Here is a 230686-nt window from a genome sequence, read left to right as displayed (position 1 = left end):
AGATAAAAATTTTTTTTGATTTTAAAATCATTTTCAATTTCAAACGACTTAGTGTAGGCATCAATATTTCTGACGCAGGTTTTGAAAGTGTTGCCCATTTAGCTCATATGTTAAAAGCAAATACAAAATTTCGCCGGCGACACTGTTTCCATTGGCACGGCGTTGGTAAGCGTGATAGTAGTGGCAAAAGTATGTCTGGCGGTATGGAAAGTCAACTTTTTATATATACCAGTCACATCAGCAATCTCTTTTAAGTAAGAATTCATTTTCTGATTAGTTAAGATGGGTAGGAGAGTGCCCGTGGTTAAGCATTTGGGATGATTGTTGTATTTATCAAGAATAGCCAGCGCATTCGGAAGTAATGGAAGTCTTACGCCAATTTTACACTTATTCCTCAACATAATTGGTTACATATCAATAATTTCAAGATCATATCAACGGAATTTCGCAGGATTTAAAGATAGATAATCTTACAATTAACTGTTATTCAACCAATTAACACATGGCATTACATTTGAATATTTGACTGTAGTAAGTGCGTGAACTTTAACTACCATCATCTGGCTACGCACCATAACCACATTCAAATAATCATCATGAAATCAGCATTTTTATCTATACCGACGTTGGCAATTTCAACAAGAGTTTTTTCCCAACTCAAAAATACCGGTCTTGAACAACGGGTTTATCTCCTGTGTGCAGGATACGGTCCTTAACAAAGCCGGTGGGATTTGAGATCACCGAAAAGCATTAGATCGTAAACAACTGCTGTCTGGAAAGTACTTGTGTGATATTTGCAGTCTACATTATTGATAGCAATACTAAAGGAATTTTGATGGCCTCCTACCGTCACCGTAGGAATAACGCGAAAAAGATATCAAGTCATGAAAGTTAGAAGTTTTAATCCAGGCAATGTGTTAGAAGACATGTTAATGCCCGAAATAGATATCAGTCATTTTACAAATGTTGAAGCTGCTGATCCGGTAAATTTACCACACCGTGATTCAGACTATGTTTTCTTATTTCAAAAGATGGGATATCTCAGCCTGATGGTTGATGATAAACTGATCGAAATGAAAGACCGATCCGTGTTTTTTATTTTACCGGGACAGTTACGCTATCATGTCGATTCGAAAACAGATACCTGGGTATTGGCAGTGAACGCTTCCTTATTACAAGAAGTCCTTCGCTTAAAACTTAATGAACATTACTATAGAAATCAAGCGGTATCTATATCGAAAAAAAAGGCAGAACGGTTTACGCAATGCATGTCTTTTCTTGCCGAAGAGCTATTGGACCCTAATTATAAACTTTGTAAAATGGCGGTGAGAAAGGGGTTGACCGATGTTATTTCGGGTATGATCACAGAAGAATATGTAATAGCAACTTCCGTGCTGCAAGGTGAACATAGCCGTTTTTCTGAAATAACCCGCGAGTTCAAGGAATTACTGTTAAACAATTTCAAAAAGATGAGAAAACCGGGCGAATACGCAGATGCATTGAGCTTGTCTGTTCCCTATTTGAATCAGGTCATCAAATCGTCAACAGGGTTCACCGTAAGCTATTGGATTCAAAAAATGATTATGAATGAAGCAAGAGTATTGTTGTCTTCTACGTTAAACCCCGTAAAAGATATTGCACATGAATTAGGATACCTGGATCAGGCTTATTTCTCAAGAATTTTTTCAAAGACCCAGGGCTTATCTCCACAGCAATACCGATTAAGCAAGCAGCAACAATTGCCAGACACTGAGTTATGAAGCAAGGTCAGCATGCTCATTTGCTCACGATTTCAAAAAGCTCAAATACCTTTAGTAATGACTCCAAAGGTGAGCAGACAATTTTAATGTCTAATTTCCTCCTTTTTAATTACATTCAAGTCATGATTGTTATCCTGGTGAAAGTCATGACTTATGAAATCTGTGGTATTGGGCACAGTTAAATGGAAACCATCTATTCCTGCGATGTGCTCCTAAAATTCTTTATCAAAAAAAAGACCTTCAAGTCGTGGCCAATTTTGAAGTCTTAACGTCGGTATTGAAAATATCCCGGTACATTTTCCAGCCTGATTTCGTTTTTTTCCAGACTACTATATATTTACCCCGGTCTATAGTTTGTCCCTTCTCATCCTTTAGCTCGTAAAGGCCCTCCTCATTCACAAACGCGCCTGAAAAGCCAAATACTTTGATGGTTTGAAAATATATCTTTCGGATTCCATGTTCATAGCCGCCATTAAAAAAAACCAGAAAGCCCTCTCGACTTGTGATAGCTTGGGTGTTAGGGGCCATAATGGCGGCATCGGCGCTGTACCGTTCTACAACAAGCGCAGCCTGATGTTTCTCAAACGCCTGACTGTATAATAGGTTTGATTGGGCAATTTCTTCAGATATTTTTTCGAGGGTGCCTTTTCCATGTTGTGCATGACCTTTCAGGGCGAAATTGAACGATAGGATTGATACAATAAAAATTGTTTTTCCGGATGTCATAAAGAATATGTTAGGTGATATTAATTAGGGCGAAATTAGTCGTCATACCAGGGAAGGACAATGGATGAATGGTAGTACTTGTTGGATGTTTAACCAATACGACTTTAAAATTATCCGAAAAACCTGCGGCCGTTCCGTCGGATGAATACTGTGTCGAACCCTTTAGTCTCAAACAATAATGGACAGAAGTTAATGCAGGCCGGGATTGCCTGAATTATTCTATATAGAATTTTTGGTGATACCAAGTTTTCTCATTTTTGAGTTCAGCGTTGAGGCAGGGAGCTTTAATAATTCTGCAGCGCCCCCCTTGCCGGAAATCTTTCCGCCACAGCGACGCAAAACATCGGTGATATGCTGTTTTTCAACGCCCGCCAGGTTAGTAACTTCATTCGTCTGCCCGATATAATTTTGCTCATTAACATCAGATAGACATATCTTGGTCAGGGTTTTGCTGTTTGAAAGCAGCACGCTTCGTTCGATCATATGTTCAAGTTCGCGAACATTCCCGGGCCAATTGTAAGCTTTAAGCTCATTCATCGCGCCTGCCGATATCCCGGTGACTTTACATAGGTGGTTTCTATTATATCTTTTCAGAAAAAAATGAGCGAGGTAAGGAATGTCTTCACGCCGCTCACGCAACGGAGGCATCAGGATCGGAAAAACATTCAGCCGGTAATAAAGATCTGAACGAAATCTCCCTGCGGCTACTTCAGCGAAAAGGTTGCGATTAGTTGCCGCAATGATACGGACGTTAACCTTTATAGTAACTTTTCCTCCCAATCTTTCGAACTCCCGTTCTTGTATTACGCGGAGTAGTTTCACCTGAACTTCTAAAGGTAGTTCGCCTATCTCGTCTAAGAAGAGTGTGCCGTTGTGAGCGAGTTCAAACTTGCCAATCCTTCTTTCAAATGCGCCTGTAAATGCGCCCCGCTCATATCCGAAAAGTTCAGACTCAATAAGTGTTACCGGAAGTGCAGCGCAATTCACTTTTACCATTAACTTATTTTTACGCGGCGATGATTCATGAATGCCTCTGGCGATTAGTTCTTTACCTGTCCCTGTTTCTCCCAGGATAAGTACAGTTGCGTTTGAATGCGTCACTAATGACATTAATTGATAAACCCGCTGCATGGGCGTACTTGTTCCGATGATGTCGGAGAAGTTGTAGATTGAGCGTATTTGCTCTTGTAAATGCTCGTTCTCTATCTCCAGTTGCTGTTTATATTTAACTAACTGTTCATTTGCAATAATATTTGACATCGCTATGGAAATCTGAGCACACATGCTGTTGATCATTTTGACGTCAGGTTCATCTGAATCTACCCAAAAAATCCCCAGTTTTCTGGTTCCGGTCTGCAGGGGCGTTGCTACACACTTTTCTACATTCATGCTCCTCCAAAAGTGAAAGTATGATGGGGCATTACCGCTATCTATCCAATCTTGCAGCTTATAAACGATAGTCTCGTTGCCGGCCAGAACAGCATCAGATATACCGTCAGCTATCGGATAGACAGCGTCAAGCACAAAATGATGTCCCAATTCTTCAATGGCCCTTTTTACGTGATGGTCGAAGAGAAAAAGGCTCATTGTTTTTTCATCTTCATTTATTCCGCGAATGACGAATCTTGATATGTTTGATAATTGGCTCACAGCTTTCTCAATTGCCATGGTCAGATCATCTTTGTTACGGACTGCTGCAATATCGTGGCTGAAAGAAAGCAATAGCGCATTATGTTTTTCTTTGCGCTCAAGGTTTTCATTAACCAGTATATTTGAAATAGCGGTAGATAAATGACGCGATATGCACTGAATGATTTGCCTGTCGGCCGGATCGAATACATTTTGTCTATATGATAACAGGATGAGACCGAAGTTCGGCTCATTCCCTTCTGAAAGTATTTTCAGCATGATTTCACCGCCTTTATCTGCATCGGCAGGATCAAGGCATGGAGGAACACAATTGAATTCAAAATCCTCAATATTGATGATTACCGGATTGCTTGTATCCTTTGCCTTGCCCCAAACGCTCTCGCGGGCCAGATTTGACCGGATCCAGTCTAATAAATCCGGGTGGGAAGTTAGACTGGTCAGGAAAATGCATTCGTTGCTATTTTCAGGAACAATCGCTGTGATCAGAAATTCGTCAAAATGAAAAAAATTCCTGAGGTCGCGCTCAATAACGCGGTTCAAACCATCACGCGTTCGTACTTCAGAAAGGTCATGACTGAACGTTAAAAGCAGTTCGTTGATCCATCCCCGCGGATCCAGCATTTCATGAATAATGGTGTTCGATACTGCGTACGCAAGTTCTGTTGAAAGATGATCTATAACATTGATAAACCTGTCGCCGAATGACCCTGCTTTTTTTGACCAGAAATAGCAAATCCCTACCATTCCATTTTTAATCTTTAGCGGTGTGACTAATACTTCCCGGAGGCCATAATCATAATTAACCTGGAGCCAGAATGGAATTGATTCGGACTTAACAATGTCATTCAAAGAAACTACAAAGCTTTTGTCTGCCAATATTGCATCACGTACAATGATATCGTCCAACGGCGCCCTTGCGTTTGATAATGCCTTAAATTCGCTCAGGTTTCTGCCACTTGTCTTTTGATTGAAAAAAAAGGGAAAATATGTGTTCGTGTGGTGGTCGACCGAATGAATACTGACGCTTGTAAATTCATTTAGGCGCAGCATTGATGTGGCCAGCAGGTTAAGAAGGTCATTGCGCTCCCTGACTGCTGCAATCTGTTTCCTTAAGTCTGAAACAAAATTTAGGTAGATACCTTTTTTCTCATACGTAACCTCTTTCATAACCAATATTTCTGAAAAACGCTTCCTGTGGATACTGCGTTAATACCACTTTTAGCCTTTTCCAACTCATTTTTAATCATTTTTATCAATAAACTATATCTATTTTGAGATAAATTTTGCAAACAGCATGCCTTGAATTAAAATACTAATAATCAGATACTTATAATATATTAAATTAATTAATTTGATGATATAACATCAAATATCACTTGGCATTTAGTGATATTTGAACAAATAGGAGATTCGAATAATTTTGCTGGTCTGAAAAGTACTTTCGCATAAAATCAGGCCCTGAATTAATGCTTAAAATTTGTTATTATTACTCAAGAATTAATCGATGGGCGATTAAAATGTCGTTTAAAATAGGGTTGCACCGAATGAGTGTGACCTATATAAAAAATTAAAGAATTTATCTGGATGAACTACAAGGCTAAAATTCTGATCGTAGAAGATCAATATTTAGAAGCTAATAATCTTGAAGTCCTATTGAAGAGGGCTGATTATCGTGTATGTACCATCGCCCGTTCCGTTTCATCAGCCGTTAAGATAATTGAAAAAGAAAATCCTGACCTTGTCCTCCTCGACATCCAGCTAAAAGGCAAATTAAGTGGGATCGATTTGGCAAAATTGCTGTCGCGGAAAAATATTGCTTTCATTTACCTGTCGGGAAATTCGAAGCAGCAATTTCTTGATGCTGCAAAAATTACTCGTCCGTATGGATTTCTGGCAAAACCTTTTCGTGAAAAGGATATACTTATTATGCTTGAAGTTGCCTTATATACACATAAAGAAAATCTTGCATTAACCCGGCAACGTCTTAATCCATCTGCAGACGCAGGAGGCAATAACCACGCCTTTTCTGACATGATTGGGCATTCAAAACCAATGCTTACGCTGCAACAGCATATGAGACGCATTGCTACATCCGAGGTTTCTGTACTGATTTTTGGCGAAAGTGGAACCGGTAAGGAATTGATAGCACGCAATATTCATTTGATGTCCAACCGCGCCAGACAGGCCCTGGTTTCCGTCAACTGCGCGGCATTGCCTCCAAGCCTGATCGAATCAGAACTTTTTGGGCACGAAAAAGGCGCTTTTACCGGTGCACTCGATAAACGTATCGGCCGTTTCGAGCAGGCAGAAGGTGGAACGATCTTCCTGGACGAAATAGGCGAATTACCGCTGGATGTTCAAAGTAAGTTCTTGAGAGTTTTGCAGGAAAAAGAAATTGAGGTGCTCGGGGGGAAGAATAAAAGGGTCAACGTACGTGTGATCGCGGCTACAAATCGCAATTTGCAGGAAGACGTGGTTGCAGGAAGATTCCGGGCAGATCTTTATTACCGGCTGAATGTTTTCCCGCTGGTTTCACCGCCCTTGCGTGAAAGAAAGGAAGACCTTCCCTTACTCGTAAACCATTTTATAACCAAACTGAGTAAAATTGAAAACAGTAATGTTTCCCGTGTAAGTGACCAGGCAATGCAGGAGGTCCTGAATTATGATTGGCCGGGAAATGTGCGTGAGCTGGAAAACCTGGTTCATCGCAGCATCTTACTGAGTACAGAACCGATTATATCTACATTCGGAACGCTTATGGAACACCCAGCCAAACCAAATGCGGAAAGTGACTATAGGAGAACGATAGAGGAAGTGGAGAGGGAACACATTGTAGCTGTTTTAGAAAAGTGCAATTGGAAGGTATACGGACCTGGGGGAGCTGCCGAAATATTAGGGATCAAAGTACCTACCCTTAATTCCCGCCTGAAGAAACTCAATATCGAAAAAGTGCGTTTGAGACCTTCCGACAAAATTTCCAAAAGCCATCATTAACACTGTAATTTATAATAAGGTAAAATCCGTACATCTCAACGATACCCGAATTTACCAATTTTAATGGTGATTATGCTACCGCTTCAGCTGCTGTTACGATCACAATTGCCACCAATTCAAGCTGCAAAAGAATGTAATAAAGAATAATAATTACTTTATCAGGTTGCGCTTAAAATAGCAATAGAGACCGCCTTCAGCGGTCTCTATTGCTATGAATGGAATAATTTTCTAAACAGCTGATACTGCATGACAGGATGATACCGCCTGACAGATGACATCTATAACAACCTGGGGGTTTGAGAGCATAGGCACATGACTGCTTTTTAACTCGGTCACTGTTGCTCCCATGCGCTTGGAAACCCAACGCTGCAGATCGGGGTGTACCGTGTGGTCTTCTGTACATAAAATATACCAGCTCGGTTTAGTATCCCAGGAAGTACTTGTTATTTTTTGCTGGTTAAACAGATCAACGTCGGGTGCATAATGTGTAGCCCATACCACTTTTTGTTCTTCCTCAGAAAGGTCACCGGCAAAGAACTCGGTTGCAGATGGAAGCATCCAGACACGGCCGTCTGCAACTTCAATACGACCAAAGATATCTGAAGGGAATTTATTGAGTTGATCATTAACCGTTTCCCCGACAGCAGGCGCTACCGCGGCAATGTACACGAGTCCGGCGACACGCTCATCAGTTCCGGCAGCTGTGATTGTAGCGCCACCATACGAGTGGCCGACAAGGATTACAGGGCTGCTTACCCGGCTGATTGTACGTTTGATTGCTGCAACATCGTGTTCAAAGGAGGTCAGTCCATACTGAACCGAGATTACTTCATGGCCTGCGGCAATTAACCCTGGAATTACCTTGCTGAAGCATGAAGCGTCTGCCCAAATGCCGTGGCAGAATACGATTGAAGGTTTTTTTGGTGTGTTCATATTGTTTAATTTTTAATAAATGAATATGGTATGCCCTAAAGAATTTAGCTTCCCGAGACATGGATTGTTGTATAGGATTAATTATTTAGCAACGCTTTCGGCTGCATCAATGATGACTTCGGCCACCAATTCGGGCTGCGACATGAAGATCACATGACTGCCTTTGATTTCTGTAATTTTTGTATTAGACCTGCTATACATGTTGCGTTGGATATCTGGATTGATGGTTTTATCGTCAATAGCTACGCATCCCCAGCATGGTTTATTTCGCCAGGCCGCATTGGTGATCGGGGTTGCAAATGCACTTGCGTAAAACGCGCCTTGTGAAGCCCACATGAATGCTGCTTTCTTGGCATCTATGTCAGCGCAAAAACCGGCGTGGAATTTTTCCTTGGCGTTGTAAACAATACCGTTGTCGTCAGGAGGCGAAATGCCGTTTTCTTTTGAAGGCGGAAGCGATGTAATGCAATCCAGCGCTGATTGGCCGTTATCTGGTTGTAAGGCGGCTACGTATACTAATGCTGCAGCATTACGATGATTGCCCGCCTCGGTGATAACTGCCCCTCCCCATGAGTGTCCCACAAGCACTGCAGGACCTCCGATCCGGTCCAATACAATGTTTGTTTGGTTGACATCCGCTTCCAGTGAACTTAAAGGGTTTTGTACCACAAGGACGTTAAAGCCTTTAGCAGTAAGGACATGATACAATGCTTCATAGCCTGAGCCGTCTGCAAATGCACCATGAACAAGGACTACGTTTTTAATTGGTGTTTTCATTCATCGTTTTATTAATTAATGGATGTAGTTACAATACCCCGCTCTGTAGCGGTTCATCCCTTTTATGCACGGATGATGCCAATGTCGCAACGTTCAATAAATCAGATAATTAGGCTCATTTAGCGATTTGAAACAAAGTCGTATGTCGAAAAGAATTTATAAAATTGATGATATATAAACAAAATAGGATCATCTATCGCAGGGGAAATAATCTTAAAAATTTGGGATAAAGGTGGCCGGGAAGGATTGATACACAACTATGGCAGATCGCAAAAAAGGGATTTTGCTGTTCTCCGGCCCGGATTATTGTTATTGTGCGAGGTGAAGAAAGAACTGTTTTATTGCTAACCATAACGGAGGCGGATGTGGGTACCGGCGGTTTTCCGCAGGAGAGGATGAATCCTGAAACTAATATCGAAACTCGATTTAAAATAATGACTGCTCCGGAAAATCCGGGCAGTCAAAATAAAAAATGCTATTTATAACGCATATTGCATTTCATATAAGGGCATTTTCCAGCGCAATATGTTAGATTGGGTAAAACGCTCTTCTTTAAAATGAATATAAGCAAATACTGATTGCTTTTACTAAGGAACATTCACGTGCTTTTTTTAAAAGGTGAGACCATGAGATGACCTACCCGGTGATGTATGTCCTCGTTGAACTCTGTAAGGCCATATTCGATTTCATGCGGTTGTTTTTTACCCCATGTCCCAAAGATGCGGTCCCAGAAAGTAAATACATCCCCGTAGTGGGAATCCGTCTCTTTTTGTTCAGACGAATGGTGAATCTTATGCCAGCCAGGTGTGGCAAAAATTAAATTTGCAAATCGCTCAAGTTTTCTTGGAAACCGAACATTACTATGTTGCATAATGAGTAACGGAACGGCGATCGATCCGTAAATAACGAAGGCGGTGATGGGCAAACCGATCAATATAACACCTATGCACTGATAGATAAACTGGGAGACGATGACATCAACGGGATGAAACCTCAGGGAAGATGAAACGTTCAGATGATTATCCGAATGATGAATACGATGGAAACGCCATAGAAACGGTATTTTATGTTGTAAATTATGTGTCAGGTAACTGCCGAGGTCAAACAGCAATATGCCGGAAAGCAGTTGGACGGTCAAAGGAAGATGTATTTGGTTTAATAACCCCCAATGATTTTTCGCCGTGAGTTCAACGATCATAACCACTAAAGTCCCGAGAACGGCATTTAAAAGGAGCGAAACGAGCGAAATTGTAAAATTTCTTGCGTAATGCTTCTTTTTGTTTGGTGCAGGGACTAAATAGGGATGCATATTTTCAATGCAGTACATTAGAATAAGCATAATAATCAGCACGATGGGCTGCAAATTGGCTAATAGATCAATCATAAGTTTTAGTTTAAGATGCAGGCCGTCGCATAAAAGTTCGGACAGGAAGATATTTTAACAGAGTTCACTCTTAATCTCCCGTTCAGTATGATATAACCTAATTTCTGATAATTCATTTTCCTTACGTAAAAATGTCATATAGGAGTTCGGCGGACAATGGTCAGGAAAATCATGACTATTGGAAAACGAGACTTTAAGTACACTCAGATCTCCGCTCGTACTGCAAACATCAACGGTTTTGATGGAACTGCCATGCTCCAGGTCGTCTTCGACACCCCATTTGAAAACGCTGCGGCCGACAACTGTCTTTCCGCTGGTAAAAACGAGCTTTAAATCCCTGGCTATATGAGCATAAAGATCGGCCAACAGATTTTTATCTGTGTAGGCGCCGGGACAGACTTCGTGATAGTACCTGTTCCAATATTGATTGAGTTCGAATGCGGTGGAATCCAGATCATCAGATCGTTGCCATAATTTTGATAACTTCCTTTTGCTGTCACTAAGCCTGCTACGCACCGTCCCGACCGGCACACCGGTAATAGCAGCAATCTGATCATAAGAGTTATAACCGGTGAGGTATCGCAGCATTACCGTTTCTCTTAACTGGAGAGGCAGCTCAGCCAAGATGCTATATAATGCATCCCGGTTGCCGTTCTTTTCAAATTTTAATTCAACGCTATTTTCAATCATTTTATCGCTGTCCGGCAATTCTTCAACGAAAACCATGCGTTTTCCTTTCCGCGTTAACTGGTGGCATGAATTGATCACAATACGCTTTAGCCAGGGTAAAAATGAATCTGCATGCCTTAACTGATGGCTATGCGTAAATACGGTGATCCAGGCATCCTGAACTGCATCCTCTGCTTCCGCTGTATTGTCGCAGAGTTTTAGCGCCAGTGCCTGAACTAAAGGATTAAATTTTTGAAACAAAAAGTTAATATTTAAATGAGTTTCTTCTCGCTGAACATTCCCTTTACTTTTCATTGAAGTAGTTTGTATAGTGACTCGGCCGATTTATCTGGGTATTCATTATATCGCGAAGTAAATTATAGTTTTACGGTTTGCTCTCCGGCGGCTATTCCTTTAATAAATTTATTTAAACCTTGGAAATAGTTCTTCTGATCATCGTAAAAACACATGTGGCTGCCATTGGGACAATAGAGGTAAGAGCCGCTTTTTACCTGTGATGCCATCCACTTCATATGTTCGGGATCCATCGTATCATACCGTGCCCCAATCGTGAGTGTCGGTACTGTAATTTGGGACAGATAGCCTTTCCTCTCCCAATTGGATAGCTTACCACTAAGCCCGAATTCACTTGGTCCCTGCATCATGGTATAAAACGTTTGATTAAGCTTATTGAAAGAACGGGTTAACGGTTCCGGCCATTCAGACAACCTGCAAATGTGCTTTGCATAAAAATTCGGCATTAATAATTCCATGTAACGGGGATTGGAAAAATCTCCCTTGGATTCAATTTCCCTTATCTCGGACAATACTTTTGGGTCAATTTGATTGGCCAGCACGTCTTTCGCATATTTGTTGTAGTCAGACGCGCTTGACATCATGTCAGAAATGATCAGTGCCTTTAAGTTCTGCTGGTATTTGAGGGCGTATTCAATAGCTACGATCCCTCCCCAGGAGTGGCCGTAAAGGAAAAAGTTGTCCTTGTTTAAATCAAGTGCCTTCCGGACCTGTTCCACTTCGTCAACACATCTGTTCAGATCATACACAGAGGTGTCTTTCGGCACTTCTGAATTACCGGTGCCCAACTGGTCATAATAGATAAATTCGATGCCTTCATTCGGGAAAAAACTTTCGAAGCACTCCAAGTATTCGTGACTCGCCCCTGGACCTCCGGATAGCAGCAGCACTTTGATTTTAGGGTTATTGCCAATCCTTTTAGTCCAGACCCTGAAGCTGCCTTTCGTCGTTTTAATTGGTATGATCTTAATACCGCCCGTTTGCAGCCCGGTGTCGGTGCTAAAGTACTGCGCTTGCGCAACGCTAACCTGTTGGGGACCGCAAGAGGATAAGGCCATCAGCAAAGCACTAAAGACGGTGACTGAAAGCATGCTTTTTAATTTACCGTTGAATTTTCTTGGCATTTTTGTCACCGGGTTCGGGCGCAGTCCGGGCAATGCATTTTTAAAGCGGGTTGTAGATTTTAACATAGATTGGTGATTTAATGGCTATATATAAGGCCTGTCTTTTCGTTGTTTTTTTGGCGGTAAAGGTACTTTTCGTCTTGGGGAATGTAAATGGACGATTAGATGTAACGTTTGGACGAACGTCACTTTTTTAAGGCTTAAAATACCAATATGGGGTATTCTATCAGGCTAAGCATATATGCACTTTACGCTCAAATTCAGTTATCGGCTGCCCGGCCTCTTTCCACCTATCAAAACTTTGGACTATTTATTATCCCAGCCCGAACTTTTAATAAAGTTCTGCATCTGTTAATAAAAACATTTATGACTTCTTCATTGATCACCGCGCACCCCCTGACCATGCCGCCGTGCATATCGCCACCTGCCTTATCAAACATTTCTTTCCGCTCCAGCCTCTATTTGGACCGATGTAAGCGAACTAACTATTCAGACCTGCTATTTTTTAATTTTTTCACCTAACACCTATAAATGCTTTACTCCAGATTATTAATTTCTTCAGTTTTTATAGCATAGACCCGTAGGGTATTATAGCTGCCAAGAATATAATAAGTGCAGACCTTAAAGCATTTTTAATAAAAACATTAAATAAGTAAACACTAAATAACCAAAACATCTAGCGATGAAAAAATCTATTTTTATAATGATGCTGGCCGCATATGCCATTGGTGCCAATGCGCAAACTAAAGACAGTGTAAAACTTTACAACCCTGCTGCCGATGCCCGAGCCACAATAAATGCGGCGGTTAAAAAAGCGGCTAAGTACCATAAGAATGTGCTGCTGCAAATTGGCGGTAACTGGTGTAAATGGTGTATAATTTTCAATGACCTGGTTACTACCGATCTTGATTTAAATAAATACATGACTGACAACTATGTCGTACTGCACGTGAACTGGAGTCCGGAAAATAAAAACGAAGCTATTTTGGCCAGCTTAGGATACCCGCAACGTTTTGGTTACCCGGTATTTGTAGTGCTTGATGATAAAGGCAACCGGTTGAATACCATATCTCCTCTTTACGTCGAAGATGACAACGGATTTAGCAAGGTCAAGGTGATGTATTTTTTGAAAAAATGGTCGCCGATGGCCATTGATCCAAAAACTTACGCTGTTAAATAAGTTAAGCATTAGATTATCGGTTTAGGGCAGTTTTATGAATGCATATGCACTACCTTAAATGATTTCGCGGATGACCGTTTTAAAGGTGTACAGAAATTCACAATAAATGCTTAACCTATTTTAAGTTCTTTAGTGGCGGTGTTCAATGCACTTTTCATCGCTCTGTAATGTTTTTACCGGCATCGCACCACAATGGCAGGTACCTAATCGCCAAATTTTTAAAAAAACAGATATTCATTATTTATGCGTATTTTCATCTATAGATTTATGCTGTTGATGAACATTTGTTACAAATACCTTCATGAAAAAGTTCCAACTGTTTATACTTCTGCTATTCTTCGTTAAATCATCACTTGCACAAACAAGCAACCTTGATGAATTGCCCTTGCCCGTATTGAGGCAAAAACTCGCAATAAGTAAGAACGATACGAATAGAGTTAACTTACAACTCGCCTTAGGACATTTAATGCTTGCAAAGGCAATTAGAGGAGAAAAAGACATTGATTCAGCGAAAACATTTTCTGCTCAGGCAGCCGTGCTGAGTGGTAAGCTGAACTATCAGTTTGGAATAATCAATGCTATGCTGCTTAATGCAGAAACTTTTTATGCCCGAGGTCACCGGGTAGAAGGCTTAGCGATCGCGCAAAAAGCACTCGCCTTTTCTAATTTCCACCACAACAGTGACGGCGAGGCCAGGTCAAATCATTTGATAGCGCAGTACTACCCAACTTCTGATCCTGTCTCTCTCCGGAACAGGATAATGTACCTGAACAAAGCGATTGTGATATTCAGGAAAAACAAAAATATCCAGTGGCTTTCCTTTTTGCTGACACAAAACGCAGACCTGCTGTCTCAGGCTGGACGAACGACGGAAGGGCTGAAAATGCTTTTCGAGGCTTTAAATCTGGGAAAAGGTGTAAGTCGCAGGACTGTTGAAGGGATCTACTGGAATATCGGCAGGATATCAATGGGTATAGGTGATTATACCAATGCTTTAAAGTACGATCTTTTAGCAGTAAAAACGGCTAAAGAGGTCAACGATACCACCATGCAGGTCGTTTATATACAGCATTTGATTGCTTCCACCTATATAAAAGCTGGAGACTACGACCGGGCTATTCCTTATTCCATAGAGGTATTGAAAATGGCAAAACGTTACAAAGAAACGTGGTGCGTCAAGATGGCATCATCGGCACTTGCTTTTGCATATACACACACTAACCGGCTTTCCAAAGCATTAGGCATACTGAATGAATTGAAAAAAGAGGCCAGCACTGATTTTGATAAACTGTCTGTAAACGTGGATTTTTCGAATAACCTGGTCTATGCAAAACAATTTTCGCAGGCTGGTCAGTATGTGCAGGATCTAAAAAAACTGCTGCCCTTAATTCCGCCAAATAACCCCGCAGTGACCATGGACGCCTATAATGCGCTCGCCTATTATTATGCCGAGACAAACCAGGTGAAACAGGCTTTCCATTATACAGATCTATATGCTGCACTGGCACACCAGTTAAAATATGTAGAAGGAATTACAGCGGCCGATGACCGGTACTATACGCTCGTTAAACTGGATCGACGTTCGAGATCCGACATTGGGACGTTCTTTAAAGACCAGGAGATCAGAGATTCGGCCTATAATAAAGTAAAAGCCTACCAGATATTCCTGCTGGATATGGAAAATGAAGCATTGGAAAAGAACAGGCATATCGACTCGCTTACCATGGATGCACAGGTAAAGGCGATCAGGTTGAAGCGCAACCAGCTTATTCAGAAGGCAACTATTTTTGGGTCTGTGATGCTTTTGATAATCACCGGCCTGATCTATAGCCGTTACAGATTGAAGCAGCGCAGCAATGCTTTGCTTACGCTTCAAAAGGAGGAGATCAACCATAAAAATATTGCCCTCCAACAGCTGATATCGGATAAGAACGAACTCTTAAAAGACAAGGACGAATTATTATCTGAAAAGGACCTGTTATTCAAAGAGGTTAATCACCGGGTGAAAAACAACCTGCAGTCGGTGATGCTGTTGTTGGAAAATCAGGCGGCAACGCTTGAAGGGGAAGCCTTCAATGCTGTAAATACCAGTCGTCACCGCATTTATGCAATGTCACTGATACATGATAAACTGATCGAATCGTCAAAACTGAAATCGATCAATATGAGCCTGTTTTTACCACAGTTGGTAGAACACATCAAAGATAGTTTTCACGGGTCTTCTCAGTTAAATATCAGGATCAGTGTCGAAGAGTTAATAATAGATGTTTCTCTGGCGCTTCCCTTGGCTCTTATTGTAAATGAAGCCGTGACTAATGCGTTCAAATATGCCTTCCCAAACAAAAATAATGGTGAGGTATATATAACATTCGGAATGAACAAGGGACAAATCAGGTTGGAGATCGCGGATAATGGAATAGGAATGGACAACCAGGTGAAAACTAAAAAAAACAGCGGCATGGGATTGAGTTTAATGCGGGGTTTATGTGAGGATATAGATGCAAAAATAACCTTCAAAAATGCCTCGGGAACACGAATTGTTATACTGTGTAATAATGATCGGCAGCAGGAAGATATTAATTTGGATATGGCTTTGCGTCATTTGCCGGATTTAGATTTGAATTAACAGGCTTTTAGTAAACGGGATGACAACCTCATAGCCCGAACCGTTTTTTCAGGCTATGAGGGTTATTCACTTTCAAGAAGTTCTATTTGCCAGATCACCGGCTCCCTGGTAACTGGGGAAGCTGTATCATTCCTTATACATCACTATAAGCTAACCCGGTATAACAACTAAAAAGAAATATATCACGGACATGAATGAGCTTTTCTGTGTCGAATTGTTTATGCGTTATTCTGGTTAGCTCATCCTTGGTTAAAACAACTGGGGTAACCTCATCTCGCTTTGTTCTAAAGCCCAAAAATGGATCGTTGGTTAGCAGCCCTTTTTGTTTACATTCCAAGACAACTTTTTTGAAATTTCCTAGGTATTTTATTGCCGTATTGTTACGACAATGTCTTTCTGTTTTAAGCCAGAATACAAACTGCGATATAAAGTCATAATCCAATTCCTTTACGTCCAGGTCGTCTTTTACATACTTCCATCTAATAAAGTTTCTTACATGGTCGTATGCGGTCTTATAACGAGTTAATGTAGCCGGAGCGATCTGGTGCCCCACTAAAACTTTCATTTGTTTGTTATGAAGTTGAAATGCTTCCATGATGAAATTTTTTTTCATCTTTTCCAATGAGTACATCTTTTATATTTTCTGCAGTTACAGGTTTATTGTCTTCAAGTAGTTTGGTTTTTGCCCGATACACCTTAACAGAAACCAAATCTAAATAAGAATGCAATTCTTTCGCTTCTTCGCTGATACCGGTTGTCCTGCCTAATTGTGCGTTCCATTGATCGGATATCCATTGTCTTTTGGTTGATATTTCCCGACGCTCTCCGTCTACCGTGATGCGTAGATAAATATATCTATTTTCATTTTTTTGATTTTTGGTTTGCTTTAAATAGTAAAGCAAACCGAAGCTTTTTTCTAACATGTGTTCTTTTTAAATTTCGGCAAAACTGTCAAGGTTATATTGAATTAAAAGAACAGGTATTTTACATTCTTTGGATCTCAATAAAGGGATACTAATTGAGATAAGAGGAGCATTTTATTAATTAGTTATTGCTTTGTAAAATAGAGCTTGGTGAGTCATTTTTAGGGCTAAAAAACGCTCCAAAAGACGCTCATGAGTTTTGGGATTTTATACAAGTTTTGCTGTTCTCTAACAAAATCTAAAAACAAAAACCCTCTAATTAGCGAAATTAGAGGGTTTTCGTTTTTTCAATGTTAGGTTCGATATCAACGCATATAATTAAAAAAGCCCTGTAAATGCTTGATTTACAGGGCTTTATATTTTCAGCGGAGAGCTAGGGTTCAGAACCTAAGCTCTTATGTGTTGATTATCAGTATGTTGCATTTTAAAAAGTTCCTTACTCTACGAATGACGCAAATAGCAAGTTTACTCTAATTGTTAATGCAAATATAGCTATATTTATATGTTTTTCAAAAACTTTTCAATTTTTTCAGCGCTATACTTTGTTGAACAATTTTGTTAAAAGGTTCGGGATCCTGCATTTTAATAAGAAACTGATTTGCAAATATTTATCAAGATTTTGACGCACTTTTAACTTTCAGAAAATGCCTACATGATATATATGACTACAAAGTTGCTTGTTGGCCATAAACCTAGTTAAAAATCATAAAGCGTAGGAGGTATTTGGTTTAAATCAAATTGTATAAAATCAAGTTTTTATTTGCGTTTGGCGGCAGATATGTTGATATTTAAACTCGCAAACCTTTAAGCCTTTCCAAATGCTGCAAACCACCAATAATGTTCATCAACAGTTCGCCGGTTTTTTTAACGACGCTCAATTATATCCTTACGCTTATGAAGTCCCAACAAACTGGTACCAGAAACAACAACGATTATAGTGGTCTTTATGGAGTAGGGGCAGTTGGTTCTCATCCGTGATTTTTATGATTTAATACCTTGAAATTGAGAAAACTTATTATAATACATCAATGACGGTACTTAAGAAGATTGGGGTCGTTCTAAACCTATTGGTATCGTCAATTGCTTGTTACGCACAGGATGCCCCGGTTTTAGTGGTTAAAGATCCCATCGACATCATGAAGTCGATGAAGCTCGAATACAAAAAACCATCCGGTTTCGATGAATTAAGGAGGAGTGAGTGTTTTAAATCTTACCCTAAATTGGAGCGGATCATAACTTGTGCTTATAGTCAATTGAGATCAACAAATCAGCAACTCATAGTCGTTACAACACTGTATCGCCCCTTGACAAAGGACGATTCAGTGTTTATGTCCAGAATTTCGCCTAACCGGATTAAAAGCCTGGACTGGATGCATGAAGCAAATATTAAAGGTAATATTGAAGAATCCTTAGGAAAAGACTCAGCTCAATATTGGAGAAAGTTCGTAAAATATTATCCCCAGGATAAGGTGAAAAAAACATTTAATGCAGATTCTGCCATAACATATTCCGTTAATTTAGATCTTCGAAATTACTATCAAAGTAAATACAGGTATCTGGACGTATTATGTGTAGCAAAGAAAAGAAGGGGCGTTATGTACTTTTTTTATTTATATACAGAGGAAGGTAAAAAACATTTTCCAGATTATCGGGCATCATTCGAGGGGGCATTTCGATATTTAGATTAATCCAAAATTTTGGCATCGTAATTTAGACGCGGAGAAACGGTTTGAAATATTATACAGACTTTGATTGGTTTAATTACTAATTGAGTCGGTTCAAACAAATTGTGAATTTCTAAAAATTGCTTTTTAGGCTGAAATCATCGTTATATATGCAGTAGTCAGATTTTTGACCGTTTATGTGGTTCAAACAAATTGTGAATTTTTGCCATTTGCGAAATGTTAATAAAACAAATTGTGGTATTTTTTATGTAATTATCTGATTATTATATAATTCAGGTGTATTGTTTTAAGTTACTCCTAATATTATCATGTCAATTATAAATAACCTTACTATAAAAAATCATTCGAACTTTGAAACCTGGGAGCATCATGTATTGTTTAAAATAAATTATGTCATCTTGTTTAAAACAAATAATGTCTTTTATTATTTATCGCTGTATCCAACCATTATTCGAGAGATTGAAGAAAAAGTTAGTCTTTATTTTAAGGCTTTGCAGTCCCTTCAACATGAATGTTCACTATGCTTGTGTGGGGCATGCCTAAAGTTTTTCCTGGAACTACCTGCAAATAATCCTTTAAATAACTATCCATAATAGCGTGCGATTCATGAATATAATTTTGCCTAAGTGATTCCCCCAAGAAAGCAATTAAGGGTTCTCCATAATGCATTTGCCCCTTATCATCAACATACACAGAAAATGAATAATAGAAATTTGTGTATGCTTTATTGATAGTAATATTAAACGTTGGATTAAAGTAATCATCAGACGTATCGAAATTATTAAAGAGATCTCCCTTGACTTTCCATTTTTCTACTTTTACTGATGGACTTTTGCTTATAAACGCAACCGGCTGTCTTGCTGCAAAAGCCTTTTTTATGTCTGTGTTAGCTTTGACTGCTAATGATTTAATAAACAAACTGTCTTTTCGACTGACACGTTTAAGTATAGCTGTATCACTTCTGAGTACATTTTTTACATAATTATCAGCGTAAAAGGTCATGTAAATCCCAGCGCCTGTAATGTCGACACTATCACCTTGGGCTTTAAGTATTTCCAGCACGAGGCTGTCTTTACTCATCTTTCTTACTTTTAACCAGGTTCTGGCCGTGTTAAAAACAGAGTCATAACCCCGTGAGAGCGGAAAATTAAAAAAGCGTTTGTTACCGGGGCTATATATACTTACCGAATCATCTGAAACGAAATTTATTTTCCACTGAGGTTCTAACTGGTAACCATATTCACTAAATGAAAGGCCATTTTTTTGACGACGATTTATCTCAGTGTAGCTAATTCCTTCTATTGATTTAAAAGAGATCAGATCCTTTTCACCATTATGCTTAACTATATTAGGATTATTATTGCTGCAGCCAATAATTATAGTGGCATAGACCAATAATAGCGTAAACACGAAGGTTATTATATTTTGCTTCATGAACAGTGTTTTAAATAAGATATAATATTATTTTTTGATCTATAGAGAAGCCGGTCCCGTGATGGATGTTTTGAGGAACTACATGTTTATGATAGGGTTGATCTTTAGGATTTTAAAATATTATATCCTTTAACAAAAGCCATGTAAGCATGATTACCCTTATCTTACCAATTTATTCATTTCGCAAACTCTTCACCGGGTTTGCCATACCAGCCCTAATGGTTCGGAAACTTAAGGTAAATAACCCGGTTAGCAGCATCCCTGCACCGCTGATCACGAATACCCACCAGCTAATGGCTACGTGGTCGGCAAAGCTTTCCATCCATTTATTTACAGCGTACCATGCAATCGGCGTTACTATAACAAACGCGAGTAAAATAAGCGATATCAGTTCGGTTGATAGCAAGGTTACTATTTGAGTAACGCTTGCACCAAATACCTTGCGTATGCCAATTTCCTTTGTCCGTTGATTGGTGGTGTAAATGGCAAGGCCTAATAGTCCCAGGCAACTAATCAATATCGATAAACCCGTTGCCCAGCTGAGCAGGGTTGATGTGTGTTGTTCCTGATCGTAAAACCGGGCTATCGTTTCGTCATAAAAATGGCAATCAAAATCATCGTCGGGATAAGCCTTCTTCCAGGCTTTTCCCATATTTGTAATGGCGGTTTTCCACTCGTTACCGCCTGCGGTTTCAGGTTTCAAACTAACATGTAACGTCATCATTGGCCGGGGGATTGGACTACCCGATGTTATGATTGATGGATAAATGGTGGAATGCAACGACCGCTGATTAAAGTCGGCAACAACGCCAATAATATTTAAATTCCGGCCCTTAATTGCAAACCAGCTCAACTGCTTTCCGATAGCATCATTCGGGTTATTAAATCCTAATAATTTAGCGTAAGTATTATTAATGATAATGGCTTTCCCAGTGTCGGCTTCGGTTATGTTTCTGCCGGCAAGCAATTTTAGCTGGTATATTTTGATGTAGTTTTCATCGCCAGACTTAACTATTATTTCTTCTGTTGTAATGTGCTTTTTTCCATCGTCATAAGTAATTCGAGTCCTGTTAAATGCATCAGCCGAAGGTGGGTCATTACCTAAACCCACAAGGGCAACCTGCGGCATCGATCTGAATTCGTTCAGCAGTACCTGGTTGGTGCTGACCTTACTGGTATTCCAGGGGGTATTAATGACCAGGATAGCATCCTTTTTAAACCCGAGGTTTTTATGTAGGGCGTAATAAATCTGCTGGCTTACTAAAATGGTAGCCATTATAAAAAATTGGGCTACAACAAACTGCGAAACCGTAAGCCCCTTACGGAGCCACGCGTTCCGTGTTTTATTGCTATTGTCCTGAAACTGGTTTTTTAACACCGATGCCGGCTTGTAGCCCGATAATACAATTGCGGGATAAAAACCCGACAAAATACTAATCACTATAGTTAACATCAGCAGGAAGAGCAGGACGTTCGGTTGTAGAATATTGGCATGAATATCAGGGGATATCACATCGGCAAACATTTTTAAAATAATTGGCGCAAGCAACATCGATATGCAAACCGCAAATCCTGTTATAATAAATGTTTCGCCTAAAAACTGTACCATTAATTGCATCCGGCTGCTGCCCAAAGTTTTGAGTATTCCAATTTCTTTTGCCCTTTGGGCGGCTTGGGCGGTGGTTAAATTCACATAATTTATACATGCCAGCAATAACAAAAAGATAGCGCTGGCCAATAATCCGTAAAGTGTTGTTTTGCTGGCCTGCGATGAAAAATAAAAAATATTATAGTCGGGATTGAAGTGAATATCATCCAATGGCTGCAGGGCCAGATCAATGATGGGGGCAGGCATTTTTGTGTTGGCTGGCGGCGTACGATGTTTCCTGTAAATCGTATTGATCTGTTTTACAACCCCAGGTGCAGGAACGCCAGGCACCAGTTTTATAAAAATCTCCGATGCTGAAGAAATTCTATTCCAATTGTCTATATTCAGATCAGCGGCTAAATGTTTATTAGTTGTGGCAGTACTAAATGAAATAAAATCACGAAAGGTAAAGTCGGTATTTCGGGTAAACGTTTCAACTATGCCGCTAACGGTTATCTTAAGGGTATCATAGGTAACTACTTTACCAATCATTTCATGATAGGATAACGAGGGGAAGTAAAGTCTGGCTTGCTGGGACGTTAATACTACCTGATTGGGTGCCTCAAGGGCGTGTTGCAATGAGCCGGCAAGCCATTTATAATTAAAAATTTTAAAATATTGCTGATCGGCAAGGGTTATCCTGTCCGGGTCTTTAAAACGCTTTTGCGCACTTTTATCTTTGTCGATATATACAAAATGAGGCGACAGTGTATACAGCGGCGTAATTTCCTCAATCCCGGTTGCCTGGCTTTTAATAGCCTCAGCCAACGGGCCAAATACTCCACTTGAATAGTTTTTATGTCCCTGAAATGACATGTTCATAACAACGCGGTAAATCCGGTCACTGTCCTTGTGAAATTTATCAAACGTGAAATCGTAGTGTACCACAAAGTGAATGGCCAGGAAAGCACTTATACCGATGGATAAACCGATAATATTTATCAGTGTAAATAACCTATGTTTCCAAAATCCGCGGAATGCAATTTTAAAAAAGTTTTTTGTCATAAAGGTGCCGGTTGATTTTTCATGTGTCCACCCCGAAGGGTTTACATGGCTCAATAATAGCGGCACAGGTTGGGTAAAACCTCTCAAGTTATAAGATGGGAGAACTTTTTGAAGGTGGTTTTTATATTCTAAAGGGGTTTTGCCTGTAAATTCCTTAAAAATACGATGAAAGCTGCTTTGTGAATTAAAGCCAGACTCATACGCAAGACCAAGCAGCGTGATATGATCATAGGACGGGTCCTGCATTTTGAGCGCAACCTCGCGAACACGGTATTCATTGATAAAATCGTTGAAGCTTTTTTTGAAAACTGTATTAATAATTCGGGATACTTCATGAGTATGCAATCCAAGTTTTTCAGCAAGAGAGCTCAGGTTTAATTCTGCATCCCGGTAGTATCCTTTCTCTTTTACTTGCAGTTTTAACCAGGAACCTTTTTGCTTCAGATCTGCCGGTAATAATGGCTTTAAGGTTATATCAGTTTTCTCAGAGATTTCTGCTTTTAAATGGCTCTTTACAGCAATCCAAATGATCAAGGATATGAAAAGGAGGTACAAAGGAAAATAATACTGTTCCCTGATTTACCATGGTAAAAAAAATAGTTAACAGCTGTAAATGGTATCCATAGTAACCATAGCATAGTGAATGCGGTAAGCAAGCGATCCAACCATAACAACTCGTTCCGATAGCGGTCGCCTCCATTAAATTTTAGCCCCCGGTAAAAGCTTCCTATCTGTCTGTGCGCCAGGTAAAGGTAAATTGTGACCGAAACAAACGCCAGCAATTGCAATATGGGGTTCAGTTGCTGAAAAGCCGGCGTTTTATAAGTAGCCACACCTGTATTTATGCTATCCCTAATTTCCAATGCCTGGACGACCAGTTCCAGCAGCAACGGACTAAAATGTAGCAGATCTTTAGACCGGAATTTATATTCCGGCCGCGTTACTTTAAACACGTAAAAGAAAACAAGGGGCCCAAGAGCAAGCGAAAATTGCAGCGGTAACCGGCTCCAATTAGTAACGTAAGTTGACAGACCAATGTCGATGCCCAATATCCGGCCTATCCACAAAACAATTGTAACCATTGCCAGGGCCAAAAGCCGGTTTGCGGCTCGGTTTATCTTTTTGGTGAACCATAAAAGCAGGATAAAAGTGAGCGCGATAAAGATCGTACCAAAAAGAGCCAGATCATAGGTATTGATATGGAAAGTATATGTATCCATTTGAAATATTAAACTCAATCGCTCTTACAAACTTATAACTTATTGGTTTATCTAATTATGTTGAATAAATTATATTTACTAATTTCAAGGTTCAAAAAGGAAAGAGTTTTATAAGATTAGTTATTTGAAAGCCAATTAATTTGTTTTATCTTATATAGTTGACGACACGACACTCCGTGGATAGGTTATGTTTCAAAGCAAGTGATTGTGATAAAGACAAACCATTCCTGACTTCACGTAACCTCAAATGACTTATTTTTTCGCCTCTGCAGGAACAAAACGAAATCTGCTTCTTTTAAAATCGATATTAGTATTAGGGTCAAAATAGTTTCTTCCTAAATAGCTCAATATCCTGCCCGATCCCATGATCAATGTATCGCCTTTATGCAACAGTACGATTGGATTGGAGTACCAGATTGTTTCGTTTCGGTCACTTTTAAAGTTATAGTCTGCAAATAGGGTGTCACCTTTAAATGTACCGTTAACGATGTTGCCATCTGTAGATTTGCTAACCGCCATTGGATCACTTTCATAATAACTTATAAGAAGATGGCCCGTAGCCTTGCCGTAAGAATTAATTGAAAGGGTCAGGCTGGCACTATCTTTTTTAAATAGTGCCGTATATTTCTTATTTCCAGTTTTCAATTTACTGATATTAATAGCTGTGTGCTGCTCGTTCTGGCCACAACTAAATACGGATAACTGGACTAATAAGAATACCTGCAAAATAATGAGACGGTGTAGTGGTTTCATTTAGATTTATATTTCGATATTGGTAAATATACGGAATATAATTCCAATTAATTTAAATTAACAAAATATAATTTTGATATATTCCGGGCAAATTATTTCATTCTTTAGATATGAATTTTTATCTAAGTCATTGATTTAGAAATGATAACGACAAATTTAGCTTAAAAGTGAGTCGGTTCAAACGAATTGTGAATTTCTAAAAATTACTTTTTACGCTGAAATCATCGTTTATATATGCAGTAGTCAGACTTTTGACCGTTTATGTGGTTCAAGCAAATTGTGAATTTTTACCATTTGCGAAATGTTAATAAAACAAATTATGGTATTTTTATCGTAATTGATAAATTATTAAATTTTTGTGTAGATATGCTCGTCGGCTAAGACCGCTTTGAGATTTAAGGCATCATAGGTCCATTGAATGTAAAGTTCTTCTTCCTGAGTAAAGACTAGTGCTTTGGTGATATTTCAAATAAATCATAGATGTTCTGATAATGTTCAATTTTTTGAAGTCGCTTATGTTTTGGTACTTATCACGTAATTAAATTCTATCTTTAATTTTCTAAACACTTATGCAATGGTTCAAAAAATAGTCTGCATTTTCTTGCTGTTTCCTATTTTACAAAGCTGCTCTCAGGCACAATCTTTTAATAAAACCAAGTTAGACAGCTTTTTTGTCGCACTGCATACCAAAGATCAAAACATGGGCAGTATCGCCATATCCGCAAACGGAGTGTTGGTTTATCAAAATGCCATCGGTTATAGTCTGATAAATAAAAATAAAAGTGTAAAAACACCAGCCACCATTGAAACAAAATATCGGATAGGCTCTATCACTAAGATGTTTACGGCAACGATGATTTTTCAGCTGATTGATGAAGGCAAACTTGGTTTTGACACGCCTTTGGCCAGTTATTTCCCACAACTACCGAATGCCGGGAAGATTACTATAAGAGAAATGCTTAGCCACCGAAGTGGTCTTCATAACTATGTGGGCGACTCGCTTTATACCACCTATATGACCAGCCCTAGGTCAGAGGCTGAAATGATCACTATGTTTGCCGGACAGAAATCTGATTTTGAACCGGATACGAAGGCCGAATACAGTAATACCAACTTTGTGCTGCTGGGTTATATCATTGAAAAATTGACGGGAAAAACCTATGCAGAAGACCTAAGAGAACGCGTCACTTCAAAAATAGGCTTGGCACAAACTTATTACGGTACCAAAACCAATGCGGTCAAAAACGAAGCGTACTCCTACAATTACCCAGGGCAATGGGCACAAATGCCCGAAACGGATATGAGTATAGCGGGCGGCGCTGGTGGTATTGTTTCGACGCCCACTGATTTGGTTAAATTTGTAAACGCGCTTTTTGAAGGCAAACTCATTAGCCCGGCTAGCTTAGAGCTGATGAAAGTTATGAGGGACAACTACGGGATGGCCATGTTTGCCATGTCGTTTTATGACAAAAAAAGTTATGGGCATCTCGGAACTATCGATGGATTTTACAGTATACTGACGTATTTCCCGCAAGAGAAGTTAGCGATAGCTTATACTTCCAATGGATCACGATATTCGTATTTTGATGTGTTTATGGGTGCATTAAACATTTATTTTAACAAGTCGTTTACCATCCCTGAGTTTAAAACGATTACACTAAAAACGACTGATCTGGATCAGTACCTCGGTAAATATTCCAGCCCCACATGGCCCCTGAAGATTGTTATCATTAAAAAGAATGCCGCGCTGCTGGCGCAAGTCATTGGCCAGAGCATATATCCACTGGAAGCTAAGGGAGACAATAAATTTGTTTATGCGCCTCTTGACGCTAATTTGCAATTTGAACCCGCTAAAAAAACCTTCACTTTAATCCAAAGGGGAGTCACCTACCTGTTTACCAAAATTGATTAGGTATCAAATTTCGGGTTCGGGATGGATAACTGATCATTTTTAAATTTGTTTATTCCCCCAAAACAAAATAGCTGATATTGTGGATATTACGGCATGCTTGACCATGCCATTCCGTGCGAGTTAGATCAACGGGTTGTGTAATTGAATGAAATTTTCAGATCTTAAAATAAGTAAGTTAGCATGTTCAAAGTGTGACGGAATGCCCTGCAGCCATTTTTCGGAATATGGTGGTCAATGGCCCCAGAATATCCACTATGATCACTATACCGCGATAATATTTTATGTGCCTGAGCTAATAAGGGTAGGTGAGAAGTTGAATTCGTTTTCTGACGATTTATAAATATCCATTCCTTCCCATCTATACCAGTTTTGATATCTGATCTTTTTGGATTTTTTACATCAGCGTAAGCAAGACCTGTATAACAACTGAATACGAAAATATCTCTGACTAGGCAGAGAGCTCACCTCTAAATTTGAAACGCTGAAATAACGGAGGATTAAAAGATGCATGCAGTACAAAAGTCCGGGGACCAGTTGACAACATTTTCCAAAAGTATCCGGGACACGCTGGTGCTTTTCGGGAATAGCAGACCGTTCTTGCAACATTTTCAATTAACTTTCGTCTTTAACAAAACCGCATAATGAAAAAATCAGCAGCGCTATTACTTTTTGGACTTGGCTTAACAACCGGATTAAAGGCGCAGGATATTATGCCAAAGGATTCGATAGAGACGCGCTACCTGACGGCACAAAAAAACCTTGGCAGGAGATTTTCAGATAGGTTTTATCCTAATTATGTGCGCTTGCATCAGCTTGACGAAAAGGCCTTTGCCGCGAAGATCGATTCTGCGGCCAAAAGTTTTAATGCGCTGCTCGATACCTATCAATCATTGCTGCAGCCTGCTTATGCAGCCGCCCAGCGATTCGAGATCAAGCTATACTTTGATAAAATACTGATCGAATATCCCAACAATCATGAGATATATACCAATCAGCGCCCGGGCAGCTACCCTGTGATCGACAAAAAGGTCCTGGGCGATCTGGCGGTTTTTAACGATCCTGCTTTGCTCGGTAATTCAGACCTGGAACCCTTCATTCAAAGTTTCCTGGGGTACAAGATCAACTCGGAACTCAACAAATCCAGGTATCAGGGACTTTATAATAAGCGGCTTTATGCTATGTGGAGCCTGCTGCCGAAGTATTTCAAGAACAGACAATGTTTAGCGTTCCATCAATACCACCTTTTGCTGGACCATATCACGCACAACGGGTTCAAGCATACAGAGAAGCTTTATGAGCTGTTCAAAGAACAATGCGGGGATACAGCTTTCAGATCAAAGCTGGAACAGGTATACCGTGACGCGCGGCATGATCAGGAAGATCACCTCGTGCGGGAATACAAGCGAATTGGTAATTATGGCCTGGACATCCACGTTTTTGATAATCGCGGCGGGACAACAACTAATCAAAAACCGGTCATCGTTTTCTTTCACGGCGGCAGTTGGTCGGAAGGACAACCGTCCTGGCACTTTGAGGCCTGTCGCAGATATGCAGCGAAAGGATGGGTAGCCTGTTCGGTAGAGTATCGTATTTATGGATCCCAGGGCACCCTGCCATTCGCAGCGGTGATGGATGCCCGATCCGCGATCCGCTGGCTCAGGGAACATGGCAATGAACTTGGTATAGACACCGGGCGGATCGTGGCTACAGGTAATTCAGCGGGCGGGCATTTGGTCCTGGCTACGGCATTAGCTAGCGGCTGGAATGAAAAAAACGACCATCTGAATTTCAGCCCTGTGCCAAATGTACTTTTGGTCAACTCTGGTGTGTATGATCTTACAGATGATAAGACCGCCTGGATCAGGAAGGACCTCAAAAATAAAGACCTCGTTAAAGGGATCTCGCCCAATGAGTTGATCAGAAAAAACTTGCCGCCAACTTTGCTGATCCATAGTATGGCGGATCAGAATGTTCCTTACCCCTCAGCGTTGAAGTTCGTTGACTTGATGAAAGCAGCCGGGAACGCTCCTGAACTGAAAACGCTCGAACAAGGCGGCCACTTTATTTTTGACCATCCTGCATATACCCCGTCCGTCTTTGCATGGCGAAAAGAGTTTTTAAAGCGCCTCGGGTATCCAGGCACTGACGGTGAATAACTGGAATTGCCTATACATGCAGCAAAGGCGCATATAGCCGATGGCAAGGTTTTTAAACCGCCTCCTGAAATTTACCTTTTTCGTTACTGCCAAATATCATGTCAATGAAAAACTATTTTATACTATCGATTCTTTTTTTTTATCATATTCTAACCCCTACCGACTGCTTTGCGCAAAATAATCAGCCGTTCCATACTGGGTTTCTGACAGATAATCCTTTGAAAAGCCATCTGGACTCCCTGGTTGACCAACGGGTTAGGGCCTATTTTAAAGATAAATGGGCTGTAGGCCTTTCATTGGGCATCGTTATAAACGGAAACGCGTTATATTACAACTACGGTGAGACCCGGTCGGGAAACAGCGGCTTACCGTCAAAAATGACGCTTCATGAGATCGGTTCCATGACCAAAAGCTTTACGGGGATTTTGCTGGCGCAAGCCGTAATCGACAAAAAAATAGCGTTGGGCGATGATATCCGTAAGTACCTGAAAGGTGATTACCCGAACCTTGTCCATCAGGCCACGCCGATAAGGATCAGGGACCTGACTAATCATACTTCCCGCATCACCCGCATCTTTCCGAATCTGTGGGAAAGAGCAACTACCAGCAGTTGCAGGCTGACCACGTGAAGAAAGCAAGTGGTTTACGATCGTAGTTCCTAACGGCAAGATCGGGCCTCGGTACCGCACCAGCATAACTTTCAATGGGCAACTGTTCGGCGAAGGAAAGATGCTTGAAGCGGCAAAAATATACCAGCAGGCAACCAGTTTCCATCAACAACACCCAACACTCTTACCCTGATTCCATGACAAAACGATTGATACATATTCTGATCCTTTTAGCAAATGGGACGTTTGTGACCGCACAGCATCTTGCTGGAATGAAGAAAAGCGGTATGCAAACACATCAGGAAATGATCCGCACGATCCCTTACCTTTTGTATCTTCCCAAGGACTACGATCTGGATTCGGCAAAGCGGCATCACTTGGTGATGTTTCTTCATGGGTCAGGTGAAAGCGGCAGCGATCTCGAAAAACGATTTTAACTATAAACAAAATGTAGGTTTTAAAGAAAGCTGGTCTGTTAAATAGGTCTCTTTAATCACCCCCGACAATGCTATGTTTAGACTTTACAGATGGGTATGTGAAACCTCCAAAAAAATAAGTTAGATAACTTCGATACCAATAAGCTGTACAAGCTCAGAATCAATATTACTTTTTTACTTTTTATTAGTTATTTTAAGCCGGATAATTAATTGTTGAAAAATGGAGGATGCACTCATGGCTGAGGTAAACTTCTGACAAAACACGAATGTTACATAATTACTTTAAATATTTAAACATTACGCCTATTGAGGAGCGTTGGGGTATGTTTGTTACGGCTGTGGGTTATTCAAAAGTTGAACCTAATGATAATTATCCTAACCAAATACACCCGCAAAGTCATCATTTAACCTGGAACAGGGGGCGTATATTAAATGATTATTATATTGTTTTTATTTCAAAAGGTAAGGGCGTCTATGGTTCGGCGTTAACCGAACCAACTGATGTAACTGCTGGTACATGTTTTTTCCTGTATCCAGAGGTATGGCACCGGTATAAACCCGACCCTAAATCGGGCTGGGAAGAATATTGGGTTGGGTTTAATGGCTTTTATATAGAGCAATTAATGGCCAATGGTTTTTTTGACAAGCAAACCCCCTTTGTTTTTTTAGACTTAAATAAAGATATACTGATCATGTTCCGTAACTTAATTGAAGCTGTTCAGGCTTCTTTAACCGGTTATCCTCAGTATATTGCCGGTATTACCATGCAAATTTTAGGACTCATCAATAATGTAGCCCATCATCATCAGGAATATAATAATGACCCGGTCGGGAAATTAATATCAAAGGCAAAATTTATTATCCAGGAATCATTTGAAGATGCCCTGGATATGGAAAAACTGGCCATGGAGCTGCCTATGGGGTATTCTTCTTTTCGTAAGGCTTTTAAACAAATTACCGGTGAATCGCCCAATCAATACCATTTAAATTTACGGCTTTCAAGGGCTAAAGATCTGCTTACATCTACAGTTTTAAATATCAACGAGATAGCCTATCAAACCGGGTTTGAATCTGTTTTTTATTTTTCAAAATTGTTTAAAAAGAAAAATGGCGTTTCTCCAAATGCCTTTCGAAAAAACATCGATCAATCATTTTAAACTATACCTGTCATTTAATAAATCTTTCATAAAGTTATTGATCGTGAACTGATCTACTACTGGCTTGCCGGTAAAAGGAATGGCAGGCATGTATGGCACAGGGCCAAACTCTGTAGTAACAGGTAATATCTTAGTATTAACTTGTTTGTTGGTAGCTACAATTTTATCCCACCAGCCAAGAAACTTATCTAATGCATACCTCCATTCCGGCGCCCGGGGATCTGCAACCTGCGGCCCTTGTTCAAAACCAACGCGAGCATGAATATGGCGGCTTCGTTTAATACCTTCATCAACAATGGTTGCAAAGTTTTCCAGCATACTTTCTGTAACGCATACCCAGTGCGAAAAATCTGCTGTTATATTAAAATCATTACGCAGGTCAAATATTGTACTGATCATTTGCGGAGAATATCCCAACCGCCCACGGTGCGTTTCGTGCACTACGGTGATACCTGTTTTTTCTGAAAATTCTTTTGCTGTATCTACAAGTTCCAGGTTTTGCTGTAATGAAAAGTAATCCCGACCGGTATGGGAGTTAATCAGCAGTGGATCTGGCTCTGCGCATTGATAGAGGTTTTTAACGAACGATTCTTTGAATTTTTTAAAGGTGCTGCCCTCCGCGCTGTGCTGATGGCTTACCATATACATTTCGTGCTGTTGCAGGTAATCAAACAGAACGCGCTTATCATTCAGGTTATCCGGTACCCAGGTATCTATTCCATCATATCCGGCTGTTTTTATCTTATCCAGAAATGCCTTCAACTCCAGGTGCTCATGTCCCCATAGCGGACTAAGTATCTTAATTTCCATAGCCGATGCTCATCTTTTCTGAAGCTCCGCTAATGCGATGGGTCATTGAAATATCGCCTTTATCATCACTCTTTACCTTTTGAACCGCCTTTCCATTAATAGAAACTATATAATTTGCATTCGGTTTCAATTGCTTAATAAGATAAGTGAGCGTTTTTGCCGACGGTTTGGTTGCTGTTTGCTGCCATTCCATTTTATCACTGCTCCATTGTCCTATGTTGATGGTTAATGGCTTGTCTGTTGTGATTTGTAAAGAAGCTACGGGATTGTCGCCATTAAAGTAACTCAGTTGATTTTTAGTGGTGTTAAAGCCAAAGTTTTTATTACAAATAACCTTAAACCGCTGATTTGATACCGCGTAGCTATCATTATCAAGGTTAATAGTTAGGCGCTGACCCCTGAAATTATATTTCAGTGCAGTACCTTCAAGTTCCGGTGTAATATGCGGGTCGAGATAAAAGCGATTATACAATGGATTTACGCCGTAGATAGCCTGATATAACCCTACTATAGAAAGGCTGTTGCCAGACAAAATATCATCGCCCAGGCCATCCTGTTTCAGGCGGCCATATCGTTGAAATGCGAGGCCATCTTTACTATACCGATCCAGCACGTTTTTCACATACTTAACTGCCAATGCCGGGTTATAACTTGCATAGGCTTTAACCCCAACGGCTCCCCATGACAAAAACAAATCGCCATTTTCATATCCGGGGAAAGGCCATTGCCATTCCTTACCTTCGCCGGGAGCATATGATGTCATAGCAAGCGGCCAAAAGAAAAGATTTTCCTTTTGCATTTGATTCTCAATATTATCAAGGATCAATTTTTTCCGGCTATCATCATCGCAAATATCATAGGCAATGGCCATGAAATTAACCGGTGTAACCATGTTGCGGCCATGAATGGTTTGATCTTTGTCTCGCCAGTGAATATAACATTTGTTTTCGTCGTCCCAGAAACCACCCTGGCTGGTTGATTTGTTAAAGCTTGTTTTTAATTGGGCGGCAAAGTTTTCATAGTACTGTGCTTTAGTGTGATTATTTAGCTGGTTTTCAATATCAGCCCATTTTACGAGCGCGTGATAAAGATTGGCGTTGACAAAGGCATTTTCATACGATGCCCAGATAATGTCTATCCAATCGCTGCTTTGTTTTTGGCCCTGGTTATCTGTCATCATTTCAACAAGGCCGTTGTTATTGCTATCTCTTTTAAGTATCCAGTCTAAAGCTTTCTCGCATGATAGTTGATGGGTTTTTACCCACGCTTTATCCCCAGTCATATCATAAAGCTCAGCAACGTTGGTTACGAAATCGGGGTTCGAATCCATGAGTATTCCCCATTGTGCTTCGTAAAAACCATATTTATTAAATTGCCCAGGCATGGCATCCTCATTGGTATAAGCCCATCGCGGGTACACCCGCCCGTCGGGTTTTATCGCATGGTCACGATAAAAATCAAGACAGCTCTTATAACCTTTCAAATAATTAGGGTCATTGATGCCTAAGCCAAGTTGAGCAATATACTGTTCGTGCAAGCACACAGGTCCGTAAGGGGTATGCCAGCTGTTGCCGCCAAAATGCAGCGAATCAATTACGCCAATTCGGGCAATTGTACTTAGCACAGCATTTACCTGGTCTCCGTTTATACCTTGCAGTTTACCGCGTCCGTATTTTTCGTTATATTCAAAATAGCTAAATATTAAACTTTGCGAACTTTTACCGGCTGGTATATTAAAAGCAGACCATACATCAGTGGCTTTCCGTATAAAACGGCGCCTGTTGGTGCCACTGTCTGTGCGTGGTAGCATTTCCTGGTTGGAAACAGTAACTGTATAAGCCAGTTTGTTTTCATTTGTACGGGTATATTTCATGACCACCTCTTTGCCCGGAGCATCAACCGTAATATTTAACCCTATACCATTTTTGCTGTTCCAAAAGCTGGATGACCGGGTGTGAACACCGTAAGTGCATAGTGGCTCATTAAATAAATAAAACCAGGCCAAGCCACCGTAACCCTGATACGCCCCGTTCCAGGTATTGATGTCGTCAAAATTAAAAACGGGCATGGCCGCTTCATCTACCTTAACCTGTTTTGAGAGCTTTCTTTCAATAAGCCATTTTATGGATTTGTCTTTTTTTATAAAAGTCCAGCTCTCATTAATAGTTAAATCCTTATCGCCGTAACTGATACCGTCAATCTTGTAACTATCAGCGGTTTTTATTAGCACTGGATTACTTTTTAAATGCAATGAAGAATAAGTTATACCACCTGCTTTTATTGAAGTATAGATACCATCTGCACTGCTAATCACCTTTTTGCCGTTAATTACCAGCGATGTGACGCTCGCTTTGTTATTATAATTAAGCACCATGCTAAGCTTTGGTGTACTTATCGTAATTGTTTTAGGCTCGTCGGTTATTATTTTGTGAGTTGATTTTGCAGATCCGGTTAATGGCTCCAGCATCGCTAAAAAAAATATCAGCTTAATATATACTCTTTTGATAAACATAGGTTGGTTATTTAATGGGAGATAAGGAATCGTAAAAGATAAAGTTAAGGGTTTATTGGTTCTTGTGGTAAATTAAGGGGTTTTGGTCATTGTTGTTTAATGCATCACTTATTTTTAAACTGGTAAAAACGTCATCATTTAAAATATTTTGAATGCCGTTAAAAGTACTTCCATCAGGCATATAGGCGCAGGTCATGGCTCGTCTGTAACCTGGTGTCATATTTGCATGGGCTCCATGTATGGTAAGCCCGTTGTGAAACGAACAACTGCCAGCCTTCATTGGTGCAGCCACAGCTTTAGTTGTTTTAAATTCGGGATATGTTGTGAAAATGGCACCCATGTTTTTCCCAATGCCCGGGTTCTCAAAAGTTGTTTGCAGATAGGAGCCGGGTATGAAGAAGAGGCAGCCGTTTTCATACGTTGCGTCATCAAGCGCCACCCAGATAGATAATGCCCGGCGGTCGCTAAACGACCAATAGGGGGTATCCAGGTGCCATGATGTAGGGTTGGCCCATGGTTTTTTAATGAGTGCCTGGTCATGCCATATCCTTATACCGTCAGCGCCCGATAATTGGGCTGCCATTTTGCCCAACCGTTCGTCGACCATAATCTGTTTAATTTTATCATTATCCTGCCAAAGGTTAATTAACTGATCAAAAACATTGTCATAATATGACTTGTCGGCATCATCCCCTTTGCCATAAACTTCTTTACGGTCGGGCATTTTGTTGCCGTTTCGGTTTGCAACTGCCTCATCAAGGGCTGTTCGCCAAAAATCAAGCTCATCTGGTGAAAGGAAATCTTCTATTACTAAAAAGCCATTATGGCGGTATTGCGCAATATCCTGCGGCGATAGCTCATTTTTCATTTAGTTCTAAAATTGGTTTATGAATTCAAAATTATAATGAAAGCTATTTCAGCAGTTATTACATGAAGGGCTTTTTTTTGTACTTTTTGATATATCTGTTTTTAGGTAACTGATAGTGATCTTATAACGATCTTATAAAAAACTACTTATTGCATAATTATCAAAAAGTACAAATTAATGTCCAAATAATGTATTTAAAAATTTAAACTATCGAATAATTTTGAAGTAACAATTATATAACAATTCACCCGGCCGAACCATTTAACCAGCCGCGATACGAATAAATTACTAATAAAACTGATTATGAAACAAAGCATTACTGCATCGGTAAGTCATTTTTGGTTCTCAGGTAGTCCTCCTTAACAGGTAAAGAAGATTGTTCTGAATCTTTTTATAATCCGGAAATCTAACATTGAGTGATCTGGTTTGCTATGATACTGAGCAACCCAAAAAATCCAAAATTCTGAAAGCCAATAAAAAAAAATGCCATCAATACATGGCCTGGCTTTGCTATGCCAAAAAAATTAACCAAACAATAACCAATTAATTAAATCTCATGAAAAAAAAACTTTTACTTTTTAAACCGTGGAAGTACAGTGCGCTACTCATGTTGGCGCTACTCATGTACCTTCCTTTACGGTCGCAGGGCCAGGTTGCAGTTACCGGCACTGTAAAAGATTCGGTAAGTTCCGAGCCGGTCGTAGGTGTTTCTGTTTCATTAAAAGGTACAACAACAGGCACCCAAACAGATCTCAATGGTAGGTTTAAAATTAGTGCACCGGTTGGCAGCGTGTTAATATTCAGGTATATAGGTTATAAAGAGCAACAGGTTACGGTACAAAACTCCGATATGATTAATGTGCGGTTAGCTTCTATATCACAAAATTTAAAAGAAGTAGTGGTTGTGAGCTACGGTACGCAAAATAAGCGTGAAGTAACCGGCGCCATAAGTCAGCTAAAAGCTACCGAGGTTAAAGATATGCCGGTACCTAATATTGGGCAAAAATTACAAGGTAAGCTCGCCGGTGTGCAGATCAATCAAAATTCAGGAACCCCGGGTGCAGAAATGACGTTCCGCATCCGTGGTGCGGCATCTATTAACGCGGGCAATAACCCACTGGTTGTTATTGATGGTTTTCCATCCGAAAGCGGCCTTCAAACCCTAAGTCCTGATGAAATTGAAACTATTTCGGTATTAAAGGATGCATCGGCTTCTTCGCTGTATGGTTCACGTGCAGCCAATGGTGTGATATTGGTAACTACGAAGCAAGCTAAAACTGGTCAGAAAAGCCTGGACTTTAGCGCTTATACAGGTGTACAGTCTGTCCCGGACAGGGGCAAGCCCGACCTTATGAACCCCCAGGAATTTGCACAGTATAAAAAGGAGTATTATGAGGATGCCGCCAGATACGAAGGCTACACTGGAGGAGTACCTACGGTTTATCAAAACCCTGCTCAGTACGCCGGTAAACCTGGTACAAACTGGTTTGATATTTTATTACGCAATGCAGTTACTCAAAATTATAACCTGGCTTTTGCCTCGGGCACAACAGATCTGAAATCGGTTGTCAACTTGAACTATAACAAGCAGGAAGGCGTAATGCTCAATTCGTATGATGAACGCTTTACTGCCAGGACTAATAATATTTACACAGCATCTGACAGATTAACACTCGGAGTTAATTTGGAGGTATCCTATGGTAATAACCAGGTGGTGCCTGGTTTGGATAACGGACGTAATATCATAGAAAATGCCTTTTTAATGGATCCTACACTAAACTATAAAAACCCCGATGGTTCCTATCCGTTGTCGTTTTCACAACCTGGTATGTTCCCAAACCCCAACTATTACCTGGTGTTAACACAAATAGTTAACAAAACCAAAGCAACAAGGGTTATTGCCAACGGGTTTGCCGAATTGAAAATTGTTGATGGTTTAAAGTTTAAGACAACCATAAATGTAAACACCGACAATACTACTAACCGGCAATTTACACCATCTACGGCACAAGGAGGATTAGGCAGCGCGCCGCCGCAACCGGCTACGGGGCGTTATGGCAGCAGCAGCTTTACTACCTGGCTAAGTGAAAATACGCTGAACTATCAAAAAACTTTAGCAGGCAAACATAATTTTGATGTGTTGGCTGGTTACACCTATCAGCGATATTCGAGCGAGAACAGTTACATTGATGCAAGTCAATTCCCTGATGATAACATTCAGTGGATTAACGCGGCAACAACCCGTATAGGGAATATTGATCCCAATAACTTCGGACAATGGTCGTTATTGTCGTATATCGGTCGTTTTAACTACAATTACGACAGTAAATATCTTGTTTCCTTTGCTTTCAGGCGAGACGGCTCTTCAAAATTTGGGGCTAATAACAAATACGGTAATTTCCCTTCGGTATCATTAGGATGGGTTGCCTCTGACGAAGCATTTTTGAAGAATGTAAAGCCTATAAACTTTTTAAAACTAAGGGCCAGTTACGGTAAGGTTGGTAACAATAATATTGGCGACTACACCTACCTGGCTTCGGTCAATACAAGCAATTATGTTTTCAGTAATCAGGTTACGCCGGGAAAAACGCTTAGCGGCATAGGCAATAACGATTTAACCTGGGAAACCACCACCAGCTATGACTTAGGTTTAGATCTTGAAATGTTTAACAGCAGGTTGTCATTTACCTATGATTATTACTGGAAAAAAACCGATGGTCTGTTATATGGGATAGACATCCCCGTTCAATCAGGGTTTACAACCATCACATCCAATGTGGGCAGGTTTGATTTCTGGGGACATGAATTTACCATTGGATCAAAAAACCTTGTAGGGGCGTTTAAATGGAATACTAATTTCAATATTTCATTTGACAGGAACCTTGTTAAAAAATTGGGTACCAATGATGCCCCTATAGGTGGCTATAGTGAATACTGGGATGATAACAGGACGGCTGTTGGTCATCCAATAGGTTTATTTTATGGTTATATCAATAACGGTGTTTACATGACGCAACAGGAGTTTGATACACAGCCTCATAATGCTACAGCCATGGTTGGTACAGCGCGTTTTAAAGACGTTAGCGGACCGGCGGGTGTTCCTGATGGTAAAATTGATAGTTATGACAGAACCTACATTGGCAATCCTAACCCAACGTTTGTTTACGGTATCACCAACAGTTTCTCTTACAAAAACCTTGATCTAAGTATAGTAATGGCAGGTTCTGTAGGAAATGACATTGCTGATGATTCATTTCAGTCGACAGAAAATCTTGATGGTGTATTCAATGTAAGAAAAGGCGTGGCCAATCGCTGGCGCTCCGAAGAAGACCCGGGTGATGGTATATATCCTAGAACAAGAAGCGGAACCACCGCAGATTTCAGAAACTTTACCAGCAGGCAGGTATTTAAGGCAACTTATCTTGCCGTTAAAAACATTACACTGGGCTATACCTTACCGATTAAAAAGACCAAATATTTCAGAAGTTTCAGAGCTTATCTGAGCGCGCAAAATGCGTTCATTTTCTCTAAATATCCAGGGCTTAACCCCGAGGCCGGACTTGCAGGCTTAAACGGGCTAAACCAGGGCCGCGATTTTACCGGTTATCCTATTCCCCGGGTATTATCAGTGGGTATAAATGCGGGTTTTTAATGTAATATCTATTAAGCAATACAAAAATGAAAAAGTTATCATATATATTATTAATGACGCTGGGCATGGTTTCCTGCAAGAAGGATACACTCAACCTTGTTCCGCAAACCTCACTAAGTTCGTCGTCGTTTTTTAAAAACGCGGCTGAGTTTAACCAGGCACTAACCGGAGCCTACACGAACCTTCGTGGTGTTGCCTTTATGGGTATTTATATGGATGAAATGCGATCTGACAACGCTTTTTTTACCATTTACTCTGCAGATAGGGGTACCTCAACCAGTGCCGAGGCAATGGCCGAATTTATTGACAACAACATATCCAGCCAGGAACCAAATACACCCGGTAACCGATACGGTAATGATTATTCGGGCATTTCATCTGTAAACATAGTGCTGTCGCGCCTGGCCAAATCAAACCTTGGACAAGCAGATAAAGACCAAATATCTGGCGAAGCTCTATTTTTAAGAGCGTTTTACTATTATGATCTGGTTCAGCATTATGGTGGCGTACCATTGCAACTGGAAGAAGTTACCAATATAGACGGCGCTTTTTTACCCAGAAATTCGGTGGATGATGTTTATAACCAGATAGTGAAAGACCTTACTGCTGCTATACCACTTTTGCCTGTTGTAAAAACCTTCCCGCAATCGGGTAGGGCAACACAGGGCGCGGCCAAAATGCTACTCGCTTACACCTATATGTCAAAACCGACAAAGGAGTATGGGAAAGCAGAAACCGCCTTGCTGGATATTACTAAAATGAATTACACACTTTTGCCTGATTATGCCAGTGTATTTGACCCGACGAAGAAAAATAACCAGGAATCGATATTTGAAGTACAATATAAAATAGGTAACGATGGACAACAAAGTGACTTTATTTGGAGGTTTATCCCAAAAACAACCAACTCTGAGGTAATACTGGGTTTACGGGGTACTAATGCACGGGGGGGCTTAACCAGCGGCGGCTGGAACGTTCCGACCCAGGAAATGGTTGACTCCTATGAGCAGGGGGACTTGCGGTTGCCGGCCTCTATTGCAGTAGCCGAAGGAACGGTTGCTAATGAGGTATTAACCACTACGGCGGTTAAAAGTCCGGTAGGCTATAAACCTACTCCCGGTTTAGGTTATTACTACTTTATTAAAAAGTATCTGCACCCACCGTACCAGGTTGAATATAATACAGATGATAACTGGCCGGTATTTCGCTATTCGGGCGCATTGTTGCTTTTAGCCGAATGCTTGGTAGATGAAGGTAAAAATGGCGACGCATTGCAATATCTTAATCGAGTTAGAAAAAGAGCGGGGTTGCCAGATCTGGCACAGGCCACTAAGCAAAATGTATCCGACGAGATGCGTCATGAACTGGCATTTGAGAACCACAGATGGACAGACCTTATCCGCAATAACATGGCAATTGATGTCCTTAACGCTAAAGGCGTAACGATGAAAAAATTGTACGGATTTCTATTGCCATCTACCTTTAACGTTACCCAAAACAGACTCATTTATGCTATCCCTTTCCGCGAGCTGCAAATAAATAATAAACTGACCCAAAACCCAGGTTATTAAGTTATCTGAAAGCTACTAAACAAAAAAGCAGGTAAGCCATAGTTTACCTGCTTTTTAGTAATATCTGAAAATGAAATCAGAAAATTATTTAATGTAAACTTTTAGTTTGATCGCCTTTTGTTTTTCCTGGGTAAACTGGCCACTTCCATCATTACTCATTGCCGCAGAATCGCCAGCCTGAGACTCTTTATATTCAAAACCATAACAACCGGTTGTAGTGGTTGATTTGATAACCGCGAGGTAATGATTTCCTTTAATAACAGCCGCTTTAAATTTAATCGTATAATTTTTAGGCGCCCACGATAGTGTATCCTGTTTTAGACTTATAGCCGCAATTGCAGGACCTGTGGGATTTGATTCATTATCGGTATTGTATAACTCTATTATAAGGTCCGCATTCGGATAGCCGCTTTTAAATGTGGTAAAATCAAGCTGGTATAAAGTACCGTTGCGGTCGGCGGTAAATGATTGCGCCCATTGCCTGGTTTTATTGATATCACATGCCGTAGTAAAATCATCATTAACCCGAGTTGATTTGCCAGCACTGTAATTTGAAAGGACATTAGTTTCACCGCAGATTAGTGGATTGATAGATCCATCAGCAGCAAAAGTAAGCGGAGCCCAGTAAAAATTGGCTTGAGCCTCATTTTTGGCTGCGTTGTTCCATAAGTCGCTGCCAAAGAGGAAAACTGTTTCTGAATTTAATTTAAAGGTTGATACAAAAGAGGGTTGCCCACTGCAGGAATTGTCGCTGATCTTTTTACCCTCAGACCACGGCCCCAAAGGTGATTTGGCCGTACGATAAGACGCGCCTGTGCCCGAGCAATACCCACAGTTAGGATCGGAGTAAACCACGTAATAAATACCCTTTCGTTTAAACAAAGCTGGCGCTTCTGTTTTGCCATCGGTAACTGATTTAACATGCTGACCCGTACCTGTAAGATAATCGGCACTTAACTTTTCAATCACGATGCTGCCTTTTGTACGCCAGTCAGTATAAGCAAGATAAGCGGTTCCGTCATCATCAACAAAGGTATCATGGTCGCCATTGTTTAAGCCGGCAACGGGCATTTCACTATTTACTGCAAGGGTAGGCTCTTTAACTTCGGTGAAAGGGCCTGTAGGCTTTTTGCTCGTGAAAACGCGATAGCCAACCCGGTTGTCATACACATTTATCCAAAGTACATACAGTCGGGTTTTCTGATTGTAAATAACATGAGGACGAAAGCAGCCATAAGTTTTGCCATCGCATCGGGTTTGCCATACTGGTGTTTTAGCGTTAAATAAGAAGCCCTTATCAGTCCAATGGGTAAGATCCTTAGATGAATATACTTTAAAGCCACAAAATGGGGCCGACTTATTGCCCCATTCAAAGCCACAATCATAACTGGTGCCATACAGATAATACACACCGTTAAATAATGCTATTTCACCATCATGCGCGTCAATAGCATTGCCAAGGTTATCAAACCTGGTTAGCTGTTTCCCATTGCTGCTAAAATTTTTTATGGTTTGTGCGAAGGTAATTTGTGTAGATAGCAGAGCACTTAGAATGGTGGTGATAATGGTTGTTTTCATTGGTCTTAAATTTTATTTGGAGGCTTATATGTTGCACAGCATAGAGCTGCAGCTTTCCAAAATTATTTTAATGGAACCAGATTATACTTACATTATTTGATAATTTATTTGTTGTTTATGGCAGGTGTTACAAAGCGCCCCGGGTTCGTTTCCTATATTCTGAAGGGGTTAAGCCGGTTCTTTTTTTAAAAAGCTTTGAAAAGTAAAAGTAAGAATCAAACCGAAGATCACTTGAAATCTGTTTAATGGGTATGCCTGGGTCATTAAGCAAACTTTTGGCGCGCTCAATTTTTAATTGAATATAATACTGACCAGGTGAAAGGCCTGTGTGGGTTTTAAACACTTTACGAAACCAGGAATAACCAACCTGCAATTGCTCGGCAGCTATTTCTGGCGAAAAATCCTCGGCTATGTTAGACCTAAACAATAGACGTGCCTTGTTAATAATCACTTCTTTGTCTTCAGATTCGACTGAGTTTTGTTTTATAATAGAATGGAAGCTGCCAAGCAAATGCAATGCGGCACCGGATATGAGGGGCTGGTAGCCTGGACCTTCCATTTTCGTTTTTTCGATGATGCAGTTAAAAATGTCAAATGTATTTTCATTAAACCCAATATATAAACAAGGGTTATCGGGCTTGAAAAAACTCCTTTTAGCCAGATTGTCCATGATCTCGCCTTTAACGCCTATCCAATATTCGTCCCATCCGGTTTCGCCATTCGGTTTATAGCGGTGTCTTTCGCCGGGGAAAAGAATAATGATGGTACCTGCTTTAACTTCGGTTTGGCTGCAACTGTCCGACTCAAAAACGCCTTTGCCTTTAGTGATATATATGATCTGGTATTCATTTAAAACACGGCCTGCGTTCCAGTTAAAATAATGGTGGGCCGGATGGCTTTTAAAAGGATACAAGCCAGATGCTCCAATACGCGTGCAACCGGCATTTAAAACACATAAACCCCAGTTTTCATCTTCTTTACTTACCGGCAGGTATTTATAGTAATTGATCATTCAGATATAAATTAAATCCGACTACCTAGTATAAATTCTTATTGGCGCATTAATCCACGAATGTTTGGTTTACAATCTATAAAAATATTAAACTTTTAAGTAAAAATATATGCAGATTATACATGTTAAACCTTAATGCCAAAAAATACAAACAAAATATCAAATAGTTTATAGCAGGTCTGTTGCCTGTTTAAATCAAAAACTACAAATCAAATATCAAAACATACATTGTAAAAAGGGGGTTGGCAAGATAACTTTGAGATATCAACAATTAGCCAGTTTATAAAAAGCCCTTGCCCTTATAGTTTAATATGGTGGTCAACCGGCCTGATTTTTATACCATACTGTAAATAACATGTTAACAAAAACAATAATTGCCCCAGAGGTTAAGGTCGGGCTTTTTGGAATCGGTTTAAACGTTTACTGGGAACAATTTGAGGGATTAGAAAAGAGACTGTCAGGGTATACCGATGTAGTAGCCGATAAGCTCAAAGCCTCCGGTGCAGTAGTTGTAAACCTTGGCCTGGTAGATACACCCCAAAAAGCGTTTGAAGCGGGCGATCGTTTCAGAACCGAAGGAGTGGATATTATATTTTTATACGTTACCACCTACGCTTTATCTTCAACAGTGTTGCCTGTGGTTAAAAAAGCTAAAGTGCCTGTAATTGTACTTAACCTGTCACCCGAGGCAGCAATTGGTTATACTGCCTTTAATAATTTAAAAGACCGTACCGCAATGACGGGGGAGTGGCTGGCTTATTGTTCGGCCTGTCCGGCGCCCGAAATAGCTAACGTTTTTAAACGCTCCAACATTCCGTTTTACCAGGTAACAGGTATGCTGCATGGCGATGATCATGTTTGGCATGAAGCGGGGGAGTGGATAGGCGCTGCCAAAGTAGCCGGTCAGATGTATTATAATACGCTTGGACTTATGGGTAGTTATTATTCGGGTATGTTGGATATATATTCAAATCTCACTTTACACTGCGCAACATTTGGCGGTCTTATAGAAATTATAGAGGTTGATGAACTATCAGCATTGAGAACTACGGTATCGGCTGATGAAGTGAAACTTAAAGTTGATGAAATTTACAACTCCTTTGATGTTCAGGATGATTGTTCTGTGGCTGAAATAGAACGGGCCGCTTTAACAGCAGTAGCCTTGGATAAACTTGTTCAAAAGCATAATTTAGGTTCATTGGCTTATTACCATAAAGGAACCGGTAATGCAGTTAACGAAGATACCATGAGCTCTGTAATTGTAGGTAACTCTCTGCTTACAGCCCGTGGTATCCCCATAGCTGGCGAGTATGAAGTTAAAAACGCGCAAGCTATGAAAATTATGGAGTGCTTTGGCGCGGGCGGCTCTTTTACTGAATATTATGCAATGGACTTTACAGATGACGTAGTACTCATGGGGCATGATGGTCCGTGCCACCCGGCTATTGCCGAAGGAAAGATCAAGGTTAAGCCGCTTCACGTTTACCACGGCAAAGTGGGCAAAGGTTTATCTGTAGAAATGTCTGTTAGCCACGGGCCGGTTACCTTGCTTTCGGTAGTGGAAACAGCCGATGGCAAAATAATATTCCTGGTGGCGGAAGCAGAATCAGTTGCCGGGCCAATTCTTGAAATTGGTAATACAAACAGCAGGTACAGGTTCCCGATCGGAGCGAGAAATTTTGTGGAAACCTGGAATGCACAATCCCCGTCACATCATTGCGCTGTGGGGAAAGGGCATATTGCTTCTAAAATAAAAAAGCTTGGTGATCTTTTGGGTTTGCAAACGATCAAAGTATGCTGATAATGCTATAATTAACTGGTTAAAACTTTATTAAATATACATGAAGCAAAGAAAAATTACTTTAGCGATATTAGTTATCTGTTGTTTCGGTTCATTGAAGCTATATGCTCAACACTATATAGACGGAAGACCTTCCGCATCATTACGTTTACAATGCACTGATGAAGGCGTTGTGTTGAGGCACGGAAACGGAGCCGACAGTTGTGACACATTTGGCGCGAGGGAAGCTATTGTTAACGAGGTTGATAATAAATATTACTTGTTTTATGATGGTGCCGGAAAAGACGGTTGGAGAGCTTGTTTAGCCGAAAGCGATGATCTTAAAAACTGGAATAAAAAAGGACCTATTCTTGCCCTGGGAGATCTCGGAAAAAGTGATTCAAAAAGTGCATCCGCTCCCTGGGTAATTAAAAGTGATGGTGTATGGCACATGTTTTACCTGGGTACTCCGCATACAACTCCCGCTCCGGACAGGATACCCGCTTTTCCTTATCTAACTATGAAAGCACAAGCTAAATCAATTGAAGGCCCATGGATTAAGCAATATGATGTTACTCCTTTTATTGAAAAAACCAATGGTTTTTATACAGTAACTTCCAGTCCTGGGTTTATTGTTAAGGTAAATGGAGAGTTTCTACAGTTCTTCAGTGGTGCTTCCGAAGATGCCAACGGAACTAAAAGAACACTTGGACTGGCAAGAACTAAAAACTTAAACGGTAGCTGGAATATTGATCCAAAACCATTATTCCCGCCCACTGAGCAGGTAGAAAATTCATCTGTATTTTTTGAACAGGCTACTAAAACATGGTATTTATTTACAAACCATATCGGAATAACAAAGGAAAATGGAGAATACACCGATGCCATATGGGTATACTGGACAAAAGATATTTACCATTGGAATAAGAAAAGTAAAGCCATTGTATTAGATAAATCGAATTGCACATGGGCTAAAGGAGCCATAGGAATGCCCACCGTAATTAAAGTAGGGAATAGGCTGGCAATGCTATATGATGGGGTTGAAGGAACCAGTACAAGCCACATGGGCAGGGATATAGGATTGGCCTGGATTCAATTGCCGTTAAAAATTCAATAAAAAGATAATACCTGCTTGATTCTCAAAAAAACTGTCCAAAATGCCATAATATTCCCGACGGATCGTGCAGAAAACATTCTTTTCCCGAATGTTCTACCCGGATGGAGGTCAGCCGGGCAGTATTATATTTAGCCGTAACATTTAATACCGAAAGTTCATCCCAGTATCTGTCAACATCATCTACCTCTAAAAATATCATTGTATTCCTATCCAGTCCTTTACATAGCTTTCTGTAAATAAAAGGCAACATGTCCGTTCTTAAAAACCGACATGTTATTGGCTAATACTGTTTCTTCAAAACCAAGGTCGCGATAAAAACTTCTCGATAGCTCAAAATCTGTAGCGCCAATGAATGGTCTGATTGATTTAATGATGTTCAATTGTTTCAGTGGTTCAAATCTTATGTAAAAAGATCCAATTTCTGCGTCATCTCCAAGTATCAAGAGGAAGATTTTGGAAAATATCTCACCGTTAATCCGAGAGTCGCTGGTTCGAATCCATCCTCAGGTGCCGTAATGGGCAAGTTCCTTAAAAAAAGCAGTTTGCCTTTTTTTTGCCTTTTATTTCTCTGTTAATCATGTTGATCGAAAGTGAAGGTCAGATGTCAACTTAAACGGCGCCTTATTTTCTTGCGAAATGTTAAGAAAAATACGCAGGATTTACAAGGGAATTCAGGAAGTCTTATACCAACCGAAAAAAAAGCAAATATTTTATTAAAAAAAATAAATAAATGCTTAATTTTAAGCACGTTAAGAGTAAAATTAAGCGATTTTGTCCTTTTTAAATGACCTTTCACCAAGTCGAATCAATGATTCGACTATAATAATAGTTCGTTATGACAAATCTTCATCAGCTCCCAAAACTCTCCTTGTTTTTACTAATTCTTTTTTCTTGTGGCGGAAGGATTTATGCTCAGAACTTGCAACAGTTCCAATCAAAAGTGCAGAGTCTTAGCAGCAAAAAAAATCATATCAAGTTTGGGGAGCAGGACACACTTATTTATCTCAATGAGGTTGATATTAATATTAGTTCAAAAGAGACCATTTACATTGAAAATTACGGTTATATCAATGGCCGAAGAAAAATTAATTTTTTCTCAAACAATCCATTTATTGTTGTGCGCTCATCAATGAATGGAAAGGATTCCCTATTAGTTCCCATAGAAAATAAGTCGGTAGCTCAGGGTGTCGAAAGTCTGATGGATTTTCCCACCCTAAAGGACATGCCAGATGAGTACGCCGACCTAATGATTTCCGACCTAAAAAAATTCGATCAAAAATTAATGGGTCAGATAAAGGCGAATTTCGGCATCGGAAAACACACTGTAGAACAAGGTGGGCAGATAACAAGAATCACTGCTTATACCGACCTGAAAATCAAATCCCAAAATTTGCTCGGACAGATTGCGCTATTTATATCATTGCCATTTACAATTAACGGACAAACTTATTGCCATGTGTCTTATAAGGCGAGAGAAAAAAGGCTTTTTTCTGACAACTGGAGGGATCCGGAGAGCGAAGTTCAAAAAGCTGCTAAAGATTTCTTTTTGACATTTTTTAAGCATCTGTAAGATGAAATTTAACAAAGCAATTTTGATCGTATTTATTGTTTTTTTGACTGCAGTTATATTGCAAATCGGCATGGCGTATGTTACTTTTTTACAAGGCAAAATTTATGCTGATGAACTTGGCGAGATACTGATTAGCTTTATCAAAATATATTCCATCCATATCAGTATACTTTTTACTGGATCCTTTTTTACACATCTGGAAAATAAGGAAAAAAAAATTAGCTCAAAGATTTTATGGGTGTCCTTGACGCTTGTTTGTTTATGGAACGCCATTTTGATTACAAGCTGCTTTATACTCACTCAAGTATCACCTCCTGCAAGTTATAAAGGAGTAATCGACTTTCAGGAGAAAATTGCTTCAGCGAGTTCGTTCCTGATAACAGGAATTTTGTCGTATTTTTTTATAACAAAAAACCAGTCATGAAAGCGATATTAAGCCTGATAATATTTATGGCATTCACGACGTTCCGGTTAGCGGCTCAAAGTGGTACTACTAAAGTTATTTTTAATGAACCTATTATGAACAATGTTCAGGAAATTGATTTTTTTGAAGATAGTACCAATACCATGTTAATAAATACAGAGAAAGATTATTATGGGTATTTTATGGGGGCTTATAAACAAATTTTTCATAATAAACATCCTTTAGAATTGTTTGAGCATACTTTGCCGTTAAGGGATTATATGACTGCCCACAAGTCCGACGATACTATTATCATACAAAACCAAGCGATTGGAAAAGAAATTTTTAGACTTAATCAAGACGATGAGAGCGTCTCATGGGTTAATATGACTTTCGACCGAGCAAAAGATAACCTTATCGTTTTTTACAGTAGCCGAAACAAATCTTTTAGGGGAACCCTGATTGATTTTGTCAATTTAAAAACATGGAGAGTTACGCGGGCAAAATTTCGTTTTTATGGCTACATGCCAAATAGTTTCAGGGCAATTCCTGGCACAAATCTTTATCTTTTCTCTTATTTTTATAATTCAAAAAATGGAGTTTCCATTGTTAATAATAAGGGAGAACTGTTACAAAATGTAGGATTCGATCGCAACGCGAAGGTTTATTTTTTTAGAAATAGTCGTACCTTTTTAACCTATGACAGCACCCAACTCATCAAAAAGTATCTTGTTAATATTGTGAACACCGAATCTGCGACAATAGAGAAACCTTATAACATAAAAACGCGGTTCAGGGTAGGGCATATTTACGACAATAATGCTAAAAATAATTTATTGTTGATAGATGCACGTACCTATGGTGATTCTATTTTCAACAGCAAAATCCAACCTCGTAAAGACACCATTATCAATGGGAAAAAAAGAAGAACCGGAACGAAGCAATGGTGGACCACTTCAACTTATGTTTATGATTTAAATACTAATAAATTCAAAGACTCTGTAGAGGCGAATGAGAGCGTGCGGTTCGTCCCTAATGCTGAAAAGTTGACTTTTGTGCAGGAAAAAGCCTCATCGCTTTTTTCATCAATAGATACGACAGCGGTCGTTGTCTATGACCTCAAAAGTAAACAATATCAAAAGTATCAAGGCAGTAATGTGTCAAAAGTTAAAGCAATGGATTATTATCCATCTACTGGTCTATTAGCAACTATCACTGAAGACTTGAAAATTCAGGTAACGAATTTGAGAACTTCCAATACAGCAAGCTTTCAGTTACCTGATACCATATTAGCAATGCACAAATCTTTCTGGCGGGTGAAAGGAGTAAGTTTTTCATCGAGCGGTGAATTTTTGGCGGTTAACTTTGGTCGGTTTACCTATTTTTTCAAATCAAATAACTTATCGTTCTATCATTTCTCTTATAATGTTGAGGAATGTACACGGATGTTTTCGGGAAATTCTGATGACAACATGATCATGGAATTCAAGAGCAAACTCGCTAGTTTTGACGTTGATCATAAAAAGTATAGCACTATTTTTGACAAAACCAGTGCCGATTCAAGTTTTAATTCCAAAGGTGAAGACTGTTACCTTTTAAGCGATTCTCTTATTCTTGTGTTGGGAAAAGCGCCGATGCTTAACAAAGCGCAAGCTCAAAAATGGAAAATAAAATTTGGCTCGAAAAAGATTCCATCACCGCTTAATGGGATGCGGATAATTAACCTTAGAAATAACAAGGTTGTGTTTTCATTTGTTCTGGAAAAACAGGTCACTGTGTCGATTCCTGGGTCACTTGAAGAATCAAAAACAATTGCTATCACCGAGTTCGATCAAATTTCTAAGGGTGATAAATTATCGAATGATTGGATTCGGTGGGTTGATATTGATTTAGAAAAGAGAACTTTCAAGGTGATAACAAGTTTAGGAGCGGTTATTTTCGATTACAATAAGCTTTCGAAGATTACGCAAATTGAAGCTGATCGCAAATTTTTCCCATCTGAAAAAATACAGAATTCTAAATTATATTTCGTGAAACTGGATGAAGATTATTCTAACTATAGTGTATATAAAAGGGACCAGGATGGGAAAACGGAATTTGTGATGAACATCCCTTCATTATTCACCAATGAAGACGACTTTGATCTGATCAACCCTATCAATAAAATAATGGATATTGGAAATGATTTTTTAGCAGTAATTAATGAAGATGGTCTTTTTCAGGTATATGACTTGCAGAGTAAGAGGGTAAGTTTTACACAACTCACATTTAAGGATAACACTTGGATCAACTATTCGCCGATTGGCTATTTTGATATTTCTTTTAACCTTTTGCCTAAAGTTTCCTGGTTTGACTTTACCACTCGAGGTTGTTTTAATTTTGATTTCGCTTATAACGAATTTTTTCAGCCCGACTTGATCTCGCAGTTGTATTTAAGAAGTTTAAAAAGTCCTCCCTTCGATATAGGATATTATTTGAAAATTCCCTCATTGAGAGATTTGGAAAATAAATCATTGATTTACTATACAGTGCGCGACCGGAAAAACTATGCATGTTTTTCTAAACTAGATGATTTCTCCTTGGTCAATTTAAAAAAATACATATCGGCGGCCGGTTTAGGAGCTGAAACTGGAGTGAATAACAATGGTGATTTTATGATCAAAATCCCTGACAATGCTGTGGTGCCAGAAAAAAAGACAGCATCATATAGGGACGGATTTAATCTTGATTCGCTTAGCGAGGTAACCCATAAAAAAAGATTCCTATATTATGCTTCCATTGGTATAGGGAGGTATAAGTCGGGAAGCAATTTACCGGAATTAAGCGGGACAGCGCGCTCGCTCGGACTGTTTCAGAATATATTGGCGAAATACGATATGAACATCCGAAATGTTTACGATTCTGTTTTTTATTGGAAACCATTAGCTGATTCTGCGGCGACAAGGACTAACATTTTGGCTTATTTGGGGAGGATAATTCAAACACTAAAAGAAGACGATGCCTTGGTGATCTATTTTTGCGGGCATGGTGTTATACCGTCTCAAAGTGAACTCTTTTACTTTTTACCGTATGATGCTCAACTAAAAAATAAGGAAAGTATAATTGCCTCAACAATAAACACTGCGACTCTGGTAGATTTTGTCAGGTTCTTGAAAACAAAAAAAATAGTGATTATGATTGATGCTTGCCAGTCAGGAGGTTCTATAGAAAGTATGCGTAAGGTTTCTTCAGTCAAACCCAATAGGACAAATATGCAGTCCAAGAATACAGGAAGTGCGTCAGTTAACATATTGGCTTCAAGTGCGCCGTATAGCTTTACTTATCAATCGGAAAAAGAAAATAGCTTTCTGCTACGTCGATTTGATTCTTCAATTTCCAGTCTTCTGGCTAATAACGAAATTATTACTATGGAGGAAATTGTTGAATCTATGCAAAATGATGATACAGTTAATCCAATAAATGGAGAGATATTAATGTTCTCCCAACCTTCCGCGACCTTTAATCTGCTGAGAAGGAAAAAATAAAACTGGTATATCGCTTTTAATTAAATGAAGAAATGAGCTTATTAAAATTATGATATCGTGCTAGCTTGAGTTGCTGCTTCATATATGGAATAAAAATGGCCATATACCACATTATTACACTGTTTTAATAAAAAGCAATCATTTTATTTGCAGGTTTTTAGTCATTTTTGGTATAAAAATCAGCGGAGAGGGAGATTCCAGAACCTAAGTTCTATCGTATTGATTATTAAATTTCTAATTTATATTTTCTTCGTAACTCTTTGAATGACGCATAAAGTCAACAAAAAATATCGTTCCATTACCTTGTTCGCTTTTTGGCTGAATAGGTGCACGGTTGACCTTTATAAATCCTTATCTGTTAATGTAGGTAAGGATTTATCGATGTAACTTTGAAATATCCCTTATTTCAACCTTAATATGCCACTCTATCATTTTACGAGACTGAATACCTTTCTCAATTACATTCTCCCATCCGGGACTTTAATGTCTAACAGCCTCGCATTAATGAACGATCCGCGCGAATCACATCCTTGGGGTTTTGGCAGTACGAATTTACCTTATGATAAATTGTTTCCGGACTATTACTCGAATGAAACACATATCGATTGCCAGTTTAAATTTGGCCAGATGGTCAAAGACCGCTTTCGGGTGATCTGTTTCTCCGGTGCAAAACATCATGGTTGGGATAACGAAATGATGTGGGCGCATTACGCCGATCGGCAAAGGGGTATTTGCTTGGAATTTGATGAAGAGATATTAAGAGCTTCTATAGAAAGCAACTTTCCGGAAACAAAATTTGAGCTGCAGAGTGTCAATTATGAACAGAAAATAAAGAACCGGGATGCCTGGGTGGAATGGAACGGACGTTTATCGCATGAAGAAAACCTGCAAAACTTTTTGGAGGTGCTCAGCTGTCAGGTCACTTTTAATAAATCACATTTTTGGGAAAAAGAAGATGAGAAGCGTTTATTGTTCCTGAATCATGCAGAGCGTTTATTTGTCCCGGTAGCAGCAGCGCTGAAAGCAGTACATATCGGACTTGGTATCCCTAAAGCGGAACATGACGAAATATTTGATGCGATCAGCGGGAAAGGCATCAGGCTTTACGTGATGATCTACCAGCACAACTGTTATGAGCGCTGGATATTAACCAAAAAAGACCGGAAATGGTGGACGTCTAAGGACTAAGATTTTTCTGTTAAATTTAACCTCATGAACCTTAACGCATCTCTTCCAGCATCCAGTTCCCAGGAAAACTTAGAAACCATTTGCAAAAATAAACTGGCGCTGCGGTTTAGCCCGGAACTTTTTGAGTTGCGGTATGAAAACCTGCGCGATAAGGGGATTGACCTTACGGTGGAGATCAAGCAAAATGGTTATTATACCAATTTTCGGTTTGCGGTTCAGTTGAAGGCGACAGCCTCGGTTACTCCGGGCAAGGACGGTTCGCTTTCCTTCCCGGTAGAGATCAGCAATTTGAACTACCTGTTAAACTTCGGGATGCCGGCCTTTTATATACTTTATGATCATACCGCCGACCGGATCTACATTGAACGGGCCGAAGATGTGTACCGTAGTGTCTTGCAGAAATACAGTCCTGACCAGTTGCCTAAAACGTATACGGTTAATTTCACCCAACTGCTTACCGATGAAATGATCGATGAAGTTTACCGGCAAACTTTTGAGGCCGGAACGATCATGAAGAAGTTAGGCCCGCAGTTGTATTTTTCGTCTCGGCAGAAAGACGGGATCAAGGGATTTGTGATCGATGATGAGCAGGATGTCTATAATGTGGAGCAAAATATAGAGTTCATCGAGCAGGTGGGTTGGGTGCTGGTGAACCGGCGTGAATTCGACCGGATCATCGAGATAGAGCAGCGCACGCATCCGAGAACGAAAGCGTCGGCCGGGTTCAATATGATCTGCGGTATGGCTTATTACCAAAAGGGTCAGTTGTTTAAGGCCATTGAATTACTCAAACAGGCACAGTCGGAAAAAGATATGATCACGGCAGACAACCGTGGCCTGGTCGATTATTTCCTGCTGCATTCCCGTTACTTATTGGGTATGATCGATCTAGATGCCTTAAGATCAGCAGTGGCGAAAATCGTCGCGGATGACAATGCGGGAAGCTTTATCAAACTGGATAATAGTCACCACCAGTTAATGGCTACTGGGGGAACGCCGGAAGAAATGATCTCGGAATTTTACAAGCATTGTTTGGAATTAATTGCCCAGGAAGAACATAACCCGATCACCAGGATCATGGGTTATTCCAAGTTGCTGGGCATGGAAGGGGATCTGTTATTGCATGAGTTAACGAACAATTATATGCTTACGCTGGGCAGAAAGCAAGATGTGTTGCGGGAGGCGATCAACCGGGATTGGGCTGTTTTTGACAGGCAATTGCAGGTACAATACAAAGACCTGACCGGATTTGCATTTAAGGCGCAGGACTTTTCGGCCATTAATAACTTGATGATGCACCAGGTGCAATGGGATTATAAAAAGGCTTTTCATTTTCATGCCTTTCAGAACTGGAGCCCGGAAACATTCAAGGTGTCAGGCCCCATCAGCGCGGCGGCCAGAAGGCGGCTGGAAAATGGCCTGGTGGTGATGGATAAAGTGGAAGAAGCGTATGAAAGGTTGATGAGCATAGAAAATCTGTACGCCTGCCTGAGTTTCAAATATCAGTTGCTGGATTTTATGGGTGAGGCGGAAAAGGTGGCGGCTATCGCTGCTCAATTAGCGAAACTGATCGATACTTATGAGTTGAATGCCCTAAGAAAGGGGTATGCGGACCTGTTAGCGGGTAACACGGAGCATCGACTTTTTTTCGACAGGGTGGCTGCTAAGATGACTAATATTTATGAGGTAGCTAAAGGGGCGGACATTGATCAATACATGTTCGAGGATGTGACGGAGGAGCGGAACAGGCTATTCAAACGAGCTCCGCAGTGGTCACTTCAAAAACTATTCCCGCTGGAAATCCCGGAATGATTTTTACTGTAATTTTGCCGGCTTTTGGCAATAGCTCAGGGCAAAGCGGTATCAGGTAACCTCCGTTTTTTTAGATCTTTGGATCAGTTAAGAGTAAAAAAGGAAAGTGCATGCTTGCGCTTTCCTTTTTTGCTAACGAATCATTACCAAAGGGTAATAATCAATTTAAAACCTCTCCAACTTCCTTTTTAATATTTTCATATCCTTGCTGATTTTTACATCAAGGACTTTGGCATAATGCTGTGTCTGTTTTAGTGACTTATGCCCCAGCATCTTTGACACTGTTTCCATTGGTACGCCATTAGTAAGTGTGATAGTAGTGGCAAAAGTATGTCTTGCGGTATGAAAAGTTAGCTTTTTATTTATACCAGTCACATCAGCAATCTCCTTTAAGTATGAATTCATTTTCTGATTAGTCAAGATGGGTAGGAGGGTGCTTGTTGTTAAGCATTTGGGATGATTGTTGTATTTATCAAGAATAGCCAGTGCATTTGGAAGTAATGGAAGTCTTGTGCTTGATTTAGTTTTTTGTCTGGTCGTGATGATCCATTTATCGCCATCTATACCAATCGTTATATCAGTAATGCGAAGTTTGTAAACATCACTATAAGCTAACCCGGTATAGCAACTAAAAAGAAATATGTCCCGGACATGGTTTAGCCTTTTTGTGTCGAATTGTTTATTCCTTATTCTGGTCAACTCATCCCCGGTCAAGACTACCGGTACCACCTCATCTCTTTTTGTACTAAAACCCAAAAACGGATCTTTTGTTAGCAACCCTTTTTGTTGACACTCCAAGACTATTTTTTTGAAATTCCCCAGGTATTTGACAGCAGTGTTATTTGCACAATTCCTCTCCGTTTTAAGCCAGAATAGAAATTGGGAGATAAACTCGTAATCTAAACTCCTAAGCTCCAGGTCTTCTTTTTTATACTTCCATTTGATGAAGTTTTGTACATGGTCGCAGGCTGTTCTGTAGCGGGTTAATGTGGCGGGAGCAATCTCTCGGCCTACCAAAGCTCTCATTTGCTTATTATGGCGCACAAAGGCTTCTACAATGAAATACTTTTTTTCATTGTTTCCAGTCAATACATCTTTAATGTTGTCGGCACTTAATGGTTTATTACTTTCCAGTAGTTTGGATTTCGCCCGATAAACCTTAACAGAAATCAAATCTAAATAAGAATTCAATTCTTTCGCTTCTTCGCTGATACCAGTTGTCCTGCCTAATTGTGCGTTCCATTGATCAGGTATCCATTGTCTTTTGGTTGATATTTCCCGACGCTCTCCGTCTACTGTGATACGTAAATAAATATATCTGTTTTCATTTTTTTGATTTTTGGTTTGCTTTAAATAGTAAAGCAAACCGAAGCTTTTTTCTAACATGAGTTCTTTTTAAAATGTCGGCAAAGCTGTCAAAGGTTATATTTAATTTAAAGAACAGGTATTTACATTTCTTAAATCTTAATTAAGAGATATTATTGATTTTGTCTTTTTGCCGAATTGAACAATCCAGTTGACTACATATGACATTATCGTCAATTGCCTTATATTAGCTGCTTAACCTAAATTATCATGAGAGAAATGACCATCGCAGCTGTTCAGCACGCGATCAATTTACTGGAATCGATCGATCCGTTGGAAGAATTGGCCTATGAGCGCGCTTTTCTTGCTTATATGACCGTTCCCAAACTTCCGGTAGTTATCTATAATATTGTTGAAAAAGTGGAGGTATTTCGGGCGAGAACACATTTTGACGACATCTTTTTTAACGATATCAAAGATATTTCACTGGCACCTCATGATGCTATCACAAAGTTTGCTCGTTGTAACCGGCCCTATCAATCGCGCTTTTACGGGGCCAGCAACCGACCGACCGCGTATATGGAACTCGCCAATTACTGGGCGGACGAGAAGGCTGTCGACGAACATTTATTTGTAACCATTGGACGATGGCTGGTTAAAAAGCCTTTTTCTGCGTTAGTCATCAGTACACCTGATCCCGAGAACCGGATAAGTGAATATGATAAGATCCACGGGGCGGCGATCGATGAATTAATCAACGAACAGCAGGGAGAAGAGAGGGAAGCAACTATCTTAATGTATCGCTACCTCTTCACCAAGTTCCGCAAGCCGGCAAAGAAAGATCTCTTAACCTATATCATAACAACAGCCTATTGTAATGTGGCTTTGTCGACCATTCCTAATCCCGATGCGATAGATGCTATCTTTTATCCGAGCGTTCCTTATGGCGGCAAAGGCGTCAACTTTGCATTCAATAATCGCTTTGTTCGAAACGATAATATTGAACTGCTCGATGCGCTACGGGATGAGTTCAAGGTATATATTAGTGAAGAAAATAAAAAATCATTTCAACAAGTAGGGCAGGTACAGGCAAACGAGATAGTTTTAAACCAAAATCAAATCCAATGGTAAGAACGATACATGAATGGATCTGAAATCTCACATTAGTTAAGTCGCGCTTAGTTATCTTATCAACCGGTTAAGTTATATTCCCTTTCTTTTTGATAAAGTTATTGTTAAGTTTCCGCTTTATAAGCTGATTTATATGTTGCCTAAACACGATTCATTTTTAACAAAAATTGCGGTTTGCATTCAACACCCTGATAATAACCAAACAATTGGGAGTGGGGTAGTTTACAATCACAAGACTCTTGGCGATAAGCTCTACATTCTATCCGCAGCCCATTGTTTTTTTAACGACGGCGATCAGTTTCAGGAGCCGGTTGACACGGTAAACCTGTTGTTTTTTAATGCCATTACGAATAATTATGAGACGGTAGTACATCGGGTGGATTTCGATTTGGTATCAGCAGACATTGACAAGGATGTAGCTGTGCTCGTGATTAGCAGACAAGTGCTGGAATCTCTTACAGGTACATTGCCAATGATTGAAGCCGTACAGGAACGGCATTCCATAACACATTTTGTTGGAAAAGGATTTCCAAGTGCAACCATGGGACGGGAATTGGTAGCAATAGAGCCTAAATGGATGCAGGAAATCCCGACTATCAATAAGTTTCAGTTACATCTGAGTCAGGACTTCAGTTCAGCAGAATCAGCCAGGTCCCAGGTGGATGGGTTTTCGGGCAGCGGTTTGTTTCTGGTTGGCAGTGACAGCATCTATTTATACGGCATTTTTACCCGGTTTTTAGAAGCCGGAAAGCTTATCTACGGTCAATACCTGGCTACTATCAATGAATTGTTAAAAGCGAACTTTCTGCCCACGATAACCTTTACTTTTTTCGGCAGCAATGGTTTGACACCAGATTTCTTCAAAACAACGGCTGTCAAATCTGTAGACAACCTTGGCCCACGGTTTAATGAGGCGTTAAACCTTCGTCTGCCAATCGCACTCAAGTTCAATGACCTGGCGAAAGATGGCGTTTTTAAACAACGTTTTCTGAAAGCCATTGATCAATATTTGACCGCTAATAATTACAGATCGAGAGAGCATCAGGGATTGGAAACACTGGAAGATTTGTATGATGATCTGAAAAAATATATGAACGACTGGTATTCTGCTGTTGATTGGTCGCCGGAGGGTATAATCGACCGGAGCCGGCTGTACGAATTGATCGAAGAGTTTAATGCCGCTTCCAATGAGGTATCTGATACCTTGTATGCAAAAAGAAGTGAAATAATGAGGCTGGACAAAGGCGAAAACAAAAATTACAGCTACAACCCGCCCTTGTCAGGCGAACTAAGCCGCGTTCGGGAAATGCAGCGTAACAACCGGGAACTGGTTAATGATCTGGAAGAATTGGAAATTGATTTATCCAATAGTCCGGTTATGTTTCTGAAAGGAGAAGCGGGTTCCGGAAAATCCCATTTGTTTGGAGATGTTGTTTCACTTTGCAATGAAAATGGGCAGCCTGCCTTACTGTTGCTGGGACAGCTATTCAAAAAAGAGCAAACGATCTGGCAAAACATCCTAAGCCAATTGGATTTACCTTGTACCAAAGATGAGTTTCTAAGTTCCTTAGATGCCATTGGCAGACAAACCGGCTCAAGAGTACTTTTGATGATCGATGCGATAAATGAGGGAGCGGGGAAAGATCTTTGGTTTGACGCCCTGCCCGGATTTATCCATGATTTTAAAGCACATAGATATGTGGGCCTCGCGTTGAGTATCCGGAGCACCTACTGGAATACCGTGGTGCCCAAGAACGTCCAAAGCGATCAGGCAATAACCAAACTTACGCATGAGGGTTTTAGTGGTAACGAGTACAAAGCCTTACAATTGTTCTGCGCGTACTATGGTATCCGGCAGCCCAATTTTCCGATCTTGGCTCCCGAATATACAAGTCCTTTATTTTTGTAGCTCATTTGCCAGGGAATAAAAGCATCTGGCAAAAACGTGTTTCCGGCCGGTTTCCAGGGTATATCAAAGATTTTCATCTTCTATACCAGCGCGGTGGCCGCCCGTCTGGCCGCACGACGAGATATTTATAAAATGAGGCAAGCCGTGATCAAGTCTGCACTGGAGGCCTTTGCTTCGGCTGCATTCGAAAAGGACGGCGGGCGTTCATTGACGGTTGATGAGGCCCTGGCATTATTTGACGAACACTACATTAAATATTCGGATTTATTAAGCGACCTGATAGAAGAAGGTGTTTTTATTAAAGGAATCAGGACCAGCTATGACGAGAACGTAGATGATTGGGAAATCATTTATTTCGCTTACGAACGATTTGGCGATTTTTACATGGCAGGTCAGCTGCTCGCGCCGTTCCAAACGCAGACTGAAGTAAAGAACGCATTCGCCAAGGGCGAAAAGCTCGGTAAGATGGCTAGGGATATGTACCGTTATAACACGGGAATCCTCGAAGCATTCGCTGTTTTGCTGCCGGAAAAGTTCCAGCTGGAGATCGTAGAAGTCTTTCATTGGTTGTTTGAAGAGGAATCGGACGACATCGATAATACCAAGGACTGGCTCAACCAATGGATGATCGATAGCCTTAAATGGCGCGATACGTCCAGTATAGACAACGAGAAGCTGACGCAATGGATCAGGTCATCCGGACACTTCTTCATGGATATCAATAATTACCTGTATTTCCTGGTAGAAATGTGCGCTGTCGGGAACCATCCGTTTAACGGGGATCGTCTGCACAGGTTCCTTTCCAATTACACGATGGCGGAGCGCGATGGCTTTTGGCAGCGCCATATTCAAGGTTATCACGGACGTGACGACAGCGAAATGGCATTTCCGATTACCCGGCTCATTGATTGGGCCTGGCAGGATGATATTTCGGTTTTGACAGACCGGGAAACCGCGCGCCTGGCAGGGCAAACACTGGCCTGGATATTATGCACGACGAACAGGGGGTTGCGGGATCAGACCACCAAAGCAATGGTTAATCTGCTTCAGGATCAGCCTGGAGCCCTTATCGCGATCTTAGACGCATTTAAGGACACCGATGATATGTACATCGCGGAACGTTTGTATGCGGTAGCCTATGGCTGTACATTGAGATCTTCCGATAACAAAACGCTGGAAGCACTGGCCAAAGCGATATACCAGCGTATTTTTGAAAATAGAAACCCGCCTGAGCATATCTTGTTACGGGATTATGCCCGATGCAGTATCGAATACGCTTTCTCAAAAGGGCTTGTTATTGACATTGACATGAATACAGTTCGTCCGCCCTATCAAAGCATCCTTCCCGACTCGTTTCCGACCGAAGAGCAGGTCAAAAAACACGAACTTGATGATAATGATCCGGATTACCGGAAAAAGAACGGTTCTGCCACCCACCAGATTTTACGTTCCGTTCTGACCTGGGACTTTTCCCGCTACACAATTGATAGCGCACTTCATCACTTGTCGCCCCTGAAATTTACTTTTAAGGATGAATTAGACGTTTGGCTGAATAAGCTTCCGCGCGGGAGCAAAGCTGATCTTACGCGCCTGGAAAAGTACCTTGAAATGCGGGACACCTTTAAGAACCGGGGAACACGTATGGACCGCATTTGGACCAAGGAAGACGCCGATAAATTCAGGGAAACCATTGAAAAGTTTTACAAAGAGATCGATGAACGCGTAAGATCACGAATGAACCTGGAACAACTGACTTTTTTTGATGAACAGGTGATGCCTTATTTTTTATTGAAACTGCAACTAAAAAAGAAAGAAAACGTAGGCCTGGATCACAAGGGCATCAAGCAGTGGATTGTTCAGCGCGTATTTGATTTGGGTTACAACGGCGAGATTCATGGTGATTATGATTCTTCACAGCGCGACTACGATGACCGCTCTTCATCGAGAGTAGAACGAATCGGCAAAAAATACCAATGGATCGCTTTTCACCAGATGATGGCCATACTTACCGATAATTACAAAATACAGGAACGTTGGTCTGACCGAAAAGCCCAGCATTACCAGGGCCCCTGGGAAATGATGCTGCGGGATGTCGATCCTTCCTTTACGACAAGAGAGGAGCGGGATAAATATCCCGAAGATGATTTCGGCATTGTGGACCATAAAGGCAAATGGTGGTCAATGGGAAAATATGACTATTGGCACCGGATCCCGGCCGATTGGGCAAATACAATCGCGGATATGCCCAATCCGGCACAATGTATTCAGAAGACCGATGAACAAGGAAAGGAGTGGTTGTACCTGAACATGTCCTATAACTGGAAAGAACCAAAACTTGTCGGTCGTGACCGCTGGGACGAAGGCCGGAAGGAAATCTGGTATATGTTCCAGGCTTATTTTATCCCAAAAACTAAAGCGCCTGCCATAAAAGACTGGTTAAGGCAACAAAACTTTTTCGGTCGCTGGCTGCCGGAAAATCATTCCGTGACCGATCTGCTGGCCCGCGAAAACTACTGGTCGCCTATCAGTAAGGAGCAGCAACGGGAGACATCTCTCTGGCAAACCTTATGAGATTCAAACCACAAAGTGATGCTGGCCACCGCTACGGCCATAGGTGAAATGAGTGAAGATAAATCCGGCGCGCACTTTCAATACCTGATGCCGGCCAGGAAACTGTTTGATGCGCTGGGGCTGCGTTATGCAAGAAAGGATGGGGAATTTTTAAATCCCGCAGGAGAAATAGTGGTGACAAACGTGAGTCCGAATGGCGCAATGATCCGAAAAGACGAACTGCAATCCTTTCTGGAAACTCAAAATATGGAAGTCATTTGGCTACTGTTAGGCGAAAAGAACTCGTTCAACAGAAATAACGAAGACGACGATTTCCGCAAAGCCATGAGCGGTGTATACAGTTTAGCCGAGGAGGAAATAAGTGGCTCCATGAACGTAACTGATTGGTAAATATGGAAATCTGTTTCTATAGAGCCGAGTGCGGCGATGCGGCCAGCCTGCGATATGTGGACAACGACGGTAAAATTTATAACGTATTGATCGATTCGGGTTACGAAAGAACTTATCGGGATATCCTCAGCTCAAAAGTCGAAGATATACAAACCCGTAACGAGCAAATCGATCTATGGGTCATTTCCCATATACACAGCGATCATATTGGCGGTGTGATAAATTATATCGCTGCCATTAACAAAGGCCTTCAACCTGATTTGGTAGCACAATGGCTATACAACCCGCCCCGGCCTGATGCCAGGCGATTACTGACTAAACAAACCAGCACAGCCGCAAGTATCGGGCAAGGTGACAACCTCACAAAATATTTAAATGGCATCAACAAATACCCCGATAGGGAGTATACCAGCGAAATGCCCGCTGTAACCGTTGGCTCTCTGACGCTAACACTACTTTCACCCGGTCGCTTACAACTTGAAAACCTCCATACTAAATATAAATTACCTAATACGCCCCTGGAAAAAATTGAAAATGAAATTGTCAGCGAAGCAAAAGGCGTTAAAAAACGAGATCACCACATCAAAGTCGATGACTTCGATCTCCTTAAATGGAAACAGGATGACAATGTAGACAACGGCAGCAGCATCAGCTTCATTTCTCAGTACAATGGCAGTAATATCCTTTGGCTCGCTGATGCTCACCCAAACGTGGTGGCCCAAAGCCTGAAGGACCTGGGCTATTCCATCACAAATCCATTAAGCTGTACCCACGTCAAAGTAGCCCACCACGGCAGCTCCGGAAATAATAGCGATGAACTATACAGCCTCATCAAGTGCCACAGTTATATTTTCAGCGTAAACGGTGACAATAAAGACCGGCTACCTAACAAGGAAAGCCTGGTCAGAATACTCAAGCGCCCCAACCGGGACATTCGAGTAAAATATACCTTTTATTTTACCTACGACGATAGCATCCTGCGATCGATATTTTCGGTAGATACGGATTCGGTCTTTGAAAAACTCAATTTTGAGGTGCAATATGGTTCGGGAAATTTCTTAGCGTTCTCTATTTAACCGTTATTGACATTTTTAAGTTGCGCGACAATTTTATCCACCGCGTTTGCGAATGCTATTTTGTTGACGCGGTCCTTATTGAAGTTTGTAAAATCGGCTGAGTTGATCCGGCGTATTTCTTCAATATTAAGCCAATATTCTTCCATTTTGTCAACCGGTCTGATCTGGTCTTTCTGAATAGTAAACAGGTAATCATCAATATGTCAACGGTTATATTGATTAAAAGGACAGGTATTTTACATTCTTTAGATCTCAATTAAAGGATACTAATTGAGATAAGAGGAGCACTTTATTTAATCAGTTAATGCTTTGTAAAATAGTGCTTGGTGAGTCATTTTTAGGGCTAAAAAACGCTCCAAAAGACGCTCATGAGTTTTGCGATTTTATACGAGTTTTGTTATTTTCTAACAAACTCTGAAAACAAAAACCCTCTAATTAGCGAAATTAGAGGGTTTTTGTTTTCTCAAAATTAGGTTCGAAATCAACGCATACAATTAAAAAAACCCTGTAAATACTTGATTTACAGGGTTTTATAAATTCAGCGGAGAGCTAGGGTTCAGAACCATCGCTCTAATATATTGATTATCAGTAATTTACATTTTCAAGTGTTCCTTACTCTACGAATGACGCAAATAGCAAGTTTACTCTAATTGTTAAGCCAAATATAGCCACATTTTAATATTTTTCAAAAATTATGCGCTCTTTTAGTATCAAAAAATTTCCATCAATTTTATGAAAAAGGTTCGGGATCCTACATTATTATAATTCACTGTTTAATAAATACTTAAATTGAAAAAGACGCAAATTCTGACAGCTCATTTTAGTAGAAATTAGGTTCGGCATCTTGTTATCTTTTAATGAAAAGTAAACGCTTCTCCGTTTACGATGGCTGTGACCTGCTCATCAGTAAGCGGTGCCCCTAAAATATCCATGCCGGCCTTAGAAAAGCCTGTTGACGTAAGTACAACAGGTTTTTCATTGCTAATATTGGGGGTTGTACAACAATTAATCTCATCTGTTGAGCTAAGATTCTAACATTTGGTCCTTCGCATGGCCCGCTAATAACTCAGCCATTATCGTCGCTGATCTCTTGCAATAGCTGCCTGTAGGCCAGGTTATAGTGGCTAGCCGGGTCATGCCATCTCCAGTAATTTTCACTGCTTTTAAATCAGGATGATTGAATATTGAGGAGCCCATCAGAACAGTTGCCCACTGGCCGCTATCTACTAATTGCAGAAGCATATTGATATCATTAATCTCCATTTGAATAATAGGTTCTAAGTTGTGGCGTGACAGTAATAGATTTAGATAATTGCGGATGCTAAATCCCCCCGATGGTAATATCAGTGGCAACTTATCTAATTGTTTAATGCCGATCTGTTTTTTTGCAGCCAATGGATGACTGGAGTGCACAATCAACGCAAGGCAGGAAGAAAACAGACGCTGCGTTTTATAGCTGCCGCTTTTTTCTTCTTGTGAGAAGGAAAGCATCAAATCTATATGGCTTTGATCAAGTTTTTCTAGTAATTCCTGAGTTGTACCGAATACGATATCCAAATGGATTTTTGGGCATTTTTGCGAAAAGTCAATGATGGCTTTAGTAAGTAATGCGGTTAGCCCATAGGTTACACCAATAGTCAGTGTCCCGGTATTGAGGTTCATCAGATCCTTCAACATGTCTTTCCCGTCGCTGGCGTCCTTAACGGTTTTAATGGCATAAGGCAGAAATGTTTTTCCTGCCTCTGTTAAACGCACCCGCTTTGCAATCCGGTCAAATAAAGGTATGCCCAATTCGTCTTCCAGTTGTTTGATCTGTTGGGACAGCGTGCTTTGCGTGATATACAATACCCCGGAAGCCTCCGTGAAATTTTGCAGTTCGGCTGCCTTAATGAAATAATTAAGTTGGCGAAGTTCCATTTTTAAATATAGCAACATGATCGGTATTGTCGATCAACTATATCGAAAATAAGAGTTTAGACGATTAGTAATTAAGTAGGACCTTTGATATATCAAACAAAAAACAACATTATGGAAATCCTACAAAACTCTGATAACGCGCTTTCTCACTCAATTGTTAAAGCAATTATTAATGCTCCAATTGAAAAAGTAAACATTGCTGACTGGCTGTTCAACCTACCCGATGAAGAATATCAAAGATGTTCTACCGCTCATATCGCTGCCGGCTTTACCCATACTTTAGATGGGGAACCTATGTCGATCAATGTGGAAACTATTGGTGGCGCGCTGATTATCCAGCATTATGTGGCTACAGAATATCGGGCAGATTATTGCCGGATGTTATCGGTGTCTGACGCTATCTCAGCAAATGGCCGCAGTAAAGTTCAGGTATTATGGGAACTAAAGGCCACAAAATTAGATGATAATACCTGTGAATATACCAATGAAATTCATGCAACCGCCACGCCGGAATTCTTTGAGTTTATAAAAATGCACAATATTACATTAGCACAAGCGGCTCATGACAGGCAGGTTGCATCAGATACTCATAATCATGAGGAGACACCGCTGTTTGCAAAAAGTATAGAAAAAAAAGCCCTTACCGGTAACTACGGAATTTAATTAGCATTCAAGTATGAAAAGCAGACTTATCAAGCTTGCGCGCATGCCGGAAGGTATGCCACAGATCATTGACTTCCAGTTGGAAGAAGACGAACTGGGACCTATAAAAAATGGTGAGTTGTTATTAAAGCCATTATATTTTTCCGTTGATCCATACCTTCGAGCTGCTATGAGCGGGGGACATCCGCCCAATTTGAACGTGGGTGATATAGTTAAATCACGTGGTATTGCCGAGGTAATTACATCAACTCATAGGAATTTCGCGAAAGGGGATTTTGTAATGGGTTATATGGAATGGCGTGACCGACTTGTGGCTAGTGCAAGTGAGCTCAACCGCCTTGAGGCTAGAGGATTGCCCTTAAGCGCATACCTGAGTGTATTAGGATCTACCGGGTTGTCAGCTTATTTTGCGCTTAACGAAATTGGAAAGCCTAAGAAAGGAGAAACGATGGTCGTTTCCGGAGCAGCTGGCGCGGTTGGGAGTATTGCCGGCCAAATCGGGAAAATTTTTGGTTGTAAAGTTATTGGTATTGCCGGCAGCGATGAGAAAATAAAGTTGATTACTTCCGATTTCCGATTCGATGGGGCAATCAACTATAAAACCAGTAAGGATATTGGTGCTGCCATAAAGAACCTTTGCCCTGAAGGCGTTGATGTTTATTTCGATAACGTTGGCGGCGATGTATCAGACGCAGTGCTCAGCAGTATGAACAATTATGGGCGTGTAGTGGTTTGCGGAACGATTGCTGAATATAATGATAGTCAACCGGCAATGGGTCCAAGATTGCTGCCGCTTATCGTTTTTAAAAAATTGTTATTACAGGGATTCCTCATTGGCGATTATAAAGACCGGTTTGAAGAGGGTAGAACTCAATTGCAACAATGGCTGGCTGACGATAAAATCCGTTATCAGGAAACAATTACAAAGGGCTTTGAGCAACTTCCCAATGCGTTTATTGGACTTTTTAATGGTGAAAATTTAGGTAAGATGTTAGTTGAAAGCCGTTAAGACGTACGGCAAACATTGTTAAAGAACCCGGGTCAATTTCGTTAAAGACTATTGTTTCTTTAATGCCTTTAAGTGATATCATAGCTTCCCTAAAAACAAAAAAGACCGTCCTTGGAGACAGCCTTTATCATCTATTATGTCGAAGATTTCCGACTATATATTATATTATTGTCTTATTTTAGTTAATAATATTGCCACTGAATCTGGTTTGGCCAGGAAAGCGGAATGGCTGGTATTTAGTTGATAAACTGTTTATACGCCGACTGCAGCAATCATGCGGTTTTGCAAGGCTGGCGATACCACGTGATCTTGCAAGGTTTTGATGAAAATCTTCTCAACAGAACCGAAATTAGCAGCGGTCAATGTCACTGGATTCGTAAATGGAATTGCTGGTTCAGGACGATAATTTGAAAAACAAGATTTTGAATCTGAGCAGAACCATCCTGGATAGGGAGAGTTTCGAACTTTACTCCATTTAAACTGGCGATCAATTGATTAACCAATTTTTCTGTTGTAACTCTACGAATTACGCAACACGATTTTCCTTCATAATAAGTATCTGGAAATAGGGTAGGAGGCCTTTTTAAGCCATTCAGAGTTTTCTATCCATCGGAATCACGGAATGCTATGAGGGTTGTTAGTGCCTAATGGGATTAGTTAAGAATATCAAAGCCGGAAGATAATTATCTTGCGGCTTTGTAAAGTTTGGTGAAACCCTGGATGTAAATAATCGTAAGACTAATTTTTGATTTAAACGGCTGATTTGCAGTTTATAGTTTCCTTAATGTGCGAAAAGCATATTATTTGATTTGAAGATAGTTAATAGGCTTGTTATTTTAGCCTTCTATGAATCATACAGAACAACTTGCAATTGAAATTAAAAGACTTCGCACCCAGGGAGTAAATCTTGTTAATGCTATTCAGGTTGAAGTGTATCCCGAGGAACTGGAATCGCATTTTACGAATAACCTTAAAAAGGATTTTGAAGCTTTCAAAAAATCACTTCCAGTTTTTAAAAGTGCTTACCAGGCTTGGTATTCTGAATCTCAAATCGTTATCAAGCGATTTTTGCCACTGCGTTTTAACGACTTTATTTCCTTATATGAAATCCCAAAAGGCAGAAAAGAGTTAAAAAAGGAGAATTATACCCTAGAAGATTATTTAAGGAATACGGTTGTTACATCCGGATTTGATAAAAAGATCATTGCTGGGCCCGCAGATGCTATACCATTGGTTCAGCAACAATTGAATATACTTGACTCGGTGACAGTACGCCTCGAAAGCACCATTGCAGAAATAAGTGAGATATTACAGGCGGACCTGCTTGATAAAATGCTGGCTTCTGCGCAAAATCTTGCAAAAAATGGGCTGGCTAGGTCGGCAGGTGGAATTTGTAGCGCAATTCTCCAGCAGCACCTTGAAACACTCAGGGTTAAATATGATTTAAAATCACCCAAGAAAAACCCGACATTAAAAGATCAGAATGATCTTTTAAATAAAGCCGAAATATATGATTTTGGCACAGCACGGAACATAGACTATCTGATCGATCTTCGGGATTTATGTGTCAAAAATAACAAGCAGGCACCTTCAGCTAAAGAAATCGACGAACTCTTATCAGGGACAGAAAAGGTCATCAAGACAATATATTAGGCCTGTTCGTTTTATAGGGAACAATGTTCTTAATTTGTATCCAATTAAATGGTGAATATGTAAAACCCGATTTTAATTATGCTTCCATATCACTCCCTGATCGTTTTTGATGAAAAAACAAACAGGCCGGTCTACAGATTTATTGCCAATAGGTTGATCAGCTTGATTCAACATGGTACGTTATTGCCCGGCACTTTTCTTCCCGGAACGCGTGAAATGGCGGTATTGCTTAAGTTGCATCGAAACACAATCATTAAAGCCTATAACGAATTGATTGCGCAGGGTTGGGCCGAAGCAATTGATCGAAAAGGAATTCAGATAATCGCCGAATTGCCTATCGTGAAGCCCAGGTCATTTAACCCGGTGAAGAATTTTCCTGTCAGCGAACATCACCGAAATGGCGAACGAGAAGTCAATGCAGATCATAGGTTCATTCCCATAACCGAGAAGAAGCCTGATATCGTAGTCAATGATGGTTTTCCTGATCCCTCACTCGCCCCGGTCGAAGAGATTTTAAAGGAATATAGGAAGTATATGAAGCCGAACGTGCTAAAAGAATTGCTGGCTATCAAGCAAATGGGTGGCAACCAGGAACTACGTGCTTCCACAGCAAAATTTCTTAGCGAATCCCGTGGTCTCAACATATTACCCGAAAATGTGCTGATCACCCACGGCGCGCAGATGGCAATTTATATCGCCGCCTTACTGTTGATCAAACCAGGCGATGAAATTGTTGTATCTGAACCGAGTTATTTTATCGCCGATGAATTATTCCGTAATCTTGGGGCAAAGGTAAATAGAGTACCGGTCGACCAGGACGGTATAGATATCGCCGCGCTGACAGAGGTTTTGCGTTCAAAGGATATCAAATTGATGTATATTATACCACATCATCATCATCCCACCACTGTCACCATGACCGCCTCAAGGCGAATTACTTTACTAAACCTAATCCGAACATATAACCTATGGGTTATTGAAGACGATTATGATTATGACTTTCATTATCAAAACAGCCCGATACTACCGCTTGCAAGTGCCGACCATCAAGGTCAAATCATCTATATTGGTTCTTTTACGAAAATACTGGCACCGTCCTTTAGGGTCGGCTACATGGTTGCCGGTGCTGATTTTGTGAGTAAGGCGATCAACACCAGGCGATTTATTGACCTAGGTGGAGATACTGTCATGGAGGCGGCAATCTCAAGCCTTATAGAATCGGGAGAATTGAGTCGCCATATCAAAAGGTCAAAAAAAGTCTATCAAAACCGTTGCGAACTTGTCTGTAAACTATTGACCAAAGAACTACCGCATATGGTCACTTTTACAAAACCTCAGGGAGGAATGGCATTATGGCTTCAATTTGCCAGCGCTTACCCACTTTCCGTGGTTCTGCCTATACTGGCCCAACATGGTATTCAGATGATTGGGAGCGCCTATTACAAAGGCGTAAACAAAAATTATAATCATATCCGATTTGGCTTTGCCTCACTTTCCGAAGATGAGATGCGGAAGATCGTATCTTGTTTAAAAGATATCGCTCCCAAAACTTAATTCAGCCACCTCTCTATGGTGGTTTTCGTAAGCGAAAAAGTTAATCTAGTTGAAGAAATGATGCATCCCGATAGATTAAATGCCTATTCGCATATAAGTCTTGTTTTCTAATGTTCTGATATAGAGTATCTTGCATTTTAACTTCTTCAATACGGCCTTGAAACCAATATCTGGAACCCTTTAACTTTGAAATCTGGTCTGTAAACTAGTCCAATTGCTGGCATAATTTTGTTTTAATCGCAATGGGGCGATCAAAATATAAAAATCATGAAAAAAATAGTATTGGCTACAATGGCTATAGTTGGCCTTCTGATCACATCGACAAAAGCGCAAACAGGTCACGTGGAGGCTACGAAAACACCACCGCAAGTTATCTTCACCAAATTGTTAAATACCCCGTCTCTGAAAAATCAGGAATTTAAGATGGTGCTTGTTACTTTTCAGCCCGGAGAAATCGGTGCTCCACACCGTCACCCAATTCCAACCTTCGCTTATGTAATAGAGGGTGAATTTGAATCAACCTTTAACGGTAAAACTCATCACTATAAAGCAGGTGACGCTTTTTATGAAGAGCCAAATTTAGTTCACGGACAAACAAAAACGCTTGGTGATAAACCGGTAAAATTGCTGGCAATATTTATCGGTGATAAGGGAAAACCTTTCATTGAGCCGGCAAAATAATAGGACAAGTCATTTCTGAATTTTTTGGATTGAACAGCATTAGGGCTGTGAAACAAATATATGCTGCGGTACTAACGCCGCAGCATTAAAATCCTTAGATAATTGCGGACGATCACTAACTGCGAATTATTCTAAAGCCTTGAGCCTAATGCTCTATAACAGTTAATAATTTTTATTATAAACACTATTCCATTAACATATAAAATACCATGATTACTGATAATAAATATACACAGCTCTATCTACGCCTTGCCTTGGGCATAGGCTTTATTGTTCCCGTGCTAGACCGGTTAGGCATGGTCGGAGCACCCGGACAGCCAAATATTTCCTGGGGTAATTGGGATAAATTTATCGGTTTTACCGGGGTCCTGATGCCATATCTTAGCAAGCCGCTTGTTATGGGTGCCGGTTTTTTTGCAACTCTTCTTGAAGCTATTTTCGGCATTTGTCTAATCATAGGTTATAAAACCAGACTTATGGCTTTAGGAAGTTTTGCACTTACCCTGATATTTGGCCTGTCTATGGTTGCTTTTCTTGGCTACAAGGCTCCGTTGAATTTCTCAGTATTTCCTTGTAGCGCAGGTAGCTTGTTACTTGCCACATTAACGAATTATGAGTTCAGCATCGATCAGTATTTATATAAAAAGTCAATCAGTGACCTGAGGACCTTTAATAAATAACACTATTATCTGATAAGAAATAAGCACTTGCATTGCAGGCGATTGAATTATTTATTACTTAATGCTTAGAAAAATGACTGCTGAATTTATTGCGGTTTCAGGCAGCGGCCTGGCCTGGACAATTGTATATACTGCATTGGTATACCGCGGTATTAAAGATAAATCCTATGGAATGCCATTGATCCCCCTGGCACTTAATTTTGCATGGGAGGTTGTTTTTTCCATCGTTTATCCTCCTAAGGCTACCGGCGTTGCCGGGGTTGTGGTTAATGCTATCTGGATGGTGTGTGACATCGGTATCGTTACAACCTATTTCCTATACAGCTACAAGTATTTTTATAAATATTACCAAATTTCAAGATCCACCTGGGTAATTACTACTTTGTTCGCATTTATATTTTCTTTTGGTGTCATGCTAACCGGCGGACCTTTTTTCGGGCAGTTTAAGGATTATTTTTTTGGGGAAATTTGGCAAGGGGGGATATTCATCGCCTACATTCAAAATCTCATTATATCGTCATGTATGATTACTATGTTATGGCAGCGCCGCAGTTCTGAAGGCCAATCTCTCTATATCGGGGTATTTAAATGTATCGGCACAGGTTTGACAGTTGGGTTCTATTACCTGTTTATTTTACACAAGGGCCATGCTACCTTAATGAATATAATTGTTGGTGCGACCTTTATTCTTGACGTCATCTATATCAATTTGATTTATAAACAAATCAAAGCTGAAGGAAAACAACCTTGGCTTCGATTTTAACTTAAAGCATAAAATGAGAAGGAAATTTGTATCCAACTCGGAAGAATCCGTAAGAATGTTTAAGAGTGATTTTTTGGAAGCCTTATCAAAGGTGCACTTTACAGTTCCAATCTGGGTTTACATGCCGGTAATTATTTGGGGAATATATCAATCACTACACATAGGAGATTCAGTAACCTACCTTATCTCTCAAATTATTGCCGGACTATTTGTATGGACGTTCACTGAATATGTGATGCACAGGTATTTATTTCATTGGACGCCACCAGGCAAATTCGGTGAGCGGATCCATTTTATTTTTCATGGTGTGCATCACGATTATCCAAGCGATAAAAAAAGACTCGTTATGCCACCGTCAGTAAGCCTTCCACTGGCAATCTGCTTTTATTTTTTTTACAGGTTGATTTTACCCGAAACTTTTTTCTGGGGTTTTTTCTCAGCTTTTTTATTTGGTTATCTGGTCTATGACATCGGTCACTATGCTATGCACCATTTTAATTTTAAAAGTGGTGTGTTTAAGAAGATCAAGCGATATCATATGTTACATCATTACCAGGAGCCCGAAAGAGGTTTCGGGGTAAGTTCCGCACTATGGGACAGAATTTTTAACTCAGGCTTCAGTAATGAAAAGTCCACTGAAAGGCATTAATGTTTTTAATCTATGAAATCTTCAAGACGTTCATTTATATCAACAACCATCGCCGGTGCGACGGCGGTTTCATTGTCGCCTCTTCTAGGAATTGCTAAACACTTTACACACCAGCATGGATACCACGATGGCAAATTAAGACTGGGCATGGTGGTTTTTGATGGGTTTCAGTTACTGGACGTATTTGGCCCGCTGGAGATGTTTGGCGGCTTACGCGATAAAATATCTATCTTCCTAATAAGTGAAAAGAAAGGGGTTATAAAAAGCAGCGCCGGGCCGGCAGTTGTTACCGATTTCTCCTTTGATGATGTGCCTTTACTGGAGATCGTCATGATCCCTGGTGGCGGAGGTACGCGCCGTGAGGTGAATAATGAGCCATTTGTAAACGCGTTTAAAAATCTGGTCGAGAAAACGCCCCACGTAGCATCGATATGTACGGGTGCCGCGGTATTGGCAAAAACGGGAGCCTTGGACGGTCTGAAGGCCACAACCAATAAAAGAGCCTTTAAGTGGGCGACCAGTCAGGGGCCTCAGGTTAATTGGGTGAAACAAGCACGCTGGGTAGAAGACGGTAAGTTTTTTACATCTTCAGGAATTTCGGCAGGAACTGATATGGCGCTCGCATTGATTGAAAGATTATACGGCCACGATACCGCTATCAACATTGCAAATGGAGCAGAGTATGAATGGAACCAAGACCCGCATCATGATCCATTCGCTGAATTGAACGGGTTAAAAGACTAAATTTTTAATCAATAAATTTCGGCGATTATTTTTTCAGACTAAGTATACCATTCATTAATTCCTCATTGAAATTGTTGATGGTCGTTTGATTTAGCATTTGGTAAATTTTAGATCTGATTTCCTTAAATTCTTCATGTAAGGGACAAGGATTAATTTCAGAACACTGTTTAAGCCCTAACGCGCAGCCTTTGAATAAGCCGTTTCCGTCAACAGCTTCCACTATATCACTTAATGGGCGCTTTGATTCAGCTTCGCCAATATAAAAGCCGCCGTTGGGGCCTTTAATTGAGCCAATCAAACCTTTCCGGCTCAGGTCCTGAAGAATTTTCGCAAGAAAAAATTCCGGCGAATCAATACCGGCAGCGATGTCCTTAATGCCTACCCGCTGACCTTTATCGGTCGAACTCGCGATGAAAAATACTGCCCTTATCGCGTACTCACAGGTCTTTGAAAATATTGCCATATCTATCGTTTAACAAAAGTAATAAAATAAAAGATAAATTTGTCTTTTATTATTTTTAACGTTAGTTTTGGCCTATCAAAAGCAGCGCGCGCGCTTTTTTTTAATCAATTAAAGGATAAAAAGGTATTAATATATTTATTATGACAACTGAACAGAAAGACATCATTACCGCCACCGTGCCAATACTTAAAGAAAACGGTGTAATGCTAACCAAATACTTTTATAATAGGATGTTTACCCATCATCCTGAGCTGAAGAACTTGTTCAACCTGGGAAATCAAAAGAAAGAAAAACAGCAAACTGCGTTAGCGCTGGCCGTATTGGCCTATGCAGAAAATATAGCAAATCCTTCGGTCTTACTTCCGGTGGTGGATCGTATAGGACATAAACATGTTAGCCTGGATGTGCGCCCGGAACAATACCAGGTCGTAGGTACACACCTGATTGCATCTATCGGGGAAGTACTGGGTGAAGCGGCCACACCTGCAGTTATAGATGCCTGGACTGCCGCCTATAAACAACTAGCGGCCTTGATGAGCGGACATGAAGCAGGGCTGTATAGCGAAAAGATAAAGAATGAAGGTTGGAGTGGCTGGCGTCCGTTTAAAATCCAGCGCAAGATTGTAGAATCAGCAGAAATCACTTCCTTCTATTTGTATCCGGCTGATGGTGGTCTGGTGCCGATTCATTTACCTGGTCAATTCATTAGTCTAAGAGTATTTCTACCTGAATTATCGCTTAATCAGGTCCGCCAATACAGTTTATCAAGTGTGCCCGATACCCGCTATTACCGGATATCTGTTAAGCGCGAGAAAGGTCTCACTTTAGATACCAATGGAATGATCAGTAATCGCCTGCACGATCATATGCAGGTTGGCGACATCGTGGATTTAACTGCACCTTCCGGTAACTTTACATTGCCGGAAAATGTTGATTTTCCGGTTACATTTCTTAGTGGTGGTGTTGGATTAACTCCATTAATCAGCATGCTTTCTAATCTTTTGCAAAAAGGTACCGATCAACCTGTAACCTGGTTACATGGTTGCCGCGGCGAAAATGTCCATGCCTTCCGGGATCAGATTGAGAACTTGGCGTCTATTCACGAAAATTTTCAGCACAGAACTTTTTATAACGAAATAACAGATGAACACCGCGCTGATGGCATTTTAGAAGGACATCTCAATATTTCAGGTATAGAGGGCGTAGATTTCAACCCGGACGGCCATTATTATATCTGCGGGCCCGATGTCTTCATTCAAAAGCAATTTCATGATCTGGTGGCGGCCGGAGTTAATCGGGGAAATATCCATTTTGAAGAATTTGGCCCCCAAACCCTAGCACTTAATTAATACAAGAAACTAAATACTTTATGGAAACGATTAAAACGACCCTTCCACATGCGTACAAAGAAGTTCGTCATTTTACAGGACTTAACCCAATTACCGCTTATTTAAAGTTTACGGATAGTCAAAAAGATAAACGTACTCTTTGGTGGTTTGTTAATTTAATGGTTCACGGTAACCTCGTGCTGGCCATTCCGGCAACCCTCATTTATTACTATAATGCACCGGTCATCATTCTAGGGGTTACCGTAAGTTTATTCTTTGCGAATTTGGTTGTCAATATGTGTGGCTGCAATATTCGGGTTACATTAACAACTTTTTTTGTTAGTTTGTTCACCAATATTTCAATGGTTTTATTCTTTATTTTTTAATCTCTGTTATTAACTTCCGTAACTCTGAAATAATAAGGAGAAGTCAATACCTGACTTCTCCTTATTTATAAAAAATCCGCTGACCTTTGGCATTTCTTAAGGAAGATGAAGTACCCGGGGTATAGGAATTCGGAGATTTGTATATATGAAATATTTAACAATCAACGTTTGGAAATCATTTTTTTTATTTCAATAAAGGTAATTCAAGCCAGTTGCATGGTTGTTATTCTTCTAAATAGCTCCTTAAAATGTGAAATAACCGAATATCAAACCCATCTCGACCGCTAAAATTAAAGCCAAATACTGGGTTAATCGGCTACCATATCATCTGATTTCTCCTGAGCAGATAATTTCTACCTCTACACTGTCTTTTCACTGACAACAGTAAATCCGGTTGATAGAGGGGAGATAAGATTGACCTTCAGGGTAATCTTTCTTATTTTAGATTTAAGAAATAGTTATTTGTGTTTACCTTCTCAGGCTAAATAACGAATTAATCATGCCGTTAATGAGTGCCTAGCCCTTCCTGGTTTCCCAATAGCCAAAATCTCATTAGGAAAAAAAATCTGTTTTCGGCACATCTTACTTTGGCTCTTTAAACAAATCGTTATTTAGAAATTGCCTGTCCGTAAGAGTTTTTAAAAAAGCAATCAACTGGGACTGTTGTTGCTTATTGAGCGATATTCCCAAATGGCCATTCTGTTTTAGTAGAGGGTCAAGATTAGGCGCGTTATGAACGCCTGAATTATAATGCTCCAAAACTTCCTCCAGGGTGTTGAATCGGCCATCATGCATATAAGGACTGGACACTTCTACGTTTCGAAGGGTGGGAACCCTGAATTTGCCATGATCTGATGCCAAATGAGTAATGCTGTCCCTTCCGGCATCGTCAGATTTAAGATCCAACCCTTTATTGCGATAGGATTGGTCGGTGAATAAAGGCTCTGAATGACAGGCCGCGCAATTCGTTTTGAATAGCGCATAACCTGACAATTCCGGGTCTGTAAATTTTGCACCATTTTCATGTCGAATCACCTGATCATACTTTGAATTTGCGGAAACAAGTGTTCCAATAAATTGGGTAATCGCTTTGAAAAATAATTGCGAATTGATCTCATCGGTTTGAAATACTTGTTTGAATAGCGCCGGATAGCTTTCAGATTGCTTTAAACGCTTTACTATCTCCGGCAAATTATTTGCCATCTCGCAAGGGTTGGTTAAAGCGTTCATGGAAGAAATCTCGATATGATTCACGCCGCCATCCCACATGAATTCTTTCTCCCAGGCTAAATTAATAAGTGTAGGTGTATTACGGGTGCCTAAACAATCATCCACTCCATGGCTTACCGGGTGGTCTAACTGTGCAAAGGATGCAAATTGCTGATGGCAATTTGCACAAGAGATAGATTTGTCGCTGGACAGTATAGGATCATAAAAAAGTTTACGTCCTAGTTTAAATCCAGCCTCTGTAAGGTGATTACCCTGAAAGTTGTATACAGGAGCCGGAAAGTTTTTCGGCGTCCTGAACAGCAAAGAGTCTGCAGGGTCGGCAGATCCAGAAGCATTACTGCTAAAAGAACTTACCGCTGCCAGAAATAACAAGCCGGCGCCAACGACAAAAAACTGCTTCTTCACAATAAATTATTTTAATAACTCAATGGTAAAAAGCGAATCCGAATAATTATCAGCAAGAAGTACCGCATTTGGTCCTCCCATGGTATAACTTAATTTGGAAAAGTCAATCAGGTTTTTCCCTTTAAACAACACTGCCGCATCTGCTTTTATCCCAATTGAGGTTGGTTTATGAACAGTAATGAGCATTGGTTTTTTAAACGATTGGGAAAATGTACGTAGGGTATTTTGTCTTTTGATGCCGCCAACGTGGAAGGTGAGTTTATGAAACTTGGCAGCTGACTGCGGCGAGTTACCTTCCAGCATTAAAAAGATATAGCCACTGTTCCAGGTCCAGAACATGCCATTGGCGGGATCTAGACAACCACTTTGCGCCCCTCCAAAATTACGTGTGCTATCTACGCCAATCAGAAAAGAGATGGCTTTGTATTTACCTGTGGGAACGCCTTTAAGTTCTTGTTTTAACGAACTGGAATCCGCTGCGTTGACCAAATAATAAGTATTCGGAATCGTTACTTCTTTGTTATCGGTAGTAGTAAGCGTAATATTACTGATGTAGTACTTAAAAGTGCTAACGGTAAAATGGTCATGGTTAGCATTGCTGTAATGTGCTGTTGTATCATTGAGTTTTAACGGCGTGCCGTTCACTTCATTTTTAAAATTCAGGTACACTTTACCGGTATCAGCTTTGATGCCAGCCGATGCATAAATGTCGCCTGCGAGTAACCATACCGCAACAGACACAAGGATTATTCTTTTCATCTGGTATTAATTTAATTTTTAAAATAACTTGTCGCCTTCTCCGAGAAATGGCGTTAATCAAATCACACGCTATACAAAAGTACCAGTGGATATGGATGGTTTTGGGTGCCAGTTTCAGTTAATTCAATGGTCCATTACCAGCGTGGAAATGATTGTTGTTTAGGCCAATAGGACTTTTTTGTTTTTCAGCTTTAATCCCAATAAGACAAGTGCGCATATGGCAGCAGGCACTAATAATCCGATTACCATAGGCCAAACGGTTCCGTCAAATAAATAACTTACAAACCAGGAGCTGATAGCGCTCAGTATCATTTGAAAAGAGCCAACTAAAGCAGATGCAACTCCTGCATTCACAGTAAATCCCGATAATGCCATTGCTGTACAATTAGGAATCAGAAGTCCAATTGAAAATAGCAGGATAAATATTAATGCGATCGTAATTGGCGGGTTCAATATCCCGGCATTTAGCAAGATCAATCCGCTAATGGGAACAGCTAATAAAAGAGCGCCTGCACAATATATAATATTTAAAGAATCGAATTGCTTAATCAACCGGCGATTCCATTGGCTGCCTGCAATAAATCCTAAAGCATTGAATGCAAAAATGAAGCTGTATTGTAATTCGGAAAACTTGAAATATTTGATAAATACGAATGGGGAACTACTGATATAAGCGAACATCGCTGCCACTGCTGTGCTTGACGCCAGTGCAAAAAACAGGAAATTATTTTCACGGATCACATATTGATAGTCCCTGAATACGTTGACGAATGTTAGGCGTTTAGGATTTTTCAGCTTTTCAAATTCCGGCAAAAATCGATTGATCATGATCAAAAGCAATAGACCAAAAAAGGCGAGAAAATAAAAAATAAAGTGCCAGTTAGATATGGTTAATATCGCGCCACCAAGGGTCGGTGCGATAACCGGGCCCAAACCTAAAATTAGCATGAGGATAGAAAATATTTTGGCTACCTCTGACTTTGGAAATATGTCCCTGACGGCTGCCGTACCGGTAACCATTCCTGCGCAACCTCCAAATGCTAAAATAACTCTCATGGCAACTAACCAGGATACAGAGGTTGATAATGCACATCCCAGGGCAGCGATTATAAAAATGAGAAGCCCTATCATCAGGGGCTTTCTGCGCCCAAACTTGTCCGTTATAGGGCCGTATACCAATTGCCCAAAACTGATGCCTATAAAATAGCTTGTCAGCGAAAAAGAAACATGGGCTATATCTGTATGTAAAGTATTGGCAATTTGCGGGAAACCCGGAAGATACATATCAATACTAAATGGCGCTAAGGCTGCCAAACCGCCAAGGGTCAACAAAACAGCGTTTTTTCTATTTTCAATCATTTTAATCAGATTATCAATAAATAAATCAATCGGGAGAGGTAAAGAAAAGGAGGAAGCGGACAAGTATGCCCGCTCCCCCAAAAAGATAATGATAACAGAATTGCTTAATCTAAAGCAGGCTGTTGATGAGTTGTAACAGCGATTCTATTCCACGTATTGATGGTAGCAATTGCGATAATTGCCTGGGCAAGCGTATTCTCATCCAAAAGTTTTGCTGCGTTTTGATAGGTTTCATCAGAAACTCCTCCATTGTGTATATAGGTGATCTCTTCGGCAAGGGCCAGAACGGCTCTTTCAGTTTCAGTAAAAAACGGGGTTTCTCTCCAGGCGCTTAAGGCATAAATTCTTTGTTCAGTTTCTCCCATTTTGCGTGCATCTTTGGTATGAAGATTAATGCAGAATGCACAGCCATTGATCTGAGAAACCCTGATTTTGATCAACTCTTTCAATGACGGTTCTAAATTTGTTTTGGACAGGTATTTTTCAAGGCCAAACATTGCTTCATAGGCTTTTGGCTCTAACTCAGCGATAACTACTCTTTTGCTCATTTTATTTTTTATTAAATTTTAATGAGACAAAATTGCGGATCGCGGGGTTCTTAAAAGTTAATGTACTTGAAGAAATGAATTGCCCGAATAAAAAATTTTTCCTACCCTAAAATCTTTACATTTGTTGCTAAAAATGGGGTTATTAGCACATGAACGGGTATGAGAATTTATTTAAACACATCAGAAGATTTACAGAGTTAAGTTCTGAGAAAGAACAACTACTGATCTCCAAACTGAAGTATAAAAAAATCCCAAAGAAAGATCTTGTGCTGCAAGAGTTCGAGGTTTGTAATGCCTGTTATTTTGTGATGTCAGGCTGTATGAGATTTTACCGCAATACAAAAGACGGATTTGAACAGATCCTGCAATTCGCAATCCCTGAATGGTGGATTAGTGATTATCAGAGCTTTGAAACGCTTAAACCTTCCGAATACAATATACAGGCAGTTCAGGATACCGAAGTACTTATCTTGCAAAGGTCAGACTACGAGCAGCTGTTTCGCGATGTACCTGAATTAAATGTTTATTTCCGCCTGATGATGCAAAAAGCTTACACGGCTTCTTTAAAGAAAATAGAACTGATCCTATGTGAATCAGCGGAAGACCGTTATTCACATTTCGTAAATGCTTTCCCTGGCTTCGTTCAGAATATTCCACAATATATGCTGGCATCATTTCTTGGTTTCACTCCGCAATTCCTAAGTATGCTAAGGGCAAAAAAAGACTTATGATTACCTACAGCCATATGTATTTTTCTTTTTGCGTGATTAAGCTTTGTTTTCACGGTTACCTGATCTGAATATCATCCTGAGCGCCTGATCTCTTGTTAAATAGGCAACAGCCCAATTATACAGGGTTTTAATAATATTATTATAATTGACAAGTGAAACTATGTGGATAAACAACCAGCTTAACAGGCCCAGCAATCCACCTAAGTGCAACTTGTGCTTGAACAAATCTGCAACCGCTGTTCTTCTTCCGATGATCGCCATTTCGCCTCTGTCAAAATAGCTGAAAGGTTTCATTGGTTGACCTTCAGCGATTCTTTTAAAGTTTTTGGCTAGTTGTTTACCTTGTTGAATCGCAGGTTGTGCAAGTTGAGGGTGTCCGGTTGGATAAGCCGGGTCATCGAACTGAACACCCATGTCACCAATAACAAAAATATTTTCATAATCTTTTGATCTGCAATAGGCGTCGGTAAATATCCTCCCGCCTTTACCCATTGCCGTTTGGGGAATCCCTTCAAAAATGTTTGAAGTAACCCCCGCAGACCAGAGTAGGTTATGAGTCTCGATAAATTCTCCATCAGAAAGCTCTACCTTTCCATCTTTAAATCCCCTGACCTGTGTATTTAGTATGATACGCACACCTAACTTATCGAGTGCCTTGTAGGCGGCTTCGTGTGTTTTATCACTCATCGGCTGTAACAGGTATGGCGAACCATCAACAATATAAATTTCCTGTTCTTCGGGATTTAAATTCGGGTAGTCTTTTTGAAGTATATATTTTCGCATTTCAGCAAGCATTCCGGCAACTTCAACACCAGTCGGCCCGCCACCGGCAATGACGATGGTCATCAATCGTTTCCTTTCAAGCGGATCATTTTCTATAGACGCTTTTTCCAGTTTTTTGACCATCTCATTCCTGATATATAAGGCGTCATCAATGCCTTTTAAAGAAAAACTGTTGGTCTGAATGTTCTCGTTGCCAAAGAAATTTGTTTTGGTTCCCGCAGCCAGCACGAGATAATCATATTTAAGCGTCCCACCATCGCTTAAATAAACGGATCGTTCATCCGGATTTATTCGCTCGAGTGAAGCCATCCTGTAAGTAACATCTTTATTTTTAAGAATCTTTCGAAACGGATACGTGATACTTGAGGGATCTAAAAATCCGGTAGCGACCTGGTATACTAGAGGCGTAAAATAATTATAATTGTTTTTGTCTACGAGTGTGATGTGGTAGTCCGGCGATTTATATAGCCTCGTCACAAAATTTAAACCTGAAAATCCGCCTCCAATAACGACGACGTGCTTTTTGTTTTCAATACTATTGTTCATGACTGAACGATTTATATGTTTAATTATTAATTAAGCAAAGCTAGGGGGGTTGATCTAAAGCAAAGGGTGCCAGATATGACCTCATAGAGGTTCCAGCTGATTTGATTTAAATTAAAAGGATTTTGCCCCAAAATTGATTTTTCGATAAGACGGGAAGCGAAAAGTCTATTAATAATTGATTTTGGGAAGGTTTTTATACTAATTGATCAAATATTTTCGACAAAATATCCGAATCTTTTTGATTTGAGCTATAAAGGTTTACATCAAATGTATATTTTGTCTTTTTCAATATTATTTTTTTAATTTCGGATTTTAAGTTAATGGCTGACAATAGCAATCTTTCCGATTATGAATTGAAAGAACGTCTTTTTTTAGGCGACGAGGATGCTTTTGCAGAAATTTATGAACGCTATAAATATATTTTACATGCACACGCACTCAATAAAATCAGAAATAAATCGGAAGCAGAGGATATAATCCAACAAGTTTTTACACAACTATGGGAAAAGCGCGCGCAAATAAAGTCGGTCACCAATTTATGCGGATACTTATACACCGCTGTCAGGAATAACATTCTTAACCGCATTACTCATGCCTCAACCCAAAAAAAATACATTACATCGGTCGAGTCTTTTGCACAAAACTCGACAATAGAAACTGATTATTTAATTCGTCAACGCCAGTTGATGGAAATCGTTGAAGCTGAAATCGGTTTATTACCAGCAAGAATGCGTGAAGTTTTTGAGTTAAGCCGCAAAAATCATTTTTCCCATAAAGAGATCGCCGAAAAGTTAAATATTTCGGAGCGAACCGTTGATACCCAAATTAGCAACTCATTAAGAATCCTCAAAGGCAAGCTAGGCCCTTTATTTTCTATCTGTTTTTTATTCTAACCAGAAAGGAGATTATTGCTCTGATTGTTTAATAGCTCATCAAAGGAAATTTTGCATAGTAAACCATATTTCATAAAATAAATATTTTTCAATTTCATCTACGCGTTCCCTTCAGGTATTTTGTCTTACTATAAATTAAGGTTAATAAAACCTTAAAAAATTATGAAAGATAAAAATATACAGGAGGTATTTAATCGTTATCAGCAGGGCACTGCTTCTGATGATGACTTGGCGCTATTAGAATCGTGGTATGCCCAACATCAAAATAACGATCCTTACCACATTGCTGATGTTGAAAGAACCAATAGTGTAGACCGCGTATGGTTAAAAATCCAGCAGGATATCAAAAAGCCCAAAATGTCCCGTTTATGGGTCAGAATTTCGGTTGCAGCCTCGCTGTTGGTTGGCTTTTCCATTTGCCTGCTTTTATACTTCAGAAGTAATAACTTCATAAGCGATAATCAGGCCATGGTTAAACGCATTAGTCCGGGCACCAATCGGGCAATTTTAACTTTAGCTAATGGTAAGCAAGTTATACTCGCGAACAACCAAAAACAGCAAATTCCAGCTCAGGCAAACACTCAAATTCAATCATCAGCATCAGGCCATTTAATATATACAGTATCTGGAAGTGAGCATATAAATGATTCTTTAAATACAATGACTACGCCTCGCGGAGGACAATACCATCTTACGCTCTCTGATGGAACTAATATTTGGCTAAATGCAGCCTCATCAATTACTTATCCTGTGAATTTCAAAGGTAAAGAACGGATAGTACAAGTTGTAGGCGAAGCTTATTTTGAAGTTGCACACAATCCATCGATGCCGTTTTTGGTATCTACTCATGGACAAACAATTACAGTTCTTGGAACGCATTTCGACGTCAACGCTTACGCCGATGAGCCAACGGTGCACACGGTGTTGCTGGAAGGAAAAGTGCAGGTTAGCACAGGTAAAAGTGTTGTTAATATCCTGCCCGGCCAGCAATCAGTTTTATCAGGTTCAAATTTAAAGGTAAGCGATGCCGATACAGAAGATGCTATCGCCTGGAAAAATGGCATGTTCAGTTTTACGGGTGAAAATCTGGAAAGCGTTATGCGTAAAGTTTCTCGGTGGTATGCCGTTGATATAGAATTTGAAAATCCTGAAGTAAAAAATATTCCACTTACGGGAGTGATTTCGCATTTCAGCGATGTATCGGATGTCCTACATATGCTGGAAATGACTAAACAGGTGAAGTTTAGGGTTGTAAACCGAAAAATAATCGTAAGCGATAAAAAATAAATTAGTCCGAATATGCAGTGCGTTAATTGAGAATAGAAAAAGATTTTTGATTGTTAATTCTTAAAAGCTTCGCTCAAAACTTTCGGATTAGTGCATTCCCCATTTAACAAAGTTGATAAACCAAAACAATAAAGCATGAATTAAAGAAAAGCCGATTAATAAACTCAATGGAACAGAAATAGAAATCGGAAGCGCGGCGAACGCCTCCGATCATTCTCTGTTTCATAACCCGAAAATTCGGGACGAAATTTACTTCTTATCAAATTTCTAAACAAACAGAGATCAAATGTATAAAAAATTTACCCTATTTTTTTGTACCTGGAAGACGCATGCCTTCAAATCAACCATAAGTAAGTCATTATTACTTTGCGGAATATTGACATGTCTTACCTGCGTTGCTTTCGGACAAACCATTACCTTAAAAAAGAAAAATGTAACTCTCAAACAGGTATTTAACGAAATTCATAAACAAACCGGCTACAGTGTCCTGATTGCAGGTTCTAAAGCGACTAGTGAACGCCGTATCAATGTAAGCTTTGACAAGGCTTCTCTTAATGATATGCTTCACACATTATTAGAAGGTCAGTCTTTGGAATACACAATAGAAGGAAAAACTATTGTGATTCGGGATCAGCCGAAACCGCAAAGCTCCAAAAATAATGCAGCCGTCCCGCCTGATTCTTCTTATATTATAACTGGTCGGGTAGTTGATGAGGATGACAAACCACTCCCTGGCGCAAGTATTTCAGTAGAAGGCAATAAATCTTCCGTTGTTGCATTGACACAGCCAGACGGTAGCTTTAAATTTTTTGCGGAAACCGGCAATATCATGACAGTCTCATACATTGGCTATCAGACAATTTATATTAAAGTTTCTAATAAAATTCTGGGGACTATTAAGCTAATCCCTTTCGCACAAGCTCTGAGCGAGGTCAAGGTTACCATAGGCTACGGCACCACCACGCAGCGTTTAAATACAGGGAACGTAGCAACTGTAACTAGCAACGAGATTAAGAATCAACCTGTTAGCAATGTTCTTGAAGCGTTGCAAGGTAGGGTTCCGGGTCTGGTTGTTACGGAAACAAGCGGATTTTCAAGTACGCCTTTTAACGTTACGTTACGTGGTCAAAACAATTTGTCCGCGACAAACAGTGGAGTAAATTTTCTAAGCGAACCTCTTTATGTAATTGATGGCGTTCCTATGATCTATAGTGCGAACAATAACCAACAACAAAATGTCGGCATCAACCAAAATGCCTTTTCAACCCCAACTGCGGGGCAGAGTCCGCTGTTTGGTATCAATCCGACCGACATCGAAAGTGTTTCCATCTTAAAAGATGCAGATGCAACGGCCATCTATGGCGCGCGTGGCGCTAATGGCGTTATTCTGATCACAACAAAAAAAGGAAAAGCCGGGAATACAATATTTAACGCCAATGTGTACACCGGAGAAAGCCTTCAAACGCATAAACTGAACTTAATGAATACTGATCAGTATCTAAACATGCGCAGGCAGGCGTTCAAAAATGATGGATTATCTCCTGATGATGATTCAGCCTATGATTTAACAATTTGGGATCAACACAAATTTACTGACTGGCAAAAGTATTTTTTAGGCACTGCCCATACCACTGATGCTGAATTAAGTATTTCAGGCGGTAACGATAACACAACATTCAGGCTTAGCGGGGGGTTCAATAATCGCACCCCGCCGTTCCATGGCAATTATAAAGAGCAGCGGGGATCTATGTTGTTATCCGTTACAAATTCCTCATTAAATAATAAGTTAACAACCAATGCTGTAGTTAACTTCTCGGCGACTACAAGTGATTTGCCTTCAGTAGATCCAACCTCTTTGATTTTTCTAGCGCCGAATGCGCCAGATCTTTTTACCGCCAACGGTTCGGGAAACTGGGCTGGCTGGGCACCCGCCGGTGGGGTTCCCTACCAGGCAATTTCTTTTAACAGGCTTTATAACGCAAATACTAAAAATCTGATGGCTAATCTTAGCGTAAAATATCAGATCACACCAGACTTGGACTTCAGCAGTTCTTTCGGATACAATATTACAAGGCAAAATCAACTCGTTGAATCGCCATCAGGAACATTTAATCCCGCCAATCCAATACAAAGGCAGTCTGAATTCGGCGAAAACAACAACAGTACGTGGATAATAGAACCTGCGTTAAACTATCACAAAACCATCGGAAAAAACAATTTCCAAGCATTGCTCGGTGCTACTTTTCAAGACCAGAAGGTCGACGGCACAGACATTACCGCTCGTGGCTATACTACGGACGCACTTTTGGGCAGCTTAGCTGGGGCTTCAGGGTATGATGTCTTCGCCAATGATGCAGATACCCGTTTCGAATCAGGTTACGCGCGTATCAATTATAATTACGATGAAAAGTATTTGTTAACCCTCAATGGACGTAGGGATGGTTCATCGCGCTTTGCCAGCGGAAAACAATTCGGGAATTTCGGATCAGTTGGAGCCGCATGGATATTTAGTGAAGAGTCTTTCGTTAAGGATAAATTAAAATTTCTTTCGTTTGGTAAACTGAGAGGTTCGTTTGGGCTCGTTGGCAGTGATGCGGTAGGCGATTACAAGTATTTGTCAACATATAGTTCTACCAATAATAATTACCAGGGTACGCCAACCATCGTGCTGAATAGCCTGGCAAATGATAAATTCGGTTGGACGACCACACGCAAGACTGAGCTGGCAATTGATTTGGGATTCCTGAAAAATCAATTAAATATCAGTCTGGCCGCTTACCGCAACCGGTCTGGAAATCAACTTGTATCCTATAACCTTCCTTCAGTTGCAGGCTTTACAACTGTTATTGAAAATCTGGCTGCCCTCGTGCAGAATCAGGGTCTGGAATTTACGGTACAGTCGCAGAATATTTCCACCAAAGATTTCAGCTGGAATACCAGTTTTAACATATCACGAAATACAAATAAGTTGTTGGCTTTTCCTGATCTGGAAAATTCCAGCTATAACGGATTATACGCCATTGGTCGGTCGATTACCAGCATCGGTATGTTTAAATACGCAGGGGTAGATCCAGCTACGGGTCTGTATACATTCGCTGATGTAAACAATGACGGCCAGGTTGATCCCTATGGTAATTCAGATTATATCTATAAAGAAACCGCTCCGGCGTTTTTTGGAGGACTTGGGAATAATGTGAAATACAAGGACTTTCAACTAAATTTCTTTTTCAGCTTCACCAAGCAACATGGTGTACTCCGGTTATCAAATGCATTGCCGGGGTCTTTGAATAACGGCGTTGGCAATCAACTGGTACTAAGCGAGCAACTATCTGGTAAACCGGCCTCTCAAAACTTGACAACGGCAGCTTACAGGACAGACTTGAATGACTATTTCAATTCCGATGCCGTTTGGGTAGATGCCTCTTACATTCGATTACAAAACCTCTCGCTGTCTTATAACCTGCCAGGAAAATTACTTGCCGGGCGGGGAATACAGCGTGTCCGGATTTATGTATCAGGTGAAAACCTGCTAACTATTACAGGCTACAAAGGAACAGATCCTGCTTCACCGGGCTCATTTTCTCTTCCGCCGCGAAAGATATTAACCGCCGGACTTGAAGTGGGATTTTAAATTATAAACATCACAAATCATGAGTTATATGTTACTTAAAAATATTGTAAAGATCTGCTTCGCAGGCGCTCTTTTGACGATCCCGTTTTTGGGTTGCAAAAAGTTTGTCGAAGTGCCTCCACCCAAAACACAAGTTGTCAACTCTGAAGTTTTTAAAGATAGTCAGGCCGCGACGTCAGCAGTATTGGGTATTTACATTAATATGCTATCGGATTTCGATTTTGAAAACAGCGGTGTTACAGCTTTTTCCGGTCTTTCTGCTGACGAACTGGAGGACTTTAACCAGATCACCGAAAACCTCCAGTTCCAAAATAATGCCTTGCTGCCATCCAATGGAACCATTGCGAATATGTGGGGATCCGCTTATAAGACCATGCTTTTGATTAATACCTGCATAGAAGGCTTAAAAGCAAGCAGTTCACTAACGCCTGCCGTTAAAAATCAGTTATTGGGTGAGTGCGAATTTGATCGTGCCTTTATTAACTTTTATCTGGTGAATCTTTGGGGTAATGTTCCATTGGTCATATCCTCTGATTGGAGACAAAATCAAACAATTGGCCAAAGCAGCCCCGCAACTTTAAACAGTGCAATTATCGCAGACCTTAAAAGCGCTCAAACATTGCTAACGGAATCTTACCCGACAGATGGGCACGTCCGCCCCAACAAATGGGCCGCTACTGCATTATTGGCCCGCGTCTATCTGTACAATAATGATTATGCCAATGCAGAAATACAAGCTGATGCCGTTATAAAATCCGGTATATATACACCACTTCCTAATCCCAATGATGCGTTTCTGGCAAGCAGCCAGGAAGCAATATGGCAACTCATGCCCTCGCAAAATATCGTTCTGACAACCCAGGAAGCAGTAGTGTTTTTAGGCTACACCGGCAATCCGCCAAACTTCACAATTAAGAATTCTTTATTCAACAGTTTTGAGGCAGGGGACGCCCGCAAAACAGACTGGATTACTTCCCTTTCCTATAATAATCAATTCTATAATGTGCCTTTTAAATACAAGGATATCGGTACATATGGCTCAACAACCCCTTCAGAATATTACATCATGCTACGATGTGCCGAACAGTTCCTGATCCGTGCGGAAGCACGGGCGCAATTAAATAAAACTGCTGACGCACTGGTCGACCTCAACATGATCCGGAATCGTGCCCAGCTGCCTAATCTTCAGGTGACCGATAAAGCGACATTGTTAATGGCCATTGCTAACGAAAACAGGCATGAGTTTTTTACAGAATGGGGCCACCGCTGGCTTGATCTTAAAAGAACTAATCAGGCAGCGCCAGTTCTTTCACTTGAAAAAAAGGGCTGGAAGAGTACAGATGTGTTGTACCCGATTCCGCAGACCGATATCAATACGGACAGGCAATTAAAACAAAACCCAGGTTATTAATTATCAACGCGGTCTTAGTTGGCCGCACTTTTAAACTTTTATGAACCACCCAATTTTAAAGATTGAGCATTTATCTCATCGTTATAGTGCCTCCTGGGCAATCCGGGATATTTATCTGGAAATCAGTCAAACAGGAATAGTAGGCCTTCTCGGTTCCAATGGAGCGGGAAAATCCACCACAATGAATATTATGTGCGGTGTGCTGAACCAGACTGAAGGTAAAGTATTCATTGATGGCATCGATCTTTCAAAAGATCCCGAATCTGCAAAAAAGCGGATTGGCTTTCTGCCCCAGACGCCTCCGTTGTATCTCGACCTTACCGTAGATGAATACCTGAGGCATTGTGCGCATTTTCGACTGATGGATAGTGCCATTATTCCAGCTGCAATGGAGGAAGCGAAAGAACGTTGTGGAATCGCACATTTTAGCAACAGGCTGATCAGAAACTTGTCTGGCGGATACCGCCAACGTGTAGGGATAGCTCAGGCGATCATTCACAGACCTAAATTAGTTGTTTTAGACGAACCAACCAACGGTTTGGATCCCAATCAGATAGTTGAGGTGCGAGCTTTGATTAAAGAAATCGCTAAAGATCGCGCTGTGATTTTCTCATCGCATATTCTTTCCGAGGTCCAGTTGCTTTGCCAGGAAATTACAATGATCGAAGATGGCAAAATTGTATTTGCTGACTCGATGGAAGCTTTTAACAATTATGTGATGCCGCACAGTGCACAGGTGACCATGGCAAACCCGCCATCGCCAGGTGAATTTTTAACAATTCCTGGAGTTACAAGTTTAGAGGAGCTTACCGAAACAACAAAAAGGATATTCTTCAATGGCAGCCCGGATATCACCGAACTCATCATCGAAGCAGGCGTTAGAAATGGCTGGAGGATCAGAGAGATCCACCTCGACAAAACATCTATCGACGAAATTTTCGCTCAATTATCTAATAAGAAAAAAAAACTTACTAATGAGAACAGTATTTAGAATTGCCAAACTTGAACTCAGTATACTCTTTTACTCGCCAATCGCCTGGTTTCTGCTGATCGTATTTTTATTTCAGTGCGGATTAGCGTATTTGGCACCCATTGAACGCTTAATGACTTTTCAGCAATTGGGCGGCTTTCAATTAAATTTTCTTGCTAATTCAACTATATCGGTATTTGGAACTCAGGGCGGCTTGTTGGGTGATGTTTTGCAAAAACTTTATCTATACATGCCACTGATTACAATGGGTCTGATTAGTCGTGAAGTGAATAGCGGCACCATCAAGTTATTATATTCATCACCAATGAAAGTCAGAGAAATCATCTTTGGGAAATTCGTCGCGATGATGGCTTATAATTTCTTGCTGATACTGATCCTTTTTTTCTACGCCATATTGGTTTGCTTTAATATCAAATCTGCTGACTTAGGGTTCGTTCTCCCAGGAATTATTGCCGTCTATCTTTTGCTTTGTGCTTATTCAGCTATTGGACTCTTTATGTCCTGTTTAACTTCCTACCAGATTGTTGCTGCTATCAGCACTTTGGTAGTTTTTGCCATTCTTTCTTATATCGGTTCAGTATTCCAAAGTGTGAATTTCGTTAGAGACCTGACTTATTTCCTTTCGATTTCTGGTCGCGCAGAAAATATGATCTATGGCCTCATTTCGACTAAGAATGCGCTATACTTCGTAATTATCGTCGCGATGTTTTTGAGCTTTAGTATTATTAAGTTGAAATCGCAGCGTGAAACAATAGGTGGCCTGAATCTGGCGGCGCGGTACATTACCGTTTTTATATTTGCTTTAATATTTGGCTACGTTACCTCGAGGCCAGGCATTATTGGTTATTTCGATGCAACGCGGAATAAAGCGCAAACGATCACTGAAGCATCGCAGGAGATCATCAAGAAATTAAATGATGGCCCGTTAGAAGTTACTTCTTATATCAATCTACTGGACTGGAAATATCGCAACGGTGCGCCAGATCAACGTAACCAGGATTTCGACCGATGGGAACGATATATACGCTTTAAACCGGACATTCATTTACATTACGTCTATTACTATGATTGGCCCGGAGCCGATTCTCAATTTCGTAAACAATATCCCGGTAAAACACTTGAACAGATCGCAGCGCAGACTGCCTATTCCTATAAACAGGATATCAAAGAATTTAAAACGCCACAGGAAATGCGCAGTATTATTGACCTTTCGCCAGAAAATCATAGTTATGTAATGCAACTGAAGTACAAGGATAAAAGCACCATACTTCGATTATATGCTGATACCGATCCTTTTCCATCTGAAAGAGAGACTGATGCTGCATTGTCACGTCTTTTTACTCATTTGCCCAAAATTACCCTTGCAGAGAGCGAGTTCGAGAGACGTTATGATAATGCAAGCGATAAGGCTTATGGCACATTCATCGGCGACAAGGCGAATCGCGTAGCATTAATCAATCAAGGTTTTGAAGTCGATACACTGTCGCTCAATAAACAGGACATTTCCTCCAAAACTGACGCCCTGGTAATTGCGGACCCGCGGACTCCATTTAGTGTGTCAGCAATTAATAAAATTGAAAACTACATCAATAAAGGCGGCAACCTGCTTATCGCGTCCGAGCCTGGCAAAGCGTCGATAATTGATCCGCTGATTAAACCAATGGGTATCAGCCTGGATGACGGAATATTAATTGAGCAGAGCAAGGACAGTGCTCCGGATCTGATCAAATTATCTTATACGCCGGGCGCTTTATTATTATCGACGCAATTGGCCGACGATATCAGGGAAAACATTCCGGTTTCCATGCCTGGAGTAACCTCCATCAAGTACGGAAGTGGAGGTACGTTTAAAATTACACCGCTTTTGGTTACCAACCCGGCGACTACCTGGTTAAAAAAAGAAAATAAGGTTGTTGATTCTGCATTGATGAAATTTGAACCTCAAAATGGCGATCAGAAAACAGAGATGGCTACAGCAATTGCGCTTACGCGTCAGATCAATGGCAAAGAACAGCGAATAGTAATAACTAGTGATGCAGATTTTATCAGTTCTGCGGAATTAAAACGTTTCGGAAACTCCAATTCGGATTTCGGGACACAAGTGATGAGCTGGCTTGCTTATAATAAGTTTCCGGTAGATACTTCCAGGCCCAAATCAGAAGACAACCGTATTAACCTTACCTATCCGGGACTTGGTAGACTAAAGATCTTTTTGCTTGGTGTTGCGCCAGGAATCTTGCTCATTATCGCTACTGTATTTCTATTACTCAGAAAAAGAAAATAATAAACACCTATGATCCTTAAGGAGTCAGTAAAGTCTGGCTTTTTTTCAAAACATAAAAACATTATGATGTCACAAAATATATGGCGGCAAATGGCTTGCCTTTCAATCTTTGTTTTATGCATGGTTGCTACCGGATATGCACAAAACAGCCCAATTGCTAGGATGAATCCTGAAACCAGGCTCCCTTTGGACAAGGAGGTGCGTACTGGAAAACTGACCAACGGATTCACTTATTACATACGGCACAACGAAGAACCAAAGCATCGGGTCGTCATGTATCTGGTAAATAAAGTGGGCTCAGTATTAGAGGAAAATGATCAGCGCGGCCTCGCTCATTTTATGGAACACATGAACTTTAACGGAACCGTTCACTTCCCCCACAACGAGTTAGTTGACTATCTGCAAAAATCAGGTTTGGGTTTTGGTGCTGATATTAATGCATATACCAGTTTTGACGAAACGGTTTATCAGTTGCCCATGCCGTCTGACAAACCTGAAATACTGAATAATGGAATAGAGATCATGCATGACTGGGCGCAAGGTGCATTGCTTGATTCAACTGAACTGGAGAAAGAGCGAGGAGTCGTGCTTGAAGAAAAAAGGCTAGGAAAGGGTGCGGGTGAGCGGCTGCAAAGGCAATATTTTCCTATTCTCCTAAACAATTCACAATATGCCGTTCGGGTGCCAATTGGTATCGACAGCGTTTTAAACAACTTCAAACGAAATCAAATTTTATCCTTTTATAAAGATTGGTACCGGCCAAACCTTCAGGCAATCATTATTGTTGGGGACATCAATGTGGACAGCCTTGTTAATGTTGTGAAAGCGAAATTTGCTGACCTGAAGAATCCACAGAATGGAAAGATAAGAAAACACTTCAATGTGCCGCTGACTGGAAAAAATCAATTTATAGCCCTTACTGATCCCGAAATGCAGCAAACGACGATTGAGGTGATGATCAAGCATCGGGCTGTTGGAATAAAAACTTTTGGGGAATACAAAGTGGCTATAATCAAAAATCTGTTTAACCAGATGTTAGCCACAAGGTTTACGGAATTGAGTCGCCGTCCTGATGCGCCATTCCTGAGTATTCAGGTGAACATCAACGACTTTATGGGCGACCTGGATATGTTTGATGCCACTTTGGTAGCCAAAGATGGAGTATATGAACAAGGCTTTAAGGCGATGTGGCAGGCGATTGAACAAGTAAAAAAATTAGGGTTTACAGCGACGGAACTCGACAGGGCGAAAAATAGTTATATGAGTGGCATACAGCAAATGGCGGCGGAGAAAGGAAAAACCGCTTCAGATAGCTATGTAGGGGAATATCAGCAATTATTTTTAAAAGGTACTGCATCTCCAGGCATAACAACTGAATTAAAAATTACGAAGGCTGATCTACCATCCGTCACCCTAAATGATGTGAATAGCATGGCCCGAAATTATATTGCTAATGTGAACCGGGACATTTTAGTACTGGCCCCGGAAAAAAACAAGACCAGTTTACCTAACGAGACTACCATAAATAATTGGTTAAATTCCGTAGAGCGTGAATCCGGATCAGCATTTCACGATCAAGCGACGCAAAATGCTTTATTAGCTCATCTTCCTGTCTCCGGGCGTACTACCAGCACGGCTGATTTACGAGACTTAAATATAAAACAATACACCTTGAGCAACGGAATTAAGGTGCTGATTAAACCAACACATTTCAAAAACGATCAGGTGATATTTAATGGTTTTGCACCTGGCGGCACTTTTAATGCTCCTGATGCAGATTATCCTTCGGCAAGTATGTCATCTGGATTGGTGGCCTCAAGTGGAATCGGTCAATTCACACCGGATCAGCTAGACGCATACCTTGAGGGAAAACAATTTCAGGTTGGCCCTTTTATCGGTGAAAGAACACATGGCATCTCAGGCGGATCAAATACCCACGATTTGGAATCTGCATTTCAAATGATCTATGCCTACTTCACCCAACCAAGAAAAGACCCGGCTATTTTTAACAGGATAATTGATCGCTCAAAAGCCGCGTTAGTAAACAGGGAGAATGACCCAAAAAGTGTTTTTCAGGATACCGTCGCAGCCGTGTTGGGTAACCATAACGAAAGAAAAGCTGGCCCAACGGTCGGAAAATTAGACCGTGTGAATTTGGATAAGGCTTATGAATTCTACAAAGCAAACTTTAGTGATGCTTCTGGTTTCACATTTACTTTCGTTGGCAATATCGATACTAATCAGATAAAACCATTAATGGAAAAATATCTGGGAAGCTTACCGGCAACTCATAAGGAGGCTACTCCTGAAGAGCTTGATATACACATACCGGAAGGTCGGATTGAAAGAAATGTTTACAAAGGAAAGGAACCGAAATCCACCGTCATGCTGGTCTATTCGGGGAGTTTCAAAAACAATAAAGAAAACATCGCCGAATTGCAGGCTTTAGGAGAATGCCTTGAAATCAGATTACTGGAACGTCTTCGCGAAGATGAAGGAGGTGTTTATAGCCCATCTGTTGGCGTAAACACAACCAAGTACCCTACGGAAAGATTCAATATGATCATTCAATTTGGGTGCGCGCCGCAAAATGTAGAAAAATTGATAGCATCCACGAAAGATGAGGTTGCCAAGCTACGATCCAATGGGCCTACACAGGAAAGCCTCGACAAATGGAAAGCTAAAGATAAAAATGACATGGAAAGTGATTTAAGTGATAATGGTTTTTGGCTCTCGTACCTGACAAGCCAACTGCAAAATCATGAACCTTTAACAGAGATGGATGGCTATGCCCAAATTAGAACGTCCATAACCGTCGAGAAAATTAAGGTTATAGCAAATGAATGTCTGAGTGGAAATAATTTTATCCGCTTAGTGCTATTACCGGAAACTTTAAACACGATTAAAAATTAAAACCCGGACAACCCGGTTCGATGATAATGGCTCTGCATTCTTTTTTAGGTCAGTTAGTTAATACATTTGGCACACCAGATCCGGGAGCTTTTAGTGATGATTTCTATTTATACCACCTTTTTTAAGTGGTAATTATTTGATTAATACAATCGGCCGTTTTCATTCCAGTGAAGCGGCTTTTTTATTTTTTGATGGGATATTTTAGAATTTTACTGGACTACCCGAAAAACTGGATCTGGTACTCAAATCAGGTCACAACGCGGGGTAATTTTACCTGCTAATGACACGTGCCGATGGCAATTGCTGAGCCCAGAGTCATTTATCCCTGCAATTATAAACTAATGTTGAACTTGACTTCTCGAATTTTTTATAGCTATAACTGCGGAATACAACATCATTTCATGTCTCTGCAAAATCATTATATAAACGCGGGATACTTAGGGCGGGTCATAAATAAAAGGTTGTATGTCGTACGTTAATTATACCGATTTGGAATTATTGGCATTCCTAAGGCAAAATAAACGTGGGGCCTATAATGAAATTTATAATCGCTATTGGAAAAAAATGCTATTGGTTGCATGGAACCACAGCCGGGATGATTTTGTGGCGAAGGATATTGTGCAGGACGTTTTTATTAAACTTTGGGAAAATCAACATAATTGCCAAATTGATAACTTACCTGCTTTTCTGGCAACTTCAATAAAGTATCAAATTTTCAGACATTACCGGAAGGAACAGCGGCGAACAGAACTGGCACGCGCTAATTACTTTTATGAAGATATATCGCTCGATGAACAAAAACTTGACGCCCGGTTCCTTCAGGATCTAATTGACGGCATTGTTGAACAAATGCCCGAAAGATGCCGGCTTGTATTTCACTACAGCCGAACCCTTGGCTTAAAAAATCATGAAATAGCCAAGGAAGCAAATATTACAACGAAAACCGTTAAAAATACGCTCAACAGGGCATTAAGAATAATTCGTTGTGAACTGAACAATCATGGAATTCGCTTTCTGGTTTTAATAAAACTCCTGTTTTTCTGGCTTTAACCCAAGCGTTTTAAGCAATTTTTTACTGGATTACATCCGTAACAACTCCGAATATACGGTTGTATTAAAAAAAACTTTTTTTTAATAGGGCCCAATTGATTTCTCATTGGCACTACAATAAAAATCAATTATACAATACCCTCCAAAAGGAATTCTTTCTGAAGCGGCGCATATTGTGTAACACCTATTTAAACATTTTATTACGAACAGACCTTGTGGTCAAACTTATAAACTCATGGACGAGAACCGGGTAAACGAATTAATAAAAAAACAAATCGATGGGCTCGCCACCGAAGAAGAGATCAATGAATTGAATATATGGTATCGGAAAGCTGCTTATCAGGAGGCCGAATTTCCGGGTGACGAAGAATCGATCTACGTCGAAATGTTAAACCACATTAATGAAAAGACCAAACCAAAAACAGCTAACTTTTCAAGTCTGAAGAAATGGACAGTTGCGGCTACTGCCACGATAGTATTTAGTTTCTCCTTAATAATTTATGTTTCCAAAAATCGGGCAGACAAGTCCAACAAACAGCTTTTGATCAACAAAGCTGCACAGGGTGTATCTAACCGGGCGATGCTTACGCTAGCCGATGGACGAAAGATATCATTGAACGAGGCCGCAAACGGTCAGCTCGCCACCCAAAACGGAGTACAAGTAGTAAAAACGTCTAATGGACAGCTTGTTTATACAATCGCATCCTCGCAAACTACCACAGACTCGATTCCAGTTAGCCAATACAACACAATTGAGACACCGGCAGGTGGACAATATATACTGGTATTGCCTGATAAGTCCAAGGTATGGCTGAACGCAATGTCTAGTATACGGTTCCCCGTAAGTTTCGAGCATTTAAAGGAGCGAAGGATCGAATTGAAAGGAGAAGCATATTTCGAAGTAATGCATAATGAGGCTATCCCTTTCAGAGTTGTTGCAGGCAGGTTGATAACCGAAGATATTGGCACTGCATTCAATATTAACGCTTACAGCGATGATGATCAAGTGAAGATGACGCTGGTAAAAGGATCCGCAAAAGTCACGGCAGGTGGGTCAGATCTCACCATTTTGCCTGGGCAACAGGCCAGTTATGGAAAGACATTGACGGTTAATCAAGTAGTTGTTGAAGACGAGATTGCCTGGAAGGATGGATTTTTTCGGTTCGAAGACGAGACTCTGGAAAACATTATGAAAGCCATTTCAAGATGGTATGACGTGAAAGTTGTCTTCGAAGATGTTCAACTTAAAAATGATCGATACGGTGCTGTTTCTACCCGTTTCGATAATATATCAACACTACTTGACCTGATGCAGCAAACTGGCAGTGCAGATTTTAAGAAGAATGGAAATACTATCATCATCAGTCGAAAGAGCCGATAATTTTACCCTATAAATAATCAATTATTAACCAAAATGAGAGAACAAATGAGAGCAACAGAAAAGCCAACGTAAAGTTTCCCAAACTTATAAAGCCAGGTTTATAAATGCAATCGGGGGCATTGGCGTGCCCCCGATAAATTGGCTTTATTAAACCTGAAATGAGATTCGAAACACATTTTTTATTTAAAACAGCCTTAACAAATGTATAAAAATTTTACTGTAAACATTTGGCGGTATTTGCCTTACGTGCGCAAATACCTGATAATTATGAAGATTACAAGCTTAATCCTGTTCCTCGCTTTAATGCAGGCGAGTGCAGCAGTTTACTCGCAAAAAATCACTTACAAGAATGATAAAGCCTCGCTTTCGCAGATCTTTACGGAGATCAATAAGCAAACGGGCTACAACGTTTTTTGGTCACAAAAAAGCGTTAAGAATCTACCACCCGTAAAAGTTGACTTTAATAACGTATCGCTCGAACAGGTGCTGATATCCGTACTCCGGGGCACATCGCTGGACTATGCAATTAACGACAAATCGGTAGTTATTAAAACAAGGTCGATTGCAAAATCCATCGTCGAAGTCCCGCCCCCTGCGGCTGATATAACCGTCACCGGATCAGTGAAAAATGCAAAGGGGGAGTCGTTGCCGGGTTCGAGTATTACTGTCGAAGGAAATAATCGACTGGGCACCGTGACAGATAACAATGGAAATTTCGTAATCACCGTTAAAGACGGTGCGGTAATTCACATATCTTCTATTGGCTATTTGCCGCAAACTTTTACCGTCAGTGCGGACAATAAGGTTTTCAAAGTCGTTTTGCAGGATGACGTTAAGCATGCCGAAGAGGTCGTTGTTACTGCATATGGCAAAAAACAACGTAAAGAAGCTGTTGTCGGCTCTGTTACTACAGTCAAGCCAGCAGAACTTAAAATACCTGCAAGCAACCTGACAACGGCTTTGGCCGGGCAGGTAGCCGGTGTGATCGCCTTTCAGCCCACGGGTCAACCCGGCCAGGACAATGCACAATTTTTTATCCGTGGTGTAACCACTTTTGGTTACAAGGTTGATCCGCTGATCTTGATCGATAATATCGAATTAAGCACAAATGACCTTGCTCGTTTAAATGTCGACGATATTGCCAGCTTTTCTATCTTAAAGGATGCCAGTGCGACTGCTTTGTACGGGGCCCGTGGTGCTAACGGCGTTATACTGGTAAATACCAAAGAAGGTAAGATTGGGAAACTTGACATCAATGTAAGATTGGAAAATTCTGTTTCCCAAAACACGCAGTCCCTACAGTTAGCGGACCCCATTACGTACATGAATCTTTTTAACGAGGCTACCACCACACGTGACCCAACACAGGCTTTACCCTTTAACCAGGATAAAATAAATAATACACTTAATACGATTAATAGAGGCCCCGGCTATAATCCCTATGTGTACCCAGCCGTTGACTGGTTAAAAACATTGCTTAAAAAACGAACGGGAACCCAACGCGGCAATATGAGCATTAGCGGTGGTAATCCGCTGGCAAGATACTACGTTGCCGGTTCCTACAACATCGACCATGGTAATCTGGTTGACAATCCGGACAACAATAATAGCGATAACATTAAATTCCAGAATTACCAGTTGCGCTCAAATGTAAATTTGAATATTACTAAGACTACCGAAGTAATCTTGCGTTTTTCTGGTACTTTCAGCTCCTACGCCGGTCCGCTCACGACCGATGGCACTTTTAATTCGGACATCTATAACTTAGCCCTGCATACCAGTCCCGTTTTATTTCCTGCGTATTTTCCGGCCGATTCCGCAAACCAGGGCACCAAACATATTCTGTTCGGCGCACCTCCCGGAACTTATAACAGCGTACCTTTCAACAATCCTTATGCATTGTTGCTCAGGGGCCATAAGACATCATCTGAATCTCGGGTTCTTGCGCAGGTAGAGATAAATCAAAAGCTCGACTTTCTTACGAAAGGCCTTAATTTTCACGGGCTATTCGAAACCAACAGGTATTCTTACTTTGATTCTAACCTTGCTTACAAACCTTTTTATTATAACGTCTCATCTTACGACAGAGCTTCCAATAATTATACGCTTAATTGGTTAAATCAGAACCCCGGTGACGCAATAGAGTACTTGCAATATTTTCCGGGTACACCAATCATTAATACCAGTAATTATTTGCAGGGTAATCTTGACTACGCCAAGCAATTAGGAAATCATAACATATCTGCGACGCTGGTGGGAACCATGCAACAAACGGTCTATTCAAATGCTTCGCAATTGGTTGATGCATTGCCACACCGAAACGAAGGACTGGCTGGTCGTCTGGCCTATAATTACAAAGGAAAATATTTCACAGAATTCAACTTCGGTTATAATGGATCTGAACGATTTTCGGAAGAACACCGTTATGGATTTTTCCCGACCATCGGCGCTGGCTGGCTTTTGTCAGAAGAAAATTTCTTTAGGCCGCTAACCAATATATTTGATCGTGTAAAACTTCGTGCCAGCTACGGTTTGGTTGGTAACGATGCGATCAGTGACAGAAGGTTTTTTTATTCCTCAAATGTTAATCTTGCCGGCGGAGGTGGGGCCGAATTTGGCACCAATCGCGGCTATAGCCATCCGGGTGTACAAATTTTAAACTACCCTGACCCCAATGTTACTTGGGAAACCTCAAAGCAGATGAACTTGGCGTTGGAGATTACCACTTTAAAAAATCTCAACATCACAGCTGAGTATTACAATTACAACCGCTACAATATTTTGCAGCAGCGTTCCTATATCCCGACAACCAGCGGCCTTGAGGCTCCGATATATGCGAACCTTGGCAAGGCGAACTCAAAAGGTATTGATCTTTCCGCTGACTATAAGCAACAATTTGGCAAAGACTGGTTGGTTTCGGGTCGTGGGAATTTAACGCTGGCCACTGACAAATATACATATTACGAGGAACCGGACTACCCAGAACCCTGGCGTCGTATGACTGGCCAACCGATACGCGCAGGATACGGATTCATCGCAGAGCGTTTATTTGTTGACGATGCAGAAGCCCAAAGTTCACCGACACAAATATTTACATCAACCGGCAAAGCGCCTCGTGGTGGGGATATAAAATATCGTGACCTCAATGGTGACGGTGTAATAGATCAGCGTGATGAAACCTTCATAGGTTACCCGCAGGTTCCCGAGATCGTCTATGGCTATGGCTTTTCTGCACAATATAAAAACTTCGACCTGTCTGCCTTTTTCCAGGGTCAGGCACGGGTATCATTTTTTATAGATCCAAATAAGGTTAGCCCCTTTGTTCAGAGCAATCAGCAATACATCTACGGAAATACCCAGCTGCTTAAACAGTTCGCTGATAGCCACTGGTCAGAACAAAATCAGAATATATATGCCATGTATCCCCGTCTTGGCGTGAATAGCAACGACATTCAAAACAACCTTCAACCCAGTACCTGGTGGCTGCGTGACGGGTCATTTATGCGTTTAAAATCCGCTGAATTCGGTTACACAATTCCCCCTTTGCTTACGAAGCGCTTAGGGTTAAAAAAATGCAGAATTTATTTTAATGGCCTAAACCTGATCACCTGGAGCTCTTTCAAGTTATGGGATCCGGAACTAGGCGGAAATGGTTTTGCCTATCCTATACAAAAAGTATATAACATAGGGCTAAACGTAAATCTATAAATTAAAGACAATGAAGACATTATACAAATATATATGCCTTGCCAGTTTACTTTTGGTTGGCAATTCCTGTAAAAAATACCTCGATGTTGTACCACCGGATGTTGGTACACTGGACTATGCGTTCAGAAACAGGAACGAGGCAGAAAATTATCTTTTTGCATGTTATAACGCCATCCAGAATCTAAATGACCTAAACAGAAGCCCCGGCTTCACAATGTCATCTGAACTTGTTTTCCCGTTGAATCTACCTAGTAATCCTATTAATGTAACGGGATTCACACTTATTACCGGTACTCAAAACGCTGGAAACCCTGGCCTTGATTACTGGGACGGTAGCGGAAATGGAATTGCCATGTATCAGGCGATAAGAAAATGCAATACCATGTTAGAAAATATCAATAAGCCTACTGATCTTTCTGCCGCAGATAAAACCCGCTGGATCGCAGAAACCAAGTTTCTTAAGGCCTATTACCATTACTATTTATTTCGGTTATACGGCCCAATTCCTATTGTGGATCAGAATCTCCCGGTAGAAGCGTCACCTGATCAGGTACGTGTGAAACGACAGTCTGTCGATGAGGTTGTAAATTATATCGTTGGTTTGCTGGATCAGGCAATTCCCGATCTTCCGGCAAGTATTCAAAACCCCGCGAAAGAATTGGGGCGTGTGACCAGGCCTGCCGCTATGGCCATCAAAGCTGAAGTTTTGATGACCGCTGCCAGCCCCTTATTTAACGGTAACCCGGATTACGCTGGATTTAAGGACAAAAGCGGAACCTTATTATTTTCGGCCTACGATGCCACAAAATGGCAAAAGGCGGCTACAGCGTGTAAAGAGGCCATCACCCAATGTGAATCTGTCGGTCTAAAGCTTAATAATACCTTCATTCCGGCTCCCAATGTAACTAATTTAACCAGTCAGCTGACACAGGAATTGGTTTTTCAGACATCGCTGACGCAGCGATGGGATATTAATTCAGAGCTGATCTGGGCATTAGATGCTATTTGGCATGGCCAGGAGTATTGTATTCCCCGTATGACGCAGTTGGCGAATCAAAACGATAATGACAACCCTGCCTATTACGCTGTACCTATTTCAACTACAGAACTGTTTTATTCTAATAATGGAGTACCAATTGAAGAAGATAAAAATTTTGATTATACCAACCGTAACCAATTGCAGGTCGGTGATGCTGCCAACTCGAGCTATATCGAACCGGGCTATACCACAATAAAGGCTCACTTTAACCGTGAATCGAGGTTTTATGCAAGCATCGGCTTTGATGGTGGGGCTTGGTTTGGTAATGGTATTCTTGACGGCTCGCACATGCACTATGTTGAAGCAAGAGGACAAGCGTCCCTCGCAGGCCCGAAAACGTTGCAAAAAACAAACATAACGGGTTACTGGCCAAAGAAAATTGCTAACTACCTCACCACATTCGACAACGGCTTTAGCTGGACGGATTTTTCCATGCCGGTAATGCGTATGTCGGGCTTATACCTTTTATATGCGGAAGCCCTTAATGAAGTAAATGGACCTACTGCCGAAGCCTTTTCTTACATCGACAGGGTGCGCGCCCGTGCAGGCCTGAGCGGTGTTCAAAACTCATGGTCGCAGTACTCCAAGAATCCGAGCAAACCCAATACTAAAGATGGGTTAAGGGAAATCATACATCAGGAACGCCGGATTGAACTTTGCTTTGAAGGACAAAGCGGTTGGGACTTGCGAAGATGGAAAGAAATGCAAAGTGTACTTAGCGCTCCGCTTAAAGGATGGAGTATTTATGAAGATCAGGCTATTAACTATTACAGGGCGAAAAATGTCGAGATCCCGGTGTTCGCCACCAGAGACTACCTATGGCCAATCTCAACCAACAGCTTGGTCGTGAATAGCAATTTAGTTCAGAATCCGGCATGGTAATTAATTCCACTATCAATCTTTTATAAGAAAATAAGATGAAATCAAAATATATAAAATTATTGTACATGCTGCTGCTTGCTGTCAATGCAGTTTGCATATACGCTTGCAAAAAGGGTGAACCATATCAGGATCCCGTAGCCACTGGCGGGGCCAAACCAGGCGTAGTGACTAATGTAAAAGTTAAAAACCTTAATGGTGCGGCAGTGATCACTTATGATTTACCCGGCGACCAGGATTTGTTGTATGTCGTTGCTGATTATAACATTAGGCCGGGTGTTTCAAGGGAGATCAAAACCAGTTATTTTTTTGACACGATACGCGTGGAAGGTTTTCATGCAAGTCAGGAATATAGTGTAACCCTTAAGGCGGTAAGTCGTTCAAATAAAGAGTCCGATCCCGTAACCGTAACAGTTCACCCCGATACGCCTTATTTTCAGCTAATAAGCAAATCATTAAAATTAATGCATGACTTTGGCGGCATCAACATTCAGGCTGTTAACAAAGCCCAAAGCGCTGTTGCACTGAATACTTTGACCATCGATCCTGTCACCAAATCGTTTGCAATTGCTAATGAACATTATACTAGCCTACAGACTATAAATTATTCCTTAAGGGGGTATAAACCGCAGCCAACTAAATTTGGGGTGTTTGTTTCCGATCAGTTTGGTAACAAGTCGGATACTACGATTGTAACCCTGACGCCAGATTTTGAAACGGTACTTGCCAAAAATAAATTTTTCAACTATCCGATGGCCAGCGATGCATTTATCGGGTATGGAGGGGTTGTGCCCAACATTTTTGATGGTAATACAACCGAAGATAATGGCGCAAACGCTTGGCAGACGACCATTGGATCAAGTCCAAAACTAATGCAATGTACATTCGGCTTAGGTGCGTCCTATAAACTCACCCATTTCCTCATGTATTTCAGGAATTATGGAGGCAATAATCCCAAAGACTTTACCATTTTCGGTTCAAGCGCGGATAATCCCGGAGATGCGACAACACCCGGCGGCGCAATTCAGGGAACACAATATGGTGATTGGGTGTCGCTCGGCAGCTTCCGGGTTCCCGATCCGCCATCAGGATTGCCACAGGGCCAGACCAACGCAGGTGATCAGGCATATGTAAATAATGGTATCGATTTTAGCATGCCGACTAATAACCCAAATGTTAAATATATAAGAATTGTGGTAAAAGACACCTGGTCTGGACTAGACTATACAATCATCAGAGAAGTAACCTTTTCAGGAGTGCCGCAATAGATTATTAAAATATTTAAAGAATGAAACTTAACATAAAAACAATGGTCTGGCTGTGTGCTGGTCTGATCATTTCTAGTTGTTCTAAAAAGAACGAATCCTATAAGGATTTGCTTAAAGGAGGTGAGATTTACTACCCCGGCGTTGTGCAACACACAAATTATCGGGCCGGAAACCTTCGTACCATGCTTGTATGGAACCCAAGCCCCGATCCGAAAATTGTAAAATACAAAGTATTCTGGAATAACAAGCAGGATTCAATGATTGTAGCATCAACCAGCCATAATCCACTGGATACATTTAAACTGATCGTTCCAAACCTATTGGAAAATACTTATAATTTTAATGTCTATTCCATTGACGGTGAAGGTCGGAGCTCTATTTCCATTAACATTAGTGGGGTCAGGGTCTATGGTCCGAAATACCAGAGCGGCTTGTTCAATCGACCGTATAACGCTAACAAACCATACCTGCTTGATATTTTACATGGAAATGTAAGGCTTAATTTCAATACGCCTGATTCGATAAATGTTAATACAGTAGTTCATTTTTTCGATAACAACAACAAATTAAACAGCGTCAATCTTTCCCCTGATAGTACCGGAATAACACTTTCGAACTTCAAGTTCGGAACACCGGTGACTTTCCAGTCGAGCTACATACCCCAGTCAGCAGCGATTGATGTTTTTACCGTTGCAGACGTGACAACTTTTCCGGCAATCAGCCGAGCGGGTGACGTGACGGCGGTATTTATCAAAAATCCGGGTAATCCATTTTACCGCAGTGATAATGGTACCGGAAAATGGGGATTACCTAAGGATTGGCAGGTCAACGCCAATGCCATCAACCAAAATAATGGAACTGGCGGCGGCTGGTCAACCGATAATGGCGGTTGTATCCATTTTGAGGCGAAAAACTATTCAGACGCGCCGCTGGTCAATGGAAAGGTTTCCCAAACCATCACGTTGCCGGCGGGAAGTTATGCTTTGGATATTGTTACTGCCGGCTATGGTGGTACCATCAATGCCAATGAAGTAGTTGCTAAGGGCAACGCGCTGCCTGACATCGACCAGCTTAACGGGAACGCCAGCGTATTAGCCATGTACCATGGCGATCAGAACAGCATAGGTGGCACCCACACAATTTCATTTACGCTTACACAGCAAACCACCGTGACTATTGGATGGGTAGTAAGCGAGGATACGTACACCTATCTGCAATTCAAGAACGTTGCCTTGAGACTGCTGCAATAAATTATTCCATTCAAATCACTCCCGTTTTCGGGAGTGATTTGAATTTTTAAATACTTATAAAGTAACGGCAACACGCCGGAACCAAAGTGATTCTTTAAAAATTTAATTTTTATGACGAAAAATTGTTACATGGCTTTAAAAGCATGTTCTGCCCTGCTTTGCATTGTTCTTTCCAATAACGCAAGGGCACAAACGCAAATTCAAATGCTTTCCGGCTCTGCTAATCAGCACTGGTATGTTAAAGCGAAGTCTGATTTGGAGGAAAATCCGGTTAATCCGTCCATCACTTTGGCAAATTGGACGCCAGCCATTGTACCAGGTACAGTTTTCGCCTCATTTGTCGCAGCCGGCGCAGAAAAAGATCCTAATTTTGGCGACAATATTTATAAAGTTGACCGGAATAAATATGATCGTAGTTTCTGGTACAGGACGGAGTTCGAGGTGCCTGCTGGCTTTCCCCAGAAACGTGTTTGGCTGAACTTTGACGGTGTAAACCGCCACGCCGATATTTATCTCAACGGCATCGAATTAGGAACCTTGGATGGCTTTATGAGCCGGGGCCGCTTTGATATTACAGGAATTGCTAAAAAAGGAGGCAAAAATATCTTAACGGTATTGCTTTTTCCTCCCATACAACCCCTGGCCAACGTGGGCAGTCCTAATTACGTATCAAGTGCTGGCTGGGACTGGATGCCATATGTACCTGGCCTGAATTCGGGTATCACGGATAAGGTTTACCTCAGTTGCAGCGGCGACCTTACCATTCAAGACCCCTGGGTGCGTACAGATCTGCCGACCAATGCACGCGCAGATGTCTCTATCGCCTTACAAGTTAAAAACAACGCCAGCCACGATGTCGACGGCACCCTGCAAGGTGTCATTATGCCGGGCAATGTCCAGTTTTCGCAAAAGGTGCGGATCAACCGCGGCAATATGAGTAGCATTAAACTGAGCAAGCGCGATTTCGATCAGCTGGTGATAAACAATCCAAAGCTTTGGTGGCCTAACGGTTATGGCGAACCAAATCTATATGATTTAAGCTTAAAGCTGCTGGTGGACAACAACACCTCCGATGAACAGCATATCAAATTTGGTATTAAACGTTACAGCTATGATACCATCGGCCACGTCCTGCACATTTCCATCAACGGCACCCCCGTTTTTGTAAAAGGGGGCGATTGGGGAATGTCCGAATACTTACTGCGCTGCCACGGTGCGGAATATGATACCAAAATTCGTCTTCATAAAGAAATGAACTTTAACATGATCCGCAACTGGATTGGCTCGGTAACGGATGTAGAATTTTATGAAGCTTGCGATAAATACGGTATCATGGTATGGGACGAGTTCTGGTTGAACTCCGATCCTAATTTACCCGCAGACCTTAGCGCATTCAATGCTAATGCCATTGAGAAGATCAAACGTTTTAGAAACCATCCTGCGATTGCGATTTGGTGTGCCGATAATGAGGGCTGGCCGGAGCCGCCATTGAATAACTGGCTAAAAGAAGATGTTCGTGTTTTTGATGGCGCTGACAGGTTTTATCAGCCTAACTCGCATGCCGAAAACCTGACCGGCAGCGGGCCCTGGACGGCTAAAGATCCGCGATACTACTTCACAGCCTACCCAACCGGCTCCGGCGGTAATAAGGGCTGGGGGATGCGCACCGAATTGGGAACGGCTGTTTTTGTCAATTTTGAAAGCTTTAAGAAATTCATGCCGCAGGAAAAATGGTGGCCTCGGAACGAAATGTGGAATCAGCACTTTTTTGGGCCGAGCGCATTTAATGCCGGACCTGATCAATACGATCACATGATCTCACAAGGCTACGGAAAGCCAGACAATATTGAGGATTATTGCCGGAAAGCACAGTTTGTTAATCTTGAAAGTAACAGGGCTATGTATGAAGGCTGGCTCGACCACATGGGCGACGACGCATCCGGTATCATGACCTGGATGAGCCAGTCAGCGTACCCGTCAATGGTTTGGCAGACTTACGATTACTACTACGATCTCACCGGTGCCTATTTCGGTGCCAGAAAGGCTTGTGAGCCTGTTCATATCCAGTGGAATCCGGTGAATAATGCTATCAAAGTAATTAATACTACGCATGACGACCTGACTGGCCTCTACGCTACGGCGGACATCTATAACCTTGATGGGAAATTGGTAAAGCAATTCAGTAAATCCGCGCAATTGACATCGCCGTCCAACAGTGCGGCCGAGGTGTTCAAACTGGACTTCAATACCGATCATATAGACCTGGCGAGAGGAAAAAAAATCTTTGCGTCTTCATCCCCGGATAATTCGCCGGAAAATGTCAACGACGGGAACAGCAACACCCGTTGGTCAAGCAGATACAATGATGATGAATGGATTGCCGTTGATCTAGGCAAAACAGCTGTTATTAATGGAGTCGGCCTGAACTGGGAAAATGCCTACGGCAAGAGCTATAAGATCGAGGCTTCCGATGATAACTCACACTGGCATGAGGTGTATCGTACGGAAGACGGGCGCGTAGGATGGCAAAAAATCGAGTTCCCGGAAGTAACGGCGAGGTACGTAAGAATGCATGGCATCGAACGTGGCAGCTGGTGGGGCTATTCATTATATGATTTTGAGGTTTATCAGGGCGACGTAGCAAGCCAGGGGCTGACGGACGTGCATTTTATCAAACTGAAACTAAGCGACAAAAACGGCAAACTTATTTCGGATAATCTTTATTGGCGGGGTAATAAACGCAAAGATTATACGGCGCTTAACACTCTTGAAAAAGTAAATCTGAAATCAACTTACCAGGTGCGTAAAGCCGGCGGTAAAACTTATATCACCGCTGATATCACCAACCCGGCATCTTCAAAATCTGCTGCTTTCGGCATCCGGCTCATGTTGACCAAAAAGTCCAGTGGCGAACAGATCCTGCCGGCGATCATGAGCGACGGCTACTTTTCATTGATGAATGGAGAGAGTAAAAAGGTAAATGTTTCGTTTGACAGCAATTTGATAAGCGGAGACGATTTCAAGTTGACTGCCGAACCGTATAATAATCATATCAATAATGGCGTGAGCAAATGAAGCTGGCAATAAAGCTATTGGCAATGGTCACGGGCGCACTTTTTTGTTTGCCGGTCGAAGGTAAAGCAGTTAAGGTCGTTAGCACTTTACATATCCATTACGGTCGGAATAGCCGGATTGAATTCAATTTGAAATCAGGGTGTTTAAATGTTTATTCGGGGAATAGATTGATCCTTTCGCAGGCGGTATGTACCTATAAACTTAATGGAAACAACAACAGCGTGCGGGAAATCAAAACCTGCAGGTTTCAGCAAAGGCCTGTTAAAGATAGCTTCGGAAAAGGAATAATGACAGTGATTACGCTTAGCAATAGTCCGGCGAAAACGGAGCAGGTTTTTTGGACCTATCCCGACAAAGAGTTTTTCTTTTTACAAACACGGCTGATCGGGAAAAACCTTTCGACAAATGATATCGTTCCGCTTGCTGGGAGCCTTCCGCAACAGCAAGGTGACTGGCGGAGCTTATTCGTACCCTTTGATAATGACACATTTATCAGCTATGATTCAAAAATCTTAAAGCCACCTTTCCGCAACATGAGCTCGGAGGTTTCAGTAACTTATGATGATCAAACCCGGAACGGTTTGGTCATCGGTTCGATAGAGCATGAGTTATGGAAGACAGGTATAGAAACAGCATGGCTTGCGGATCAGACACCTGGTATAAAAGTTCGGGCGGGTTTTACAGATGCCGGGATAACCCGCGACGATATGCATCACGGTTTAGTCAGGGGAGATACCATTTGCTCACCCCGAATTTTTATCGGTTATTTCGACGATTGGCGCTCCGGTATGGAAGACTTTGCCATTGCCAGCCGCAAAGCCGAACCAGCCTTTGTGTTTAACTGGACAGAAGCCACACCCTTAGGCTGGAACAGTTGGGGCGTGATGCAGGATAGGATCAATTTTGACAAGGCAATTGGGGTTGCCAATTTTTTCGCGGATACTTTAAAAGCTTTTCGCCTGGGCGGCACAGCGTTCATCGATCTCGATTCTTTTTGGGACAAAATGGTGAGGAACCACACCGATTTCAGCAGGCTGAAAGCCTTCGCAGACAGCTGCCTTGCTAAAGGGTTACAACCAGGGATTTATTGGGCTCCGTTTACTGACTGGGGCTGGAAATCAGGGCCCGGGCGTAGAGCTGAAGGAGGTGATTATACTTTTGGTGAGTTATGGACTAAAACCCTTAATGGCTATCATGACATTGATGGTGCGCGCGCACTCGACCCTACCCACCCTGGAACTTTGCGCCGCATAGACTATTTCATCGACAAGTTCAAAGCTTGTGGATTTAAGATGATCAAAATCGATTTCCTGGGACATGCCGCCGCCGAATCGACGCATTTCCACGATACCACGGTTACTACGGGTATGCAGGCCTTCAGAAAAGGGATGGAATATCTGGTTAATCGCCTCGATGGACAGATGCTCATATATGCGGCCATTTCACCGAGTCTCGCCACCGGTAGATATGCCCACAGCCGCAGAATTGCCTGCGACGCTTTCAAAACAATAGACCATACACATTATACGCTTAACGGGGTGACCTACGGTTGGTGGCAGACTTATTTGTACAATTATATCGATGCTGATCACGTGGTTCTGGATACCGAAAAAGACGGCGTAAACCGGGCGCGCTTTTTGTCATCGGTAATCACCGGCACCTGCTTCACCGGCGACGACTTTTCCCTTCAGGGCCAGTGGTCTGCCCGTGCGCAGCAACTGTTCCAGCATCCGGAGATTCTCGCAGTGATAAAGAATGGCAAGGCGTTCCGTCCACTGGATTGTAAGCCGGGAAAAGAGGCGGCTGAAATCTTCACCCGGAAAATTGGAGCCCATTATTATGTGGCCATATTTAACTATGGTAAGCCTGTAAAAAACTATGCCATTGATTTTAATCGCCTGGGCATCCCCTTTAAACGCGCAGAATGCACCGATCTTTTAACACGCGGCCGCTCGAATGCCTATAGCATGCTGCATGTGAGTTTACCAGGAGAAGACGCCACCCTGATCAGGATATCCCAAACACAGAATTGACCGACCTTAAATGAAATTAAATAACCGACCCATAGTAAAAACAGCTTTCACAGTCCTGGCTGCCTATATGTATAGCACCTCAGCACACGCGCAACATACCATTTACCTGGAAACTGCTCAGAATGCCCTCGTGCTGCAAACCGACAGCGCACACCACCTGAACAATGTTTATCTCGGCAGGCGGCTAAATAGTGCTGCCGGTTATGAGCAGATCGGCCTGCAACCCGGCGATTATACGGGCATGTATAATTCCGCATATACCCCAGCCGGGTCACGGAATCTGCTTGAACCGGCTATTGCCGTTACCCATGCAGATGGCAATAATTCGCTTGACCTGAAATATGTAAACAGCGACCTAAAGAAATTAAGTGATGACATATCGCTTCTGGAAGTACACCTGAAGGATCCGGCCTACGAATTTGAGGTGACGTTATTCTATAAATCCTATTACCGTGAAGACGTTATTGAGCAATGGAGCCAGATTGTCCATCATGAAAAAGGTCAGATAATATTACAAAAATATGCTTCAGCAAACCTGAGCCTTAAAGGAAACAGCTATTGGCTTAAACATTACCACGGCGATTGGGCGCACGAGATGCAACCGCAGGAAACCCGCCTGACTGCCGGTATCAAGACCCTTGACTCTAAGCTTGGTACCCGCGCTAATTTATTCATGCCTTCGGTATTCATGGTTTCACTTGACCGGCCGGCAACCGAAGATGAGGGTCAGGTTTTCTGCGGTGCGCTTGAATGGAGCGGAAATTTTCGTTCAGATTTGGAAATTGATCCGCAAAATAATCTCCGTATCATCTCCGGCATAAATAACTATGCGTCGCCTTACCGGCTAAAGCCGTCCGAAGTGTTTGAAACCCCCGCTTTTGTATACACCTATTCAGATCATGGCATAGGCGCTGCAAGCCGTAATTTACATGATTGGGCACGTAAGCATAAGTTATTGGATGGGCAGGGCAGCCGCCTGACGCTGCTGAATAACTGGGAATCCACTTATTTCGATTTTAACGAGGAAAAATTAAAGGCGCTTTTAAAGGACACAAAAAAACTGGGCGTAGATATGTTTTTGCTCGATGACGGTTGGTTTGGCAATAAGTTCCCAAGAAATGACGACCACGCAGGCTTAGGTGATTGGCAGGAAAATCGCAAAAAATTGCCCAATGGTATTGCGTCCATCGCCAAATCCGCTCAGACAGATGGGGTAAAGTTCGGCATCTGGATAGAACCTGAAATGGTGAACCCCAAAAGCGATTTGTACGCGAAACACCCTGATTGGGTGATTAAACAGCCGCATCGCGATGAATTTTATTTCAGAAATCAATTGGTGCTTGACTTGGGTAATCCTGAAGTACAGGACTTTGTTTATCAAGTTGTCGACTCGCTCTTTATAAAAGATCCCAATCTTGCTTACCTGAAGTGGGATTGCAACGCGGTAATTTATAACGCATATGCGGTAAGATTGAAGAATAACCAATCACAGTTTTATATCGATTACGTGCGCGGTCTTTATAAGGTACTGCAAAGGATCCGTAAAAAGTACCCATCCGTACCCATGATGCTATGTTCGGGGGGCGGTGGGCGTGTAGATTATGGAGCTTTACAGTATTTTACCGAGTACTGGCCGAGCGACAACACCGATCCCCTTGAACGAATTTTCATCCAATGGGAGTATTCATTCTTTTATCCCGCAATCGCCAGTGCCAACCATGTGACTGATTGGGGAAAACAACCCTTCAAGTTCCGGGTGGATGTCGCCATGATGGGCAAACTCGGATTTGATATCGTAATCAATAAACTAGGCGATCAGGACATGAAATTCTGTCAAAGTGCGGTGCAAACCTACAACCAGATCAAACAAGTAATTTGGCAGGGCGATCAGTACAGGCTGGCCAGCCCGTATGATAACAACGTCGCCTCGATTGCTTACGTATCGCCCGATAAAACAAGAGCTATTATGTTCAACTACCTCATCAATTACCGTTATGACGAGGGTAGTAAGCGCCCAGTAAAACTTAAAGGGCTCGATGGCAGCAAAAGCTATCTTGTAAAAGAGATAAACCTTTACCCTGGCGCATCGCCGTCCTACATGCAGGGAATATATGCAGGGGATTTCTTAATGAAGATCGGTATCAATCCGCAGGTTGACAACAACCACAGCAGTGTGATCATTGAGCTGGATGAAGCGCGGTAATCGGATAATGTGGTTGGTATAACCTCGGTTTTAACTGCCCTGCAGAAATAAGGAAACAATATAAAAGACAAAAAACAATACGTTCAAAAATGAAAAAAACACTATCAATCTTAGCCATCTCATTCATGGCAGTCTCCGGACATGCCATGGGTTTGCCGGGTAATGACACTATACTTTACAAAAACAAACATGCTCCGGTAGCTGCCCGGGTGGAAGACCTGTTAAAACGGATGACCCTGAAAGAAAAGGTCCAGCAATTGGAAAACAGGGCTGCCGGCAAAACAGATGAGATTGACCGGATTTTTAAAGGTGAAAGCTTTGGATGTACACATGAAATGAGCATGAACGCGCAGGACTGTGCCAACATGTACCAGCAGCTTCAGACTTATATGCTGCAACGGACGAGGCTCGGTATTCCTTTACTGACGGCTGTTGAGGGTATTGAGGGCGTTCTGCAAAATAATTGCACTATTTTTCCACACGAACTTGCCCAGGGTAGCACCTTTAACCCGGAACTGATACAAAAAATGACGAGTGCCGCCGGTGAGGAAGCGCATGCCATTGGTATTCACCAGATATTATCGCCGGTGCTGGATATTGCCCGCGAATTACGTTGGGGAAGAATCGAAGAAACTTTCGGCGAAGACCCGTATCTAATCTCGCAAATGGGAACCGCTTTTGTAAACGGCTACCAGTCTTTTAACATTACTTGTACTCCTAAACATTTTGTTGCCCACGGTTCTCCATCGGGCGGACTGAACTGCGCGAACGTTTCCGGCGGCGAAAGGGATATGCGCAGTCTCTATCTTTACCCTTTCAAGAAGGTGATAGCGAACACAAATCCACTTTCTGTAATGTCATGTTACAGCTCTTATGATGGCCTCGCAGTGAGCGGATCCTCTTATTATATGACCGATATACTGCGGGGTGAACTTGGGTTTAAGGGTTATGTTTATTCCGATTGGGGCTCTGTTGAACGATTGCAGACGTTTCATCATGCCGTAAGTTCGCGTGAAGATGCTGCGATCAAATCGCTTGAAGCCGGTGTAGACCTCGATGTTGACGGCGCTTATGAAACACTGGAGAAAATGGTTGAAAGTGGTCGGATCAATATCAAATATGTCGATCAGGCCGTGCGACGCATATTGACTGTAAAATTTCAACTGGGCCTATTCGATAATCCTTTTGGTAATCCCTCAAAAGTTAGTAAAGTCGTGCGTAGTGCTAAACACATCGCCATTTCTAAAGAAGTTGCTGATGAAAGTGCTATCCTGGTCAAAAATGACGACAATATCCTGCCGCTGGATCTGGCGAAATATAAGTCAATAGCAGTGGTAGGCCCTAATGCTGATCAAACTGTTTTCGGTGATTACTCTTGGACTGGACGGGATACAAAAGAAGGCACAACGTTGTTGCAGGGTTTGAAGGAAGTAATCGGTCAGAAAGCAAAAATTGAATATGCTGAAGGCTGCGACTGGTGGAGCCAGGATAAATCTAAAATCGCATACGCGGTTAAGGCAGTTGAAGCAAGCGATCTGGCGATTGTGGCCATTGGAACCAGGAGCACCTTTTTGGGCCGTAGTCCACAGAACTCGACCGCTGGGGAAGGATTTGACCTTAGTTCGCTCGAATTGCCAGGCGTTCAGGAAGACCTGTTAAAAGCAATCAAGGCAACAGGTAAACCATTTATCGTTGTCTTTATTGCCGGAAAACCGCTGGCAATGCCCTGGGTCAAAGAAAATGCCAACGCGGTGCTGGTACAGTGGTATGGCGGTGAGAAGCAAGGCCGCACCATAGCTGATATTCTGACAGGCGCTGTAAATCCATCAGGGAGACTCAATGTTTCTTTTCCGAGAAGCACCGGAAATACACCAAGTTACTACAACCATTTTGCCACTGACCGAAATGAGCCTTTCGACAGTCCGGGATCCCCTGAGCACCCTAAGGGGCACTATATTTTTGATCATCCGGATCCGCTTTGGGACTTTGGCTACGGCCTTAGCTATACCACTTTCGAATATACCGACTGCAGAACGAGCGACGCAGCTTTAACCGCAGGGGACACCGTTAAACTGGATGTCATGGTAAAAAATACAGGTGTAATGGATGGAAAGGAAGTCGTTCAACTTTACGTACATGACAAAGTAAGTACTGTCGCTACTCCCGTTCAGCAGTTGAAAGCATTTAAAAAGGAACTCATCAAACGTGGACAGACCGTTAAAATACACCTGGAGGTACCGGTATCGGAATTGGGTTTATTCAATGAGAAAATGCAGTACAATGTGGAACCGGGCGAGTTTGAAATACAGGTAGGGTCATCGGCGGATCATATTATTTTTACAAAAACACTTACAGTAAAATAAATTGCATCTATAACGGTGTTTAAATGGCATTTTCCCTCCCACATAAAAGACAATTTTCATTTTGAAAATTGTCTTTTATAGAATATTATTCCGGGTCAATATATTTCTTCAAGTAGATTAATTTTATTGATCCAGGGATAAAGTTCTTTTGCATAGTAACCCTTAAAAAGAAAGTTTTCAATGATTTCTTCCTCTAACACATTTATTTTCGATATGAACGGAACCATGGTCAATGATATGCATTATCATGAATTGGCCTGGTATAATATACTGGTAAACGAACTTGGCGCTAAACTTACACAGGAACAGGTCAAACATCAATTATATGGCAAAAATGAAGAACTATTTGCCAGGGTGTTTGGGCCTGATTGGTATACGGATGAGGAAATTGACGCAATCACGCAGAGAAAAGAAGCATTATACAGAAAAGAATTTCTTCCTGAACTGAAGCTCATTGATGGTCTTGATGATTTTTTAAGAATAGCCTATACATTGCAAATACCATTAGCCATAGGTACCGCAGCAATTCCTTCCAATGTAGACTTTGTTTTGGATAATCTTGATATACGCCGCTACTTTCCAATAGTGATCGGGCCGGATGATGTAAAATTGAGCAAACCAGATCCAGAGGTATTCTTAAAAGCTGCCAGTGATCTTGGTGTATTGTCGGAAAATTGCATTGTATTTGAAGATTCGCCTAAAGGCATAGAGGCAGCCCGCAGAGCCGGTATGAAAGCAATTGGCGTAGCTTCCTATCATACTCCGAAAGAACTGGAAAACAGCAACGTCATAGCAATTATAAATGATTATTACGATCCCTTTTTATCCAGACTTTTTTTAGATTATTAATCCCAAATTTACTTGCTCCTTAAATTTCATTATTAGGTGATTTATGAGGAACCAACTATTGTTAACTATTTTATTAGAATTCTGAATTAAACGATTAGTTGAAATCTAGTATTTAAAAAACTAATCAGCCGGTTCTTTTAACACGTAATCAGCGGGAACACCATCAGGCCGTCGTTTTTCGGCATGGCTCAAGATTGGCCATATTAGCGAAGTCTAAATTATAAAGTTCTAAAACTTTCGCCAGTGCCTTAGCATGGCAATCATGAATAGAGGGCTTAAAGCCCTCTATTCATGATTGAAAGCACTTTACCTTCAACAATTAGGCAATTAATTTGGCAAAATGGTTACAGGCCAGGAAATAGCCCTTATTTAAATAAAGTCGGTGTGCATCATGAAGCATGTACCCGCTGTCAAGTTGTACTGAAGGTGCACCGATCTGTGCAGCTTCCTTCGTAACAAGATCCAGCAAAGCACCAGCGTAGCCTTTTCCACGGTGGGCTTCATCAGTATACAGGTCATCAATATAGATCATTTTGCCTGTACGTAAAGTACTGAGCGTCCGGTAACCAATAAATGCCGCCGCTTTCGTACCGCCCTCATCCGGTATATAGGCCAGCTTAAAATACTCGGACTTCATCATACACAGAATCTGGTCCGCGAAGGTCTCCGGTTCAAGATTAGGCCTGAAACCCAAAATTACCTCTTTGCAAAAATTAATTTCGCCTACGGTTTTTGCGAATTTGATTTCCATGATTGTAGGTTTAAATTCTGTGTTTGATCGGGTGCATTTTCAGGCCTACGCCAACCCTGTTCCAGCTATTTATATTGATCGCGGCAAGAAGTATATAGGCCAATTTTTGCTCACCCAGCAGATTGACCGCCTCCTCATACGTTTCATCTGAGATTCCGTGATCTCCGATCCGGGTGACTTCTTCCGTTATCCTCAGCACAACCTGCTCTTCCGCTGTGAACCATTCTTTCGCTTCTTCCCATGCGCTAAGTACAAAAAGTTTTTCCTGGGTTATGCCCACTTTTATCGCATCATAGCTGTGCATGTTCATGCAGAAAGAACAGCCATTAAGCTGTGAGGCCCGTACCTTGATCAGTTCAAGATATTGCGGGTCGACACCGCTTTTGGCCACGGCATCCAATTCTTTCATCAACTTGTGTGCTTCCGGCAGATGATTCTGCAATCCTAATCGTTTGCTCATTTCTGTAAATTTTAGTTAAAAAATAATTTATAGGATCGGCTACATAGCCGACAAGAACAAAATTATCTTCGTTGCAGGACTGTTTTAGGTTCCAGTTTTTATCCTTAAAATAGACCAGATGCGTTTTACATTCAGATGATGCTTCTGTCAGGGTATGTTTAGATATTCATCGTCATCATTATGGTCGACCTCCTAAGCACCCCAGGAGTTATTTAACCAAATCCGTCGTTTCAAATCCTGTACAGACAAAACGTCTTGAAAAGTGGAAGCCTAAAATCGATACTAACAGGAGATACATGGTGAACCGTTTGAGCATGAACTAAGCGTTCGTTGGCTTTTTTATACAGAAAGGTTAATGATGTTCTTATCGTTTTTTCCCCGGTCGCATCAGAACCAATACCGTGGCCGGTAAAATTGCTCCAAGCACCAGCGGGAATATGCCCAGTATTTTATCGACGGGTGTCATGAACATGTGACTCATTTGTAGATGATAGATCAGATGCGGAATTGCGAAAACAAGGTTCGCCAGGCAGGCCAGCCTGACTATTCCATCACTCAAATTTACAACGGCATAAAGCGATAAGAATGCCATCGCAAGAAAAGAGGCTCCGATATCTACGATAAAATGTTCATTGTAAGGCCCAGTAATATCAATCCAATGTAAGCCCATGCCTGGAAAACTGCTATAGAATTTCTGTGGGAAAAAGAGTGCCCAGATTCCGGTGATCCCGTTGGAAATAGCCAGGTAATAAAGAATGCTTTTGACAGGTTTCATATGTTGTTTTGAAACGACAATACTACAGCCTTTAAGCTTTTAATTTGGGTGCCAGTTATCCAAAAGGAGATCATCCAGTTCTGTTCTCCGCTATTTAAGCGGATATTTAGAAAATTTATCTTCCACAACCACGTAAGCAATGACCGCGATACAGGCGGTCATAACGGAACGGGTAATAGCGTAGATCAGAAATTCCATTTCATTTTGATTTTAGGAACAATTAGCATTTCGGTTAATTAACGAACTCAGGCGAACTTTAAAAAACAATCCTGACGAGATTATCATTCCACACAAGATATTTCCAGGCTTTCCACAATAGACCTGATCTCATCCATGGCGCATTCTAAAGACCTAACCAGTTCATTACCGTCAGTAAGTTCACCGTTGACGGTCACTTCCTGAATGTCCGTAATCCCTATCATCGCGAAAATGGCTTTCAGATAGGTCGATTGAAAATCCAAATGGTGGTAATAACCGCCTTTATCGTAGGCTACTGCGCCGCGGGACTGAATTAGAATTATTTTTTTTTCTCTTAGCAATCCGATGTAAGGGTTTCTTGTGTTCCCCCGGTCGAGTATCCAGGTCTCATTTATTCGGATTACCTGATCCAAATAGGCTTTCAGTGAGCTGGGAATGCTAAAATTGTACATAGGCACACCGATGACGATCACTTCCGCCTCCCTCAATTCTTTAATATATCCATCGCTTAAGGCTAAAGCATTCACTTCATCGGCTGACCTTGATTCCGGCTCTTTAAAAGCCCCGGAAATCCATTGTTCTGAAATATGCGGGACTTTTTCCTGTCCCAGGTCGCGGTAGGTGATCTTGGATCCGGGATTTATCATTAACCAATAAGAAGCGAATATGCCGGTCAGTCTTCTGGTATGCGAACAAATAGTCCTCGGACTGGAATTGATAATTAATAAATTCATGTGTTCATCTTTTTTTACAAATTTATCATCATGTCTATCGCCGGAGGTTCAACTACTTTAAGAAATACAGGTACCCATAAAATATCTTTTATCGCCGGTAAAAGAGTACCAGGCAATTTAAATTATCTGGTACCAAAATTTTGGTAATGTTCGATCAGTTCACTTTCTTCCACAACTAACAGACTCTAAAAAGGCAGCAGAACTGATTTATTTCTAATAATAAAGAGGCCTTATCCAGGGCCGGTGTACGAGCGGCGAAAATGCCCATGGGATAGATATTAGCATAATAAGAAAACCGATACTGAACCAAATAACCTGGGTTTTAAATCTACATTGATCATCTGCCTGTTTGCTCGCTTTATAAGTGCCGATGGAAAAGATCGCCATGGACACCATCATCGTACCGACATGCTCAATCCCAAAGAACCTTATCTCGCGCATGTGTACCGCTGTCGCCATGTTATGCCAGAAATAGCTCACCACAGGACTGACGATATATAACCAAATGCCCAATGTCAGTTGAATATGCAATATCGATGTGGCGGTTATGCGCAAAATCCGGTCATATATTGTGTAGTTAACTTTAGCGCGAAAAGCCCAAAAAGAGCGCGCAATCATCATAATGACAAACAAAAGCAATAACCAACGAGTTGCCGAATGAAATGCTAACAGATATGGATACATTTTAAAAAAGATTACAGTTACCAGGTATTTCCCATGTGACATTAATTCTTGTGTCAATATGCAATTGGTGCCGGGCGTTTTGATTTAAGGTTGATGATGGTACGATTAATGGACGGAAATAAGATGATCATCAGCAGTATACCTAAAATAGCCCAACTAATGATCTGGTAATAATCCAGTGCAAACCTAAGCTGTGACTGTGCTATCAGTCCTTTATTCACGAGGCTATTGGCGATCTTTGTTGCCTGGTCCGGCGCGACGCCTTTTGCGATCATCGCGTTTCGAACGGCACTCAGCCTGTCAGACGTTGCAAGCGTAAGGCCGTTCAGTTGATCCTGAAACCTGTTGAAATGATCGGTTTGGCGATACAGCTGAAAATAATTAATCAGGGCTATACTGGAACAAAAACCGCTGAACCTGATAAATATACCCACGGCTGAGCCGGTATTGCCGAACTTTGCAGGAGATGACGATACAACAAACAGGATGATCGGTGCCATCAGCAATCCGGCACCAAAACCCTGCAGGATAACCGGTATGATTAATTCTTCAGCATCTACCTGCGTATTAAACATAAAACACATCACTATGTGAAATAACAACAGGATGGAAAAGCCGTAAATAAAGATATGCCGGATAGATTTTTTGATCAGGATCAACTTACAGGAAACAATAGCTGCCAGTATGATCGCCACAACATTATAAATCATTAAATAACCAATGTGAATCGGATCAAGGCCCCATACGGCCCCCATGATACCGGTTGTAATGCCGAAAGATCCCCGGCAGATGTAAAACACGAATAGCAAAAGGGCCCCGATGATAAAGTTTCTCTGCCTGAAAACACTCAGGTATATATAAGGGCGTTTTAATCCTTTTTGCCTGATGATGAATAAAATAATGAGTATGATAATCAAAATGGCTGCTATTCTGATGTTTTTATCATCGAACCAATCGTATTCCTGGGCATACACAGCGATATATCCAACCAGGCAAAAACCTGTTGTGTAAATGAGAAAACTCGGCCAGTCTAACTGGTATAGCGGAAACTTCCGGTTCAGCCGCACATTATTCATAATAACAAACATCAAAGCAGCGCCAGGCAAATAGGAATAAATGGCAACTTTATAGATCACGTTAAAATTAAAGTTGTCGATAAGGGTCGATGTGGCGATGGTCGAGAAAGGAATCGCGGATAATAAAATACCATAGATGACAGAAAACGCAATTTCACGGGCACGTTCTGAAAGCAAGCGGCTGAACATTAAGGTAGCTGTGATACTTAGCGTACAACAGGTTAGCAGTCCCTGTATATACCGGAAGATCAGTACTAGCTTAAAATCCCGAATAAGGTAACATAGAAAACAGGTGGTCATTAATAAAATCACACTGATCATTAAATATTCTTTACTGGCTATGTTTTTGAAAAACCTTGATTCCAGGACAACAAAGCTTGCCATCGCGGAGTAAAAAATGATGAAAGAATATTGCACATCGTTAGGACTTACACCGTAATAGCCCGCTGCAGCGTTAGCGTTACTGATGGATAGTACAAAAAGTATCAGGCCCGGCAAGACGACAAGAAACAGGGCGAGGCGGATAAGCCATTCAGGCACCCAGGGTTTAAAAACCGGTATTGCTTTGTTCATAGCGTTAATTTTTAGGAACTGCAACGTTGGCATTCATGCCCGCACTCAGGAATGATTGTGCTGGGTCATTTAAATCGATCTGAATCTTAACAGGTATACGCTGTGCGATCTTGACAAAATTGCCGGTTGAATTATCAGGCGGCAATAAGGAAAAACGCGCGCCGGTTGCTGGTGACCATGACAAGATCTTTCCTTTGATCTCTTTATCAGGATAGGCATCCGCCACAATGTTTACCGTTTGGCCAATATGCATGTTGTGTAATTGCGTTTCTTTGAAGTTTGCGACTACCCATAGACCTGAATTCTTGTCCACAATGTAAGCAAGGGTTTGCCCGATCTGTATTTGCTGTCCGGGTTGAATGGTTCTGCGACCGATTCGCCCGTTATAAGGGGCCGTTACCACGGTATAGTTGACATCCAGATCCGTACGTTTTAATACCAGATCACGACGATTGATCTCGGCCATTACAGGTGCGATCTGCGCTTTACTGTCCATGACTTTGGATAAAGCAACTTCGTAATTGTGAACAGCAGCCTGGTAATTGGATGTGGCTACCTCAAGCTCGCTCTCGATATTTTCCATTTGTTCCTTTGTAGCAGACTCCGCTTCCAATAATTTCTTATACCGGTCATATTCCTGTTGCTGCCGGGTGAGTTTTGATTTTGCCGCGCCTATCAGCGCTTTGTTAACCTCAGCTGCTTTTTCCGCTGTTTCAATGTTAGCTTGTAGCGCGCGTACCTGCTCTTTACTGGTTTGCAAGCCAGCTACGGATTGTTCTCTATTGAGCTGATATTCGTTATTGTCTATGATCAAAAGTGTATCACCTTTTTTTACCTCCTGGTTATCATTATAACGGATTTCTTTAATAAATCCGCTGACACGGGCCGTAACGGGATTGATGTAAGCCTCCACCTGCGCGTCGTCTGTTTCTTCAAAAGCATACCAGTGCCTGATCGTAATTATTCCCCAAATCAATAGGCATATGGCTATTAAGCCTGCGATCATCGTTGTGATCCGGGTAATTAATTTATCTGTAGTCGTATAGTTAGTCTGCTTTACCATTGTTATAGTTTTCCTGTGATATTTAATAGTTGATAGTATTGGAATTGAGCGCTGATCTTGGCTGCTGCCAGATCAAACTGGGTTTGTAATAGCTGGGTGTCTGCATCAAGCAGATCAGTTATTAGTGAAGTGTGATTGAAGTAAGTATTATTTACGATCCTGCGGTTTTCCGTAGCCTGTTGCACATTTGTTTCGGCAACTCTTAAACGCTTTATTGATTCCTGAAATCGCAGGTAGGCTTCATTTACATCTTCCCTAAGCTCATCCCTGATCTTCAGGTCTTCCACCTCCTTTGCGTCGTTGTCAAGTTTGGCAATTTTTTCTTTATGAGAATTTTGGTATAAAGCTGAAATTGAATATGATGCCCTGATTCCGGCCATTCCAAATCCATAGATGTTACCCGAATAGGGAAATAAAAAGATCTGCGGATAGCTGTAAGCATAATTGGCGAAAAGCCCGACTTTAGGCAAAAGATTAGCCTTTACATCTTTGAGCTGTAAACGACTTAGCTCCGTTTCTCCCTCGGAGATTTTTACCTTAAAGGCATTATGATCAGCATAATCCAGATAGTTGATATGGGAATCAAGATTGATGGAGTCCGGCTCCTGGGTTGCTGCCGTGTGGATGTGTTGACCATCAGGCGCGCCGATTAGGGTATTTAGCTTATCGTTCGCAATAAGCAGGTCATTTTGAAGCTGAACCAACGCGAACGACTGTTTGGAAAGCTTTAATTCGGCCCTTAATACATCGCTTTTTAGAACTGCCCCATTGGTTTGTAAGGATTTAATACGCTCCAATTGTTTTTTTTCAGCATGGATATCCTTTTGTAACAGGGCTTCAAAGATCAAACTTCTTTGCATATCCAGGTAATAAGCCGTAGCCTTTAGCTTGATCTCAGATAGCGTTAGATTCGTTTTTACTTCGGCGATCCGATAGGCGGCTTTTGATTGGGCAATCTTGAGATTGGTTTTATTTCCATTATAAATGTTGAGGTATGCGCTGCTACCTATTTTATAATAGTCATGTAGAACAGGGAATTGACTGGGCGTATGAAATATACCATGGTCAAAAACCGGCATATTGCTGACCCGCGCATACTCGCCGTCCGCGCTAACATCAGGTAACCGTTCTGTCTTTGCATCCCGGATAGATTCTAAATTTGAATTTTGTTCTATTCTTTTGATCTGAACAGATCTACTTTGAACAGTTACTTTGTCCCAAATTTCCTGGAGCGTAAGTGTAATGCCGGAGGTGTCCTTTGGGGTTTGTTGGGCAGCTACATGTGATACAGGCCCCCAAAGCAAAATTATTATATAAATTTTTTTCATTAATTGGTTGATTGTCTGCCAGTAATAAAAGATTGTATGCTTCCAGATGGTCGGTTGACCATCTTTACTGTGTTAATAAAAAGATAATTGAATCATGTCCGGCCTCAGTCGAGTACGCTAACCTTTAACAAATTTGTTTTTCCTAGTTCGATCAGCGGCGCTGTAGCTGTATTTATAACTACCTCTCCTGGTTCAATCAACCCTGCATTTTTAAGTATGCGGTTCACATCTGCTATGCTTTGGTCAGTGCTTTCCAGCTTATCATAGAAAAATGCTTTGACACCCCAAACCAGGCTAAATGCGTTTAAAAGGCTGCGGTTAGCAGTAAACACAAATATTTTTGATTTTGGCCGGTGTTTGGAAAGTTCCAGAGCACTTAAACCTGTTTGCGTCATTACCGCGATGGCCCGTGCACCTGTTGCCTTCGCCAATCCCACAGCTGAGGTACATAATGCTTTGTTCAGGTCACCTTGGGTTGATATCTCATTGCCAGGTGTACGGTAGTAGTCATAACCGTGCGTCTCAACGTTTCCAATGATCTTGGTTAAGGTTTGAATAACTTCCACAGGGAATTCACCCACTGAAGTTTCACCACTCACCATTACAGCATCCGCACCATCTAACACCGAATTTGCTACATCATTAACTTCTGCCCGGGTAGGCCTTGGTGATGTAATCATTGACTCGATCATCTGTGTCGCTACAATAACAGGCTTCGCAGCTGCGCGGCATTTGTTGATGATACTTTTTTGAACCAATGGTACGTTTTCCATAGGAATTTCTACACCTAAGTCTCCGCGCGCAACCATAACAGCATCTGAAATGGCGATGATCTCGTCGATATTTTCAACCGCTTCGGGCTTTTCTATCTTAGCCACAACTTTGGCGTTTTTACCCTTGTTTGAAATAATGTGCTTCAGAAAATCAACGTCTATAGCATTTCTCACAAAAGACAATCCGATCCAGTCAATTTCATTTTTTAGTGCAAAATCCAAGTTGGTGAGGTCTTCTTCGGTCAAACTCGGAATGGATACTTTAGTGTTGGGCAGGTTAACGCCTTTTCTTGAAGTTAGTATGCCTCCATGTATGACCTGGCATTTCACCAGATCCTTCTTATTCGTGCTGATAACTTTAAGCTGAATTTTTCCGTCATCCAGCAGAATAATTTCATTCGGTTTTACATCCCAGGGGATTTGCAGATAACTAATGTAAATCTGACTTTCATCACCGACACATTCATTGGTAGTGATATTGATAAAATTGTTATTAGTTAAGACAATTCCACCTTCTTTAACCAGGCCTATTCTTATTTTGGGCCCCTGCAGATCAGCCAATATCCCAACATTGGTTTTTAGTTCTTTATTGAGGCTTCGGATGGTATCAATAATCTTTTGATGGTCCTGAAGGGTGCCATGCGAAAAGTTTATCCGGCATACATTAAGTCCTGCATTGATCATGGCTTTCAAGGTTTCTTTATTGCCTGATGCTGGTCCCATGGTGGCCACTATTTTTGTCTGATAATATATGTTTTGCATTTGAATTGTCCCGGTATTTGCCGGATTAACGGGTTGAATGAAGCGGAGTTCGTTGCAGATAATTCGCAGAAAGTGCTAAACCGCTTAATTGTTCTTAGAAAAAGGATGAAGTCTTTTAAGATGGCACCTGCAACCTGTACATCGCCCGCAACTGGTACACGGAACAATGCATTTAACCCTCTAAGGTCATTATCAGTCGCGGTACCATTTACTTAATCAAAAAAAAACCGCGAATCATCCTTAATCTTTATAGAGTTTGTAGCTGAAGCTACACTGTTAGCCTCTCTTGTCCTTTTACCCAGTTGCAAGGGCATAGTTCATCGGTTTGCAGCGCGTCTAAAACCCGTAAAACCTCTTTTACATTTCGACCTACATTCAGATCGTATACACTAACCCATCGGATAACCCCAGAAGGATCGATGATATAGGTTGCGCGGTAAGCGATTTTTTCGTCCTTATCAAGGATGCCTAATTCTTCAGCCAAAGATTTTGAGGTATCTGCAAGCATCGGGAACTTTAAATCAGCAAGGTCAGGATGGTTTTTTCTCCATGCAAGGTGGACGTATTCTGAATCGGTTGATGCGCCGATCAGAAATGCGTCCCTGTCCTTAAATTCCCCGTGCGATTTATTGAATTCCGCGATCTCCGTAGGACATATAAATGTGAAGTCTTTTGGCCACCAAAACATGACTGTCCAAGCATCCGCTGTACTGACGAGTCTTGACGAGGAAATATTTTCAAATTCCTTTCCGTACTCTATACTTACCACTGATTTTTTATCAAAATCAGGGAACTTTTCATTAATTGATAACATATCGTTTTTTAATCTAAATCCACTAAATTTTTATCGTGACAAAGGTATTGGTGATGGATATTTTGAATTAGGTAAAAAACAAACATTTATCAGTAGTTTTGTGCCATGAGGGCAAAACAATTATTTAAGGAACTGGAGGTTTCCGTGATCGCTGTTGACCGGGCTACCCAGGTGAGACATACGCATCATTTCTTCCAGATCATCTACGTTCTTGAAGGTGCCGGCATCCAGGTCATCAACGGAAACCGTTATCCGTTTACCAAGGATGATGTTTTTTTACTTACCCCTGATGACGACCATAGTTACATTCTGGATTCGAAGCCCTTGTTCTGCGTAATTGATTTTACCAAAAATTTCTTTTTTAAGCACGCCAACAGTAAAGAAGAAAAAGTAGATGTGAGTGATTTCTTCAACCGCCTGGAATACATCTTTCACAATCAGCATAATGTCAAAGGAAATCTGGTACACCCAAAAGATAAGGACATATTCAGTATCCTGATCAGCCAGTTAATTTCAGAGAAAGAAAATGAACGAACCTTTGGAAAGATCATCACGCAGAATATTATATTTCTCATTCTCAATTTAATAGCCAGGAATATACAGGATCACATCATCGCTTACGCTAAAGAATTAAACCCTAAAAACAAGACCCACGAGATTATCAGCTATATTCAACAGCACATCTTTGAAAAGGAATTTCTCAGTATTTCAGCTATCGCTGGTCATTTCAATGTTTCTATAGGGCATCTCAGCAGATCCTTTAAAGAGGAAACAGGTCGTACTATAAAAGATTATATCACCAAATACAAACTGGAGATCATTAAATCAAGATTAAAGTTAAGCGATTTGACCATCAGTCAGATTGCCTTTGAAATGAACCTGGCCGATGAAAGTCATTTAAACAAGATCTTTAAAGCAGCTTTTGGTATGACCGCCAGCCAGTATCGGAACTCTTAAGGGTTGATATTTACGGATAAATGTTTGTTTTTTACCTGTTTTTTTTCTTTTGACCGGTAATATCTTTGCAAATGAATTAGAGGTGCTATATTTCTGACCTTTATGAGCCGGAATTAAGCCATAGTCACCCAAGTGCCGATTATGTCGATATTTTAAAGAGCCTTTTAGAGTCCTGGCGAATTTTATCCTTGTATAATTTAAATGAAGCCGGGGCAATCGCTCGCGATTACCTGATGAACCTTCCTGATAGGCTGATTTGTATCTCGGATAGACGAAAGGTGTCTTCGGAAGATTTTAATTTTTCATGGATTAGATAGTGACAGATTTGTATCATTCCGTTATCAAAGTTGCTCTGAATTTTTTGGTTATCCGGTTCGTTATGCATTATGCAAGGCAGCGGCATAGCCGAAAATTTTAGTGCAGCAATTGCATCAGCATTTTATAAAGGATAATTACTGATTCTTTTAGCCCGCGATATTTGAATAGGTGGCGCTACTCGTGCGAGCGAACTCATTTCTGAATTGCTTCGCCGTTTTGCCAAAGGTGTTTTTGAATGCTTTATTTAAATGGCTTTCATCTGTGAAGTTGAGTTCATCGGCTATTTCTGAAATGGTAAGGTCACTGAATTTAAGTCGCGTCGAAATGATCTCCATTTTGTACCTGGTAATATATTCCTTTATGCTGCTCCCGGATTGTTGCCGGAAATACCTGCTGAGATGACCTTCCGACAGCCCGAAATGTGCCGCAATATTTTCAACCTTAATGGCTTCCCTGTCATATATATTATGCTGGATATAGGCCGTAATATTATGGGTTTTGTTCTTCGCATCCGCGCGCAGGGAGTAATCATATAATGTTTGCTGGATATTTCTTGCAATCAGGTTAAGTAGTAAAAATATGACATTTTGGGTGATAGCTTTCCCAAACGGCAGGTCTTTGTTCTGCTCTGAGATCAGTTGCTCTATCAGTGCATTGAATACGGCCTTGTCGTTTTCCCTGATGATCTTTCCATTGACGCCATGCAAATTGTGAAAGATGTATTCGAGCCTTTTGAAAGATTCACTCAAGTCAGATACATCATCCAGATCACGATTATTCTTTGAAAATAAACTCTGCGTGAAATCGATCATACAGAATTTAGGAACAGGATCTGCCACAAAACTATGCTGGTCACCCGGTACAAGCAGAAAAGCATCTCCTGGAGCAAACTCAAAGCTGTTATTATTGATGGTATGGATTCCGCTGCCTTCCAGCACGTAAGCGAGCTGAAAATAATGATGGGAATGAAGCGCACCGGCAACCTTGTCAACGTCCATGATCGTCACTTCAACCGTTTTATAAAGTTGCTTCGTCCGCATATGTAAAGGTACTGAAAAATGTTCGATTTTTACCTGTTTGAGCAAATGGGAGTGCTGTTATTTTGATCTGCCAATTTCGAAGTAATACCGCTTCAATTTCAGGCACATTCAGATGAATCAAAATTCAAATTTCACCCATTCAAAAATTACTACCGGAAAGTCCTCCGGATTTTTAAGATTTTGGCACTGGACAAACATGCTTGTCCTCTCAGGATCTTTACTTACTGTAGTCATCACCGCTACGGTAATGAAAACTTCAGGTGTATCAAACCTGCTCAAAGAGGGTTTGGCTAAATCGGGTATCAATATCAAACAGGAGGTTATCAATTCTACAGCGCAAAGGATTACAGATTCTTTTTGGTTCCTGCATTTATACTTCGGGTATGCTCTAACTGCTTTGTTAATGTTCAGGCTGCTGCTCGAATGCTTTCAGATGCGCGAACAGAAATTGATCCGTTCGCTTAAAAAATTGGCTGTGATCTATAAAAGCAATCATCAAAATTACCAGGCAAGGCATTTACTGATTGTTAAGATTATTTACATGATCTTCTATCTTGCTTTAATAGTAATGGTTTGCACGGGTTTATTCATTGGGTACGGAACTTCCCTGAGTTTTTATAATGCTGTAATTGGCCCGGTACGTGCCGTCCATAGTGCTGGTTTCTATTTTATGCTCATTTTCATTTTTACCCATCTTTGCGGGGTTTACCTGGCTGAAAAGGGCCGGTCTCCGGGAATAGTGTCTGGAATGATACATGGAAAACCGCCAGTTGAATTATAGATAGGATTAGCAAAAACTACCGAAAAACGCAGGCTTTTTACCTGTTCGCCTTTTCGGTTGGTTTATAGATTTGTCCGTTTTAAGCGCAATTAACAAGCGTTGTAATATGGTCTGATGAAATCTCCTGCTTTTAGTTATATACTTTTTCCTTCGGCCGGTGATCTCAAAAAATGCGGGCCCTTAATTCTGCTATTAATTTACTGTCTCCATCCCATTTCTTATGTTAATACATTCCGATTCTTTAGATCCCCGCTCTGCTGCTAGGCGTTTGGCTAACGTTGTTAAACAAACACCGCTTATCTATAACCGCCGTCTTTCAGAAAAATACAATTGCGAAATTTGGCTGAAACGGGAAGATTTACAGGTAGTCCGTTCCTATAAACTCCGTGGTGCTTACAACATGATCAGTCAATTGTCTTCTGAAGAATTAAGCCGTGGCGTTGTTTGCGCCAGCGCAGGTAACCATGCGCAGGGTGTGGCTTATTCTTGTGACCAGTTAGGTACAAAAGGCGTCATTTTTATGCCGGAGATCACGCCTAAGCAAAAGGTTCAGCAAACCGAAATGTTCGGAAATGGCAAGGTAGAACTGGTTTTGGTCGGCGATACGTTCGATGATTGCCTGAAAGAAGCGCTAGCCTACACTGCAGCCCATCAAATGACCTTTGTTCCCCCATTTGATAACCTCAGCGTTATCGAAGGACAGGCGACTGTAGGTGTTGAAATATTAAATGATTTGCCTGAGGTCGAGGTAGTGATTATGCCGGTTGGCGGTGGTGGCCTGGCTGCCGGTACAGGTAGTTTTTTAAAGCGGGAAAATCCTGCTATAGTATTAATTGGGGTTGAACCTGAAGGAGCGCCATCCATGTTGGAGGCATTTAAGCATGGCGGGCCTGTTACCTTGCCGGAGATCAATCGTTTTGTAGATGGCGCATCGGTAAAGCGTGTCGGTAGCTTGACCTATGATCTTTGTAAACAGGTGCTGAATGAGGTAAAACTTGTACCTGAGGGTAAGGTTTGTACCAGTATCCTCAAATTGTATAATGAAGAAGCGATTGTTGTGGAACCTGCGGGCGCATTAGCTATTGCAGCCTTAGATGATTGCCGCGAACAAATCAAAGGCAAAAAGGTCGTATGCGTGGTTAGTGGAGGAAATAATGATATTGCCCGGATGCAGGAGATCAAGGAAAAGTCCCTGCTATACGAGGGGTTAAAGCATTATTTCATTGTCCGTTTTCCGCAAAGGCCGGGTGCTTTGAAATTGTTTGTGAACAATGTATTAGGGCCTCATGATGATATCACCCGTTTCGAGTTTATCAAGAAAACTGAAAAAGAACAAGGTCCCGCTTTGGTTGGCATTGAATTAGCTGGCAAAGATGATTATCAGGGTCTTTTAAGCCGGATGAAAGCGTACCGCTTCGATGTGATCGAGCTGAATAAACACCAGACTTTATTTGAATACCTCGTTTAAGCCTGGTCTGTCAATTATTTACCGAAAATTTGGAGTTTTTTACCTTTTTGCAGACTTCGCTGCTGTTTAGCTTTGGCCGTTATGGCTATTTCGGCCAGGCATGATCTACCTTTCGATGAAATCTGCAACACATACATATAATCCACATTTCCCCTCAGTCAGGGACTTAAAAATTAAAGCAAAGAAACGCATTCCTAAATTTGCCTTCGATTACCTGGAGGGCGGTTGTAACGACGAAATCAACCTGGGCAGGAACGAATCGGATTTTCAGCACATTCTTTTAAAACCGCAATACCTGAAACGTTACGAGGGTATCGATACAAGTGTTGAGCTGTTCGGGCACCGCTATGATGCTCCGTTTGGTATTTCACCTATTGGTCTCCAGGGGCTGATGTGGCCGAAAGCACCGGAGATACTGGCAAAAGCGGCGGTAGATCATAATATACCGTTTATATTAAGCACGGTATCTACCAGCAGCATCGAAAGGATCGCTGAAGTTTCTGAAGGCCGCTTTTGGTTCCAGCTTTATCACCCGGCACAAACAACCATGCTGGATGACATTTTGCAAAGGTTGGAAAAGAGCGGCTGTAAGGTATTGGTACTCCTGGTGGATGTTCCATCCTTCGGGTTCCGGTACCGGGAGATCAAAGCCGGGCTATCCATGCCGCCCAAAATGACCGTCAACAACGTCCTTCAGGCGGCGATACGCCCGCGTTGGTCAGTCGAAACACTACTCGCCGGAATCCCTGAATTTGCTTCGCTTAAACGCTATATGACGAAAAAACTGGACATGAGCCAGTTAGGAGAATTTATGAATGCTTCTTTCGACAAGCGGGTGGATGTGGACAGGATCGCTGCGATTCGCGACAGATGGAAAGGCAAGCTGGTATTAAAAGGTGTTGTTTGTGACGAAGACATGGAAAAAGCAATTGCATTGGGTGTAGACAGTGTTATCGTTTCTAACCATGGTGGGAGACAAATTGATGCGGGCGAATCTTCGATCCGGTCATTAACCAATTTGGCTGCAAAATTCCACGGCTCGATGCCCATCATGTTGGATGGAGGTTTGCGTTCAGGGCCAGACATTGCGCGTTCCATGGCTTGCGGAGCACAATTTACTTTTATGGGACGTCCATTTATGTATGGGGTGTCGGCCTTAGGCAAAAAAGGAGGTGACCATACGATCAGCTTGTTCAAAGCGCAATTCAAACAGGCAATGGAACAATTGTGCTGTTCAAGCCCCGATAAATTACCTGCTACACTCATTTCCACAAAATCCTAATTGGCCAGTCATGAAAAAGAAAAATATTGCTATCCTCGGGTCGACCGGAAGTGTTGGGACACAGGCGCTGGAGGTGATCAGCGCCCAGCCCGACCATTTTAATGTGATCGCATTGACAGCTGAAAACAATGCGGATTTATTGATAGCGCAAGCCATAAAGTTCCTGCCTAAGTCAGTCGTGATCGGTAATGAATCGCTGTTTCGGCAGGTCAGTGTGGCTCTGAAGCCTTATTCCATTGACGTAATGTGCGGAAGTAATGCCCTTAGCGAAATCGTGCAACTTCCGGAAATTGATCTGGTTCTCGCCGCCGTGATGGGCTTTGCGGGGCTTAAACCTGTAGTTGCCGCCATAAAGGCCGGTAAGCACATCGCCATTGCTAATAAAGAGCCATTGGTCGTTGCAGGGGAATTGATTATGGCAGAAGTCATAAAACACAAGGTCAGCATCCTGCCCGTGGATTCAGAACATTCAGCGATCTTTCAGTGCCTCGCTGGTGAACGTTATGAGGATATTGAAAAAATATATATTACGGCCTCAGGTGGCCCATTCTTTGGACGGGATAAAGCATCTCTGCAACATGTAACGCCCGCCCACGCCTTGAAACACCCCAACTGGTCAATGGGTAATAAGATCACGATAGATTCTGCGTCACTCATGAATAAAGGTCTTGAAGCGATTGAAGCCAAATGGCTTTTTAACCTCCAGCCAAAGCAGATTGATATTATTGTTCATCCCCAGTCTATTGTCCATTCGCTCGTGCAGTTCAGCGACGGTTCGTTGAAGGCTCAACTCGGACTGCCTGATATGAAATTACCGATTCATTATGCGTTTCATTTTCCCGAACGTCAGTCAACGGATTTTAAAAGGTTCAATTTTTTGGATTACCCTGAGTTAAATTTTCACAAACCTGATCTCTCCGTTTTTCAAAACCTTTCCCTGGCCTATGAGGCTTTGTATCAAGGCGGAATAATGCCCTGCGTTCTGAATGCTGCTAATGAAGTGGCTGTCGCGGCTTTCCTGAGCGAAAAAATTGCCTTCCTGGAAATGAGTGATGTCATTTCGGAAGCGATGACCAATGCCAACCAGATCGAAAATCCTTCCCTTGAAGACTATTTTGAAATCGACAATTGGAGCCGGGATCATGCGCGTTCTTATATTACCAACAGAACTAAACACGCGGGATATCATCCTATATCTTAAGCATTATGACCAGTATAATTATCAGGAAGAACCTTTCAGAATTGGTCGCCGACCATTTGCTGGAGAAAATCGCCTCCGGGGATTATAAAACCGGGGAAAAATTGCCGGTAGAAACTGATTTGATGAAACTTTTTGGCGTAGGAAGATCTACCATTCGTGAGGCTATCAAGTCTTTGGCTAACTCCCGGTATGTAAACGTCTTTCAGGGACGGGGTACCTATGTAGCTGCTGCGCAGCGACAGGAGGACTTTTTTATGACTGAGCTAATATCTGCGGATGCCTCAAATGTTCAGGAGTTAATTACTTTGCTGGAAACCAGGATCATTGAAAATGCGATACTTGATTCTTCACGGATAGATCTGGGTTCGCTGAAAACGGTACTGGCAAATTGCGCTGCGGCGGTTAGCGAAATCAATTTAAAAGCCTTAGCACTCGGCCACTTTGAATTTTATTACAAGTTAGGTTTGACCGGATCAAACAGGTTATTGAGCGAACTTTACCATTTATTGGTTAATAAAATAAAAGATCAGATCTTTTTATCGGAACAGGCGCTGGAATCTTTTCAGTTGCTGCCTGATTTTTACAGCGGAATGATCAATAGCCTGGTCAATCGAAACCCGACATTGACGGTGGATTTCCACTTCCAGACGGCCCGGATCTTTTATGATTCGGCCCTTTGTACCTAAATAGCCGAAGCCCTCACATTCGCTGATAATTCCTTAAGCACTATCCCCACAAAGTTTGATCAGATTAAGTTAGCATAAAGACTAGAAGCTTAAAAACTTTTAATCAAACATTACAACCTACACCTAAAATCCTTACCACCTATGAAAGATAGAGAACAGACGAAGAGAAAATTAATTGATGCTGTAGGCATCATTATCAAAGCGAAAGGTTTTTCCGGCGTACGGATAAGTAAAGTTGCGCGGCAAGCCGGGGTTGACCGAAAATTGGTTTACCGCTACTTTGGTAACCTGAGTAACCTGACCGAAGCTTACGTTACTGAAAATGATTTCTGGATGCTTTTTGCCGACCAGTTAAAAACTGTCTCTAAAGAATTGGATGCCTCAAGCAGCCAGCATTTTATTACAGAAACTTTGCAACAGCTGTTTACCTTTTTTTTGAAAGAGCAGGAAATGCAAAATTTACTATTAATGGAACTCATCGGATCAAATCCTATTATGCGGAGCATACACAATGTCCGGGAAACTATTGGTCATGAAATCCTCGAACGCACGGATGGTCACTTTAAAAACTCAGCAATAAACTTCAGGGCAGTCGCCGCTTTGCTCGTGGGTGGTATCTATTACATGATTTTACATACCCGGAAAAACGGTTTCCACTTTGCTGATCTGGACCTGAAATCTGAAGAAGGCACGAAAGCGATTATTGAAACGGTGGCTAAAATTGTGGAATTGTCTTATAGCGCGGCTTCATAACGATAATTTTTCAGTAGTGTATTGCTGAATGCAAATGGGTATAAATCGATACTTAAGCTTTTGTAAAAACCAGATTTATACTTTTAAAGAGGTCAGCGCATCCCTCCGGCCGGGCTATCCGCTGTATCTTCTATCGAAGGATGCCGCTGTTATCCCTGATGCATAGGGGTCTATTTTGAAGTTTAATTTAAAAATTGTATTTTAGAATTATTACCTCAAATCGCACAACCGTTCCATCGTAATTTGCAAAATCGTTAGATTTTTAAAAACCTTTACGGTATGTTACACAACCTTTTTTTTATTAGTGACTGCCCGCTTGACGCGGTTACCCTTAGTGGTAAAATGGATGAATGTTTCCATCCAGGCCAGGAAATTATCCTGGTGAACAAAGAAACCAGAAGGTATTGTCCCAAATACATTGAGCGCATCGTAGATGCGGGCGATGGAAATTGTGTGCTCGACCTTTATTACTGGTAAAATCGAAAACAAAATAAACGGGCTTTGGCCCGTTTATTTTGTTTTATTACTGGAGTTTGTTTGGATTATGCTGAAAATGCCAAACTTTCATTTCAAACATTTCGGCAATCTTACTTGCGCGCCATTTAGCCTCATCAGCCTTTTCTCCGGTAAAAAGTTCGTCGATAGTTTCTGTAAAAAGGGAGACCCATCGGCTAAAATGACGGTGATCAACAGGCAGTGTAGCATGTGGGGGAAATGGCCTTCCGCTATAAGTATGCTCACCCAATAAGGTGGTTTGCCAAAAGGTGTACATTTTTTCCAAATGATATGCCCAGCGATCTTCAATGCGGTGATCAAATACAGGTCCTAATAAATCATCCTTCCTTACTTTTCCATAAAAGTTATCCACCAGAAGCTTTACATCATCCAGTGTCAATATTTGCCTTTGGTTTTCCACGGCGGTAAAGCTAAATGTTATGTCTAATTTGTGCGTAAACTGGATGTCATAAGCTAAAAAGAGTTTATAAATTCTTAATTTTAAGCTTATATGAGCCTAATCGTCACAAGAAAAGAAAATGGCATTATTTATATCGTAAGCGATACTAAATTAACAGCACCGTACGGACAGGAACTTAACAAAGGCCTGCATACGCAACAAGGTGAACACGTACTAAAAGCTACGATCCTTAATCCCTATCAATGTGTATCTTTTGCAGGAAATATTCTACGTGCCGAGGATGCTTTAAAATCCTTAAATGATAACTTACCTGATGATGCTATAGTTGAACTTTTAAACCAACAACATATTGAATCGAATCAGGAAACGGAATTTAGCTTAGCATCCATGCTGGCTGGCCTACCGAAAATTTATGAAATTAAAAATGGCTTAGCATCAGAAGTAGAGACATCATGGATCGGTTCCCAACAAGCTTTCAGTAAGTTTCAAAGCAATATGCTTGGGCAAAAGTCAAACCATAAACGTCAAAATTTCATGTCGCTCACCAAAGCGGGTTCAGGTGATCTTATGCAAAAAATGACCGAAGCTATGGATGATGTTATCCAGGATGAGGAAATTCCCGAAGTTGCCGGGTTTAAAATTAAAATTTTCTTCGACGGAAGCCGGTTTATTTATGATGGCTATATTGATTCCTACTTCGCTTCTCAACAACTAAATTTTCAGGTTCCTGATAGCGCAAACTCATTTGGTATGCCTATTACACATGGTACGGCCGCACAAGGTGCCTATACTATCAATTTTTTTCTCAGCCGGGATAATTATAACCATGTAGGATTACATGTAAAACAAGGTAATTTTGGCATTTTATACCGTCGGAGGGACAACGGATTACTACACCCTGAGTTACTTGCTAATACTGATGAAATCGATTTTTGGGATCAGGTTAAAAAATTCGGTGTTACGCCATTTGGTACCACTCAAGATGCATTTCAGAAATTTGGATCCGCGGGTAAAGATTTTTATGATAAAAAAAACTATTTAGCGGCTATTAACTCTTTTACAAAAGGCATCGAATACACACATCACAAAGAAAAAGGACAATTATATTTTAATAGGGCCATCTGTTATATTCAATTAAATAAGATGTCGGAGGTTCTCCACGACTTTAACGAAGCTGTCAAACTTAAACCGGAAAATCAGGCGGATGCGACCAGGATAATGACGGATTTGATGAACAGCAAAAGGTAATTGATATGCGTTTACTAACACAAGAAGAAATAGCTAACATCGAAGAACGTGCTCAATTCATGCAGGAACTGAGAAAGGAAAATTATTTCGCCATTGGTGGATCATTGACAGCTATCATGAACTTAAGCCCGGTAAATGGATTGATTTTGATTGGCGGAAATGACGATACCGGTTTTGAGCATATTCGCCTCAGACATGAATTATACAGCGGCCGAACTTATTGGAGAAACGATGATGCTGATCAGGTTAAGCTTGATTATCCCAGCAAATTTGGTCCAAGTTCCATACCCGTATTCTCCTACGTTGAACTGGCTGATGCTCTTTATAAGCCTGAATTTCGTAAAGCCTCATCTAACAATGAACCTGATTTATTCGATGTCTACGATGGCATTCCCGAAACAACCAGCGCTGAAAATCGTCGCTTTAAGCTTGTATTGTATAAGGGTACAAAAATTATACATACCCTTTACCCAACCAGTGCAAAATACACCGTAAAAAAACCATCAGGATTTGCACTCCACAAAGGCGGCGTAAGTGTTGAGCACAATACCATGACAGGATTAGTAACGGTAACCATCCCTTATTTTGATTATCTCAAAGTGAAGTGTTACTCCGCTATTCACGCTTACGATCATGCGTCACATCAATTGCACAAAAAAGTCATTATCCATCGTCCAGGTAAAGCTGATTTAAAAATCGATTATCGACCTGAACCATTTGAGGGTAAATTAGATGACGGCGGATTGTTGAAAATGCAGTTTGAAGCCGCCAATTTAAAAGATCTCGAAACTGAACTGGTAAGAATTGAAGCCGATAAGGAAAATTGGTTAAATCAGCCTTAAGTATGTTGTTTTTTTCTTTTGCTGGTACTTGACTGGTTTAATTTCATCTAAAATTAAATGAGCATGATAATTGGTTTAAAAGGTAACCTAATAGAATAATACCCGTTTTCTTAATTGTACCTGTCCTCATCGTCGTAATAATCGAGGTAGTCAAGATTGATAATTTCACTAAATAGCTCGTCCGTTTTAATGACTAATTGATGCCTGGCCAATCGTTTTGAAGCTAATTCCGATTCCATAATTTCGGCCTCGTTGTTATACTTGATGATGCTTTCCTCATAGAATTTTTTTAAACTTTTTGTCAGCACTCGGCTGATTTTTCCGTCAAAATCAGCCTGCTTTGCTTTTATAATATCTATGGCTTCTTTGACTTTATTAAGGTCAATAGTATTGGCTTTAAATTCCTCAGAATAATCGATCACAAATTCTAATTGCGGCGTATGCCGCATTTGCTGGGCTTTATGATTATTAAGTGGCTGCAACTCGGGTGCAGAAGCGAAAAGGTTTTTTTCATGATCTGTCCTGTAGGCATATAGTCGTTCTGCATTTTTAGTAATGAAATCCCACTGATTGTTCCTGTCTAACACATGATATTCCTTTTCATTAACCCGCTTAACCCTGCCTTTTCGGTAATACTCGTCTTTTTGCTTTAACTTTTCAAACTGTCCTTCCAGCGCTTTTAATTCCGTATCAGACTGTTTTCGCCTTTGGCGCAAATCGGCTTTTAAAATTTCAACTGGTTCAGGCAATCTCGACCAATATCCATCAAGTTTTGAAGCAATATTATCGGCTGTGAACTTAGCCTGTTGCAAAGCTGTTTGGCTTTTTTCTTCGCTTTCCAGGGTTTCTTTTAATCTTTTTTCAAGCTTTTCTATTTCTTTGTCTGTTTCTTTAATCTCCTTTTGCAACTTCGCATGATCCGATTCGTGTCGCTGACGAACGCCTCGCATCCTGTTCCGTTCATCGCGTTCTTCTTCCTTTTCTTTTAATCGCTGTTCTTTATATTGCTTTACAGATTCCTTCGCTATGCGTTTTTCTAATGCGATATCCCTATAATAAACTTTTAAGGTGTCCGCATCAAAAGTCAACTCGTCCAGGGTAATCAGCTTGCTTTCCCACTTACTGTAAACCTGTCCTTTATCTGCATAATGATGCTGATAATAACATTTCAGTACAAGGTCTTTTTCCCGTAGGGTTGCTGCCCTGGCTTCTTCATCAAAGATGAATGCGTTATAATTATTAGTATAGATTATATCTGAAAACGCAAGCTTGCGGCTGCTATCCTTATAGTCAAATTCATTAAATACCCACAATATAAAAATCCCTTCCAGCCTGTAAAATTCCTGCCGGCCAACAATTACATCAAGCCAGGTTGTTGATAATTGCAGTTCAACTGCTAACCTGCGGTTATCGAATAGTAGATTAATATCAGGTTTACGCCATTCATTTTCATCAAGGCTTCGTATTATCTTTTCCAACTGTAGCTCGCTTACCTGTCCTTTGTTAATAGCGTTAAGATTAAGCCCTTGGTATAATCTTGCTTTTAATTCAATGTGTGGTTCTCCCTCTGCAATACCCCGGTAACGCATACGATTGATATCCTGCCGGGTATATTTAGAAGTGGTTTTGATCGGGCAATCTGCGCTGCTATGCAAATGAGCAAAATGAAATCCCTTCCCGGGTTCCAGGATCTCTTCAGGTGATTTACCACCGCGTATACGAATATTCTCCCCACAGGTAGCACAGACCAGCCATTTACCACGCTTACCCTGATTGGCTCTTTCCTGCTCGTTTCTTGCTTGCGTCAATTCATCAAAAGGCTTGCGGAAAAACTCGCTGGCATATACTTCAACACCTTTTTGAATATCAAATACATCCTCAATTGTCCGCCTGATAGCCATCATTTAAAATAAAGTATAAATATAAGCAATGCTAACACCCTTAGCAATACAATTGGGATTAGAGGCAGCATTCTTCGTTGGATTAGATTGGTTATTAATTGATTATATTTTTTAGTCGAAACGGGTAAAAAGCGCAGCTAAGGTTTTGCCGTATTCCTTTTTTGGAGTACGCCAATAGACTACGGCATAATGCCTGGCTTCGTACCTCTTCCAGTCACCCTTCGGGACTTATTCCGTTTCCTTTTGGCTATGAGCCGGCTCTTCCTATGGCTTTCTTTTTTCCCTTTTTCTTTTAAAAAATAATCAAGAAAAGCAAAGCGAGATAAGGAAAGCAAAACAGATTTATTCATTTAAAAAAACAAAAAGTTATGTTATTCACAGGAAGAATTACCGCAAACGCCGAAGTAAGAACTATTAAAGGCGACAAACAAGTAACCAATTTTACCGTAGCCCTGAACCAACGCTACAAAACCAAAGCAGGTGAAAAAAAGGAAAAGACCGCTTATGTTAACTGCTCTTATTGGGTAAACCCCGGTTTAGCGGTGTACCTCACTAAAGGCGCAGTAGTTGAAATTGCCGGATGGGTGGAAGCCCAAACATGGACACAACAAGACGGTACAGTAAAGGCCGACTTGATTTGCTCTGTCGATAATGTTAAGCTTTTCGGCTCTACTGCTGCTAAAGCAGACGAAACGCCTAAAGCGAAAAAAGCGGAGAAAAAAGCCGTGGCAGCGGGTGGCGGTGACGACGATGATGATTTGCCATTCTAAAAATCACCTTAACAGCACCCGGTAAAAGGGGTGCTGTTTCAAATGAACTCCAAAAAACTTTTAATAAGCACAAATTACCTATATCATGGAAAATGATTTTGATGCCAAAGATTTAATTGAAACATGGGAAGCCATCGGCTTGGTAAACCCGTGGATTGCCGAAGCCAATGACCCTACATTCAGCAAATATATGCTGAAACGGGTAAGTACTTTACGTGAACTTGAACTCCTTTTTGAACATGGTAACTGGTGTCTTGGGCAAGGCTTTTACTTTAAAAACCTCTGCTTTATTAATCAAATCGACGATGGTGACGAATGGCTGACCATCAAAGATGATTACGCTTTTGAAAGCGTCACTTTCAGGGGGATAATCAAAAAGGGTGAGTTTGAAGCGTATGTTCGACGCCTCCTGAACGCTACCAAAGCGCAATGTATCAATTTAGAATATTAAGCCATGAGTGTATTAGCCAATAAAACACAGCGAAAAGCCATCAAGGTAATCGCAAATACCCTGCGGTTTTTTCAGGACACGAACCTGTTGTTTGTCAGCGCAGAAGATGCCTTTGCCATCAGGCACGCAGAAATTATGCTGCGGGCGGTAGTCGAAAGCAATGGTTACAAAGACCATTATCAAAAAGGAAAAGGAACAAAAATTTTAAAAGACAAGAAACAAAAATATCATGCAAACGAACTTTTTTGAACATATCAGCGCCCTTGAATTTCACGGCGCACTTAACCTCAATTTCATCAAAAATGCAGAGGGATTTTTAACCGTTTCCGTTTACCTGCCCAATGCAACTGCTGATACCGCAGGAAACGTTATTCCTCCCATGATTCTTAAAGGCAATGCTGCCGAATTGGGTGAAGGTTTTTTCGGGGCGATAGCTGCGCCCGTAAAACAAACAGCAAGCCTGTTTGCCAATTTGGACGCCTATCAGCAAAGCTTGAAAAAGGCTGCCGAAAGTTCAAAAGCCGAACAAGACAAAAAGAATAAGGGTAACAAGGGTAAAACCGCAAGTGCATCAACACCCGACACCGATGATGATGACGACAATGATGAAACAGAAAACCTGTTTTCAGCACAGGAAAATGAGCAAAAGATACTGACTGAAAAGAAAAAACGCTATGAAAGTGTATTGGAGCAGGTAGCGGAGTTAAGTAAAGTATTCAAGTATGACGAAGCCATCAGTCTGTTGCAATCCTGTGCTGATTACCTTGAAAAGGCAGGTGAAATCAGCGAAAAAGGCGCAGACCTTATGAAACGCAAAGCCAAATACGAGGAATTTTTAAAAGACTTATAATCATTACCCATACCATCATGGAAATCACAACAATCAGCAGGGTTTTCCTGCATAAAAACAACGGTCAGGAAGTGCGGTTGGCAGACCCCGGTGTACACCTTACCAAAGAAGATGTTCGGAATTTTTATGCCAGTATCTACCCGATACTCACCACCGCCAAGATACGTGGCCCCGAATTTAAGGACGACGAAATGCAGTTTCATTTTGAAACCACAATGGGAACGAAAGGCTAACCATGAAAAATAAAATAATCACCAAAGTAAAAGTTGATAAGGAAAGTGACCTATGGAGAATTTATGCACAGTTCGGCAATTACGCAGAAAAACTAAACCGTCTGCCCGATGCAGGAGAAATACAGCGCAACCCGTTAAGAAGCGCGCCCCCCGCATTAGTGGTCATGGTTTTCTGAACCATACATTCAAATCCTTTTGGTTATTTGACGGCAACACAGAAAGAGCGGAAACGGAATATTTCCGCTCTTTAGAAAATATCTGCAAATATTATGACCTGCAAATACCCGATGTGAGCGGGTTATCGTTCCCTCAAAATATCTACCAGTCATGGCAAGTCACCAATGAACGGGTTAAGGCCATCAATAAAAAACTGGATTGCATCATCGTGAAAGATGATACACACGATGCAGTTTTGGCCACTATCAACCAGTTTGATACGGGCAGAACATTATATTATATTCCTGTGAAACCCTTATGGAAATGGGTGTCCGATGCTCAACAACAACAAGTTGCCGAGGTGGTGACCGCCATTTTTGCTTACCTCTACCAAGTGGTACAAATTCCAATGTATTCAGATTACAGCACATTTTTAGCCGACCAGTACCGCTATGTGGAAGATATGATAAACGAGGAAATTTATGAGGATGATGCCGAAGAAACAGCCTATAAGGAGGAACAACTGGACGAATTATCCATGCTCCAAAATTCAGGGATAAAATTAGGCAGGTTAATGGATGATAAGGTAAGGCTCGAGCAAATGGAAGAAACTGTATTGAACTATGCTAATGCCGAGGTAAGGGATAATGATCTGGCGATACTCGCTATTGAGTTTGTCCAATTATATAAGGCGTATCCCAATAGAAGCATTTTCGATGCGATACGTCCTGACCTGTATTTCCCCGAAGTGAATGAGCGGATTAAAGCCGATGAATATATCAGCTTTTATTGGAGTGGTAATGATTCCGTGATTGAAACGGTCATGTCTATGATTGATTGCAGCTTTCAGGAAATGGGTATAACCGATGAACCGATTGATGTGGTGCTATTCGATAACCCCGAAACAATTAAACAGGAAAGCTTCGGATTTGAGAGCCGTTTATTTCCGCTCTTAGACAGGCTTTGCACTTTTTTAAACCAATACGACGACTATAAATAATTATAACCATGACGAATATTAGCGAACAATTTAACAATCAGTTTGCCCCCGTAAAGGCACTCTTAATATATCAGAACCAAGCCACCCAAAAAGATAGCTACGGTTACGAAACAGATAAGAACGAGGTTTATGTCGAAAGCTATGACATTGGTAAACGGGGTCAGCCTATAAACGCCCATCCGTTGAGCACAGTGGAAATGGTGTCTTTAAGCAAGCTTTTTCAAAGTACCGAGGAACTGAAAACCAATTACCTTAAACCAAAGGGTTTATTACCCGCCAATGTGTTATACCTTGATGCACAGGCCGAAGGTTATGTGGTTTGGCACACGCCACCAATGAAAGCAGAATTGTTTTTTGTGCCTGATTTGCAGATACCGATAGGTGGAGCGCATATCCCCGCAATGGTTTGGAAAGCCAGTAAAAACAGCCTGAATGTGTACGCCCTGAAAGGAAAATCAAAACCCAACGCCAACACGCCACTTTATCATGCCCCTTATTTTAATATTTATGAAAGCGGTAACGTGTGTATGGGTACGGTGCAAATTGTCATTGACCGTTTTACCCGTTTGGAAGATTTTATCAGCAAATGGGAAGCCTATTTTTTTAACAGCTATTTCAGCCATACCATTGGCAGCCATAGCGGGGCGCAGGTTGATTTGGTATCACTTTGGCAGCAACAGGTTGCTACTGGCAAACCATTTCCCACCGAATTATTAAACAAACACCACAACCTGCTTTTAAAAAATCTGATCAAATGAAAAAGAAATCCATTAATACAGCCCCGCTAACCGCAGTTCATATTGTCCACAAAGAATTGCTACAGCCCTCTAATCCCATCAATATTAACCTGATTGGCGCAGGTGGTACTGGCAGCCAAATGCTCACCTCCCTTGCAAGAATGAGCCAGGCATTAAACGGCTTAAACCACCCCGGTTTTGTGGTGACTTTATTTGACGATGATACGGTACAAACCCCGAATTTGGCAAGGCAGCTATTCACGACAGCAGAACTTGGCCAATACAAATCAGTCGCTTTAATTAACCGCATCAACCGTTTTTTCGGCCTGAACTGGAAAGCGGAAACTGAAAAGTATGATAAGCAATATTGTTCCATAGCGCAGGGCATGGCACCGATTACCATTTCTTGCGTGGACACGGTTAAAGCCCGTTTTGAGATTGCCGAAATCCTGAATATCTACAAGAAAAATTTAGCGGGACACCGTGACAAACCGCTTTACTGGATGGATTTTGGCAACAGTAAAGACACCGGACAGGTGGTACTGTCAACTGTAGGAGACATAAAGCAACCAACTTCAAAGCAATTCGCTCCCGTAAGCAACCTGCCTTTTGTGACCGAAAAATTCAAAGACCTGCTGTTACATTCTGAAAAGACCGATGATACGCCAAGTTGCTCAATTGCCGAAGCTCTGGCCAAGCAAGACCTGTTTATCAACTCAACATTGGTCAATTTTGGTTCATCCCTTATTTGGCAAATGTTCCGTGAGGGCATCATTTTTAATGATGCACTTTTTCTCAATCTGAAAGAATACAGGGCGCAACCACTTAAAATAGCTGCATAACGTATGAAAATCACAGACACAGACGGCAAAATCATTACGGTGGAAAACCTGCAACTGGCATTGATGCAGGCTGATGATTTCCGCCATTACCGCCACACCGATCCCGGCTTTTCAGATTTTGACGATAAACAAAATGCCTACTGGAATGACATATTTCAAAAGTTAATGGCATTAAGCGAACAAACAAATATATTCACATCTGAAAATTGAAAGCCGATGATCACTTATCACAAAGGGGACTTATTAAAAGATGATGCCGACTGTTTGCTAAACACAGTGAATACGGTCGGGGTAATGGGCAAGGGCGTTGCCCTTGCTTTCAAAAATGCGTTCCCGCATAATTATTTAGTTTATCGAAATGCCTTTGCTGCCAAACAATTGTCTATTGGTAAATTATTGGTTGTAAGTGATGTCAATTTGTTATTAGGTCAAAAAACCATCATTAATTTTCCGACTAAGACCCATTGGCGGTTGCCTTCGGAATACAGCTATATTGTTCATGGATTAAATGCCCTTAAGGATTTCCTTACAGAAAACGATGTTCGCTCGGTAGCCATGCCTGCGCTTGGTTGCGGAAATGGCGGGCTGGATTGGGAGAAGGTAAAACCACTCATTGAGGATAAATTGTCTGATCTCGGCGTTCATATTAGGGTTTACGAACCATTGTAGGCAGTTATTTATGCTATTGGAATGGGCGCACCGGGCCGCCACTTTCTCATTTCAATCGAAACAGGCGGCCCGGCTAAAAACGGTTGCTTGAATTTCACAGATAACCAATGCTATCGCTTATTGCTTTTCTATGAAATACAAGCGGATCATTCGTGTTTATTTCGATGTTGGTTGCTATAATTTAATTTATTGTAAATTTCATTTAACCGATAAGCGCCATTTGTAATGATACCATCAACTCCTTTTTTATTAGATACTTCATTTCCCAATTGGCATGCGGAGTTGTTTCTTGTTACGCCAGTCGAGATAACTGGAATTGAATCTGGTTTGATGATGTTAAGGTATTTTTAATAATTTAAATAAGCTTCGATAAATATATAAACTGACAAATTACAGGATAGAAATAAAGCTATATCAAATCATATGCTAAATTTCTATAAATTTACTTCCCGTTGGTGTGATTTGACGGACTACTTAACCATCACGATTTAATGATCTTCAAACTATTAGCTGTACGCCTAAACTCCGCCTTTCCTTTAAAAAAGAATCTAAAGCCAAAATTGATTTACAAATTTTCAAACGACTTTGATTTTTTAGATAAAAACGATAAAAACCTTGAGCAAGTAGAAAGTTATACAGAGATAACTCAAATTTATGACAGGATGTCTTATCCCCCCAAGCTCTATGCGATTGACAGAGACCATGCTGAACAGCTCAAGTATTTTGAGCCTGACGAAACAGATAAAGATTATCTTGATATCAATGTTTCTGCAATAGTCGGCCAGAACGGAGCCGGAAAAAGCAGTTTACTGGAGGTCTTTTACCTTTTTATTTTCTGCATTTCCGAAAGCAAGGATTTTATCAATCATAAGGCTGGCATCGAAAGTGAATTTGAAGGTGATGAAAAAAGCGGCATCCGCGATATTTTAGAAAATAACAGAAAATTTATACTGAACCATACTGATATTGAATTATATTATCTGATTGGTTCCACGAAATACCTTGTCAAACGATCAAAAGGTGATACAAAAAAATATGTTTTGGGGGATGGCAAATGGGACAGCGAAGAATGGGGAAAATCTGATTTCTTCTATACGATAGCTGTGAATTATTCGCAATACGGCTTAAATGCCCAATGGGATTACTATTGGCTGAGGCCCTTGTTTCATAAGAATGACGGCTATAAAACTCCGCTGGTACTGAATCCGTTTCGTGACATCGGAAATATTGATATTAACCGGGAAAATCATTTAGCACAGATTAGGTTATTAACTAACCTTAGTTATGAGCAATTCAAATCAAGAGTCCTGATCGATGATAAATCAATTGATTCGGTCACTTTTTTTGTCCGACCGGGGAAAAGCGGAATTATAAACGGAGTTGGCGAAAACGGCGATCAAAGCATAACGCTTAAAGAACTTGCTTCTGCAATGGCACCAACAAGGAAATTTCTTCTGGTTGAATTTTTTGAATTTCTTGTCGAATTAGTATCGCCATCATTTTTAAACCGTCGCTATTTCAATAATTTAAAAATTGATCTTCAGGCATACCTGGATGACAAGGATATTGATATTGGTCTTCGGCCATACCATAGAACGCAAAGTGCGGCGATAACCGTTAATGCCCTTAGAATGCAATTGATTATTTATATCCTGGTTAAAGCCATCAAAATATGCAACAAATATCCCGCTGGCTTATCGAAATATACGGAAGAGAAAACGATAAAGCGGGATAAATATGAAGTCACTCTTCGTACTGTCAGTACCATTGAGCTGGCAGCCAGGCTACTCAAAAATCAGTCGCATGTTACCCTGAAATTACGCCAGGCAATCAATATTTTGATCAATGACAATGTTTGGGCGGATGATTGGGAATCATTTGCAGATGACCAGGCATTTGGTTATTTTGCTTACAGGGCACCCGTCGATTTTGAAGGGGTAAGAAAAGCAATCCAGCATTCATTTTCTACGGCAGACTATGAAAATAAACATCTCTCACATTTTGTTCCCGGAGCGTTTTTCACACCTAGCCTGACCATGTCAAGTCCGTCAGGGAAATTTTCATTCGAGCAAATGAGCTCAGGAGAACAGCAGTTAATTCATTCCGTACATTCAGTACTCTACCATATGTTGAATCTTGACTCCATACATTTACGTCAAATACGAAGAGGAAGAAAACTACCTGAACAATACTCGTATGTCAACGTAATTCTGGATGAAATTGAACTTTATTATCATCCTCAATATCAGAAACAATTTGTTAAATTTCTACTTGAAAACATTAAAAAGATCAACCTTAAGTCCATAGATGGAATCAATATTTTGTTTTCCACTCATTCTCCTTTTATTTTATCTGATATTCCCGGGGTAAATGTTTTAAGGCTTGAATCAGGCAAGCCGGCGCGATTTCATCAAAAGCAGACTTTTGGCGCAAATATTCATGATATGCTTTCTGATTCCTTTTTCATGGGTGACAGCCTTATTGGACAATTTGCTGAGGAAAAAATTAACGAATGTATATCTTATATCAATGAGATAAGCTTGCTGAAAGATATAGATTTTAAGAAGTTAACAGACAAATCAGCGAAGGGTGTTTCCCCGATGTATTCAGTATCAGAAGCAAAGCGACGATTAAAATCATTGCAGGTAAAACAATATTTTGTTTCATACCAGGAGGCCAGAGGTTATGAACGACAGACCCAGAAAATATATCATCTGATCCATCTGATAGGTGAACCAATCATACGCCATAAACTTTTGGAAATGTATGATAGTGCTATGCTTAACAGGATACTTGACCGCGATAACGCCAGGCGCCAGGTTCTGGAAATTTTAAAGCAAAATAATTTAAACTTAGAAGATCTGTAAGATGCTGTTTATCGATTCATTATTACCCAACGTCATTATCGCAAAAAACAAGCATCACAGATACATCAAATGCTTTGTTAATAAAAAAATAGACAACCCGCATTGCGGAGATAAAACCTGCATTATATGTAATTCTACACGTCGTTTACCATTGAATCCTATAAATCCTTTTATTCAATCTTTTCTGAACCAGGCTAATAATCTGGATCAAATTATTAGTGGTGAGCCAAAAGAATTAGACAGGTTAAATACTTTGTTTTGGCGTGGTCTTTTTGGCGCTGCCAGCAATTGGCAGCCCTACGTTAAAACAATAAAAGCTGCAAGCTATAACTTATTATCAGCTCCCGAACAAGTTCAATATGATGCTGTTCAGGTAGTTGTCAAACAGCTACGGCAAATCTTCGACTATGATTGGTTTGCAGATAATACCTCAAAACCTTACAATGCCTATCAACTTTCGAAACATTTAGATCGGTATACCTGTACATATTGTAACCGAAGTTTTACTTCTACAGTGTTAACAGAAGATAATAAACCGGTTGTTCGTCCCACCCTAGATCATTGGTTTCCAAAAACTTCTCATCCCTTACTCGCGGTTTCTTTTTACAATTTAATCCCTTCTTGCCATCCCTGCAATAGTTCAGTTAAAACAACGACAGAATTTACTCTAAAGAAAAATATCCATCCATATGTCGACCTATCTCAATCAAAGGATTTTGAATTTAATTATGAATATGATCGTTTAGACGGATTCAAAATATTTTTGGTAAACACTGCCAGCGGCAAACTAGATAAAAGCCGCGCAAAAAAAACAATGGAGAGCATGAAGATCGATGAAGTTTATAACACCAATATTTCTGAATTGCGCGACTTGATAATGATTAAACGTAATTATTCAACGAAGTATATTCTTTCTATGCAAAGTCAGTTAAAAACCAAGTTGAGTAAAAGTGAAGTTTATCGGATATTGTTCGGCACGATTTACGAATATGAAAATTTTCATAAAAGACCTTTGAGCAAATTTAAACGTGATATGCTGAAGAAGCTCGGAATGTTAGATGATATGTGACGACCCAATCCTGAAAAGGTAACAAATGCGCGGCAGCTCTGCGAATGTAAATTTGGTGTCTCTCCGTAAAATATCAGCTATTGTTTAGCAAAGCTGTTCAGAGCAAAAATTAACATCGTGAAGATGGTAATTTTGAAAATTCTTAATCTAAACAGAAAAATAAAAGTTTAGGTATTTTTGAATAAAGATATCCTAATTTAATTATGGGCAACAACGAAATTTCTGATAATTCTTTTGAAGATTTTAAAACTTCCATTTCTACTTCAGAGCAGACATTCAACCGATTCATTGAGGAATTAGAAGTAGAATCAGATCGGGGTGCTGCCATTTTTGCCGGTACGTTTTTTGAATGTACACTCAAAATCATATTGGAAGAGCTGCTAAATAAAGTCAAATCTACCAAAAGCTTGTTAGAGGATGCCAATGGAGGTTTAAATACTTTTAGTGCCAAAATTAATATATGTTACAGTCTTGGATTTATAACGTTACACGAGTATCAGGCGCTTAATATCTTAAAAAAAGTTAGAAATCAATTCGCGCATAATTTCGAATATAAATTCTCATTTGAGGATAAAAAAATTTCAGCACAGTGTTCTGCGCTAAAGCTGGAAATCGAGGGTTTGAAATTGCAAAAGTTTGAAACTGCCCGTCAGACCTTTATAGAATCTGTCAAACATTTGCATCAAAAACTTATAGATCGCCATTATGAAGTAATCACTTTTTCAGCACCAACATTTAAAATTGAAAATTATCTGAATGATCCTTTGGCCTATCAAAGGGTTGGTCAGGAACAAAGAGATTTGGAAGAATTTCGGAAATTGAATGAACGGGATAGTAAATGGGGTCGTAAAGAAAATCAAACTAGAAATATTACTGAAAAAAAATAAACTCTATGTCGGAAAAGGTAATTATACGGTCGGCAACAGTTGACAGGCATGGCGACTATACTACAGTTGAAATGTTGAAGGATTATGCAAATGCTGTTAATGGTGATCTCAAAATGAGATATCTAGCTAATCATAGGCGAGACATTCCCCCTATGGGCTATTTTGACGAAGCCGAATTAAAACAGGTTGATGGCATACATCATGTACTAGTATTACCAATTGAATATGATAAGATTGATCCTGTTGAATGGGACGATTCCTTAGTGATGAATAGTCAAAATATCTCCATTCCCTTATTAAGTCGAAATACGGAAAAGCCTGGCGAACATATCACCTTTTCCGTAGATAAAAACAATTTTCAAAATATATCAGATCTGAATATTACTGGCGGACAGATAAATCGTGCTTTTGAAGGCAAGGTCGCTTTACAATTGGATATGCGGAAAGAACTATTTCCAGATCCCCGTATCGTTATCACACTTGCGCCGTATGCTGTGATTCTTTATCCCTTAGTTAAACCCTTCCTTAAAAAAATGGGGGAAAAAATATCCGAAGATATTGCAGATGACATTTATAAAAAATTAAAATCTGAAGGAAAAAAACTACTAAGCCGTATATCACTCTCAGTTCAGTTAACACGCGGAAAGATGATCCCAGCTGACAAAACTCTTCTTATTATTTTTGAAATACCGGGTGACCCTTATATCGAATTACATATTCGCTCGGATGACCCTACTAAAGTTGAAAAAGGATTACAGCCCGCTAAACTCGCTTCGGTTCATCAAAAAGTTTCTGACCTTCAGCGATATGTTGATATTTCGGAAATATACTTTATCCTTAATAATAAGAATAAATGGGAGTTTTCTTACTTACTGACTATAGATGGCAAAGTAATAGGGACAAAAATTGCATTTAAAAAGAGAGACAAACTGGTCACCCGGATAAATTTGAGTCCGACAAAAGCTTTCAGTGTTGGTGCATCTGGAGTGGTTTACGAACGAAGACGTTTACCATCACCGGACAGTGAAAATCTGTCAGGTTTAGAAAATGTTTAATTCTTTTCTCAGATGATTAAGCAATCAAAAGTATAATTACAAGGTGAAATAATTCTGTTAGTTGGAAAAGAAAATACCAGAAAATTTTAGTTTGATATTTTTAAAATTAAAGTCTAACTTATTCGGACAATCGAAATCATCAAATCGAAACTCAAGATCATGAATCCGGATGATTTTCACCGTCTATGTGATCATTATTTATTTTTTGAGGGAGAAGATGAGTTTGATGGTATCGTTCCTGTAGGTCAAGTTGAAGGGAAACAAAAAGCGAGAAAAGGAACCCCAGATACACATATTATGCGCTCTATCAACCGGATGAAAACCATTTTTAAAGCAACTGGAACTAAGGCACAGGAACATTTCGCAGAATTATTGGAGATATTTGAAAAAGAAAATAAACGTTTTGATCATTTTGCTAAGACTCGTTGGGATGAGTGCGGCGTAAGACTAATCAGCGGCGAAGCCAAATTAGCGGAAATAAATGAAAGGTCTTTGCAACGTGTAAAAGCTGTGTTGGAAAAGATTCAGCATAGTGCTGATTACCTTGAACACCGGGTATTTGTAGGAAAGCAAATTGCCTACTGCCAGCGGAGTGCGATACGTGAAGGAAAGCACAATTTTCTGCGCAAGATTATTAAGCCCTAAATATTTGAGGAAGTTCAAAGGTTTATTTGCCTTTTCTTTCTTTTCTGGTAGGCGGATATTTAGTGAGTTCAAAGTCGAAATCTAAAAGCTCTTTAGGTTGAACTTCTAAAGCGTTTGCAATAGCCTCGATAGTTGAAACAGCAAAATTGTGTTGGCCTTTTAATATCCTCCAAACCTGCTTTAGTGAAAATCCTGTTCTATCAGCGATATCTTCCTGAACAATACCCTTTTGTAACCGGATCTCCTCAATCCTTTTAGTTATTTGATCAATGAATTGCTGATTCCGGTACTGTAATCCCATGTACCTGTAAAGCAACCACCAAATAATGTTTTTTATTACGTCACACTTGCCGTAATTGATTGATTTGTTTATATTTGATAATTAGAATAAAAGCTAAATACACTTATAGGTGATTTTTTAATCGCTTATGTTATTTTTGCGAATACTTCGAAAATATTGAAGCATTCGCTTTGAGTCTTGCTCACGGAAATTACGACATTCTAATTGAGCGCAAGAGGAGAAGCCGGAATGCCCATGCTACAGGCATGGGCTCCCTTCTTATTTGTGCTCATGGGCGTCGTAACCCTCCGTGGACAATAAGTTGGGAACCATGCCTGTAGTACTTTTACAGAAATCAATCTCTCTTGCAGACTCCTGATAATGAATTTAGAATCATTAAAATGGACGCGAAAAATGCACTTCCTGAAATGCCTGAATTTAGTTCACTAACTGAAATTATGGAGCGGTTTAATACCGTTCCCTATGATCAGTTTCAACAGGAATTAAATGACTGGTTCACAAGGAACCTGGCCAAATCCCAGTGCACAAATTCTCTGCAAAATCTTGAAACCTCCGGTATCGGAAACCTCCCAGCTTTAGTATCTGAAATTTACCATCGCGCTGAACTACAATGCGCATTGTCAGAAGCTAAAATCACTACTGGGAATGAAGAAAAGTAAGTTCGTCGTATGGCAACTGGTCATCTGTCCACCTGAATGACCTTAGGATAATGGCAACCCGCTCAGTTAATAGTTAAACACGGGTTGCCATTATCAGTATTCCTTTTCATTCATTTTCTCTAAACTCTTAACTGATTTTTCATGAAAAAAATAACGATTTTAATCGTAATGGCTGTGCTATGCCATTTTTTTACAGCAAAAGCACAATCCACCTCAATAATTAAACTTTACAAAGTTGGGGACACACTCCCTGATCTGACCATAAACAAGGTAGTTAACTTCAAATCTAAAACCATTCATTTGGCCGATTTCAAAGACAGGTTGGTGATACTTGATTTTTGGGATTCGTATTGTGGACCTTGCATCGAACACATGCCCAAGATTTACGCACTCCAGCGTCATTTTGGCGCTAAAATTTTTATGCTTCCAGTTGATCCATATAAGGGCGATACCCCTGAACGCATTCAGGCTTTTTTTAATAAAAGAAAAGCATCTTTTGATCTGCCATCGGTTACGGTCGACACTATACTTAATAAAATGTTCCGGCCTAAATCTTTGGGTGTCTATATCTGGATTCAAAATGGCATTGTCAAAGCTATTACCGAAGCAGAAGATGTGACTGAAAAAAACATCTCATTAATGTTAGATAGTGGTTTAACGGCTGTTGCACACATTGATACCGCTCGGTTTCACGCCGAGAGACCCTTTCCAATAAACGGTTTTAATGGCAGTAAACCTCCTGTTTACATTTACCGAAGCATATTTACACCCTATATAAAAGGGGTGCATGGATCTGGAATGATGCTTGACTCTTCCGATAAAGTATATCGTATTTACCATTACGCTGAAACTCCACAAAATTTATTATTAAGCGCTTTTCCTGAGTTCAGTCGCTTTGTAAGCGGATTTTTAAAAATTAAGGTGGCGAACCTAAACGAGTTCAAAAGTTCCAGGAAACCTGCTGCCGATAGTAATTGGTACAATTATGAAGCTATATTTCCACCCACCACAAAACAGAGAGCGTTTAAATATTTCCAACAAGATCTGGCTAAATATCTTCCCTTCAAAATAGATAGTGTTCGCCTAAATGACAGCGTTTGGGTATTGAAACGTTCTCTAAAACATAGGCCCATAACCAGTGGTCCAAAGGAAAAGGATACGAATCTATTCGATGTTTCGAATAGCCCATTATTCTTTTCAAACATGCCGGTCAAACGCATCCTCTACGATTTTCAGAATTACTATAAAGAGCCCTTTATTGATGAAACAGACTTTAACCAAAATGTGTGGTTGAAGCTCCCTGTAGATCGACGAAATTTTACGGAGATAGCTAAAAGTTTGGAAGACCAAGGCTTCACTTTAATAAAAGAACCGAGAGAATTGGAGTATGCTGTCATCAGCGATAAATCACCACAATAATTAATCATTTCACACATCACAATTCATAAATCATGATCAAATTTTACATACTGCTTTTATTGATGTTGCCTGTATATACATTTGGCCAGGTAATTTCAGGAACAGTTAGCGACACACATGATAAGTTGCTCAGCGGCGTAACAGTAACACTGAAGGGAACCCCTCAAGTCACTTTTACAAATGATAACGGCCAGTTTAAAATCAAGATATCCGGCAGCAATCCGACACTTGTTTTTACTGCCACTAATACCGATACACTTGAATTAAAAGTAGGTACAGAGAAAAAGGAATTAAAAATTATCCTAAATCCACGTTTGACTTCACTTGATGAGGTACATGTGATCGCCTATGGAACAAACACGCAACGTAATAGCGTTGGGTCAATTTCTAAAATTTCATCATCTGACATTCAACAGCAACCTGTAACCAACCCCTTAGCCGCTTTAGAAGGCCGGGTGCCAGGTTTGGTAGTTACCTCTACTAGCGGGATACCTGGCTCATCATTTACGGTTCAGGTGCGTGGTCAAAACACATTGTCTACAGCTGCTGGTCAATTGTCTCCCAAAGACCAGCCATTATTCATTGTGGACGGTGTTCCATTTGCCACTCAAAACGGAAATATCAATCAATTTCAATCAATCGCCTCTCCAGGAACCGGTAATGTTTACAGCAATCCTTATGGTGGAATAAGTCCATTCAATGGCTTAAATCCCAACGATATAGAAAGTATTGAGGTGCTTAAAGATGCTGACGCTACCGCAATATACGGTTCAAGAGGTGGAAACGGTGTTATTCTGATCACCACTAAAAAAGGCAAAATGGGGCGAACTGCACTTGATCTCACTTTTGACAATGGCGTAAGCGTACTGGGCCGCAGTATGTCGATGATGAATACGCAACAATACTTGCAGATGCGGAAAGAGGCTTACGCAATTGACGGAGCAATCCCCAATGATATATTGTATGACCCGAACTATGCTCCTGATTTAACAGTTTTCGATCAGAACCGGTACACGGATTGGAAGAATTACTTTATTGGCAACACCGCACAGCATCTTAATACAAGCGCTTCAATTTCCGGAGGAAACGCAAATACCCAATTCCGCATTGCAAGTGGATTTAACAGGGACAGTTATGTCTATCCGGGTGATTATGGCGATAATCGGTTTAGCTTTTCTACAAATCTCCATCATCTATCGGATAACAAAAAGTTAACATTGGATTTTACGAGCAGTTATTCTTACGACAAAAATAGGAGCTCAGGAAATCCCAGTTTGTTAACTGCATTTACTTTAGAACCTAATTATCCTGATCCCATGGATGCCTTCGGTAAATTGATATGGACCTATAAAGATGTTCCACTTGATGGATCTTTCGCTGCAGATAACCCCTATGCACCATTTAGACAAGTTTACCAAATAAATAACAACACGTTAAACAGTAATTTGCTTATCGGCTATGAAATCGTTCGCGGACTTACCATCAGGAGTAGCTTTGGTTATAGCAACGCACGAAACAATGAATTTTCAGGTTTGCCTTTATCTGCACAAAATCCTGGGTTCAATCCTCAAGCCGCTGCCAGCTTCGGATCTAATGATTTTACTACATGGATCATTGAGCCGCAATTGGAATACAAAAACAATTTTAAAAAGGCTATCTACTCATTTCTGTTAGGTAGCACATTCCAGGAAAATCAGAATAAGTCTACAGACATAGAAGCTTCAGGGTATATAAATGATGATTTGATTGAATCCGTATCCGGTTCGCCAGTGCAAACGGCTTCAGATATTTCACTTCAATATAAATATACGGCTGTTTTTGCAAGATTTAATGTTCGGTGGGATAACAAATACCTCCTTGATATTAATGGGCGGAGAGACGGATCAAGTCGATTTGGGCCAGGAAAACAATTTGGGAACTTCGGATCAGCAGGTGCCGGCTGGGTTTTCAGTGAAGAAAACTTTCTTCGTAACAAATTACCCATGCTTAGTTTTGGAAAATTAAGGGCTAGTTATGGAATCACCGGAAGCGATGCTATCGGGGATTACAATTTTATTTCACGTTTTGCACCATCTCTGTATAATTACTCGGGTACGTTAGGATATCTACCTCAGAATTTGGCAAACAGTCAATTTGGATGGGCAACCACCAAAAAACTTGAATTTGGCTTAGAACTCGGGTTTTTACAGGATAGATTTTTAATAACCACTGCCTGGTATCGTAACAGAACTGGCAATCAACTGATTTCCTATACTTTGCCCACACAAACTGGATTCTCATCCGTGGTAGAGAATTCACCTGCTCAAGTCCAAAATACTGGATGGGAATTTTCCATACAGGCGAAATTGCTCAACAGTAAAAACTTTAAGTGGAATACTGCATTTAACGGAACTATCCCATCTAATAAATTATTAGCATTTCCCGGTCTTTCAAATTCCAGTTATTCAACAATTTACATAATAGGTAAATCGGTAAATGAAATAACCGGTTTTAAAACCGCTGGCGTGAATTCCCAAACAGGCTTATTTCAGTTTTACGATGTCACCGGAAAAATCACGCAAAATCCTGTGGCGCGGAATGGAAGTGGCTTTAATGACTACTACGATCTTGGAAATCTAGATCCCAAATTTTATGGAGGAATGCAGAACAATTTCACCTATAAAAATTTCCAATTGTCTGTTTTTTTAGCTTTCACCAAACAAATGGGGTATAATTATCTGAAATCGCTTTACGCTTCACCGGGGGAAGAGTTTAACCAGCCTGCTGACTTATTAGGCAAATACTGGAAGGTACCCGGAGATAATGCAACCTTTCAACGATTATCTTCTCAATATGGTGATGCCGATGTCGCTCTGGCTAATTATCAAAAATCTAACGGTGTAATTAGTGACGCCTCTTATATCAGGGTGAAAACGGTTTCCCTTTCATATTCATTTCCTACAGCACTTATTAAAAAGATTGGAGTAAAAGCGCTTCGTGCATATGTTAATGCGCAAAACCTTTTTACCATAACTGATTATAAGGGTGGTGACCCGGAAACGCAAAATCTTTATGGAGTCTCACCGCTAAAGACAATAACTGGCGGATTACAATTAAATCTATAAATCATGAAATTTAAAAAAATCATACTATGTGTGGCAGGTCTTGGATTTGCTATATACTTATCATCATGCAAGAAATTTGTAGAGATAAGTCCTCCTAAAAATCAATTAACAGCCGATAAAGTATTTGCTGATAGCACTGATGCCAATAGCGCTATATCAGGAATTTATATTGATATGATTCAGAGTACAAGCTTTTCCATTACTTCAGGAGGCTTAACTTTATACCCGGGATTATCCGCGGACGAACTTTCCCAGTCAGCGAAGGATGCTGATATCAATGCCTTATATATAAATCGGATTAACATAGAGAATAGATATAATGCTGTTTTATGGGCAACTGCATATAAATACATTTATGATGCAAATACATGTATTGAGGGAATTAGCAAAAGTACTGGTATAAGCCAAAGTGTAAAGAACTTATTCACTGCTGAGGCTAAGCAAATTCGTGCCTTTATGTATTTCAATTTGGTGAATCTGTATGGGCCTGTACCTTTAGTAAGGACGACTGACTACCACGTAAACGATCTGCTTCCAAGATCACCAGTTGATAGCATTTATGCTCAAATATTGGCTGACGCCACTTTTGCACAAAGTAATTTGCCTAAAAATAATCGAAGTGAAAGGGCAAATTATTACGCTGCAACGGCTTTACTCGCTAAGGTCCAGTTGTACCGAAAAAACTATAATGCAGCCGAAACGGAAGCAAGCAAGGTAATAAACTCGGGACTTTTCAGACTGGAAGACGATTTAAATAATGTCTTTTTAGCAGGTAGTTCGGAAGCGATATGGAAAATCATACCCGTATATCCTAATGTAGAAACACCGGAAGGTTTCAACTTTGTGCCTTCAAGTAAAACTGTTTCGCCCAAATATATTCTTAATAATGATTTGATCAATTCGTTTGAAACTGGTGACGCAAGAAAATCAAAATGGACAGCTACCAACGTTGTTGCCGGGACATCATACCCATATCCCTTTAAGTACAAAAAAGCCAGGACAACTGGTGACCCTTCAGAAAACTATATAATTTTCAGACTCGCTGAACAGTATCTCATTCGTGCAGAAGCGAGAGCCACGCAAAACAATGTGAATGGTGCTCAAGCTGACTTAAACATTATACGTAATCGTGCGGGGTTAAACAATACTACTGCAAACGACTTGGCTACATTGCTTACAGCTATTGAAAAGGAAAGACGTTCAGAGTTCTTCTGCGAGTGGGGTAACCGATGGTTTGACTTGAAGAGGTGGCGTCGAGCGGACATTATACTCCCTCTGACAAAACCAAACTGGTTGCCTACATCGGTTTTGTACCCGATTCCTCAAAAGGAAATTTTACGAAATCCGACATTGATACAAAATCCTGGATATTAATAAAAGAGCCGCAATTGCGGCTCTTTTATTTTAAAGTTGTGGATTTCAATTTTGCAACTCTGGCTGTTGTGCAGGCACCTGGTGATCATCCTTTAATTGGTTGGAACTGTTTACCTGCGTTGAGGTAAAGCCAGAAACACATTGGTTTGTTGATCCGTCACAATCCGGCTCGGATGGCGCGGTAGTTCCGGTTCCCAAATACATGGCATCGGCTGCAGGGACTTGCGCATTTTGTGCAATACCTGGTGCAATTTTAAACCACTTGTAAGTGGTAAATTTGTTTGATGCTTTTGAAGTAGGAACGGTAAAGGCACTCACGCCTAATGCAATTGCAATTGCTGCAAATCCAAAAAATTTATTTTTCATGATATGGGATGTTTTTATAATCAAAAAACAACAAAAACTTTAATTGATAATTATTAATTGAACAGGTATATCGGCACCATTTCCGTGTATATTTTACTTCACATGAAGATTATACAATTGATCGATTGAAATTTATCTGCCAATGAACCTCCTTTCTTTAATTTCAAAGTATAATCCACAAGTGCTTAGGAATAGAAAGAAAAGGTTAAATACAAAGTGTAATGGCCACTTCATATGCCTGATCACTCCGCCGCAGGAACATGGTATTTTGCCAAAAGTTCCGGTCATGGCTAAACCAACGTAACCAGTAAAAATTAACATCATTATAACCGAAGCATAAAGACCTATTAACCTTGTTTTTCTGAATATCAATGCGCTAACTACAATTATTTCGGACGCTGGCAAAAAGAACACCATAACTGAAGTTGACCATTTTGGCAACGGCTGCAAACTCATTTGGAGCTTGTAGGATGGAAAATCAAAAAGCTTACTAAAAGCCGCATAAGCAAACATCAGTATAAGTAGTGCTGCAATCAGATCAGGTAAATCAGATCGTTTCATCGTTGGTAAATTGTACGATAAAGCTCGGTACTCCTAAAAGTTTTGACGATGATATCGGATACAATTTGGCAGCTCGGTTGCTACAATTTTTTGGGAGTTTTTGACTTTTTTTAGTGACAATCGTCACATATGATCTTATTGTTTTCCCATTAAGCGGGCTAGAGTTTCCCTTGACATATTCAGATAAGACGCAATAAATTTACCACGGCTTTTTTGAAAAATAACGTGGCTATGTTCTAATAGGCGTTTATACCGGTCATTCGCTGGAAGCGTTAATATGTTTTGCCTTTCGTATTCGTCTTTGCGGTTTTTCAGAAGGGCATTCTTGATTAATGCCGATGTCTCCGGAAATTTTTTCAGAAGGTCAGATAGATCGCTGTAACTAAGCGCTATCGCATGTGAGATTTCCATAAACTCTGTATAATAAAATGATGGTACCTTATAATATCCCTCATAGGAAAAAATCAGCTCTCCCGTAGTCCAGAATCTAACCGTATGCTCGGTACCCTTGCGATCATAATAATAGCTCCTTGCAAAGCCGCTTTCTACCAGGTAAAGATTTGTCTCCACTTGTCCGGCCGCATGAATGATTTGTTTATTCTTATAAGTTTCTATATGCAGTTGCTTTTCTAACGAAAGTTTGAATTCGTCGGAGAAATGACCAGCATTATCAAGTACTTGAGTTACCGTGTTATTTAACATGACTGTCGCTGTTAATACTTCACAAAACACCTGTGAAAGCCTTCTGATAACCAAAATTAAGGGGCAAAAATTCTAAAGTTGGGACATGCCCAAGAAATGTTAACTCATTGTTAAAGAATTAATTTCATGTCCCATTTTTTGAAAAAATGGACACCTATTTTTATCGCCTAACCTGATGACTATGAAAATAAATTTCCAAAATGCGAGCTTTAAGGACTTTGAAAATATTCCTGGCCAAGACCTTTACACTACTGTGAAGGAGTTTCATGATTACCTTGAATTCCTAAGAAACAATGGCCATCTCAATTATCGAATCGAATCCATATCACCGGTTGGCCCGGAAATGGATTTATTGTTACCTGGAGAAAGCGAAACTACCAGGTCCGTCTGTCTCGTTTCTAATGATTACTTAGGCTATAGTCAACACCCGAAAATTAAAGCCGCGGTAATCGATGGTATCAGCAGATTTGGTACAGGATCAGGAGCATCACCTGCAATTGGGGGGCATTTCATTTATCACCAAATGCTTGAAGAAAAAATCGCAGCTTTTTATCGAAAAAAAGAAGCCATTCTCTACACAACCGGCTATACAGCCAATAGCGCAACCTTACAATGTTTAATGCACAAAGAAGATCTGATCATATTAGATATGGCTGTACACGCCAGTGTGTATGAAGGTGCACTTAACACAAACGTCAAAACATTCCTGCATAACAATCTTGAAATGTTGGAGCAAGTATTAAAAAATGCACAGGACAAGTATCGTAACCGGATGGTGGTCATTGACGGGGTATATAGCCAGGACGGCGATCTGGCACCGATTGATGCTATTGCCGATTTAACTAATAAATATGGCGGTTATTTGGTTGTTGATGATGCACATGGCATCGGCGTGATCGGAAAAACCGGACGTGGTGTGATCGAACTGGATAATGCATTCGATAAGGTCGATATCATTACCGGTACATTTAGTAAGGCACTGGGCAATATAGGCGGTTATGTACTCGGTGAACCTAACCTGATTGAATACCTAAAATATCAATCTAAACAACATTTGTTTTCGACAACCGCCACGCCAGCCATTTTTGGAATTTTAAAAGCTATAGATTTGGTGGACGAGGAACCCGAATGGCGCTCCAAACTATGGGCGAATATTAACTATTTAAAAAATGGTTTAATCTCCGCCGGATTTGATGTAGGAACCACAGCGTCCGCAGTGATCCCGGTCAAAATTGGAGATATCCCTAAAACTCTCGAAGCAGGCCGCCTGCTACTAAAAACCGGTGTTTATACCAATCCAATCATGTACCCTGCTGTATCGAAAAAGAATGCGAGAATCAGGATGAATGTAATGGCGACGCATACTTTTGAACAGCTTGGCAGGGTACTCGAAGCATTTAAGCAAATAGATGGAATTTTAAAAATATCAAATAATTATAACTCGTGATCCTAAATAGCAATCATTTCAACCTTAAAATCATCAATCCTTCCAAATACCTTATGGAACAACGATACATCCTATATGAAAAACGTCTCCGTTCAACTTCAACAATTCGTAAAAGAATCGCTGCATCCGAACACAATTGCCGGACAATCTTTGACTGACGGCGAGTTCGATAAGTGGAAAAACTTTATAATCTCCGCTATTAAAGAGTTATCAAATAAAACTCTTAAATCGGCTTTTGCATCAAATGAACGAAAAACCGATACGGCGGAGCTCATGATTTTTGTCACTGATCTTAGCGATACCATAAGCGAATACCTAACCCGTCATACAAAAGTGTGGCAAAAAAACCCGATGGCTACCCGCATTAGGCAAAGCTATTTGTCAACATGCGGGTTGTTTGAAGAATTCCTGGATCAATTGGCAAAAAGGTTTCCTAAAATTGCTGCTCAAACGCCTTATAGTCATTATGCTGTTTTTCGGATTAAACAGGAATTGAGATTGTTAACGGCAACCGCGTCCCTGCACCTGCAACGGCAGGAGATTGATTCAAATATCATTGCCATGCTCACCAAAGGGTTCAACCACCTCATCAATCAAAGGGTTTTAAAAAGAGCTGATGACGTTTATGTTCGTAAACTAGTTGAATTAATGATGAAAAAACAATTTTCCAACTCTGAACAGGCAATTGATTTTCTGATTATCCACGATTTTAATTTACCAGATTTTTTCCTTTTTTGCCTGGAACTATGGGGTGATCGGATATCTGATCAGGATGGACTGCTTGAACAAAAGGAAAAATTGCTGGACTTAAAAAGCCATCTTTTTGATTTATCAGTCACATCCGGATTAAAAAGCCCCTGGGAAAAACATAGGATCTATAATGAACTGAATAAATTTCTTTCCGAAAAGTATTTCTTGGTCAAAGAGCGGTTGAAAATTAGTTTTCAATCAATAAGTGACGAGCATTACCAGCCTCGCGGAAAACGTATGTTGGTCAATCTTTCCGTGGCGCAATTAGGGCTTTTTCTGCGCTTACTCGTAGAAAAAGGCGTTTTAGCAAAGGAACATATCGGCGAGCTTTTCGCATTCTTTGCCAAGAATTTTTATACACCGAACACCGATTTTATCTCACCGGAAAGCCTTCAAAAAAAATCGAGTGTTGTAGAGCATGCGACAGCACAAAAATTAAAGGCCATATTAATCAGTATGCTCAACTGGTTAAATACAAACTACAATCTCTCCAATTATAATTAAACCTCCAATGTGCGCTTTTGGAATTCATTTAAAAGCCCATGGTTTTTTAGCATGGCCAACATTTCTGCATACCACGTATAGTTGAAATCCCTGTGAGCTTTTAATTTCGCTAGATTGACAGACATTAGATCACCCAGGTTAAACAAACCCAACTTTTCGGCGCGCTCAGTGAACTCACCAGCCATGCCTAGTTTCAGGAATGTGAATTTAAGCTTTGCGTTTTCTAACATTTTAAATTGTTTGCTTTTATCGCCTATACCAAATTTGCAGCTTTTGCGGCAAATTATAAAATGAATGTTTAACAGAATTTGGTGTATTACTATGAGCTTACACTTTTTTGAAGTTGAATTTAACTCGCACTATTCCTTGATCCAGCCTCAATTCAAACTTGTTATTTTATTGATTAACAATAGTCTACGATATTAATTCTTGCATTTTAGAAATCTCTTTTGAAAGGGGGTGAAAGGATTCTTTCACCCCCTTTCACTGTTTTAGGGTGTGCCTAAAACCGTGCTTTGACTTCATGAAAATCGAGGATTTATCTCTGTTAATGCTAAACGCGGTTAATACTGGTGTGGCTAACGCAGTTGCTGAAAGCGGGGCAATTAGCTCTTTAATCAGCAAAGCAGATGCCTACCGTTTATACGGCCGAAGCAATGTCGACCGCTGGTTGACCGAACAGTTGATTTCTCCTTTGACCGTGCCCGGAAAAAGTTCCAAAAAATTTCTTGACAGAACCAAGCTGGACAGCGTAGCCGCTGCCAGCAACAGGCACACCTATCTGCCAGTGGCAGATAGAAAGCTATAAGCGCTTGGCTTATAACGGTCTTTGACGTATAGGGATGAAGCATTATCCTGCCCATAAGCAGGGAATTTTTGCGAAGGTGAGATTGAAAGCATATCAATAACTGAAAGCGCAAAGGCAGGCGAAGGCCCGTATCGTAGGATGCGACGTGAGTAATCCCGAAAATATATACCGGCAGAAATGAATTACCGGGGTCGTTACCCGCTGCCGGTACATGGAAATAAATCCTTTTCAACTAAAGCTAATCACGGAAGCTGCAGCCCAACTAGGCGCACTCTCCGCATTGATCAAAACGGGAAAGGTTAAGCCCTACCTCAATAAAAGCGAAGCTTTCAAGGCGTTTGGACGCGCAACAGTAGAAAATTGGGTCAGAGATGGTCTGATCATCGTCAGAAAAGATGGTGATCATTCCGCTGCTTGGCGAATAGACCGATTTGAAATTGAACTGCTTGCAAAGTCTATCGTCATTTCTAAGCTAACCTGAGCCCAGGCCCTCCCCAGTATTAACCATTTAACTTTTAAAAAATGTCAGTATTACTTACAGCAAAAGAGCTAAAAGATCAGGCTTCCCTTGTCGATTTTTTAGCACGCCTTGGTCATCAGCCTGTTAAAAAATATGGGCGGGAAAAAATGTATATCAGTATTCTGCGAGAAAATGACACTAAACCGTCACTTAGCGTTAATGATGAATTAGGGGTCTGGTTTGATCATGGTACTCGCAAAGGCGGGAATATTGTCGATCTCGGCCTGGCCTTATGGGCGCATTTATCTTTTGGCGAGGTTATTCAAAAGATACAGGATGTTTGCAATATATCCTCAATTGAGAAAAAGCCATTGCGCCCCCGTATATCTGTTAAGGTTCCAAATTACATTGTAGTCGAAACAAAGGAAATCGGGACACATCCTGCCATTACAGAATATCTTAAGAGCCGTCAAGTTTTTGAACAGGCAAAAGATACACTTCATGAAGTATACTACTTTGTGCAGGATCATAAAGGTGAACGAAAACACTTTTATGCCGCGGGTTGGAAAAACGAAAAAGATTCCTGGGAAGTTCGGAACAAATACTTCAAGGGATGCCTTGGACATAAAGCAATAAGTTTTATACAAGGGCATTCAAAAAGAGCTGTGGTATTCGAGGGGTTTATAAATTACCTCAGCTGGAAAACGGAAAATGCTATGTCGGATCATAGTGTTATAGTTTTAAATACCATTGCTTTATTGGCTGAAGGAATTGAAAGGGCCAAGTCGTTTTCATCCCTTGATATTTATTTCGACCGTGATCAATCAGGTTTAACGGCTTCCAAAGAATTTATCTCAGCGCTACCGTATGCCAGTGACCGGTCCTTCGCTTTTGAAGGATTTAACGATTATAATGACAAACTGGTTGCCGCCGCTAAAATTCAGGAACCGAAAATTGGCGAAGGTATTGTTCCCCAATCGGGAGTTTTAAATCGCCGCTAGGCCGCTAAATTCGGAATTGGATATCCGGGAAAATCTTTGATTTTCCTACGGCAAGATGTCTTTTTGTCCGACAAAAAGAATCTTGCCCTCCGGGGGGACTTGAAAACTTCGCAACTCGTTTTTTATGGAGGATTAGATATGGCTAAGGGCAGGCCCCAATTGCAGAGCGGAAAGCGAATCAAAAAGATCGATGCGAGATTCACAGAAGATGAATATAATCTTATCCTCTCCCTGGAGCAAACATTGGGCATTAGCAAAACTGAGTTGTTAAGGAGAAAGGTATTAAACAATGCCGGTACAACTATCATTAACGCAAAAGAGCTAATCATAAACCTGGATAACATCTTCGCGGAAATGGGCAGAGTTGGAAATAATATCAACCAGTTAGCAAAACATGCTAATACACTAAAATTACAAGGCGCTATGTCGCCGCTAATAATTGAACAATTCGATTCCCATTTTTTAAAATACCTGCAATTACAACAACAACTCGAAATAAGTTTACGCAAAGTGATCAGGCTCGTCGGAAAATAATAACTCTTTGTTGGTTATACAGATATGGAGATATACTGTTCTACTGCGATTTAGCTATCGGGATAGCCTGTTGCATTGATCTATAGCTATTTAGGTACTGAGTTAAAAAAGTATATAGCTCACCGGATAGCCTGGTATAAGGCTCTATTGATATGCTGGTATATCGTTATATAGCCCATTGGCTATGAAGTTATCCGGCAACAAGGTTACAACGGTCCTTAGCTACTCGGTAACTCCGGTACACGGTTAGGCTGAGATAAGGTTATACAGTAATACAGCGACTCTGCTACACAGTTCCTTAGTTATATTTTATGATCGTCAAAATTCTTTCCTCATCGGCTAAGTTCAGCGGGGTGGTTTACAACACCAATAAAATTGACCGGAATAAAGGCGATCTGATGCGGGTTGCCAATTTCGGTTCATTGGAAAGTCTAAGCCGGTTACGGCCGCAGGATTACATTAATTACCTGCAAATGGTTGCTTCACAAAACACCCGCATAAAAAAACCACAGTTTCATGCCGTTCTTTCCGCAAAAGGCAGAAATTATTCAAGTAAGGAACTCACAGCAATTGCAGTAGCCTGGCTTGATAAAATGGGTTACGGTAAGCAACCCTACCTGATAGTTTATCATAAGGACACCGATAATAACCACGTCCATGTCGTTTCGGTAAGGGTTGATAAGCAAGGCAAAAAAATAAACAGCGCTTACGAAAAGCTTCGCGCTATCGGAAATCTTAAAGAAGTGCTCGGCATTGACAGAGCCTTAACTTATACATTTAGCACCCGAGCGCAGTTTTTCATGATCATGGAAAGCCTCGGCTTGCCTGGTAAAGATGTTGATGAAAAAACAATCAATGACAAGATCAATAACTATGAGCGGCCGGTACAGCGTATCGCCGAATTGCGTGAGGTATTCAGGCTAACAAAGCATCGCCCAGATTTTAAAGAATTTTTGTCCGATTTCTATCAGGTTCAAGTCTTATTTCATTCGGCTGAAGGAAAGCAACCTTATGGTTATTCTATCATTGACCATGACAAGAAAATGGTTTTTAAGGGTAGTGAAGTACTACCGTTAAAAGAACTATTAGCTGAAAATAGGGAATCGCTTTTAGTTATTCCCCAGAAAGCTGAGTTCGAAGATGAAGATAGCGCAATTGCGTCAATGATTCGCCCGGTATGGATAGCAGATGATGTAGATGATCAGCAAATCCATGGTATGCGCCGCAGGCGACAAAAGAAAGCAAGAACCAACACCCGTTAAATTATAAAATCATGACCATAATTATTGGAAACCAAAAAGGAGGCGCGGGTAAAAGCACCATAACCCTCGTGCTCGCCAACTATCTCACATCGGCAAAAAAATGCCCGGTAACAGTGATCGATATGGATTATCAGCAGTCCATTTCTCAGAAATACGAGAAGGCTAAAATACTAGAAAACAAAGAGCTTTATGAAGTTCTTTCAGCCACCCTGGAAACTTTCCCCGTACTGAAAGAGGTGCTTATGAAAAATAGCAAGGATGTTGTGCTTATCGATCTTCCGGGTAAACTTGATGATGATGGCTTGCTCGCTGTTTTTAACGCAGCTGATCTTTTTATCTGCCCGTTCGCTTACGATGAGTTCACATTTGAATCAACGATGCTGTTTACGGTGGTTCTGCGAAAGGTAAATCCCAAGATTAAAATGGTGTTTATTCCTAACAGGATAAAAGCCAACGCCAAATTTGAGATCATGCAGGAGGTTAACACCCAGCTTGCCAAGTTCGGAGTAATCACAGATGTGTTGCCTGACCGGATCGATTTTCAGCGCACAAATACTTTCCAAACTCCAATTTCCTTGTACCCGGTAATCATCCCCGTTTTTGAAAAAATTTATGCTGATCATTTATATGGAAAACATGAAATCGCTGGCTGACCAGCTAAGGCAGGAACTAACCAAGCCCACCGATAAACAAGTCAAAAAACAACGCAAAGCAGAAAAGAAGTTTGAAGCTGCCATATTGGATGCTATCCTCGCATTTGACACCAGCCCTAATAAAAGTATGGTGCACGTCCGGTTTGACGAGAAAACCGTGCGGACGATGAATCAATTTAAGATGGCTACCAGTGTGGATGTTTCCAAATTGGTAGCCTTCGCAGTCAAATATTTGCTTGATTCCCAACCCGAAATAAAAACAATAATTAAACACTTTATTCAAAACAATGATTTATGAACTGGTTTAAATTTATCCTATGGCTTGGCGGATTATACTCCGTCTATTATTTAATTCTGATTGCGTGGGATCACCTGCGAAATCGAGGAATAAATGAAGACAATGACACCAATGAATTGTCCTTTAGCGAACAGGTTAACGCGGTCGCGCTTACACCTGAATTAACAAGCGCCGACATCGCTTCTCCAATATACGCAAGCGGCGGCGTATCCCTTAAAAACATGTTTAATCTTTGCCGTGATGAAGCGGTAGAGTATATTAAACAAGTAAGTTATTGAGAAAAATTTCTCTTATTCTGGCATGTTGCATTGCCGCCTGTACAGTTTCGGCTCAGCCGGGAATTTCAGAAATGCAACAGGCACAACAGGATTTAAAATCTACATTCTTTTCAGCTTTTGATTTATCCCTGATCGTTGCCGGACTCTTTGGCATCATCGGCGGGTTGCGTATTTACAAGAATGTGCAAATGGGTAAGGACAGATTCACTGCGGATGTCGCCGCGTGGTTCTTTGCCGCCCTTTTTATGACGCTTGCGGGGGTGTTTCTCCGTGCCATCTTTGGCATTTAACCGCACTCGTTACCCTTTTTCATCCATTCTCCATTGGGTGTATCGTTCAGGGCGTATATCGTGATCTAAACGCCTGTTAGCATATCCAGCCATTTTCTCCATCTGGCTTTAAAAGATCTCCGCCTCGATTTTTTTTCTCCTTTTTAATGTTTAACAAAACAAAAAAACTATGGGCATCAGCCGTGCTGATCGCCCTGTCCGTGCCTGTATTCGCACAAAGTGGTGTAAATGGTTTAAATACCGCTACTTCAACCCTCAAAACTTATGTCGCACCGGTAACCAACATTACCCTTGTTATCGGCGGCATTGTCGGCATTGTCGGCGCAATCCGCGTGTACTCCAAATGGAACTCCGGTGATCAAGACATCAACAAAGAATTGATGGGTTGGGGCGGCTCGTGCGTCTTCCTCGTCGTTTCCGCATTGGTCATCAAAGCTTTCTTCGGGTTGTAAAATGGCCAGGAAATTCGCTGTTTATAAGGGGCTGCAGAAGCCCCTTATTTTCAAAGGCTTTAAAGGAAAGTTCATCTATTGGGGCCTGGCCTCATTACTTACCGGGCTTGTTGCCGGCGCATTGGTCATGTCCCTGATCAATATGTGGCTCGGGGCATTTGTGCTTATCGGCTGCATAGTCGGCGGTCTTCTCTACACCGCCTCCAGGCAAAAAGGCGGTCTTCACGCCAAAAGCCGAAACACCAACATTTTAATCCTCAATCATTATGTCCGCAAAAAGCTTGTTTAACATCCCGTACGCGGGAATTAATAAGGAAGGCGATTATGATCTGCTCATTGGACTAACTGGAGAATATTCGATCGTTATTGAGATTAATAACCCGGTTACTCGTTATTCAGCCGACCCTTCTGGTTATGAAGAATATCACCACCTGCTGATCAATATCGTCAAAATTCTGGGTGAAGGTCATTTACTTCAAAAGCATGATGTGATTAGCAGGTATGCTTTTCGTGCCAGGGAAGCCGATGAATATTTGCAGCGTCATTACAATGCGCATTTTGAAAACCGGGAATGCCTTCGCGTTTCAACTTACCTGACCATTACTAAACAGGTTAAAAGAGGTGCTTTTTACACTTACGATGCTAAGGGACTTCAGGACTTTATGCAATCAGTAGGAAAAGTACTTGATGTTTTACCATCCGGGAAGATAATGCACGAGGCTGCCATTAACCAGTTGGTCTTGCAAATACTCAGCATGAACTTTAAAAGCGGGTCAATCAGTCTCAATAACATGTCTCCAACAGAAACAGAAATTAATCTTGGAGAACGTGCTGTTCGCTCCATCAGCCTGATAAATATTGATAGCATCGATCTTCCGCCTGAAGTTTCGACGCATATAGAACTCAATGACAAAGAAAGTACGCGTGGATTTCCTGTCGATTTCCTGTCCTTCCTTTTCAAGGTTCCCGGTTGTGATGCCGTGGTTTATAACCAGGTGATCGAGATTCCCAATCAGGTAATGACCTTACGGAAACTGGAGCAAAAAAGGAAGCGGCATGCGGGCATCCCTGACCCCGCTAATCAACTTTGCGTTGAGGATATTGATCTTTTGCTGACCGATGTTGCCAGGGAAAATCAATTACTGGTAAATGCACATTTCAATATTCTAATCTGTGCTGCCAAAGGAGCCTTGCCAAAGGCAGCCAATTTCGTGGAAAGCTCACTATTTCAGTTAGGGATCATCCCCAGCAAAAATGCCTACAACCAATTGGAGCTTTTTCGCACGGCATTGCCTGGAAATGGCGGCGAATTAAAAATCTATGACTGGTTCCTGACTACCTGTGATGCTGCCATGTGCTTCTTTTTTAAGGAATCCCTGCCAAAGGATGAGCCTTCGGATTTTCTGTTGCGCTTTACCGACAGGCAGGGCATCCCGATAGGTATTGATCCGGCTGATTTGCCAATGAGGACTGGCCGCATCAATAACCGTAACAAATTTGTATTAGGCCCCAGCGGTTCAGGAAAAAGCTTCTTTATGAATGCCCTGATCGAGCAATACATGCTTTATAATATGGATGTAGTAATCGTGGATACAGGCCATTCTTACTCTGGATTGTGCGCTTACTATAGGGGTAAATACATCACCTACTCAGATACTTCCCCGATCACCATGAATCCTTTCAAGATGACGGAATTGGAGTATAACATTGAAAAAAAAGATTTCCTGTGTACACTTATTGGCGTTGCCTGGAAAGGTGCTGAAGGCATATTGATGCCAGTTGAGCGAGATGTAATTGCCAATGTCATTTCCGCTTATTACGCGGCAAATTTCCCGGTAAACGGCGAGCTGAAATTTGATACCTTCTATGATTTTGCGCTTCAGAAAATCCCGGAAATCAAGCAGGAAGAAAAGATCGTTTTTGATTTCGACGAGTTTCGCTACGTACTAAAGAAGTTTTATAAAGGCGGTGAATTTGCCACCATGCTCAATAAAGAAACGGACAAAAGCCTCTTTACGGAGCGCTTCATAGTCTATGAAATTGACGCAATTAAGGAGCATAAAATTTTATTTCCACTCGTTACGCTCTCGATAATGGACGTATTCATCCAAAAGATGCGGTACCGTTCTGATCGCAGGAAGGCCCTTATTGTTGAGGAGGCATGGAAGGCGATTGCCAGCCCACTTATGGCTGGATATTTACTTTATCTGTATAAAACCGTTCGCAAGTTTTGGGGTGAAGCCATTGTGGTTACACAGGAACTTGGTGATATCATCGGCAATAGCATAGTGAAAGATAGCATCATCAATAATTCTGATACCATCTGCCTCCTGGATCAAACCAAGTTTCGTGACAACTATAATGAAATAGCCGCATTGCTGGCCATCAGCGAAACTGAGCGCCGGAAGATCTTTACCATTAATCAACTGGACAATGCAGAAAATCGAGGGCGCTTCAAAGAAGTGTATATACGTCGCGGCGCTACCGGTGAGGTATATGGTGTTGAAGTTTCCCTGCATCAATATTTGACCTACACTACAGAAAAGCCTGAAAAATCAGCTGTTGAAAAATACATCGGGAGGTTTGGCAGCTATTCCGAAGGGCTTGACGCATTTGTAGCCGATTTTCAAACAAGCGGCAAATCCCTGCCCGCATTTATTACCCAAGTAAATCAATCTTAATATGAAAAAATTAATTACCACCATGCTGGGCTGTATGCTGTTTGCAGCAGCCTGGGCTCAGGAAATTGTTGTTGACCCGGCTGTTTCCGGTGCCATTGCCGTAAGCGCGTCTACTATCAACGGACAATTAAATACAACTAATAATCGGTTAGACCTTATCCAGAAAGGCCAACTGGCAGTCACCGGCCAACTGGTCATAGTCAACAACATGCAGAACAAAATCTATCAAGGGCTTAGCCAGGTAGCATCTGTGATCAACAACCTAACCACGATTAAAGAGATAGCGGAATGCGGATCGGATATCGTTTCGGATGTGGAAAGTTCAATCAAGTTGGCGCAATCAGACCCTGTGTTATTGCTCTTTGCCGAACAGGGCGCTCGTGATTTCCAAACACGTGCGGCAACTTTAGCCGCAGATGTAAGCGCCTTTGTATTAAAGGGAGGCACCAGCAATCTCATGGACTCCGGTGAACGAGGCAAACTGCTAAATCATATCGCTACAGAAATGCGCATCCTTCGCGGTATTGCCTATGGTATGAACCGTGCCATGTATTGGGCGAAAATAGAGGGCATTTTTCGTTCACTTAATCCATGGGCTGAATGGCAGAATGAGGATGTGCGTATAGCCAATGATGTATTAACTAACGCTAAATATCTTAAACAATGAAAACTTTATTTCTGCTCGCCACTTTTCTTGGACTTTGCATGACTGCATTTGCCCAGCAAAAAACACTAGACATAGTTGGAATTCATCAATTAGTTTCTGAATCTCAATCCGAAAATAAGTTACAAGTGACCGCCAGAAACAAACAGGCTACTGTAAATGCCAATGAACAGGCTAACCTGACCATGCTTTCAAAACTTAAAACGACTTACAGAGATTTGCAACATCGCTACAACACGTTAGGTACGGCAATTAATTTGGCTGATATCGGAATTTACGCCAGTCCAATGGTTAGCCGAATAATTAGCAATCAAGCACAAATCATTCAGTTGGTACAGAAAAACCCAGCACTGCTGGCCATAGGATATCAATCAGAACTACAGTTTGTGGTGCAAGCAAAAGACCTGATGGGTTACGTCACTGGGTTAACTTTATCGTTGGGTGACGTTAATCAGATGAAAGCATCTGACCGTAAGATGCTTTTCGATTACGTGATATCGGAATTGAGCAACATCCAAAACCTATCCGGGAACATGTTGAGCATGATGCAATATTCCAGCCTTTCCTCATTGCTGAAAGCCGCCAACCCATTCCAAAACTTTATTGATGCTGATATGGATATCGGAAAAGACATTATTCAGAATGCAAAATACCTCAAATGAAAAAGTGGATATTTTGCCTGTTGCTTTACAATGGTATGGTACAGGCACAGCAATATGTGGTCGACCCCTGGCACTTCGCTGCCGTAACAGAGAATGCTGCCGTCAGAAGCAGTGCGGAAGCCACTCATGATCAGTATTTAGGAAAAATCAACAATAACGTATCTGATCTCAACACGAACGTAGGTTCCGTGGTATTAGCTCAAACCATCATTTATCAGTCTTTATCCAACGTAAATTCCGCATTAAAAGACGGGCTTGCCGTAAAAAACATGGCCGTGATCATTGCTGATATAACCAGTTACGTTCAACAGGCCTTATTGCTTGCTAAATCCGATCCGGCCTTGTTGCTGGTCGTAAGCAATATAACTTCCCAGATGCGGACGCGGGCGACCTTGCTGGTAACTGATGTTTCAGGATATATTCTCAAAGATGGGGACAATGTACTTGCAAACTATAGTGCAAGAGATGAACTGTTGCGCAAAGTCACCCAGCAACTTCAGATTATCGACGGTCTTGCTTACGGCACCTGGCGCGCTATGTACTGGGCAAAAGAACGCGGAATCATCAGTTCCCTTAACCCGTTTTCAGGGTTTATCAATCAGGATAAAGCCATCGTCTCACAGATCATTCAAAACGCTAAATATTTAAGACAATGAAAAGTATAATTTTATTGCCGCTGCTCATTTTGCAATGGGCCTGCGGATGCTATGCACAATCGGTTGTGCAAGACCAGAGTATTAGGTACCAGCAGGAACGCATGGTTTACCTGCAATGGGATCAAAATAAATTCACACCAAAAGCTGGCTTTCTCAGCCTAAACCCGTACTACTGGCTGACATGGGGGCTTTTTTATCCCAATTACCACAAAACAGACCTCCGGCCCCTGAGTGGCTCCGGGCCGCAAACCCAACGCCTCGCTTTGGTTGGGGCCTTAAATACTACTGATAATAAATACAAGCTGCAATCAGATACGATTAGAAATACGGCATTATCGGAGATAGCAAACCAATCCGGCCTACTTAGTGATGCAGATCCGTTATGGCTGCTTTATTATAAAAGCCAGCTTTCGCCGGTTATCAATAACTCAGCCGCCTCCATACTTTCGGGGCTTTCCCCGCAAGTTTCTGCAAAACTTGTTTCCGAAGGCCTTTACAGTTGGTACAAAAATGAACTGGATATGCTTAAACAGCGTATTGAAGCGGCCCATTCGACGGATATGGATCGCGGTGCGCGTATTCTTGCTTACCATAGATATCTTCTGGAATACAGACGACTTTCCGGTGTGTGGGCGATCCGGACATCTTCGGCGCAATCAACCCTTACCATGACAGCCCAGCAACAGCGGTTGAAAACCAATCAGGTTGATGTGCCTGACTGGACTCCTCATGCTGATATTGATATCGCTAACAAAGTTTTACAACATGTGCAATGAAAAGGAAAATCATATTATTCATGCTACTGTGCCTGTTAGCACCGGCAGCATTTGCACAAACGGCAAATATTGATAATACAAAGACCATCGAATTCCTTCAGGGTGATGGTGTTTATGACTATGGAGTCATGTACTTTCTAAAGGGATTAAAGGATTCGGTATGGACACATTTTGACTTGTTTATAAATGATGCAAAAGCACTTGCCGCCATATTTATGATTGTTTTTTTCGCTATAAAAAGCTACGAGATGATGGTTGGTGACAAGCAATTGGAGATTATGCCACTGATGAGACCCTTTGGCTTAGCAATGGTGATTCTTTGGTGGGGAACATTTGTTAAAGTAATTGCTTTCCCGACAGATGTGGTAACCAATCAGACAGAGCTAATGTTCAACAGCGAGCAAACAACCGTCAATAACCTTCGGCTAAATCGCGCTAACCTCATGCTTGCGGTAGCCAACTCTCTTTATACTTATCAAGCTCAAACACAAGTAGCCGAAAAAGAGAGCGACACATGGTACGGTCAGGCATGGGATTCGGTAACCAGTACGGTAAAACAGGGTATTAGTAGCGTGGTTTCTCCTTTGTTAGAGCTGAAAAACAGATTACAGGTAGGACTGCAATTACTCTTTACGCAAATGCTGGAATTGATTGGTATTTGGATATTAAGAATTGCGGTGTACGTTATTTTCATGATTCAAATTATTTACTCCACCATTTTGATCATACTCGGGCCATTTGCGGTTGCCGTAAGTATTTTGCCAGCCTTCAGGGATAGTTTTAGTACCTGGATCGCCCGTTTTGTCTCCGTAAACCTTTATAGCGGAATTGCTTATCTGATCATGTATTTAACTGGTTTGATGCAGGAGTATGCAATGACGTCCGAAATTAGTAAGTATAAAGAACTTGTTGGTGAAAACGGTTTAGATGCTAACTTGGAAAAAATGGCTGTGTTTGCCGGCAACGGCGTATTGTCTTTTGGAACCGTCATCATCGTATTCCTAATCGGTGCGATCTGCATGTTTACTGTACCCAGCATCTCCACTTGGATAATATCTACATCGGGTATTAGTTCCGCCACGTCTACTTTCGGCAGAAGCGCCGGAACTGTATTAGGGGTTGCGCGCCGCGCCTCCGGAAGTTTTATTTAGTCACCTCATCATTTAATCAAAGGGCTGCTTTCAAAAAAAGGCGGCCTTTTTTATTTCCAAACAATATGATTATTAAAAACATCGAAGCCAAGATCAGGCTTGCGACGGTCATTGCCATAGGCAGCCTGGTGACATCTTTAGTTATTGTTGGAATGAACTGCTTATATGCCTATAAGCTGGTTTCCAATGCACATAAGAATATTTATCTACTTGATAACAACGTGCCGATCCTTGCCCGTCAAACCGATATGCAAATGAACCGGCCGGCTGAATACCGCGCCCATATTGATCTATTTCATTCGCTTTTTTTCTCGTTGACGCCAGACGATAATTACATGGAATATCAAATGAAAAAGGCCATGTACCTGGTGGATGAATCAGGAATGCAGCAATACAATAACCTCAAAGAGAACGGTTTCTTTAATTCAATCCTGTCATCAAGTTCTGTGCTTACACTTCAAACCGACTCCATTGTGCTGGACATGCCAAGAAAGTATTTCAGGTACTACGGCAAGCTGAAAATAGACCGGCGCAGCTCAACGGTGATTCGCTCCCTGGTCACGGAGGGTAACCTGAAAGATATCCCACGTAGTGACAATAACCCACACGGCGCGCTGATCACCAATTGGAAAACACTCGAAAATAAAGACTTACAAGATGTGGAGAAAAATACATTCTAACCGCGATCCAAGGGATACGCTGTATTCAGAAGTACGCAAAGAGTTCGGCACTTATTTTTCCATTGCAGGTAATTTCTCAAAACGCTTACTTAACGCTCACCCCAAAATAATCCTGGGACTAATGATTGCGCTGATGCTGGCATCTGCCGCGCTGTCTTTTACAGTTTTCCGCCACCCGGAACCCAAAGCAATGCACGCGGAGAAACCGGTAAATCCGGTGGGCGATGGGTTTTCCAAGATCCTGCAAACAGCAGCAAAAATCAAAGAAGGCCTGCGTCTTAAAAAACTCATTGATAGTCTGAGCGCCAGGAACCAACTCTCATCAGCCGATAGTGTATTGCTTGAAAATGCGCTTGACAGCCTGCAACAAATTCAACACTAAATATCATGAAAATCAATTTTAAACAACCCAAATACATCCTGCCGTTGGTGTTGCTGCCGTTTTTCTGCCTATTTTATTATGCATGGCATAGCAGCTTCGATAAACCAAAACAGGAAACTACTCCGAAAGTGGGCCTAAACCCGAGCGTGGGAAACGTATCGAATGATGTTCGTAAACGGCAACTTGCTGATAAACTGGATGCCTTTAGAAATACCTACAAAGAGGCCGATGGTAATTCCGCGGTCGGTGTAATACCAAAAGAATCGACCAGTAATCCGGCTTACCATAATGATTACTCCGAGCAGCAGAAAAAGATGCTGGATTCCATCGCGGCAAAAGCGAAATCACACGAGGTGGAGGACGGTACTATGAACCGTGAACGGCAGCTGGCAAAGATCATTAATGCAAAAGCGCCACCGGGCCAAAGAAACCAGACGCCACCTGAGCCGCATGAAAAAGACCCTATGGAAGTTTTCAAGCAGCAAATGGCGGTTATGGATAGTATCAATAAAGCCAATGATCCTGCCTATAAAGCTGAAAAGCAAAAGCGGGATGCCGCTGAAAAAATCGCGAAAGCAAAAGCGTCGCAAATTAAGTTTACCGTCGTCAGAGCCGGCCAGCCTTCAGCCGATTTTAATACCGTTTTGCCGGAAAAACGACAAGATTTCATCAGCGCGGTTATCGATGAAAATATTACCGGTTACGCAGGTTCACGCTTGCGGCTGAAATTATTAGAGGATATCAAAGCCGGAGATATCCTGATACAGAAAGGCACCTATCTTTTTGCCCAGATCAGCGGCTTTTCCGAGCAGCGGGTAACCTTGTCCATCACTTCAATTCTTTACGAGAGTAAAATATTGCCTGTAAAATTGGAAGTCTACGACCTGGATGGTATGCCGGGCCTGTATGTTCCGGCTTCATCATTTCGGGAGTTCACTAAGGATTTGGGCAGCAATACCGTGCAAGGTGTCACTATTGATGGCAGCTCTAACGGCAGCCAGTTCCTGATGAGTACAGTTGACAAAGTATTCCAGTCAACTTCTTCCGCTATTGCTGACCTGATCCGGAAAAATAAAGCCAAGCTCAAATACAATTCTTACATCTATCTCATCGATTCCGATGCATTACAAAACGCTCAAAAAAAATATTAATATGAAAAAGTTACTGCCATACCTGTTCCTGCTTTTTGCTGCCTTTGCGCATGCCCAAGACAAACTGCCGGTTGTTTATTTACCGGAAAATTTAACTATCCATTTTATCTCACCTGAACCTGTTCAGTACGTGGATATATCGGATAAAAACCTCATTGGTGATTTACCCCTTAAAAATGTACTGCGTATTAAGCTGAAAGATTCCCTTAAAACGTTTACCGGTTCGGTGATTACCATCGCCGGGGAAAAATACATTGCACAGTATCAATTATTGCCTGGTTATCCCGGTGTGCCGACAGAAATAAATATCAATCCGGCAGATACCCGCCCGTTGGATATCTCCGGGATCGGGCTTTCGCAAAATCAGCTCAAACTTCTTTGCCTGAAACTCTATACCGAAGGCGCTGAAAAGAAGCTTGATAAGGTGAAAGCTTTTGGCCTCAAAGGGCAGGTCAATCACATTGCCACTTTGGGAGACTATATATTTTTAGACATCGCCTTCAAAAACAAAACCAACCTCAAATATGATATTGAGGATTTCCGGTTCAAGATCGACGATAAAAAGGTAACGAAAGCCAGCAACATTCAATCGGTTGAAATCAACCCGCTGTTCGTGTTGTCCGGCGTGCCATCCTTTTCCAAATATTACCGCAACGTTTTTGTATTTAAAAAAATGTCTTTTCCCGGCAACAAGGTGCTGCGCGCCGAACTCAGCGAACAGCAAATTTCCGGACGGGTGGTAACGCTATCTATTAACTACAAAGATTTGCTTGGGGCAGACACCATTGACTTTTAAAGCAACGATTTATGGAAGAAACCCGTGAACAGCAGAAGTTGCATGGGTTCATGCAAGCTGCTATATACCTATCTGTTCTGCTTGAAGTCGTCATCTTCGTTTACCGCAAAGCCCCTTTTTGGGGCTTTTTTTTTACCCCGTTAGATAAGATCTCACATATAGCTATTTATGATAGCCTGGTTTACAGCAAACTCGCCACGATGACGCTCATGTGCCTGGTTAGTATTGGTACGCTGGCAAAAAAAGAAAAAGACCTCAACCCCAAAAAACACATTGTTTATCCGCTAAGCCTGGGTCTTTTCCTGTTTTTCGGCAGCATCATTTTACAGGGTCGTCCTTCAACTTTGGCTTTTGCCTATACATCATGGTTTAACCTGGCCTATATCGTTTCTTCATTCGTCGGTGCTTTGATGACCAGTTTGGCCATGGATAACATTTCCAAGTTAATCCGGTCCGGACTTGGTAAGGACAAATGGAATACGGAAGCAGAAAGCTTTATGCAACCGTTGAAAAAAGTAGAAACACCTTATTCGGTCAATATTCCTATGCTTTTCTACTTCAATAAAAAAGTAAGGCAAGGCTGGCTGAATATACCCGTGCTGAGAGCGTCTATGGTAATCGGAGTGCCGGGTAGTGGGAAGAGTTTTAGCATTGTAAATCCCTTTATCCGCCAGCTGATCGGTGAAAAGGAGTTCGCGGTATGCCTATATGATTTCAAGTTCCCGGACTTGGGCAATATCGCTTACTACCACTACCTGCTGGCTAAAAGCAAGGGCAAACTCAAAAATTTTACTTTTCATGTGCTTAATCTTAATGAGATTGAAAAAAGCAGGCGTATTAATCCCTGGCGTGCAGATTATATCCGCTCACTGGCAGATGCAGCGGAGACTGCCGAGGGTCTGGTCGAAGCCTTAAAAAAGGGAGACCGTTCTGGCGGCAGCGATCAGTTCTTTACGCAGTCTGCTATCAATTTCCTGGCATCCTGCATTTATTTTCTAAGCAAATATAATGGCGGTAAGTACTGTAGCCTTCCACATGTGCTCGCACTGCTGAATCGCTCGTACGAAGAAATATTTACCGCCCTGATTTCAGAGCCGGAACTCAAATCATTGCTATCACCATTTATGACCGCCTATGAAGCAAAGGCGTTTGACCAGTTAGAGGGACAGGTTGGTACACTCAAGATTTTTATCAGCAGACTTGCCACAAAAGAGACTTTTTGGGTGTTTAGTGGCGATGATTTTGAACTGAAAATATCCTCAAAAGAAAAGCCCGGCATACTGGTACTGGCAAACGATCCTAGTACGCAAAATATAAATTCGGCCTGCTATTCGATCGTTATTAACCGTCTCACCAAACTCATCAACAACAAAGGTAATCTCCCCTCAGCGCTGATCGTTGACGAAGTGCCCACGTTGTTCGTTCATAAAATAGAAAACCTGATTGCGACCGCCAGAAGTAACAAGGTAGCGGTGCTTTTGGGCCTTCAGGAACTACCTCAGTTCAACCAGCAATATGGTAAAGACACGGCAGCAACCATCACTGCGGTTATAGGCAATGTTTTATCCGGCTCTGTTAGAAATAAGGAAACACTGGAATGGCTGGAACGCTTATTCGGTAAGTCCAAGCAACTCGGTGAAGGCCTTTCCATTGATCGCAACAAAACTTCTACTTCACTGAATGAAAAGCTGGAGGTGCTGATACCCGCGGGCAAAATCGCATCACTCAATGCTGGAGAAATGGTCGGCGTACTGGCAACAGATACACAGGAAAACTATACCGGCCAGTTTCAAACATCGGCAGTGAATTGTCGGGTATCGCTTGACCTGAAAGAAATCGCTAAAGAGGAAAAAGCATATCGGCCATTACCAACCTTCTACAATTTCGGAGATAAAAGAGATGAAATCCTGCGGCAGAACTTTTCCCGGATCAGCCTGGAAATTCAGCAAATGGTTAGCCATTTCCGCCCATCATCCGCACAGTAAAAATCATTAAATCTTAAAATCATGAATAATGAAAATCTCAATGGTACGCTCGTGCTCGTGCGACCAGATTTAACCATCGACCCTGCAAACGGCCAGGGAAACGTTGCCATTGTGACCTATGACCGTCAGCAATCAAAAGAAGTGTATGTGGCCTTTAACAATGGGAAGGAAGGCATTTACCCACCAGAGTCTTTACTAAAGTTAAAGGATAAAAATACCATTCTGAGTGATATAACGGCCAATGGTTCCACTATGCCTCTTGATCATTTTAAGGATTTATATAAGATCAGTTTGCTTTTAGACAGAGGGACGAGTACTGCACAATGGCAGGCACTTGAAATAGCAAGCCATAACCCCGCGATATGGGATAAAGCCATGCAGCCAGCAAAAACCGTAGAAAAACAGGCACTCGAAAAAGCTTACTCCCGATGAAGACGATCATCGCTTTAAGTATCGTTTGTCTGCCGCTAAAATTACTGACAGTTACTTCACCATTTGGTTACCGCATCAACCCAATTAGCGGAAAAATAGAGTTCCACAACGGAGTTGACCTAAGAGCGAAATACGATACGGTCTATGCAGTGCTTAACGGTATCGTCCGGTCTGAATGCTACAATTCCTCTTTTGGAATGGCCATCAGCCTGCAAAATGGAGAAATCACTTCTATATACGGTCATTTAGACAAATTCCTGGTCAACGCGCAGGATTCTGTAAGAGCCGGCCAACCTATCGCCATTAGTGGCTCAACAGGTCGTTTGACCGCAGCACACCTGCATTTCAGCGTCCGATATCAAAATCGATACATCAATCCATTGAATTTTTTATACGAAATATTAAAAACTACAAATCATGAGCAAAAACTTTAAACCCTTACATGAGCAAATTGCTAATAAGCTCATCGCAGAATTGAAGGAAGGCACGTCGCCATTTCAAAAACCATGGAACGACTCGGATGCGCCGGCATTCACCATTCCTGTAAACCCGACTACTAATAAAAATTACAGGGGTATGAATGCCCTTTGGCTTTCCATGCAGGGACATCAGGACCCGCGCTGGATGACGCTCAAGCAGGCGGATTACGCGGGATTCACAGTAGAGAAAGGTGCCAAGGCCACGTTGATCAACTTCGTTAAAACCTCCAATATGGAAGCCATGCGGGATGTGAACGGCGATAAAATTAAAGATGAAAATGGTCAAACCCAGACACGTGTGACCGCTTTGGATAAGCCAATTATCACCAATGCCTGGGTGTTCAATGCGGAACAAATCAAAGGGTTGCCGCCATTGGACGAATATCTAGCTCAAAACCGTTCTGAGCAGAAATGGACGCCTATTGAAAAAGCTGAAAGCTTACTGGTAGCGAGCGGAGCCAAGATTAATCACGGCGGGAATGAGGCCTATTACAACAAGACCAGAGATGCCATTCAGCTGCCGCTTAAAGAACAGTTCGATAACGAAACAAAATACTATGCTGTTGCCCTCCACGAACTGGGACATTGGACAGGACATGAAAGTCGCCTGAACAGACCAATGGAAGGCCGGTTTGGCTCAGAACAATATGCCCGCGAAGAATTACGCGCGGAGATAGCCTCCCTAATGATTGGCAGCGAGTTAAAGATCGGCCATAATTTCGGACAGCACGCAGCTTACGTTAACAGTTGGGTGAAAATTTTAAAGGATGAGCCATTTGAACTGTTCCGTGCCTCTGCCGATGCACAAAAGATCTATGACTTTGTGCTTGATCTCGGTGAAAAACGCGATCTAAAACAAGGCAATACCACTGGGGACGAAATTAAAACCCAGGAAAAAAGTGGCGAAGTCGCAACGCTGGCCAAAGGTGACGAAATAGCCTATAACAACAATGTTTACAAGGTGCTTGACCTGAAGGGTAAAACCTTCAAAATGGAGGATATGGAAGGCAACAAGTTTAACCTGAAACAAACAGATGGCCTATTTAAATCCCTTGTAAGCGCAAAAAACAATCCCGCTGAGCAGCAATTAATAGCTGAGGAAGTAGGTGAAACGGTAACTGTAACACGTAATAAAATCGGCAGATAAGATGGATATCATACACTATAACGAAAAGATGCTTCCAATGCAGGATTTGGAAACTATCGGCCTTGCATCCGGCGGTCAGTTGCTGCTGAATGTAGACGACCTCAAAGCCTTGTTATCGGGCCGTCGCACAGGATTGATGCAGCTGCAAAACCTCGAAGCAGAGAACATCAAAATTAAATCTATGGATGCCAAAGTTTCATTAAAGGCGGACGAAAACGGCAAAATCAACTTGCTGATACATCCTGTTTATAAGAAGCCTGCTACGCCATCTTTCCTGGATGATAATGAGGCACAAAAACTCGAAAAAGGCGAAGTTGCTAATTATCTCAAAACTACCACTGATGATAAAGGCAATAAAAAAGAACTATTGGTTGAGTATGACGCGGAAACCCGTGAGTTTATCGTTTCGGACACCGAAAAGATCCTGGCTCCAGATATGGTCAACCTCCAGTTTTTGACCGCCGCACAAAAGGAAAATTACCGTAAGGGTAAAGAGGTAACATTACCTGATAAAACCACGTTTGGCTTTTCAGCTACTGATACACATGGTATCCGGGCAAATAAGTTAGCCCTGGTTGCTTCGATACTGATCGACGGCGGTTTAACCTATGTGGTTTATAAAGGACTAAATATGCTGTTCAATCAAAAACGAAACGAAGTTGAGGCTGCTAAGTTAAGTCCGGGTTACTACCATGCCGTTCAGGACGCCGCTGAAAGTCAAAATTCACACGTGCCTAATCAGATGAACCGGACGTACACCCGTGGTGGTTCACGCTGATGAATGATTATTTAACCAGCCTCGGGGTTCCTCCAAAAGTTCAGCGATTTTTTGCTGTGGAGGAACCCATTTTTGATTTCGGCAATGAATCCGAATATTTCAGCGAAAATATTCATCGTGTACCTGTAACCAACAATTTATGGATGGCAGGAGATCAGTTTGCCAGACAGGTTATCATTACTTTCTCAGCAGTGGAAGCCATAGCTCTTTTAACACTGAATCAAACTACCTACCCAAACTTTAATGACCTGCTATTTATCGCGACAGGTGCAAGGATAAGCAATGCGCAGTTGAATTGGATACGCCTGAACCTAAAAGGCCGTGAGTTTACTTTGGCGTTTGGTGACGAATTGATAGGTAGAATCACCGACATCAAAGTTGCCACCGCTATAAGGAACAAAGCGGTAAAGCTGACATTTCAGGAAGGCAATGTTATTGCCTGGCTGAAAGAAAAAAAAACAGTTTTTGAAGAGGATAAGCTAAGCCTGCACGCTTTTGAAACTGCGCTGGGCGTTCGCACAATGATCCGAACCTGTAAACCACTCAATCAATTAACCTTTTTAGACGAATTAAAATATGAATCATCAAGACGATATCACGCTTAAACCTTCTGTGATTTTTTCCTTCATAAAGGTACTGCCATTGCTGGCTTTGGCATTGACGTTTCTTTTTTTAGCCTGGAAGCTTTCGCCGTATTTCATTGTTTTCGGAATAGCCGTTACCGGCTTCGCCTGGTACCGAATACTGTTTTTGAGAAACTTTGAGTACCTGATCGGCAAAGAATATATCAAGATAAGCAGAGGTATATTTTTTAAGCGGATTGATCAGGTAGAAATGTACAGGGTAAAGGACTATATAGTAACACAATCTTTTATTCTGCAAATATTTCGGTTAATGGATGTTACGCTCAAAAGTACAGATCCTGAAAACCCGGTGATTTGGCTGCGGGGTATTCCATTATCTGACATTATTGAAACGATACGGGAGCGCGTTCAGGAGGCCAGGAAAATCAACAAGATTGTTGAATTGAATTAAAATTTAGGTGATGTCCCATTTTTTCAAAAGACTGTACATTATCTTTACGGTAAGTCAATTTTTCACTATAAAAAATGTCAAAAAATGTTTGATTTAAGCTAATATTCTTAGTAACTTTAAGTTCATATTTACACCATGAAAGCCATCGTTAGAAATTTTCTGCTTGCGTGCCTGATCTCCACTTTTGCCTTTTTTGGCATTTTGGGAGCAAGTAACGCGCATCAAAAGTTAGATGTAAAATTGCCAGTGAAAGAACGAACTATTAGAGAAGCAGAAGTTAGAAAACAAACATTTACTTTGTTTGGTGTTATAGGATTGACATGGGTGTTATGCTTTTGGCGTTGCGGGGTGATCAATCGTCGCCTGAATGAGGAGCGTCTGTACAAACAACGTTTTAATGAATACATGAGGGCTAATGCTTTTAATCGTCAATATTGACATTCACGTTAAAATTATTTTGCTATTTTGCACCATCAAAAGCGGATATCTTCATCCGTTTTATTGTGATAAGGTTTAGGTTAAAGCCCCCCAGCAGCAAGTGCAAGGGGGCTTTTATTTTATCATTTTTGCTTATTGTCGTTGCGATTAAACTACATTATGCTTTACCTTAGCCCTATGTTAGCGCCGGTACTTCTTGAAAACGAAACCTTAATTATCCAATCTTTTGATGCGACAGATTTTAAACGCTGGTCTAACATGGTTGACGATATTTTCGCGCTGCTTTCAGACGACCAAACCCTAAAGTATTTACCATTTAAACGGCTATACTCCCGCACCGAGGCCGATGCCTGGTTGAAAAATGCGCTCATTAGTTTGCACTGCGGACGAAATTATTTGCATTTTATTCGTACTAAAAGTAATGATCGCATCATTGGTCTTATCGATGTTATTTCTCCGAACTTAGCCAAAGAACATTACCGACTTCAGAAATATCCTTACTTTATTGAGTTTTGCATCAAAACTGAATATTCTCAGAAAAAGTTGATGTCGTCGTTATTACCGGAGTTTCTCGATTGTCTGCGTAATCAGCAAATCGGCGAAATTGCAGCGGTGATTAACCGGCAAAATATTGCCGCACAAAAGGTTCTTAGCCGTTCAGGATTCAGTTACGCTAGATTTTTTGACGATACACAGGACGTTTACCAGTTCTCTGCAAAACAGGTCCGGGTAGCATGATCCATCATTCCATTTGGTATACTGGCGTTGAAAAATATTTGGATATTCTCTAAATTTGAATAAACCAAAATGAAAAACTATGGGCTTTCTGTCATTCATATCCAGATTGCTGGGCCTTGGCCGCCGTTGGAATGGTTCACCTGAACAGTATTTAGCGATGGTTCAGTACATGGCCAAGAAGAACAATCCTAATTATAACCTTCAGGAGTTTTTGCAGTGGGGCGAAGTCATGCAAAAAGTAATGAAGGTCAATTTGAAGCCTTATAAGGATTTCAGGGACTTGCTTGAAAAAGGTACGCCTGATTATTCTATGGTAGAAAAACTGGACGGAAAGCTATCGGAATTACAACAACGACGGGAGCTAAAGCAGGCGATCTATGGCTCCAACGCGAATCTCGGCGAAGATGATGTGATGAACAGTCAATCCGAAGGCGCCGTTTTTGCCCGCAATCTGGTTAAAGATCTTTCGCAGCATGTTCGGTTTTCCGATGAAGACCAAAAAACTATTGACAAACTCTAAATTTCATGGTACATCAGCTGGTAATGGCGCAACGATTTTTCTGCATTATCAGCAATAAAATCAAAGTAATCCCTGTCGTTATTGAGCGTAATATAGCCGGTGATTAGAAAGCTGTCATCCAGCACCGGCAATATCTCGGGGTAGTTCCGCTTCCTGAAGTTGCTCTCATCACCTGGGCCCAAACGAATAAATGGATTATATGCACGATTCAATAGTAAATGCGTATCCCAATCAAGTTTGCCATTTTTAGGCTGCTTCCCACCAATCATTTCCCAATAAGGAAAAAGGCGATCCGCCACAGGCATGAATTTCCGCGCCATGCCTACCTGCCATTTTTTATAAAACCTTTCTTCTAATTCTTCCAGGGATACTAACTTGACATTGGTTTTTTCAGCGGCCTCGTAGCTGCCTTTTTGAAAACCATTTTTGGAAACAATGAACCCAAAATTCGCCCCGGCGTCATTAATGACTGAACGAAATGATAGTTTCTTGATTAACAGGTTTATTCCAAAATTTACACTCGATTAAGAAAGTTGTTCCGTATTCACTGGTATGATCATGGACATAAACATCGATTTCCTTTTGACCTCTGACTAAATCGATAACCGTGGAAACCTTAACGGTATACCCGACTTCGGTAAAAAGTTGCCCAACCATATCCTGAAGGTCCTGCCATGTAGATGGCTTTGAATTAAAAATCTGCATTGTTTGGTAAGGTTTGTCGGTATGCTTTAAATGTCATAATGAGATTGCGTGAGACGGTAAAGTTAGTAATTACTATGTTTGCAACATGACAGATCAGGAGTTGATAGCATACTTTGAGACGGCCGTTTTACCAGAGGTGCTACGAATTAACCGGGCAATTACCCAATACAATGTAAAAGAAGCAGTGGAGCGGAATCTGGAACTGATGCAAAACGATCCCAAGAATGTACATGCAAGGCATCGGTTGAGTGAAATTAAAAATGCACTTGAACATCCATATGACGGGCCTGAAATACCGAAACTTTGATCGTTTAATTCACTAAAAGAGGCTCTTCTGTTCCGCCGGAGGCTCTTCCTGACCGTAAACAGGCAATTTTTTACCCCAGTCATAATAAGCGTCCGGTACTATACCTTCCGGTTTTGGCTTACGGCTGCGAATGGAATATACCGGGTAATGCGCAATAGCATCTGATGGCATTTCAAAATGAAAAAACTCATCCATGTCATCATCACTCAGATCATCCAGTACCCAGGCCTGTTCCATTTCGGGCGTGAGGAACAGCGGCATACGATGCTTATTGTCCCCTGAATTATGTATCCACTGCATTTTTTCGTTGGCATGCCTGGTGATCATCGTGAATGATGCGAAATTGTATAGATCGCCGGTATACTGATCAACTTCCTGGCTGACCTGATAAAGTGCAGGCACATAAAATCCTTTGCGGCCTTCAAGGCTGATATGGTAAGGGATTTTATTCTTAAAGCCTTTTACTTCCCGGTGCTCATAAATACCGGTAACCGGAATCAGACAGCGGTTTTTACGTATTCTATACCAGTAGGATTTTTTGTCATCTATAATTCTTTCTGAACGTGCGTTGACCATATTGGACCGTTGCTTTTGCCTTTCACTCGGATCATCAATCCAGGTATTTACAACTCCCCAGCTCATATTTGCAAGCACCAGAGCTTTGCGGTTAACTACTATGGGGTGGGTTGGCAGTACCTCGCAAGTTACATGTACCATATCATTAGGATAATGCGCCAGACTGGGAGCCAGTTGAATGCCTTTGAAATCCTGCGTGACGATCTGTATTTCTGAATGAAAGCTGATATCTCTGCACATAAGCTATTTGATCATATCATAAAAAAGGGCTGTATGGCTTTGATCACCCGAGGTTATCTCTGCCTTTAAACGGCCGTGCTCAACAAATATACGCACATCATAGTGATCTTCCTTTTTCATGCGGATATAGTGAATATATGCGGATACACTTTTCACATAGGCTTTTTGTAACCTTTTTTCGTGACGGGCATCTATCGTACCATTGTAAAACATCTTAATGCCCGATTCGTTTTTCAAAAGCTTAATTACCGTCTGGTACTGGTTCAAATCCAGCAGGTTTTGCATTTTCCCTTCTTTAGGCGCTAATTCCTGTTCATGGTAACGTGCTTCATGTTCATCGGCATAAGCAGACAGTAAAAAGGTCTTTTGCAATGGCTGGCCCGGCCATTGAAAGCGCTGGATAACCACAAAAGGCTTACCTACCCCCATGAGTTTCTTCAGGGTGTCTTCCTTAATGCGCAGAAATGGGTTATAAAACAAGCTATCAGTCATTTAGCTCCGCTCTAAAATTATTTTCAAATATAAACAAAATGCTAATATTTTTAGTATTAGTTTTGTTATCCGTTTTCTGAACGAATAAAAGCAAAAAATGATGAGATAAAAAATTGATCACTTTACTAATTAATCCGAAGGCATAATGAGCACAGACCGCCAGATCATCCACATGGACCAGGATGCATTTTTTGTATCCGTTGAAGTCCGTAAAAACCCAGAACTAACAGGCAAACCGGTGATCATCGGCAGCCTGTCGGATCGTGGTGTTGTAGCGTCGTGTAGTTATGAAGCACGAAAATTTGGGGTTTACTCAGCCATGCCAGCGAGAATGGCGCGCATGCTTTGTCCGCACGGCATCTGGATCAAAGGAAACATGGATGAATATTCCAAAGCTTCACACGAGATCACGGAAATCCTGAAAGAAAATGTGCCGCTCATTGAAAAGGCGAGCATCGATGAACACTATATCGATATGACAGGCATGGATAAACATTTTGGTACGCTGCTTTATGCCAAGGAACTGCGAGCCAAAGTCATGCGGGAAACGGCATTGCCAATTTCATTCGGTCTTTCGATAAATAAAACTGTTTCGAAAATGGCTACTAACGAGTGCAAGCCCAACGGGGAACTGAATATCGAAAAGGCCGTCGTTCAGCCATTCTTAAATCCCTTATCCATCCGCAAAATTCCTGGGTTGGGTGAAAAGACTTTTATCAAGTTAAGTGACATGGGTATCAAGCGGATCTATGAACTTTCACAGGTTCACCCGGAATATATGAACAGTATTCTGGGCAAAAACGGTATTTGGCTATTGCAAAAAGCCAAAGGGATCGATGATTCACCTATCATTCCATATCAGGAGCAAAAATCTATAGGTACGCAAACGACTTTTAAAAATGACAGCATCGATCTCATCTCCATCAATTATTTATTAACCTCTATAGTCATGGAACTTGCTTTTGAGTTACGTCAAAAGAAAAAGCAAACCGCTTGTGTTACAGTGACGGTAAGATACTCTACGAGGGAAGATGTCACCAAGCAGGCGACTATACCCTATACTGCCTTAGACGGCCCGCTCATTAAAAAGGTGAAAGAATTATTCAAGGCAGCCTATCAAAAGAGATTGCTAATCCGGCTCGTTGGCGTTCGCCTGTCAAATTTGGTCAATGGCTTTGAGCAAATCGACCTTTATTCGGAATCTGAAGAACAATATAGTCTTTGCCAGGCGATGGATAAAATCCGCAGACGCTTTGGTCCGGACTCCATTAAACTGGCTTCAGGTATCAATCTTAACCTTTAATGCCATGTACCTCAACGTTCACTCCCAATATAGCCTTCGCTTTGGCACCATGTCAATCCCGGCATTGGTGGAGGAAGCTATTGCCTGCGGTGTGACCCAAATGGCGTTGACCGATATTAATAATTCCACTGGCATCATGGAATTTATGCGGGAGTGTGACGAGAAAGGTATCAAGCCCGTCGCGGGATTGGAATTCAGGCGGGCTAAACGCTTACTTTACTTTGGCATCGCCCAAAATAAGGAAGGCATGAAGGAGCTGAATGATTTCCTGTCGGAACATAACCTGGAACAAAAATCTTTGCCTGATCTCGCGCCGGCGTTTGTAAACGCGTATGTTGTTTATCCCTATGGCCATCAGGAGCCGTTGAAGGCTAACGAATATCTGGGCATCCGGTATGATCAGCTCAATAGTTTATTTAACAAAGACCTCAGCGGCATCCGGGAAAAACTCCTGGCTTTGCAGCCTGTCTTTATCGCCGACAAAATTGAATACAGGCTGCATGAATACCTGCGGGGTATCGATTTGAACGTGGTACTGACAGAAGTTACCGCTGAAGATAAATGTGCGCCAACCGATAAGTTTTTGGCCCCAGGGCAACTGGAAGCTAAATTCTCCCGGTATGCCTTTATACTGGACAACACCCGGAACCTGATGAACCGCTGTGTGATGGATTATCCCAAAGGCAGGGTTAATTTAAACCGCAAAACCTTTACCGGCAATAAGAAAAATGACCGGGAGCTTTTGGAAAAACTGGCGATCAGCGGTATGGAGTATCGCTACGGCAAATCCAATAAAGAAGCTCTGCGGCGGGTAAAGCATGAACTTAAAGTTATTTATGAACTCGATTTCTGTGCTTATTTCCTGATTACCTGGGATATTATCCGCTACTCCAGCTCGCAAGGCTATTATCATGTGGGCCGCGGTTCCGGGGCAAACAGCATTGTGGCCTATTGTCTCAAAATAACGGATGTTGACCCTATTGAACTGGACCTGTATTTTGAAAGGTTCCTGAACGCACAGCGGACTTCGCCGCCCGACTTCGACATTGATTATTCCTGGGACGAGCGGGAAGATGTGCAGGATTATATTATTAAGCGCTACGGCAGCCAGCATACCGCTTTGCTTGGCACAATGTCCACTTTTAAGGATCGCAGCATTATACGCGAGATCGGCAAGGTGATGGGATTACCTAAATCTGAGATCGACGGATTTACAGACACCACGCGCCTGGCTTTTAACCGAAACAACGATGCTTTCAGAAAGATCACTGCAATCTATGAGCGTATGGCCAATATGCCCAATCAACGCTCTATACATGCCGGTGGTGTGCTGATTACCGAAGAGCCCATCACATACTATACAGCGCTTGACCTACCGCCAAAAGGGATGGCAACCGTACAATGGGATATGTATGAAGCTGAAAAGATCGGTTTCGATAAATATGATATTCTGAGCCAGCGGGGTATCGGGCATATCAAAATGGCCGTCAAGCTGGTCGAAGAAAACCAGCAGCGCAAGATCGATATCCACCAGGTCAAGAACTTTATGAAAGACCCGGCAGTCAATGCCAATCTAAGAATAGGGAATACAAAGGGTTGCTTTTACATCGAGTCGCCTGCCATGATCCAGCTCAACCGAAAACTGGGTTGCGATAACTACCGCGTACTTGTCGCCGCCAGTTCTATAATTCGTCCCGGTGTGGCCAGTTCGGGCATGATGGGAACTTATATCAAATATCACCATGCCCCAGATACCGTGAAATACCTGCATCCGGTCATGGAAGAAATATTAAAGGAAACTTACGGCGTTATGGTTTACCAGGAAGATGTGATCAAGGTTTGTATCCATTTTGCTGGGATGGACGGGACGGATGCCGATATTTTAAGGCGGGGAATGAGTGGCAAATACAGGTCTAAAAAAGAATTTGACAAGTTGGTTGAGCGGTTTCATCAGGAAGCAATTACATTAGGCCGGCCGGAAGATATCGTTAAAGAAGTATGGCGACAGGTATCATCTTTTGCAGGTTACAGTTTCTCCAAAGCACATTCTGCAAGCTTTGCCGTAGAAAGCTACCAAAGCCTCTACTTAAAAACCTATTTTCCGCGGGAATTCATGGTCGCGGTATTAAATAATTACGGGGGATTTTATGACCGGGCGCTATATGTGCAGGAATTGCAGCGTACAGGAGGGATTGTGCATCTGCCGTGCGTGAATAACAGCGATAGTATTGTCAACATTATGGGCGTGGATGTTTACCTCGGCTTTGTAGGTATTCACGGTTTGAATGAAGCATTTTTTGAACTGATCCCGGAGGAGCGCCGAAGAAACGGGCTATATAAGAGCCTGGAGGATTTTATCAAAAGAACCGCTATAGGTTTGGAGAACGGTATCACGCTTATCCGCGTAGGTGCGTTGCGGTTTACAGGAAAGAGTAAAAAGGAATTGTTGTGGGACATACATCTTCTACTGGGAGCCAAGACAAAACCTAACAATAACGCGGAATTGTTTTGTATGGAAGCAAAAAACTATTCCTTGCCCGTGCTGGTCAATACTACGTTGGAGAACGCCTATCATGAACTGGAACTACTGGGTTTTCCATTAAGTATGACCATGTTCGATTTGTTGCAAACAGATTATCGCGGTGAAATTTGCGCTAACGACCTAATCAATCATGTAGGACAGATCGTTCGGATGGTCGGACAGTATGTATGCGAGAAAACCGTTCAAACAAAAAACAATCAGAAAATGTGGTTCGGCAATTTTTTAGATGTGGAGGGAAACACCTTTGATACAGTACATTTTCCTAACAATACACCAATTTACCCATTCCGTGGCGCAGGGTGCTATTTGATACTTGGTAAGGTGGTTGCTGAGTTCGGCTTTGCAAGTCTGGAGGTACTCAAATTTGCCAAACTGCCCATTTTACCCAATCCTGTAATTTCTTAATCACTATATCATGGATAGGATAAATATTAAATGCTTGATTGCCGACAAGGAGGTTGAACTGCAGTTAGATAAAAAGGCGATGCCAGGAGAGGCGGGGCCTTGCTTTATGATTACTCAAGAAGGGTGTTTTAAGGGATATATATCGTTACAAAAGAATCGTACATTTGGGCAGTTGGGAGCGTGCTATTTTACGGATCAAGATATTCAAACCATAGGTACACAGCTTGAAATGCAAAAACAGGTGTAGATTACGTGGCACAGTCCTCAATAGACATCTGGATTGTCTTTATCCTGTTGATTTACTAAGAATAGTAGTTTGCATAAGCGAGACAATTTCCTGTTGATGCGCCAAGGCGAGATATCGAAGTTATCAAATCCTAGGGTATTTGTTACTTTTTCTCTGTTCCCAATTGCTAAATGTTATATAGCTGCCTAAACTCATCATTTGAGAATTGCGGCCCACTTGTTATTTCCCAATTTTATACAGAACTTTCAGCATCCTTGACCGAAAATTACGATGTCCAATAGGAAGGCCCCTTTTGATTTTATACGTTTTATATTGCTATTGATCTCCATCGTTGGGGTCTGGTACCTGATTAAAGATTGGCGCAGAAAAAAAGCTTTCAAACAATCTTTTCCGGGTATTATCTATAAGGTGAGAGAAGCCAATACTCTTTTTTCTACGCTAACCGGTTTTGAAAGATATTTCGCCAACGCAGATGAAAAGGCATTCTTAAATACTTACCGTGTTACTCGTGAAGCTATCCTTTCGGACTTTGATAGTATGGGCTTAGCCGAGGCAGAAATTGAAGCACTAAAGCTATTCTGTAAAAACTTTGATCTATGCGCCGACAAACGGAAGGATTATAACAATGAATTCGTAAGGTTTGAACAAACAAAATATGCTGCCTTTTTTGCCGGCCTTGAAGCTTATCCTTTATCATCCGATCAAACCGAAGCAATTATTCGGGACGAAGATAACAACCTTGTCCTTGCCGGAGCAGGCACGGGTAAGACAACGACAATCTCAGGAAAAGTTGCCTACTTACTGAAAAAGCAAATCGCTGCCCCTGATGAGTTATTAATTATTTCTTTTACCAATAATGCTGCTCTGGAAATGCGGCAGCGCTGCAGGGATTTTTGCAAGGGCTTATCAGGAGCAGATACTTTAGAAGTACGCACATTTAACAGCTTTGGATTCTTGGTTTGCCGTACTTGTTCCGATCAGGAAATACGCCTGGCCTTTGACGACAGTGATAAAGCGAAATGCTTTTTGCAGGAAAAATTTGACGAATTGTTCCTTAGTGATCTGTCGTTTCAGAGAAAGGCCATCAATTACCTGTCGTTTTTCAATCGCCCTCCCAAAGACGAATCGGAGTTTGAGACAAGGAATGATTACCTGACCTATGAGCAGGGCTTTAAAAACATTACGCTTGACGGCATTAAAGTAAAAAGCCAGCAGGAGATGGAAATTGCCAATTTCTTTTGCCTTTTTAATATTAATTACGAGTACGAACGGCATTATCCGCTTGAAGCAGAGGATCGAAATCCTACCTTTGGTGTCTACCAGCCCGACTTTTATTTGACAGATTATGAGATATGGCATGAACATTACGGAATTGCAAGAAATGGTGACGTGGCAAAAAGTTTCACTACCCGGCCTCCGTATAAGACTGCCCGCGAATACTATCACGCTGGTATGGCATGGAAGGATCTGATTCACGAGAAATATAAGACCCGCCTACTAAAATCGTATGCTTACGAAGCAACTGAAGGTAACCTGATCCGTAACTTAAAAGAAAGATTGCTTGCCGAAGGCGTTGAAATGCGAGAGCGTACTCCCGAGGATATATTGGAACTTATTAAAAAATCAGCTGATTATGAAGAATTCATAAACCTGATCCATGTATTTCTTGGGTTAATGAAATCTTGTGGCAAATTACCCGACGAATTACAGCCGAAAAAAGGTGATAAACGCTTCCGTGTATTCCTGGATGTGATGGGCCCGCTTTTCAATGCTTACGATAAACATTTAAAAGGCATTCCTGCGGTGGATTTTAATGATATGATTAACCATGCGGCTCAGCATTTCAGAAACGGGGCGTTTAAGAAGCCTTATAAATATATCCTGGTAGATGAGTTTCAGGATATGTCCCTCGGACGTTACGAGTTACTCAAGGCAATCCGCATCCAAAATCCTGGTGTTAAACTTTATGCGGTTGGTGATGACTGGCAATCCATCTTCCGTTTTACCGGAAGTGACCTATCAATTATCACGCAGTTTGAAACTCAATTCGGGGTAACGAGCCAGACAGCTGTTTTGAAAACCTATCGATTTAATGATCAAATCCTTAATGTAAGCAGCGCTTTTGTACAGAAAAACCCTTCCCAGATCTCAAAGCAATTGACCGCTCAACTACCGACTCCGGAGGGGCATATAAGTTTTGAATTCATCAAAATCACTGGAGGTGGCGGACGGGAACATTATCTGAGGTACCGAACGCAGCATCTATCAGAAATATTAGGAAAGATTAGTGCCGAAAAATCTAACGCCAGTGTTTTTATGATAGGCCGGTATAAACTTAATGCGCCCAGAGACATGCGCTATCTGCAAAATCAATATCCTAAGCTTGGCATCAAATTCTTTACCGCACATGGTGTAAAAGGGATGACTTGTGATTACGCTATATTATTGGATCTTGACTCCGGAGTACTTGGGTTTCCTTCAGAAATGGCAGATGACCCTATGCTTAACTATTTGCTACAGGAAGGAGACGATTTTGAAAATGCAGAAGAACGCCGGGTCTTTTATGTAGCCATAACAAGAGCTCGGTATAAAAATTACTTGATTTACAATGAGAACCAGCCGAGTAAATTTATAATGGAATTGCTTCTGGCTAATGATTCAAAAAATCGGACCGCGATCAATTGCCCTGAATGTGGCGGGCCAATGATCAAACGTACAGGGCCTCACAGCGAATTTTATGGTTGCCTTCATTACCCGAAATGCACAGGGAAAGTTGCTTTAGCCAATGTGGTTATTTCTTAATTTCATTAAAATCAGTGGTTCCTAATGTTAATATAGTATGGTGTGCATATTAGATTTGCATAAAGTTGTACATTAGAGTTGCTTAAACCTCCACATTAATGAACAAGAGCGACGAAGAAGAGATTTATAAAGATAAGATTAACCAGGCCTGGAAGTTTTACTCCGAAGACAAAGAAACTGAGGCTTTAGCGCTTTGCATGGAATTGAGATCGGATTTCCCTCAAAAACTTACCTATGAATATATTGAGGCGCTGATAGCCAGCAACAACAAGCTTTATAAAGATGCGGAAACATATCTGTTGAACCTCCTCCGCCGTGATGAGAACGAAGTAATGACCGGTCACGTCTGTCATAGCTTGTCGATCATTTATGACAAGAAATGTTATGACAGGAGTAAAGATGATGACTATGTTTATGACCAATCAAAAGCTAAATATTACCACGAAAAATCACGTAAGGCCAAGGAAACCCCAATAGATGTTTACCATTCAGGCTATTCCTACTACGGAGACGGAGAGCGAATAATACTTTATCAGGAAGCCATCACTAAATTCCCTAAAGAGCCGGTATTTTATATTAACCTGGCACTACAATACAGGCGCAACGAGAATTTTAAGCAGGAACTACTGGTTTATAACGATGCCATTAATAATGAGGCGACGTCAGCTTCACTCTATTGGAACCTTGCCTGGTATTATTATAAGAATGGCGCATTTTCAACCGCGCTGAATTATTATAATGAGAGTTTAAAGCAGATAGAGGAAGGCGGATACCACCAATGGCCTATACTTTATATGCTGGGTGTCTGTCAACTCCAGCTTAATTACCTCGAAGCAGCAGAGGGATTTTACAGAAAGTCTTTAAATTTAACAGCCGAGCATAACGATTGCTGGTTTGGAATTATAAGCTTATTGAGCCTTTATGCAGCGACGGGCAACGAAAGGGCTATCAACGGGTTGCTGAATGAATTACTGATCACCCAAGAAAAGATGAGTGATGGTAGTTTAACAGGCGGCCCGGTCTGGCTTTCGCCAAATATTACTGATTCCATCTATTTTGAACCCTCCCTGGATGAAGCTTATAAACTCATTAAAAAGATCAAGGCAAAAGGGTTGACTAATTTACAGCAGGGTAAACTCTGGTTTACGCGCTTTATTCTGACCAAGGCACTTTACAAAGAAGCGGATATCCATCAGGCCTTAAAAAAAACCCTGGCACTGATTGGCACTTATAATTATGATTTTATCATAGACGAACTGGCCAGTTCGCATGGAATTCAAATTAGTGTAGCCTCAGAAAATAAAGGGAAATTAGATCTGGCAGTAAATGATTTGATTAAAGATCTGGACGATTACTATGCGCTAAGAGCCGCAATGGTTTCGCAGCTTGAGGAAATATTTTCAAATATTTTTGATGCCAAATCATATCAGTTGCTGATTAACCTCTCTGCATATTTTACCCAACAGCAATTAGAGGAGGCAAACTTGTTATTTGAACTGGCCTATTCCAACAGCAAGCTTGGAGACGATGACAAGGCCTATAAACTTTACGTACGGTTGTTCGAAGTAAATCCAAACAGCAGCGGAGCATGTAACAACCTTGGAGTGATCGCCGATAAAAGGAAAGACTATGCCCAGGCGGTCGAATGGTACGAAAAAGGACTGATTATTGACCCGAAGGATGAGCTTATAAAAAATAATTTGAAGTCATCCAGGCAAAAACTTAACGAACAAGAGGAAGAAGTTAAGATCAAAAAGCGACTTGAACAGGAGCAAATGGAAGCCATTACCCTTTTGAAAAAAGAGTCGGACTTCGCACTGGATAAATTGCGGATATTTTTAATGAATATTAAAAAGGAAAGCAGCTTTAAGGACGGCAAGCTGCCCATCCCGAAAAACAGGTTCCCACAATTGATGGGGGCGCAAAAGCAATTCGCTGATTCGCTGCGCGATCAATGGATCAGCAGGAAATACATAATTGAAACGGGTGAACGCAACGATTACCAGGTGATGGTCTATGCTATTAACCCGCATATTGAAGTGGAGCTGACTCGGTTAGAAAACTATAAGCTTCCCGCTCACTGGATCGCCGGAATCGCGTCCATGACCCCCGAAAAGTTAGAGCAGCACCATTATTTCAGCCTGATCGAAAAAATCAAAAAGGCGAATAAAAAGTTTTCTACCCTGCTTGAAAGGGACTACAATGAGTTGGTATTTAATGCGCTTGTAGGCAATGACAAAGCTACCATCGTACTTTCGGGTTCTATGGTTGAATTGGTCCTAACCTATTATTTTGAGAAGAAAAAAATGGCGACAATACCGGTCATGGACAAAGGCGCACTGAAGCCGAAAAAATTATACAACTGCGTATTAAGTGACCTTATCGATCATGCTGAATCGCAGAAGCTTTTTGGGACTGATTTCCCGCATCTCAGCAATTTGTCCCGGATCTACCGCAATTATATCCACCCTGGCCGGGAGTTGAAAGAGCGCCTTGATAAAACGAAGGCAGACCTTTGTTTTATCAGTGTGACGGAAATACTCAAACGGGTATTGTGATTCGGTCACTCCTTTAATATTCGCTAATTTAGAGCTAACTAAAATTAATATATTTTGAATTACCCAGTTGACGACGAAATCCCATTAAAACATGCCTGCCATTACTGCATCGGGGAAAAATTTCTAAGCGCAGAGATGCTGGACAAGGGCAAAAAAAGAAAATGCGCCTATTGCGACCGGTCAGCAAAGGGTTACCGCCTGGGAGAGATTGCAGAGCGGGTCGATACGGCATTCCAGATATTTTATACCCGGACATCGGATGACATGGACAGCATGGAAGAGCGGATGCATTTTGACCGCGAATCCGATTATAACTGGAGCCGTTCCGGTGACGAGGTCATTGATGCCATCGCCATCGCTATTGAAGCGGAAAACGAAGTTGCCGAAGATATCCAGGCTGTACTTCAGGATAAATATTATGATCACAGCAGCGCCGAGATCGGTGAAGAAACGGAGTTTGCGAATGACAGCTATTATACGACAAAGAGTTTGGAGGACGAAAGCTGGCAGCAGGAATGGGCGAAATTTACAATGAGCCTGAAAACGGAAAATCGATTTTTTAATCATGCCGGTGCCAAACATCTTACAGAAATCTTTACGGGGCTGGAGGATACCGAAACCGACAAAAAACGACCCGTAGTCGTGAAGGTCGGGGCTGGCCACCAGATATCCAGTATTTTCAGGGCGAGGGTTTTTCAGTCCGATGAAAAATTAACGGAAGCGTTAAGACGCCCGGAACTCCACCTCGGCCCGCCGCCGTCCGCCTTTGCCAGCAATGGCAGAATGAATGCGCGCGGGATTTCTGTCTTCTATGGTGCCGAAGACGAGGATACCGCACTGGCCGAGGTTCGACCATTCGTAGGCTCACAGGTAGCCGTCGCCAACTTCAGAATCATCAGGGAACTTAAAATGCTGGACCTGCGTTCCTTCGGAAATATCAGAATCAGAGGCAGCATCTTTGATCCGGCGTTTGCGAGACAACTGGCCAAGGTGGCTTTTTTAGATGAGCTGTCACAGCAGCTCACCCGTCCGATAATGCCGGACGATGAATTATTTGAATACCTGCCGACCCAGGCGATCTCGGATTTTTTAGCAACAGAACCATCTTTCAATTTTGACGGTATAATATTCCCTTCTGCCCAGGTTGAAGGGATGCATGCCAACCTGGTCTTGTTTAACAAAGCCTCACGGGTCCGCGAAATAGTATTACCGAAGGGGACAGATTCAGTTGTCCGGCTGACGGATTGGGACGGGGAAGGCGTAATCCCATCCTACGATGTTACAGAGTGGGTACCGGAGCCAACTGATGAAGCAACGGAGGAATCCAGTTTGTTTGAAGATCTATACGGTTACAAACCGGAGAAGATCGATCCGGATAAGCGCCCTATAACGCTGGAAATAGATATGGAATCGCTTGTCGTTCATGTCATCAATTCGGTCAAGGTCAACAGTGAGCGAAATATTGTTTCGCGCACGCGATACGGTCCTGACGAGATCATAGATGAGTGACAAAACAAATATGATGGATCCTTAAGAATTAAATAATTTTCACCTGATCATGGAAATAATAGGCCTTTTTAAATCGGAGTTTTCCCGGCTGTTAGCAGAATGCCGGGCAAAAAATGAATTTGAATTTGTAAACGTTTTGCTTGGATATAAGGGAATGGGTGACATTTTCGCGCTCACTCACTTTTATGAGAGCGACAGCCTTTTTACGGAGTTTCCGAAACTAATGAGCGGTGACTTCAGCGATAAGAATACATTGCGGCTGGGGTTATTCCTTTATTGCCATTTCTTTGAAATGGATGAACTGTACCGGATGGTCGGCAACCTTGTCAATATTGCCAATGGCGGCAGTTTCCAGCCATTCCTTTTTGATGATATTGATGAGGACGATCTTTATCCAAGAGAGAAGATCGCGAAAATCAGGGAGCCGGCAGTTAGCTGCGGATTCGAACCACTCATGAACTGTTTCGATTTTTTTTACAGCAACCAGTTGCGCAACTCTTTCTTCCATTCCAATTACTCGATCAGCGAGGGGAATTATGTAAATACTTCGCGCAAGCATGAAATCATTATTAATGGGCAGGTCAAACAAGTGATCAGTATAGAGAACGACCTGGCACCCTTACTTAGCAGTACACTGGAATTCGCACAGCATTTCTTTCTTGAGATCAGAGAAGCTAAACTGTCCTACAAACAAAATAAAATCATCCTTGGAAAGTTAGGTAACATAGAACCTATCGTGATCCTTGGCGATGCCGAGAAAGGATTGATCGGTTGGGAAAGTTCGTCAGGTAGCGCCATCAAATTTACCGATGTGTCCGGTACGCCGTACCTTGGTGCCTGGAACATCCGGATTAATACCCCAAACAGGAAGACCAAGGAATTAGGCAAGCGGCTAAATAAAATCGTTGAAACGGACATTTATGTTACTAACGATCCGACTTTACTACAACTGGAAAAAGAAATTCTCGCGCATTTTGACCGGGATCTCGTGAAGCAATTGGCCATACCTTTTTACAACTGGGGAAACAACACGGTCATCCTGGCTAAAAAGAAAAAGCAGGATCAGGAGCGCCTTTTCCTATTAAAGAACGCTTTGGCAAGATACGAGCAGGCTCTTGTACATGACAGCACCTTTGAACCAGCCCGTTTCAACAAAATTCTTACTGAAAAGGAAATTTGTGAATTAGGCGGCATTGAGCCGGATTACCTGGATTTGTATTACCAAATCCAACCGCTTTTGGGCATAGATGGTTCTCAGGCTGAAGTGTTGTCCGTGTCAGGCGATTATTCCTACCAGGCTGCACTGCAAATGGGGGATGATGCGCGGACTATTCAGCTCTTTAAGGAGTCGGCGAACCATTATCAATCCCTTTCAGAGCTGGAGCCCGGGAATTGCAATGCACATTTCAGACTGGGACATAGCCTTTGGAAGGCTGCAACTTATGAGGAGAATGGTGACTGGATTGACGATACGGAAAAGGCTAAATCGGCGTTTCGCGCGAGCCTGCGTTGTTCCCCGTCGGAAATAAAATATGTGATCGCGTTCGCTGACCTGTTAGAATACTGTGCTAACGCCTTACCGGATGATGGTATTGAAGACTTGAAAGAATCGATTGTCGTCTTATCAGATTCCATTGTTTTTAATCCCGGCATGATGGAACTTTTCTACAAAAGGGCCAATAAGCGATTGTCGCTTTGCCAACGTTTGGAAGGGCGACAGGAAAAAGAACATATGCTGTTGTTAGCCAAGGAAGACTTTGAAACAGCCATTCAAGGCCAGATCGATCATCAGCGTTACCTAAATAATTATGGGGTTGCTTTGCTTGAACTTGGCAGGAATAGAAAACGAGACGATAGTGAATCTTTGTTAAGAGAAGCGATCACCCTCATGGATGGGCTTATCGCTTCCCAGCCTGAAGCAGTAAACTCCTATTTAAACAAAGCCAACGCGCTGATTGGCTTGTATGATTTATTTTCGGTTTCCGATGACCTTAATGCTGCGGAAAACCTATGTGTAACAGCTAACGGTTTGCGACCGCAAAGTGCTGATTTCCTGATAGAGGAAATTATAGAAAGGAGATAAAGCGTCTTGATTTTATCCATCGCTAGCTTTTATTTGTCCAAAATCGGCCAGCTCGATATAACGCGCGTTAAAATCCTCCGCAGGCAGCTTATTCTGGATCAGCCGGAAGAAATGCTCATCATGACTGGAGATCACCAGCTGCTTATCATAGGTCGTGATCATTGAGCGGATTAAATCTAAAAAAGAGAGGATATTAATATCACTTAGGTTCTGCACCGGATCATCCATAAAGATCGTTGAGATTACCTCGCTGCCCGTTTCAAACACCTTGGCTAAAAAGATGCTAAGCGACAACACATTCAATTGTCCCGCGCTCAAAAACAGTACAGGGTTCAAATGATCGCTCGCACCTACGGCATGCACTTCCAAACCCGGTCCCTGGTCACGGATCTGCGGGGTAAAATCGATTCGGTTTAATTCCGGGTGCGGCTCAATGCGCGAGTAGATCTGGTTGATCACCTCCTTGTTAAAATAATTACTGATCTCCCGATCAATGTATTCCGCCGCCGCTTTGCGAGCCGTCACCAGCTTGGCCTTGGCCCGCTCCAGCCGGGGCAACGTTTTATTAATATCTGCCTGCTCACCTTCCAGTCGGGCCTTGTTGATATTTTCGTTGATCAGCTCAATTTGAATTGTGAAGTCCCTCAAACGCTCGATCTCCGCTTCGACTAAAGCGATTTGATCAATGGTATATTTCAAAGCATTTTCCACCGTAATCAATTCAATCCCATCTTCCTCATCCAAAATGTGATTATCATGTAGCGCAGCATACGTATTGATCGACCCTTCCAGTGCGCTGATCACGGTCTTCAGCTCAAACTCCCTTCCTGCGATCGCTTCTTCCCGCAATGGTTCTTTAAGTTTAGCCATATTGCCATTCAACTCGATGAGCTGGGCCTTTAAAGCCGCCAATTCGCGGCGAAGCCCGTTGATCTTTTCTTGCGTTTCTTTTTGCAGGTTTTCAAAATCTTCTTTGGTAAGCATGCTCACCTGTACGCCCAGCTCAGCTGCGAGACGCTCGCAGCTGAGCGATGTAGCTGAGGAGCGCAAGAGTGCCATCGAATTATCCAGTTTCGCGCTCCGGTTCCGGTTCACGCTCACCCGGTTATCAGCCCGCTCCATCAGTTCATTTTTACCGTCTAACACTGTGGCTAAACGTTCCGTTCTTTTCGTCAGCAATTCCAGGCGCGCGGCGAGCAGTTCATCCAGCCCCGCCGGCGCCGCCCTGTTCTCAGATGCATCGTTCAAGTAAGGGCTGAGTTCTTTATTTAAGGATTCCGCCATATCACCCGCGTACAATTGGCTTTGTTTTAATTCGCGCTGCTGCGTGGTCAAATCATCTTTTTCCCGCTGCGCGGTTTCCAACAATACACTCACCGTTTGCAGTACACTACGCCAATAAGCCTCGATTTGCGCTTTGACTTCCTGCTGACGCCCTGCTAATTTCTTTTGTTTGTCTTCCAGATCCCAGATTTTCCGCTCCTGATCCTGCACTTTTAGCGCTACCCTTTTTTCTGAACGAATCTGATTCATCAAGTCGCTGACATTCGCAAATTCGGTTTTACAAAGCGGGCAATGGTTTTCATCCAGCGCCTGCACATATTCCGCGCCCCAGGCTAGCAGCCGGTCCAGGTTCTCTTCCAGCGAGCCGGAATGCTGGTAGTCTTTTTTGACCCGCTCCAGTTCCTGACTATTTTGCTCAAATTGCCGCTGCAAGTCCCGGTAAGTGGTCAAATGTTCGCCCAATGCCAGCACGTCCGCGTCCAACAATTCGCTGTAATCAGCGGATTCCAGTAACTGGGTTACTTCCCGTCGCCTTTTGAGAAACCCGTCGATCTGCACTTGCTTTTCCGCTAATAGCCGCTCGAACTCCTTGATCTTTTTTTGGTCCGCTTCCGAAGTATCCCGCCAATACAAAAATTGCTGATGTTTTTCCAGTAGGGAGTTAATATTTTCGCGAAGCTCAGCCCGCTCATCCTCCCATTGTCGCAGCAAGGTATGTAAAACCCGGAAAGATTCGCGGTACACTGTCATCTTTGCCAGTTCTCTTTCGCTATCGTATAATAAGTCCTGCTCTTGTTTTTGTAGCAAGCCTAATTCTCGCTGCTCCGCCAAATAGATATCGAGCAAGCCCAAGAGTTCAGTTACTTGTTTTAGCCGAGCCATCCCCGCTGCCAGCGATTCCTGTCGTTCGGCTTCCGCTTTGGTCGCCGACCGCAGATCCAGGTATAATTTTTCCAGGGCTAGTAAAGCCGCCTGTTCCTTTTGCCGGACCGGCAGGTCTTTGCTGGCCTGTGCATACGCTGGGAACCTGGTAATTAGGTCCTGCAAGCCCGTCCGGGAACGGATATGCTGCTCCAGCTGGAATTCACCTCTCTTTAAAAAGCTCAGTGCCGCTTCTCGCAGCGATTGATAAACCGCTTCATCCACAGGATGCGCCAGCGACTCCGCTGTAAAGCCCAGAACCGAATCTTTTTTGAGATCCACGATGCGAGTATTGATCGTTTGCAAATGTTGATCCGTATTCAGCAAAGCCTTGATGCCTTTTTTGATCAGCCCTAGCCGGTCTTGCGCCGCCTTCTGTTCTCCTTCGATCATCCGCAAATAACTGCTCAGCTGCTTATAGGTCCGCGTCGCCGATTCGCCTTCCGACCAGATTTGACTCAACGCAGTAAACTTTTCTTCCGGGGTCGTGAATTTTAAAAAAGAATCGATCTGGTCCTGGGTCAGCAAATTACTGCTGCACAATTTAGCCAAATGGGCCTCCTTCAAGGTTCCCGAATACACACCCTGGCGGTAATCGTATTTACCGGTCCGGCCGTTGATCTTGCGCGAATCCACCCGGCGCTGCACAGTTTTACCATTTTCGGTTACCACCGTGATCTGGCCCTCGCGGCCCTTGGTAAAGCTCTTACGGTTGGTCAGCAGGATCTGATCTCCAGTTGCAAAATCTCGCCGCTGAACCTCCTCGGCGATATTTTCCCGCTCGAAGCGGCCGATCTTGCCCGAAAAGCTCCATTCCACCGCATCAAAGAACGAGGTCTTCCCGTAACCGTTCGGCGCATAGATCACCACCAAGTTGGCCAGTTTGCCGCCCTGCTCGAAGGAAAACACTTGTTTACCTTCATAGACCCGAAAGTCGCTGATCTCAATTTGACGGATCTTACTCATGGCCCAATAAATTTAAAAGGTCTTCTAAACTGGCGGTCTTGTCCGCATCGGCAAATTTTGACAATACTTGACCCACCGCCGGATGCGCGCTGTCCAGCAAGCCGCGGAGCGTACCCGTAGAGACGGGGCGCTGCGTGATTGGAAAATCGAACAGCTCCGCCTCGATCAGTGCTTGTATGCGTACTTCATCAATAATCCCCTCCACATTAGCGCAAACGATCTTGCGGGTAGAGAACTTATCATGCTCGATCTCCTGCTTAAGCCCATGCGCCATCTTTTCCTGCACGATATAAAAAAGATATAAGTTCCATCGTTCCGCGCTGCTTTCCAGTACCTGGCTTTGAAAGGAAATTGCCACGTGATCGCGCATTGCTTTATAATTTGCTTGCAATTCCTCCGCCGTAGCAAAGACCATCGCAAACGAGTAGATCGAGATCTTTCCTTGCTTTTTCGCCCAGCAAGAAATAGCCGGATCTTTAAAAAATGAATCCGTCTGGGACAGTTTGTCCAGCATGGCATTGGCTTTAATTAAGGGCATCTTTAAAAAGGTTTTCAAGGTTTTGTGTAGCTTCTGTAATCGTTTGGCTCTGTTTGACCTGACGCGTAAGCTCGGACAAACTAATGACGCCGAAATCGAGCTTGCCGGGCACGATCATGCCGGCTTCGGAAGGCGTGGAAATATCGGCGACAATGCGATTTTTACGTTCCGCCGTGAGTACGCCACCCAGGCCGAAATCTCCATGCGGGGAATTGAACACATGGCAGCTGTTATGCTTCAGCTCATTGTTCATCCAGCGACTGCTCAGGTATTCACCGGTGATCGAAAAGAATTGCTGGCTGTCCGTAAAAAAAAAATTCAAACTTACGGTCAGCGGCACGGTGATGGGGGTAAGCTCCACATTGAGCAGCTTGGATAGCCGAGTCGAATCGATCGTGATACTAACTTTGTTCACCTCCTCATAACTTCCCCTGACCACCGCAACATAAGTCAAAAACTTAAGCCAACCCAGCCAGAGTTGCCGGTTATCTGTTTCGTTGCGCCGTAACCGCGTGATCACCTCGCGCAGCGTAGCCGGGCCGGCCGGGTAGAACAGCCCGCCTTTTAATTTCTCTACGATGGCTTGCGGGCTAAGTTTACTCGACACCTGGCCTCCGGTCGCCAGACAGATTCCACGGATTGCTCCCTCCAGTGAGCCAAAGGCCTCCGCGATCAGTCCCGAAAAATCGCTGAGCGAATCCGGTTTAACGCTCACGTTTTCCTGAATTAAAAAGGCCGCGGCCTTGCGAACGCTAACGCCATGCAAATAGGTCGTGCCCTTATATCTCATGATTCCGATCACGCGTCCTGCCGCATCGATCATCCCCGAGCCGGAATAGCCTTTATATTTAGCGCTCAGGCTGACTCCTTGTGCGGTCAATGTCAAATCATGAGTGCGGTCATGAGGATCATTTATCTGATCGGCCACCACACCATCCAGTGGCAGTCCTGCGCCTTGGCTGCCCGGGTCATCGGGATGTCCGTGACAGGCCCATTCGGTTCCGCGCACCACTTCGGCATCATAAAGTTCCATCATGTGCTGACTCGCAAATTCGTTCGTTAGCAATATCGCCAGGTCAGATTCCGGGCAGATCGCCTGCACTCCGGCCTGAAATGGCACCCCATCGACGCTTACTATTTTGACGATGTCACCTACTGCCATTCCCGGCACCACATGCCGGCAGGTCAGGATCTGGCCTCGGCCTACAAAAAAGCCCGTGCCCGAATCACCCTCTTGGCGAATATGACAGGTGCATTTTTTTAAGTGTTCGGTATCGATCATACATCTAATTCAATAAAGGTCTGCATTTTTACGGTATAATGAAACGTCGCCTTGAGCTCCGGATCATCCAGCCCCTCCATGTGCTCTAGGGTATGGTTAAAGATTAGCTCTCGCTCCGTTATGCCATGCGTCAGCTTCCGGTTCACGATGAGTGCGATCGTCTGGAGGTCCGGATGCGCATGTGATTGGTGCAACCCGTTGGTTGAAAACAACCATTTAGGGCTGTCAATCAATTTGAACAGATCCGGATGATTGTTACGGTAACTGCCATGGTGCGCAACTTTCACCGCGTCAAAATAAATTGGATAGTTGGCATCATCACCATATACTTTATTAAGCTGTGTCATAATCATTTCCGCATGCGCATCCGCCAGCAGCAACAGCTTTTTACCATTCGCCTCCAAAATAAAAGCGATTGAACTGCCATTCGCCGCCGCACCATCTGCATCATAACCCGAACCATCGCTCAGCTTGCGGATCAACGCCTCGTTGATCTTCCCTGTTCCGGAAATTTCATAGCCCGACGGCAGATCCGCGATATGGCCACCTTGTTGCACATACAGCGCAAAGGCATCGTCGATCTTTTCCGATCCTGAAAGCGGAATTTTAAGTTTTTTCAGCATTGCTTCAAACTCGGCTTTCAATTCATGCAAGGCCGCTGCCGTAGGAGATAAGAGCGTTAATTTAACCGTACCATTCACTAGCACCTCCCGACCATTCTCGATACACACCGCCTTCCCGCCAAAATCACTGTTCCAAGGATATCCCTTTGCTAGTAATTCTTTTCCCAAAAAAGACGCTTGTTCCGCATTGATTTCATGACCATCCTCATCCGGGCCGCCAAACTCTTGGTGATCCGCCATGAATTCCTCCAAGAGCAGTTCTTCCTCTTTGGATAATTCCTTTACGGCCTTTGGCTCATCCTGTAAATGCCTGTAGGTGTTCAGCCAGACCTGTTCAATCGAAATGATCTTCGGCTCTGCTAAGGCTCCGTTTTCCTTGATCAGCTTGGTTGCGCTGTGTATATGATCATTATCGTAATGCGTCACAATGAACCGGTCGAGTCGCTTGCCCGCTTTTTTTAAGTCCTTGATGATCGGTAGGATACTGGCCTTATAGCGCAGCCCGCAGTCTATTAATAAAAATGTCTCGCGCTGGGTTTGATCGACAGGATAAACACTGAGGAGAAGCGTATCGCCATAACTGGCTGGAATGAGATGAATAGTAATCACGCTAGTTAATAAGGTTTAAAATTTTGAAGCCGTTACTGAGGCCCTCATACAAATATATGAGTTAAACCGATTGCAACAAGGCGGTTTATGGGCCGTTAAGATTAGCTAGTCAATGACATTGGTCATTTTAAAGCAACTGTTAGCCATTGCAGCCAATCAATTTGCTATTTTAACAAAGGATAACAATTTATTATTAATGTTAGTTAAATTTTTTATGTCAACATAAACGATATTATGTTTCATGATATTTGCGGAAGGCTGTTTCAAACAGCATCTATTAATCAAAAGAAGAAGCCTACCGATCGATATGTATTGGCCATTATTAAACAGCTCAAATTTTCGGTTCGTTGATTCTCGATGAAAGATTATAAATCTAAATATGAATAAGTAGACATTAGTATATTAAAGGTCTATATATATTCAAGTAACAAATATGTAACAACGCATCCTTGACCAAATCGTAAAATAGTCTTAAATTGGCCTCTGTAAATCGTATGACACGATTTCCTACTTACTTTTCAGATAGCAAATAAAATACTCATAATCTTTTGGTCCCTGGTTCGACAGTAATAAACATGCCTTAAAATTAACTTTTCCATCGTCTGGGATCGTTTTCATATGTGATATTTTCCCTAGGTTACCATGTTATCTTGATTTAAAATCTCTATATTTTTAGGAGGGGGTGAAAAGAATTTTTCACCCCCTTTCACTGTTTTCGCTTTTGCTGTCTTTTTACTTTCGTTCTTGAATTTTAAATTGATTTGCAATGTCACATGAACTGATTACAAAGGATGACTTAGAGAAATTTCGACAAGCTTTATTGAATGACCTTACAACCATAATAAGGACTTCTGGAAATAACGCCGATGAGTGGCTTAGATGCTCAGATGTCAGAAAATTATTGAAGATCTCGACAGGGACAATTCAAAATTTAAGAATCAGTGGCAAACTTAAATCAAATAAAGTAGGAGGGATACACCTGTACAAAAAGTCAGATGTGGAGAATATGATAGTAGGGAAGGGAAAATAAGCGTGCCTGAGCCATCCATCATAGTGAAATTATATTCGAGGATATCTAGCGATGAAAACGTCACCGTATGGCATATTAGCCTTTATATGTGTCTATTAGAGATCTGGTGTTTATCCGGGTTTAAGAAACAGTTTAAGGTCTCCCGCAAAAACCTTATGAAGAAGGCCCATTTTGGTAGTATAACCACCTATCATAAATGTATCGCCAAACTAATTTCTTTAGGCTACATAACCTATCAGCCAAATTATGATCCCTACCAGGGAAGTCTTATAGAAATCAAATTCTAAGGTCAGCATTGGTTTACTGACCTTAGAACTGACGTTGTTCCTAATAGCTTTTCGCTGTTAACGCATCTTCTAATAAAAGCATATCCTGGCTTACTTTGTAATTTTGCATTTTAGCATAGTGCTGCGTTTGCCTAATTGATGAATGGCCAAGCATTTTTGAAACCGCTTCTATTGAAACTCCATTGTTTAGCGTAACCGTGGTAGCAAAAGTATGCCGCGCGATGTGAAAGGTGAGTTCCGCGTTGATCTTGCAGGAATCTGCAATTTCCTTTAAATAGGAATTCATTTTTTGATTCGTTAAAATAGGTAGTGCATAACCAGAGTCCGCACACCTGCTATGTTCCCGATATTTTGACAGAATTTTTTTTGCCTGAGCTAACAAGGGTAGGTGGGAGGCTGAATTGGTTTTTTTTCGATTTATAAATATCCATTCCTTGCCGTCTACACCATCTTTAATGTCTGATCTTTTTAAATTCTTTACATCCGCGTAGGCAAGGCCTGTATAGCAGCTGAAAACAAATATATCTCTCACCAGGTCGAGACGCTCTGTTTCGAATTTTCGTTCGATGACTTTTTTTAACTCCAATTCGGTTAAGGCAATTTTCTCGACCTCTTTTTTTGTAAGCTTAAAGTTTGCGAACGGGTCGGCCGGAAGCCACCGATTTTTAACGCAGATCAATACGACCTTTTTGAAGTTGGCCAGATATTTCATTGTGGAATTATGATTGCATTTTCGAACGGTCTTTAACCAGAAAGCATACTGGGATATAAACTCATAATTCAATTCTTTGATTGGCTTATCATCTATTTTATACATCCACCTGATAAAATCCTTTGTGTGCTGCATTGAAATTTCGTACCGTCCAATGGTTCCTGAAGCATAATCTATGCCTTCCAGCGCCTTCATTTGGTCGTTGTGATGCTTAAATACGTCTAATATCATCCTTGGCTTTTCAGTCACACCATTAATAATATCTTTAATTGCCTGACCTGACACAGGCTTATCGGAATCGTTCAAAGATCTCTTAGCCTGATAGATCATTTGTTCTAACGTATCCAGGTAATAATTGAGTTCCTTGGTGCTCTCTTTATTTCCGGATTCTCTACCGGCCGCGGTATTCCAGCGCGATAACTCACATTTTCTTTTTGTAGAAAGTTCGGTAGCCTTTCCGTCCACCGTGATCTTTACATAAATAAACCTTAGGGTTTCATTTTGATTTTTTGGTTGTTTTAAGAAAAACATCAATCCAAAGCTTTTTTCCAACATAACACATTAATAAAAAGGTTAACAAAATTACGTTTGTGCCTGCTGTATCACAAGATGTCCATCTCGTAAACATGCTGTAATACAGTTGGTTATAAGCCATTCGTAGAGTCTTTTTATTTTTTAGCCTGACTTTTAAAAGACTCTACGAATGACGCAAAAGAGTTTTGCGATTGTATGCGAGTTTTGGTAGGTAATGACAAAGAAAAAGCCCTTTAATCTTTCAATTAAAGGGCTTTCTACACTTTTTAAATGCTTTCTGCGGAGAGTTAGGGTTCAGAACCTATGCGCTCTACGCTTTACTGATGCTGTTTTTGGCAAGTTTTTCGAAAAGACTCTACGAATGACGCAGTTTCTTTTGTTTTGCCTTATGGCGGAGAGCTAGGGATTCGAACCCCAGGAACCTTTCACAGTTCAACAGTTTTCAAGACTGCCGCAATCGACCACTCTGCCAGCTCTCCGGCGACAAAAGTACAAATCTGAACCGAATTGACAAATCTGTTTATAGTTTTTTTTCAATTATTTAATATTAGTAAATAAGTGTTTGTAAACCAGATTATTAATCTTTTTGATTTTCTGTTTTTTTGCTTCTGAAGCTGTTAAAACGCGGTTTTACGATTCTAATATTGCGTTTTGAAAGCTCAACACTTGCATTTAATTCAAAGCCGATGAGCAAAATCAGGGAGTTTAAGTACATCCATATCATTACCACAATGAGCGTACCGATAGAACCGTAAACTTTATTGTACGACGAAAAGTTGTTAATATAATAAGAGAACCCCAAAGAGGTTAACACGGCCAGCGCTGTGGCCAAAACTGATCCGGGATTTATAAACTTCCACCTTTTTTTGTGAGCCGGGCCATAACGGTATAAAACCGACACGGTTGCAAAAAATATGATTACTATAACCAGCCAGCTAACTATCCAGCGAAGAAAAAGAATAGAATAAAACCAAAAGATGTTTTTACTTGCCAGATGGTATTTAATAAAGCTGATGGCGGCCTGCCCGGCTACCAAGATGCCTATAGCTATCACAAGAGCAAAACTAATAGCTATGGTAAGGTAAAAGGCCACCACGCGCCTTTTTAACCAGCTGCGCCTGTCGGTAATAAGCGACGATTTATTAAAGGCTTTCATCAGGTTGCTTACCCCGTTGGTAGCAAAGTACAGTGTTGTTAAAAAACCAAAAGATAACAATTGGCCATTCTGGTTCTTGATAATATCTATAATAGTGTCCCTGAACGCCAGATAAGCATTTGTGGGCATAATGCTGGCCAGTATCTTCAACAGCTCCCTCTGGAAATTATCAATGGGTATATAGGGTATAAGCGTACATAAGAATATAGTAGCCGGAAAAATAGCCAGCATAAAGCTATAGGCCAATGACGAGGCCCTGTTTACCAGCGAACTGTTGGAGATCTCCCTTATAAAGAAATCGATAACGGTATATAATGGCAGCGGACGAAAACCCGGCAGGATAATATATTTTGTCCAATCAATTATGTACCGGTAAAATGCAAACCGGAGAAGAAAATGATGCAGCCATTTCATTTAAACCAAACTTACTCAAAAAATGGCAGCAATTTATCTATGAAATCCTGCGGGGGCTGGCATGGGCGATTTGTTTTCATATTGATAAATACCAGCAGGGTTTCGCCCTGGTTTATTAGCTCGTCCTTTTCATTAATTAGCTCGTACCTGAAATGGATCCGTATGCCGGGCATTTTATCCATGATCACTTTTACGCTGATCTGTTCATCATACAGGGCGGGTTTCAGGTATTTGCATTTGAGCTCCAATACAGGCATCATAATGCCCGATTGTTCCATACCCCTGTACGTTAAGCCCAGGCTCCGGAGCATCTCTACACGGCCAACCTCATAAAATTCGGCATAGTTGCCATAGTACATATAACCCATCTGGTCGGTTTCGCCATATCGTACCCTTATTTTAGTAGTATGCTCAAACATTATCGCTTAATGTTTCGTTCGTTAAGGGCTTGCTGAAATTTACGCGCATTCACCAGGTGGTCGGTAACGTTTGTTGCAAAAGCATGATAACCTGAGAAATCTGCTTTGGCACACATATAAATATAATCGCTTTTTTGATAGTTAAGAACAGCTTTCACTGCGTTAACAGACGGCATCATGATAGGCCCTGGTGGCAAACCTTTGTTCAGGTACGTGTTATAAGGCGAATTGTATGACAAATACCTCGTTAATACGCGTTTAATGGTAAAATCATTCAGCGCGAAAATTACGGTGGGGTCGGCTTCCAGTTTCATGCCTTTTTTAAGCCTGTTCAAATACAAACCAGCCACAGCAGGCATTTCATCATCATGCAGGGCTTCGGCGTCAACAATAGAGGCTAATACAGATACTTCCTGTGGGGTAAGGTTAATAGCAGCTGCCTGTTGTTTACGTTCAGGTGTCCAGAATTTTTGATAACTGGCATACATCTTTTCAAAGAATTTATCGGGCGATGTATTCCAGTACAATTGGTACGAGTTGGGCATAAACATCGTGTACACGTTGTCGGTAGTGAAACCGTATTTAGCAACATAACTCGCAGAGTCAAGTAAATGGATAACCGATGCCGAATCGGGCTCTATCTTTTTTGATACAAAGCCAGCAAATTGTTCCTTTTGCCTCAAACCATGAAATTCAAGCGTGACCGGCTCCTGGGTGCCCGATGCCAGCATGTTTATTAATTTACGGTTGCCCATTCCCTCGTGAAGACGATACCTGCCCGGTTTTACCCTTTTAGGGTAGTTCATATTAACAGCTGCCCAATGAAATGAGGCGGTATCTTTTACCATATCCTGTTGTTGTATGGTTTTCAGCACATCATCATAAGTGGCACCTGTATGTATATACAAATATTCCTGTTTGCTGGTAACATTTGGGCCAAAGTATTTTAAGTAATAGTTTACAGCGGTAAAACCCAGTAATACTACTATAACGAGCACCAGGGCTATGATGAATTTTTTTAGTATACCCTTTGACGGCGCTTTCTGTTCTGTCATGATAAATAGGATGTTTAATAATTATTTCAATTTTTGGAGAGCTATTAATCCGCCTGCTAAATTTTTAACATTTTGATAACCATTTTGCAGTAATATAGTTTGCGCGGTTTTGCTCCGTAAACCCACTTTGCAGATAACGATGATCTCATCAGTTTTGTTGTAACCCATGGTATCCGGATTTTGTTCCAGCTTTGACAAGGGGATGCTGCGCCCGCCTATATTATAGGTATGGTACTCCATTGCTTCCCGTACATCAATTAAATTTAATTGTTCGCCGTTATTTAAACGGGCAAGCAACTCAACGGCATTAATTTGCTGGGGCATCGGGTGTTTTTGTGCCTTGTGTAACTGTTAAGTTTATACGGGTGCCTATGCTTGTTTTACTCAGGGAGTCGGTTTTCATAGGATATTGTGATACCACCACGACGTTAGTCGAGTCGGTGATGGTGCCCTGATAAGTAATGGTACCAATAGTTAAACCCGATCCTTTTATAGCAAAACGGGCGGCATCAAGGTCAAGGTTTACCAGCTCGGGTATTTCAACTTCACTCGCGCCTTCACCATCGCCCAAAACAAGGTCAATACGTGACCCTTTAGGTATCTTGGTGCCTGCTTTGATCACCTGGCCGCCAAAACGAACCTCCAGTATACGGTCACGGGCAATATCAGAGCGGTAAGTAGTATCACCAATTTTTAAGCCGTAGTTTGACAGTGTTGCCACCGCTTCGCGGTAACTGCTTTGCTCCAGGTCAGGAAGCGAGATCTTGGGCGCCAGTAAAGTAACCATAGTTAAATATATCACCCGGCCCTCTTTTACGTTAGTGCCGGCATCAGGGTCCTGCTCAACAATGGTCCCGGGTGCAATGTCCTGCACATACACAGAGTCAATTTTATAATCAAAACCCTGTTCTTTTAGTATAGCCGTGGCTTTGTCAACAGACTCGCCCTTTAGCTTTGGCACCGGTATACCTGCACCATGATGGGTATAATACCCCAAACTGTAAAAAGCTATTAAAACTACAGCTATTACCGTGATAATAGCCATTATGATGTTATTGCGAAATGATTTTGTTTTTAAGTAAGCCCCAAACTTGCTCATTGATATCTAAGGATAATTACAGTCAAATTAAGTATCAAACATACTGATAATTTCGGATTTCGGAATTTCAATTTCGGATTTTGCGGCCATGCTTAACATATTAATTACTTTTATCATTAATTTCGAAATCGAAAACAAGAGGCGCTTAATTGCTACAAAATAGAAATATAAAATTCCAAAGACCGAACATCTGACATCCAAAATGAAAAAAAACATAGCTCTTTTAGCCGGTGGTTTTACCGGCGAGTACGAAGTATCTGTAAATAGTGCCGAAAACATCGCAGCCAATCTATCAGCCGAAAAATATAAGGTTTACACCATATTCATTAACCGCGACAGGTGGTTTTATGAATCAGCAAACGGATTGGTTGATGTTGATAAAAATGATTTTACGATAACTGTTGACGGCGAAAAAATAAAATTTGATTTTGCCTTTATCACTGTGCACGGTACCCCCGGCGAAGATGGTAAATTACAGGGATACCTGGATATGCTGGGCATACCTTATAACACTTGCGATGCCACAACATCGGCCTTAACCATGAATAAGGCCTATACCAAAACCATAGTAAATGGAATACACGGGTTGCACACAGCTCACTCTATGCGTTTGTTTGAAAAAGATATGCACGATGTGGCCATTATTGCGGCTACCTTAAAGTTTCCGTTGTTTATTAAACCCAATAATGGCGGCAGCAGCGTAGGCATGAGCAAGGTATATAATGTGGCAGGATTGCCCGAAGCGTTAAAAAAAGCATTTCATGAGGATGAACAGATCCTGGTGGAAGAGTTTATTAAAGGCAGGGAATTTAGCATAGGTATTGCCCGGCTTCATGGTAAAATAACTGTTTTGCCGGCTACAGAGATCATTACGTCAAAAGATTTTTTTGATTACGAGGCTAAGTACACATCGGGCGTAACCAAAGAGGTGACCCCGGCTGATCTGTCGCCCCAGCAAAACGAACGGATTGCAGGCATTGTGACCGAGGTGTACAATCGCCTCAATTGCAAGGGCATGGCGCGCGTTGATTTTATTTTACTGGAAGGCACCAACGATTTTTATTTTATCGAGATAAATACTACGCCCGGGCAATCGGCCAATAGCCTGATTCCGCAGCAAGTGAGGGCAACAGGCATGGACCTTAGCGAATTTTATGGCGCGCTGATAGAGGGGGCTATTTGATGTTGGATGTGTGTTTTCGGATTTGCGATCATTGTTGAATAGAAAACCTTAAAGTCTATACGTGTTTATTGAGGGGATGCGCATTTACCTTTCCTTTGTAACAAAGATTATCTCTTCTTTATCAAAACACCTATGCTGCAATTTATGAAATTCAAAAAACTGTATGGCGGTTTCCCGGCATTAAAGATTGATGGATTATCCATCGATCCTGGCATATACTGGATAAAAGGAGTGAATGGTTCGGGCAAAAGTACTTTGCTTAAATCAATTGCGGGTATATTATCTTTTGATGGCGATATATTGCTGGATAATAATATCAGCATAAAAAAACAACCGGTGGCCTACCGCAAACTGGTAAATTTTGCCGAAGCTGAGCCCATATTTCCTGAATTTTTAACCGGCAAAGAAATGATCGCGCTGTTTGCACAAGCCAAAGACGCGCCGGCAGGGCAGGAGCAGCACTACATTAACACCATGCAAATGCAGGCTTATGTGAACCGCCCGCTGGGTACTTACTCCAGCGGTATGCTCAAAAAACTTTCGCTGGTGTTGGCTTTTATGGGCAAGCCGAAACTGATTCTGCTTGATGAGCCATTGATCACTATTGATACCGCGTCGCTAACGATACTCAACACCTGGATTGCTGAAAGATACCGACAGGAAGGGACAAGTTTCCTGCTGTCATCGCACCAGGCGCTGGAGCATGCGGAGTTGCCGGCGGCGCGTGAATTATTGGTTGAGGAGCAAACCCTGAAATTTATTTCATAATGCGCCAGCCATTATCCAATGTATTGATAAAGGTATTTGGTAACGGTTTTTACCAGGTACATGCGGCTATACTGTTATTTGTATTTTTTGTAATGATAGGCGCGGTACCGGGTAATATGCTTATTACTTATCATAAATCATTAATGCTGGGCATGACCAGCAGCCCAATGATGTTATTACTGGTAGCAGGTGTTTGGCTTTTGTATGTATTTAAAAGCTGGCATTATGTTACCGGGCAACTTTTAACTGCCGATAAACAATTTTTGTTTTACAGCAGCAATTCATTGAGCAGATATAAGCAATTGGCTGGCTGGTGTTATGCGCAAACTTTTATTATGCTGCCTGTGCTCATCTATGCTTTATTAGCCGTTGGGGTAGGCATAAGTCATCATTATTATATATTACCGGTGGCCATCATGGTGTTTTTAACGGGCATCATCTGGTGTAGCGCAGTTTTATATGTACACATGTTAAACCGTTTGATTGAGGGCAGCACGCAGTCGGTATTGTTAAGGTTAACGGGCAAATGGCGCAAGCCTTATTTCAGCGTGTATATATATCATGTTTTCGACAGGCTAAAGGCGCCTTATGTTATTACCAAAGCAATATCGTGGTTAATAGTAACCGGGGTATTTTATTTGTTTGCAGATGTGAGAAGCGATCTGCGCGTTGCCGGCATTGCCATACTGGCAGTAATAACCGCGCATGTGGTACTCATTTTTGAAGAACGCCGTTTTGAAGAAACCCAGCTAAGTTTTTCGCGTAACCTGCCTTACAGCAGATTTAGGCTATTTTTAAATTTTACCGTGATTTACTTCTGTTTGCTGCTGCCAGAGACTATCTGGCTTTTTAGCAGGTTTAACCTGCTTATGGCAGCGGAACTATTGTTTGCGGGGCTGAGTACAGCCATGTTGTTCCATAGCCTGCTATATTGGTTTGGCTTAAATATGGAAAAATATATTCAATGGATATTGGGCCTTTTCATGGTACTGTTTTGGGTTATTATGTTCCACTTACTATGGTTGCTGATACCACTTAACCTGATAGTGGCTTATTTGTTTTTTTATAATAACTACTATAGGTACCAGGGAATGATGAGTAAGGAGTAGGTGAGTGGTTGGAAAAATTAACAAATAATTTAATGAAAAATCCTGAATATCCGTTAATCAAAAAACTCACTATTCACTACTCATCACTCCCTACTATATCAAATATTGTTCAATTATATCTTCCGGTATCTTAACTCCCCGGCCGGTGGTCATATCAATCATGGTATAATCAAACCAGCCGTCGCAGCTAATTTTATTGGTGCCCTTGTTGGTAATAGTAAACTTTACCCGGCAGCCTTTATCGTCAATGCTTTCTATGCCGGTTTTTACAATGAAGTAGTCGCCCATGGTTAAGGCGCGTTTATAGTCAACGTGGGCTGTGCGTACCACCCAGCCAAAGCCTCGGTCCATGAACTTTTCCATAGCCATGCCATAGCAGCGCTCCATCTGATCATACCTGGCGGCCAGCACATAATCAAAATATTTGCTATTATGCACATGCTGAAACATATCAATGTCATCGGGGCGTACGCGGAATTCGGTCTCAAAAGTGGAGTAAGCGGGAGTGTCCATGTGGCAAATATAATGAGTGCCGGTCAGATTGTTTAAAACTGAGAAATTGTTTGTTGATTTTACAAAACCTGCTGTGGTTTATCAATACTATCATTGTAATTTTTATCTTCGGGAAACTCCTTATTGCCATGAAAATACTTCGTAAATTCCTGTTGCTTGTTTGTTTATTTTCAAGTATTAGTGCAATTGCGCAGCAGCAAGCTGTAAATATGCAATACACCGTTTCTATGGAACAAGCGGCCGATCATTTTTACCATGTAGAATTGACAAGCAAGACGAAAGGAAAAACGCTCGATTTTAAGATGTGCGCCTGGACGCCAGGATATTACCAGTTACTTGATTTTGCTGGTGCTGTTCAAAATTTTAGGGTTACCAATAATAAAGGTACAGCCATTAAATGGGATAAGCCATCCAAAAATGTTTGGCGGGTTTATAGTAATAATGCACCTTTGTTAAAAATTTCATACGATGTTAAAGCCGTAGTTGCTTTTGTGGGTAATGTTTACCTTGATGAAACAAGGGGTTACATTACACCCGGCGGTTTGTTTATGTACCTTGATAAAGAACTGCACCACCCGGTTACCGTACAGATGAAACCTTACAGCAAGTGGACCAATATGGTGGCTACAGGTTTAGATACCATTCCCGGCAAATACCATGTTTATAAAGCTGACGATTTTGATGTATTGTATGACAGTCCTTTCCTTATGGGCAACCTTGAAGTACTGCCGCCATTTACCGTAAAAAACAAGCCGCATAATTTTATCGGTTATCAGCTCCCGGCTTTTGACCGGCAGGCATTTATGAACGACCTGAAGAAGATAGTTGAAACGGGCAGCAATATTATTGGCGAAATACCATACACGCATTATACCTTTTTATCAATAGGTGCAGGTGGCGGCGGAATTGAACATTTAAATTCTACCTCACTAAGTTTTAGCGGCGGCGAGGGTTTTAATACGCCCGAGGCCAGAAAAAAGCTATACAATTTTATAGCGCATGAGTATTTTCATCATTACAACGTAAAGCGCATAAGGCCAATTGAGCTGGGCCCGTTTGATTATTCAAAAGAAAACCATACCAATATGCTTTGGGTATCGGAAGGATTTACCGTGTATTATGAATACCTGATAGTAAGGCGTGCCGGTTTAATGACCGATGAAGATATGCTGGGCGATTTTCAAAACAACATCCGGAACTATGAAAACAAGCCCGGACATTTATACCAGTCGGCTACACAATCCAGCTATAACACATGGGCCGACGGACCTTTTGGCGGCACTGATGACGAAATGAACAAGACAATTTCGTATTATGATAAAGGCCCGGTACTTGGCTTAATGCTTGATTTTAGTATACGCCATGCCACCAAAAACAAAAAGACGCTTGATGATGTAATGCGATTGCTTTATTACAAATATTATAAACAGGTAAAACGTGGTTTTACAGAGCAGGAGTTCAGGAACGAATGCGAAAAGACAGCAGGCATGTCATTGCCCGAATTGTTTGAATATGCCTCAACCGTTAAACCACCCGATTACCCAAAATATTTCGCTTATGGCGGACTTAAAATTGATACCACAGCCACTACTGAATTTGACGCCTGGACCGGTATTAACGTGAGGCAACAGCGCGATACGCTCAGGATAACATCTGTTGACTGGAATTCACCAGCCTGGAATAAGAACATCAGGGGCGGAACCAAAATATTGACCGTTAATGGTACCCCGGCAACACTCAGTTTACTTAATAAAACGCTTGAATCAAAAAAGGAAGGAGATACGCTAACACTCGGACTACAAAAAGGAGATATAAAGCAGGATGTAGCTATAATTTTAGGAAAGAAACACGAAAAAACATTCGCTATAACCCCAATACCACACCCTGATGCACTGCAGGCAGCTATTTACAAAAGCTGGATAGGTAATTAGGTAAACATATGCTTATTCAACTTGCTAAATCCCTTGCAAATATGAAACACTAACTGTATCTTTGCACCTCAAATAATTAATCATTCACGCTTTAATATTATTCAAGTAATGTATTTAGGTAAAGAGGCAAAGGCAGAGATCTTTGCAAAACACGGTAAATCAGCTACAGACACAGGTTCTGCAGAAGGACAGGTAGCTTTATTTACTACCCGTATTGCACATTTAACCGGGCACCTGAAAAAAAATAAACATGATTTTTCAACCCAGTTATCACTTCAAAAATTGGTAGGTAAACGCCGTGCATTATTGGCATACTTATACAAAAAAGACATTGAAAGATATCGTGCTATCATCAAAGCTTTACAGCTAAGGGATATCATTAAGTAATTCTCTCATTTTTTATTTAAAAGCCATCCTGAACTAAGAGGATGGCTTTTTTACTTTTGAAACAATATTCACATACATAAAACCGATGCGCTCCGAAAGATGAAAAGGGCATCACAAACAAAAAAAGATGAGTTTAAATGTAATTAAAAAGGTTATTGATTTAGGTGACGGCCGCACCATTGAGATCGAAACCGGTAAGCTGGCCAAACAAGCTGATGGCTCTGTAGTTATTAAAATGGGTGATACCATGTTATTGGCTACGGTTGTATCGTCGCCCGAAGCGAAAGAGGGAGTTGATTTTTTACCCCTTTCTGTTGATTACCAGGAAAAATACGCAGCCACCGGACGTATCCCGGGTGGTTTTTTACGCCGCGAGGCCCGTTTATCAGACTATGAGGTTTTAATTTCACGTTTGGTTGACCGTGCTTTGCGCCCAATGTTCCCTGAAGATTATCATGCTGATACCCAGGTAATGATCTCCCTGATATCTGCAGATAAAGATATTATGCCTGATTGCCTTGCCGGTTTGGCAGCATCTGCGGCTTTAGCCGTTTCTGATATCCCTTTTAACGGACCTATATCTGAAGTTCGCGTAGCTAAAATTGATGGCCAGTTGGTAATCAACCCAACCTTAAGCCAGCTTGAAAAAGCAACCCTGGAGTTTATTGTTGCCGGCAGCGAGCATGATATCAACATGGTTGAAGGTGAATCAAAAGAAATTCAGGAAGCTGAACTGGTTGAGGCTATTAAATTTGCGCACACTGCTATTAAGTTACAGTGTTTAGCTCAAAAAGAGCTGACCATTGAAGTTGGTAAATCTGAAAAACGTGTTTACAGCCACGAAAACAGTAATGAAGAGCTTAAAAAAGCTATTTATGCTGCAACTTATGACCAGGTTTACGCTATCGCTTCTTCTGCATCTGCAAAAGACGAGCGTTCGGCTAAATTTAAAGAAGTTCGTGACGCTTATATCGAAACCTTAGGCGAGATAGATGATGTTACCAAATTCCTGGCAAAAAAATACTATCACGATGTGGAGTATGATGCTATCCGTAACCTGGTATTAGATGAAGGTAAACGCTTGGATGGCCGTACAACTACCCAGATACGCCCTATATGGAGCGAAGTTGGTTATTTGCCATCTGCTCACGGTTCGGCGGTATTTACCCGCGGCGAAACGCAATCATTAACCACCGTTACTTTGGGTGCTAAGGATGATGAGCAAATGATTGATGGCGCGTTCATCAACGGATACCAAAAATTCCTGTTGCACTATAACTTCCCTGGTTTCTCAACCGGCGAGGTTCGTCCGAACAGAGGTGCTGGTCGCCGCGAAATTGGCCACGGTAACCTGGCTATGCGTTCATTAAAACAAGTATTGCCGTCTGAGGATGAAAATCCTTATACTATCCGTATAGTATCTGACATATTAGAATCAAACGGTTCGTCATCAATGGCTACGGTTTGTGCCGGTACATTGGCGCTTATGGATGCAGGTGTTAAAATTAAATCGCCGGTATCAGGTATCGCCATGGGATTGATCACCAATGAAATGGGTACTAAATATGCTATCCTTTCTGATATTCTTGGTGATGAGGATCACTTAGGTGATATGGACTTTAAAGTAACCGGTACCGCTAACGGTATTGTTGCTGTTCAAATGGATTTAAAGATCAATGGTCTGTCATACGAAGTACTTACCAACGCCTTAAACCAGGCTAAAGAAGGCCGTTTGCATATTTTAGGCGAAATGGCTAAAACCATTACTCAGCCCCGTGAAGATTACAAGCCACACGCGCCACGTATTGTTACCATTAAAATTGATAAAGAATTTATTGGTGCAGTTATAGGGCCCGGTGGTAAGATTATCCAGGAAATGCAGCGCGAAACAGGTGCAACCATTTCTATCGAGGAAAAAGACAACCAGGGTATTGTTCAGATATTTGCCGACAACAAAGCATCTATCGACCAGGCGCTTTCACGTATCAGAGCCATTGCTTCAAAACCCGAAGTTGGTGAAATATATGAGGGTAAAGTAAAATCAATTATGCCATTTGGTGCATTTGTTGAAATTATGCCGGGTAAAGACGGATTGCTGCACATATCTGAAATTGATCACCGTCGTATTGAAAAAATGGACGGCATATTTGAAGTAGGAGATGAGGTGAGGGTGAAACTACTTGATATTGATAAGCAAGGAAAATTAAAGCTTTCAAGAAAAGTATTATTGCCAAGGCCTGAGTCGCCGAAGGCTGAAAATTAATTATAGAATTTTAAATAACAAAACCCTCTTTCCGAGGGTTTTGTTATTTAAATGATTTACTGAAGTTTTTTTAAAAAAATAAAACAAAATCAACCTGTCTGAGCTTTATAATAGTTAATAGATAGTTGTAAAACCATAAGTCCGATCCTGCTTGAAAAAAAAATGACTCCTTCTACGAATGATCCTTTAGATTTTCTGAACAATAATCCGCATGGGATACAGTCGGGCTCACAGACTGATTTGGTTCAGTTATTGTTATATGAGATCATAAGGGTTAAAGATTTAATAGTATACTATGACTCCATTCCCAATGGAGGCGGACAACTTGGCTCGTCAATTTTGAACGAGCTGGTATCAGAGGCCTACAGCTCCCTTGTAAATTATGATACCATACTGATGAAAAAGTACTATGACCTTCTGCTTAACTGTGATTAAATTGGGGTGCTCGAAAAAGACGCAATAAACAAAATTTCTTTTCTTAATATATGCCCCGCTAAGTGATGGTCAAGAATCTGTTATGATCCAAAACGTATATTATTTGTCATTCTATCGCTCAGGATGACAAGCTTTACATTTTACACCTCACATTTTTGTCATGCTGAACGGAGTGAAGCATCTTCTTCCATAGAAAAGCCGATACTCACAGGGCGAAGAAGATCCTTCGCTATCGCTCAGGATGACAAGACTTTGTATTTTATTTTAATATTTTATAACGCACACTTTGTCATGCTGAACGGAGTGAAGTATCTTCTTCCCATAGCAAAACCTGTGCTCAGCAGGGCGAAGAAGATCCTTCGCTATCGCTCAGGATGACAACACTTTTATGTTTTACATCCCCTTTTTTTACATTCCCTTGTCATGCTGAACGTAGTGAAGCATCTTCTTCAACAGAAAAGCTGGTACATAGCAGGGGGAAGAAGGTCCTTCGCTATTGCTCTGGATGACAAACTTTTGGCTATTAAAATCACACGTTGCCATGCTGAAATGGCAATAGAAGAGTGGAGCACCAAAAAACTTTACACTAAATTTATAACTCCCCCTTTAGGGGGTTGAGGGGATTACTATATTTGCATATGAATCATCTTATAGCACCATCAATTTTAGCTGCCGATTTTGCCAACCTGCAACGCGACCTGGAAATGATTAATAAAAGCGATGCTGATTGGGTGCATGTTGATATTATGGATGGTATGTTTGTACCCAATATATCTTTTGGTTTCCCCGTGGTAAATGCCGCAAAAAAACACGCTACCAAACCATTGGATGTACATTTAATGATCGTTGATCCCGACCGGTATTTAAAAGCTTTTAAGGATGCGGGGGCTGCCGGCATTACAGTGCATTACGAAGCTTGCCCGCATTTACACCGTACCATACAGGCCATTAAAGAACTGGGTTGCAAAGCAGGGGTGGCCCTTAACCCGCACACACCGGTTACGTTGCTGCAAGATATTATTGCCGACCTTGATCTGGTTTTGATCATGTCAGTAAACCCGGGTTTTGGCGGACAAAAATTTATTGATAATACTTACAAAAAATTAAAGGACCTTAAGGAACTAAGCAGGCAAAAAAATCCAGGTCTGTTTATTGAAGTTGATGGTGGAGTTGACCAGCATAATATTACAAAACTGGTTGATGCCGGTGCAAATGTGCTGGTTGCGGGCAGTTCTGTGTTCTCGTCGGCCGATCCGGCCACTACTATAGCTCATCTTAAATATCCCGAAAAGTTATTACAATCGTAATAAAATACCTTATCTAAAAAGGATTTATTTACAAATTTGCAATCAAAGGGCTTTTTGTTGATTAATTGACATTTTAAAATAAATGTAAATAAACTCTATATATTTTGTCAAATTAATTAACTTCGGCCCAACTAAATACAAAGTTCCTAATCGTGTATTCAGAACCTACAATTCGTTAATTATATGAAACATAATTTTGGTGCCGGACCAGGCATTTTACCTCAGGAAGTTTTAAAACAAGCTGCTGAGGCGGTAATCGATTTTAATGGTACAGGGTTGTCATTGTTAGAGATCTCTCACCGTTCAAAAGAATTTGAGGCAGTTTTGGATGAAGCTGTGAGTTTGGTAAAAGAATTATTCAATGTTCCTGAAGGTTATTCGGTGTTATTTTTACAGGGAGGTGCAAGCACGCAATTTGCTATGGCTCCGTATAACCTGTTGCCTTCAACCGGCAAAGCCGCGTACCTTGAAACCGGTGTTTGGGCAAATAAAGCCCTGAAAGAAGCTAAATATTTTGGAGAGGTTGAAATTGTAGCGTCGTCAAAAGAAAGCAACTTTACTTATATCCCTAAGGATTATACCATACCTGCTGATGCTGCGTATTTTCACATCACATCAAACAATACCATTTATGGTACACAGTTGCAGGAATTTCCAGCATCACCGGTACCGGTAGTTTGTGATATGTCGTCAGATATATTCAGCCGCAAGGTTAACGTTGCTGATTTCGGTCTTATTTATGCAGGCGCGCAGAAAAACATGGGCCCTGCCGGTGTAACGTTGGTAATAGTTAAGGACGATCTGCTGGGTAAAGTTGACCGTAAGATTCCTTCTATGTTTAACTATCAAACGCAAATTGAAGGCGGTTCCATGTATAATACTCCTCCATGTTTTGCCATTTACGTATCTATGTTAACGCTTAGGTGGTTAAAGGCTAAAGGCGGAGTTGAGGCCATTGAACAGGAAAACATTACAAAAGCAAGAGTATTGTATGACGAGATTGACCGCAACCCATTGTTTAAAGCCGTTGCTGCTGTTGAAGATCGCTCAAACATGAACGTTTGCTTTGTGATGGAAAACGCTGAGTTGGAAAAACCTTTCCTTAAACTATGCGACGAAAGAGGCATAGTTGGTATTAAAGGACACAGGAGTGTTGGTGGTTTCCGCGCATCTATATACAATGCATTGCCAATAACCAGCATTTATGTGCTGATTGATATCATGCAGGAATTTGCTGAAAATAATAAATAATTTATATGGTTCATCAGTTCATTTGTTCAATGGTTCATTAGTATTTAATGAAGCACACCAATGAACAAGTGAACAAGTGAACCAATGACTTTAATAAGATGATCAAAATATTAGCTAACGATGGTATCGATCCGATAGGCAAAAAGTTGCTGGAAGATGCTGGTTTTTTTGTTGATACCAACAATATCCCCCAGGAAGAGCTTCCTGAAAAGTTAAAAAATTATGATGCTATTACTGTACGTAGCGCCACTAAAGTACGTAAAGCATTAATTGACGCCTGCCCCAACCTTAAAGTAATAGGTCGTGGTGGTGTTGGTATGGACAATATTGATGTTGAATATGCCAGAGAGAAGGGATTAAGTGTTTACAACACACCGGCATCATCTTCATTATCAGTTGCCGAGCTGGTATTCGGCAGTTTATTTGGTGCTGTACGCTTTTTGCCCGATAGCAATCGCAAAATGCCGGTTGAAGGTGCTACCAATTTTAACGGTTTAAAGAAAGCTTATGCCAAAGGCGTTGAGCTTCGCGGTAAAACTTTGGGTATTGTAGGCTTTGGCCGTATCGGCAGGGAAGTAGCTAAAATAGCTATTGGTGTTGGTATGGATGTTTTGGCCTATGACCTTTTTGATTTTAACCCTGAACTGGATATTGTTTTGGGGGGCGGTACCACTGTTAAGGTTTCGGTTAAAAAAGCCACTCTTGATGAGATCATCACCACTGCTGATTTTATTACATTGCACACGCCATTTATTGATAAAGCCCTTTTAGGTACTGAAGAACTGGCTAAAACAAAAAAAGGTGTTGGACTGGTAAACATATCTCGCGGTGGCCTCATTGACGAGCTTGCTTTGATAGATGCGTTAAACAGCGGACAGGTTTCATTTGCCGCTCTTGATGTTTTTGACAACGAACCTACTCCACGCGAAGAAATATTAAAGCATCCAAAAATTTCCCTGACCCCGCATATTGGCGCAGCCACTAACGAGGCCCAGGAACGCATAGGTGTGGAGCTTGCAAGCCTGATCATTGATCACTTTAATAAATAACTAAACACGAGGTTTATAATTTAATGCAAATGGCACGGATCCTTGAGGGTTCGTGCCATTTTGCTTTAGGCAGGTGTATAAAGAAACACTGTAAAGCCGCTAACTTTGAAAGTGGAATAACACAAAAAAGCCTGTCATCCTGAGCTTGTCGAAGGATAGCGGGGAAAGGCCCCTACGCGCGCCCTTCGACAAGCTCAGGGTGACAGGCCCATCCACCTATGGGTAGCGAGTGAAGCATGCTCTTTAAAAGAAAAGTTGTCGTTAAGCCTGGCGAAGAAGATCCTTCGCTATCGCTCAGGATGACAACATTCCCCGCGCGTCATTGTGAGGTACGAAGCAATTGCGAACTACACAGGGCTGCCATGTAATGCCAGGGTTGCCGAGCGGTCGCTCGCAATAGCATAAAAGCAAGCCGTCATGGGTAGCGCAGCGAAGTATCTATTCTGCGATAAGCCTGTTGAAGAAGATCTTTCTATGTGCTCAGAGCGACAAGTTTTTTGAATATAGAAACTCGCGGGGTTCCCTCAGGTTAAAGCATATAAGCTACGTCCTTCTCTGGTATGGTAACTGTATAGCCGTTTTGTTCCAGGTCAGTGGCCAGCAATTGCATGCTTTCGGCCTCGCCGTGTACCAGGAAAACGTTTTTTAGTTTTGACTTGTCCTGTTGTTTTATATTCTCCACCAGGTCGTTGTGATCGCCATGGGCGCTCAGTACATCAGTTTGTTTAATGGTGGCGTAAACGGCCAGCTCACGGTCTTTAATGTGAACAATGGAGTCGCCGCGAAGTAAACGGTGACCTAAAGTACCCTTTGCACAGTAACCTATAAAAAGGATGGTGCAGTAATAGTTCTGTATATTATAAAAAAGGTGATCCTGTATACGCCCGCCTTCCAGCATACCGGCCGATGATATGATGATGCAGGGCTCGTAATAATTGGAGATCTGCCGGCTATCCTTCAAATTTTCAACATAGGTAAGGTTATCAAATTCAAACTCATCGCCTTTATCCTTGTAAAAATCCTGTGCTTCCTGGTTCACGTGGCTGTGGTATTTTCTGAAGATACCCGTTGCCATGGTGGCCATAGGGCTATCAACAAATACCTTCACCTGGGGCAATAAGCCTTCGCTAAAAATTTTATTCAAAGAATATACCAATGACTGGGTACGCCCTATACTGAATGCCGGGATAATGAGGCGGCCCTGTTCCTTAATGCAAGCCTTATCAATAACATCGATGAGTGTTTGTTCAACTGATTTATCTTTGGTATGATAACGCCCCCCGTAGGTGGACTCTGAAACCAGGTAATCAACCGGAGGTAAAGTTTGCGGATCATTCAGCACCGGGTAATGCTTACGGCCGATATCTCCCGTAAAGGCAATTGATTTTTCTTCGCCATTCTCGGTTATTTTTAGTACAGCCGCCGCGGCTCCCAGCAAATGACCAACGGGAATAAAAGTAAGCTCAATATTCCCATTGATACGAAACGGCCTGTTGAAACCAATGGTCACAAATCGGTCAACCGTATCCATTACGTGTTTTTGTAAATATAACGGTTGCGGCCCACCGCCTGCATTAAATTTTCCCCTGCCGCGTTTTCTGTTGCCTTTATTGGCCTTGTTCATAAAAATGCTAACGGAATCAAGCAACAATAGTTCGGTAAGGTCGGCAGTAGGAGGGGTACACAATATCTGGCCGTTAAAGCCAAGCCTAATAAGCGTAGGTAGATTACCCGAATGGTCAATATGCGCGTGAGTAAGTATTACAACATCTATATCTTCAGGGCGAAAAGGAAAATTTTCATTTGATTGTATGCTGCGATCTTTCTCATAGTCCAATCCGCAATCCACCAAAATCTTATATCGGTCAACCTCCAGCAAATGCATGCTGCCGGTCACCTGCCGGGCCGCCCCGTGTATAGTTAATTTCATTTTTGTACGTTGTACGTATTACGTTGTATGTTTTTTTGAGCTTACGTATTACGTTTATAAAGTAGTGTGTTTTTTTGTTAAAATAACAGATTATTTACCATTTTATAGCGTATAATTTGATATTTAAAGCAAAATTTTAGCTGTTTTGAGCGTCAAACTGCAACTGGTTCAAATAGCGGTAAAGTCCCTGTTCATTACTGATCAGTTCCAGGTGGTTACCGCATTCTATGATTTCGCCTTTCTCCAGGACAATGATCTTATCTGCCTCGCGGATGGTTGAAAGGCGGTGCGCTATGATAATGGAGGTACGATCTTTCATCAGTTCTTCCAAAGCTTCCTGAACCAAACGTTCTGATTCTGAGTCAAGTGAAGAGGTAGCTTCGTCCAGTATCAGTATCGAAGGATTTTTGAGCAAAGCCCTTGCTATGGCTATACGCTGGCGCTGGCCGCCCGATAGTTTAACACCACGCTCGCCTACAATAGTTTCATAAGCCTCTGGAAACGAGGAGATAAACTGATGCGCATTGGCCCTTTTAGCGGCTTGTATAATATCTTCCTTTGAAGCGCCAAGTCTGCCGTAAGCAATATTCTCTAATATCGATCCGCCAAAAAGCATTACGTCCTGAGGCACAATAGCTACCTGGTTACGGATATCTGTAATAGAAAAATCAGATGCGGGGCGGCCATCAAACAAAATAGTACCATTTTGCGGGTGATAAAACTGTAGTATCAAAGAAGCCATGGTTGATTTGCCCGAACCACTTGGCCCAACAATAGCAACCCGCTGGCCAGCTGTCGCGTCAAAAGAAATCCCCTTTAAAACGGTAAGCTCTGAACGCGAAGGATAGGCAAAAACCACATTTTCAAAAGCAATATCGCCTTTAATTTGCTGGTCAACCTGGTTGTTGTTTTCAACCATTTGTATGTCTTCACCATGTTCGGCCAGTATTTCTAATACGCGCTCACTTGCACCAACAGCCTTTTGCAAATTGGCATACAAATCAGGAAAGGTGCCCATAGCTGCGCCTACAAATATAGAGTACATGATAAAGGTGGTAAGATCGCCCACCAAAATCTCATGATTACTAACCAATACTGAACCATACCATATTACTCCTACAAATGTGCCAAACAAACAAAATACAATAAATGAAGCAAATACACCGCGGAATTTGGCTCCTTTAACAGCTATATTAACTACAGAGCGTAAAATTTTATCATAACGCGTAGCCTCATAAGCCTCATTTACAAATGCTTTAACATTGGCAATGCCTTGTAAGGTTTCTTCAACAATAGTATTTGATTCGGCCAGTTTATCCTGTGCTTGGCGTGATAGTTTACGTATATATCTTCCGAAAAATACGGCAAATCCCACCAGAAAAGGCAGTATAGCCAACAAAGCAAGGGTTAACTTAATAGATACCACTGCAAGCAAAATAACGCTGCCGACCATGATAACCAGCTGTCTGATAATTTCAGCAAAGGTGGTGGTCAGTGTATCCTGTATCTGCGATAAATCTGCTGATATACGGCTGTTCAGTTCACCAACACGGCGGTTGGCAAAAAAGTTCATCGGCAGGGTGATCAATTTAAAATAAGTATCGCGCCTGATGTCAGCCAGCGATTTTTCGGCAACCTGTACAAACCAAACTACTCTGA

At 41.4% G+C, this 230686-nt stretch carries 200 protein-coding genes and 1 tRNA gene (1 of these 201 only partly in view); 136 read left to right on the top strand and 65 right to left on the bottom strand.

The features are described 5' to 3' along the window. Positions 1–110: 110 nt before the first annotated feature. Complete coding sequence (locus J2W55_RS17950) at positions 111–266, bottom strand: site-specific integrase (RefSeq protein WP_310098738.1); 156 nt, start codon at positions 264–266, stop codon at positions 111–113. 618 nt (positions 267–884) lie between these two features. On the opposite strand from J2W55_RS17950, the gene J2W55_RS17945 reads away from it, so the two are divergent. After that, the gene (locus tag J2W55_RS17945) at positions 885–1760 is read left to right on the top strand and encodes a helix-turn-helix domain-containing protein (protein ID WP_310098736.1); all 876 of its coding nucleotides are present in this window, start codon (positions 885–887) and stop codon (positions 1758–1760) included. 240 nt (positions 1761–2000) lie between these two features. Here J2W55_RS17945 and J2W55_RS17940 read toward each other — a convergent pair whose 3' ends face one another. Beyond that, complete coding sequence (locus J2W55_RS17940) at positions 2001–2486, bottom strand: hypothetical protein (protein ID WP_310098734.1); 486 nt, start codon at positions 2484–2486, stop codon at positions 2001–2003. 219 nt (positions 2487–2705) lie between these two features. Beyond that, on the bottom strand, positions 2706–5303 hold the full coding sequence (locus J2W55_RS17935; protein WP_310098732.1) for a sigma-54-dependent Fis family transcriptional regulator: 2598 nt from the start codon (positions 5301–5303) through the stop codon (positions 2706–2708). A 417-nt stretch (positions 5304–5720) separates the two neighbouring features. On the opposite strand from J2W55_RS17935, the gene J2W55_RS17930 reads away from it, so the two are divergent. Beyond that, the gene (locus J2W55_RS17930) at positions 5721–7130 is read left to right on the top strand and encodes a sigma-54-dependent transcriptional regulator (RefSeq protein WP_310098730.1); all 1410 of its coding nucleotides are present in this window, start codon (positions 5721–5723) and stop codon (positions 7128–7130) included. Positions 7131–7358: 228 nt separating this feature from the next. On the opposite strand, the gene J2W55_RS17925 is transcribed toward J2W55_RS17930, so the two are convergent. The 5 genes from J2W55_RS17925 to J2W55_RS17905 all read right to left on the bottom strand — a co-directional run bounded on the left by J2W55_RS17925 (position 7359) and on the right by J2W55_RS17905 (position 12398). Next, on the bottom strand, positions 7359–8063 hold the full coding sequence (locus J2W55_RS17925; protein ID WP_310098727.1) for an alpha/beta hydrolase: 705 nt from the start codon (positions 8061–8063) through the stop codon (positions 7359–7361). A gap of 81 nt (positions 8064–8144) precedes the next feature. Then, entirely contained in the window at positions 8145–8840 is a 696-nt protein-coding gene (locus J2W55_RS17920) for an alpha/beta hydrolase (protein ID WP_310098725.1), read from the bottom strand. Positions 8841–9438: 598 nt separating this feature from the next. Next, positions 9439–10224 carry a sterol desaturase family protein gene (locus tag J2W55_RS17915; RefSeq protein WP_310098723.1) on the bottom strand — a complete coding sequence of 262 codons (786 nt, stop codon included), beginning with the start codon at positions 10222–10224 and terminating at the stop codon, positions 9439–9441. Positions 10225–10278: 54 nt separating this feature from the next. Continuing rightward, positions 10279–11208, bottom strand: coding sequence for an RNA polymerase sigma factor (locus tag J2W55_RS17910; RefSeq protein WP_310098721.1), 930 nt, complete (start codon positions 11206–11208; stop codon positions 10279–10281). A gap of 62 nt (positions 11209–11270) precedes the next feature. After that, entirely contained in the window at positions 11271–12398 is a 1128-nt protein-coding gene (locus J2W55_RS17905) for a proline iminopeptidase-family hydrolase (RefSeq protein WP_310098719.1), read from the bottom strand. Positions 12399–13014: 616 nt separating this feature from the next. On the opposite strand from J2W55_RS17905, the gene J2W55_RS17900 reads away from it, so the two are divergent. Beyond that, complete coding sequence (locus J2W55_RS17900) at positions 13015–13512, top strand: thioredoxin family protein (protein WP_310098716.1); 498 nt, start codon at positions 13015–13017, stop codon at positions 13510–13512. Positions 13513–13813: 301 nt separating this feature from the next. Then, positions 13814–16138: a histidine kinase dimerization/phosphoacceptor domain -containing protein gene (locus tag J2W55_RS17895; protein ID WP_310098714.1), complete on the top strand. Its 2325-nt coding sequence runs from the start codon at positions 13814–13816 to the stop codon at positions 16136–16138. Positions 16139–16271: 133 nt separating this feature from the next. On the opposite strand, the gene J2W55_RS17890 is transcribed toward J2W55_RS17895, so the two are convergent. Together J2W55_RS17890 and J2W55_RS17885 are read right to left on the bottom strand one after the other, a co-directional pair. After that, entirely contained in the window at positions 16272–16733 is a 462-nt protein-coding gene (locus tag J2W55_RS17890) for a tyrosine-type recombinase/integrase (protein ID WP_310098712.1), read from the bottom strand. After that, positions 16711–17061, bottom strand: a complete 351-nt coding sequence (locus J2W55_RS17885) for an Arm DNA-binding domain-containing protein (RefSeq protein WP_310098710.1) — start codon at positions 17059–17061, stop codon at positions 16711–16713. The genes J2W55_RS17890 and J2W55_RS17885 overlap by 23 nt, the downstream gene beginning before the upstream one ends. Positions 17062–18089: 1028 nt before the next feature. On the opposite strand from J2W55_RS17885, the gene J2W55_RS17880 reads away from it, so the two are divergent. Then, positions 18090–18749 carry a hypothetical protein gene (locus tag J2W55_RS17880; protein WP_310098708.1) on the top strand — a complete coding sequence of 220 codons (660 nt, stop codon included), beginning with the start codon at positions 18090–18092 and terminating at the stop codon, positions 18747–18749. Between the two features lie 480 nt (positions 18750–19229). On the opposite strand, the gene J2W55_RS17875 is transcribed toward J2W55_RS17880, so the two are convergent. The 4 genes from J2W55_RS17875 to J2W55_RS17860 all read right to left on the bottom strand — a co-directional run bounded on the left by J2W55_RS17875 (position 19230) and on the right by J2W55_RS17860 (position 24806). Beyond that, positions 19230–20180, bottom strand: a complete 951-nt coding sequence (locus J2W55_RS17875; protein ID WP_310098706.1) for a hypothetical protein — start codon at positions 20178–20180, stop codon at positions 19230–19232. 172 nt (positions 20181–20352) lie between these two features. Next, the gene (locus tag J2W55_RS17870; RefSeq protein ID WP_310098704.1) at positions 20353–23367 is read right to left on the bottom strand and encodes an ABC transporter permease; all 3015 of its coding nucleotides are present in this window, start codon (positions 23365–23367) and stop codon (positions 20353–20355) included. Then, complete coding sequence (locus J2W55_RS17865) at positions 23364–24053, bottom strand: hypothetical protein (protein WP_310098702.1); 690 nt, start codon at positions 24051–24053, stop codon at positions 23364–23366. Before J2W55_RS17865 ends, J2W55_RS17870 begins: the two co-directional genes overlap by 4 nt. Before the next feature lie 252 nt (positions 24054–24305). Further along, positions 24306–24806, bottom strand: coding sequence for a hypothetical protein (locus tag J2W55_RS17860; protein WP_310098701.1), 501 nt, complete (start codon positions 24804–24806; stop codon positions 24306–24308). A gap of 574 nt (positions 24807–25380) precedes the next feature. Between J2W55_RS17860 and J2W55_RS17855 the strand changes: the two genes are divergently transcribed. The 5 genes from J2W55_RS17855 to J2W55_RS17835 all read left to right on the top strand — a co-directional run bounded on the left by J2W55_RS17855 (position 25381) and on the right by J2W55_RS17835 (position 31076). Continuing rightward, positions 25381–26718 (top strand): serine hydrolase domain-containing protein, encoded by a 1338-nt coding sequence (locus J2W55_RS17855; protein WP_310098699.1) that lies wholly within the window; start codon positions 25381–25383, stop codon positions 26716–26718. Between the two features lie 641 nt (positions 26719–27359). After that, entirely contained in the window at positions 27360–28874 is a 1515-nt protein-coding gene (locus tag J2W55_RS17850; RefSeq protein WP_310098697.1) for an alpha/beta hydrolase, read from the top strand. Positions 28875–29092: 218 nt separating this feature from the next. After that, on the top strand, positions 29093–29503 hold the full coding sequence (locus J2W55_RS17845) for a serine hydrolase domain-containing protein (RefSeq protein ID WP_310098695.1): 411 nt from the start codon (positions 29093–29095) through the stop codon (positions 29501–29503). A gap of 176 nt (positions 29504–29679) precedes the next feature. Then, complete coding sequence (locus tag J2W55_RS17840) at positions 29680–29919, top strand: hypothetical protein (RefSeq protein ID WP_310098693.1); 240 nt, start codon at positions 29680–29682, stop codon at positions 29917–29919. 266 nt (positions 29920–30185) lie between these two features. Next, positions 30186–31076, top strand: coding sequence for a helix-turn-helix domain-containing protein (locus J2W55_RS17835; protein WP_091168994.1), 891 nt, complete (start codon positions 30186–30188; stop codon positions 31074–31076). Here the strand turns inward: J2W55_RS17835 and J2W55_RS17830 are convergent. From J2W55_RS17830 to J2W55_RS17820, 3 genes are read right to left on the bottom strand one after another with little or no spacing between them, the layout of a single operon-like run. Continuing rightward, the gene (locus J2W55_RS17830; protein WP_310098690.1) at positions 31068–31886 is read right to left on the bottom strand and encodes an IolE/MocC family protein; all 819 of its coding nucleotides are present in this window, start codon (positions 31884–31886) and stop codon (positions 31068–31070) included. The genes J2W55_RS17835 and J2W55_RS17830 overlap by 9 nt on opposite strands. Continuing rightward, complete coding sequence (locus J2W55_RS17825) at positions 31876–34398, bottom strand: alpha-L-rhamnosidase-related protein (RefSeq protein ID WP_310098688.1); 2523 nt, start codon at positions 34396–34398, stop codon at positions 31876–31878. Before J2W55_RS17825 ends, J2W55_RS17830 begins: the two co-directional genes overlap by 11 nt. Positions 34399–34450: 52 nt before the next feature. Continuing rightward, positions 34451–35266: a phytanoyl-CoA dioxygenase family protein gene (locus J2W55_RS17820; RefSeq protein ID WP_310098686.1), complete on the bottom strand. Its 816-nt coding sequence runs from the start codon at positions 35264–35266 to the stop codon at positions 34451–34453. A gap of 556 nt (positions 35267–35822) precedes the next feature. On the opposite strand from J2W55_RS17820, the gene J2W55_RS17815 reads away from it, so the two are divergent. Next, the gene (locus tag J2W55_RS17815) at positions 35823–38918 is read left to right on the top strand and encodes a SusC/RagA family TonB-linked outer membrane protein (protein ID WP_310098684.1); all 3096 of its coding nucleotides are present in this window, start codon (positions 35823–35825) and stop codon (positions 38916–38918) included. 26 nt (positions 38919–38944) lie between these two features. Next, positions 38945–40489 carry a RagB/SusD family nutrient uptake outer membrane protein gene (locus J2W55_RS17810; protein WP_310098682.1) on the top strand — a complete coding sequence of 515 codons (1545 nt, stop codon included), beginning with the start codon at positions 38945–38947 and terminating at the stop codon, positions 40487–40489. An 84-nt stretch (positions 40490–40573) separates the two neighbouring features. Here J2W55_RS17810 and J2W55_RS17805 read toward each other — a convergent pair whose 3' ends face one another. After that, entirely contained in the window at positions 40574–42067 is a 1494-nt protein-coding gene (locus tag J2W55_RS17805; RefSeq protein WP_310098680.1) for a family 43 glycosylhydrolase, read from the bottom strand. Between the two features lie 127 nt (positions 42068–42194). Continuing rightward, a complete protein-coding gene (locus J2W55_RS17800; RefSeq protein ID WP_310098678.1) occupies positions 42195–43079 on the bottom strand; it encodes an AraC family transcriptional regulator in 885 nt (294 codons plus the stop codon). Between the two features lie 355 nt (positions 43080–43434). Here J2W55_RS17800 and J2W55_RS17795 point away from each other — a divergent pair, with 355 nt between their 5' ends. Then, positions 43435–44880: an arabinose isomerase gene (locus J2W55_RS17795; protein WP_310098676.1), complete on the top strand. Its 1446-nt coding sequence runs from the start codon at positions 43435–43437 to the stop codon at positions 44878–44880. A 40-nt stretch (positions 44881–44920) separates the two neighbouring features. Further along, positions 44921–45976 carry a glycoside hydrolase family protein gene (locus J2W55_RS17790; protein ID WP_310098675.1) on the top strand — a complete coding sequence of 352 codons (1056 nt, stop codon included), beginning with the start codon at positions 44921–44923 and terminating at the stop codon, positions 45974–45976. A 22-nt stretch (positions 45977–45998) separates the two neighbouring features. Here the strand turns inward: J2W55_RS17790 and J2W55_RS17785 are convergent, their stop codons facing one another. After that, positions 45999–46226, bottom strand: coding sequence for a VOC family protein (locus J2W55_RS17785; protein ID WP_310098673.1), 228 nt, complete (start codon positions 46224–46226; stop codon positions 45999–46001). Positions 46227–46811: 585 nt separating this feature from the next. Between J2W55_RS17785 and J2W55_RS17780 the strand changes: the two genes are divergently transcribed. The 5 genes from J2W55_RS17780 (at position 46812) to J2W55_RS17760 (ending at position 54473) form a co-directional block, all read left to right on the top strand. After that, positions 46812–47546, top strand: coding sequence for a hypothetical protein (locus tag J2W55_RS17780; RefSeq protein WP_310098671.1), 735 nt, complete (start codon positions 46812–46814; stop codon positions 47544–47546). 1 nt (position 47547) lies between these two features. Next, positions 47548–47970: a hypothetical protein gene (locus J2W55_RS17775; protein WP_310098669.1), complete on the top strand. Its 423-nt coding sequence runs from the start codon at positions 47548–47550 to the stop codon at positions 47968–47970. Then, positions 47967–51473 (top strand): caspase family protein, encoded by a 3507-nt coding sequence (locus J2W55_RS17770; protein ID WP_310098667.1) that lies wholly within the window; start codon positions 47967–47969, stop codon positions 51471–51473. The genes J2W55_RS17775 and J2W55_RS17770 overlap by 4 nt, the downstream gene beginning before the upstream one ends. Positions 51474–51956: 483 nt before the next feature. Then, a complete protein-coding gene (locus J2W55_RS17765; RefSeq protein ID WP_310098665.1) occupies positions 51957–52661 on the top strand; it encodes a DUF2971 domain-containing protein in 705 nt (234 codons plus the stop codon). A gap of 24 nt (positions 52662–52685) precedes the next feature. Continuing rightward, positions 52686–54473, top strand: a complete 1788-nt coding sequence (locus tag J2W55_RS17760) for a DUF4365 domain-containing protein (protein WP_310098663.1) — start codon at positions 52686–52688, stop codon at positions 54471–54473. 165 nt (positions 54474–54638) lie between these two features. On the opposite strand, the gene J2W55_RS17755 is transcribed toward J2W55_RS17760, so the two are convergent. After that, entirely contained in the window at positions 54639–55859 is a 1221-nt protein-coding gene (locus J2W55_RS17755; protein ID WP_310098661.1) for a site-specific integrase, read from the bottom strand. Between the two features lie 189 nt (positions 55860–56048). Here J2W55_RS17755 and J2W55_RS17750 point away from each other — a divergent pair, with 189 nt between their 5' ends. Continuing rightward, entirely contained in the window at positions 56049–56909 is an 861-nt protein-coding gene (locus J2W55_RS17750; protein ID WP_310098659.1) for an RES domain-containing protein, read from the top strand. Between the two features lie 133 nt (positions 56910–57042). Next, entirely contained in the window at positions 57043–58818 is a 1776-nt protein-coding gene (locus tag J2W55_RS17745) for a hypothetical protein (RefSeq protein ID WP_310098657.1), read from the top strand. A 267-nt stretch (positions 58819–59085) separates the two neighbouring features. Here J2W55_RS17745 and J2W55_RS17740 read toward each other — a convergent pair whose 3' ends face one another. Then, the gene (locus J2W55_RS17740) at positions 59086–59382 is read right to left on the bottom strand and encodes a hypothetical protein (protein WP_310098655.1); all 297 of its coding nucleotides are present in this window, start codon (positions 59380–59382) and stop codon (positions 59086–59088) included. A gap of 3 nt (positions 59383–59385) precedes the next feature. Between J2W55_RS17740 and J2W55_RS17735 the strand changes: the two genes are divergently transcribed. The 3 genes from J2W55_RS17735 to J2W55_RS17725 are packed head-to-tail and all read left to right on the top strand — an operon-like array spanning position 59386 to position 62855. Further along, a complete protein-coding gene (locus J2W55_RS17735) occupies positions 59386–61389 on the top strand; it encodes a hypothetical protein (RefSeq protein WP_310098652.1) in 2004 nt (667 codons plus the stop codon). Between the two features lie 18 nt (positions 61390–61407). Next, a complete protein-coding gene (locus J2W55_RS17730) occupies positions 61408–61779 on the top strand; it encodes a hypothetical protein (protein ID WP_310098649.1) in 372 nt (123 codons plus the stop codon). A 2-nt stretch (positions 61780–61781) separates the two neighbouring features. Continuing rightward, positions 61782–62855 (top strand): MBL fold metallo-hydrolase, encoded by a 1074-nt coding sequence (locus J2W55_RS17725; RefSeq protein ID WP_310098646.1) that lies wholly within the window; start codon positions 61782–61784, stop codon positions 62853–62855. 1023 nt (positions 62856–63878) lie between these two features. On the opposite strand, the gene J2W55_RS17720 is transcribed toward J2W55_RS17725, so the two are convergent. After that, on the bottom strand, positions 63879–64772 hold the full coding sequence (locus tag J2W55_RS17720) for a LysR substrate-binding domain-containing protein (protein ID WP_310098642.1): 894 nt from the start codon (positions 64770–64772) through the stop codon (positions 63879–63881). Between the two features lie 111 nt (positions 64773–64883). On the opposite strand from J2W55_RS17720, the gene J2W55_RS17715 reads away from it, so the two are divergent. The 9 genes from J2W55_RS17715 to J2W55_RS17675 all read left to right on the top strand — a co-directional run bounded on the left by J2W55_RS17715 (position 64884) and on the right by J2W55_RS17675 (position 73168). Next, complete coding sequence (locus tag J2W55_RS17715) at positions 64884–65435, top strand: hypothetical protein (RefSeq protein ID WP_310098640.1); 552 nt, start codon at positions 64884–64886, stop codon at positions 65433–65435. Between the two features lie 13 nt (positions 65436–65448). Beyond that, entirely contained in the window at positions 65449–66444 is a 996-nt protein-coding gene (locus J2W55_RS17710) for an NADP-dependent oxidoreductase (RefSeq protein WP_310098638.1), read from the top strand. 846 nt (positions 66445–67290) lie between these two features. Next, positions 67291–68097, top strand: a complete 807-nt coding sequence (locus tag J2W55_RS17705; protein ID WP_310098636.1) for a hypothetical protein — start codon at positions 67291–67293, stop codon at positions 68095–68097. Between the two features lie 78 nt (positions 68098–68175). After that, the gene (pdxR, locus tag J2W55_RS17700; RefSeq protein ID WP_310098635.1) at positions 68176–69651 is read left to right on the top strand and encodes a MocR-like pyridoxine biosynthesis transcription factor PdxR; all 1476 of its coding nucleotides are present in this window, start codon (positions 68176–68178) and stop codon (positions 69649–69651) included. Between the two features lie 267 nt (positions 69652–69918). Beyond that, positions 69919–70332: a cupin domain-containing protein gene (locus J2W55_RS17695; RefSeq protein ID WP_310098632.1), complete on the top strand. Its 414-nt coding sequence runs from the start codon at positions 69919–69921 to the stop codon at positions 70330–70332. 209 nt (positions 70333–70541) lie between these two features. After that, complete coding sequence (locus J2W55_RS17690; RefSeq protein WP_310098630.1) at positions 70542–71012, top strand: TQO small subunit DoxD; 471 nt, start codon at positions 70542–70544, stop codon at positions 71010–71012. A gap of 73 nt (positions 71013–71085) precedes the next feature. Further along, the gene (locus tag J2W55_RS17685) at positions 71086–71775 is read left to right on the top strand and encodes a transmembrane-type terpene cyclase (protein ID WP_310098628.1); all 690 of its coding nucleotides are present in this window, start codon (positions 71086–71088) and stop codon (positions 71773–71775) included. 13 nt (positions 71776–71788) lie between these two features. Further along, positions 71789–72424, top strand: a complete 636-nt coding sequence (locus J2W55_RS17680; protein WP_310098625.1) for a sterol desaturase family protein — start codon at positions 71789–71791, stop codon at positions 72422–72424. Between the two features lie 12 nt (positions 72425–72436). Continuing rightward, entirely contained in the window at positions 72437–73168 is a 732-nt protein-coding gene (locus J2W55_RS17675; protein ID WP_310098622.1) for a DJ-1/PfpI family protein, read from the top strand. Between the two features lie 25 nt (positions 73169–73193). Here J2W55_RS17675 and J2W55_RS17670 read toward each other — a convergent pair whose 3' ends face one another. Then, positions 73194–73631, bottom strand: a complete 438-nt coding sequence (locus tag J2W55_RS17670; RefSeq protein WP_310098619.1) for an RrF2 family transcriptional regulator — start codon at positions 73629–73631, stop codon at positions 73194–73196. A gap of 140 nt (positions 73632–73771) precedes the next feature. Here J2W55_RS17670 and hmpA point away from each other — a divergent pair, with 140 nt between their 5' ends. Both hmpA and J2W55_RS17660 read left to right on the top strand, forming a co-directional pair. Further along, the gene (hmpA, locus tag J2W55_RS17665; protein WP_310098615.1) at positions 73772–74980 is read left to right on the top strand and encodes an NO-inducible flavohemoprotein; all 1209 of its coding nucleotides are present in this window, start codon (positions 73772–73774) and stop codon (positions 74978–74980) included. A 20-nt stretch (positions 74981–75000) separates the two neighbouring features. Then, on the top strand, positions 75001–75345 hold the full coding sequence (locus J2W55_RS17660) for a hypothetical protein (RefSeq protein WP_310098612.1): 345 nt from the start codon (positions 75001–75003) through the stop codon (positions 75343–75345). A gap of 582 nt (positions 75346–75927) precedes the next feature. Here J2W55_RS17660 and J2W55_RS17655 read toward each other — a convergent pair. The 4 genes from J2W55_RS17655 to J2W55_RS17640 all read right to left on the bottom strand — a co-directional run bounded on the left by J2W55_RS17655 (position 75928) and on the right by J2W55_RS17640 (position 79646). Continuing rightward, positions 75928–76980, bottom strand: coding sequence for a cytochrome-c peroxidase (locus J2W55_RS17655; protein ID WP_310098609.1), 1053 nt, complete (start codon positions 76978–76980; stop codon positions 75928–75930). Positions 76981–76986: 6 nt separating this feature from the next. Beyond that, a complete protein-coding gene (locus J2W55_RS17650) occupies positions 76987–77739 on the bottom strand; it encodes an MbnP family protein (protein ID WP_310098606.1) in 753 nt (250 codons plus the stop codon). Positions 77740–77898: 159 nt separating this feature from the next. Next, positions 77899–79098: a multidrug effflux MFS transporter gene (locus J2W55_RS17645; protein ID WP_310098603.1), complete on the bottom strand. Its 1200-nt coding sequence runs from the start codon at positions 79096–79098 to the stop codon at positions 77899–77901. Between the two features lie 104 nt (positions 79099–79202). Further along, complete coding sequence (locus tag J2W55_RS17640; protein ID WP_310098601.1) at positions 79203–79646, bottom strand: carboxymuconolactone decarboxylase family protein; 444 nt, start codon at positions 79644–79646, stop codon at positions 79203–79205. Between the two features lie 149 nt (positions 79647–79795). Here J2W55_RS17640 and J2W55_RS17635 point away from each other — a divergent pair, with 149 nt between their 5' ends. Beyond that, the gene (locus tag J2W55_RS17635) at positions 79796–80377 is read left to right on the top strand and encodes a Crp/Fnr family transcriptional regulator (protein WP_310098598.1); all 582 of its coding nucleotides are present in this window, start codon (positions 79796–79798) and stop codon (positions 80375–80377) included. Positions 80378–80413: 36 nt separating this feature from the next. Here the strand turns inward: J2W55_RS17635 and J2W55_RS17630 are convergent, their stop codons facing one another. Further along, complete coding sequence (locus tag J2W55_RS17630; RefSeq protein ID WP_310098595.1) at positions 80414–81706, bottom strand: NAD(P)/FAD-dependent oxidoreductase; 1293 nt, start codon at positions 81704–81706, stop codon at positions 80414–80416. Between the two features lie 320 nt (positions 81707–82026). On the opposite strand from J2W55_RS17630, the gene J2W55_RS17625 reads away from it, so the two are divergent. From J2W55_RS17625 to J2W55_RS17540, 18 genes are all read left to right on the top strand, one after another. Then, complete coding sequence (locus J2W55_RS17625) at positions 82027–82599, top strand: RNA polymerase sigma factor (RefSeq protein ID WP_310098592.1); 573 nt, start codon at positions 82027–82029, stop codon at positions 82597–82599. A gap of 162 nt (positions 82600–82761) precedes the next feature. Beyond that, complete coding sequence (locus tag J2W55_RS17620) at positions 82762–83886, top strand: FecR family protein (RefSeq protein WP_310098589.1); 1125 nt, start codon at positions 82762–82764, stop codon at positions 83884–83886. A gap of 286 nt (positions 83887–84172) precedes the next feature. Continuing rightward, on the top strand, positions 84173–87517 hold the full coding sequence (locus tag J2W55_RS17615) for a SusC/RagA family TonB-linked outer membrane protein (RefSeq protein WP_310098587.1): 3345 nt from the start codon (positions 84173–84175) through the stop codon (positions 87515–87517). Between the two features lie 28 nt (positions 87518–87545). Then, positions 87546–88928: a RagB/SusD family nutrient uptake outer membrane protein gene (locus tag J2W55_RS17610; RefSeq protein WP_310098584.1), complete on the top strand. Its 1383-nt coding sequence runs from the start codon at positions 87546–87548 to the stop codon at positions 88926–88928. A gap of 40 nt (positions 88929–88968) precedes the next feature. Beyond that, entirely contained in the window at positions 88969–89919 is a 951-nt protein-coding gene (locus J2W55_RS17605) for an ABC transporter ATP-binding protein (RefSeq protein ID WP_310098579.1), read from the top strand. Next, positions 89903–92203: a Gldg family protein gene (locus tag J2W55_RS17600; RefSeq protein WP_310098576.1), complete on the top strand. Its 2301-nt coding sequence runs from the start codon at positions 89903–89905 to the stop codon at positions 92201–92203. Before J2W55_RS17605 ends, J2W55_RS17600 begins: the two co-directional genes overlap by 17 nt. A 9-nt stretch (positions 92204–92212) precedes the next feature. Next, entirely contained in the window at positions 92213–95116 is a 2904-nt protein-coding gene (locus tag J2W55_RS17595) for a M16 family metallopeptidase (protein WP_310098574.1), read from the top strand. Positions 95117–95581: 465 nt separating this feature from the next. Continuing rightward, positions 95582–96166 (top strand): RNA polymerase sigma-70 factor, encoded by a 585-nt coding sequence (locus J2W55_RS17590; protein WP_310098571.1) that lies wholly within the window; start codon positions 95582–95584, stop codon positions 96164–96166. 235 nt (positions 96167–96401) lie between these two features. Next, on the top strand, positions 96402–97547 hold the full coding sequence (locus J2W55_RS17585) for a FecR family protein (protein ID WP_310098568.1): 1146 nt from the start codon (positions 96402–96404) through the stop codon (positions 97545–97547). A 267-nt stretch (positions 97548–97814) separates the two neighbouring features. Further along, on the top strand, positions 97815–101255 hold the full coding sequence (locus tag J2W55_RS17580) for a TonB-dependent receptor (RefSeq protein WP_310098565.1): 3441 nt from the start codon (positions 97815–97817) through the stop codon (positions 101253–101255). A gap of 10 nt (positions 101256–101265) precedes the next feature. Then, a complete protein-coding gene (locus J2W55_RS17575) occupies positions 101266–103176 on the top strand; it encodes a RagB/SusD family nutrient uptake outer membrane protein (protein WP_310098561.1) in 1911 nt (636 codons plus the stop codon). 35 nt (positions 103177–103211) lie between these two features. Continuing rightward, on the top strand, positions 103212–104441 hold the full coding sequence (locus J2W55_RS17570; protein ID WP_310098558.1) for a DUF4959 domain-containing protein: 1230 nt from the start codon (positions 103212–103214) through the stop codon (positions 104439–104441). 41 nt (positions 104442–104482) lie between these two features. Continuing rightward, positions 104483–105691: a DUF4998 domain-containing protein gene (locus J2W55_RS17565; RefSeq protein WP_310098555.1), complete on the top strand. Its 1209-nt coding sequence runs from the start codon at positions 104483–104485 to the stop codon at positions 105689–105691. Between the two features lie 111 nt (positions 105692–105802). Beyond that, positions 105803–108766, top strand: coding sequence for a discoidin domain-containing protein (locus J2W55_RS17560; RefSeq protein WP_310098553.1), 2964 nt, complete (start codon positions 105803–105805; stop codon positions 108764–108766). A 128-nt stretch (positions 108767–108894) separates the two neighbouring features. Then, positions 108895–110799: an alpha-amylase family protein gene (locus J2W55_RS17555; protein WP_310098550.1), complete on the top strand. Its 1905-nt coding sequence runs from the start codon at positions 108895–108897 to the stop codon at positions 110797–110799. Positions 110800–110809: 10 nt separating this feature from the next. Next, positions 110810–113002, top strand: coding sequence for an alpha-galactosidase (locus J2W55_RS17550; protein WP_310098547.1), 2193 nt, complete (start codon positions 110810–110812; stop codon positions 113000–113002). 125 nt (positions 113003–113127) lie between these two features. After that, complete coding sequence (locus tag J2W55_RS17545) at positions 113128–115365, top strand: glycoside hydrolase family 3 N-terminal domain-containing protein (protein ID WP_310098543.1); 2238 nt, start codon at positions 113128–113130, stop codon at positions 115363–115365. A 180-nt stretch (positions 115366–115545) separates the two neighbouring features. Beyond that, complete coding sequence (locus tag J2W55_RS17540) at positions 115546–116214, top strand: HAD family hydrolase (protein WP_310098540.1); 669 nt, start codon at positions 115546–115548, stop codon at positions 116212–116214. A gap of 319 nt (positions 116215–116533) precedes the next feature. On the opposite strand, the gene J2W55_RS17535 is transcribed toward J2W55_RS17540, so the two are convergent. The 10 genes from J2W55_RS17535 to J2W55_RS17490 form a co-directional block, all read right to left on the bottom strand. Continuing rightward, complete coding sequence (locus J2W55_RS17535; RefSeq protein WP_310098537.1) at positions 116534–116965, bottom strand: GNAT family N-acetyltransferase; 432 nt, start codon at positions 116963–116965, stop codon at positions 116534–116536. A gap of 10 nt (positions 116966–116975) precedes the next feature. Then, the gene (locus tag J2W55_RS17530; RefSeq protein WP_310098534.1) at positions 116976–117425 is read right to left on the bottom strand and encodes a carboxymuconolactone decarboxylase family protein; all 450 of its coding nucleotides are present in this window, start codon (positions 117423–117425) and stop codon (positions 116976–116978) included. A 364-nt stretch (positions 117426–117789) separates the two neighbouring features. After that, positions 117790–118200, bottom strand: coding sequence for a hypothetical protein (locus J2W55_RS17525; RefSeq protein ID WP_310098531.1), 411 nt, complete (start codon positions 118198–118200; stop codon positions 117790–117792). Between the two features lie 281 nt (positions 118201–118481). After that, the gene (locus tag J2W55_RS17520) at positions 118482–119132 is read right to left on the bottom strand and encodes an FMN-dependent NADH-azoreductase (protein ID WP_310098528.1); all 651 of its coding nucleotides are present in this window, start codon (positions 119130–119132) and stop codon (positions 118482–118484) included. A gap of 213 nt (positions 119133–119345) precedes the next feature. Then, positions 119346–119816, bottom strand: a complete 471-nt coding sequence (locus tag J2W55_RS17515) for a hypothetical protein (RefSeq protein WP_310098525.1) — start codon at positions 119814–119816, stop codon at positions 119346–119348. 53 nt (positions 119817–119869) lie between these two features. Beyond that, complete coding sequence (locus J2W55_RS17510; protein ID WP_310098522.1) at positions 119870–121465, bottom strand: MFS transporter; 1596 nt, start codon at positions 121463–121465, stop codon at positions 119870–119872. A gap of 4 nt (positions 121466–121469) precedes the next feature. Then, positions 121470–122528 (bottom strand): HlyD family secretion protein, encoded by a 1059-nt coding sequence (locus J2W55_RS17505; RefSeq protein ID WP_310098519.1) that lies wholly within the window; start codon positions 122526–122528, stop codon positions 121470–121472. A gap of 2 nt (positions 122529–122530) precedes the next feature. Further along, positions 122531–123856 carry a TolC family protein gene (locus J2W55_RS17500; protein WP_310098516.1) on the bottom strand — a complete coding sequence of 442 codons (1326 nt, stop codon included), beginning with the start codon at positions 123854–123856 and terminating at the stop codon, positions 122531–122533. A gap of 104 nt (positions 123857–123960) precedes the next feature. Beyond that, positions 123961–125391 carry a pyruvate kinase gene (pyk, locus tag J2W55_RS17495; protein WP_310098512.1) on the bottom strand — a complete coding sequence of 477 codons (1431 nt, stop codon included), beginning with the start codon at positions 125389–125391 and terminating at the stop codon, positions 123961–123963. Positions 125392–125659: 268 nt separating this feature from the next. Beyond that, a complete protein-coding gene (locus J2W55_RS17490) occupies positions 125660–126205 on the bottom strand; it encodes a peroxiredoxin (protein ID WP_310098509.1) in 546 nt (181 codons plus the stop codon). A gap of 105 nt (positions 126206–126310) precedes the next feature. On the opposite strand from J2W55_RS17490, the gene J2W55_RS17485 reads away from it, so the two are divergent. Together J2W55_RS17485 and J2W55_RS25785 are read left to right on the top strand one after the other, a co-directional pair. After that, entirely contained in the window at positions 126311–127162 is an 852-nt protein-coding gene (locus J2W55_RS17485; protein ID WP_310098506.1) for an AraC family transcriptional regulator, read from the top strand. 89 nt (positions 127163–127251) lie between these two features. After that, a complete protein-coding gene (locus J2W55_RS25785; RefSeq protein WP_374726374.1) occupies positions 127252–127479 on the top strand; it encodes an acyl-ACP desaturase in 228 nt (75 codons plus the stop codon). 147 nt (positions 127480–127626) lie between these two features. Here the strand turns inward: J2W55_RS25785 and J2W55_RS17480 are convergent, their stop codons facing one another. Then, entirely contained in the window at positions 127627–128520 is an 894-nt protein-coding gene (locus J2W55_RS17480) for an AraC family transcriptional regulator (RefSeq protein ID WP_310098504.1), read from the bottom strand. A gap of 112 nt (positions 128521–128632) precedes the next feature. On the opposite strand from J2W55_RS17480, the gene J2W55_RS17475 reads away from it, so the two are divergent. The 7 genes from J2W55_RS17475 (at position 128633) to J2W55_RS17445 (ending at position 135168) form a co-directional block, all read left to right on the top strand. After that, a complete protein-coding gene (locus J2W55_RS17475; RefSeq protein WP_310098500.1) occupies positions 128633–129301 on the top strand; it encodes a cytochrome b/b6 domain-containing protein in 669 nt (222 codons plus the stop codon). Positions 129302–129521: 220 nt separating this feature from the next. Beyond that, complete coding sequence (gene ilvA, locus J2W55_RS17470; protein WP_310098495.1) at positions 129522–130769, top strand: threonine ammonia-lyase IlvA; 1248 nt, start codon at positions 129522–129524, stop codon at positions 130767–130769. 100 nt (positions 130770–130869) lie between these two features. Continuing rightward, positions 130870–132051: an alpha-hydroxy acid oxidase gene (locus J2W55_RS17465; protein WP_310098493.1), complete on the top strand. Its 1182-nt coding sequence runs from the start codon at positions 130870–130872 to the stop codon at positions 132049–132051. Positions 132052–132061: 10 nt separating this feature from the next. After that, positions 132062–133252 (top strand): 1-deoxy-D-xylulose-5-phosphate reductoisomerase, encoded by a 1191-nt coding sequence (locus J2W55_RS17460; protein ID WP_310098491.1) that lies wholly within the window; start codon positions 132062–132064, stop codon positions 133250–133252. Between the two features lie 5 nt (positions 133253–133257). Further along, positions 133258–133938 (top strand): FadR/GntR family transcriptional regulator, encoded by a 681-nt coding sequence (locus J2W55_RS17455; RefSeq protein ID WP_310098489.1) that lies wholly within the window; start codon positions 133258–133260, stop codon positions 133936–133938. A gap of 141 nt (positions 133939–134079) precedes the next feature. Further along, positions 134080–134691 (top strand): TetR/AcrR family transcriptional regulator, encoded by a 612-nt coding sequence (locus J2W55_RS17450; RefSeq protein WP_310098486.1) that lies wholly within the window; start codon positions 134080–134082, stop codon positions 134689–134691. A 279-nt stretch (positions 134692–134970) separates the two neighbouring features. Further along, on the top strand, positions 134971–135168 hold the full coding sequence (locus J2W55_RS17445) for a hypothetical protein (RefSeq protein WP_310098484.1): 198 nt from the start codon (positions 134971–134973) through the stop codon (positions 135166–135168). Positions 135169–135214: 46 nt separating this feature from the next. Here the strand turns inward: J2W55_RS17445 and J2W55_RS17440 are convergent, their stop codons facing one another. Further along, entirely contained in the window at positions 135215–135607 is a 393-nt protein-coding gene (locus tag J2W55_RS17440) for a group III truncated hemoglobin (protein WP_310098482.1), read from the bottom strand. A gap of 90 nt (positions 135608–135697) precedes the next feature. Here J2W55_RS17440 and J2W55_RS17435 point away from each other — a divergent pair, with 90 nt between their 5' ends. Together J2W55_RS17435 and J2W55_RS17430 are read left to right on the top strand one after the other, a co-directional pair. Beyond that, positions 135698–136855 (top strand): tetratricopeptide repeat protein, encoded by a 1158-nt coding sequence (locus J2W55_RS17435; protein WP_310098478.1) that lies wholly within the window; start codon positions 135698–135700, stop codon positions 136853–136855. Between the two features lie 5 nt (positions 136856–136860). Next, a complete protein-coding gene (locus tag J2W55_RS17430) occupies positions 136861–137697 on the top strand; it encodes a hypothetical protein (protein ID WP_310098476.1) in 837 nt (278 codons plus the stop codon). Positions 137698–137807: 110 nt separating this feature from the next. Here J2W55_RS17430 and J2W55_RS17425 read toward each other — a convergent pair whose 3' ends face one another. Then, positions 137808–139601, bottom strand: coding sequence for a DUF6035 family protein (locus J2W55_RS17425; protein ID WP_310098474.1), 1794 nt, complete (start codon positions 139599–139601; stop codon positions 137808–137810). Between the two features lie 365 nt (positions 139602–139966). Here J2W55_RS17425 and J2W55_RS17420 point away from each other — a divergent pair, with 365 nt between their 5' ends. The 15 genes from J2W55_RS17420 to J2W55_RS17350 all read left to right on the top strand — a co-directional run bounded on the left by J2W55_RS17420 (position 139967) and on the right by J2W55_RS17350 (position 151829). After that, positions 139967–140368, top strand: a complete 402-nt coding sequence (locus tag J2W55_RS17420; protein WP_310098472.1) for a single-stranded DNA-binding protein — start codon at positions 139967–139969, stop codon at positions 140366–140368. Positions 140369–140453: 85 nt separating this feature from the next. After that, positions 140454–140819, top strand: a complete 366-nt coding sequence (locus J2W55_RS17415; protein ID WP_310098470.1) for a hypothetical protein — start codon at positions 140454–140456, stop codon at positions 140817–140819. Positions 140820–140822: 3 nt separating this feature from the next. Further along, positions 140823–141068: a hypothetical protein gene (locus tag J2W55_RS17410; RefSeq protein ID WP_310098469.1), complete on the top strand. Its 246-nt coding sequence runs from the start codon at positions 140823–140825 to the stop codon at positions 141066–141068. Beyond that, entirely contained in the window at positions 141049–141669 is a 621-nt protein-coding gene (locus J2W55_RS17405) for a PRTRC system protein E (RefSeq protein WP_310098468.1), read from the top strand. Before J2W55_RS17410 ends, J2W55_RS17405 begins: the two co-directional genes overlap by 20 nt. A 17-nt stretch (positions 141670–141686) precedes the next feature. Next, positions 141687–141902 carry a PRTRC system protein C gene (locus tag J2W55_RS17400; protein ID WP_310098466.1) on the top strand — a complete coding sequence of 72 codons (216 nt, stop codon included), beginning with the start codon at positions 141687–141689 and terminating at the stop codon, positions 141900–141902. 52 nt (positions 141903–141954) lie between these two features. Then, entirely contained in the window at positions 141955–143058 is a 1104-nt protein-coding gene (locus J2W55_RS17395) for a hypothetical protein (RefSeq protein WP_310098465.1), read from the top strand. Positions 143059–143066: 8 nt separating this feature from the next. After that, a complete protein-coding gene (locus tag J2W55_RS17390; protein WP_310098463.1) occupies positions 143067–143816 on the top strand; it encodes a PRTRC system protein B in 750 nt (249 codons plus the stop codon). After that, positions 143813–144637, top strand: a complete 825-nt coding sequence (locus tag J2W55_RS17385) for a PRTRC system ThiF family protein (protein ID WP_310098461.1) — start codon at positions 143813–143815, stop codon at positions 144635–144637. Before J2W55_RS17390 ends, J2W55_RS17385 begins: the two co-directional genes overlap by 4 nt. A 3-nt stretch (positions 144638–144640) precedes the next feature. Beyond that, positions 144641–144847: a hypothetical protein gene (locus J2W55_RS17380; RefSeq protein ID WP_310098459.1), complete on the top strand. Its 207-nt coding sequence runs from the start codon at positions 144641–144643 to the stop codon at positions 144845–144847. A 6-nt stretch (positions 144848–144853) separates the two neighbouring features. Next, complete coding sequence (locus J2W55_RS17375; protein WP_310098457.1) at positions 144854–145306, top strand: macro domain-containing protein; 453 nt, start codon at positions 144854–144856, stop codon at positions 145304–145306. A 491-nt stretch (positions 145307–145797) separates the two neighbouring features. Continuing rightward, entirely contained in the window at positions 145798–148173 is a 2376-nt protein-coding gene (locus tag J2W55_RS17370; protein WP_310098455.1) for an AAA family ATPase, read from the top strand. A 1-nt stretch (position 148174) separates the two neighbouring features. Continuing rightward, positions 148175–149242, top strand: a complete 1068-nt coding sequence (locus tag J2W55_RS17365) for an HNH endonuclease (RefSeq protein ID WP_310098454.1) — start codon at positions 148175–148177, stop codon at positions 149240–149242. Between the two features lie 203 nt (positions 149243–149445). Further along, positions 149446–150129 (top strand): MltR family transcriptional regulator, encoded by a 684-nt coding sequence (locus J2W55_RS17360; protein ID WP_310098451.1) that lies wholly within the window; start codon positions 149446–149448, stop codon positions 150127–150129. 5 nt (positions 150130–150134) lie between these two features. Then, a complete protein-coding gene (locus J2W55_RS17355; RefSeq protein WP_310098449.1) occupies positions 150135–151184 on the top strand; it encodes a hypothetical protein in 1050 nt (349 codons plus the stop codon). Between the two features lie 159 nt (positions 151185–151343). Further along, entirely contained in the window at positions 151344–151829 is a 486-nt protein-coding gene (locus tag J2W55_RS17350; protein ID WP_310098446.1) for a hypothetical protein, read from the top strand. Positions 151830–151851: 22 nt separating this feature from the next. On the opposite strand, the gene J2W55_RS17345 is transcribed toward J2W55_RS17350, so the two are convergent. Next, complete coding sequence (locus J2W55_RS17345; protein WP_310098444.1) at positions 151852–152130, bottom strand: helix-turn-helix domain-containing protein; 279 nt, start codon at positions 152128–152130, stop codon at positions 151852–151854. Positions 152131–152510: 380 nt separating this feature from the next. Between J2W55_RS17345 and J2W55_RS17340 the strand changes: the two genes are divergently transcribed. The 4 genes from J2W55_RS17340 (at position 152511) to J2W55_RS17325 (ending at position 158686) form a co-directional block, all read left to right on the top strand. Next, positions 152511–152789: a hypothetical protein gene (locus J2W55_RS17340; protein WP_310098442.1), complete on the top strand. Its 279-nt coding sequence runs from the start codon at positions 152511–152513 to the stop codon at positions 152787–152789. Positions 152790–152930: 141 nt separating this feature from the next. Further along, the gene (locus J2W55_RS17335) at positions 152931–154208 is read left to right on the top strand and encodes a TlpA family protein disulfide reductase (protein WP_310098439.1); all 1278 of its coding nucleotides are present in this window, start codon (positions 152931–152933) and stop codon (positions 154206–154208) included. A gap of 32 nt (positions 154209–154240) precedes the next feature. Further along, positions 154241–157312, top strand: a complete 3072-nt coding sequence (locus J2W55_RS17330; protein WP_310098436.1) for a SusC/RagA family TonB-linked outer membrane protein — start codon at positions 154241–154243, stop codon at positions 157310–157312. 3 nt (positions 157313–157315) lie between these two features. Beyond that, positions 157316–158686, top strand: coding sequence for a RagB/SusD family nutrient uptake outer membrane protein (locus J2W55_RS17325; protein WP_310098432.1), 1371 nt, complete (start codon positions 157316–157318; stop codon positions 158684–158686). Between the two features lie 45 nt (positions 158687–158731). On the opposite strand, the gene J2W55_RS17320 is transcribed toward J2W55_RS17325, so the two are convergent. The 3 genes from J2W55_RS17320 to J2W55_RS17310 all read right to left on the bottom strand — a co-directional run bounded on the left by J2W55_RS17320 (position 158732) and on the right by J2W55_RS17310 (position 160315). Further along, positions 158732–159052 (bottom strand): hypothetical protein, encoded by a 321-nt coding sequence (locus J2W55_RS17320; RefSeq protein WP_310098429.1) that lies wholly within the window; start codon positions 159050–159052, stop codon positions 158732–158734. A 132-nt stretch (positions 159053–159184) separates the two neighbouring features. Then, on the bottom strand, positions 159185–159613 hold the full coding sequence (locus J2W55_RS17315; RefSeq protein WP_310098426.1) for a MauE/DoxX family redox-associated membrane protein: 429 nt from the start codon (positions 159611–159613) through the stop codon (positions 159185–159187). Between the two features lie 135 nt (positions 159614–159748). Further along, positions 159749–160315 carry a Crp/Fnr family transcriptional regulator gene (locus J2W55_RS17310; protein WP_310098423.1) on the bottom strand — a complete coding sequence of 189 codons (567 nt, stop codon included), beginning with the start codon at positions 160313–160315 and terminating at the stop codon, positions 159749–159751. Between the two features lie 181 nt (positions 160316–160496). Between J2W55_RS17310 and J2W55_RS17305 the strand changes: the two genes are divergently transcribed. Together J2W55_RS17305 and J2W55_RS17300 are read left to right on the top strand one after the other, a co-directional pair. After that, positions 160497–161762, top strand: a complete 1266-nt coding sequence (locus J2W55_RS17305; RefSeq protein ID WP_310098419.1) for an aminotransferase class I/II-fold pyridoxal phosphate-dependent enzyme — start codon at positions 160497–160499, stop codon at positions 161760–161762. Positions 161763–161837: 75 nt separating this feature from the next. Further along, positions 161838–163016 (top strand): hypothetical protein, encoded by a 1179-nt coding sequence (locus tag J2W55_RS17300; protein ID WP_310098416.1) that lies wholly within the window; start codon positions 161838–161840, stop codon positions 163014–163016. On the opposite strand, the gene J2W55_RS17295 is transcribed toward J2W55_RS17300, so the two are convergent. Continuing rightward, entirely contained in the window at positions 163013–163246 is a 234-nt protein-coding gene (locus tag J2W55_RS17295; RefSeq protein ID WP_310098413.1) for a hypothetical protein, read from the bottom strand. The genes J2W55_RS17300 and J2W55_RS17295 overlap by 4 nt on opposite strands. 293 nt (positions 163247–163539) lie before the next feature. Here J2W55_RS17295 and J2W55_RS17290 point away from each other — a divergent pair, with 293 nt between their 5' ends. From J2W55_RS17290 to J2W55_RS17140, 31 genes are all read left to right on the top strand, one after another. After that, positions 163540–163824, top strand: coding sequence for a hypothetical protein (locus J2W55_RS17290; RefSeq protein ID WP_310098410.1), 285 nt, complete (start codon positions 163540–163542; stop codon positions 163822–163824). Positions 163825–164035: 211 nt separating this feature from the next. Then, the gene (locus J2W55_RS17285; protein WP_310098405.1) at positions 164036–164305 is read left to right on the top strand and encodes a hypothetical protein; all 270 of its coding nucleotides are present in this window, start codon (positions 164036–164038) and stop codon (positions 164303–164305) included. Positions 164306–164346: 41 nt separating this feature from the next. Continuing rightward, positions 164347–165285 carry a DUF8464 domain-containing protein gene (locus J2W55_RS17280; protein WP_310098400.1) on the top strand — a complete coding sequence of 313 codons (939 nt, stop codon included), beginning with the start codon at positions 164347–164349 and terminating at the stop codon, positions 165283–165285. Positions 165286–165423: 138 nt separating this feature from the next. Further along, positions 165424–165819 (top strand): plasmid mobilization protein, encoded by a 396-nt coding sequence (locus tag J2W55_RS17275; protein WP_310098396.1) that lies wholly within the window; start codon positions 165424–165426, stop codon positions 165817–165819. Positions 165820–166130: 311 nt separating this feature from the next. Further along, positions 166131–167081 carry a relaxase/mobilization nuclease domain-containing protein gene (locus J2W55_RS17270; protein ID WP_310098393.1) on the top strand — a complete coding sequence of 317 codons (951 nt, stop codon included), beginning with the start codon at positions 166131–166133 and terminating at the stop codon, positions 167079–167081. A gap of 11 nt (positions 167082–167092) precedes the next feature. Next, positions 167093–167734: a ParA family protein gene (locus J2W55_RS17265; protein WP_310098390.1), complete on the top strand. Its 642-nt coding sequence runs from the start codon at positions 167093–167095 to the stop codon at positions 167732–167734. Beyond that, positions 167718–168032 (top strand): hypothetical protein, encoded by a 315-nt coding sequence (locus tag J2W55_RS17260; RefSeq protein ID WP_310098387.1) that lies wholly within the window; start codon positions 167718–167720, stop codon positions 168030–168032. Before J2W55_RS17265 ends, J2W55_RS17260 begins: the two co-directional genes overlap by 17 nt. Further along, positions 168029–168310, top strand: a complete 282-nt coding sequence (locus J2W55_RS17255; RefSeq protein WP_310098384.1) for a hypothetical protein — start codon at positions 168029–168031, stop codon at positions 168308–168310. The genes J2W55_RS17260 and J2W55_RS17255 overlap by 4 nt, the downstream gene beginning before the upstream one ends. Continuing rightward, on the top strand, positions 168307–168600 hold the full coding sequence (locus J2W55_RS17250) for a DUF4134 family protein (protein WP_310098381.1): 294 nt from the start codon (positions 168307–168309) through the stop codon (positions 168598–168600). The genes J2W55_RS17255 and J2W55_RS17250 overlap by 4 nt, the downstream gene beginning before the upstream one ends. 146 nt (positions 168601–168746) lie before the next feature. Further along, a complete protein-coding gene (locus J2W55_RS17245) occupies positions 168747–169052 on the top strand; it encodes a DUF4134 domain-containing protein (protein WP_310098378.1) in 306 nt (101 codons plus the stop codon). A gap of 1 nt (position 169053) precedes the next feature. Next, positions 169054–169341 carry a plasmid transfer protein gene (locus tag J2W55_RS17240; RefSeq protein WP_310098375.1) on the top strand — a complete coding sequence of 96 codons (288 nt, stop codon included), beginning with the start codon at positions 169054–169056 and terminating at the stop codon, positions 169339–169341. After that, a complete protein-coding gene (locus J2W55_RS17235) occupies positions 169319–171733 on the top strand; it encodes a TraG family conjugative transposon ATPase (RefSeq protein WP_310098372.1) in 2415 nt (804 codons plus the stop codon). Before J2W55_RS17240 ends, J2W55_RS17235 begins: the two co-directional genes overlap by 23 nt. A gap of 1 nt (position 171734) precedes the next feature. After that, positions 171735–172400 (top strand): hypothetical protein, encoded by a 666-nt coding sequence (locus tag J2W55_RS17230; RefSeq protein WP_310098369.1) that lies wholly within the window; start codon positions 171735–171737, stop codon positions 172398–172400. Further along, on the top strand, positions 172397–173059 hold the full coding sequence (locus J2W55_RS17225; RefSeq protein ID WP_310098366.1) for a hypothetical protein: 663 nt from the start codon (positions 172397–172399) through the stop codon (positions 173057–173059). Before J2W55_RS17230 ends, J2W55_RS17225 begins: the two co-directional genes overlap by 4 nt. Further along, the gene (locus J2W55_RS17220; RefSeq protein ID WP_310098364.1) at positions 173056–173715 is read left to right on the top strand and encodes a hypothetical protein; all 660 of its coding nucleotides are present in this window, start codon (positions 173056–173058) and stop codon (positions 173713–173715) included. Before J2W55_RS17225 ends, J2W55_RS17220 begins: the two co-directional genes overlap by 4 nt. Further along, on the top strand, positions 173712–174491 hold the full coding sequence (locus tag J2W55_RS17215; protein ID WP_310098362.1) for a hypothetical protein: 780 nt from the start codon (positions 173712–173714) through the stop codon (positions 174489–174491). Before J2W55_RS17220 ends, J2W55_RS17215 begins: the two co-directional genes overlap by 4 nt. Beyond that, complete coding sequence (locus tag J2W55_RS17210; protein ID WP_310098360.1) at positions 174488–175642, top strand: TraJ family protein; 1155 nt, start codon at positions 174488–174490, stop codon at positions 175640–175642. The genes J2W55_RS17215 and J2W55_RS17210 overlap by 4 nt, the downstream gene beginning before the upstream one ends. Before the next feature lie 65 nt (positions 175643–175707). Continuing rightward, positions 175708–176322, top strand: a complete 615-nt coding sequence (gene traK / locus J2W55_RS17205) for a conjugative transposon protein TraK (RefSeq protein ID WP_310098357.1) — start codon at positions 175708–175710, stop codon at positions 176320–176322. Next, a complete protein-coding gene (locus J2W55_RS17200; protein ID WP_310098356.1) occupies positions 176300–176704 on the top strand; it encodes a hypothetical protein in 405 nt (134 codons plus the stop codon). The genes traK and J2W55_RS17200 overlap by 23 nt, the downstream gene beginning before the upstream one ends. A gap of 5 nt (positions 176705–176709) precedes the next feature. Further along, on the top strand, positions 176710–177855 hold the full coding sequence (gene traM, locus J2W55_RS17195; protein ID WP_310098353.1) for a conjugative transposon protein TraM: 1146 nt from the start codon (positions 176710–176712) through the stop codon (positions 177853–177855). A gap of 1 nt (position 177856) precedes the next feature. Continuing rightward, positions 177857–178651 carry a DUF4138 domain-containing protein gene (locus J2W55_RS17190; RefSeq protein ID WP_310098350.1) on the top strand — a complete coding sequence of 265 codons (795 nt, stop codon included), beginning with the start codon at positions 177857–177859 and terminating at the stop codon, positions 178649–178651. Between the two features lie 11 nt (positions 178652–178662). Further along, the gene (locus tag J2W55_RS17185) at positions 178663–180636 is read left to right on the top strand and encodes a type IV secretion system DNA-binding domain-containing protein (protein ID WP_310098347.1); all 1974 of its coding nucleotides are present in this window, start codon (positions 178663–178665) and stop codon (positions 180634–180636) included. Positions 180637–180657: 21 nt separating this feature from the next. Next, a complete protein-coding gene (locus J2W55_RS17180) occupies positions 180658–181068 on the top strand; it encodes a hypothetical protein (protein WP_310098344.1) in 411 nt (136 codons plus the stop codon). Next, entirely contained in the window at positions 181065–181502 is a 438-nt protein-coding gene (locus J2W55_RS17175; RefSeq protein WP_310098339.1) for a M23 family metallopeptidase, read from the top strand. The genes J2W55_RS17180 and J2W55_RS17175 overlap by 4 nt, the downstream gene beginning before the upstream one ends. Next, positions 181486–182694: an ArdC family protein gene (locus J2W55_RS17170; protein ID WP_310098336.1), complete on the top strand. Its 1209-nt coding sequence runs from the start codon at positions 181486–181488 to the stop codon at positions 182692–182694. The genes J2W55_RS17175 and J2W55_RS17170 overlap by 17 nt, the downstream gene beginning before the upstream one ends. A gap of 1 nt (position 182695) precedes the next feature. Next, complete coding sequence (locus tag J2W55_RS17165) at positions 182696–183472, top strand: DUF4099 domain-containing protein (RefSeq protein WP_310098333.1); 777 nt, start codon at positions 182696–182698, stop codon at positions 183470–183472. Continuing rightward, positions 183472–184077, top strand: a complete 606-nt coding sequence (locus J2W55_RS17160) for a hypothetical protein (protein ID WP_310098330.1) — start codon at positions 183472–183474, stop codon at positions 184075–184077. Before J2W55_RS17165 ends, J2W55_RS17160 begins: the two co-directional genes overlap by 1 nt. Next, positions 184049–184507 carry a PH domain-containing protein gene (locus J2W55_RS17155; protein WP_310098327.1) on the top strand — a complete coding sequence of 153 codons (459 nt, stop codon included), beginning with the start codon at positions 184049–184051 and terminating at the stop codon, positions 184505–184507. The genes J2W55_RS17160 and J2W55_RS17155 overlap by 29 nt, the downstream gene beginning before the upstream one ends. A 135-nt stretch (positions 184508–184642) precedes the next feature. Further along, positions 184643–184945, top strand: a complete 303-nt coding sequence (locus tag J2W55_RS17150; RefSeq protein ID WP_310098323.1) for a hypothetical protein — start codon at positions 184643–184645, stop codon at positions 184943–184945. Between the two features lie 177 nt (positions 184946–185122). Next, positions 185123–185683: a GNAT family N-acetyltransferase gene (locus J2W55_RS17145; RefSeq protein ID WP_310098320.1), complete on the top strand. Its 561-nt coding sequence runs from the start codon at positions 185123–185125 to the stop codon at positions 185681–185683. Positions 185684–185762: 79 nt separating this feature from the next. Next, positions 185763–186203: a hypothetical protein gene (locus tag J2W55_RS17140; protein WP_310098317.1), complete on the top strand. Its 441-nt coding sequence runs from the start codon at positions 185763–185765 to the stop codon at positions 186201–186203. Here the strand turns inward: J2W55_RS17140 and J2W55_RS17135 are convergent. Further along, positions 186200–186523: a hypothetical protein gene (locus tag J2W55_RS17135; RefSeq protein ID WP_310098313.1), complete on the bottom strand. Its 324-nt coding sequence runs from the start codon at positions 186521–186523 to the stop codon at positions 186200–186202. The two genes, J2W55_RS17140 and J2W55_RS17135, sit on opposite strands and share 4 nt — an antisense overlap. Positions 186524–186665: 142 nt before the next feature. Further along, complete coding sequence (locus J2W55_RS25780; protein ID WP_374726371.1) at positions 186666–186908, bottom strand: restriction endonuclease; 243 nt, start codon at positions 186906–186908, stop codon at positions 186666–186668. Positions 186909–186993: 85 nt separating this feature from the next. Between J2W55_RS25780 and J2W55_RS17130 the strand changes: the two genes are divergently transcribed. Next, entirely contained in the window at positions 186994–187215 is a 222-nt protein-coding gene (locus J2W55_RS17130; protein ID WP_310098310.1) for a DUF6965 family protein, read from the top strand. A 12-nt stretch (positions 187216–187227) separates the two neighbouring features. On the opposite strand, the gene J2W55_RS17125 is transcribed toward J2W55_RS17130, so the two are convergent. Further along, a complete protein-coding gene (locus J2W55_RS17125; protein ID WP_310098307.1) occupies positions 187228–188031 on the bottom strand; it encodes an SOS response-associated peptidase in 804 nt (267 codons plus the stop codon). Between the two features lie 3 nt (positions 188032–188034). Next, entirely contained in the window at positions 188035–188523 is a 489-nt protein-coding gene (locus J2W55_RS17120) for a hypothetical protein (RefSeq protein ID WP_310098305.1), read from the bottom strand. A 145-nt stretch (positions 188524–188668) separates the two neighbouring features. Between J2W55_RS17120 and dinB the strand changes: the two genes are divergently transcribed. The 7 genes from dinB (at position 188669) to J2W55_RS17085 (ending at position 201972) form a co-directional block, all read left to right on the top strand. Then, positions 188669–189826 (top strand): DNA polymerase IV, encoded by a 1158-nt coding sequence (gene dinB, locus J2W55_RS17115; protein ID WP_310098302.1) that lies wholly within the window; start codon positions 188669–188671, stop codon positions 189824–189826. A 4-nt stretch (positions 189827–189830) separates the two neighbouring features. After that, a complete protein-coding gene (gene dnaE / locus J2W55_RS17110; RefSeq protein ID WP_310098300.1) occupies positions 189831–192773 on the top strand; it encodes a DNA polymerase III subunit alpha in 2943 nt (980 codons plus the stop codon). A 10-nt stretch (positions 192774–192783) separates the two neighbouring features. Further along, positions 192784–193020 (top strand): hypothetical protein, encoded by a 237-nt coding sequence (locus tag J2W55_RS17105; RefSeq protein WP_310098298.1) that lies wholly within the window; start codon positions 192784–192786, stop codon positions 193018–193020. A gap of 318 nt (positions 193021–193338) precedes the next feature. Then, entirely contained in the window at positions 193339–195822 is a 2484-nt protein-coding gene (locus J2W55_RS17100) for a UvrD-helicase domain-containing protein (RefSeq protein ID WP_310098295.1), read from the top strand. Between the two features lie 98 nt (positions 195823–195920). Then, on the top strand, positions 195921–198380 hold the full coding sequence (locus tag J2W55_RS17095) for a tetratricopeptide repeat protein (protein ID WP_310098293.1): 2460 nt from the start codon (positions 195921–195923) through the stop codon (positions 198378–198380). A 54-nt stretch (positions 198381–198434) separates the two neighbouring features. After that, entirely contained in the window at positions 198435–199889 is a 1455-nt protein-coding gene (locus J2W55_RS17090) for an RES family NAD+ phosphorylase (protein WP_310098289.1), read from the top strand. A gap of 49 nt (positions 199890–199938) precedes the next feature. Beyond that, on the top strand, positions 199939–201972 hold the full coding sequence (locus J2W55_RS17085; protein WP_310098286.1) for a tetratricopeptide repeat protein: 2034 nt from the start codon (positions 199939–199941) through the stop codon (positions 201970–201972). Between the two features lie 12 nt (positions 201973–201984). Here the strand turns inward: J2W55_RS17085 and J2W55_RS17080 are convergent, their stop codons facing one another. Genes J2W55_RS17080 through J2W55_RS17065 form a run of 4 tightly spaced genes read right to left on the bottom strand, consistent with a single transcriptional unit; the run spans position 201985 to position 208195 of the window. After that, on the bottom strand, positions 201985–205143 hold the full coding sequence (locus J2W55_RS17080) for an AAA family ATPase (protein WP_310098283.1): 3159 nt from the start codon (positions 205141–205143) through the stop codon (positions 201985–201987). Next, entirely contained in the window at positions 205136–205699 is a 564-nt protein-coding gene (locus tag J2W55_RS17075; RefSeq protein WP_310098280.1) for an ABC-three component system middle component 1, read from the bottom strand. The genes J2W55_RS17080 and J2W55_RS17075 overlap by 8 nt, the downstream gene beginning before the upstream one ends. Beyond that, the gene (locus J2W55_RS17070; protein WP_310098277.1) at positions 205668–206963 is read right to left on the bottom strand and encodes a trypsin-like peptidase domain-containing protein; all 1296 of its coding nucleotides are present in this window, start codon (positions 206961–206963) and stop codon (positions 205668–205670) included. The genes J2W55_RS17075 and J2W55_RS17070 overlap by 32 nt, the downstream gene beginning before the upstream one ends. After that, positions 206960–208195, bottom strand: coding sequence for an MBL fold metallo-hydrolase (locus tag J2W55_RS17065; protein WP_310098274.1), 1236 nt, complete (start codon positions 208193–208195; stop codon positions 206960–206962). The genes J2W55_RS17070 and J2W55_RS17065 overlap by 4 nt, the downstream gene beginning before the upstream one ends. 766 nt (positions 208196–208961) lie before the next feature. Between J2W55_RS17065 and J2W55_RS25775 the strand changes: the two genes are divergently transcribed. Further along, positions 208962–209225, top strand: coding sequence for a helix-turn-helix domain-containing protein (locus J2W55_RS25775; protein ID WP_374726370.1), 264 nt, complete (start codon positions 208962–208964; stop codon positions 209223–209225). Positions 209226–209552: 327 nt separating this feature from the next. Here J2W55_RS25775 and J2W55_RS17060 read toward each other — a convergent pair whose 3' ends face one another. The 7 genes from J2W55_RS17060 to J2W55_RS17030 all read right to left on the bottom strand — a co-directional run bounded on the left by J2W55_RS17060 (position 209553) and on the right by J2W55_RS17030 (position 214901). Continuing rightward, positions 209553–210779 carry a site-specific integrase gene (locus tag J2W55_RS17060; protein ID WP_310098271.1) on the bottom strand — a complete coding sequence of 409 codons (1227 nt, stop codon included), beginning with the start codon at positions 210777–210779 and terminating at the stop codon, positions 209553–209555. Between the two features lie 368 nt (positions 210780–211147). Next, a tRNA-Ser gene (locus J2W55_RS17055) sits at positions 211148–211237 on the bottom strand. Positions 211238–211335: 98 nt separating this feature from the next. Continuing rightward, positions 211336–212328: a YihY/virulence factor BrkB family protein gene (locus J2W55_RS17050; RefSeq protein WP_310098268.1), complete on the bottom strand. Its 993-nt coding sequence runs from the start codon at positions 212326–212328 to the stop codon at positions 211336–211338. An 11-nt stretch (positions 212329–212339) separates the two neighbouring features. Further along, positions 212340–212747, bottom strand: coding sequence for an acyl-CoA thioesterase (locus J2W55_RS17045; RefSeq protein ID WP_310098265.1), 408 nt, complete (start codon positions 212745–212747; stop codon positions 212340–212342). Continuing rightward, the gene (gene mltG, locus J2W55_RS17040; RefSeq protein WP_310098262.1) at positions 212747–213802 is read right to left on the bottom strand and encodes an endolytic transglycosylase MltG; all 1056 of its coding nucleotides are present in this window, start codon (positions 213800–213802) and stop codon (positions 212747–212749) included. Before mltG ends, J2W55_RS17045 begins: the two co-directional genes overlap by 1 nt. Before the next feature lie 21 nt (positions 213803–213823). Beyond that, positions 213824–214126 (bottom strand): rhodanese-like domain-containing protein, encoded by a 303-nt coding sequence (locus J2W55_RS17035; RefSeq protein WP_310098259.1) that lies wholly within the window; start codon positions 214124–214126, stop codon positions 213824–213826. Next, positions 214110–214901, bottom strand: a complete 792-nt coding sequence (locus J2W55_RS17030; protein WP_310098256.1) for a PASTA domain-containing protein — start codon at positions 214899–214901, stop codon at positions 214110–214112. Before J2W55_RS17030 ends, J2W55_RS17035 begins: the two co-directional genes overlap by 17 nt. 202 nt (positions 214902–215103) lie before the next feature. Here J2W55_RS17030 and J2W55_RS17025 point away from each other — a divergent pair, with 202 nt between their 5' ends. From J2W55_RS17025 to J2W55_RS17015, 3 genes are all read left to right on the top strand, one after another. Next, complete coding sequence (locus J2W55_RS17025; RefSeq protein WP_310098254.1) at positions 215104–216084, top strand: D-alanine--D-alanine ligase; 981 nt, start codon at positions 215104–215106, stop codon at positions 216082–216084. A gap of 144 nt (positions 216085–216228) precedes the next feature. Beyond that, a complete protein-coding gene (locus J2W55_RS17020; RefSeq protein WP_310098252.1) occupies positions 216229–216852 on the top strand; it encodes an ABC transporter ATP-binding protein in 624 nt (207 codons plus the stop codon). Further along, a complete protein-coding gene (locus J2W55_RS17015; protein WP_310098250.1) occupies positions 216852–217961 on the top strand; it encodes a hypothetical protein in 1110 nt (369 codons plus the stop codon). Before J2W55_RS17020 ends, J2W55_RS17015 begins: the two co-directional genes overlap by 1 nt. Before the next feature lie 93 nt (positions 217962–218054). Here J2W55_RS17015 and J2W55_RS17010 read toward each other — a convergent pair whose 3' ends face one another. Further along, positions 218055–218474 (bottom strand): acyl-CoA thioesterase, encoded by a 420-nt coding sequence (locus tag J2W55_RS17010; protein ID WP_310098246.1) that lies wholly within the window; start codon positions 218472–218474, stop codon positions 218055–218057. A 128-nt stretch (positions 218475–218602) separates the two neighbouring features. Between J2W55_RS17010 and J2W55_RS17005 the strand changes: the two genes are divergently transcribed. The 7 genes from J2W55_RS17005 to J2W55_RS16975 all read left to right on the top strand — a co-directional run bounded on the left by J2W55_RS17005 (position 218603) and on the right by J2W55_RS16975 (position 227097). Further along, the gene (locus J2W55_RS17005; protein ID WP_310098243.1) at positions 218603–220405 is read left to right on the top strand and encodes a M61 family metallopeptidase; all 1803 of its coding nucleotides are present in this window, start codon (positions 218603–218605) and stop codon (positions 220403–220405) included. 108 nt (positions 220406–220513) lie between these two features. Next, positions 220514–220792 (top strand): 30S ribosomal protein S15, encoded by a 279-nt coding sequence (gene rpsO / locus J2W55_RS17000; RefSeq protein ID WP_112571906.1) that lies wholly within the window; start codon positions 220514–220516, stop codon positions 220790–220792. A gap of 127 nt (positions 220793–220919) precedes the next feature. Next, a complete protein-coding gene (gene pnp / locus J2W55_RS16995) occupies positions 220920–223055 on the top strand; it encodes a polyribonucleotide nucleotidyltransferase (protein WP_310098240.1) in 2136 nt (711 codons plus the stop codon). A gap of 162 nt (positions 223056–223217) precedes the next feature. Next, the gene (locus J2W55_RS16990) at positions 223218–223490 is read left to right on the top strand and encodes a hypothetical protein (protein ID WP_310098237.1); all 273 of its coding nucleotides are present in this window, start codon (positions 223218–223220) and stop codon (positions 223488–223490) included. Between the two features lie 638 nt (positions 223491–224128). Next, entirely contained in the window at positions 224129–224797 is a 669-nt protein-coding gene (rpe, locus tag J2W55_RS16985) for a ribulose-phosphate 3-epimerase (protein WP_310098233.1), read from the top strand. A gap of 183 nt (positions 224798–224980) precedes the next feature. After that, positions 224981–226048, top strand: coding sequence for a 3-phosphoserine/phosphohydroxythreonine transaminase (gene serC / locus J2W55_RS16980; protein WP_310098230.1), 1068 nt, complete (start codon positions 224981–224983; stop codon positions 226046–226048). A gap of 98 nt (positions 226049–226146) precedes the next feature. Further along, positions 226147–227097 (top strand): D-2-hydroxyacid dehydrogenase, encoded by a 951-nt coding sequence (locus J2W55_RS16975; protein ID WP_310098227.1) that lies wholly within the window; start codon positions 226147–226149, stop codon positions 227095–227097. Between the two features lie 529 nt (positions 227098–227626). Here J2W55_RS16975 and J2W55_RS16970 read toward each other — a convergent pair. After that, the gene (locus J2W55_RS16970; RefSeq protein ID WP_310098223.1) at positions 227627–229027 is read right to left on the bottom strand and encodes an MBL fold metallo-hydrolase; all 1401 of its coding nucleotides are present in this window, start codon (positions 229025–229027) and stop codon (positions 227627–227629) included. Positions 229028–229163: 136 nt separating this feature from the next. Further along, on the bottom strand, positions 229164–230686 hold the 3' portion of the coding sequence (locus tag J2W55_RS16965) for an ABC transporter ATP-binding protein (RefSeq protein WP_310098220.1). Its footprint extends 310 nt past the window's final position; the window shows 1523 of its 1833 coding nt (coding positions 311–1833); its start codon lies beyond the right edge, outside the window; its stop codon occupies positions 229164–229166.

The sequence above is a fragment of the Mucilaginibacter pocheonensis genome, from assembly GCF_031456535.1.
GTDB classification, from domain to species: domain Bacteria; phylum Bacteroidota; class Bacteroidia; order Sphingobacteriales; family Sphingobacteriaceae; genus Mucilaginibacter; species Mucilaginibacter pocheonensis.
Note: the sequence above shows the minus strand (reverse complement) of the source record. Positions and strands in the feature narration are given on the sequence as shown.

Coding starts and splice junctions, on each gene's coding strand:
- J2W55_RS17950 (WP_310098738.1), bottom strand. CDS start 266: ATGAATTCTTACTTAAAAGAGATTGCTGATGTGACTGGTATATATAAA.
- J2W55_RS17945 (WP_310098736.1), top strand. CDS start 885: ATGAAAGTTAGAAGTTTTAATCCAGGCAATGTGTTAGAAGACATGTTA.
- J2W55_RS17940 (WP_310098734.1), bottom strand. CDS start 2,486: ATGACATCCGGAAAAACAATTTTTATTGTATCAATCCTATCGTTCAAT.
- J2W55_RS17935 (WP_310098732.1), bottom strand. CDS start 5,303: ATGAAAGAGGTTACGTATGAGAAAAAAGGTATCTACCTAAATTTTGTT.
- J2W55_RS17930 (WP_310098730.1), top strand. CDS start 5,721: ATGAACTACAAGGCTAAAATTCTGATCGTAGAAGATCAATATTTAGAA.
- J2W55_RS17925 (WP_310098727.1), bottom strand. CDS start 8,063: ATGAACACACCAAAAAAACCTTCAATCGTATTCTGCCACGGCATTTGG.
- J2W55_RS17920 (WP_310098725.1), bottom strand. CDS start 8,840: ATGAAAACACCAATTAAAAACGTAGTCCTTGTTCATGGTGCATTTGCA.
- J2W55_RS17915 (WP_310098723.1), bottom strand. CDS start 10,224: ATGATTGATCTATTAGCCAATTTGCAGCCCATCGTGCTGATTATTATG.
- J2W55_RS17910 (WP_310098721.1), bottom strand. CDS start 11,208: ATGAAAAGTAAAGGGAATGTTCAGCGAGAAGAAACTCATTTAAATATT.
- J2W55_RS17905 (WP_310098719.1), bottom strand. CDS start 12,398: ATGTTAAAATCTACAACCCGCTTTAAAAATGCATTGCCCGGACTGCGC.
- J2W55_RS17900 (WP_310098716.1), top strand. CDS start 13,015: ATGAAAAAATCTATTTTTATAATGATGCTGGCCGCATATGCCATTGGT.
- J2W55_RS17895 (WP_310098714.1), top strand. CDS start 13,814: ATGAAAAAGTTCCAACTGTTTATACTTCTGCTATTCTTCGTTAAATCA.
- J2W55_RS17890 (WP_310098712.1), bottom strand. CDS start 16,733: ATGGAAGCATTTCAACTTCATAACAAACAAATGAAAGTTTTAGTGGGG.
- J2W55_RS17885 (WP_310098710.1), bottom strand. CDS start 17,061: ATGTTAGAAAAAAGCTTCGGTTTGCTTTACTATTTAAAGCAAACCAAA.
- J2W55_RS17880 (WP_310098708.1), top strand. CDS start 18,090: ATGACGGTACTTAAGAAGATTGGGGTCGTTCTAAACCTATTGGTATCG.
- J2W55_RS17875 (WP_310098706.1), bottom strand. CDS start 20,180: ATGAAGCAAAATATAATAACCTTCGTGTTTACGCTATTATTGGTCTAT.
- J2W55_RS17865 (WP_310098702.1), bottom strand. CDS start 24,053: ATGGATACATATACTTTCCATATCAATACCTATGATCTGGCTCTTTTT.
- J2W55_RS17860 (WP_310098701.1), bottom strand. CDS start 24,806: ATGAAACCACTACACCGTCTCATTATTTTGCAGGTATTCTTATTAGTC.
- J2W55_RS17855 (WP_310098699.1), top strand. CDS start 25,381: ATGGTTCAAAAAATAGTCTGCATTTTCTTGCTGTTTCCTATTTTACAA.
- J2W55_RS17850 (WP_310098697.1), top strand. CDS start 27,360: ATGAAAAAATCAGCAGCGCTATTACTTTTTGGACTTGGCTTAACAACC.
- J2W55_RS17840 (WP_310098693.1), top strand. CDS start 29,680: ATGACAAAACGATTGATACATATTCTGATCCTTTTAGCAAATGGGACG.
- J2W55_RS17835 (WP_091168994.1), top strand. CDS start 30,186: ATGTTACATAATTACTTTAAATATTTAAACATTACGCCTATTGAGGAG.
- J2W55_RS17830 (WP_310098690.1), bottom strand. CDS start 31,886: ATGGAAATTAAGATACTTAGTCCGCTATGGGGACATGAGCACCTGGAG.
- J2W55_RS17825 (WP_310098688.1), bottom strand. CDS start 34,398: ATGTTTATCAAAAGAGTATATATTAAGCTGATATTTTTTTTAGCGATG.
- J2W55_RS17820 (WP_310098686.1), bottom strand. CDS start 35,266: ATGAAAAATGAGCTATCGCCGCAGGATATTGCGCAATACCGCCATAAT.
- J2W55_RS17815 (WP_310098684.1), top strand. CDS start 35,823: ATGAAAAAAAAACTTTTACTTTTTAAACCGTGGAAGTACAGTGCGCTA.
- J2W55_RS17810 (WP_310098682.1), top strand. CDS start 38,945: ATGAAAAAGTTATCATATATATTATTAATGACGCTGGGCATGGTTTCC.
- J2W55_RS17805 (WP_310098680.1), bottom strand. CDS start 42,067: ATGAAAACAACCATTATCACCACCATTCTAAGTGCTCTGCTATCTACA.
- J2W55_RS17800 (WP_310098678.1), bottom strand. CDS start 43,079: ATGATCAATTACTATAAATACCTGCCGGTAAGTAAAGAAGATGAAAAC.
- J2W55_RS17795 (WP_310098676.1), top strand. CDS start 43,435: ATGTTAACAAAAACAATAATTGCCCCAGAGGTTAAGGTCGGGCTTTTT.
- J2W55_RS17790 (WP_310098675.1), top strand. CDS start 44,921: ATGAAGCAAAGAAAAATTACTTTAGCGATATTAGTTATCTGTTGTTTC.
- J2W55_RS17785 (WP_310098673.1), bottom strand. CDS start 46,226: ATGTTGCCTTTTATTTACAGAAAGCTATGTAAAGGACTGGATAGGAAT.
- J2W55_RS17780 (WP_310098671.1), top strand. CDS start 46,812: ATGACAAATCTTCATCAGCTCCCAAAACTCTCCTTGTTTTTACTAATT.
- J2W55_RS17775 (WP_310098669.1), top strand. CDS start 47,548: ATGAAATTTAACAAAGCAATTTTGATCGTATTTATTGTTTTTTTGACT.
- J2W55_RS17770 (WP_310098667.1), top strand. CDS start 47,967: ATGAAAGCGATATTAAGCCTGATAATATTTATGGCATTCACGACGTTC.
- J2W55_RS17765 (WP_310098665.1), top strand. CDS start 51,957: ATGTCTAACAGCCTCGCATTAATGAACGATCCGCGCGAATCACATCCT.
- J2W55_RS17760 (WP_310098663.1), top strand. CDS start 52,686: ATGAACCTTAACGCATCTCTTCCAGCATCCAGTTCCCAGGAAAACTTA.
- J2W55_RS17755 (WP_310098661.1), bottom strand. CDS start 55,859: ATGTTAGAAAAAAGCTTCGGTTTGCTTTACTATTTAAAGCAAACCAAA.
- J2W55_RS17750 (WP_310098659.1), top strand. CDS start 56,049: ATGAGAGAAATGACCATCGCAGCTGTTCAGCACGCGATCAATTTACTG.
- J2W55_RS17745 (WP_310098657.1), top strand. CDS start 57,043: ATGTTGCCTAAACACGATTCATTTTTAACAAAAATTGCGGTTTGCATT.
- J2W55_RS17740 (WP_310098655.1), bottom strand. CDS start 59,382: ATGAAAGACTTCTACGATCTCCAGCTGGAACTTTTCCGGCAGCAAAAC.
- J2W55_RS17730 (WP_310098649.1), top strand. CDS start 61,408: ATGCTGGCCACCGCTACGGCCATAGGTGAAATGAGTGAAGATAAATCC.
- J2W55_RS17725 (WP_310098646.1), top strand. CDS start 61,782: ATGGAAATCTGTTTCTATAGAGCCGAGTGCGGCGATGCGGCCAGCCTG.
- J2W55_RS17720 (WP_310098642.1), bottom strand. CDS start 64,772: ATGGAACTTCGCCAACTTAATTATTTCATTAAGGCAGCCGAACTGCAA.
- J2W55_RS17715 (WP_310098640.1), top strand. CDS start 64,884: ATGGAAATCCTACAAAACTCTGATAACGCGCTTTCTCACTCAATTGTT.
- J2W55_RS17710 (WP_310098638.1), top strand. CDS start 65,449: ATGAAAAGCAGACTTATCAAGCTTGCGCGCATGCCGGAAGGTATGCCA.
- J2W55_RS17705 (WP_310098636.1), top strand. CDS start 67,291: ATGAATCATACAGAACAACTTGCAATTGAAATTAAAAGACTTCGCACC.
- pdxR (WP_310098635.1), top strand. CDS start 68,176: ATGCTTCCATATCACTCCCTGATCGTTTTTGATGAAAAAACAAACAGG.
- J2W55_RS17695 (WP_310098632.1), top strand. CDS start 69,919: ATGAAAAAAATAGTATTGGCTACAATGGCTATAGTTGGCCTTCTGATC.
- J2W55_RS17690 (WP_310098630.1), top strand. CDS start 70,542: ATGATTACTGATAATAAATATACACAGCTCTATCTACGCCTTGCCTTG.
- J2W55_RS17685 (WP_310098628.1), top strand. CDS start 71,086: ATGACTGCTGAATTTATTGCGGTTTCAGGCAGCGGCCTGGCCTGGACA.
- J2W55_RS17680 (WP_310098625.1), top strand. CDS start 71,789: ATGAGAAGGAAATTTGTATCCAACTCGGAAGAATCCGTAAGAATGTTT.
- J2W55_RS17675 (WP_310098622.1), top strand. CDS start 72,437: ATGAAATCTTCAAGACGTTCATTTATATCAACAACCATCGCCGGTGCG.
- J2W55_RS17670 (WP_310098619.1), bottom strand. CDS start 73,631: ATGGCAATATTTTCAAAGACCTGTGAGTACGCGATAAGGGCAGTATTT.
- hmpA (WP_310098615.1), top strand. CDS start 73,772: ATGACAACTGAACAGAAAGACATCATTACCGCCACCGTGCCAATACTT.
- J2W55_RS17660 (WP_310098612.1), top strand. CDS start 75,001: ATGGAAACGATTAAAACGACCCTTCCACATGCGTACAAAGAAGTTCGT.
- J2W55_RS17650 (WP_310098606.1), bottom strand. CDS start 77,739: ATGAAAAGAATAATCCTTGTGTCTGTTGCGGTATGGTTACTCGCAGGC.
- J2W55_RS17645 (WP_310098603.1), bottom strand. CDS start 79,098: ATGATTGAAAATAGAAAAAACGCTGTTTTGTTGACCCTTGGCGGTTTG.
- J2W55_RS17640 (WP_310098601.1), bottom strand. CDS start 79,646: ATGAGCAAAAGAGTAGTTATCGCTGAGTTAGAGCCAAAAGCCTATGAA.
- J2W55_RS17635 (WP_310098598.1), top strand. CDS start 79,796: ATGAACGGGTATGAGAATTTATTTAAACACATCAGAAGATTTACAGAG.
- J2W55_RS17630 (WP_310098595.1), bottom strand. CDS start 81,706: ATGAACAATAGTATTGAAAACAAAAAGCACGTCGTCGTTATTGGAGGC.
- J2W55_RS17625 (WP_310098592.1), top strand. CDS start 82,027: ATGGCTGACAATAGCAATCTTTCCGATTATGAATTGAAAGAACGTCTT.
- J2W55_RS17620 (WP_310098589.1), top strand. CDS start 82,762: ATGAAAGATAAAAATATACAGGAGGTATTTAATCGTTATCAGCAGGGC.
- J2W55_RS17615 (WP_310098587.1), top strand. CDS start 84,173: ATGTATAAAAAATTTACCCTATTTTTTTGTACCTGGAAGACGCATGCC.
- J2W55_RS17610 (WP_310098584.1), top strand. CDS start 87,546: ATGTTACTTAAAAATATTGTAAAGATCTGCTTCGCAGGCGCTCTTTTG.
- J2W55_RS17605 (WP_310098579.1), top strand. CDS start 88,969: ATGAACCACCCAATTTTAAAGATTGAGCATTTATCTCATCGTTATAGT.
- J2W55_RS17600 (WP_310098576.1), top strand. CDS start 89,903: ATGAGAACAGTATTTAGAATTGCCAAACTTGAACTCAGTATACTCTTT.
- J2W55_RS17595 (WP_310098574.1), top strand. CDS start 92,213: ATGATCCTTAAGGAGTCAGTAAAGTCTGGCTTTTTTTCAAAACATAAA.
- J2W55_RS17590 (WP_310098571.1), top strand. CDS start 95,582: ATGTCGTACGTTAATTATACCGATTTGGAATTATTGGCATTCCTAAGG.
- J2W55_RS17585 (WP_310098568.1), top strand. CDS start 96,402: ATGGACGAGAACCGGGTAAACGAATTAATAAAAAAACAAATCGATGGG.
- J2W55_RS17580 (WP_310098565.1), top strand. CDS start 97,815: ATGAAGATTACAAGCTTAATCCTGTTCCTCGCTTTAATGCAGGCGAGT.
- J2W55_RS17575 (WP_310098561.1), top strand. CDS start 101,266: ATGAAGACATTATACAAATATATATGCCTTGCCAGTTTACTTTTGGTT.
- J2W55_RS17570 (WP_310098558.1), top strand. CDS start 103,212: ATGAAATCAAAATATATAAAATTATTGTACATGCTGCTGCTTGCTGTC.
- J2W55_RS17565 (WP_310098555.1), top strand. CDS start 104,483: ATGGTCTGGCTGTGTGCTGGTCTGATCATTTCTAGTTGTTCTAAAAAG.
- J2W55_RS17560 (WP_310098553.1), top strand. CDS start 105,803: ATGACGAAAAATTGTTACATGGCTTTAAAAGCATGTTCTGCCCTGCTT.
- J2W55_RS17550 (WP_310098547.1), top strand. CDS start 110,810: ATGAAATTAAATAACCGACCCATAGTAAAAACAGCTTTCACAGTCCTG.
- J2W55_RS17545 (WP_310098543.1), top strand. CDS start 113,128: ATGGCAGTCTCCGGACATGCCATGGGTTTGCCGGGTAATGACACTATA.
- J2W55_RS17540 (WP_310098540.1), top strand. CDS start 115,546: ATGATTTCTTCCTCTAACACATTTATTTTCGATATGAACGGAACCATG.
- J2W55_RS17535 (WP_310098537.1), bottom strand. CDS start 116,965: ATGGAAATCAAATTCGCAAAAACCGTAGGCGAAATTAATTTTTGCAAA.
- J2W55_RS17530 (WP_310098534.1), bottom strand. CDS start 117,425: ATGAGCAAACGATTAGGATTGCAGAATCATCTGCCGGAAGCACACAAG.
- J2W55_RS17525 (WP_310098531.1), bottom strand. CDS start 118,200: ATGAAACCTGTCAAAAGCATTCTTTATTACCTGGCTATTTCCAACGGG.
- J2W55_RS17520 (WP_310098528.1), bottom strand. CDS start 119,132: ATGAATTTATTAATTATCAATTCCAGTCCGAGGACTATTTGTTCGCAT.
- J2W55_RS17515 (WP_310098525.1), bottom strand. CDS start 119,816: ATGTATCCATATCTGTTAGCATTTCATTCGGCAACTCGTTGGTTATTG.
- J2W55_RS17510 (WP_310098522.1), bottom strand. CDS start 121,465: ATGAACAAAGCAATACCGGTTTTTAAACCCTGGGTGCCTGAATGGCTT.
- J2W55_RS17505 (WP_310098519.1), bottom strand. CDS start 122,528: ATGGTAAAGCAGACTAACTATACGACTACAGATAAATTAATTACCCGG.
- J2W55_RS17500 (WP_310098516.1), bottom strand. CDS start 123,856: ATGAAAAAAATTTATATAATAATTTTGCTTTGGGGGCCTGTATCACAT.
- pyk (WP_310098512.1), bottom strand. CDS start 125,391: ATGCAAAACATATATTATCAGACAAAAATAGTGGCCACCATGGGACCA.
- J2W55_RS17490 (WP_310098509.1), bottom strand. CDS start 126,205: ATGTTATCAATTAATGAAAAGTTCCCTGATTTTGATAAAAAATCAGTG.
- J2W55_RS17485 (WP_310098506.1), top strand. CDS start 126,311: ATGAGGGCAAAACAATTATTTAAGGAACTGGAGGTTTCCGTGATCGCT.
- J2W55_RS17480 (WP_310098504.1), bottom strand. CDS start 128,520: ATGCGGACGAAGCAACTTTATAAAACGGTTGAAGTGACGATCATGGAC.
- J2W55_RS17475 (WP_310098500.1), top strand. CDS start 128,633: ATGAATCAAAATTCAAATTTCACCCATTCAAAAATTACTACCGGAAAG.
- ilvA (WP_310098495.1), top strand. CDS start 129,522: ATGTTAATACATTCCGATTCTTTAGATCCCCGCTCTGCTGCTAGGCGT.
- J2W55_RS17465 (WP_310098493.1), top strand. CDS start 130,870: ATGATCTACCTTTCGATGAAATCTGCAACACATACATATAATCCACAT.
- J2W55_RS17460 (WP_310098491.1), top strand. CDS start 132,062: ATGAAAAAGAAAAATATTGCTATCCTCGGGTCGACCGGAAGTGTTGGG.
- J2W55_RS17455 (WP_310098489.1), top strand. CDS start 133,258: ATGACCAGTATAATTATCAGGAAGAACCTTTCAGAATTGGTCGCCGAC.
- J2W55_RS17450 (WP_310098486.1), top strand. CDS start 134,080: ATGAAAGATAGAGAACAGACGAAGAGAAAATTAATTGATGCTGTAGGC.
- J2W55_RS17445 (WP_310098484.1), top strand. CDS start 134,971: ATGTTACACAACCTTTTTTTTATTAGTGACTGCCCGCTTGACGCGGTT.
- J2W55_RS17435 (WP_310098478.1), top strand. CDS start 135,698: ATGAGCCTAATCGTCACAAGAAAAGAAAATGGCATTATTTATATCGTA.
- J2W55_RS17430 (WP_310098476.1), top strand. CDS start 136,861: ATGCGTTTACTAACACAAGAAGAAATAGCTAACATCGAAGAACGTGCT.
- J2W55_RS17425 (WP_310098474.1), bottom strand. CDS start 139,601: ATGATGGCTATCAGGCGGACAATTGAGGATGTATTTGATATTCAAAAA.
- J2W55_RS17420 (WP_310098472.1), top strand. CDS start 139,967: ATGTTATTCACAGGAAGAATTACCGCAAACGCCGAAGTAAGAACTATT.
- J2W55_RS17415 (WP_310098470.1), top strand. CDS start 140,454: ATGGAAAATGATTTTGATGCCAAAGATTTAATTGAAACATGGGAAGCC.
- J2W55_RS17410 (WP_310098469.1), top strand. CDS start 140,823: ATGAGTGTATTAGCCAATAAAACACAGCGAAAAGCCATCAAGGTAATC.
- J2W55_RS17405 (WP_310098468.1), top strand. CDS start 141,049: ATGCAAACGAACTTTTTTGAACATATCAGCGCCCTTGAATTTCACGGC.
- J2W55_RS17400 (WP_310098466.1), top strand. CDS start 141,687: ATGGAAATCACAACAATCAGCAGGGTTTTCCTGCATAAAAACAACGGT.
- J2W55_RS17395 (WP_310098465.1), top strand. CDS start 141,955: ATGGAGAATTTATGCACAGTTCGGCAATTACGCAGAAAAACTAAACCG.
- J2W55_RS17390 (WP_310098463.1), top strand. CDS start 143,067: ATGACGAATATTAGCGAACAATTTAACAATCAGTTTGCCCCCGTAAAG.
- J2W55_RS17385 (WP_310098461.1), top strand. CDS start 143,813: ATGAAAAAGAAATCCATTAATACAGCCCCGCTAACCGCAGTTCATATT.
- J2W55_RS17380 (WP_310098459.1), top strand. CDS start 144,641: ATGAAAATCACAGACACAGACGGCAAAATCATTACGGTGGAAAACCTG.
- J2W55_RS17375 (WP_310098457.1), top strand. CDS start 144,854: ATGATCACTTATCACAAAGGGGACTTATTAAAAGATGATGCCGACTGT.
- J2W55_RS17370 (WP_310098455.1), top strand. CDS start 145,798: ATGATCTTCAAACTATTAGCTGTACGCCTAAACTCCGCCTTTCCTTTA.
- J2W55_RS17365 (WP_310098454.1), top strand. CDS start 148,175: ATGCTGTTTATCGATTCATTATTACCCAACGTCATTATCGCAAAAAAC.
- J2W55_RS17360 (WP_310098451.1), top strand. CDS start 149,446: ATGGGCAACAACGAAATTTCTGATAATTCTTTTGAAGATTTTAAAACT.
- J2W55_RS17355 (WP_310098449.1), top strand. CDS start 150,135: ATGTCGGAAAAGGTAATTATACGGTCGGCAACAGTTGACAGGCATGGC.
- J2W55_RS17350 (WP_310098446.1), top strand. CDS start 151,344: ATGAATCCGGATGATTTTCACCGTCTATGTGATCATTATTTATTTTTT.
- J2W55_RS17345 (WP_310098444.1), bottom strand. CDS start 152,130: ATGGGATTACAGTACCGGAATCAGCAATTCATTGATCAAATAACTAAA.
- J2W55_RS17340 (WP_310098442.1), top strand. CDS start 152,511: ATGGACGCGAAAAATGCACTTCCTGAAATGCCTGAATTTAGTTCACTA.
- J2W55_RS17335 (WP_310098439.1), top strand. CDS start 152,931: ATGAAAAAAATAACGATTTTAATCGTAATGGCTGTGCTATGCCATTTT.
- J2W55_RS17330 (WP_310098436.1), top strand. CDS start 154,241: ATGATCAAATTTTACATACTGCTTTTATTGATGTTGCCTGTATATACA.
- J2W55_RS17325 (WP_310098432.1), top strand. CDS start 157,316: ATGAAATTTAAAAAAATCATACTATGTGTGGCAGGTCTTGGATTTGCT.
- J2W55_RS17320 (WP_310098429.1), bottom strand. CDS start 159,052: ATGAAAAATAAATTTTTTGGATTTGCAGCAATTGCAATTGCATTAGGC.
- J2W55_RS17315 (WP_310098426.1), bottom strand. CDS start 159,613: ATGAAACGATCTGATTTACCTGATCTGATTGCAGCACTACTTATACTG.
- J2W55_RS17310 (WP_310098423.1), bottom strand. CDS start 160,315: ATGTTAAATAACACGGTAACTCAAGTACTTGATAATGCTGGTCATTTC.
- J2W55_RS17305 (WP_310098419.1), top strand. CDS start 160,497: ATGAAAATAAATTTCCAAAATGCGAGCTTTAAGGACTTTGAAAATATT.
- J2W55_RS17300 (WP_310098416.1), top strand. CDS start 161,838: ATGAAAAACGTCTCCGTTCAACTTCAACAATTCGTAAAAGAATCGCTG.
- J2W55_RS17295 (WP_310098413.1), bottom strand. CDS start 163,246: ATGTTAGAAAACGCAAAGCTTAAATTCACATTCCTGAAACTAGGCATG.
- J2W55_RS17290 (WP_310098410.1), top strand. CDS start 163,540: ATGAAAATCGAGGATTTATCTCTGTTAATGCTAAACGCGGTTAATACT.
- J2W55_RS17285 (WP_310098405.1), top strand. CDS start 164,036: ATGGAAATAAATCCTTTTCAACTAAAGCTAATCACGGAAGCTGCAGCC.
- J2W55_RS17280 (WP_310098400.1), top strand. CDS start 164,347: ATGTCAGTATTACTTACAGCAAAAGAGCTAAAAGATCAGGCTTCCCTT.
- J2W55_RS17275 (WP_310098396.1), top strand. CDS start 165,424: ATGGCTAAGGGCAGGCCCCAATTGCAGAGCGGAAAGCGAATCAAAAAG.
- J2W55_RS17270 (WP_310098393.1), top strand. CDS start 166,131: ATGATCGTCAAAATTCTTTCCTCATCGGCTAAGTTCAGCGGGGTGGTT.
- J2W55_RS17265 (WP_310098390.1), top strand. CDS start 167,093: ATGACCATAATTATTGGAAACCAAAAAGGAGGCGCGGGTAAAAGCACC.
- J2W55_RS17260 (WP_310098387.1), top strand. CDS start 167,718: ATGAAATCGCTGGCTGACCAGCTAAGGCAGGAACTAACCAAGCCCACC.
- J2W55_RS17255 (WP_310098384.1), top strand. CDS start 168,029: ATGAACTGGTTTAAATTTATCCTATGGCTTGGCGGATTATACTCCGTC.
- J2W55_RS17245 (WP_310098378.1), top strand. CDS start 168,747: ATGTTTAACAAAACAAAAAAACTATGGGCATCAGCCGTGCTGATCGCC.
- J2W55_RS17240 (WP_310098375.1), top strand. CDS start 169,054: ATGGCCAGGAAATTCGCTGTTTATAAGGGGCTGCAGAAGCCCCTTATT.
- J2W55_RS17235 (WP_310098372.1), top strand. CDS start 169,319: ATGTCCGCAAAAAGCTTGTTTAACATCCCGTACGCGGGAATTAATAAG.
- J2W55_RS17230 (WP_310098369.1), top strand. CDS start 171,735: ATGAAAAAATTAATTACCACCATGCTGGGCTGTATGCTGTTTGCAGCA.
- J2W55_RS17225 (WP_310098366.1), top strand. CDS start 172,397: ATGAAAACTTTATTTCTGCTCGCCACTTTTCTTGGACTTTGCATGACT.
- J2W55_RS17220 (WP_310098364.1), top strand. CDS start 173,056: ATGAAAAAGTGGATATTTTGCCTGTTGCTTTACAATGGTATGGTACAG.
- J2W55_RS17215 (WP_310098362.1), top strand. CDS start 173,712: ATGAAAAGTATAATTTTATTGCCGCTGCTCATTTTGCAATGGGCCTGC.
- J2W55_RS17210 (WP_310098360.1), top strand. CDS start 174,488: ATGAAAAGGAAAATCATATTATTCATGCTACTGTGCCTGTTAGCACCG.
- traK (WP_310098357.1), top strand. CDS start 175,708: ATGATTATTAAAAACATCGAAGCCAAGATCAGGCTTGCGACGGTCATT.
- J2W55_RS17200 (WP_310098356.1), top strand. CDS start 176,300: ATGTGGAGAAAAATACATTCTAACCGCGATCCAAGGGATACGCTGTAT.
- traM (WP_310098353.1), top strand. CDS start 176,710: ATGAAAATCAATTTTAAACAACCCAAATACATCCTGCCGTTGGTGTTG.
- J2W55_RS17190 (WP_310098350.1), top strand. CDS start 177,857: ATGAAAAAGTTACTGCCATACCTGTTCCTGCTTTTTGCTGCCTTTGCG.
- J2W55_RS17185 (WP_310098347.1), top strand. CDS start 178,663: ATGGAAGAAACCCGTGAACAGCAGAAGTTGCATGGGTTCATGCAAGCT.
- J2W55_RS17180 (WP_310098344.1), top strand. CDS start 180,658: ATGAATAATGAAAATCTCAATGGTACGCTCGTGCTCGTGCGACCAGAT.
- J2W55_RS17175 (WP_310098339.1), top strand. CDS start 181,065: ATGAAGACGATCATCGCTTTAAGTATCGTTTGTCTGCCGCTAAAATTA.
- J2W55_RS17170 (WP_310098336.1), top strand. CDS start 181,486: ATGAGCAAAAACTTTAAACCCTTACATGAGCAAATTGCTAATAAGCTC.
- J2W55_RS17165 (WP_310098333.1), top strand. CDS start 182,696: ATGGATATCATACACTATAACGAAAAGATGCTTCCAATGCAGGATTTG.
- J2W55_RS17160 (WP_310098330.1), top strand. CDS start 183,472: ATGAATGATTATTTAACCAGCCTCGGGGTTCCTCCAAAAGTTCAGCGA.
- J2W55_RS17155 (WP_310098327.1), top strand. CDS start 184,049: ATGAATCATCAAGACGATATCACGCTTAAACCTTCTGTGATTTTTTCC.
- J2W55_RS17150 (WP_310098323.1), top strand. CDS start 184,643: ATGAAAGCCATCGTTAGAAATTTTCTGCTTGCGTGCCTGATCTCCACT.
- J2W55_RS17145 (WP_310098320.1), top strand. CDS start 185,123: ATGTTAGCGCCGGTACTTCTTGAAAACGAAACCTTAATTATCCAATCT.
- J2W55_RS17140 (WP_310098317.1), top strand. CDS start 185,763: ATGGGCTTTCTGTCATTCATATCCAGATTGCTGGGCCTTGGCCGCCGT.
- J2W55_RS17135 (WP_310098313.1), bottom strand. CDS start 186,523: ATGGCGCGGAAATTCATGCCTGTGGCGGATCGCCTTTTTCCTTATTGG.
- J2W55_RS25780 (WP_374726371.1), bottom strand. CDS start 186,908: ATGCAGATTTTTAATTCAAAGCCATCTACATGGCAGGACCTTCAGGAT.
- J2W55_RS17130 (WP_310098310.1), top strand. CDS start 186,994: ATGACAGATCAGGAGTTGATAGCATACTTTGAGACGGCCGTTTTACCA.
- J2W55_RS17125 (WP_310098307.1), bottom strand. CDS start 188,031: ATGTGCAGAGATATCAGCTTTCATTCAGAAATACAGATCGTCACGCAG.
- J2W55_RS17120 (WP_310098305.1), bottom strand. CDS start 188,523: ATGACTGATAGCTTGTTTTATAACCCATTTCTGCGCATTAAGGAAGAC.
- dinB (WP_310098302.1), top strand. CDS start 188,669: ATGAGCACAGACCGCCAGATCATCCACATGGACCAGGATGCATTTTTT.
- dnaE (WP_310098300.1), top strand. CDS start 189,831: ATGTACCTCAACGTTCACTCCCAATATAGCCTTCGCTTTGGCACCATG.
- J2W55_RS17105 (WP_310098298.1), top strand. CDS start 192,784: ATGGATAGGATAAATATTAAATGCTTGATTGCCGACAAGGAGGTTGAA.
- J2W55_RS17095 (WP_310098293.1), top strand. CDS start 195,921: ATGAACAAGAGCGACGAAGAAGAGATTTATAAAGATAAGATTAACCAG.
- J2W55_RS17085 (WP_310098286.1), top strand. CDS start 199,939: ATGGAAATAATAGGCCTTTTTAAATCGGAGTTTTCCCGGCTGTTAGCA.
- J2W55_RS17080 (WP_310098283.1), bottom strand. CDS start 205,143: ATGAGTAAGATCCGTCAAATTGAGATCAGCGACTTTCGGGTCTATGAA.
- J2W55_RS17070 (WP_310098277.1), bottom strand. CDS start 206,963: ATGATCGATACCGAACACTTAAAAAAATGCACCTGTCATATTCGCCAA.
- J2W55_RS25775 (WP_374726370.1), top strand. CDS start 208,962: ATGTCACATGAACTGATTACAAAGGATGACTTAGAGAAATTTCGACAA.
- J2W55_RS17060 (WP_310098271.1), bottom strand. CDS start 210,779: ATGTTGGAAAAAAGCTTTGGATTGATGTTTTTCTTAAAACAACCAAAA.
- J2W55_RS17050 (WP_310098268.1), bottom strand. CDS start 212,328: ATGAAATGGCTGCATCATTTTCTTCTCCGGTTTGCATTTTACCGGTAC.
- J2W55_RS17045 (WP_310098265.1), bottom strand. CDS start 212,747: ATGTTTGAGCATACTACTAAAATAAGGGTACGATATGGCGAAACCGAC.
- mltG (WP_310098262.1), bottom strand. CDS start 213,802: ATGACAGAACAGAAAGCGCCGTCAAAGGGTATACTAAAAAAATTCATC.
- J2W55_RS17035 (WP_310098259.1), bottom strand. CDS start 214,126: ATGCCCCAGCAAATTAATGCCGTTGAGTTGCTTGCCCGTTTAAATAAC.
- J2W55_RS17030 (WP_310098256.1), bottom strand. CDS start 214,901: ATGAGCAAGTTTGGGGCTTACTTAAAAACAAAATCATTTCGCAATAAC.
- J2W55_RS17025 (WP_310098254.1), top strand. CDS start 215,104: ATGAAAAAAAACATAGCTCTTTTAGCCGGTGGTTTTACCGGCGAGTAC.
- J2W55_RS17020 (WP_310098252.1), top strand. CDS start 216,229: ATGAAATTCAAAAAACTGTATGGCGGTTTCCCGGCATTAAAGATTGAT.
- J2W55_RS17015 (WP_310098250.1), top strand. CDS start 216,852: ATGCGCCAGCCATTATCCAATGTATTGATAAAGGTATTTGGTAACGGT.
- J2W55_RS17010 (WP_310098246.1), bottom strand. CDS start 218,474: ATGGACACTCCCGCTTACTCCACTTTTGAGACCGAATTCCGCGTACGC.
- J2W55_RS17005 (WP_310098243.1), top strand. CDS start 218,603: ATGAAAATACTTCGTAAATTCCTGTTGCTTGTTTGTTTATTTTCAAGT.
- rpsO (WP_112571906.1), top strand. CDS start 220,514: ATGTATTTAGGTAAAGAGGCAAAGGCAGAGATCTTTGCAAAACACGGT.
- pnp (WP_310098240.1), top strand. CDS start 220,920: ATGAGTTTAAATGTAATTAAAAAGGTTATTGATTTAGGTGACGGCCGC.
- J2W55_RS16990 (WP_310098237.1), top strand. CDS start 223,218: ATGACTCCTTCTACGAATGATCCTTTAGATTTTCTGAACAATAATCCG.
- rpe (WP_310098233.1), top strand. CDS start 224,129: ATGAATCATCTTATAGCACCATCAATTTTAGCTGCCGATTTTGCCAAC.
- serC (WP_310098230.1), top strand. CDS start 224,981: ATGAAACATAATTTTGGTGCCGGACCAGGCATTTTACCTCAGGAAGTT.
- J2W55_RS16975 (WP_310098227.1), top strand. CDS start 226,147: ATGATCAAAATATTAGCTAACGATGGTATCGATCCGATAGGCAAAAAG.
- J2W55_RS16970 (WP_310098223.1), bottom strand. CDS start 229,027: ATGAAATTAACTATACACGGGGCGGCCCGGCAGGTGACCGGCAGCATG.